This window comes from Halobacillus ihumii, assembly GCF_902726645.1.
Taxonomy (GTDB): domain Bacteria; phylum Bacillota; class Bacilli; order Bacillales; family Halobacillaceae; genus Halobacillus_A; species Halobacillus_A ihumii.
Window position 1 is genome coordinate 3,106,543 of record NZ_CACVAO010000001.1, and the last position, 230,686, is coordinate 3,337,228.

General features: G+C 41.4%; 223 protein-coding genes, 17 tRNA genes, 3 rRNA genes, 1 pseudogene, 2 riboswitches and 2 other annotated features (2 of these 248 running past the window's edge). Of the genes and pseudogenes, 178 read left to right on the top strand and 66 right to left on the bottom strand.

Annotation, left to right across the window (positions count from 1 at the left end):
* The 3 genes in view from G6R08_RS15390 to argS are tightly spaced (at most 60 nt apart) and all read right to left on the bottom strand, a layout consistent with a single transcriptional unit that may run on beyond the window.
* Positions 1–11: the 5' portion of a DHA2 family efflux MFS transporter permease subunit gene (locus tag G6R08_RS15390; RefSeq protein ID WP_420810423.1), read on the bottom strand. The gene continues 1,468 nt to the left of window position 1, outside the view; only the first 11 of its 1,479 coding nucleotides appear in the window; its start codon is at positions 9–11; its stop codon lies off the left edge, out of view.
* 60 nt (positions 12–71) lie between these two features.
* Positions 72–626 (bottom strand): uridine kinase family protein, encoded by a 555-nt coding sequence (locus G6R08_RS15395; protein WP_163529090.1) that lies wholly within the window; start codon positions 624–626, stop codon positions 72–74.
* Between the two features lie 14 nt (positions 627–640).
* Entirely contained in the window at positions 641–2,323 is a 1,683-nt protein-coding gene (argS, locus tag G6R08_RS15400) for an arginine--tRNA ligase (RefSeq protein ID WP_163529092.1), read from the bottom strand.
* 39 nt (positions 2,324–2,362) lie between these two features.
* Positions 2,363–2,573 (bottom strand) — a binding site (T-box leader).
* Positions 2,574–2,675: 102 nt separating this feature from the next.
* Here argS and G6R08_RS15405 point away from each other — a divergent pair.
* From G6R08_RS15405 to G6R08_RS15425, 5 genes are all read left to right on the top strand, one after another.
* Positions 2,676–3,293: a DUF421 domain-containing protein gene (locus tag G6R08_RS15405; protein ID WP_163529094.1), complete on the top strand. Its 618-nt coding sequence runs from the start codon at positions 2,676–2,678 to the stop codon at positions 3,291–3,293.
* 144 nt (positions 3,294–3,437) lie between these two features.
* A complete protein-coding gene (locus G6R08_RS15410; RefSeq protein ID WP_240339743.1) occupies positions 3,438–3,725 on the top strand; it encodes a thioredoxin family protein in 288 nt (95 codons plus the stop codon).
* A gap of 319 nt (positions 3,726–4,044) precedes the next feature.
* Positions 4,045–4,887 (top strand): pyrroline-5-carboxylate reductase, encoded by an 843-nt coding sequence (gene proC / locus G6R08_RS15415; RefSeq protein WP_079526409.1) that lies wholly within the window; start codon positions 4,045–4,047, stop codon positions 4,885–4,887.
* Positions 4,888–4,946: 59 nt separating this feature from the next.
* Positions 4,947–6,080, top strand: coding sequence for a glutamate 5-kinase (gene proB, locus G6R08_RS15420; protein WP_163529097.1), 1,134 nt, complete (start codon positions 4,947–4,949; stop codon positions 6,078–6,080).
* Positions 6,081–6,164: 84 nt separating this feature from the next.
* Complete coding sequence (locus G6R08_RS15425; RefSeq protein WP_163529099.1) at positions 6,165–7,427, top strand: glutamate-5-semialdehyde dehydrogenase; 1,263 nt, start codon at positions 6,165–6,167, stop codon at positions 7,425–7,427.
* A 400-nt stretch (positions 7,428–7,827) separates the two neighbouring features.
* Here the strand turns inward: G6R08_RS15425 and G6R08_RS15430 are convergent, their stop codons facing one another.
* Positions 7,828–8,571, bottom strand: coding sequence for a nuclease-related domain-containing protein (locus tag G6R08_RS15430; RefSeq protein ID WP_163529101.1), 744 nt, complete (start codon positions 8,569–8,571; stop codon positions 7,828–7,830).
* Positions 8,572–8,657: 86 nt separating this feature from the next.
* Here G6R08_RS15430 and G6R08_RS15435 point away from each other — a divergent pair, with 86 nt between their 5' ends.
* Together G6R08_RS15435 and G6R08_RS15440 are read left to right on the top strand one after the other, a co-directional pair.
* Positions 8,658–9,449 carry a nucleotidyltransferase domain-containing protein gene (locus G6R08_RS15435; protein WP_163529103.1) on the top strand — a complete coding sequence of 264 codons (792 nt, stop codon included), beginning with the start codon at positions 8,658–8,660 and terminating at the stop codon, positions 9,447–9,449.
* 152 nt (positions 9,450–9,601) lie between these two features.
* Positions 9,602–11,077 (top strand): catalase, encoded by a 1,476-nt coding sequence (locus G6R08_RS15440; protein ID WP_163529105.1) that lies wholly within the window; start codon positions 9,602–9,604, stop codon positions 11,075–11,077.
* Between the two features lie 162 nt (positions 11,078–11,239).
* On the opposite strand, the gene G6R08_RS15445 is transcribed toward G6R08_RS15440, so the two are convergent.
* From G6R08_RS15445 to G6R08_RS15455, 3 genes are all read right to left on the bottom strand, one after another.
* Complete coding sequence (locus G6R08_RS15445) at positions 11,240–11,395, bottom strand: DUF1540 domain-containing protein (RefSeq protein WP_163529107.1); 156 nt, start codon at positions 11,393–11,395, stop codon at positions 11,240–11,242.
* Positions 11,396–11,507: 112 nt separating this feature from the next.
* Positions 11,508–11,783: an OsmC family protein gene (locus tag G6R08_RS15450; RefSeq protein WP_163529109.1), complete on the bottom strand. Its 276-nt coding sequence runs from the start codon at positions 11,781–11,783 to the stop codon at positions 11,508–11,510.
* A complete protein-coding gene (locus G6R08_RS15455) occupies positions 11,784–11,978 on the bottom strand; it encodes a hypothetical protein (RefSeq protein ID WP_163529111.1) in 195 nt (64 codons plus the stop codon). It lies immediately after the preceding gene.
* Between the two features lie 145 nt (positions 11,979–12,123).
* Between G6R08_RS15455 and G6R08_RS15460 the strand changes: the two genes are divergently transcribed.
* The 9 genes from G6R08_RS15460 (at position 12,124) to G6R08_RS15500 (ending at position 20,580) form a co-directional block, all read left to right on the top strand.
* A complete protein-coding gene (locus tag G6R08_RS15460) occupies positions 12,124–12,657 on the top strand; it encodes a GNAT family N-acetyltransferase (protein WP_163529113.1) in 534 nt (177 codons plus the stop codon).
* Positions 12,658–12,888: 231 nt separating this feature from the next.
* Complete coding sequence (gene thpD, locus G6R08_RS15465; protein WP_163529114.1) at positions 12,889–13,791, top strand: ectoine hydroxylase; 903 nt, start codon at positions 12,889–12,891, stop codon at positions 13,789–13,791.
* A gap of 255 nt (positions 13,792–14,046) precedes the next feature.
* Positions 14,047–15,258 carry an MFS transporter gene (locus tag G6R08_RS15470; protein ID WP_163529116.1) on the top strand — a complete coding sequence of 404 codons (1,212 nt, stop codon included), beginning with the start codon at positions 14,047–14,049 and terminating at the stop codon, positions 15,256–15,258.
* A 360-nt stretch (positions 15,259–15,618) separates the two neighbouring features.
* Entirely contained in the window at positions 15,619–16,491 is an 873-nt protein-coding gene (locus G6R08_RS15475) for a 3-hydroxyacyl-CoA dehydrogenase family protein (RefSeq protein WP_163529118.1), read from the top strand.
* 16 nt (positions 16,492–16,507) lie between these two features.
* On the top strand, positions 16,508–16,906 hold the full coding sequence (locus G6R08_RS15480) for an acyl-CoA thioesterase (RefSeq protein ID WP_163529120.1): 399 nt from the start codon (positions 16,508–16,510) through the stop codon (positions 16,904–16,906).
* Positions 16,907–16,918: 12 nt separating this feature from the next.
* Positions 16,919–17,974 (top strand): phosphotransferase family protein, encoded by a 1,056-nt coding sequence (locus G6R08_RS15485; RefSeq protein ID WP_163529122.1) that lies wholly within the window; start codon positions 16,919–16,921, stop codon positions 17,972–17,974.
* A 1-nt stretch (position 17,975) separates the two neighbouring features.
* Positions 17,976–18,719 (top strand): 2-phosphosulfolactate phosphatase, encoded by a 744-nt coding sequence (locus G6R08_RS15490; RefSeq protein ID WP_163529124.1) that lies wholly within the window; start codon positions 17,976–17,978, stop codon positions 18,717–18,719.
* An 85-nt stretch (positions 18,720–18,804) separates the two neighbouring features.
* Entirely contained in the window at positions 18,805–19,593 is a 789-nt protein-coding gene (locus tag G6R08_RS15495) for an enoyl-CoA hydratase/isomerase family protein (RefSeq protein ID WP_163529126.1), read from the top strand.
* Positions 19,594–19,605: 12 nt separating this feature from the next.
* A complete protein-coding gene (locus G6R08_RS15500; RefSeq protein ID WP_163529128.1) occupies positions 19,606–20,580 on the top strand; it encodes a quinone oxidoreductase family protein in 975 nt (324 codons plus the stop codon).
* A 464-nt stretch (positions 20,581–21,044) separates the two neighbouring features.
* Here G6R08_RS15500 and glnA read toward each other — a convergent pair whose 3' ends face one another.
* The gene (gene glnA, locus G6R08_RS15505; RefSeq protein ID WP_163529129.1) at positions 21,045–22,355 is read right to left on the bottom strand and encodes a type I glutamate--ammonia ligase; all 1,311 of its coding nucleotides are present in this window, start codon (positions 22,353–22,355) and stop codon (positions 21,045–21,047) included.
* A gap of 185 nt (positions 22,356–22,540) precedes the next feature.
* Here glnA and G6R08_RS15510 point away from each other — a divergent pair, with 185 nt between their 5' ends.
* Positions 22,541–22,999 (top strand): DUF2188 domain-containing protein, encoded by a 459-nt coding sequence (locus tag G6R08_RS15510; protein ID WP_163529131.1) that lies wholly within the window; start codon positions 22,541–22,543, stop codon positions 22,997–22,999.
* 93 nt (positions 23,000–23,092) lie between these two features.
* Entirely contained in the window at positions 23,093–23,287 is a 195-nt protein-coding gene (locus tag G6R08_RS15515; protein WP_163529133.1) for a YwbE family protein, read from the top strand.
* A 60-nt stretch (positions 23,288–23,347) separates the two neighbouring features.
* Here the strand turns inward: G6R08_RS15515 and G6R08_RS15520 are convergent, their stop codons facing one another.
* From G6R08_RS15520 to G6R08_RS15540, 5 genes are all read right to left on the bottom strand, one after another.
* On the bottom strand, positions 23,348–23,737 hold the full coding sequence (locus tag G6R08_RS15520; protein WP_163529135.1) for a hypothetical protein: 390 nt from the start codon (positions 23,735–23,737) through the stop codon (positions 23,348–23,350).
* A 477-nt stretch (positions 23,738–24,214) separates the two neighbouring features.
* Positions 24,215–25,207, bottom strand: coding sequence for an acrylyl-CoA reductase family protein (locus G6R08_RS15525; protein ID WP_163529137.1), 993 nt, complete (start codon positions 25,205–25,207; stop codon positions 24,215–24,217).
* Positions 25,208–25,234: 27 nt separating this feature from the next.
* Entirely contained in the window at positions 25,235–25,423 is a 189-nt protein-coding gene (locus tag G6R08_RS15530; RefSeq protein ID WP_163529139.1) for a hypothetical protein, read from the bottom strand.
* Between the two features lie 100 nt (positions 25,424–25,523).
* Positions 25,524–26,189: a hypothetical protein gene (locus tag G6R08_RS15535; protein WP_240339744.1), complete on the bottom strand. Its 666-nt coding sequence runs from the start codon at positions 26,187–26,189 to the stop codon at positions 25,524–25,526.
* A 58-nt stretch (positions 26,190–26,247) separates the two neighbouring features.
* Positions 26,248–26,487, bottom strand: coding sequence for a Parvovirus coat protein VP1-like protein (locus G6R08_RS15540; RefSeq protein ID WP_163529141.1), 240 nt, complete (start codon positions 26,485–26,487; stop codon positions 26,248–26,250).
* Between the two features lie 217 nt (positions 26,488–26,704).
* Here G6R08_RS15540 and G6R08_RS15545 point away from each other — a divergent pair, with 217 nt between their 5' ends.
* On the top strand, positions 26,705–27,280 hold the full coding sequence (locus G6R08_RS15545; RefSeq protein ID WP_420810407.1) for a M15 family metallopeptidase: 576 nt from the start codon (positions 26,705–26,707) through the stop codon (positions 27,278–27,280).
* Positions 27,281–27,337: 57 nt separating this feature from the next.
* On the opposite strand, the gene G6R08_RS15550 is transcribed toward G6R08_RS15545, so the two are convergent.
* From G6R08_RS15550 to mreBH, 3 genes are all read right to left on the bottom strand, one after another.
* On the bottom strand, positions 27,338–28,258 hold the full coding sequence (locus tag G6R08_RS15550) for a ketopantoate reductase family protein (RefSeq protein ID WP_163529146.1): 921 nt from the start codon (positions 28,256–28,258) through the stop codon (positions 27,338–27,340).
* 14 nt (positions 28,259–28,272) lie between these two features.
* Positions 28,273–28,587: a hypothetical protein gene (locus tag G6R08_RS15555; RefSeq protein WP_163529147.1), complete on the bottom strand. Its 315-nt coding sequence runs from the start codon at positions 28,585–28,587 to the stop codon at positions 28,273–28,275.
* 233 nt (positions 28,588–28,820) lie between these two features.
* Positions 28,821–29,828, bottom strand: coding sequence for a rod-share determining protein MreBH (gene mreBH, locus G6R08_RS15560; protein WP_163529149.1), 1,008 nt, complete (start codon positions 29,826–29,828; stop codon positions 28,821–28,823).
* A 165-nt stretch (positions 29,829–29,993) separates the two neighbouring features.
* Here mreBH and G6R08_RS15565 point away from each other — a divergent pair, with 165 nt between their 5' ends.
* The 5 genes from G6R08_RS15565 to G6R08_RS15585 all read left to right on the top strand — a co-directional run bounded on the left by G6R08_RS15565 (position 29,994) and on the right by G6R08_RS15585 (position 34,818).
* Complete coding sequence (locus G6R08_RS15565) at positions 29,994–30,740, top strand: YkgJ family cysteine cluster protein (protein WP_163529151.1); 747 nt, start codon at positions 29,994–29,996, stop codon at positions 30,738–30,740.
* Positions 30,730–31,365 (top strand): MOSC domain-containing protein, encoded by a 636-nt coding sequence (locus G6R08_RS15570; protein ID WP_163529153.1) that lies wholly within the window; start codon positions 30,730–30,732, stop codon positions 31,363–31,365. The genes G6R08_RS15565 and G6R08_RS15570 overlap by 11 nt, the downstream gene beginning before the upstream one ends.
* Before the next feature lie 20 nt (positions 31,366–31,385).
* Positions 31,386–31,757 (top strand): DnaJ family domain-containing protein, encoded by a 372-nt coding sequence (locus G6R08_RS15575; RefSeq protein ID WP_163529154.1) that lies wholly within the window; start codon positions 31,386–31,388, stop codon positions 31,755–31,757.
* A 58-nt stretch (positions 31,758–31,815) separates the two neighbouring features.
* Positions 31,816–32,481, top strand: a complete 666-nt coding sequence (locus G6R08_RS15580; RefSeq protein WP_163529156.1) for an SOS response-associated peptidase — start codon at positions 31,816–31,818, stop codon at positions 32,479–32,481.
* A gap of 153 nt (positions 32,482–32,634) precedes the next feature.
* Positions 32,635–34,818 carry an EAL domain-containing protein gene (locus G6R08_RS15585; protein ID WP_163529158.1) on the top strand — a complete coding sequence of 728 codons (2,184 nt, stop codon included), beginning with the start codon at positions 32,635–32,637 and terminating at the stop codon, positions 34,816–34,818.
* 49 nt (positions 34,819–34,867) lie between these two features.
* Here G6R08_RS15585 and G6R08_RS15590 read toward each other — a convergent pair whose 3' ends face one another.
* Positions 34,868–36,247 (bottom strand): alanine/glycine:cation symporter family protein, encoded by a 1,380-nt coding sequence (locus G6R08_RS15590; RefSeq protein WP_163529160.1) that lies wholly within the window; start codon positions 36,245–36,247, stop codon positions 34,868–34,870.
* A gap of 212 nt (positions 36,248–36,459) precedes the next feature.
* Between G6R08_RS15590 and G6R08_RS15595 the strand changes: the two genes are divergently transcribed.
* From G6R08_RS15595 to G6R08_RS15605, 3 genes are read left to right on the top strand one after another with little or no spacing between them, the layout of a single operon-like run.
* Positions 36,460–36,942 (top strand): low molecular weight protein-tyrosine-phosphatase, encoded by a 483-nt coding sequence (locus tag G6R08_RS15595; RefSeq protein WP_163529162.1) that lies wholly within the window; start codon positions 36,460–36,462, stop codon positions 36,940–36,942.
* Positions 36,939–37,268, top strand: coding sequence for a YtxH domain-containing protein (locus G6R08_RS15600; protein WP_163529164.1), 330 nt, complete (start codon positions 36,939–36,941; stop codon positions 37,266–37,268). The genes G6R08_RS15595 and G6R08_RS15600 overlap by 4 nt, the downstream gene beginning before the upstream one ends.
* A 25-nt stretch (positions 37,269–37,293) precedes the next feature.
* Positions 37,294–38,118, top strand: coding sequence for a YihY/virulence factor BrkB family protein (locus G6R08_RS15605; protein WP_163529165.1), 825 nt, complete (start codon positions 37,294–37,296; stop codon positions 38,116–38,118).
* 487 nt (positions 38,119–38,605) lie between these two features.
* Here G6R08_RS15605 and G6R08_RS15610 read toward each other — a convergent pair whose 3' ends face one another.
* On the bottom strand, positions 38,606–40,528 hold the full coding sequence (locus G6R08_RS15610) for a heavy metal translocating P-type ATPase (RefSeq protein ID WP_163529167.1): 1,923 nt from the start codon (positions 40,526–40,528) through the stop codon (positions 38,606–38,608).
* A gap of 299 nt (positions 40,529–40,827) precedes the next feature.
* Here G6R08_RS15610 and G6R08_RS15615 point away from each other — a divergent pair, with 299 nt between their 5' ends.
* The 6 genes from G6R08_RS15615 (at position 40,828) to G6R08_RS15640 (ending at position 45,776) form a co-directional block, all read left to right on the top strand.
* Complete coding sequence (locus tag G6R08_RS15615; protein ID WP_163529169.1) at positions 40,828–41,712, top strand: transporter substrate-binding domain-containing protein; 885 nt, start codon at positions 40,828–40,830, stop codon at positions 41,710–41,712.
* Between the two features lie 10 nt (positions 41,713–41,722).
* Positions 41,723–42,415, top strand: a complete 693-nt coding sequence (locus G6R08_RS15620; RefSeq protein ID WP_163529171.1) for an amino acid ABC transporter permease — start codon at positions 41,723–41,725, stop codon at positions 42,413–42,415.
* Between the two features lie 189 nt (positions 42,416–42,604).
* Positions 42,605–43,384, top strand: coding sequence for a metal ABC transporter ATP-binding protein (locus G6R08_RS15625; protein WP_163529173.1), 780 nt, complete (start codon positions 42,605–42,607; stop codon positions 43,382–43,384).
* A complete protein-coding gene (locus tag G6R08_RS15630) occupies positions 43,381–44,238 on the top strand; it encodes a metal ABC transporter permease (protein ID WP_163529175.1) in 858 nt (285 codons plus the stop codon). Before G6R08_RS15625 ends, G6R08_RS15630 begins: the two co-directional genes overlap by 4 nt.
* Entirely contained in the window at positions 44,235–44,645 is a 411-nt protein-coding gene (locus G6R08_RS15635; protein WP_163529177.1) for a Fur family transcriptional regulator, read from the top strand. The genes G6R08_RS15630 and G6R08_RS15635 overlap by 4 nt, the downstream gene beginning before the upstream one ends.
* A gap of 117 nt (positions 44,646–44,762) precedes the next feature.
* Positions 44,763–45,776: a metal ABC transporter solute-binding protein, Zn/Mn family gene (locus G6R08_RS15640; protein WP_163529179.1), complete on the top strand. Its 1,014-nt coding sequence runs from the start codon at positions 44,763–44,765 to the stop codon at positions 45,774–45,776.
* Between the two features lie 497 nt (positions 45,777–46,273).
* Here the strand turns inward: G6R08_RS15640 and G6R08_RS15645 are convergent, their stop codons facing one another.
* Positions 46,274–47,701 (bottom strand): MFS transporter, encoded by a 1,428-nt coding sequence (locus tag G6R08_RS15645; protein WP_275897959.1) that lies wholly within the window; start codon positions 47,699–47,701, stop codon positions 46,274–46,276.
* Here G6R08_RS15645 and G6R08_RS15650 point away from each other — a divergent pair.
* From G6R08_RS15650 to G6R08_RS15660, 3 genes are all read left to right on the top strand, one after another.
* Positions 47,603–47,995 (top strand): OsmC family protein, encoded by a 393-nt coding sequence (locus tag G6R08_RS15650; RefSeq protein WP_079526503.1) that lies wholly within the window; start codon positions 47,603–47,605, stop codon positions 47,993–47,995. The two genes, G6R08_RS15645 and G6R08_RS15650, sit on opposite strands and share 99 nt — an antisense overlap.
* 101 nt (positions 47,996–48,096) lie before the next feature.
* Positions 48,097–48,708, top strand: coding sequence for a YczE/YyaS/YitT family protein (locus G6R08_RS15655; RefSeq protein ID WP_163529181.1), 612 nt, complete (start codon positions 48,097–48,099; stop codon positions 48,706–48,708).
* Between the two features lie 63 nt (positions 48,709–48,771).
* Complete coding sequence (locus G6R08_RS15660; protein WP_163529183.1) at positions 48,772–49,566, top strand: YfkD famly protein; 795 nt, start codon at positions 48,772–48,774, stop codon at positions 49,564–49,566.
* A 4-nt stretch (positions 49,567–49,570) separates the two neighbouring features.
* Here the strand turns inward: G6R08_RS15660 and G6R08_RS15665 are convergent, their stop codons facing one another.
* On the bottom strand, positions 49,571–50,428 hold the full coding sequence (locus tag G6R08_RS15665) for a mechanosensitive ion channel family protein (RefSeq protein ID WP_240339746.1): 858 nt from the start codon (positions 50,426–50,428) through the stop codon (positions 49,571–49,573).
* A gap of 193 nt (positions 50,429–50,621) precedes the next feature.
* Here G6R08_RS15665 and G6R08_RS21995 point away from each other — a divergent pair, with 193 nt between their 5' ends.
* The 9 genes from G6R08_RS21995 (at position 50,622) to G6R08_RS15705 (ending at position 60,033) form a co-directional block, all read left to right on the top strand.
* Entirely contained in the window at positions 50,622–50,768 is a 147-nt protein-coding gene (locus tag G6R08_RS21995) for an SE1561 family protein (RefSeq protein ID WP_205439431.1), read from the top strand.
* A 123-nt stretch (positions 50,769–50,891) separates the two neighbouring features.
* A complete protein-coding gene (locus G6R08_RS15670; protein ID WP_163531355.1) occupies positions 50,892–52,205 on the top strand; it encodes a Na+/H+ antiporter family protein in 1,314 nt (437 codons plus the stop codon).
* A gap of 86 nt (positions 52,206–52,291) precedes the next feature.
* Positions 52,292–53,071, top strand: a complete 780-nt coding sequence (gene pdaA, locus G6R08_RS15675; RefSeq protein ID WP_163529185.1) for a delta-lactam-biosynthetic de-N-acetylase — start codon at positions 52,292–52,294, stop codon at positions 53,069–53,071.
* 158 nt (positions 53,072–53,229) lie between these two features.
* Positions 53,230–54,099: a DNA-3-methyladenine glycosylase family protein gene (locus G6R08_RS15680; protein WP_163529186.1), complete on the top strand. Its 870-nt coding sequence runs from the start codon at positions 53,230–53,232 to the stop codon at positions 54,097–54,099.
* 176 nt (positions 54,100–54,275) lie between these two features.
* Positions 54,276–56,165, top strand: a complete 1,890-nt coding sequence (locus G6R08_RS15685; protein ID WP_163531356.1) for an ATP-binding protein — start codon at positions 54,276–54,278, stop codon at positions 56,163–56,165.
* A gap of 290 nt (positions 56,166–56,455) precedes the next feature.
* Positions 56,456–57,304 carry a YitT family protein gene (locus G6R08_RS15690; RefSeq protein ID WP_163529188.1) on the top strand — a complete coding sequence of 283 codons (849 nt, stop codon included), beginning with the start codon at positions 56,456–56,458 and terminating at the stop codon, positions 57,302–57,304.
* A 143-nt stretch (positions 57,305–57,447) separates the two neighbouring features.
* Positions 57,448–59,019: an acyl-CoA synthetase MbcS gene (gene mbcS / locus G6R08_RS15695; RefSeq protein ID WP_163529190.1), complete on the top strand. Its 1,572-nt coding sequence runs from the start codon at positions 57,448–57,450 to the stop codon at positions 59,017–59,019.
* 228 nt (positions 59,020–59,247) lie between these two features.
* Entirely contained in the window at positions 59,248–59,673 is a 426-nt protein-coding gene (locus tag G6R08_RS15700; RefSeq protein ID WP_163529191.1) for a hypothetical protein, read from the top strand.
* Positions 59,674–59,778: 105 nt separating this feature from the next.
* Complete coding sequence (locus tag G6R08_RS15705) at positions 59,779–60,033, top strand: hypothetical protein (RefSeq protein WP_163529193.1); 255 nt, start codon at positions 59,779–59,781, stop codon at positions 60,031–60,033.
* A gap of 5 nt (positions 60,034–60,038) precedes the next feature.
* Here the strand turns inward: G6R08_RS15705 and G6R08_RS15710 are convergent, their stop codons facing one another.
* On the bottom strand, positions 60,039–60,308 hold the full coding sequence (locus G6R08_RS15710; RefSeq protein WP_163529195.1) for a hypothetical protein: 270 nt from the start codon (positions 60,306–60,308) through the stop codon (positions 60,039–60,041).
* 353 nt (positions 60,309–60,661) lie between these two features.
* On the opposite strand from G6R08_RS15710, the gene G6R08_RS15715 reads away from it, so the two are divergent.
* The 6 genes from G6R08_RS15715 (at position 60,662) to G6R08_RS15740 (ending at position 68,386) form a co-directional block, all read left to right on the top strand.
* The gene (locus tag G6R08_RS15715) at positions 60,662–62,293 is read left to right on the top strand and encodes a BCCT family transporter (protein ID WP_163529197.1); all 1,632 of its coding nucleotides are present in this window, start codon (positions 60,662–60,664) and stop codon (positions 62,291–62,293) included.
* Positions 62,294–62,385: 92 nt separating this feature from the next.
* Positions 62,386–62,610 (top strand): DUF3951 domain-containing protein, encoded by a 225-nt coding sequence (locus G6R08_RS15720; protein WP_163529199.1) that lies wholly within the window; start codon positions 62,386–62,388, stop codon positions 62,608–62,610.
* Between the two features lie 516 nt (positions 62,611–63,126).
* Complete coding sequence (locus tag G6R08_RS15725) at positions 63,127–64,584, top strand: PTS mannitol transporter subunit IIBC (RefSeq protein ID WP_163529201.1); 1,458 nt, start codon at positions 63,127–63,129, stop codon at positions 64,582–64,584.
* A 123-nt stretch (positions 64,585–64,707) separates the two neighbouring features.
* Positions 64,708–66,801, top strand: a complete 2,094-nt coding sequence (locus G6R08_RS15730; RefSeq protein WP_163529203.1) for a BglG family transcription antiterminator — start codon at positions 64,708–64,710, stop codon at positions 66,799–66,801.
* 13 nt (positions 66,802–66,814) lie between these two features.
* Complete coding sequence (locus G6R08_RS15735; RefSeq protein ID WP_163529205.1) at positions 66,815–67,252, top strand: PTS mannitol transporter subunit IIA; 438 nt, start codon at positions 66,815–66,817, stop codon at positions 67,250–67,252.
* Positions 67,253–68,386, top strand: a complete 1,134-nt coding sequence (locus G6R08_RS15740) for a mannitol-1-phosphate 5-dehydrogenase (protein ID WP_163529207.1) — start codon at positions 67,253–67,255, stop codon at positions 68,384–68,386.
* Between the two features lie 29 nt (positions 68,387–68,415).
* Here the strand turns inward: G6R08_RS15740 and G6R08_RS15745 are convergent, their stop codons facing one another.
* A complete protein-coding gene (locus tag G6R08_RS15745) occupies positions 68,416–68,775 on the bottom strand; it encodes a PilZ domain-containing protein (RefSeq protein ID WP_163529209.1) in 360 nt (119 codons plus the stop codon).
* A gap of 444 nt (positions 68,776–69,219) precedes the next feature.
* Here G6R08_RS15745 and G6R08_RS15750 point away from each other — a divergent pair, with 444 nt between their 5' ends.
* Genes G6R08_RS15750 through G6R08_RS15760 form a run of 3 tightly spaced genes read left to right on the top strand, consistent with a single transcriptional unit; the run spans position 69,220 to position 71,721 of the window.
* A complete protein-coding gene (locus tag G6R08_RS15750) occupies positions 69,220–70,995 on the top strand; it encodes a M3 family oligoendopeptidase (protein WP_163529211.1) in 1,776 nt (591 codons plus the stop codon).
* A gap of 32 nt (positions 70,996–71,027) precedes the next feature.
* Entirely contained in the window at positions 71,028–71,324 is a 297-nt protein-coding gene (locus tag G6R08_RS15755) for a 4a-hydroxytetrahydrobiopterin dehydratase (RefSeq protein WP_163529213.1), read from the top strand.
* A gap of 10 nt (positions 71,325–71,334) precedes the next feature.
* Positions 71,335–71,721, top strand: a complete 387-nt coding sequence (locus tag G6R08_RS15760; protein ID WP_163529215.1) for a hypothetical protein — start codon at positions 71,335–71,337, stop codon at positions 71,719–71,721.
* Between the two features lie 177 nt (positions 71,722–71,898).
* Here G6R08_RS15760 and G6R08_RS15765 read toward each other — a convergent pair whose 3' ends face one another.
* Entirely contained in the window at positions 71,899–72,834 is a 936-nt protein-coding gene (locus tag G6R08_RS15765; RefSeq protein WP_163529217.1) for an RluA family pseudouridine synthase, read from the bottom strand.
* A gap of 195 nt (positions 72,835–73,029) precedes the next feature.
* On the opposite strand from G6R08_RS15765, the gene typA reads away from it, so the two are divergent.
* Positions 73,030–74,871: a translational GTPase TypA gene (gene typA, locus G6R08_RS15770; RefSeq protein ID WP_163529219.1), complete on the top strand. Its 1,842-nt coding sequence runs from the start codon at positions 73,030–73,032 to the stop codon at positions 74,869–74,871.
* A 45-nt stretch (positions 74,872–74,916) separates the two neighbouring features.
* On the opposite strand, the gene G6R08_RS15775 is transcribed toward typA, so the two are convergent.
* Positions 74,917–75,723 carry a FixH family protein gene (locus G6R08_RS15775; protein WP_163529221.1) on the bottom strand — a complete coding sequence of 269 codons (807 nt, stop codon included), beginning with the start codon at positions 75,721–75,723 and terminating at the stop codon, positions 74,917–74,919.
* A gap of 194 nt (positions 75,724–75,917) precedes the next feature.
* On the bottom strand, positions 75,918–76,592 hold the full coding sequence (gene bshB2 / locus G6R08_RS15780) for a bacillithiol biosynthesis deacetylase BshB2 (protein ID WP_163529223.1): 675 nt from the start codon (positions 76,590–76,592) through the stop codon (positions 75,918–75,920).
* A 153-nt stretch (positions 76,593–76,745) separates the two neighbouring features.
* On the opposite strand from bshB2, the gene nadE reads away from it, so the two are divergent.
* The 4 genes from nadE to msrA all read left to right on the top strand — a co-directional run bounded on the left by nadE (position 76,746) and on the right by msrA (position 81,140).
* On the top strand, positions 76,746–77,495 hold the full coding sequence (gene nadE, locus G6R08_RS15785; RefSeq protein WP_163529224.1) for an NAD(+) synthase: 750 nt from the start codon (positions 76,746–76,748) through the stop codon (positions 77,493–77,495).
* A gap of 2 nt (positions 77,496–77,497) precedes the next feature.
* On the top strand, positions 77,498–78,055 hold the full coding sequence (locus tag G6R08_RS15790; protein WP_163529226.1) for a cysteine hydrolase family protein: 558 nt from the start codon (positions 77,498–77,500) through the stop codon (positions 78,053–78,055).
* 401 nt (positions 78,056–78,456) lie between these two features.
* Positions 78,457–80,382 (top strand): endonuclease MutS2, encoded by a 1,926-nt coding sequence (locus tag G6R08_RS15795; RefSeq protein WP_163529228.1) that lies wholly within the window; start codon positions 78,457–78,459, stop codon positions 80,380–80,382.
* Positions 80,383–80,450: 68 nt separating this feature from the next.
* Positions 80,451–81,140 carry a peptide-methionine (S)-S-oxide reductase MsrA gene (gene msrA / locus G6R08_RS15800; RefSeq protein WP_163529230.1) on the top strand — a complete coding sequence of 230 codons (690 nt, stop codon included), beginning with the start codon at positions 80,451–80,453 and terminating at the stop codon, positions 81,138–81,140.
* A 397-nt stretch (positions 81,141–81,537) separates the two neighbouring features.
* On the opposite strand, the gene G6R08_RS15805 is transcribed toward msrA, so the two are convergent.
* The 3 genes from G6R08_RS15805 to G6R08_RS15815 are packed head-to-tail and all read right to left on the bottom strand — an operon-like array spanning position 81,538 to position 82,795.
* Positions 81,538–81,852: a DMT family transporter gene (locus G6R08_RS15805; protein WP_079526555.1), complete on the bottom strand. Its 315-nt coding sequence runs from the start codon at positions 81,850–81,852 to the stop codon at positions 81,538–81,540.
* Positions 81,852–82,202: a DMT family transporter gene (locus G6R08_RS15810; RefSeq protein WP_163529232.1), complete on the bottom strand. Its 351-nt coding sequence runs from the start codon at positions 82,200–82,202 to the stop codon at positions 81,852–81,854. The genes G6R08_RS15805 and G6R08_RS15810 overlap by 1 nt, the downstream gene beginning before the upstream one ends.
* Before the next feature lie 2 nt (positions 82,203–82,204).
* Complete coding sequence (locus tag G6R08_RS15815; RefSeq protein ID WP_163529234.1) at positions 82,205–82,795, bottom strand: TetR/AcrR family transcriptional regulator; 591 nt, start codon at positions 82,793–82,795, stop codon at positions 82,205–82,207.
* Between the two features lie 177 nt (positions 82,796–82,972).
* Here G6R08_RS15815 and G6R08_RS15820 point away from each other — a divergent pair, with 177 nt between their 5' ends.
* On the top strand, positions 82,973–83,194 hold the full coding sequence (locus G6R08_RS15820) for a hypothetical protein (RefSeq protein WP_163529236.1): 222 nt from the start codon (positions 82,973–82,975) through the stop codon (positions 83,192–83,194).
* Between the two features lie 133 nt (positions 83,195–83,327).
* Here G6R08_RS15820 and G6R08_RS15825 read toward each other — a convergent pair whose 3' ends face one another.
* Positions 83,328–84,443: an oxidoreductase gene (locus G6R08_RS15825; protein ID WP_205439432.1), complete on the bottom strand. Its 1,116-nt coding sequence runs from the start codon at positions 84,441–84,443 to the stop codon at positions 83,328–83,330.
* Positions 84,444–84,826: 383 nt separating this feature from the next.
* On the bottom strand, positions 84,827–85,309 hold the full coding sequence (locus G6R08_RS15830) for a hypothetical protein (RefSeq protein ID WP_163529240.1): 483 nt from the start codon (positions 85,307–85,309) through the stop codon (positions 84,827–84,829).
* Positions 85,310–85,553: 244 nt separating this feature from the next.
* On the opposite strand from G6R08_RS15830, the gene G6R08_RS15835 reads away from it, so the two are divergent.
* Positions 85,554–85,961 (top strand): GNAT family N-acetyltransferase, encoded by a 408-nt coding sequence (locus G6R08_RS15835; protein WP_163529243.1) that lies wholly within the window; start codon positions 85,554–85,556, stop codon positions 85,959–85,961.
* 88 nt (positions 85,962–86,049) lie between these two features.
* Here the strand turns inward: G6R08_RS15835 and G6R08_RS15840 are convergent, their stop codons facing one another.
* Genes G6R08_RS15840 through G6R08_RS15850 form a run of 3 tightly spaced genes read right to left on the bottom strand, consistent with a single transcriptional unit; the run spans position 86,050 to position 87,945 of the window.
* Positions 86,050–86,823, bottom strand: coding sequence for an ABC transporter permease (locus tag G6R08_RS15840; RefSeq protein WP_163529244.1), 774 nt, complete (start codon positions 86,821–86,823; stop codon positions 86,050–86,052).
* Positions 86,801–87,724 carry an ABC transporter ATP-binding protein gene (locus G6R08_RS15845; protein WP_240339747.1) on the bottom strand — a complete coding sequence of 308 codons (924 nt, stop codon included), beginning with the start codon at positions 87,722–87,724 and terminating at the stop codon, positions 86,801–86,803. The genes G6R08_RS15840 and G6R08_RS15845 overlap by 23 nt, the downstream gene beginning before the upstream one ends.
* Positions 87,721–87,945 carry a PLDc N-terminal domain-containing protein gene (locus G6R08_RS15850; protein WP_240339748.1) on the bottom strand — a complete coding sequence of 75 codons (225 nt, stop codon included), beginning with the start codon at positions 87,943–87,945 and terminating at the stop codon, positions 87,721–87,723. Before G6R08_RS15850 ends, G6R08_RS15845 begins: the two co-directional genes overlap by 4 nt.
* 302 nt (positions 87,946–88,247) lie before the next feature.
* Here G6R08_RS15850 and trpE point away from each other — a divergent pair, with 302 nt between their 5' ends.
* From trpE to G6R08_RS15895, 9 genes are all read left to right on the top strand, one after another.
* On the top strand, positions 88,248–89,765 hold the full coding sequence (gene trpE / locus G6R08_RS15855) for an anthranilate synthase component I (protein ID WP_163529246.1): 1,518 nt from the start codon (positions 88,248–88,250) through the stop codon (positions 89,763–89,765).
* Positions 89,762–90,784 (top strand): anthranilate phosphoribosyltransferase, encoded by a 1,023-nt coding sequence (gene trpD / locus G6R08_RS15860; protein ID WP_163529248.1) that lies wholly within the window; start codon positions 89,762–89,764, stop codon positions 90,782–90,784. Before trpE ends, trpD begins: the two co-directional genes overlap by 4 nt.
* On the top strand, positions 90,777–91,538 hold the full coding sequence (gene trpC, locus G6R08_RS15865; RefSeq protein WP_163529250.1) for an indole-3-glycerol phosphate synthase TrpC: 762 nt from the start codon (positions 90,777–90,779) through the stop codon (positions 91,536–91,538). The genes trpD and trpC overlap by 8 nt, the downstream gene beginning before the upstream one ends.
* On the top strand, positions 91,538–92,200 hold the full coding sequence (locus G6R08_RS15870) for a phosphoribosylanthranilate isomerase (RefSeq protein WP_163529252.1): 663 nt from the start codon (positions 91,538–91,540) through the stop codon (positions 92,198–92,200). The genes trpC and G6R08_RS15870 overlap by 1 nt, the downstream gene beginning before the upstream one ends.
* Complete coding sequence (gene trpB, locus G6R08_RS15875) at positions 92,175–93,368, top strand: tryptophan synthase subunit beta (RefSeq protein ID WP_420810408.1); 1,194 nt, start codon at positions 92,175–92,177, stop codon at positions 93,366–93,368. Before G6R08_RS15870 ends, trpB begins: the two co-directional genes overlap by 26 nt.
* Before the next feature lies 1 nt (position 93,369).
* Positions 93,370–94,170: a tryptophan synthase subunit alpha gene (gene trpA / locus G6R08_RS15880; RefSeq protein WP_163529254.1), complete on the top strand. Its 801-nt coding sequence runs from the start codon at positions 93,370–93,372 to the stop codon at positions 94,168–94,170.
* Between the two features lie 34 nt (positions 94,171–94,204).
* Positions 94,205–94,789 carry an anthranilate synthase component II gene (locus G6R08_RS15885; RefSeq protein WP_163529255.1) on the top strand — a complete coding sequence of 195 codons (585 nt, stop codon included), beginning with the start codon at positions 94,205–94,207 and terminating at the stop codon, positions 94,787–94,789.
* 360 nt (positions 94,790–95,149) lie between these two features.
* Positions 95,150–96,562, top strand: coding sequence for a sodium:solute symporter family protein (locus tag G6R08_RS15890; RefSeq protein ID WP_163529257.1), 1,413 nt, complete (start codon positions 95,150–95,152; stop codon positions 96,560–96,562).
* Between the two features lie 403 nt (positions 96,563–96,965).
* Positions 96,966–97,874: a tyrosine-type recombinase/integrase gene (locus tag G6R08_RS15895; RefSeq protein WP_163529259.1), complete on the top strand. Its 909-nt coding sequence runs from the start codon at positions 96,966–96,968 to the stop codon at positions 97,872–97,874.
* 32 nt (positions 97,875–97,906) lie between these two features.
* On the opposite strand, the gene G6R08_RS15900 is transcribed toward G6R08_RS15895, so the two are convergent.
* Positions 97,907–99,052 (bottom strand): DUF4062 domain-containing protein, encoded by a 1,146-nt coding sequence (locus tag G6R08_RS15900; RefSeq protein ID WP_163529261.1) that lies wholly within the window; start codon positions 99,050–99,052, stop codon positions 97,907–97,909.
* A 1,052-nt stretch (positions 99,053–100,104) separates the two neighbouring features.
* Between G6R08_RS15900 and G6R08_RS15905 the strand changes: the two genes are divergently transcribed.
* The 8 genes from G6R08_RS15905 to G6R08_RS15940 all read left to right on the top strand — a co-directional run bounded on the left by G6R08_RS15905 (position 100,105) and on the right by G6R08_RS15940 (position 107,672).
* Entirely contained in the window at positions 100,105–100,587 is a 483-nt protein-coding gene (locus G6R08_RS15905) for an HNH endonuclease (RefSeq protein WP_163529263.1), read from the top strand.
* Between the two features lie 305 nt (positions 100,588–100,892).
* On the top strand, positions 100,893–101,657 hold the full coding sequence (locus G6R08_RS15910; RefSeq protein ID WP_163529265.1) for a hypothetical protein: 765 nt from the start codon (positions 100,893–100,895) through the stop codon (positions 101,655–101,657).
* 108 nt (positions 101,658–101,765) lie between these two features.
* A complete protein-coding gene (locus tag G6R08_RS15915; RefSeq protein ID WP_163529267.1) occupies positions 101,766–102,191 on the top strand; it encodes a DUF6884 domain-containing protein in 426 nt (141 codons plus the stop codon).
* Positions 102,192–102,224: 33 nt separating this feature from the next.
* Positions 102,225–103,325 carry an HNH endonuclease gene (locus G6R08_RS15920; protein WP_240339749.1) on the top strand — a complete coding sequence of 367 codons (1,101 nt, stop codon included), beginning with the start codon at positions 102,225–102,227 and terminating at the stop codon, positions 103,323–103,325.
* A 199-nt stretch (positions 103,326–103,524) separates the two neighbouring features.
* Positions 103,525–104,088: a recombinase family protein gene (locus tag G6R08_RS15925; protein ID WP_163529268.1), complete on the top strand. Its 564-nt coding sequence runs from the start codon at positions 103,525–103,527 to the stop codon at positions 104,086–104,088.
* Positions 104,089–104,414: 326 nt separating this feature from the next.
* The gene (locus tag G6R08_RS15930; RefSeq protein WP_163529270.1) at positions 104,415–105,839 is read left to right on the top strand and encodes an ATP-dependent nuclease; all 1,425 of its coding nucleotides are present in this window, start codon (positions 104,415–104,417) and stop codon (positions 105,837–105,839) included.
* On the top strand, positions 105,836–106,681 hold the full coding sequence (locus G6R08_RS15935; protein WP_163529272.1) for an HNH endonuclease: 846 nt from the start codon (positions 105,836–105,838) through the stop codon (positions 106,679–106,681). Before G6R08_RS15930 ends, G6R08_RS15935 begins: the two co-directional genes overlap by 4 nt.
* 586 nt (positions 106,682–107,267) lie before the next feature.
* The gene (locus G6R08_RS15940; protein WP_163529273.1) at positions 107,268–107,672 is read left to right on the top strand and encodes a DUF4145 domain-containing protein; all 405 of its coding nucleotides are present in this window, start codon (positions 107,268–107,270) and stop codon (positions 107,670–107,672) included.
* Between the two features lie 118 nt (positions 107,673–107,790).
* Here G6R08_RS15940 and G6R08_RS15945 read toward each other — a convergent pair whose 3' ends face one another.
* Positions 107,791–108,024, bottom strand: coding sequence for a hypothetical protein (locus G6R08_RS15945; RefSeq protein WP_163529275.1), 234 nt, complete (start codon positions 108,022–108,024; stop codon positions 107,791–107,793).
* A 90-nt stretch (positions 108,025–108,114) separates the two neighbouring features.
* Between G6R08_RS15945 and G6R08_RS15950 the strand changes: the two genes are divergently transcribed.
* Both G6R08_RS15950 and G6R08_RS15955 read left to right on the top strand, forming a co-directional pair.
* A complete protein-coding gene (locus G6R08_RS15950) occupies positions 108,115–108,570 on the top strand; it encodes a hypothetical protein (protein ID WP_163529278.1) in 456 nt (151 codons plus the stop codon).
* Positions 108,571–109,001: 431 nt separating this feature from the next.
* On the top strand, positions 109,002–109,250 hold the full coding sequence (locus G6R08_RS15955; RefSeq protein ID WP_163529280.1) for a hypothetical protein: 249 nt from the start codon (positions 109,002–109,004) through the stop codon (positions 109,248–109,250).
* A gap of 31 nt (positions 109,251–109,281) precedes the next feature.
* On the opposite strand, the gene istB is transcribed toward G6R08_RS15955, so the two are convergent.
* Together istB and istA are read right to left on the bottom strand one after the other, a co-directional pair.
* On the bottom strand, positions 109,282–110,049 hold the full coding sequence (gene istB, locus G6R08_RS15960; protein WP_163527243.1) for an IS21-like element helper ATPase IstB: 768 nt from the start codon (positions 110,047–110,049) through the stop codon (positions 109,282–109,284).
* 1 nt (position 110,050) lies between these two features.
* A complete protein-coding gene (gene istA, locus G6R08_RS15965; RefSeq protein WP_163527242.1) occupies positions 110,051–111,604 on the bottom strand; it encodes an IS21 family transposase in 1,554 nt (517 codons plus the stop codon).
* A gap of 181 nt (positions 111,605–111,785) precedes the next feature.
* Between istA and G6R08_RS15970 the strand changes: the two genes are divergently transcribed.
* From G6R08_RS15970 to G6R08_RS15990, 5 genes and pseudogenes are all read left to right on the top strand, one after another.
* A complete protein-coding gene (locus G6R08_RS15970; protein ID WP_163529281.1) occupies positions 111,786–112,373 on the top strand; it encodes a hypothetical protein in 588 nt (195 codons plus the stop codon).
* Positions 112,374–112,673: 300 nt separating this feature from the next.
* Positions 112,674–112,746 (top strand) — tRNA-Ala (locus G6R08_RS15975).
* A gap of 236 nt (positions 112,747–112,982) precedes the next feature.
* Positions 112,983–113,174: pseudogene (locus G6R08_RS22150) on the top strand (cupin domain-containing protein); the annotation flags it as partial.
* A 284-nt stretch (positions 113,175–113,458) separates the two neighbouring features.
* Positions 113,459–113,842: a YetF domain-containing protein gene (locus G6R08_RS15985; protein WP_163529283.1), complete on the top strand. Its 384-nt coding sequence runs from the start codon at positions 113,459–113,461 to the stop codon at positions 113,840–113,842.
* Positions 113,843–114,131: 289 nt separating this feature from the next.
* On the top strand, positions 114,132–115,061 hold the full coding sequence (locus tag G6R08_RS15990) for a nucleoside hydrolase (RefSeq protein ID WP_163531361.1): 930 nt from the start codon (positions 114,132–114,134) through the stop codon (positions 115,059–115,061).
* An 18-nt stretch (positions 115,062–115,079) separates the two neighbouring features.
* Here G6R08_RS15990 and G6R08_RS15995 read toward each other — a convergent pair whose 3' ends face one another.
* Positions 115,080–115,961 carry a LysR family transcriptional regulator gene (locus tag G6R08_RS15995; protein WP_163529284.1) on the bottom strand — a complete coding sequence of 294 codons (882 nt, stop codon included), beginning with the start codon at positions 115,959–115,961 and terminating at the stop codon, positions 115,080–115,082.
* 235 nt (positions 115,962–116,196) lie between these two features.
* Here G6R08_RS15995 and G6R08_RS16000 point away from each other — a divergent pair, with 235 nt between their 5' ends.
* The 6 genes from G6R08_RS16000 (at position 116,197) to G6R08_RS16025 (ending at position 125,453) form a co-directional block, all read left to right on the top strand.
* Positions 116,197–118,377, top strand: a complete 2,181-nt coding sequence (locus tag G6R08_RS16000) for a malate synthase G (RefSeq protein ID WP_163529286.1) — start codon at positions 116,197–116,199, stop codon at positions 118,375–118,377.
* Positions 118,378–118,545: 168 nt separating this feature from the next.
* Positions 118,546–119,838: an FAD-binding oxidoreductase gene (locus G6R08_RS16005; protein ID WP_163529288.1), complete on the top strand. Its 1,293-nt coding sequence runs from the start codon at positions 118,546–118,548 to the stop codon at positions 119,836–119,838.
* Between the two features lies 1 nt (position 119,839).
* Positions 119,840–121,225, top strand: coding sequence for a (Fe-S)-binding protein (locus G6R08_RS16010; protein WP_163529289.1), 1,386 nt, complete (start codon positions 119,840–119,842; stop codon positions 121,223–121,225).
* 50 nt (positions 121,226–121,275) lie between these two features.
* Positions 121,276–122,694 (top strand): FAD-linked oxidase C-terminal domain-containing protein, encoded by a 1,419-nt coding sequence (locus G6R08_RS16015; protein ID WP_240339829.1) that lies wholly within the window; start codon positions 121,276–121,278, stop codon positions 122,692–122,694.
* Positions 122,695–122,715: 21 nt separating this feature from the next.
* Complete coding sequence (locus G6R08_RS16020; RefSeq protein ID WP_163529293.1) at positions 122,716–123,492, top strand: fumarylacetoacetate hydrolase family protein; 777 nt, start codon at positions 122,716–122,718, stop codon at positions 123,490–123,492.
* 176 nt (positions 123,493–123,668) lie between these two features.
* Positions 123,669–125,453, top strand: a complete 1,785-nt coding sequence (locus G6R08_RS16025) for an L-lactate permease (RefSeq protein ID WP_163529295.1) — start codon at positions 123,669–123,671, stop codon at positions 125,451–125,453.
* Between the two features lie 53 nt (positions 125,454–125,506).
* On the opposite strand, the gene G6R08_RS16030 is transcribed toward G6R08_RS16025, so the two are convergent.
* The 4 genes from G6R08_RS16030 to G6R08_RS16045 form a co-directional block, all read right to left on the bottom strand.
* Positions 125,507–126,040 (bottom strand): DUF420 domain-containing protein, encoded by a 534-nt coding sequence (locus tag G6R08_RS16030; protein ID WP_163529297.1) that lies wholly within the window; start codon positions 126,038–126,040, stop codon positions 125,507–125,509.
* A 474-nt stretch (positions 126,041–126,514) separates the two neighbouring features.
* Positions 126,515–127,105, bottom strand: a complete 591-nt coding sequence (locus tag G6R08_RS16035) for a phospholipase D-like domain-containing protein (RefSeq protein WP_163529299.1) — start codon at positions 127,103–127,105, stop codon at positions 126,515–126,517.
* A 119-nt stretch (positions 127,106–127,224) separates the two neighbouring features.
* A complete protein-coding gene (locus G6R08_RS16040; RefSeq protein ID WP_163529301.1) occupies positions 127,225–128,145 on the bottom strand; it encodes a S66 peptidase family protein in 921 nt (306 codons plus the stop codon).
* Positions 128,146–128,379: 234 nt separating this feature from the next.
* Entirely contained in the window at positions 128,380–129,204 is an 825-nt protein-coding gene (locus G6R08_RS16045; protein ID WP_163529303.1) for a M55 family metallopeptidase, read from the bottom strand.
* Positions 129,205–129,380: 176 nt separating this feature from the next.
* On the opposite strand from G6R08_RS16045, the gene G6R08_RS16050 reads away from it, so the two are divergent.
* On the top strand, positions 129,381–130,082 hold the full coding sequence (locus G6R08_RS16050; protein ID WP_163529305.1) for a phosphatase PAP2 family protein: 702 nt from the start codon (positions 129,381–129,383) through the stop codon (positions 130,080–130,082).
* Positions 130,083–130,133: 51 nt separating this feature from the next.
* Positions 130,134–130,295, top strand: a complete 162-nt coding sequence (locus tag G6R08_RS16055) for a YqaE/Pmp3 family membrane protein (RefSeq protein ID WP_163531362.1) — start codon at positions 130,134–130,136, stop codon at positions 130,293–130,295.
* Between the two features lie 42 nt (positions 130,296–130,337).
* Here the strand turns inward: G6R08_RS16055 and queE are convergent, their stop codons facing one another.
* From queE to queC, 3 genes are read right to left on the bottom strand one after another with little or no spacing between them, the layout of a single operon-like run.
* Positions 130,338–131,066, bottom strand: a complete 729-nt coding sequence (gene queE / locus G6R08_RS16060) for a 7-carboxy-7-deazaguanine synthase QueE (protein ID WP_205439433.1) — start codon at positions 131,064–131,066, stop codon at positions 130,338–130,340.
* A complete protein-coding gene (queD, locus tag G6R08_RS16065) occupies positions 131,059–131,532 on the bottom strand; it encodes a 6-carboxytetrahydropterin synthase QueD (protein WP_163529307.1) in 474 nt (157 codons plus the stop codon). Before queD ends, queE begins: the two co-directional genes overlap by 8 nt.
* The gene (gene queC, locus G6R08_RS16070) at positions 131,532–132,197 is read right to left on the bottom strand and encodes a 7-cyano-7-deazaguanine synthase QueC (RefSeq protein ID WP_163529309.1); all 666 of its coding nucleotides are present in this window, start codon (positions 132,195–132,197) and stop codon (positions 131,532–131,534) included. Before queC ends, queD begins: the two co-directional genes overlap by 1 nt.
* A 151-nt stretch (positions 132,198–132,348) precedes the next feature.
* A riboswitch (PreQ1 riboswitch) is annotated at positions 132,349–132,393 on the bottom strand.
* 157 nt (positions 132,394–132,550) lie between these two features.
* Here queC and G6R08_RS16075 point away from each other — a divergent pair.
* The gene (locus tag G6R08_RS16075; protein ID WP_163529311.1) at positions 132,551–133,057 is read left to right on the top strand and encodes a hypothetical protein; all 507 of its coding nucleotides are present in this window, start codon (positions 132,551–132,553) and stop codon (positions 133,055–133,057) included.
* Between the two features lie 25 nt (positions 133,058–133,082).
* Here G6R08_RS16075 and G6R08_RS16080 read toward each other — a convergent pair whose 3' ends face one another.
* Together G6R08_RS16080 and G6R08_RS16085 are read right to left on the bottom strand one after the other, a co-directional pair.
* Positions 133,083–133,592, bottom strand: coding sequence for a hypothetical protein (locus G6R08_RS16080; RefSeq protein WP_163529313.1), 510 nt, complete (start codon positions 133,590–133,592; stop codon positions 133,083–133,085).
* Complete coding sequence (locus G6R08_RS16085; RefSeq protein ID WP_163529315.1) at positions 133,589–134,062, bottom strand: hypothetical protein; 474 nt, start codon at positions 134,060–134,062, stop codon at positions 133,589–133,591. The genes G6R08_RS16080 and G6R08_RS16085 overlap by 4 nt, the downstream gene beginning before the upstream one ends.
* A gap of 197 nt (positions 134,063–134,259) precedes the next feature.
* Between G6R08_RS16085 and G6R08_RS16090 the strand changes: the two genes are divergently transcribed.
* The 5 genes from G6R08_RS16090 (at position 134,260) to G6R08_RS22160 (ending at position 137,154) form a co-directional block, all read left to right on the top strand.
* Positions 134,260–134,883, top strand: a complete 624-nt coding sequence (locus G6R08_RS16090; protein ID WP_240339750.1) for a glycoside hydrolase family 20 zincin-like fold domain-containing protein — start codon at positions 134,260–134,262, stop codon at positions 134,881–134,883.
* Between the two features lie 97 nt (positions 134,884–134,980).
* On the top strand, positions 134,981–135,262 hold the full coding sequence (locus G6R08_RS16095) for a hypothetical protein (protein ID WP_163529316.1): 282 nt from the start codon (positions 134,981–134,983) through the stop codon (positions 135,260–135,262).
* 40 nt (positions 135,263–135,302) lie between these two features.
* On the top strand, positions 135,303–136,094 hold the full coding sequence (locus tag G6R08_RS16100) for a transposase (protein WP_240339830.1): 792 nt from the start codon (positions 135,303–135,305) through the stop codon (positions 136,092–136,094).
* 241 nt (positions 136,095–136,335) lie between these two features.
* A complete protein-coding gene (locus G6R08_RS22155) occupies positions 136,336–136,788 on the top strand; it encodes a beta-N-acetylglucosaminidase domain-containing protein (RefSeq protein WP_240339751.1) in 453 nt (150 codons plus the stop codon).
* 42 nt (positions 136,789–136,830) lie between these two features.
* Positions 136,831–137,154, top strand: coding sequence for a hypothetical protein (locus G6R08_RS22160; RefSeq protein WP_240339752.1), 324 nt, complete (start codon positions 136,831–136,833; stop codon positions 137,152–137,154).
* A gap of 59 nt (positions 137,155–137,213) precedes the next feature.
* On the opposite strand, the gene G6R08_RS16110 is transcribed toward G6R08_RS22160, so the two are convergent.
* Positions 137,214–137,879 carry a peroxiredoxin gene (locus G6R08_RS16110; protein ID WP_163529319.1) on the bottom strand — a complete coding sequence of 222 codons (666 nt, stop codon included), beginning with the start codon at positions 137,877–137,879 and terminating at the stop codon, positions 137,214–137,216.
* A gap of 722 nt (positions 137,880–138,601) precedes the next feature.
* Here G6R08_RS16110 and G6R08_RS16115 point away from each other — a divergent pair.
* On the top strand, positions 138,602–139,078 hold the full coding sequence (locus G6R08_RS16115; RefSeq protein ID WP_163531365.1) for a GNAT family N-acetyltransferase: 477 nt from the start codon (positions 138,602–138,604) through the stop codon (positions 139,076–139,078).
* Between the two features lie 67 nt (positions 139,079–139,145).
* Here the strand turns inward: G6R08_RS16115 and G6R08_RS16120 are convergent, their stop codons facing one another.
* The gene (locus G6R08_RS16120; RefSeq protein WP_163529321.1) at positions 139,146–140,594 is read right to left on the bottom strand and encodes a DHA2 family efflux MFS transporter permease subunit; all 1,449 of its coding nucleotides are present in this window, start codon (positions 140,592–140,594) and stop codon (positions 139,146–139,148) included.
* An 889-nt stretch (positions 140,595–141,483) separates the two neighbouring features.
* Positions 141,484–141,714: a binding site (T-box leader), on the top strand.
* 51 nt (positions 141,715–141,765) lie between these two features.
* Here G6R08_RS16120 and G6R08_RS16125 point away from each other — a divergent pair.
* From G6R08_RS16125 to G6R08_RS16160, 8 genes are all read left to right on the top strand, one after another.
* On the top strand, positions 141,766–143,004 hold the full coding sequence (locus G6R08_RS16125) for an argininosuccinate synthase (RefSeq protein WP_163529323.1): 1,239 nt from the start codon (positions 141,766–141,768) through the stop codon (positions 143,002–143,004).
* Positions 142,997–144,367: an argininosuccinate lyase gene (gene argH / locus G6R08_RS16130; RefSeq protein ID WP_163529325.1), complete on the top strand. Its 1,371-nt coding sequence runs from the start codon at positions 142,997–142,999 to the stop codon at positions 144,365–144,367. Before G6R08_RS16125 ends, argH begins: the two co-directional genes overlap by 8 nt.
* Positions 144,368–144,459: 92 nt before the next feature.
* Positions 144,460–144,560, top strand: a riboswitch (SAM riboswitch).
* A 70-nt stretch (positions 144,561–144,630) separates the two neighbouring features.
* Positions 144,631–145,296: a sulfite oxidase-like oxidoreductase gene (locus tag G6R08_RS16135; protein ID WP_163529327.1), complete on the top strand. Its 666-nt coding sequence runs from the start codon at positions 144,631–144,633 to the stop codon at positions 145,294–145,296.
* A gap of 12 nt (positions 145,297–145,308) precedes the next feature.
* Positions 145,309–146,478: an acetyl-CoA C-acyltransferase gene (locus tag G6R08_RS16140; RefSeq protein WP_163529329.1), complete on the top strand. Its 1,170-nt coding sequence runs from the start codon at positions 145,309–145,311 to the stop codon at positions 146,476–146,478.
* A gap of 111 nt (positions 146,479–146,589) precedes the next feature.
* Positions 146,590–148,089, top strand: a complete 1,500-nt coding sequence (locus G6R08_RS16145) for a sodium:solute symporter family transporter (RefSeq protein WP_163529331.1) — start codon at positions 146,590–146,592, stop codon at positions 148,087–148,089.
* A gap of 16 nt (positions 148,090–148,105) precedes the next feature.
* Entirely contained in the window at positions 148,106–149,269 is a 1,164-nt protein-coding gene (locus G6R08_RS16150) for an acyl-CoA dehydrogenase family protein (protein WP_240339753.1), read from the top strand.
* A gap of 94 nt (positions 149,270–149,363) precedes the next feature.
* Positions 149,364–149,651, top strand: a complete 288-nt coding sequence (locus tag G6R08_RS16155; protein WP_163529332.1) for a hypothetical protein — start codon at positions 149,364–149,366, stop codon at positions 149,649–149,651.
* A gap of 15 nt (positions 149,652–149,666) precedes the next feature.
* Entirely contained in the window at positions 149,667–150,152 is a 486-nt protein-coding gene (locus G6R08_RS16160) for a DinB family protein (protein WP_163529334.1), read from the top strand.
* Positions 150,153–150,166: 14 nt separating this feature from the next.
* On the opposite strand, the gene G6R08_RS16165 is transcribed toward G6R08_RS16160, so the two are convergent.
* Positions 150,167–151,354, bottom strand: coding sequence for a M14 family metallopeptidase (locus G6R08_RS16165; RefSeq protein WP_163529336.1), 1,188 nt, complete (start codon positions 151,352–151,354; stop codon positions 150,167–150,169).
* A gap of 132 nt (positions 151,355–151,486) precedes the next feature.
* On the opposite strand from G6R08_RS16165, the gene G6R08_RS16170 reads away from it, so the two are divergent.
* From G6R08_RS16170 to G6R08_RS16195, 6 genes are all read left to right on the top strand, one after another.
* Positions 151,487–152,668 (top strand): DEAD/DEAH box helicase, encoded by a 1,182-nt coding sequence (locus G6R08_RS16170; protein ID WP_163529338.1) that lies wholly within the window; start codon positions 151,487–151,489, stop codon positions 152,666–152,668.
* A gap of 393 nt (positions 152,669–153,061) precedes the next feature.
* Positions 153,062–153,703 carry a class I SAM-dependent DNA methyltransferase gene (locus tag G6R08_RS16175; RefSeq protein ID WP_163529340.1) on the top strand — a complete coding sequence of 214 codons (642 nt, stop codon included), beginning with the start codon at positions 153,062–153,064 and terminating at the stop codon, positions 153,701–153,703.
* A 4-nt stretch (positions 153,704–153,707) separates the two neighbouring features.
* Positions 153,708–154,163, top strand: coding sequence for an S-ribosylhomocysteine lyase (locus tag G6R08_RS16180; protein ID WP_163529342.1), 456 nt, complete (start codon positions 153,708–153,710; stop codon positions 154,161–154,163).
* A 19-nt stretch (positions 154,164–154,182) separates the two neighbouring features.
* Positions 154,183–155,100 carry a PLP-dependent cysteine synthase family protein gene (locus G6R08_RS16185; protein WP_163529344.1) on the top strand — a complete coding sequence of 306 codons (918 nt, stop codon included), beginning with the start codon at positions 154,183–154,185 and terminating at the stop codon, positions 155,098–155,100.
* A gap of 5 nt (positions 155,101–155,105) precedes the next feature.
* Entirely contained in the window at positions 155,106–156,242 is a 1,137-nt protein-coding gene (locus G6R08_RS16190) for a bifunctional cystathionine gamma-lyase/homocysteine desulfhydrase (RefSeq protein WP_163529346.1), read from the top strand.
* A 103-nt stretch (positions 156,243–156,345) separates the two neighbouring features.
* Positions 156,346–156,984: a TraR/DksA C4-type zinc finger protein gene (locus G6R08_RS16195; RefSeq protein WP_163529349.1), complete on the top strand. Its 639-nt coding sequence runs from the start codon at positions 156,346–156,348 to the stop codon at positions 156,982–156,984.
* Between the two features lie 42 nt (positions 156,985–157,026).
* On the opposite strand, the gene G6R08_RS16200 is transcribed toward G6R08_RS16195, so the two are convergent.
* Together G6R08_RS16200 and G6R08_RS16205 are read right to left on the bottom strand one after the other, a co-directional pair.
* The gene (locus G6R08_RS16200) at positions 157,027–157,383 is read right to left on the bottom strand and encodes a Lin0512 family protein (protein ID WP_163529351.1); all 357 of its coding nucleotides are present in this window, start codon (positions 157,381–157,383) and stop codon (positions 157,027–157,029) included.
* 681 nt (positions 157,384–158,064) lie between these two features.
* A complete protein-coding gene (locus tag G6R08_RS16205) occupies positions 158,065–158,886 on the bottom strand; it encodes a GNAT family N-acetyltransferase (protein ID WP_163529353.1) in 822 nt (273 codons plus the stop codon).
* A gap of 154 nt (positions 158,887–159,040) precedes the next feature.
* On the opposite strand from G6R08_RS16205, the gene G6R08_RS16210 reads away from it, so the two are divergent.
* Both G6R08_RS16210 and G6R08_RS16215 read left to right on the top strand, forming a co-directional pair.
* Positions 159,041–159,313: a hypothetical protein gene (locus G6R08_RS16210; protein ID WP_163529355.1), complete on the top strand. Its 273-nt coding sequence runs from the start codon at positions 159,041–159,043 to the stop codon at positions 159,311–159,313.
* Positions 159,314–159,379: 66 nt separating this feature from the next.
* A complete protein-coding gene (locus G6R08_RS16215; protein ID WP_163529357.1) occupies positions 159,380–160,048 on the top strand; it encodes a DUF3298 and DUF4163 domain-containing protein in 669 nt (222 codons plus the stop codon).
* A gap of 20 nt (positions 160,049–160,068) precedes the next feature.
* Here the strand turns inward: G6R08_RS16215 and G6R08_RS16220 are convergent, their stop codons facing one another.
* Together G6R08_RS16220 and G6R08_RS16225 are read right to left on the bottom strand one after the other, a co-directional pair.
* The gene (locus tag G6R08_RS16220) at positions 160,069–160,626 is read right to left on the bottom strand and encodes a GNAT family N-acetyltransferase (RefSeq protein ID WP_163529359.1); all 558 of its coding nucleotides are present in this window, start codon (positions 160,624–160,626) and stop codon (positions 160,069–160,071) included.
* A gap of 400 nt (positions 160,627–161,026) precedes the next feature.
* Positions 161,027–161,932 carry a TIGR01777 family oxidoreductase gene (locus G6R08_RS16225; RefSeq protein ID WP_163529361.1) on the bottom strand — a complete coding sequence of 302 codons (906 nt, stop codon included), beginning with the start codon at positions 161,930–161,932 and terminating at the stop codon, positions 161,027–161,029.
* 93 nt (positions 161,933–162,025) lie between these two features.
* On the opposite strand from G6R08_RS16225, the gene recX reads away from it, so the two are divergent.
* Positions 162,026–162,859 (top strand): recombination regulator RecX, encoded by an 834-nt coding sequence (gene recX, locus G6R08_RS16230; RefSeq protein WP_338035441.1) that lies wholly within the window; start codon positions 162,026–162,028, stop codon positions 162,857–162,859.
* A gap of 98 nt (positions 162,860–162,957) precedes the next feature.
* Here the strand turns inward: recX and G6R08_RS16235 are convergent, their stop codons facing one another.
* Positions 162,958–163,749 carry an HAD family hydrolase gene (locus tag G6R08_RS16235; RefSeq protein ID WP_163529365.1) on the bottom strand — a complete coding sequence of 264 codons (792 nt, stop codon included), beginning with the start codon at positions 163,747–163,749 and terminating at the stop codon, positions 162,958–162,960.
* A gap of 247 nt (positions 163,750–163,996) precedes the next feature.
* Here G6R08_RS16235 and glcT point away from each other — a divergent pair, with 247 nt between their 5' ends.
* The 3 genes from glcT (at position 163,997) to G6R08_RS16250 (ending at position 167,397) form a co-directional block, all read left to right on the top strand.
* Positions 163,997–164,839 (top strand): glucose PTS transporter transcription antiterminator GlcT, encoded by an 843-nt coding sequence (gene glcT, locus G6R08_RS16240; RefSeq protein WP_163529367.1) that lies wholly within the window; start codon positions 163,997–163,999, stop codon positions 164,837–164,839.
* A 287-nt stretch (positions 164,840–165,126) separates the two neighbouring features.
* Complete coding sequence (gene ptsG / locus G6R08_RS16245; protein ID WP_420810424.1) at positions 165,127–167,115, top strand: glucose-specific PTS transporter subunit IIBC; 1,989 nt, start codon at positions 165,127–165,129, stop codon at positions 167,113–167,115.
* Between the two features lie 15 nt (positions 167,116–167,130).
* The gene (locus G6R08_RS16250) at positions 167,131–167,397 is read left to right on the top strand and encodes a phosphocarrier protein HPr (protein ID WP_079526677.1); all 267 of its coding nucleotides are present in this window, start codon (positions 167,131–167,133) and stop codon (positions 167,395–167,397) included.
* A gap of 47 nt (positions 167,398–167,444) precedes the next feature.
* Here G6R08_RS16250 and G6R08_RS16255 read toward each other — a convergent pair whose 3' ends face one another.
* Positions 167,445–168,104 (bottom strand): SDR family NAD(P)-dependent oxidoreductase, encoded by a 660-nt coding sequence (locus tag G6R08_RS16255; RefSeq protein WP_163529371.1) that lies wholly within the window; start codon positions 168,102–168,104, stop codon positions 167,445–167,447.
* A 143-nt stretch (positions 168,105–168,247) separates the two neighbouring features.
* On the opposite strand from G6R08_RS16255, the gene G6R08_RS16260 reads away from it, so the two are divergent.
* The gene (locus G6R08_RS16260) at positions 168,248–168,583 is read left to right on the top strand and encodes a YfhH family protein (protein ID WP_163529374.1); all 336 of its coding nucleotides are present in this window, start codon (positions 168,248–168,250) and stop codon (positions 168,581–168,583) included.
* A gap of 186 nt (positions 168,584–168,769) precedes the next feature.
* Here G6R08_RS16260 and sspK read toward each other — a convergent pair whose 3' ends face one another.
* Positions 168,770–168,934, bottom strand: coding sequence for a small acid-soluble spore protein K (gene sspK, locus G6R08_RS16265; RefSeq protein ID WP_079526682.1), 165 nt, complete (start codon positions 168,932–168,934; stop codon positions 168,770–168,772).
* Between the two features lie 112 nt (positions 168,935–169,046).
* On the opposite strand from sspK, the gene G6R08_RS16270 reads away from it, so the two are divergent.
* A complete protein-coding gene (locus G6R08_RS16270) occupies positions 169,047–169,313 on the top strand; it encodes a YfhJ family protein (RefSeq protein WP_163529375.1) in 267 nt (88 codons plus the stop codon).
* A 44-nt stretch (positions 169,314–169,357) separates the two neighbouring features.
* Here G6R08_RS16270 and G6R08_RS16275 read toward each other — a convergent pair whose 3' ends face one another.
* Complete coding sequence (locus G6R08_RS16275) at positions 169,358–170,365, bottom strand: metal-dependent hydrolase (RefSeq protein ID WP_163529377.1); 1,008 nt, start codon at positions 170,363–170,365, stop codon at positions 169,358–169,360.
* Between the two features lie 61 nt (positions 170,366–170,426).
* Between G6R08_RS16275 and mutY the strand changes: the two genes are divergently transcribed.
* The 5 genes from mutY to G6R08_RS16300 all read left to right on the top strand — a co-directional run bounded on the left by mutY (position 170,427) and on the right by G6R08_RS16300 (position 176,109).
* Positions 170,427–171,518: an A/G-specific adenine glycosylase gene (mutY, locus tag G6R08_RS16280; protein WP_163531367.1), complete on the top strand. Its 1,092-nt coding sequence runs from the start codon at positions 170,427–170,429 to the stop codon at positions 171,516–171,518.
* Between the two features lie 398 nt (positions 171,519–171,916).
* Entirely contained in the window at positions 171,917–172,930 is a 1,014-nt protein-coding gene (locus tag G6R08_RS16285; RefSeq protein ID WP_163529379.1) for a C40 family peptidase, read from the top strand.
* Positions 172,931–173,084: 154 nt separating this feature from the next.
* Entirely contained in the window at positions 173,085–173,267 is a 183-nt protein-coding gene (locus G6R08_RS16290) for a gamma-type small acid-soluble spore protein (RefSeq protein WP_205439475.1), read from the top strand.
* 477 nt (positions 173,268–173,744) lie between these two features.
* Positions 173,745–174,272, top strand: a complete 528-nt coding sequence (ntdP, locus tag G6R08_RS16295; protein WP_163531368.1) for a nucleoside tri-diphosphate phosphatase — start codon at positions 173,745–173,747, stop codon at positions 174,270–174,272.
* A 64-nt stretch (positions 174,273–174,336) separates the two neighbouring features.
* Positions 174,337–176,109, top strand: coding sequence for an ABC transporter ATP-binding protein (locus G6R08_RS16300; protein ID WP_163529383.1), 1,773 nt, complete (start codon positions 174,337–174,339; stop codon positions 176,107–176,109).
* 40 nt (positions 176,110–176,149) lie between these two features.
* Here the strand turns inward: G6R08_RS16300 and G6R08_RS16305 are convergent, their stop codons facing one another.
* Entirely contained in the window at positions 176,150–177,217 is a 1,068-nt protein-coding gene (locus tag G6R08_RS16305; protein WP_163529385.1) for an FUSC family protein, read from the bottom strand.
* Positions 177,218–177,433: 216 nt separating this feature from the next.
* Positions 177,434–178,729, bottom strand: a complete 1,296-nt coding sequence (locus tag G6R08_RS16310; RefSeq protein ID WP_163529387.1) for a glutamate-1-semialdehyde 2,1-aminomutase — start codon at positions 178,727–178,729, stop codon at positions 177,434–177,436.
* A 546-nt stretch (positions 178,730–179,275) separates the two neighbouring features.
* Between G6R08_RS16310 and G6R08_RS16315 the strand changes: the two genes are divergently transcribed.
* The 6 genes from G6R08_RS16315 to perR all read left to right on the top strand — a co-directional run bounded on the left by G6R08_RS16315 (position 179,276) and on the right by perR (position 183,547).
* Complete coding sequence (locus tag G6R08_RS16315) at positions 179,276–179,686, top strand: two pore domain potassium channel family protein (RefSeq protein ID WP_163529389.1); 411 nt, start codon at positions 179,276–179,278, stop codon at positions 179,684–179,686.
* 65 nt (positions 179,687–179,751) lie between these two features.
* A complete protein-coding gene (bcp, locus tag G6R08_RS16320; RefSeq protein WP_079526703.1) occupies positions 179,752–180,222 on the top strand; it encodes a thioredoxin-dependent thiol peroxidase in 471 nt (156 codons plus the stop codon).
* A gap of 103 nt (positions 180,223–180,325) precedes the next feature.
* The gene (locus tag G6R08_RS16325) at positions 180,326–181,435 is read left to right on the top strand and encodes an aminopeptidase (protein ID WP_163529391.1); all 1,110 of its coding nucleotides are present in this window, start codon (positions 180,326–180,328) and stop codon (positions 181,433–181,435) included.
* 31 nt (positions 181,436–181,466) lie between these two features.
* Positions 181,467–182,420, top strand: a complete 954-nt coding sequence (locus G6R08_RS16330; protein WP_163529393.1) for a D-2-hydroxyacid dehydrogenase — start codon at positions 181,467–181,469, stop codon at positions 182,418–182,420.
* 2 nt (positions 182,421–182,422) lie between these two features.
* A complete protein-coding gene (locus G6R08_RS16335; RefSeq protein WP_163529394.1) occupies positions 182,423–182,977 on the top strand; it encodes a cob(I)yrinic acid a,c-diamide adenosyltransferase in 555 nt (184 codons plus the stop codon).
* Between the two features lie 126 nt (positions 182,978–183,103).
* A complete protein-coding gene (gene perR / locus G6R08_RS16340; RefSeq protein ID WP_079526818.1) occupies positions 183,104–183,547 on the top strand; it encodes a peroxide-responsive transcriptional repressor PerR in 444 nt (147 codons plus the stop codon).
* A gap of 80 nt (positions 183,548–183,627) precedes the next feature.
* Here perR and G6R08_RS16345 read toward each other — a convergent pair whose 3' ends face one another.
* A complete protein-coding gene (locus tag G6R08_RS16345; protein ID WP_079526711.1) occupies positions 183,628–184,005 on the bottom strand; it encodes a YgzB family protein in 378 nt (125 codons plus the stop codon).
* 133 nt (positions 184,006–184,138) lie between these two features.
* Between G6R08_RS16345 and G6R08_RS16350 the strand changes: the two genes are divergently transcribed.
* The 21 genes from G6R08_RS16350 to G6R08_RS16450 all read left to right on the top strand — a co-directional run bounded on the left by G6R08_RS16350 (position 184,139) and on the right by G6R08_RS16450 (position 193,824).
* Positions 184,139–185,011, top strand: coding sequence for a nucleotidyltransferase-like protein (locus G6R08_RS16350; protein WP_163529396.1), 873 nt, complete (start codon positions 184,139–184,141; stop codon positions 185,009–185,011).
* A gap of 366 nt (positions 185,012–185,377) precedes the next feature.
* A 16S ribosomal RNA gene (locus G6R08_RS16355) occupies positions 185,378–186,944 on the top strand.
* A 217-nt stretch (positions 186,945–187,161) separates the two neighbouring features.
* Positions 187,162–190,084: ribosomal RNA gene (locus tag G6R08_RS16360) — 23S ribosomal RNA — on the top strand.
* 270 nt (positions 190,085–190,354) lie between these two features.
* Positions 190,355–190,468: ribosomal RNA gene (gene rrf, locus G6R08_RS16365) — 5S ribosomal RNA — on the top strand.
* The 16S, 23S and 5S rRNA genes sit together here with 15 tRNA genes alongside, the layout of an rRNA operon.
* Before the next feature lie 11 nt (positions 190,469–190,479).
* Positions 190,480–190,554: transfer RNA gene (locus G6R08_RS16370), tRNA-Asn, on the top strand.
* A 5-nt stretch (positions 190,555–190,559) separates the two neighbouring features.
* Positions 190,560–190,652: transfer RNA gene (locus tag G6R08_RS16375), tRNA-Ser, on the top strand.
* An 18-nt stretch (positions 190,653–190,670) separates the two neighbouring features.
* A tRNA-Glu gene (locus tag G6R08_RS16380) sits at positions 190,671–190,745 on the top strand.
* A 55-nt stretch (positions 190,746–190,800) separates the two neighbouring features.
* Positions 190,801–190,876 (top strand) — tRNA-Val (locus G6R08_RS16385).
* Between the two features lie 39 nt (positions 190,877–190,915).
* Positions 190,916–190,992 (top strand) — tRNA-Met (locus G6R08_RS16390).
* A 6-nt stretch (positions 190,993–190,998) separates the two neighbouring features.
* Positions 190,999–191,075: transfer RNA gene (locus G6R08_RS16395), tRNA-Asp, on the top strand.
* A gap of 36 nt (positions 191,076–191,111) precedes the next feature.
* Positions 191,112–191,187 (top strand) — tRNA-Phe (locus G6R08_RS16400).
* A gap of 12 nt (positions 191,188–191,199) precedes the next feature.
* A tRNA-Thr gene (locus G6R08_RS16405) sits at positions 191,200–191,275 on the top strand.
* A gap of 12 nt (positions 191,276–191,287) precedes the next feature.
* Positions 191,288–191,373: transfer RNA gene (locus G6R08_RS16410), tRNA-Tyr, on the top strand.
* Positions 191,374–191,382: 9 nt separating this feature from the next.
* A tRNA-Trp gene (locus tag G6R08_RS16415) sits at positions 191,383–191,453 on the top strand.
* Between the two features lie 16 nt (positions 191,454–191,469).
* A tRNA-His gene (locus tag G6R08_RS16420) sits at positions 191,470–191,545 on the top strand.
* Between the two features lie 22 nt (positions 191,546–191,567).
* A tRNA-Gln gene (locus tag G6R08_RS16425) sits at positions 191,568–191,642 on the top strand.
* A 6-nt stretch (positions 191,643–191,648) separates the two neighbouring features.
* A tRNA-Gly gene (locus tag G6R08_RS16430) sits at positions 191,649–191,723 on the top strand.
* 43 nt (positions 191,724–191,766) lie between these two features.
* Positions 191,767–191,840: transfer RNA gene (locus G6R08_RS16435), tRNA-Cys, on the top strand.
* A 1-nt stretch (position 191,841) separates the two neighbouring features.
* Positions 191,842–191,923, top strand: a tRNA-Leu gene (locus G6R08_RS16440).
* A gap of 996 nt (positions 191,924–192,919) precedes the next feature.
* Positions 192,920–193,474 (top strand): hypothetical protein, encoded by a 555-nt coding sequence (locus G6R08_RS16445; protein WP_163529398.1) that lies wholly within the window; start codon positions 192,920–192,922, stop codon positions 193,472–193,474.
* 167 nt (positions 193,475–193,641) lie between these two features.
* The gene (locus G6R08_RS16450; RefSeq protein WP_079529178.1) at positions 193,642–193,824 is read left to right on the top strand and encodes an aspartyl-phosphate phosphatase Spo0E family protein; all 183 of its coding nucleotides are present in this window, start codon (positions 193,642–193,644) and stop codon (positions 193,822–193,824) included.
* Positions 193,825–193,951: 127 nt separating this feature from the next.
* On the opposite strand, the gene G6R08_RS16455 is transcribed toward G6R08_RS16450, so the two are convergent.
* Complete coding sequence (locus G6R08_RS16455; RefSeq protein ID WP_163529400.1) at positions 193,952–194,158, bottom strand: hypothetical protein; 207 nt, start codon at positions 194,156–194,158, stop codon at positions 193,952–193,954.
* Between the two features lie 124 nt (positions 194,159–194,282).
* Positions 194,283–196,469 carry an FUSC family protein gene (locus G6R08_RS16460; RefSeq protein WP_240339754.1) on the bottom strand — a complete coding sequence of 729 codons (2,187 nt, stop codon included), beginning with the start codon at positions 196,467–196,469 and terminating at the stop codon, positions 194,283–194,285.
* Positions 196,470–197,054: 585 nt separating this feature from the next.
* On the opposite strand from G6R08_RS16460, the gene G6R08_RS16465 reads away from it, so the two are divergent.
* The 8 genes from G6R08_RS16465 (at position 197,055) to G6R08_RS16500 (ending at position 203,927) form a co-directional block, all read left to right on the top strand.
* A tRNA-Gly gene (locus G6R08_RS16465) sits at positions 197,055–197,128 on the top strand.
* A 135-nt stretch (positions 197,129–197,263) separates the two neighbouring features.
* Positions 197,264–198,970 (top strand): ABC-ATPase domain-containing protein, encoded by a 1,707-nt coding sequence (locus G6R08_RS16470; RefSeq protein ID WP_163529401.1) that lies wholly within the window; start codon positions 197,264–197,266, stop codon positions 198,968–198,970.
* Positions 198,971–198,995: 25 nt separating this feature from the next.
* Positions 198,996–200,129 carry a tRNA epoxyqueuosine(34) reductase QueG gene (queG, locus tag G6R08_RS16475; protein ID WP_163529403.1) on the top strand — a complete coding sequence of 378 codons (1,134 nt, stop codon included), beginning with the start codon at positions 198,996–198,998 and terminating at the stop codon, positions 200,127–200,129.
* Positions 200,130–200,199: 70 nt separating this feature from the next.
* Positions 200,200–200,745: a methylated-DNA--[protein]-cysteine S-methyltransferase gene (locus tag G6R08_RS16480; protein WP_163529406.1), complete on the top strand. Its 546-nt coding sequence runs from the start codon at positions 200,200–200,202 to the stop codon at positions 200,743–200,745.
* A gap of 239 nt (positions 200,746–200,984) precedes the next feature.
* Complete coding sequence (locus G6R08_RS16485; RefSeq protein ID WP_163529407.1) at positions 200,985–201,842, top strand: amidase domain-containing protein; 858 nt, start codon at positions 200,985–200,987, stop codon at positions 201,840–201,842.
* Between the two features lie 48 nt (positions 201,843–201,890).
* Positions 201,891–202,367, top strand: a complete 477-nt coding sequence (gene trmL, locus G6R08_RS16490; protein WP_163529409.1) for a tRNA (uridine(34)/cytosine(34)/5-carboxymethylaminomethyluridine(34)-2'-O)-methyltransferase TrmL — start codon at positions 201,891–201,893, stop codon at positions 202,365–202,367.
* 353 nt (positions 202,368–202,720) lie between these two features.
* Entirely contained in the window at positions 202,721–203,050 is a 330-nt protein-coding gene (locus G6R08_RS16495) for a hypothetical protein (RefSeq protein WP_163529411.1), read from the top strand.
* 121 nt (positions 203,051–203,171) lie between these two features.
* Positions 203,172–203,927, top strand: coding sequence for a prolipoprotein diacylglyceryl transferase (locus tag G6R08_RS16500; protein ID WP_163529413.1), 756 nt, complete (start codon positions 203,172–203,174; stop codon positions 203,925–203,927).
* Between the two features lie 32 nt (positions 203,928–203,959).
* Here G6R08_RS16500 and lipA read toward each other — a convergent pair whose 3' ends face one another.
* Positions 203,960–204,907 (bottom strand): lipoyl synthase, encoded by a 948-nt coding sequence (gene lipA / locus G6R08_RS16505; protein WP_079530573.1) that lies wholly within the window; start codon positions 204,905–204,907, stop codon positions 203,960–203,962.
* Positions 204,908–204,946: 39 nt separating this feature from the next.
* Complete coding sequence (locus tag G6R08_RS16510; RefSeq protein WP_163531370.1) at positions 204,947–205,762, bottom strand: lipoate--protein ligase family protein; 816 nt, start codon at positions 205,760–205,762, stop codon at positions 204,947–204,949.
* 272 nt (positions 205,763–206,034) lie between these two features.
* On the opposite strand from G6R08_RS16510, the gene G6R08_RS16515 reads away from it, so the two are divergent.
* The 13 genes from G6R08_RS16515 to G6R08_RS16575 all read left to right on the top strand — a co-directional run bounded on the left by G6R08_RS16515 (position 206,035) and on the right by G6R08_RS16575 (position 225,990).
* A complete protein-coding gene (locus G6R08_RS16515; protein ID WP_163529415.1) occupies positions 206,035–207,933 on the top strand; it encodes a PrkA family serine protein kinase in 1,899 nt (632 codons plus the stop codon).
* 443 nt (positions 207,934–208,376) lie between these two features.
* Positions 208,377–211,193, top strand: a complete 2,817-nt coding sequence (locus tag G6R08_RS16520; RefSeq protein WP_240339831.1) for a 2-oxoglutarate dehydrogenase E1 component — start codon at positions 208,377–208,379, stop codon at positions 211,191–211,193.
* Positions 211,180–212,481: a 2-oxoglutarate dehydrogenase complex dihydrolipoyllysine-residue succinyltransferase gene (gene odhB / locus G6R08_RS16525; RefSeq protein ID WP_163529419.1), complete on the top strand. Its 1,302-nt coding sequence runs from the start codon at positions 211,180–211,182 to the stop codon at positions 212,479–212,481. The genes G6R08_RS16520 and odhB overlap by 14 nt, the downstream gene beginning before the upstream one ends.
* 518 nt (positions 212,482–212,999) lie before the next feature.
* On the top strand, positions 213,000–214,163 hold the full coding sequence (yhbH, locus tag G6R08_RS16530; RefSeq protein ID WP_163529421.1) for a sporulation protein YhbH: 1,164 nt from the start codon (positions 213,000–213,002) through the stop codon (positions 214,161–214,163).
* 351 nt (positions 214,164–214,514) lie between these two features.
* Positions 214,515–215,327: a pyrroline-5-carboxylate reductase gene (gene proC, locus G6R08_RS16535; RefSeq protein WP_163529423.1), complete on the top strand. Its 813-nt coding sequence runs from the start codon at positions 214,515–214,517 to the stop codon at positions 215,325–215,327.
* A 103-nt stretch (positions 215,328–215,430) separates the two neighbouring features.
* Positions 215,431–215,907 carry a PH domain-containing protein gene (locus G6R08_RS16540; protein WP_163529425.1) on the top strand — a complete coding sequence of 159 codons (477 nt, stop codon included), beginning with the start codon at positions 215,431–215,433 and terminating at the stop codon, positions 215,905–215,907.
* Positions 215,897–217,342 (top strand): PH domain-containing protein, encoded by a 1,446-nt coding sequence (locus G6R08_RS16545; protein WP_163529427.1) that lies wholly within the window; start codon positions 215,897–215,899, stop codon positions 217,340–217,342. The genes G6R08_RS16540 and G6R08_RS16545 overlap by 11 nt, the downstream gene beginning before the upstream one ends.
* A gap of 147 nt (positions 217,343–217,489) precedes the next feature.
* Entirely contained in the window at positions 217,490–218,785 is a 1,296-nt protein-coding gene (locus G6R08_RS16550) for an NCS2 family permease (RefSeq protein WP_275897938.1), read from the top strand.
* A 129-nt stretch (positions 218,786–218,914) separates the two neighbouring features.
* Positions 218,915–220,471, top strand: a complete 1,557-nt coding sequence (locus tag G6R08_RS16555) for a spore germination protein (protein WP_163529429.1) — start codon at positions 218,915–218,917, stop codon at positions 220,469–220,471.
* Complete coding sequence (locus G6R08_RS16560) at positions 220,455–221,564, top strand: GerAB/ArcD/ProY family transporter (RefSeq protein WP_163529431.1); 1,110 nt, start codon at positions 220,455–220,457, stop codon at positions 221,562–221,564. The genes G6R08_RS16555 and G6R08_RS16560 overlap by 17 nt, the downstream gene beginning before the upstream one ends.
* Entirely contained in the window at positions 221,557–222,672 is a 1,116-nt protein-coding gene (locus G6R08_RS16565; RefSeq protein WP_163529433.1) for a Ger(x)C family spore germination protein, read from the top strand. The genes G6R08_RS16560 and G6R08_RS16565 overlap by 8 nt, the downstream gene beginning before the upstream one ends.
* A gap of 576 nt (positions 222,673–223,248) precedes the next feature.
* Positions 223,249–224,382 (top strand): NupC/NupG family nucleoside CNT transporter, encoded by a 1,134-nt coding sequence (locus tag G6R08_RS16570; RefSeq protein ID WP_240339832.1) that lies wholly within the window; start codon positions 223,249–223,251, stop codon positions 224,380–224,382.
* Between the two features lie 177 nt (positions 224,383–224,559).
* Entirely contained in the window at positions 224,560–225,990 is a 1,431-nt protein-coding gene (locus G6R08_RS16575) for an aldehyde dehydrogenase family protein (RefSeq protein ID WP_420810425.1), read from the top strand.
* 229 nt (positions 225,991–226,219) lie between these two features.
* Here G6R08_RS16575 and G6R08_RS16580 read toward each other — a convergent pair whose 3' ends face one another.
* Positions 226,220–227,581 (bottom strand): MATE family efflux transporter, encoded by a 1,362-nt coding sequence (locus G6R08_RS16580; protein ID WP_163529437.1) that lies wholly within the window; start codon positions 227,579–227,581, stop codon positions 226,220–226,222.
* Positions 227,582–227,679: 98 nt separating this feature from the next.
* Between G6R08_RS16580 and G6R08_RS16585 the strand changes: the two genes are divergently transcribed.
* From G6R08_RS16585 to helD, 3 genes are all read left to right on the top strand, one after another.
* Complete coding sequence (locus tag G6R08_RS16585) at positions 227,680–228,765, top strand: undecaprenyldiphospho-muramoylpentapeptide beta-N-acetylglucosaminyltransferase (protein WP_163529439.1); 1,086 nt, start codon at positions 227,680–227,682, stop codon at positions 228,763–228,765.
* Positions 228,766–228,831: 66 nt separating this feature from the next.
* Positions 228,832–229,185 carry a hypothetical protein gene (locus G6R08_RS16590; protein WP_163529441.1) on the top strand — a complete coding sequence of 118 codons (354 nt, stop codon included), beginning with the start codon at positions 228,832–228,834 and terminating at the stop codon, positions 229,183–229,185.
* Between the two features lie 349 nt (positions 229,186–229,534).
* Positions 229,535–230,686: the 5' portion of an RNA polymerase recycling motor HelD gene (helD, locus tag G6R08_RS16595; protein WP_240339755.1), read on the top strand. The gene runs 1,119 nt beyond the window's last position; 1,152 of the gene's 2,271 nt are visible here — the first part of the coding sequence; its start codon is at positions 229,535–229,537; the stop codon falls past the right edge of the window.

The following is a 230,686-nucleotide window of genomic DNA, read 5'->3' on the forward strand; positions in this document are numbered from 1 at the left end:
TCCATAAATATGCTCCTTTACTTAGCTTCCTAACAAACTACTATTATACGTAAAGTTACGAACGAAAGATATCATTTTGTTTCAATTTTTTCTGATCCGTCGATTACCCAATCAACTTTAGTTCTAGGACGCTGATTATCTTGATAACGATCTTCTTGTTCCATCCAGTCAAGCCAGAAGGATAAGGCTTCCTCCCCGTCACGCTCCAGCCCCCGCTTAAGACGGAGCTCTCGCGGACAGTCCACCCAGACCGTATAATCATAGAAATGCCTCAGCTCATCGCGTGTCGCGTAACAGCCCTCGATGACAATTACGCCAAATGGAGGAACGTCATGCCATTCAGCCAGCTTATCGTTATCCCAATCATATCGTTGATAACAGGCAGAGCGCTTTTGAAATAAGGGCTCAAGAACTTGATCACGCATCCGTTTCCAATCAAAGTGTCCGCCAATGTCCGGAGGGTGGACTCTTCGGCTGGAAGGAAGGTAGAAGTCATCCATGTGAATGACAGTCCCTTTTTCAGAAATTGTCATCATGTGTTCAGCCAACGTGCTTTTCCCAGCGCCTCCGCAGCCGTCAATTCCAATTAGTAAAAGCTTCTTATGATTATTTTTTAACCAGTCCATTTTCCACACTCCTGCTACATTTTTTTCGGTGCCTGAATGCCAAGCAGACGCAGTCCTTCCTTTAAAACAACCGAAAAGCTGTGAACAAGGGTCAGACGTGCATGCAGCTGTTCTTTCTGCAAAATTTTAGTCCCCGCATAATACTTATTAAACGCTTTAGCTAAATCAAGTAAATAGCGAGCAATCTTGGAAGGATCGTATTCTGAATAAGCTCGTTTAACTAGCTCAGGGAAAAGACGTAATTGCTTCACAACTGTCCATGCTTTCGGGTCATCAAGAGAAACCTCTGCATCTTCCAGTACAAATTCACCTTTTTCAAGAATCGACTGGGCGCGTACGTAAGCATATTGCAAATAGGGAGCCGTATCGCCTTCAAATGTCAACATATCTTGAAGCGAAAACTCCACATCATTACGACGATCATGCTTCAAATCGTGAAAAATCACCGCACCAACTCCAACCTGTTTCGCTACTTCATTCTTATGAGCCAGGCCTGGATTTTTCACCTCAATATTTGCTTTCGCCTGGTCAATTGCCTCTCCCAGGACTTCTGCCAGTAAAATCGTTTTGCCCTTTCTGGTCGACATTTTGGAACCATTCTGAAGCATCATCCCAAACGGAATATGTTTGACATCCTGAGCCCAGGGCAGGTTCAACTTCGTAAGCACATGTTTGATTTGTTGAAAATGCAGCGTTTGCTCATGACCGACTACATAGAGAGCTTCGTCAAATCGATAGCTGTTGTAGCGGTCCATGGCTGCTGTCAAGTCGCGTGTCGCATAAATGGTTGTGCCATTGCTTTTCTTAATCAAACAGGGAGGAAGACCTTCATCATCCAAGCGCACGACTTTTGCTCCGTCGGAATCTGTTAATAAGCCCTTTTCTTTCAATAGTTGCACCGTACTGTCCATTTTGTCATTGTAGTAGGCCTCTCCGCGTGTAAGATCAAAGGTTACACCAAGCAAGTCATAAATTTTATTAAACTCTTCAAGGGAAGCCTCTTTAAACCATTTCCAGAGTTTTACGGCTTCAGCATCGTTTTGCTCAAGTTTCTTAAACCAATGACGTCCTTCTTCAACAAGGGAAGCGTCATGCGCTGACTCCTCATGAAATTTCACATATATTTTCGTAAGTTCAGGGATCGGATTAGTGCGAATTTGCTCCTCATCTCCCCAGTGCTGATAAGCCGCAAGCAGTTTGCCAAACTGTGTACCATAGTCGCCAATATAATTAATCTTCATCGTGTCATACCCGCATTTTTCTGCGAGATTCGCTAATGCATTGCCAATCACGGTCGAACGAAGATGACCCATGGAAAATGGTTTGGCAATATTCGGCGCAGACATATCCAGTACAACATTCTGATTTGCTCCAACCTGATGGGAGCCATAGTCCGTGCTTTCAGTGAGGATTTGCTTTAGTGTCTGTTCAGTAAGGACACGCTGGTTTAAAAAGATGTTGATATATCCGCCGTTTGGTTGAACGCTCACAAATAGGTCATGCTGCAATCGCGGCGCAAGTTGGGCAACTATTTTTGCTGGCGATTGACGAAATGATTGGGCGAGTTGAAAACATGGGAAGGCCATGTCACCGAGTTTTTCCTGCTTAGGGATTTCAATTAGCGAGTAGACCCAATCACGGCTGAATTCTTCTCCGAGCAGATGGGATAATTGCAGGGCAAGGGTGTGTTTTTCCATTATAAATTCCTCCTTAATATAAAAAAAACCTCGTCTCCCTGAAGAGACGAGGTTGGCTCGCGGTACCACTCTTATAGCTGAAAACAGCCACTTGAAATTGATAACGGGGGTTATCCCCGGCAGCTCCTACTTGAGTTCAGAGCAGCTTCTTAAAAGTCCGGTTCACTCGTTGGCAGTCCGTCAAGCTTACACCATCCCTGACTCGCTTAAATGACGACACAAGAGTTACTCTCTTTATCCTGGAATTTGAGATATTGAGAAGATTATAACGGAGTCTAAATGGGATTGCAATGCCTTTTTCGAGAATAGTTCATGTTTAATAAGGGACAATAACAGGACGAGGAGGATGAATATGGAGTGGGATTGGATATGGAAAGCAATACTTATTATAGTAGTAGGAACGTTAATTCTACGAGTAGCCGGGAGAAAGTCAATTTCACAAATGACACTGGCTCAAACGGTCATTATGATTGGGATCGGTTCCTTATTAATTCAACCTGTTGCTGGTAAAAATATTTGGGTAACGTTCGGCGTTGGAGCCGTGCTCGTGTTAACACTTATTGTAATCGAATATAGTGAAGTGAAGATGAACTGGTTTGAAAAGTTTATCACCGGGCAATCTGTACTTATTATTAGTAATGGTCAGCTTCAGGAGAAAAATTTAAAGAAGCTTCGATTTACGGTTGATCAGCTTGAGATGAAGCTTCGGCAGCAGAATGTGTCATCCATAACCGATTTGAAATCGGCAACACTTGAACCGAATGGCCAAGTCGGATATGAACTGAAGGATGATAAAAAACCTGCCACGAAACAGGATATTGATGATTTGAAAAACGAGCTCATTACTCTGAAAGAATCATTAGGTTCAAACGCAGGACTGCAGGCGTCCTCTTCTGCGAGTGGAAACGATATTTTTAAAGAGGTTGAAGATAAAGGGCGCGGTCAGAATCCTCCACAACAACTGCAGTGACTAATTTATAGACTTTCTATTTATATAAGAATACTTGCCTCATAATTGCCGAACAGTCCGATATTTCATTATAATTGCCGTAACATTATAGTAAATGAGGTGATTGTTCTGAAGCGAGTCTATTCTAGAACAGAGATAGAAACCGTGATAGAGCAAGAACAGCTTTCTTTGATTTATGTTTCACATCAAGGATGCTCTGTCTGTCATAGCTTGCTCCCTCAAATTGAAAGAGTCCTGGAAGACTACCCGCTTATCACATCTATACATGTGGATTCGGATGAAGTAAAAGAGGTAGCAGGGTTACTTGCAGTATTTACGGTGCCGGCAGTCCTTGTTTTTTCAAAAGGGAGGGAGCTTTTTCGGAAAGCTCATTTTGTACCGATTGAAGAACTTCGCCAACAATTAGCTAAATATAGTCAGGCCTTGAATTAATCAATACCCTACTCTTAAAGCAGTGGGGTATTTTTTCGGGTTAGATTAATTGTTAGAATATTATGCGAATTACTGCCATTGAGGGATTACCCTTTTTTTGTAAAAAAATAAATCTCCATATATTCGCTTGTAACTTCATTAATTGCGATGAGAAAGGATGAATCGCAAATATCTCTCCATGAAACCGCTTACGCTCACTAATTGGAGTTTATAGGCATGACTTGTTTTATAACCCTTGATATACATTTCCCAAGTGTTATGATGAAAAACGTCATATTAAAGAGCGAACAAAAAATGCGAACGGGAGAGATTAACTCATATGATCAAACAAAAGATTGCTTTTCTAGGTGCAGGATCAATGGCAGAAGCTATGATTTCTGGAATGGTTGAATCCGGGAATATTCCTGCCGAACAAATTATTGTTACGAATAGAAGTAATCGAGATCGTCTAAATGAGATTGAAGATAAATACGGTGTACGGACAGTTTTAAAAGATGAATTAAATTTTTCAGAAGTAGATCAATTTATTTTAGCTATGAAGCCAAAAGATATTGATGCTGTTCTTGAAGATTTAAGACATAAGATCACACCAAATCAAGTGTTGGTATCTGTACTTGCAGGTATTTCCACTTCTTATATGGAAGAACGCCTGAATGAAGAACAGCAAGTGATTCGTGTGATGCCGAACACATCAAGCATGCTCAGAGAGTCAGCGACTGCTGTGTGTCCGGGGAATTTCGCTGGAATGGATAATGTGCTGGTAGCGAAAGAATTACTGCAGTCTATTGGAGAAGTGTTCGTCATAGAAGAAGATAAAATGGATGTATTTACAGGGATTGCAGGAAGCGGACCTGCTTACTTCTACTATTTGATGGAACACATTGAAGAAACAGGAAGTGCTGAAGGCTTAGATCGGGAAACGTTAAGAGAGATTGGGGCTCAGACTTTGCTTGGAGCAGCAAAAATGATGCTTGAGCAGGATATTACGCCATCCGAACTGCGAGAAAATGTTACGTCACCAAACGGAACAACTGCAGCAGGACTTGATGCATTAAATCGAGCAGGCGGAGGAAACGCAATTTCCGCAGCGATAAAAGGTGCAGCAAGCCGTTCAAAGGAAATGAGTAAAGAATTGGAAGGCATGCTTGTCGGTCAGAAATAACTGAAATTCAGAACGAATTTGATATAAATGAAACACAACGTAGAAATAGGAGTGATAAGTTGGTTAACGAGACAAATAAGAAACGTGTAGTAATTAAGATTGGAAGCAGTTCATTAACGAGTCTTCACGGGGAAATCAGCCGCCGCAAACTCGAAAAACTTGTCGATGAAGTTGTAGAGCTTAAGGACGATGGGCATGAAGTACTTCTTGTATCGTCAGGCGCAGTGGCAGCAGGGTACCGTAAGCTTGGCTGCTTATCACGTCCTAGTTCATTACCTGAAAAACAAGCTGCCGCTTCTATTGGTCAAGGACTGCTGATGGAATCCTATTCTGACCTATTTTTATCACATGGATATATGGGTTCTCAAATTCTGATTACTCGCAGCGACTTCTCAGATGAGAACCGTTATAATAACGCGCGCAATACGATTAATGTGTTGTTGGAACGGGGAATTATTCCGATTGTAAACGAAAATGACACTATTACGATCGACCGCTTGAAATTCGGCGACAACGATACACTTTCTGCTAAAGTAGCGGGTCTTGTGGATGCAGATGACCTGATCATCTTATCTGATATTGATGGGCTTTATGATGCAGATCCTAGAAAAGATGCGAATGCCAAATTGCTTGATCGCGTGTACGAAATCACACCAGAAATCGAAGAAGCAGCCGGCGATCCTGGCAGCGACGTGGGTACTGGCGGCATGAAATCTAAAATTGATGCCTTTAAAATTGCGATGGCTTCAGGCATCTCCTCCTATTTAGGAAAAGCCAGTACGAATAACATCGTATATGATGCTGTTTATCGAAACGCCGTCGGAACTTATTTTGAGCCAACTCCAGATCAAGAAAATTTAAATCAGAAGAAACAATGGATTGCGTTTAACTCTGGTCCTGAAGGGGAAGTAACGATCGATCATCGTGCGAGAGAAACGATTGTAGATATGAAGAAGAGCTTACTGCCAATGAATGTTCATCATGTAAATGGCCGCTTCAAAAAAGGGGCTGTTGTCCGTATTCATGACCTAGAAGGTGAAGAAATAGGTCTTGGCGTCGTGAACTATTCTTCAGAACAATTAGAGGAAATGATCGGATTAACAGATCCAGAACTTGAATCGTATGAGCTGGCAGCCATTGAAAGTAAAGATTTAGTTTGCCACTTGGAAGTTTCACTACCAGTAGGTGTGTAAGAAAGACTGATCATGTTCGTTGAACCATTCACCAGCACCATTTCCCTGCTTTGATGAGGGATCAATAACTCAAGGAGGTCTTGGATGACACTAATAAAAAGTAATGTGAACGTTGAGGAACAAGCAATGGAGGCCAAAAAAGCTTCTAAAAAGTTAATGGTACTTTCCGCGGAAGAGAAAAATGCAGCACTCCTCCACCTGGCAGATGTGTTGGAAAGAGAATACGAAACGATCTTGACAGCCAATGAAAAGGATCTTGCGAACGGCCGTGAGAAAGGATTTTCAGATGCTTTTATGGATCGCTTGTCTTTATCAAAAGAGCGGGTCAAGGATTTTGCTGAAGGATTGCGTGAAGTAGCTAAGCTTGATGATCCAACGGGTAACATTCTTTCGGATTGGAAACTCGAAAATGGTCTCCAAGTTGAAAAAGTGACTGTACCTCTTGGTGTTATCGGCATGATCTATGAAGCACGCCCGAATGTAACGGTTGATGCAACTGGGCTTGCACTTAAGTCCGGCAATGCTATTATTCTTAAAGGCGGATCTTCGGCCATCAATTCTAACCAGGCGATTGTAGACGTTATTCATAAGGGACTTTCTGAGACGAAGATTCCTAAAGAAACTGTGCAATTCATTGCCAGTACAGACCGTGCCGCAACTAATCAGCTCTTTACGATGAAGGAACACGTCGATGTATTAATCCCGCGTGGCGGCGGCAAGCTGATTCAAGCTGTGGTTGAAAATGCTACTGTTCCGGTTCTTGAAACCGGGGTCGGCAATTGCCATATTTATATCGATAAGGAAGCTAATGTTGAAAAAGCGATCAACATTTTAGTGAATGCCAAAACGGATCGCCCTGCAGTATGTAATGCAGCCGAAACGGTTATCGTTCATAAAGACTGGCTTGCACAAAATAGCGAAGCTCTTGTGGATGCCTTCCAACAGAACGGCATTTCCGTTCATGGGGATGAGCACGTGATGAGCGTTATTCCAGGAGCTGTACTTGCAGGCGAGGAAGACTGGGCTAACGAATATCTCAGCACAGATATCGCTGTGAAATCAGTTAATGATCTTACTGAGGCAATCGCCCATATCGAGACTTATGGAACGAAGCATTCAGAAGCAATTGTAACCGAAGATAACAAAGTGGCTCAAACCTTCTTAAGCCTTGTTGATGCAGCGGCCTTATATCACAATGCATCAACACGTTTCACAGATGGCGGTGCTTTAGGATTTGGAGCAGAAATCGGTATTTCAACTCAAAAATTGCATGCTCGTGGTCCAATGGGATTACCGGCACTGACAACCGTTAAATTCCTAATGAAAGGCGACGGCCAAATTCGATAAATGATTTTAATGGAGGGGAAACGAATGTTTCCCTTCCTTTTTTATGTTTTTTCGGGGAGTGAGGAGTGATTGTCCTCTAACGATGGTGGATTGTTCTCTAGCTGGAGTGATTGTTCTCTAACACTGCAGGATTGTTCCCGTTCTCAGCAAGATTGTTCCCTAACACTACAAGATTGTTTCCTAAAGAAAACCGAGCATATATTTTCGATCTTTTGTTTGGCCAGAATGTTGGAGACAGACTTCTGATAGCAATTTCCAGGCAACTTTCCTCGAGTTCATCCCTGTAAATTTCCGAAATTCGTGATTCGAAATCTCATTACTGATTAGAAGCTGATAATCTTTAAGCGCTGCCAGATGAGTATCTCTAGATTTAAAGCCACATCTCAAGCAACTCCAGTGATCACGTTTCCGGACCATTGGATATTGAAGACATTTCGCGCATTGTACACCCATGACCAGGTCCGACAGAAAGATCAAATCTTTCTAAAATGGCTCTGCCTCGATAGGGTGTATTTCCTTTTTGCAGACAATTTCCCAGATCCTTAACTTGTTCCATTTTCAAAATGCTCTTCTCAAAATTAGCGTGGAGCTTATTTACTGAATGGTAAATATTCTTGGCGCGAACGATTCTTTTGTTAAATTGTTGGCGGTCACGACCGTGAGTTTTGATAACAGTATTCGGACTTGCCACCACAATGAAAGAACGAATAGGGATTTCAGGGAAGTTAAACTGAGCCAGCCAGCGCTGAAGCTGCATCGCCTGATGTTCGACTTGTAAAAAAGGATCAGGGAAGGTATCTATTTGGTCGTTATACTTGCGAAAAAGCTGCTGATGTTCGAGGTCAAAGATAAGCTTTCCTTTGTAGTTTTTCACTTCCAGAATCAAGATGAATTCCGGGCAAAGGACCATTGCGTCGATTTGGAAATAATGGATCCCATCGAAGAGTCGGAGGTCTTGAATGGTGAGATAATGTTCTTGAGGCAAATATTGAAGGTAATGGTCGGCGGTGGACTCTCCATAGTGGCCGGCCTTCTGTCTGACATACTGTTCTTGGACATCGCTTCGTTTATAATGATTTAGGTGCAGGCGGTTGAGTAAGGTTTCCAATTGGGTGTGAGTCATAGTCTTGGTTCGATTTTTCAAAAGTAAATCACTCCATTATTAGATTGTAAGAAAAATCCTTTAGTGGTACGATGATGTAATCTGAATTTTTAAAAGGGGGTTATCTAATGAGACAAGATGAAGCGGTTAAGCTCGTGACAGAGAGTTTAGAGAAGGATGAACGAGTCAGAGCAGTTTTCTTAAAAGGATCGATGGGGCGGGGGGAGAGTGATGAGCATTCTGATGTAGATTTGTATTGTTTGGTAGACGAACGAGACGAAAAAGCTTTTTTGCAGGACCGAGTGCAGCACTTAGAGAAGTACCGGGAGATTCTCATTTGCGATGATATCTTCATTATAGCTCCGCAAATCATTACCGTATACGATAACCTGCTGCATATGGATTTATTTACTGTGACGGAGAAAACACTTTCACATAAAGATTATTTCAAAGTGTTGTATGATCCGGAGGGAGTAATGGAGAAATTCCGTCCAACTCAGCATTTGCGTTTGTCGGAACAGGAATTTGTAGATGCGGTGGATGATGCTGTGTTTTTCCTGCTTCAATATAAAAAATCAGCTGACCGGGGAAACGATCTTTGGTGTGTGAAGGTGCTCAATGATGTCATGGTAAATGTGGCGAGAATTCTGCTTCATCATTACTGTCCTGATCGTGCTCAACTCGGCTTAAAAACGGTTGAACGGTCGCTTCCAGAAGAATGGATAATGAAGCTTCAGGATGTGTACCAGCATATTACGGTAAGCGATCATATCTCGGCTGCCACTCAGGCTGCCAAGATGCTGGCTCATGAGTTTAAATGGATCTCTGGTGAGTTAACGGCAGTTAAATATGCAGACACCGTCGCTTTTTTAGAAAGGATGATAAAAGAAACTCTTAGAAGTACATCGAAGGTAATATGACTGAATTCTGCAATTTTTTTATAAATTTTTAGATAATAATCATTAAAAACAAGTTTGTACCTTTTATCTCAAGGGTAGATAGGTAAAGTGAAGGCAGGAGGTGAGAACTTTCTTGAATTCACCCCACTACTTATTTGGAAAGAGAGGGTATTATGTCTGAAAAAAATGATCGTAAACGCATGACGACGAATCAAGGTGTGCCGATTTCTGACAACCAAAATTCCAAAACAGCAGGTAGAAATGGTCCTATACTTATGGAAGATTATCAAATGATTGAGAAGATCGCTCATTTTGATCGTGAGCGTATACCAGAGCGTGTCGTTCACGCTCGAGGAGCAGGGGCACACGGTGTTTTTGTTACTAAGAACAGTATGAAAAAATATACAACAGCCGATTTCTTGCAGGAAGAAGGAAAAGAAACTCCTGTCTTCACTCGTTTTTCAACCGTTATACACGGAAAACACTCACCAGAAACAGCACGAGATCCGCGCGGTTTCTCAGTTAAATTTTATACGGATGAAGGAAATTATGACTTTGTAGGCAACACATTGCCAATCTTTTTTATTCGGGATGCTATTAAATTCCCTGATGTTATTCATTCTCTGAAGCCGAATCCTGTGACAAATGTTCAAGACCCGGCTCGTTACTGGGACTTTATGTCCCTGTCTCCAGAATCAACGAACATGATGATTCACTTGTTTACAGATGAAGGAATTCCAGCAACCTATCGCAATATGCGCGGTTCCAGTGTACATTCGTTTAAATGGTACAATGAACACGGTGAAACGTTCTATATTAAGCTTCGCTGGGTGACGAAGCAGGGAATTAAAAATTTAACCCCTGATGCGGCTCAGGAAGTTCAAGGGAAAGACTTCAACCATGCAACTGTAGATTTATATAATGCGATTGAGTCTGGGGATTACCCTGAGTGGGATCTGTATGTGCAGGTGCTTCGTCCAGATGAATTGGATGACTTTGACTTTAATCCTTTAGATGCCACCAAAGATTGGTTAGAAGAGGACGTGCCATGGGAGCTTGTCGGAACCATGACTTTAAACAAAAACGTGGATAACTTTTTTGAAGAAACAGAACAAGTCGGCTTTAATCCAGGCGTGCTCGTCCCCGGAATGATGCCATCTGAGGACCAGCTGCTTCAAGGTCGTTTATTCTCTTATTCAGATACACAGCGTCACCGCGTTGGACCAAATTATTTACAGCTGCCTATTAATCGACCGAAAAAGGGTGTAAGTAACAATCAGCAAGAAGGGTTCATGGCTCAAAACACAGGTATCAGCCATACCAATTATGAACCGAACAGCCACGAAGGTGAGCCAAAGCCAATTGATGGTTATGAAGAACCTGCTCAGCCGTTAAGTGGAGAAATTGAACGTTCCATCATTGATAAACCAAATTATTATGGTCAAGCTGGTCGAATTTACCGAAGTTATGATCAGGATAAGAAAGATGCGTTAATCCGGAACTTACTTGGCGACTTCGATCAAATTAAGGATCGTAATATTGTAGGACGGGCGATTGCTAACTTTTACCATGCTGATGAGTCTCTTGGCAAAACTTTAGCAGAAAAATCTAAGATCGATCTAGATGAGTATGTAGGTCGAACTGTATAAAATGCAGTGTGCGCCGCCTCCTTAATAGGGAGGCGGTTTTTTATTAAAACATTGGATAAGGTACTAGATCATTTAAGAATAGGATGGTACTCTTTTTTAATAAGTAATGCATAATGAACAGGCGAGATCAGTCTGAAACTGATCTCGCCTGTTGAAAAATAGTTAAGAGGTTGGCTTAAATGTTTTACAATCTGTTTCTTCACTATGATGGGCATGTTTACCCTTGTGACTGACTACATAAATAGAGTCTGCATTACATTTGTTGCCTGAACCCCAATACTTACAGTTATTTACTTCACAAAGAACATCTTGTGCCATGTATCACACCTCCTTGTTTTGTATGATGAGCAAAATGAGAGGTATTGATACGGCTGACAGGGATATGGCGTAATTAACCATATCCCTGTGTTAACAGGCTTATTATTTTAGCTTAAGCATCTTGTTCTTCGATCTCCCAATCATAATCAATTTGGACACTGCCCTTTAATGTTTGCGCTACTGGACAGTTACGTTCAAACACGTTTAGGGCGCGTTCGGCTTCAGTCCGTTTGCCTGTTGGGATCTCTACGTGAAAATGAATTTGAATGTGTGTAATTTTCATGACACCTTCAGGAGCCTCAATGGTGCCCTCAGCATCTGCTTTCAGTTTATCAGGATACGTTGGTATGCTGCGCGCCTCCAGCGCGCCAGAAAGTGTCCCGATCATTCAGCCAGCAGCTGCTGCAACAATATGGTCAAGCGTCGATGGATGTTCAGTTTCTGGTTCCTTTTGGTAAAAATCCTTCACACCACCATGAATCCCGTAATGAAAAGGCTCTTCAAAGTTGCCGATATAAGCGCGGCGATTCGGCGGTTGGTCCTGATAAATACGGATCTTCGAAATCTCAATGGGTTCTGTCATTTTTGATCTCCTTTCTCCCTTTTCTCACCTGTTCCCTTGTTATATACTTGTGAAACTTTGATTTCATTATCCTGTTTGTACTAATACAAATGGCGTGATTGCGATTACCTCGTGATCAAAATTTTAGAAAAGTGAGGTAATATATATGTTGAAAAGTGAACGGCTGATCTTCAGACCCTATACGAGGGATGACCTCGACTTTTATGCTTCTTTATGGGGGAACCCTGAGGTAGTCCGCTATATCGGAAAGGGAAAAGTAAAAACCTTTCAAGAAGCCAAAAGCAGTATGGAAAATTGGCTTTTCCCACAGTACAAGGAAGGGATAGGCTTGTACGCAATGGCTCTTAAGTCGAGCCATCAATTAATAGGCCATGCAGGATTAGTAAATCAAGAGATAGACGGGGAAAATCAACTGGAAATCGGCTATTGGCTGCACCCAAACTATTGGGGCAATGGCTTTGCCAAGGAGGCTTCGATCCTGTTTAAAAACTATGGGTTGTATGAGCTTCGCTCTGACAAGTTAATTTCTTTGATTAACCCTGATCACCCTGCTTCCATTTTTGTTGCACGAAAAACAGGTCTTTCTTATGAAAAAACTGTTAAATTTAATGAGAAGGACACACTGGTTTACTCCATTGTACAAGGTCAGGTAAGCATAAAGCAGCGTGAAATCGATTGAGCATTTCACAGTGTTTTTCTATTACATTTAGTACTTTTTTGCTGCCTTTTTTTGCGTCTTATTAAGTTATCCTACTTTTATCGCAGGATTCGTGGATAATGGTGTTTATCATTTTTTAGAGTGGGTATGAATTCCGTACGTGGGAAAGTTTCTCGAGGGGAAATCAGTGATAACAGCAACTAGGAATACGGCTTCGAAGAATAAATTTTTTTGATAAGGAAGTGTTTTTTGATGAAAGATTTATACCCTTCTAGACTGAATAATAAGCCGGAGATTTTGGAGCGGAAAGACCCTGTGATTCACACGGATCGCTCAAAAGACAATCAAGCACCTATTACCAGGGAACAGCTTGATTTTTATGAAGAAAATGGTTTTTTACAGATCGAAAATTTCTTCTCTGAGCAAGAAGTTTCTCAAATGCAAAAAGGCATTTTTGAACTGCAGGATTCCAGTGAAAACATTACTTCTGACAAAGTAGTTCGTGAGCCGCAAAGTGACGAAATCAGGTCCATTTTCCATGTGCATCAGGATGACGACTATTTTAAAAAAGTGGCCAATGATCAGCGTTTACTTGATATCGTCAACCATCTCCTTGGGAGTGACGTCTATATCCACCAGTCTCGTATTAATTACAAACCTGGTTTTACTGGAAAAGAATTTGACTGGCATTCTGATTTTGAAACATGGCATGTGGAAGATGGCATGCCGAGGATGAGAGCGGTTAGTCTGTCTATCGCCTTATCTGATAATTACACGTTTAACGGGCCATTGATGCTTATACCTGGGTCCCATAACTACTATGTCAGTTGTGTAGGGGAAACGCCTGATAATAACTATAAAGAGTCATTGCAGAAGCAGAAGCTTGGAGTCCCGGATCATGATAATTTAAGCATGCTGGCTGAGCAAGGCGGCGGCATTTCTGTGCCGACTGGAAAAGCTGGATCGATTACTTTATTCGAAAGTAATACCATGCATGGGTCAAACGGCAATATTACACCGTACAGCCGTAACAATCTGTTCATGGTTTATAATAGTGTGGAAAATCAGCTGGTGGAGCCTTATTCAGGAGGGAAAAAACGTCCTGAATTTATCGCTGTACGAGACGGTGCTCCAACATTAACGGAGAGTAAGTAAATTCACTAGAGAGGAACTTTCCCAAAAAGAGTTACTGACTATATAACAAGCTGTTTCAAATTGGGACTACGTTCCATTTGAAACAGCCTTTTTTATGTTTGAACAAAAATGAGTTATAATATATGACAAGAATTCGGTTTTTGGTCAACATTTCACCAGGATAAATTTTTTATCTGGAAACTAAACTCCTGTCTCTTAAATTCAGGGAGTTATGTTTTTATGTTTTTAACATCGAGGCGATAGGAAGTGATTCATATGGGCCAAACGGAAAATATGACAGGCCAATCAGGATATACATCAAAAGACAAACCTTTTTGGATGGCCATTGTGGCGTTGACAGTCGCCTCGTTTATGACCTTTTCAAATATTTATATGGTGCAGCCGATTCTGCCCCAGTTTGCACGCGAGTTCGGAGTGACCCCGACGGTATCTAGTTTAATGTTGTCCTTAACGATTTTCTCCCTAATTTTAGGGTTGTTATTTTTCGGACTGATGTCAGATAGATGGGGAAGAGTCGCCTTAATGAAAGGAACAATTCTGCTCTCTATCATTCCATTATTTATTATTCCCTTTCTAGAGTCCTTTACGAATATATTGGTGCTAAGGTTTATTCAGGGATTTTTTGCAGCTGGGCTGCCTGCTGCAGCCATTGCTTATATTGGAGAGGAATTTGAACAGCGCAGCGTACGGATTGGCATCTCTTTTTACATAGCCAGTAATGCTGTTGGTGGTATGTTTGGCAGGGTTTTCGTTGGTTACCTGACTGAGCAAATGTCCTGGCAGACCGCGATTTGGTTGCTATTTGGGATCGAAACAGTTTTCTTCCTATTATTTGTTTTCTTGCTTCCTAAATCTCAAAACTTTGTGGCAAGTAACCTTTCAGTAAAAAAAGACTTGGCTATGATGTTTGTCCATTTGAAAAATAAAAATCTCATTCCAGCTTTTTATATGGGGATTGTGATTCAACTGGCATTTACAGGAGTTTGGACTTATTTGCCCTTCTATTTAATGGAGGCTCCTTATTATTTATCGATTGGAACGATTACGTTAGCTTATTTTGCCTATGGCATGGGATTGGTCGGTTCACCACTTGCCAGTAAGCTGTCTCTTACATTTGATTTAAGCAAAATTATCATAATAAGTTCAACAGTGATGCTGACAGGGATTGCTGTCACGACATTACCAATGGCACCGCTTGTGTATACAGGCTTGATTCTTATGTGCTTAGGATTCTTTGTCATTCATTCGATGATGGCATGGCTGGTCAATCAACAAGCCACCCATCACAAGGGAGGGGCTTCAAGTCTCTATCTTGTCAGTTATTACGTAGGTGTATCCGGTGGTGGTACGATCACAGGTTTCTTATGGAGCAGGTGGGGCTGGGCAGGCGTTATTTCGCTTGCTGTTCTTGTTATCCCTGGTGTTTTGTGGGGCAAAAGAACTTACTTGCGTCCTGCGTCAACCTAACAAGAGGCTGGGACATATATAAAGCAATGATGCCAAAAATCGAACAATAAAATTGAATAGTAATGCAGCGATGGTAGAAAGTCCTTTCTTGACACACAAATAACCCGAACTAATTTTGATAAAATAGTTCGGGTTACTTTATGCTTAATTCAAATTCGTCCCAGCTCTTTTTGTTGGGTTTTTGGAATGAATTAAATGAATGAATATTCATTATCTGACTTGAATTTTCAGAATAGTCGATATAAAATGAGTTTACATACCAACTGGTAAGTATGTCTAAATGATCGTTAAACAAACGCTGTGATGAATATCCATTTTTACAAAGGTTAAAAAATCTATAAGCAACAGGGGAGGAGCCATATGACGATTGAACAGGTAGCAGTAATTGGAGCGGGTTCAATGGGTCACCAAATTGCAATGCTCAGTGCACTCGCAGGCTTACAAACGAATGTACAAGATATGAGTCTGGATTCACTTGACGAGGCGAAAACAAAATTAACGAAGATTATGGACAAGTGGGTGCGCAAACAGAAGATTACCGCAGAAGCGCGTGATGATGCGTTTGGGCGTCTTATGTTTACTACGGACTTACGAGAAGCGGCAAGTGATGCAGACTTTGTTATTGAGGCCGTTGTAGAGAAACTTGAGGTGAAGCGTAAAGTCTTTACAGAGTTAGATGAAGTTGCTCCAAAGCATGCGGTGTTTGCGACTAATTCGTCTACGATCGTAAGCTCATTAATTGCTGATGCGACATCGAGGCCGGGGAAAGTGTGCAATATGCATTTCTTCTTCCCGCCGCTCGTCATGGATTGTGTAGAAGTCGTCAAGGGCGACCATACATCAGACGAAACGATCCAACTTGCAATGAATGTCTGTGACCAGATGAATCGTACGGCCATCCTTTTGCAAAAAGAGATTTCCGGTTTTGTTGCGAATCGGATTCTGTTTGCCATCCAGAAGGAAGCAATGGCCTTGTACGAAGAAGGATATGCTGACTTCAAGGATATAGACAAAATTACTCGTAAGGCGTTAGGTCATCCCATCGGCCCGTTTGAACTGATGGATCTCTCAGGAATCGATGTTGGATATTACGTTATGCAGCAGCGGTATGCAGAATCCGGTGATCCAAATGATCAACCATCAAGGACTCTTATTGAAAAAGTAGAAGCTGGTGAATTTGGCCGGAAAACGGGTAAAGGTTTCTATACTTATAGTCATAAAGTGAACAACTAGAGGAGGAAAATGATTCATGCATAAAATAGAAGTAGGAGTACGGTTTTGCGAAACAGATCTACTAGGACACGTCAATAATAATAACTTTTTTGTTTATTTAGAGGATGCTAGAATACGTTTTTTTGAAGATTTAGAGTTAGTAAAAGAAGATTGGAATTTTATTCTTGCTTCTATTAAATGCGACTTTTTAAAGCAGGTCTATTTTAAACAAAAGCTGGTCATTAAAAGTGGAGTAGCTAAAATTGGTAATTCAAGTTTTCATTTGGATCAGGAAATATATGAGAAAGAATCAGGAGAGATTGTCGCGAAGGGGTCAAGTGTAATTGTACAATTTGACTTTGAATTGCAGCAAAGTGCTCCGTTATCGGAAGACATGAAGAAACAGTTGGAAGCATATCAAATGGCAGCAAAATAGGAGGGACATGTATTGGCCTATACAGTTGATACCCAGAAAGTTCGTAAAGGTGAAGAAATTGATGAACAGGGGATAGAGACCTTTTTGCGTGAAAAACTTCCTGGCCTTCCAGATGAAAAATTAGAAGTGCGACAATTTGGGGCAGGTCATTCGAATTTGACGTATGAACTTACAATAGGCGATTGGGAGGCCGTGTTACGCCGACCGCCTATGGGGCCAGTTGCCCCCAAGGCCCATGATATGGAGCGTGAGTACCTTGTGTTACAAGCTATTCATCCGGTTTTTCCTCTGGCACCAAAGCCGTTTGCTTTTGAGTCAGGGGAACTCTTAGGGCGGCCCTTTTTTGTGATGGAGCGTCGACATGGACTTGTTTTTGACACAGAATTTCCCAAAGGGATGCAGCCCACTCCCGAGTTCGGCCGTAAACTCTCTGAGACTATGGTGGATCGATTAGTGGAACTTCATTCAATCGATTACAAAGCTACTAAACTAAAGGATATGGTGAAGCCTGAGGGATTTATGGAACGTCAGATCCACGGTTGGATTAAGCGGTATGAGAAGGCGAGAACTGATGATGTTGTGTCAGGTGAACGGTTAATGAAATGGCTGGTGGCACATATTCCAGATTCACACGAGGCCTCCATTATTCATTACGATTATAAATTAAATAATGCATTGTTTGATGAGGATGCAAATATGGTAGGGTTATTCGATTGGGAAATGACCACTGTCGGCGACCCGCTTGCGGATCTTGGGGCAGCGATGAGTTACTGGATTGAAGCGGAGGACCCAGAACTTTTAAAAACGGGTCTTGGCAAGTCGCCGCTTACAGTGAACGAAGGCTTTTACACCCGCGATGAATTTATTGCCAGATATGCAGAGAAGAGCGGACGTAACTTACGAAATATCAATGTATATGTTACATTTGCCTACTTTAAACTGGCTGGAATCATTCAACAAATTTATTTTCGCTATAAGAAAGGTCAAACCGATGACCCAAGGTTTTCCCGTATGAACGTATTTGTGAATAACTTGATTAAACACGCAGAAGAAACGGCCGGGTTGTGAGATGAGTGACATTCAAGTCATTTTTAAAAAAGAGGATATTCAGCCCGACTTAATGAAGGATAAAGTCGCAGTTGTGTTTGATGTATTATTTGCCACATCAACTATTACAGCTGCACTTGCTGACGGAGCGTCTTCAGTTATTGCCGTATACGATCAGGCACAAGCCCGTGAAAAAGCAAAATCACTCCATGAACCTTATGTGTTAGCTGGGGAAGACAAAGGCAGCACAATTGAAGGCTTTGAGCACCCATTACGGAGCCACTTGCAGCCACTTGTGGCTGGGAAGCATGTAGTGTTGTCGACAACGAATGGGACTGTGGCATTAAATCGCTCCAGCCAGGCTGATGCTTTATATGCTTCTTCCTTATTAAATAACCCAGCAATGGCCTGCCATTTAGCTGCCAAGCATCCGAACGACACGATCGTCCTCGTTTGTTCAGGGACGAGCGGTCATTATACAATGGAGGACTTTTATGGCGCAGGCAGTCTAGTATCTTTCCTAATGAAAGAGGGAGATTTTAATCTTTCTGATGCAGCACGGACTGCTCTGCATTTTTATCAAGGAAGCGGGCACAGTGCCTTTAATCTCCTGCGCTCCTCTAGGATTGGTAAATTACTTGTGGGAATGGGCATGGACGAAAAAGAAATTGAATTTGCAGCACAGGAAGGACTTTTTGAAACGATCGCTAAATATGAGCCGGAGAGTGGTTTAATAAAATTGTATTCGAATAAACACGATCACTGACATGGCTCGACAATAATTTCCCGGGAAATACATCTCGTAAGTGATCAGATTTTATCACCTAACTTTTAATAGGGAGCTGGTAGTTATGATAAATCTTAGTAATGAACATTTGAGTGTGTCATTGAATGGTCCGGTGCTTTCTTGTGTATTAAATAGACCAGATAGTTTGAATGCCTTTTCGGACCAAATGGTTGCGGGGTTACAAGACGCATTGCTTGAAGCTAAGCGTAATGAGGATATCAAAGTTGTCGTCCTGTCCGGGGCTGGAAGGTCTTTTTCAGCTGGAGGCGATGTGAAAAATATGGGGCAGGCGACATCTAAAGAAATGTACGAGCATTTAGGGGGATTAAATAAGTTAATTCTAATGATCAAAGACCTGGCAAAACCAGTAGTAGCTGTCGTTCACGGCTACGCTGCAGGAGCCGGGTTCAATTTAGCTCTTGCTTGTGATCAAATTATTGCAGCAGAGGAAAGTAAGTTCGTGTTAAGCTTTGCCCAGGTTGGGCTTGTGTCTGATGGGGGCGGGCATTATTTCTTAGCGAGGATTCTAGGTCCATATCGAGCGAAGGAGCTTTTATTTAAAGCTGAACCTGTGCCGGCAGAGACGGCATTGGATTGGGGGCTGGTTAATCGAGTATTTCCGCTTTCAGATCTGGAGGAAGGGGCTATGGATTATGCTCTTGGTCTGGCGAAGGGACCTGTTCAGGCTCTCGGAATGATGAAAAAGCTTGTCGATCAATCAGACCAATCTGATTTAGCTACAATCCTTGAACAGGAGCGATTAGTACAAACAATGATGGCACAAACAAATGATCATAAAGAGGGGATTCAAGCCTTCAAAGATAAACGTAAGCCTGTCTTTGCAGGAAAGTGAGGAGATGTAAACGTGAAGGTTATTCAGTTTGAAGAATATGGAGGACCAGAAGTTTTACGACCTGCAGAAGTAGATAAGCCAAAACCAAAGGCAGGTGAAGTACTGATTGCAGTAACAGCAATTGGTGTGAACTATGCAGATACAGCAAGGAGGGAAGGGGCATATGTTGTTCCCACACCGCTTCCCTTTATACCAGGTGCAGAAGTTGCGGGAGTTATTGAAGAAGTCGGAGAAGGTGTTGATCACTATAAGGTCGGTGATCGGATTGTCACACTCATTGGGTCAGGTGGTTATTCGGAATATGTAGTAACGAAAGCAGCTGCGTTAATTCCTTTACCTGAAGACTTAACTGATGAAGTTGCCGTCTCCCTGCCGCTTCAAGGGCTAACTGCTTATCACCTGTTAACCACCATGGGGCGTTTAGAAAAAGGCGAAACAGTGCTCGTTCATGCGGGGGCTGGAGGAGTTGGATCATTAGCCATTCAGCTTGCCAAGCATTTTGGCGCTGGCAAAATTATTGCGACAGCTAGTACAGAAGAAAAACGAACTGCAGCCCGTGATCTAGGAGCTGATCATACAGTGGATTACACAAAGGATGATTGGCGCGAGGTAGTGATGAGAGTAACAGATGGAAAAGGAGTTGATATCGCCCTTGAAATGGTTGGAGGAGACATATTCCATGAAACCATTCGGTGCATGCGGTCGTTTGGACGAATGGTTGTTTATGGGGTTGCCAGTGGTCAACCAGCTGAGATGCATCCTTCAGGGCTGATGAATCGTAATTTATCCATTATCGGTTTCTTTTTGCCTGAAATCATGAAGAAGCCAATTTTATTTGAGCGGAGCCTGCAAGAGCTGCTGAAGCTGGTCCAAAGCGGAAAGCTGAAATTGACAATTGGAGGGGTCTATCAATTAGAAGATGCGGCACAAGTACATGAATCAATGCAAACGAGAAAGACGAAAGGAAAATTAATTTTAAAACCATAGTTCCTCGAATGAATAAAAATCATCTTAAATAAGAGCATTTTTATGAATAAGATTTCTTCGTTCGAAGCTCTTGAACATAAACATATTAAGATTAGTGGGTAAGGTCATCGGAGGATGATTTTACCCACTATTTTTCTTTTTAGAGTTATAGTGAGAAGTGAAAGAAAGCTAGACAAGCCTCTAGGATTTTGAATCCGAAACAAAAACTGAGCTTCTTCACTTTCATTTTTGAATCAGGTTTAAGTATGTTGGGGTCATTAAGCTCGTGGATAGGAAATTGGAATCGAAATGAATAAGCGAAGATCTTTCAAAGTGTTAAAAGAGAGGCTGGGACATAAGTAAATCTCTAAAGTGAAAATAAGAACGAAGCGCAGTATATTTTCGTAGCGGCACCATTTATAGTTTTACTTAGTTAGGATTTTCAATTAATAAATATACTTTTGTCCCAGCCTTTGTTCTAAAAGTTATTTATTCATATAATGTTCAATTTCCCACTGACTGACTTGCAGAGAGTACGTGTTCCACTCTTGCTCCTTCTCTTCAAGGTAGATTTTTGAAGTATGATCTCCTAAAGCATCCATTAACACTTCATCATTCCTCAATGCTTTCAGAGCTTCTTTTAAATTCGTTGGTAAAGTTGGGACACTATCATCACTGACTTCATAAAGGTTACGGGTTTCAGCTTCTCCCGCATCCAGTTCGTTGCGAATACCTTCAAGCCCTGCTTTAATTAGTACGGCTAGAGTAAGGTAGGGATTCGCTGTCGGGTCGGGGTTACGGACCTCAAATCTCGTGCCATTACCACGGGTCATCGGAACACGGATCATACAGCTCCGGTTAGAATGGGACCATGCCACACTAACTGGTGCTTCATAACCAGGAACGAGACGTTTATAGGAATTTACATTCGGATTGGTAATTGCAGCGATTCCATTAGCGTGGTGTAAGATTCCCGCCATAAAATGTTTCATTGTATCTGAAATTTCATCATCAGAATGCTGATCATAAAAAGCACTATCGCCATCGGTAAATAACGAAAGATGGCAGTGCATACCGGATCCGTTTCCGCCGGTAATCGGTTTAGGCATAAATGTCGCATGATAATCATGGTTTGATGCGATGTCCTTTACTACATTTTTAAAGGTTTGAATGTTATCCGCCGTTTTCAGCATATCGTCGAAACGGAAGTTAATTTCATGCTGACCCTGTGCAACTTCGTGGTGAGAGGCTTCCATCTCAAACCCGTATTTCTTCAATGTACGGGCAATATCGCGGCGTACTTTGTCCCCTTTATCTTTAGGCGAGGCATCAAAGTAACCTGCCCGGTCATTCATTTTACGAATCGGATATCCTTCTTCGTTTAACTTAAATAGAAAGAATTCTGGCTCAGGTCCTACATTTACTGTATATCCCAAATCCTTAGCTTCTTTCATGGCTCTTTTTAATATATATCTTGGGTCTCCTTCAAATGGGTTACCATCAGGTGTATAAATATCACAAATAAATCGAGCAATACAATCCTCATCTACATTCTCAGGTAACACCTTAAATGTATCCAAGTCTGGAACGAGGTACATATCACTTTCTTGAATTTCAGAAAAACCGGAAATAGAAGAGCTGTCAAACATCGCTTCATCATTTAATACGGCATCAATTTCTTCGACCGGAAGCTCCACATTCTTCGTTTCCCCTAACATATCGGTAAACTCCAAACGAAGAAATTCTACTTTTTCATCTTTTACTATCTGTTTAATACTATCTTTCGAATAATTCATGCATTTCCCCTCATCTTCAAAAATTGTTTACGTCATACCTAGGAAGATTCCCATGAATACTTACTATTAAACCTTGGAATAATATGGTGGAGTGAGTTTACTGAAAGATAATATATAATTACAAGGTTTAACCTTCAACTATATGCGGTAATGAACAAATAAATCTAATAAAAAGGAGTGGGGATATGCCTTGGGATACAAAAGATTATCCAAGTTCATTTAAAAGTTTAGATACTGTGGTAAGAAAAAAAGCGATTGATATTGCAAATGCCATGATTGATGAAGGCTATGACGAAGGACGAGCCATTCCAATTGCGACAGAACAAGCCAAAGAATGGTATGAGAACGCTTCACAAGATGAGAAGCAAGAGATGAGCAATAAAAGTGACAAAGAGTTACGAAACCGGGAAAAAGATGATCAATCTTCCAGTCGTCCTGAGTTATTAGATAAAGGCGAGCATGTCGTGTCGCATGAGGATGGCTGGGCTGTTCAGGCCGAAGATGCTAAACAGCCTTCTGATGTATTTGAAAATAAGCAGGATGCTGTAGAGCGAGCGAAGGAAGTAGCAAAAAATAAAGGAACGAGCGTGATCATTCATAAGCAGGATGGCAGTATCCAGGACCAGACAACCTACAGCAACTAAACGACCATTCAAACCAGGAAATATCGCAGCTTTGTTCTGTAACGTATAGAAAACATGGTATGATAAAGGAAAGAATAGCATGGAGGTTAAGAGATGAATGGTCAACAACGTAAGGATATTAAACCTGGTTTAGAAGTCGATATTGTCTTAAAAAAAGACCAGCGTAGTGGAAATTTAACACGAGGGATAGTCAAAGATTTACTGACTAAATCACACAGTCATCCTCATGGGATCAAAGTTCGTTTGGAGGATGGCCAAGTAGGAAGAGTAAAGCAAATACACGGGTAATTTTAAATGCCCCGTACTCTGTCGATAATCGTCAGGATACGGGGCTTATTTTTTACTTGTTTACTGTTTTGATTTTATAAAGTCTGCATATGGAACTTCAACAGTAAAAAAATCGCCATCTTGATCTTCTGTAGCAGCCATAATGGTATAGTTCTCACCGAAAATTCTTTCCATTGCATAGTCTCCGCTCTCAAATGGTTGACCGAGACTGAATCCACTATTTAAGATTGTATGACGTTTTTCCTCTGTAAGGTTAGCAATCTCTTTCATCATGACCATTGGCCGGAAAGTGGTGATATTATTGTCATTAATTTTATCCCAATCAATTTCAACAGTAACGAATTCAGAAGCTTCTCCTAACATTTCTTGAATTAACCCTTTAAATTCGCTTAGATCTAATAAATATACCACGTCTTCAGGTATGAGTTGATTTAGATAATGAGTAGGCATTTTCTTCTCTCCTTTGCTTACTGATAAAGTTATAGTACCACATAGTCCATAAAATAAACTTAATACATTGGAAAAAGCGGTCCAGACTGTAGTCTGAACCGCTTTATAAGTGAAAGAAAGCAACATGTTCAGCTTTCTCCCTTTGTATACATCGGACTAATGAATTTTAATTGTTTGTTGATCATCTTGCGTTTCCATTGCAAGTGGTTATGAACCTATATTGCCGCGGTTCTTCTACAAGGTAGTTTTTATCAACTTAAACGACGCAATCCCTACCTCTATTGCATCCTTACAGCTCCGAAGCTGATCCAGTGTGATTAAGTCGTGATAAAACATAGCAGAATGCCAGTCTCATACACATCACTCTTTCATTGTTCCGAGTTACCTTTAGCGAAGGCACTAATATAATAGTATAGTTTGGTTTCTGTGATTTGTCAATATCGGTCTTCTGCATGGAGAACAGCGGTCTTGATGATGCTATCCTAGTTTCACAATTGTGCGGCCGCGTGTCTTCCCCTCTAGAATCTTTGTTAAAGTTTCAGGAACTTGTTCTAAGGAAATTACTTCTTTTATTCTATCGAATGTATCACTTATTTTCAGATCACTTGCGAGCCGGTTCCATACTTCTTTCCTCGTTTCCATCGGGCAGTAAACTGAATCCACTCCAAGAAGATTAATCCCTCTTAATATAAAAGGATAAACCTGTGTTGGAACATCTGTCCCAGCTGTAAGTCCACTTACAGCAGCTGCTCCATTATAGTGAAGCTGCGAGAGAAGGGAGGCAAGCGGTTCACCACCCACAGGGTCAACGGCTGCGGCCCAGCGTTGTTTGCCAAGTGCTCTTAACTTCCCGTCATATACATCTTCCCGTGAAACGACAGAAACAGCTCCAAGATCAAATAAATAGTCTTTATGTTCTATACTGCCAGTGCTCGCTTCTACCTCATAGCCTCGTTTAGTGAGCATAGCAACTGCCATACTGCCTACGCCCCCAGTAGCCCCTGTAACGAGAACGGGTCCCTCGCTTGGTACGAGACCGTTTTTCTCTAATTTATGGATAGACAATGCAGCAGTAAAACCTGCAGTTCCATAAATCATCGCTTCTTCGAGGGTTAATTCATCTGGAAGCGGGATAACCCATCCACCTGGGATAGAGGCGTATTCGCTATATCCGCCGTGGTGGGAAACACCTATCTCATAACTTGTAGCAATGACAGCGTCCCCTTCTTTGAAACGGTCATCTTTTGATTGGACAACAATTCCGGCTAAATCAATGCCGGGAATAATAGGGTATTCCTTAACCATCGGGTTTCCTGGTGTTGAGACCATTCCATCTTTATAATTTACACTTGAATAATGAACTTTAATCAAAACATCACTTGATGGAAGAGCGTCAATGGAAATCGTCTTTATCCCAGCATTCGTCTTACCATCAGACTGGTCAATATAGAAAGCTTTAAATTCAGTCATACGGGCCACTCCTCTATTGAATTACCATTATCGTTTAAAATCTTCATCATATTTTTCCTCAGAGGAAGAATTATTCTTCGAACGGTCGCCGCGTTTTTCATCACGCTCATTCTGTTTAACTTCTTCTTCAGGAATGTCATCATCTATTAACTTATCTTTCTTGCGTTTCTCCTTGAAATCTTCTTTATCATAAGCTTTTTTATGATTTGCAGGCATTTGCTACACCTCCATATCAACTATGTACCCTAATATTGATTATGTTTAAACCACATATTATAAAAAAGATCGGCTGCTCTTATCACGAACAGTCGATCTGTTATGACCCTTTCCTTAATTCCTCTGGGTCTTTTTTGTTGCTAAAGCGATTTTTATATTTTTTTACAACAGGGAGACGTATCATATAGTCAATAACTGTACTAAGAATCAGTCCATGTATAATTACTCCGACTATCGTAACGATGACGATAATGACGTGTCCCATTATCGTCTCTGGTTCAAACCCTGCTCTGCCGAAAAAGATTAGCGCAGTGAGAGTGCTTATAAATGCATCGGTATAGCTGGTCAGTTTATCCTCCATGAGGGTCAATGGAATAATGAGTAATAAAATGAGGAGGGATGTGATGATTGCCACGGGAAAAAACCGCTGACTCTTTAGAAACCGTATAAATGGTTTTGTATAGTACTTTGTGATCGATTTAAGCCTGAATAAATGGAGGATTCGAGCTGCCCTGGCAAATTGAAAGACTGCATCGAAAGGGATGGCAGCTATCACAATAAATGGGTTTTTTTTAATGAATGACCATTTATGATCACTGGTAAAGAGTCTGTAGAGAAAATCGACGAAGAATATACTCCACGTAACCCATACAATTAAACTGTCATAAGGTGTTTGCTGCCAGATGGTTGAGACAGACAGTGTAGCAAGTAGTACCATGATAAGTTCATAGACGGCCTTGGTAAAATTATGTTTAAATTGCTTCACTGCTATGAATCTCCTTCCTATAAAGCATATCAAAAGCTATTATATCATGTTGAATTTGTTACCACATCGTTTTAAATCTCATGGCCATCTCCATTAATCGTGCATCCCTACCCATTCTTCCAGGGTGACGCGTCCATGGTCTGAGCCGCTCTAAAAACACTTTATCGCACATTCTTTTTGAACCGAATTTTCGGTAGCAAGCGTCATGTTCCATACATAAAGCATCTAACTGATTTACCGGAGCCCCTGGGCCGCTGCACCATGGACCGCAATATCGATAACCAGGAAAACAAGGCATTCTCCCTTCATCCTTTCATCATGTGATCTATTATTCTATGTGGAGCAGCGGTGGAGTGGTTAGTGAAGGTGTCTAGTGGTTTAATAAATTTCATGAATGTCACTCAAAGCTGCTATAAAGTGGGTGAATGTCAGAGTAAATTGTTTCTATGAGAATTGGCACTATGATATGATCATAGTAATCAGGAATCATGACGAAAAAAAGGAGTCGTTTATGTGTGAGGGGACTATTTAATCGTGTTGTTTGGACCTTATTCTTTGGCGGGGTCACAGTTTCCCTTATATTTACATTGATTGAATTACAGGAACGAAATTCACATATATATCAGGTGAAAGATGAGAAAACCCCTTCAGAATTAAATCCAGCTGTGGAAGAGGGGAAACAGCATTTAGTCAATCAGGCAGCTGAACAAGGTATTGATGTCGTTATTACGGATGGACTGAGGACGAAGCAGGAGCAAGATGCTTTATATGCTCAAGGTCGTTCGGCTGAAGGAAGGATAGTAACGTATGCTTCGGGTGGCGAATCCTACCATAACTATGGATTGGCTATTGACTTTGCACTGCGTCTGGATAACGGGGACGTTATTTGGGATCGAAACCATGACGGGAATGATAATGGCCAGTCCGATTGGATGGAAGTAGTGGAGATCGCTAAAGGATTAGGATTTGAATGGGGTGGAGATTGGAAGTCATTTAAGGACTACCCTCACCTGCAAATGGATTTTGGCCTGAGTATTCGTGAATTGCAAAAAGGCCTGCGCCCAAAACCAAAAGCATTGGCAGAAGAGTAATAAAACACCCCTCTAGTGGAATATTCCACTAGAGGGGTTGTTCGATTCTTAGGTGTCCTAATGTTGGTAGGCTTCAAAAGGTTTGATCATCGCTCGGATACTTTCAATATAAGGCATGTGAACGTTATGCTCTTTACCAAGTCGTAATGCACCCCCATGAAGATGTTCAGCCTCAAGCGGCAGCCCTTTTCTGCGGTCCTGGTGCATAGAGGAAGTGGCTTCATGCTCAAGGTTTTGTAATTGTTTAAAGGCTTTTTCTACATGCTCATCCGTTAAGTGAACCTGATGAGCCGCAGCCAATTCTTTCATTTCCTCGAGCATTCGTTTGGCAATCAGAAAGGTTTGCGGGTAGGTACGCACTTCTCCGATGGGCAGATTGGTGGCTGTAGTAATCCCTGAGAAGGCTGTAATAAACATATACTTTTTCCAAATATCTTCTAAGATATTTGGACTCAATGTCCCATTAAAGTTGGACTGATTACAAGCTAATGATAATTCTTCACAAATTTGCTGTTGGGAAGGATGTAACGGTCCAAATACAAGGTCGTGAAACGAGCTTGTATGCACAACATGCCCTTTGTCATCAAGGGTCGCCATAATATAAGAAAGCCCTCCGATTACGGCTTCTTCTCCGAGCTCCTTTTGTAAAATGGGGATGTGCTCTACTCCGTTCAAGACAGGATATACCTTTGCTCCTTTTTGGACAAGCTGCTTTAACCAGTGTAGTGTTCCTTCGAGGTGATACCCTTTTACAGCTAGAAAAACTAGGTCAGGGTCTTCAATTTCTTCTGGGTTTTCCGCAATGATCACGTCTTCAGCAGTATAATCTCCCTGTTCGCTATGTAAAATCAATCCGTTTTCTCTTAATTGTTCTGCCCGTCCAGACCGCACAAGGTTGATAACTTCATGACCAGCTTCTTGCCAGCGTGTGCCGAAATACGCCCCTAGTGCTCCTGCACCTAAAATAACGATTTTCATAAAAACACCCCTTTTTAATTATTGGCCTTTCGTTTTGCTTTTCCTGTTTCCTGACCAGCATCAAGTAAAAGTACGAGAGCTGCAGCCGTGTGAAGCATCCAGCCAAGAATCGGGATCGCCCCAAGAAAACTGGCTACCATTCCGACGATGCTGCCAGAGCTGAACTGTGAATCTTTAATGGAAATGACCAAAGTTATAGCATGGAGGATAAACATGACTAATAAAGCTGTCCAGCCGGTACTGAGTACAAAGGCTCCTCCGGCAAGTGGAATAGCCAGAAGACCTTCGGCAACCCCGGTCACCCATTTCATTAATGTCGTACGCTGCATAACGATTCTCCTTTAGCTTATTTGTGACGATATTTCATTCTATTATCTCATTCGCTCCATGATTTATAAAAAAATACGCCTCTGCTTCTGACCATTCCCTTTCTTAACATAAATCATTCACCATTTTTTAGTATATCCCTTTATTTTTCATAAAAAAAGCTGACCCAATGAGGACAGCTTTTCGGTGACATATAAAAGATTCATGAATTCTGGAACTATGGGTTGAAATGGTCTTACTTCGTTGCTTTCTGAAGCTTTTGGATCATTTTCAGGGAACGGCCAGTACCAATGGCTACTGATTCTAATGGCGATGGAGCCATATGGACAGGGACAACGATGACGTCTGACAGCCAATCCTGCATGCCTTTTAGTAAAGAACCGCCTCCTGTTAAAATAACTCCATGATCGACGATATCTCCGCTTAATTCTGGAGGGCATTCCTCTAAGGTAGCACGAATCGTTTCAAGGATTTGTTCCAGCGTTTCTTTTAATGCTCCCTGGATTTCGGTAGAGGAAAGCTCAATGGTCTTAGGTAAACCAGTTACCATATCGCGTCCTCGTACATCCATTTTTTCCTCAGGGTGATCGATAAGCGCATAACCGACTTCCATTTTAATTTGTTCTGCCGTTCGCTCACCAATCAAAATGTTGTAAGCTTTACGAACGTATTGAATGATCTCCTCGTCCATAACATCGCCGCCTGTACGAATAGAACGGGATGAAACGACGCCTCCGAAGGAAATAATTGCCACTTCAGTAGTTCCCCCGCCAATATCAACGATCACATTTGCAATCGGTTCATCGACAGGCAGGTCAGCCCCGATGGCTGCAGCAATCGGTTCTTCAATAAGGTGTACTGTTTTCGCGCCATAGCTTTTTACAGCATTATGAATGGCTCTTCGTTCTACAGAAGTAGAACCGGACGGGGTACAAATCACAACGGTTGGCTTACGCATTGAAATGCCTGATTTCTTGCTTACTTTCTTTAATAATTCTTTCAGCATTTGAGCCGTCATATCGTAATCAGCAATGACACCATCCCTTAAGGGGCGAACTGGGATGATATTTTTCGGTGTCTTCCCGACCATTTCTTTTGCTTCTTTCCCAACGGCCACGACATTTTTTGTTTCCGTATCATAGGCGACAACAGATGGTTCATTCAGTAAAATTCCCTTGGATTTCGAATAGATTAATATATTAGCTGTTCCTAAATCAATTCCGATTTCAGCATTTGATAACATGTAGACGTACCTCCATAAGATGACAGATTCTCTTATAATTCTTCTTTTATTTTAAAAGGTTTATGGGGGTCATACAACAGGAATTTAATGGGGAACAGCAGGTAGTCGAGAGTCGCCTAGGACGTGTATAATAGCAGTAATGTTAGATGAAGGAGTTTTTTCCTAATGGAAAGGTATTTAAAACATCAAGAAATCATAAATAAAACAAAACAAATAAGTGACTCATACGTGCTTGACCAAGGGGTTTTCGATGAGATTATCGATCAGCTTCTAAATAGTGAACTAGATTCAGAGGATGTGATTTTAGAAGGATTTCAACGATTGCTTCAAGAAGTAGATTATGAAATAGGGCGGATGGAGCATTTTGCGAACTTGACAGCAAGTTGTTTTAAAGGCTGTGCCTTCTGCTGCTATTTTCCTATTGTTTTAAGTAAAATGGAAGCCAAAATAATGTTTCGTTCGATTGAAAATTTTTCAGAAGATCGCAAGCAGGCTATCTATGATCATTGGGACCGTTATTATGAAAAATATGCAAAAACTCTGAAGGAAGCGGCAGGAATGGATCATAATGCAGATGAGACGAAGTTGGCCTATAAAAAATTAAATCTCCCTTGTCCGCTGCTTGATCCTGAAACACAAACGTGTATGGCCTATGAGGTGAGGCCCATTCCTTGTCGTACTTATTTAAACTACGCTGATCCAAAGGTATGTGCAGAACAACATCTGCCACAAGAACCATCCAGTTACGAGTTTTTATACAATCATTATTTTGAAGCTATTAATGAGTTAATCCAAGTGCTCTATGAAAATGGAGAGAATGTATTAGTCGATTATCCTGGTGACGTATGGAGTTATGACTACCTGCCTGTTTGGATTGAAAAATGGAGAGAGGGGACATGGCATGAGCTTTAAAGTGCTTTCGTTAAACGTGGGAAGGCCGGAAAATTACTCGACAGATAAAGGAGAATTAAGAAGTGCCTACCGAAAACAACCAGTAACTGAACCGGTGTATTTAAGCTCTTTAAATTTTTCTGGAGATGAACAGGCGGATAAAAAACATCATGGCGGAGTGGACCAGGCCGTCTGTCTATATCCTGCTAACCATTACCGACACTTTGAAAAGGAATATGGCATGACATTTCCTTATCCATCCTTTGGGGAAAATATTACGGTTGAAGGCATTCATGAGTGTGACACGCATATTGGGGATGTTTTTACGTTGGGGGAAGCTGAAGTGCAAGTAACGAAACCTCGGAAACCTTGTTATATCATAGCTCGTACCCACGGCATAGATGATTTTCCGGCACGTTTAACTAAAACAGGCTTCACGGGATTTTATTTGCGAGTACTGAAAGAGGGAAATGTATCTCAAGGTGATGTGATGCGTTTAAAGCATGCTGACCCGGCGGGCTTAACGGTGGCAGATGTGAACGATGTGAAGTTTAATGATCGGAATAATAAAGAAAAAATTAACCGGATCATTCGAGTAGAGGCCCTTGCAGAGGACTTACGTCAATCTTTATTAAGACGACTTTAACTTGGAGAGGGGTAGCTGCAATGGATTTTGGCCATATTATTGAAGAGAAAATTAAGCGGTCTATTGAGTCCGGAGATTTCGATCATCTGCCTGGAAAAGGAAAGCCATTGCCTAAAGATGAGCTCGCCTACGTTCCTGATGATCTGCGCAATAGCTATCGTGTTTTAAAAAATGCAAATATGCTTCCAGAAGAAATGCAGATCAAAAAAGATATCGTGAAGTTGGAGGAGTTGTTGGCAGATTGTGATGATCCCGAGCGGCAATCTCATTTTCAACATCAGCTCTCTGAAAAAAGAATTCGATTTAATTTGTTAATGGAAAAGCGAAAAATGCAGCAAACGGGTGCTTTTCGGCAATATCAGGGAAGGATCAATCGTAAGTTTGGTTTTTGACCTGGTCTGTTTGTGAAACATTGATAGCTAAATCTATTTTGCATGGGAGGACTTCTCGATGTGTGGGCGATTCACGCTGACGGTCAACGAGCTAGACATATTAAAGGAGTTTGAGCTGTCAAAACCGATCGAGCATTATGAGCCAAGATATAACATTGCTCCAGGACAAAAGGTTCTGGCCATAATCCATGATGGAACAAGGAAAAGGGCTGGCTACATGAAGTGGGGGCTTGTTCCCTCATGGGCAAAGGATCCGAAAATAGGCTACAAGATGATCAATGCAAGAAGTGAAACTGTGCATCAAAAGCCTAGTTTTTCCTCTCTTTTAAAAAGAAAACGCTGCTTAATCCTGGCAGATAGTTTTTTTGAGTGGAAAGTGGTGGATGGGAAAAAGCAGCCAATGAGGATCAAGCCTAGTAACCGAAAGATATTCGCCTTTGCGGGTTTGTGGGATAAATGGAAAGACAATGAGGAAGAGCTCTTTACTTGTACGATCCTTACTCAAGCAGCCAATGAGTTTATGGAAAACATTCATCACCGTATGCCGGTGATTCTCGGGTCTGAATACCAGGAACAATGGATTGCCCCGAACTCCTGGGAGGCTGCAGTTGCTCATCAGTTTCTCCAGCAGATAACGATGGAGGAGCTTGAAGCTCACAAAGTGAGTACGTATGTGAATTCTGCTAAAAATGAAGGGGAAGAATGTATTACTCCACTAACCTGAATTCAGCCTTCGCTGTTGCTTTCAGGTTTTTTTATATAGGCTGAGAAAATCATTAATGAGTCTCATTCATTCTTTACAAGTCATTATCGTGATGACAGGCTTTTTCGTAGTATAATGTAAGGAGCAAGTAGAAAAGTAACGGAGGCTAAGTTCATGCAAGATTCCAATTCTATTCATACCTATCAGCGAGCAATGCAGCATATTAAGGAACTTGAAAGCCAGCCATTAGATCCCCACATGCGCCATGCTCTGGAGGAAATCAGTTCTACTCTTAAGGAATATAAACAAGGGAGTCACAACTTACTTAAAATAATCAATTCTTTTGCTAGTACGCTTCTTGTTAATGACGAAGGGCTGATTCAAGAAGCTAATGATTCATTCTGTCAAATGGTGCAGTTGGATAGTTCTGAAGTAGCAGGGACCTCTCTGTTGTCCTTGTTAACAGAAGAAAGTCGTCTAGAATGGGTAGAATACTCCGCTTCAAAGGATAAAGAATTGTGGAAGAAAGAACTGGCTTTTAAAGATGAATTGGGAAAAACGCGCTGGCTGGCCGTCTCCTGTGTACCTTTATCTTATATTAGCAAGGGGACAGTGTTGATACTCGGGAAGGAGGCATCTTCTGTTGAGGGGTCCCGGCCCATAACGACTGTTCAGGAGGATTATAAGAGACTTGTTAACGCGTTAACCAATTTAGTGTTCAAAGTGAGGTATGACCCGAAGACAAAAGACTACTGTTATATGATGTTCGAAGGTAAGCTCGCTCATGAAATAAAATTGACAACAGATTTTGTTTATGGAAAGAGTCTTAACGAATTATTTGGTGAACATCAGGCTGCTTTTTACCGAAATCAGTACAGGCAGGCATTTCAGCGAAAATCAATTTCTTACAAACACTACTATAAAGACAGGATTTTTCTTACCACCTTATCCCCTGTTGAAGTTGAGGGGGAAGTGGTTGAAGTTATAGGGAGTGCGGTTGAAGTCACCATGTATGAACATGCTGAATCACGCATTCGTCATATGGCTTATCATGATCCATTAACAGATCTCCCTAATCGGAGAAAATTGCAGCTGGACCTTGAGCAGTATATTGATTTGTCAGAACAAGTGTCACCTATGACGATCATGTTTTGTGATTTGGATCGATTTAAGTATGTGAATGATGCTATGGGCCATGCAGCAGGGGATCAAGTCATTAAAAAGATGGTAAAGAGAATCACTGCCTGTTTAAGTGAAGAGGCTGCTTTGTATCGGCTCGGTGGTGATGAATTTGTGATATGTTTACAAGGTAACTCACCATCTGAGAGGACAAGTCAGATCGGTAAGAAGATATTAGAGCAAGTCAGCCGTCCCATTAAATTAATGGAGAAAGAAGTATTTATAACCGTGAGCATAGGGGTTTCTACATTCCCTGAGGATGGCAGTACTTCACAGGAATTGATCGGCAAAGCGGATATAGCCATGCATTATTGTAAAATAAGGGGAAGAGATAACCTTCTTTTTTATACGAAGGGAATGGATCGTTCTTATAATCAACTAATTTCGCTCGAAGGAGATTTGCGTGAAGCAATTAGTAAAGAACAGCTGAGTTTACATTATCAGCCTAAAGTTGATGTGGAGACTGGATACATAAACGGAATGGAAGCATTAGTCAGATGGAAACATCCGACGAAAGGATTTATTTCACCAGGGGAATTTATCCCTTTAGCAGAAGAAACGGGATTAATTTCTCAGATCGATGAATGGGTGCTCTACGAAGCATGCCGACAAAATCAATATTGGATTGAAACAGGCTATGCACCAGAGCGTGTAGCCGTGAACATATCAGCTAACGAGATTCAGAAAGATGATTTCGCGTTAAAGGTTCAAAGAATCCTTGAAAAAACTGGATTGAATCCACGTTATTTAGAAATAGAAGTTACTGAAAATAGTGTCATGCAGCATACAGCGGAATGTATTCGCACTATGCAATGTTTGAAGGGGATGGGTGTTTCTCTTGCGATAGATGACTTCGGGACTGGTTACTCATCATTGAGTTATTTGAGACAATTTCCGATTCACCAGTTGAAAATAGACCAGACCTTCACGAAAGACGTTCTTACAGATCCGAGTGATGCCGAGATTGTAAAAGCAATGATTCAGCTTGCCGATGCGTTCAAGTTAGGTGTAGTCGCTGAAGGGGTGGAAAGTGAAAAGGTTCTTGATTTCTTAAGGGAAAACCAATGTGACTCCTACCAAGGCTATCATTTTAGTAAACCGCTCCCGCCAGAAGGAATGATTCAACTGCTGACAAAAAGAACGACTTATACATCAACAGACTCTCGGCGTTCCCGCTGAAAAAATTACAACAAAGAGCCGCTCTTCGGAGCGGCTCTTTGTTCCCTAATTATGAGGCTGAATTGCGTGCTCGTTTTTCTTCGGCTTTTTCTTGTTTGGCCACTTTCAAGAACTTATTTGTTTCAGCTGCAACAACTCCTGACAGGAGCAATAGGCCGATCAAGTTCGGGAAGGCCATTAGGCCGTTCATAACGTCTGCGAATTTCCAGACAGTATCAAGCTGTGCGACCGATCCTACAAGAACAAACAGGACAAAGACAGCTTTATAGGCATTAATGCCGCGTCCACCTGTTAAGTATCCGAAACATTTCTCGCCATAATAAGACCAGCCAACGATGGTGGAGAAAGCAAAGAATATTAAACCAAGTGTAACGACGTAGGCACCTATATCTCCGAGGAACACCTCAAAGGATTCCGAAGTTAAATCAGCACCTTCTAATCCACCGCCATATTCTCCAGCCATTACAATGGTTAATCCCGTTATGCTGCAAACAATAATTGTGTCGATAAATACCTGAGTCATTGATACTAAAGCTTGACGTCCCGGGTAATCCGTTCTTGCTGCCGCGGCTGCAATAGGAGCCGATCCTAAACCTGCTTCGTTAGAGAACACTCCTCGGGCTACACCATAACGAATGACAGTACCGAGAATCCCTCCCCCGACAGCATTGGCTGAGAATGCATCAGAGAAAATCGTTCCAAGCGCTTCAGGAACTAAATCAAAATTTAATACAATTATGATTAATCCGCCGATAATATAAAAGACAGCCATGATCGGCACGAAAAACGCTGTAACTTTTCCGATACTCTTGATACCACCTAAAAGGACGAGACCAGCAAAGAAAGTAAGAATAATTCCAGTCACCCATGTTGGGACATTGAAGGTGGTTTCCATAACATCAGAGACGGAGTTTGATTGAACCATGTTTCCGATACCGAAGGCTGCCACAGCCCCAAATATGGCAAAACAAACACCCAGCCACTTGGCTTTTAGTCCACGTTCGAGATAGTACATGGGACCACCGGACATTTGCCCATCTTTACCAGTAACACGATACTTAACCGCAAGGATAGCTTCGGCATACTTTGTCGCCATACCGAATAAGGCTGAAATCCACATCCAAAAGACGGCCCCAGGACCGCCGAGAACAACGGCTGTCGCAACGCCGGCAATGTTCCCGGTTCCAATTGTAGCTGCTAAAGCTGTCGTTAAGGCTTGATAATGTGAGATATCACCTTTTTCGCCTTTTTGAGACTTGCTTGGTTTAAAAGCAAGCTTCAATGCATACGGCAGGGTTTTGAATTGCAGGAAACCCAGACGCAATGTTAAGTATATTCCTGTTCCTACTAGAAGAAACAAAAGGACAGGCCCCCAAACAATTCCGCTTGCCCAACTTAAAAATTCATAAATGACTCCTCGATCTTCCATGTGACTCCCCCTAACTTTTTTGAAAAACTTGTCTTTATATTAAATATTCCGAAAATTACCCCAAATTGTCAAGTCCATATCTTTTAAAATCATAAGGTATTTGGTTTTATTTTGAAGCACGGAGGGGAAATAACCAACATAATGATGAATGATTTAATTTTTTTCGATATAATCTGTAATAGATGAAATAATAAAGATGGGGGACAATGAAAATGATTCACGTATTATTTGTTTGTCTGGGGAACATTTGTCGTTCTCCGATGGCAGAGGCGATATTGCGAGATCTGATTAACAAAGAAGGATTAAGCGACCATGTTACAGTTGATTCAGCTGGGATTGGCCACTGGCATGTGGGGGCTTCCCCGCATGAAGGGACCCGAAATATATTAGATCATAATCGTATTTCTTATGAAGGGTTGGCTGCAAGGCAAGTAGACCCTTCAGACTGGGACAGATTTGATTATATTATTGCTATGGATCAAAAGAACATGAAGGACTTACAAGGCATCCGGGAAAAGAATGGAGTAGTTGTAAACATGTTTATGGATTACGTATCAACTCATGATAAAAAAGACGTTCCCGATCCCTACTTCACAGGAAACTTTGATGAAGTGTACGAATTAATAAGCCAAGGCTGTGTGGGACTTCTGGATGAAATTAAACAAAATGTTAGAAATAAGGAGGAATTATCATGACAAAGCATAAGCTATGTAAAGGTATGGTATTGGGTGCCCTAGTTGGCGGTGCTGTAATGCTATTTGATAAAGGGACACGCCGTTATGTAACAGGTAAGACTCGAAGTGCAGGGACATCATGTAAAAAATTTGTCGCTCACCCATCTACAGCAGTGCATTCAGTGCGTATGAATTATGAATCATTTGCGCAATGTATAAACAAAGGCATTGACGATGTATTAACGATATTAAATAAAGCTGAGGAAGCTCTCAAAAAGCTAAGTGAGATCGAAAAAGATGTAAGTCAACAGCTAGAAGCAGTAGATGATTCGAAGGAGGCTTCCTAAGCGGTCCAAAAGGGGAGAGTGCGTTTTGAGTAAGGTGATGCGTTTTGGCAAGGAGCTGTTTACCCGGTTTGGGGAAGATGAAATCCCTGGTATGGCAGCTCAGCTTGCCTATTTTTTTCTGCTTTCCTTGTTTCCGTTTATCATTTTTCTAATCACATTATTAAGCTACATGAATATTCAAGAGGACCGAGTATTGAACTTCATAAGTACATACGCTCCTCCTGAAACGTATGAGTTGATTTCTGAAAACATTACTGAATTGCTTAACGATCAAAACGGTGGGTTACTGTCTTTAGGGATTATTGGTACTTTATGGGCGGCTTCAAATGGAGTTAATGCTCTGATGCGTGCTTTCAATAGGGCTCATAATGTTGATGAAAACCGATCGTTTATCGTAGCAAGATTCACGGCAATTGTACTGACGATTGCCATGGTCTTTGTGATCGGGATTGCTTTTCTCCTCCCCGTGTTAGGAAATTCCATCAGTACGTTTATTTTTACTTTTTTAGGTGTATCGGGTGATTTTATTTTCTTTTGGGACGCCTTAAGGTGGGTCGTTTCATCAGTCATTTTCTTTATAGTTCTTTCTTTTCTTTACTTAATGGCCCCCAATAAATCTTTGAAGATCCGTGAAATAACGATTGGGGCTATTTTTGCAACAATAGGCTGGCAGTTGGTGTCTCTTTTGTTTTCCTACTATGTAAGCAGTATGGGAAATTATTCAGCCACTTATGGCAGCTTAGGCGGAGTTATTGTGTTAATGATATGGTTTTATATATCCGGGGTTGTGATTATTTTGGGAGGTGAAGTTAATGCCGTTATTTTAAAGTTTCGGCAGTCAAATAACTAAAAAACCAGGGAGGACTCCCCTTAGGCTGGCGAGAAAAGTTTTTAAGCCTTTTATATGATCAAGGAGCGAACAACAAAAGAACTAATAAAGCTAAGAGGTCGGGACAAAAGTTTTTAGTGAAAATCTGAATTAATTAAACTATAATTGGTGCATATAACCCGCTACGAAAATACACTTCGCTTTCCGCGGCCCTCGCGCGTAGTGGGGTCGTTCGGTGTTGGCACAGGACGTGCCGGTTTTAACCGAACTTCCTTGTTGTTGAGCCTCCTTGTGCTGGCGCACTGCGGTGTCTCACCTAGGCCCTTCCTCCCGCAGGAGTCTCCGCATATTTTCTCAGCTAAAACAGCACATCGTCCGTATTTTCACTTAAGAACTTTATATATGTCCCAGCCTCTTTTATTTTATGACTTTTTTTGTAAATCATGAAGAGTTATGGTTATCCGCGAATAGCTTATTCCAACGAAGTGCCTCACGAGGAGTCTGGTCATCATTCATACCCTTTTAGCAGACGCAGTCCATTGAGAATGACTAAGATCGTACTTCCTTCGTGCCCGATGACCCCGAGAGGAAGGTCTAATATTTGAAAGAAATTAGATATAATCAATAGCATAATTACTGATATGGAAAAAATAATATTTTGCTTAACAACCTGGTTCATCCTTTGTGAAAGCCTCATGGCCTTTGCAATTCTGGGCAGGTCATTTTTCATGAGTACCACGTCTGCTGTTTCCAGCGCAGCGTCTGAACCTTCACCCATAGCGATTCCTATGTTAGCTGTTGCCAGGGCAGGGGCATCATTAATGCCATCTCCCACCATTGCAATTTGATTAAATTTCTTTTTAAGCTTTTTGAGTTCGCCTACTTTTGTATCTGGCATACAATCAGCAACAAAGTGGTCAATTCCTGACTCTTCTGCAATAGCCTTGGCTGTTTTTAAATTGTCACCTGTTAACATTATCGTGTAGACGCCATGATCTTTAAGCACTTTAATCGCTTGTTTGGTTTCCTTTCGAACAGTATCTTTTAAAGCAATTGCCGCGACGATGCCTTCCTCATTCGCCGCAAAAACGACTGTTTTCCCTTCTGATGACAGCCGCACAGCTGCCCCTTCTTGAAACATTTCTGCCGCTTTTTCTCCAATAAAAGCTGGATTGCCAATCTTCCATATTTGATCACCTACCACGGCTGTGACTCCTTGCCCGTTGAAATTCTTCATGTTATCTATCGGCGGGAAAGTGATGTTAGACTGCTTAGCATAGCGAACAATCGCTTTGGCCAGTGGATGGTTTGATTCTTGTTCAATTGAGGCGATGGCTGCCAGTGCATCCTCCTTATTGTAAGACGGGTCAATATAAATGTCAGTTACCTCAGGAGAACCATATGTCAAAGTCCCTGTTTTATCAAAAGCGATGGCTTTAATATGGGACAAATTCTCAAGATGGCTCCCGCCTTTGAATAAAACTCCGTGCCGAGCACTGCTTGAAATGGCGGATAGTGTTGCTGGCATAATAGAAGCGACTAAAGCGCAGGGGGAAGCCACAACAAGTAAAATCATCGCTCGATATACCGTATCCATCCACGTCCAGCCAAACAGGAAATGGGGGAGAAAGAGCATTAAGGCCACAACGATCAGGATAACTTTTACATAAGTTCCTTCAAAACGCTCAATGAATAATTGGGAAGGGGATTTTTCCTTTTGGGCTGTTCGTACAAGCTCCATAACTTGCTGAAAAACGGTATCCTTCTGTGTCTTCGTAATTTCCACAGTAATACTGCCATCCATTGTTACAGTGCCAGCAAAAACTTCCTTCCCGTGGTCTTTCATTACAGGTATGGATTCTCCGGTGATGGCACTTTCGTCTAAAAATGTTGTTCCTTTTACAATTTTCCCATCCGAAGGTACGCGTTCCCCTGCCTTAATCAATATGTTGTCCCCGATCACAAGTGAATCTGTAGCGACTTCTATATACCCATCTCTAGTGACCTTCCATGCTTGGTTAGGCTGAAGATCCATGAGAGAGGAGATCTCTTTCTTACTTTTATTCATGGTATATGTTTCGAGAGCTCCGCTTAAAGCAAAGATGAAAATTAAAACTGCACCTTCCGTCCAGTACCCGATCGAAGCACTTCCGATGGCAGCGAGTATCATCAGCATCTCGACATTTAATTCCTTGTCACGAATTGTCGCCTCTATTCCCTCTTTGGCCTTGGCATACCCTCCAGTGATGAAGGCGATGATATGCAAAGTAATATAGGCACTTTGGGAAAGGTGTTCGATGTTCAGCCATGTAAGAAACAGGGTCAGGCCGCTAAACAGAGCAGCAATTAATTCCAAATGTTCTTTACTATTTTCAATGAGTGAAAAAGAAGAAAATGGACGTACACGAATGGAACGAACTTCTGCAGGCATGGCGTTCTCATCTCCCTTTTTATAATTGATAATAATTTTCTGCTATGTTGTTAGGAACTAATCCATAAGGTGTATGGGTAGGAGTTTCTATTTATAATTATTATAAATTTGTATTTGTTATTATATTATCATCATTTCAATATAAGTCAATGGAATAAGCGTCAAAAAGGAATTATAAATTCAGAAAATTTTTATATAGGTGCGGAGGGAAAATATCCGAGCTAGAAGGTTGATATTACATGTGTCAAGTTGCTATATTGAATAAGTGTCAAATTAACGTAGAGAGGTGGACATATTCCATGCGAAAAGGTCTTTTACTTATATTTATTCTCATGTTTTCTGTAGTTCTCGCTGCATGCGGAGCAGATAAGGGTGAAGAGGGTTCAACTGAAAACAGTGAGTCAGCAGAGCAGGCATCGGACTCAAAATGGAGTGAAATCCAAGAGGCAGGTGAGATTGTAGTTGGTACGTCAGGAACGCTTTATCCAGCTTCTTACTACCCTGAGAATTCTGACAAGCTTACAGGATATGACGTGGAAATTATCCGTGAAGTGGCTAAACGATTAGGTTTAAAGGTTTCTTTTGAAGAATACGGTGTAGATGGATTGTTATCTGCTATAAAAAGCGGCCGGATAGACGTTGTCATCAATGATATGGAGGTTACTGAAAATAGGAAGAAGGAATTTGCATTTAGTGATCCATATAAGTATTCGTATTCAACGATGATTGTGCGTGAATCAGACCTTTCAGGTATTGAAACTTTAGAGGATCTGGAAGGCAAGAAACATGGTGGAGGTGCAACCACAGTATTTTCAAAAATTGCTGCACACTTTGGAGCTGAAACGAAGACATACGGAAATGTAGCTAATGATGTGTACCTTCGTGATGTAGCTAATGGACGTACGGATTTTATCATCAATGACTACTATCTGCAGACGTTAGCGCTAAAAGCATTGCCAGATATACCGGTGAAGCTTCACCCAGATCTCAAATTTCATCCAACAGAGTCGGCTATTGTCATGCCAAAAGATGCTTCCACTCTTAAAAAGAAAATTGATGAAACATTAAATGAGATGAGAGAAGATGGAACACTAACAAAAATTTCTAAAGAATTCTTCGGTGGAAAAGATGCTTCTAAGAAACCCGAAGCCGATGTAAAAGAAATTAAAGGTTTAGACCTGTAGGGGTCTCGTTATGTTTGGTATTGAAATCAATGACATCAATTTAGAGAAGCTGTTTGTGCCAGAACGTGCTTGGGACAACTTACCGTTTGTATTAGAAGGGGTACCGTACACGTTATTAGTAGCTATTCTAGGTATGGTGCTCGGTCTGATTCTCGGATTCTTCTTAGCTTTGGCAAGAGGATCAGACAATCTTCTATTGAGGTGGCCTGCTCGTATTTATATCACCTTAATGCGAGGGACACCGATTCTTGTTTATTTATTCGTGCTTTATTTTGGTCTTCCGGTAGTCGGAATTACACTGACAGCACCAGTTGCCGCTATTATCGGTTTCGGGACGAATAGTGCTGCGTACATCGCAGAGATCAATCGCTCGTCACTGAATAGTGTCGATCATGGCCAATGGGAATCATCGAGGGCTCTTGGATTATCTTATTGGAAAACGATGCGAAGGATTATTATGCCACAAGCGACGAGAATTGCGATTCCGCCATTAGCTAACGTTTTTCTTGATATATTAAAAGCTACCTCTTTAGCTGCGATGATTTCGGTTCCGGAGATTTTGAACAAGGCCCAAATTGTTGCAGGACGCACAACGGATTCATTAACCATGTATATCCTGGCTGCGATGATCTATCTAGTATTAACCTTGTTTTTCTCGGTTCTTCAAGATTATTTAGAGCGTCGTTACAATAAATATTTATAAACATCAATCGTCGGTCCTGGAGGGCCGACGATTTTTAGCTGTGTGTGACTTGCATTACGGCTTCGTTCCTACTATGATATGGTGTGGCATTTGTAAATCGTAATGATTTTGAATTACTTGTTTACAACGAAAGCGTGAACTATTATAATTAAATCGTAATCATTCTTATTTGTGAAAGGGAATCTGTATATGGGCAATGATAAAATTATAGAAATAGACCATGTTTCTTTTAAATATGATGCAGAGTGGATTGTGCAGGACGTGGATCTATCTATTGAAAAAGGACAATTCTTAGGTCTTGTCGGCCCAAACGGCTCCGGGAAGTCTACGCTAATTAAATTAATGCTTGGACTGGTCAAACCAGATCAGGGGAAAATTCGCCTCTTTGGCCAGGAACTGCGACATTTTAATCAATGGCAGGAAGTCGGGTTTGTTTCGCAAAAAGCAAATAGCTTTAATTCAGGATTTCCGGCAACTGTACTTGAGGTTGTGAAAACTGGGCTCGTGTCTCGTATAGGAGCCTTTCGTTTTTTTAATCGGAAACATAAAGAGAAAGCAATGAATGCTCTAGAAATCGTAGGGATGGAAGATTACGCTGAGAGCAGTATAGGCGAGCTATCTGGCGGTCAGCAGCAGCGTGTATTTATTGCTCGGGCACTTGTCAGTGATCCTTCTTTATTAATCCTGGACGAGCCCACAGTTGGTGTGGATGCCAAGCACGTGGCCAATTTCTACGACTTACTGGCTAAGCTAAACCGAGAACAGGGCATATCCTTGTTAATGGTGACACACGATATCGGGACGATAACAGAGCATGCAACACATGTTGCGTGCATGAATAAATCTGTGCACTTTCATGGGGTGTCTGAAGAATATAAAGGTTTTGAAGAGGGGAATTTGAATCAACTGTATGGTCATTCTGTTCAGCCGCTTACTCATAACCATCATCATGAGGTGAAACACTCATGATCGAAAGCTTTTTTCAGTATCAGTTTTTACAAAATGCAGCCATAACAGGAATGCTAATCGGGATAGTGGCACCGTTGTTAGGCGTTTTTATCGTGGTTCGACGACTCTCTTTAATTGCCGACGCCCTATCCCACATAACACTGACAGGTATTGCGGCAAGTCTTCTTCTTGAAAAGAAAGTCTCAGCCGTCCAAGGTCTTAACCCTGTTTATATGGGGATGGTATTTTCGGTAGGCGGGGCTATTTTAATTGAGAAACTCCGGAAAGCCTATAAACATTATGAGGAACTGGCAATTCCGATCATATTATCTGGCGGTATTGGGTTAGGTGTGCTGCTGATCTCATTAGCAGACGGTTTCAATACAGATTTATTCAGTTACTTATTTGGCAGTGTCACGGCCGTTACCCGTTCTAATATGTGGACAGTTTTAATCATTACCATTGTTGTTATCACGATTGTTATCCTTTTTTATAAGGAATTGTTTGTGCTTTCATTTGATGAAGAACATGCTTCCATTTCCGGAGTGAATGGCAAATGGATTCATCTTTTGTTTATTGTAATGGTGGCTTTAGTGATTGCCTCAGCCATGCAGGTAGTCGGGATATTGCTCGTGTCAGCATTGATGACTCTTCCAGTTGCGGCAGCCTTACGAATTGCTTCCAGCTTCAAACAAACTATTGGGTTATCGATTGCATTTGGGGAACTATCCGTTATCCTTGGGTTGTATGCTTCTTATCATTTAAGCGTCCCTCCTGGGGGAACCATTGTGCTGACAGCTATTATTATTCTGATGATGTCAATGCTTTATAAAAAGGTGAGAAATCAACTCTATATAAAGGGTGAAGCAATATGAATGTGGAAACAGCCTTGCAACGACTTAAAGATAAAGGATACAAACGGACGAGACAAAGAGAGCGTATTGTTGAGATCTTCGTCAATCAAGACCAATACATTGCTGCAAAAGCTATTCTTAAACAAATTCAAGAAGACTTTCCAAGTGTGAGTTACGATACAGTGTATCGCAACCTTTACTTGTTAACGGAAGAAGAAATTCTTGAAGCTACGGAACTGGGTGGAGAGAAGCATTTCCGTTTAGGCTGTGAAACCCATGGTCATCATCACCATTTTATATGTACGGATTGCGGAAAAACCAAATCAATTGAGTTTTGCCCCATGGAAAGTATCAACGAACGTCTGAACGGTTATGATATTGAAAATCATAAATTTGAGATTTACGGAAAGTGTCCCCAGTGCAGTTAGTCAAAGTCTGCGACACAAGTCGTAGGCTTTTAATTTGCGTTGTTGCAAAAAGTAATGATTACAATTTAGAGGCAGTGCGATTCATGAACTGATTTTTCAAGAGAAGGAGGAGTTACAATGGGGAAATACGCTAGTCTTATTTTGATACTTACATTATTGTTGTCTGCATGTGGAAATGAAACATCCCCAGAAGATTCATCAGACAAACAGTTAGAAATTTATACGACTGTATATCCGTTAAAGTTTTTTACACAGCAAATTGCTGGTGATTTAGCAGAGGTATCGACCATCTTGCCACCAGGAACAGACCCTCATACTTATGAACCCACCACAAAAGAGATGATAAAAATAGCCGAAGCGGATGCTTTTATTTATAATGGAGCGGGTCTTGAGTCCTATGCGAAAACAATCGCGGATACAGTAAAGCCCGAAGGAGTGCAAATTCTAGAAGCGTCGAAAGGAATCAAACTTGAAGAGCATGTTCACGACCATGGGGAGAATTCCAATTCGAAAGAAAAAGATACACATGCTGAAGAAGAGCATTCTCATGAAGAAGAAAAGGAACGTTCACATGCAGGCGAAGGGCATGGAGGGCATACACATGGGAATCAAGACCCTCATATTTGGCTTGACCCCATTCGTTCGATTCAATTAGCTGAACATATTAAAAACACGCTCATTTCTATACAACCTGAATCTAAGGAGCAATTTACTGAAAATTTCAATCAACTGAAAAATAAATTGGTTGAATTGGATCAGCAATTTCACAAACAGTTAGAAAGCAAGCCTAAGGATAAAATTATCGTTTCCCATGCTGCTTATGGGTACTGGGAGCATGCGTACGGAATTGAACAAGTGGCTGTCTCAGGTTTAACCCCAACTAGTGAGCCATCGCAAAAAGAACTAGAAGAAATTATTGAAACAGCTGAGGAGTTTCAGTTGGATTATGTATTATTTGAACAAAATGTTACACCTAAAGTAGCCAAAGTTGTTCAAAATGAAATTGGGGCAGCACCATTGCGTATTCATAACCTCTCGGTGTTAACCGAAGAAGATATTCAAGCGAATGAAGACTACTTTAGTCTAATGAAACAAAACTTGGAAGTGCTCTCTAAAGCCTTGTCGAAATAACAAAAAAGCCTGGCACAAGTGTGTTTTTTATCAAATGGTAATCCGAACTAGGTAGAAACGATCGGTGCATTGTAAACCGCTACGAAGATATACTTCGCTTTCCGCGGGCGGCTGTTAAGCCTCCTTGTGCTGGCGCACTTCGGGGTCTCACCTAGGCCTTTCCTCCCACTGGAGTCTACGTATATCTTCTTCGCTAACAGCACATAATTCGTACTTTTGCTTAAGAAGTTTAATATGTCCCAATTTTTTAAGCTTGTAGAGAAATACCCTGATTTCTTCTCTACAAGTTTTATACACGTATAAGCGATGACCACCCGCTTTCCGCGGCCAGTAGCGTAGTGTGGTCGTTGAAAGCGAAGTGTGTATCAACGGGTGGAGATAGATGGCAACTGTCTATGTGAATACAGCTAAACCAAAAAATAGGCTCTTCAGACTGCCTCGACAACCTGAAGCTGCGTACCGTCAGTAGTATGCAGCTTTTTTCAATGGAAACTATGTCAGGTTCTAAGGGGCTGAACCTGTGGGTTTCGTTTTGAAGCAGTTGAAATAAATACGAGTATGAGTAATGCAACAATAATATAAAAGAATGATAATCCAGGAAAAAGATCGATAACAATCCCTGACAGAAATGGTCCTGCAATACTTCCAAGGCTAAAGGCCATGCCGCACATAATATTGCCTGCGGGAAGTAATTCCTTTGGAAGCAAATCTGTCATATAGGATATTCCCAGTGAGAATAAAGAGCCTACAAAGAGTCCGCCTAAAGCAAAGGTTACGAATAACCATAGCGTAGAATGTTCAAAGAAGGCGGCGAATAGGAAGGCCACGATTCCACCCGCTACTACTGAAAGGATGACTTTTTTTCTGCCGATTTTGTCACTTAAGGTTCCGAGTGGTATTTGCGATAATAAACTCGCCGCTGCAAATGATGGAATGATAAAAGACAAAGTGTTAACATCATGGCCGATTCGCATCCCATAGACAGGGAAAATACCATGTAGAGTGGCTTCAAGAAATCCGTATGTCATAGGAGGGAGGAAAGCTACCCACCCAAGCTTAAGCGCCCGGCTGAAACGTCTTATTGAACTTGTACTGTAGACAGTTGTTTCGTTATGGTCAGGCATCTCATTTCGTACAAACCACATGGTACTCCAAACGATCAAACTTAAAAGAGCCGATACTAGAAACGGTATGTAAAGGCTGATCGACAGTAAGTTAGTCATTAAGGGCCCGAGAGTAAACCCTACGCTGAAAAACAAACCGTAGTAGGCAATACTTCTGCCGCGGGATTCATGTGCAGCTGAGGCGGTAATCCATGTTTGTGTACCAAAATGAAGCACTTGGTCGCCGATTCCAACAAGCATACGTAGAGCAAACCAAAACCATAAAGCCTGCCAAAATGGAAACAAGGCGAGCGAAATAAAGACTAGGGCTCCCCCTATCATAATGACGGGTTTATATCCTAGTTTCTGAAGGGGCTTCTCCATAAAAGGGGAAGAGATTAAAATTCCGATATATAATCCGGTAGCGTGAAGTCCGTTAATCGACGAAGAGACACCGTTTTGCTCTAAAATCACCGCTAATAACGGTAACAGCATACCTTGAGAGAAACCGGAAATTGTCACAAGTCCAATGAGAATCCAAAATCTTGATCGTACTGAAACCATAACACCCTCCCCCTTCTGTATTAAATCATCCATATTATCGTAAACGAAATGAACTTCAGTCGGCAAGGATATTATTACGTAGATGAGGTTATTTACTTGCCTAAAACGGTTATTATATATATAAAGAGGAAGACACTTTGCAGAAAGGGGAAGAGTACAATGGAATTTTATATTAAAGATGAGGGTGTTCGAACATCTTTTGATTACGGTGAACTTGACATCTCCAGCGATGAAATGAGTGGTTTCCGTCCGTTTCAGTTGATGGTTGCCTCGATTGCCGGATGCAGTTTGAGTGTGTACCGTAAAATTTTGGACAAGCAAAGAATTAATTATGAAGACATTACGGTTCAGGCAAAGGTTGAACGGAATACGGAAGCAGCCAACCGGATAGAGAAAGTCAGCCTGCGTTTTGTTGTTAAAGGGTATCATTTAAATCAAGACAAACTGCTAAAGAATTTAGAAGTTTCCCGTAATAATTGTTCCATGGTTCAATCTGTAAAGGATAGTATCGAAATAGAGGAATCTCTTGAGTGTATTCAGCTCAGCAGGTAAAATAAAGGAGCCTATCCTGAAATAAGCAGGATGAGCTTCTTTTTTTTGGATTATGAACCTGATCAGAATACATGAAAAGGTTCTGAATATGGGGTGAGAAGATGAAAGCTTTTCTAGTGAAAACACTTTTTTACATATTGGGTTTAATTATTATTTCACTCGGCATTACCTTAACCATTAAAGCGGATCTCGGAGCGGGAGCATGGGATGCGATGAATGTGGGGCTCACCGAAATAATTGGCTTTACAGTAGGGAATTGGGTCATCATTATCGGCTCCATTTTGATTGGTACTAATGCTTTAATTGCAAGGGAACGTCCCGACATATTAGCGGTTATTACCATTTTAATCATCGGGAAGATGATTGATTTTTGGCTGGTCACAGGCTTGGTACATGTCTCTATAACCGGGTTTTTGACTCAGTTGGTCTTTCTGATTTTAGGGATAGTTATACTTGCGATCGGTGTTTCGCTGTATTTACAACCAAACTATTCGCTCAATCCAATTGATGGTTTTATGGTAGCCTTACAGAAACGGTTTAGTTTATCGCTTACTGTCGCAAAAACGTTAACAGAAGGTTTTGCTCTGATCCTTGCCCTGTTCTTCGGAGGACCTATCGGGCTTGGGACTGTAATCATTCTCGTACTAATTGGTCCAATGATCCAGTTCTTTGATCCAAAAGCAGAACGTGTGATGAACAAATTGATTGCTTAAAAGAGAATAGTTCAGGACCATTTTTCACAAGCTATAGAAAAATGAAAGGTGGTCAGAACCAGGATGAGATTCAAGTGGCTAGGACTTATTGTTCTTATTGGCTTCATCTCTTTAGTTTCATCACAGGGTACACTTGCCAAGGAAAAAGAACAGAACAAAAATTCAACCATCCCTAATCACGTCTTAAATATTTCAAAGGATAATACCTATCCTAACTCAACAGAAGATCAGGAAATATTAGAAGCTGAAGAATTAACAGATGAACTGATGGAAGAGTCGGATGTACGCATTACGAACCCACAGTTGATCGAAATGCTAAATGAAACAACCCTTAAACCTTCCCCGTTTGCCTTAGGTTACAGAGCGGAGATTTTTTTAGGACGATGGCCGTTAGCTTATAAATCAACAGAATCCAATATTAATTGGGAGTATCAGCAGATTAATGTTAATGAACTCGATAATCATGGAGGCAGTCAACCAGCCAAAATGAGCTACGAGCAAAAGGAAGAAAAGCATGTGAAAGGCGGACTAACATCCAAGATCAGCCATAGTGATCAAATTATGAAGTTGATTTTATTAGAGGCACAAAAGAACTCGAAGCTTCCTCTTTCGTTCCACACGGTTATAGGTGCGGGAACGAAGCAGCAGAACACATACTCTGTGCCCGTGAACAAAACAGGGGTGCTTCAAGCGTATGCCCCCGCTATCAATGAAAAAGGGGAAGTCACTTTTGGTGATGTTTACATCAAGTTAAAAGGCTCGAAGACAACCTTAGAAATTAAAAATGTTACCAGACAAGGGATAGGAGCCTGGATTCCAATTCAGGATCATGTCAGTTTCTCTTTTGAATTAAAATAAAGCCTTACTCCTCTTTAGAGGAATAAGACTGAACTTGAACGCGCTGCTCCGCCATGGCAATGTTATGATCAAACATTGTCTCGGCAATGATACGGCGCGTTTCTTTTGATGCGGTCCAATAGACCAGGTCTTCCACAACACCTGTTATCGTATATTGATAACCATGGTATTGGTCATTGAGTGAATACATTCCATAAACTTTAAAGGGTTCAATAGGCTTTTTCGCTAAATCCTTTTTCAGAAACATGCCTACTTCATCATTTAATCGTACACATGCTGCTTCTAAAGCCGTAAACACTTTTCTAGGGTCTTCAAGAAAGTTCGTGGTTACATGTTCGATGACACGCATGTATTCAATATTATAATTCTCAATGGTTTTAATCTGGCCATTGCTGATCGTAAGGAGTTTTCCGCTCCATTCTCTAATTTTCAGGAAACGAAGCCCGACATCTTCAACGATACCGTGGTGCGTGTTATTCAGTGTAATATAATCCCCTTTAAGCAACTGTTTTTCATACAAAAGGAATATCCCTGCAAAAAAGTCTTTAATAAGGCTCTGAGCGCCAAAGCCGATAATGATCCCGATGATTCCGGCACCGGCTAGAATTTTTCCGATATCAATCCAAGTAGATAACACGATAATAATAAAGGCGATCAGGGCTCCATAACTGACGATCGAGTTGACCATGGCTTCGAGAGTTTTCTCTTTTCTTTCTTCTATAAATGAAGTTCTCTTAAAAAATGATCTAATCACTTTACGAATAATCATGACAGCAACAAACAAAATGATCGCACTGGCAAGAATTTGAACCGTATTATTATATTCAAACAGGTCTATGATAAAGCTTCCGAATTGTTCCACGTGAAATGCCTCCTGATTAAGCTTATGCAAGGGATGATTCGCTGTATAGCTATAGGACCCATGAGACCAGAAAGTCATCATGGACTTACGTTATTATACCATGTATATCGTGTTGGTCGTATGGACACACTTCCTGCTTTGTACTATGATAGGCAAGGCGGCTTAAAAACAAACGTTGAAAGGGTATGAGCGAATGTCCCAGCAAGAAAAACTATCCGACCTTAAAACGCGGCTATCAGCTTTTATGAATCGTGTTGATCAAATGGATCCTAATGAAACCTCCGTTGAAGATATTGATGAACTGATCAAAATGCTTGAGGATCTTGAACGAAAAATGTAAATAATCGATCTGACTCTCACAAAATTGTGAGGGTTGATTTTTTGGCCATAATACTTTATCATGATAAATCGCTAATGCAAGAAAGTATAAAGAGATCATACATCTGAGAGAGGAGCGACCATGATGGCGTCAGCTGTTATTGTATCCGTACTTGTGCTGACTATTTTAAGTTTAGCTCGAGTGAATGTTATTATAGCGATTCTTGCAGCGAGTCTTACAGCAGGAATCATGAATGGAGAAACGTTAATAAGTTCTTTAGAACTGTTAGTTAGCGGAATGGGGGATCAGGCGAGGGTTGCATTAAGTTACATCCTGCTTGGTGCTTTTGCCGTAGCCATAAGCCATTCAGGAATCACCAGTATGTTTGTTGGCTATTTGCTAAAAATATTAAAAGACAAACGGACCATTACTGTTCTAATTATCGCGGGGGTAGCAAGCTTATCACAAAATGTGATACCTGTTCATATTGCTTTTATACCTATTCTAATCCCTCCGCTGCTTCACATGTTCGATCGCATGCAAATAGACAGGCGGGCAGTAGCTTCTGCGCTGACCTTTGGACTCAAAGCACCTTATATCATGATTCCAATCGGCTTTGGTTATATATTTCATGAAACGATTCAACAAGCCATGGCATCAAATGGTGTTTCTATTACCATAAATACGATTGCCAAGTCCCTGTTTATACCAGGTCTTGGGATGATTGCAGGGTTACTGTTTGCGGTGTTTGTTACGTATCGAAAGAGAAAAGAGCCTTCCCAAGCGGAGAATTTTGATGAGGAACCGAGTTCACTGCTGAGAAATTTCACACCAGAGCGTTTCAACAAAAAGCACGGGTTTACGATCATTGCCATCCTCGTAACTTTGGTTATACAAGCCTATTGGAAAGATCTTATTCTGGCTGCACTAGCCGGGTTGACACTCATGTTTATCTTTAAGGTTGTACCGTTTAAAAAAGGTGATCGAATTGTTAATGATGGAATTGCAATGATGGGGACGATCGCTTTCGTCATGCTAGTAGCGGCAGGCTATGCCAATGTTCTGACAAAAACCCAATCGGTTTCTGCATTGGTTGATGCAAGCTCTGGGTATTTAGGCGACAGCAAAGCATTGATTGCTTTTGTATTATTGCTTGTAGGATTAGTTGTGACCATTGGAATAGGATCATCTTTTGCCACGGTTCCCATTCTGGCTGCATTGTTTGTTCCTATTTGTGTTAGTGCAGGATTTTCAGCTATGGCTATTGCTGCGCTGATTGGCACAGCGGGAGCCCTTGGGGATGCCGGATCACCAGCTTCAGACAGTACGCTTGGTCCGACTTCAGGATTAAATGCCGATGGGAAACATAATCACATATGGGATACATGTGTGCCGACTTTCCTTCACTATAACATTCCGTTATTTATTTTCGGATTGGCGGCTGCATTAATACTTTAAGAAGAAATAAGTGGATAAACATTCGATATTTCCTTATATATTTTTCTCTATCCTATCACATACTAAGTAAAAAGTGAGTGGTAGTTATGTGGCGACAAATGTTTGCGTTGTGTATTGCTTTTACTTTACTTATTCTCCCAATAACAGCGTTCGCTGAGGGATGGGGTTATAAGAAAAGCAGTGAGGGGAAAGAACCCGAAGTAGGGAAATACGGCCCTTTGGTGGAGAAATACAATGGGTTTTATGTAGATCATTCTGGTGAAAAAGTGGTTTATTTAACCTTTGATAATGGTTATGAACAGGGTTATACAGGGAAAGTACTTGATATTTTGAAAAAACAACAGGTCCCTGCTGCTTTTTTTGTGACAGGTCATTATATTAAGAGTGCTCCCAAGCTCGTTAAAAGAATGGAAGAAGAAGGACACATTATCGGTAACCATTCATGGAGCCACCCTGACTTCACTAATTTATCGAAGCAGGAAATGAAAAAAGAACTTGAAAAAGTGGAAAAAGCCGTACAAGATCTGACAGATCAAGAATCCATGACATATGTACGTCCTCCACAAGGAAAGTTTAATGAACAAACTTTAAAATGGGCAAGGGAGCTAGGCTACGTTCACGCTTTTTGGTCGCTTGCTTTTGTTGATTGGCAGACGGACCATCAGAAGGGATGGGAATATGCCTATCAGAGTGTTATCAAGCAAATCCATCCGGGAGCCGTTATATTGTTGCATACCGTGTCAAAAGATAACGCAGATGCCTTGGATGAATTGATTATTCAGTTAAGAAAAAGAGGATATCATTTTGGGAGCTTAAATGAATTAATGATGAAAAAGCTTCTACCTTTTCCAATAGTTCATTTATAGGATGTGAAAAGACCTGGCATTATTACTAGCCAGGTCTTTTTTTATATATTGGATTGGTGTAAACTTACAAAAAAAAGGATAATACATAATGAAAGTCGAATGCAATAAAGAGGAGCAGGCTAGGTCCTCTTTTTTAGTTTTGTAGAGGAGGGCTTAGAATGTGGGAAGTAGAAATGGAAGCTGCAGGGATATATGATTTTGACTATGCTTTGCAAAGATGGTCTATGGACCCATTAACGCATTTAAATGTAAGTGAAAAGTGGGTCGATATTCCTGTCCGTATGAAGGATGATTCCACCGTTGTTCGAGTGACCAGCTTAGGAACAACTGAACGCCCTTTGTTTAAGATTCAAGGAAATAGTAAAAAGAATAAGGAGAGCCTTCTTGCTCATGTAGTTCATCTCTTTCAATGGAAGCGTAGTTTGGAAGAGGTTCAGGAGCACTTTGCTCATACAAATTTAGGTGACTTATTTGCGTGTTACCCCGGCACCCCGATTGTTAAGGATTTTAATTTATACGATTGTTTAATGAAAGTGATTATACATCAGCAGCTGAATATGAAATTTGCTTATACACTAAGCACAAGATTTGTCGAACAATTCGGGTATAAGAAGGATGACGTGTGGTTTTATCCTGATCCAGAAGTTGTGGCCTGTTTGGACTACGGGCAGCTTAGAGAACTGCAGTTTAGCCAGAGGAAAGCAGAATATATCATAGATACATCACGTTTAATTACGGAAGGCCGTTTAAATTTAGACGAACTTGCTGACAAACCAAACGAGGAGGTTATGGCTGAACTTGTAAAGATACGGGGGATCGGGCCATGGACGGCGGAAAATTGGCTGATGTTTGGAGTTGGCAGAAATAATTTGTTTCCTAAAGCTGACATTGGTATCCAAAAAGCTCTACAGCGTTATTTTAAGTTAGATAAACGCCCAGACTTTGAACAAATGAATGGACTAAGTGCTGACTGGGAGCCCTTTAAAAGTTACGCTTCCCTGACTCTTTGGAGAAGTATAGAAGGTTGAATAAGCATTTTTTAAGTCATATTTTATCAGTTCTGCTCGTATGATGGTAAAAAGCTACTCGTCCTTATTTTTTCCAAACGAAATGCTGGGATGATATTCAAAATTTAATATCAATGCGTTATAATAAAACCCATGTTGGAAAATATGGATGGTAAAGGAAAGAGGTCTTAATATTGGTGACTAGAGAGAGGTATTCTGACCATGTTCATAGCGGAGAAGTGTTGGACATTCTAGAAGCTAGCGGTACTCCGGCATGTCTCATCAATGTCCATTACCAGTCTGTTACATTCAATGATGAAATGCGTAAAATGCTGCAGCTTGACCAAGTTTATCTATCTTTTTGCGAATGGTTGTCTTTGATCCGCACTTCAAATCGTCCGGAAATCCATCAATTAATTCATCAGACTCCTAAAGAAAAGGAGCAGAGTCTTTCAATTCATCTAAAGATTTCAAACGACTATCATATGTTTATGTGCAAGATGGTCAATTTAAAAAATGACCAAAAAGTGCTTATTTTTTCAAATGCACAATCAACTGTAAACGGCTCACTGCCTTATAAAAGGGATGAAGACCCGTTACCCTCTAATTATTCTTATTTACACTCAAATACTTCTGCAAACCAATCAATGCCGGCTATTCATAATTTAGATTTGATTACGGATTCATTTACCGATCATAAAACATCATCCAAAGAAGAATTGTTTACACAAGTAGCCGACCACTTCCCGCACGGGTTAGCCATGATCAATAACTATTGGGAAGTCATTTATGCAAATGATAAAATGGAGCAGTTAACAGGTCTTTCTTACCATGAGAATTCTCAGAAGAAACTTTGGGATGTGATCTCTGTAGAGGAGTATGCCAGCTTCTTTCAGCGTTGTCTGAGGGCTATGGATACTCAGGAGATGATAGAACTCGAAGGAGATATGCGCGACCAGACTGTAAAAATGACGATTTTACCTACAGCTCAAGGTTTGACACTAATCGGACAAGATATTACTTTAAATAAACAGCAGCTTCAAGCATTACAAGCGTCTGAGAAAAGGTTTTCGATTTTAGCCAATAATATTAATGACGTTTTTTGGATCTGTGATTTTGATTTTCAAAAGGTTCATTATATCAGCCCTGCTTTTAATGAAATGTTTGGTATGAAAAGAAGAGAACTCTTATCAGGCTGGTCTTCCCTGAAGAATTTGATCCATATGAATGATTACAATAAAGTGTCCAGTGCTTTCTCTATAATGAAGCAGCAAAAACATCATGTGGAGTATCGAATAACGACCAGAAGCGGGGAAGAAAAGTGGATTCGAACACAAGGGTTTCCTGTCATCAATGAAGGCGCAGAATATGTCATTGGAACACATCAGGATATTACGAAGTTCAAAGAAATGGCCCAGCTTAAAGAGAAATCACAGCAACTATCAACGATTACTCAAATGGCCGCTGGGGTGGCACATGAAATCAAGAATCCATTGACAGCTATAAAAGGGTTTCTGCAAATTGGTGCAGCTAATCCGGATTTACGGGACAATTATTATGAAATTATCCTGGATGAAGTGAACCGTATTGAATCGATTGTCCAGGATTTTATGATGCTTTCTAAACCGAAGTCTTCCATTCAATTAGAAGAAATTGATATTGAAGATGTTGTCTCATATGTTCTGCGATTGTTAGATCCTGAAGCAACCAACAAAAATATTAATTTAACTTTTACTTGTAACATTGTAGAGAATTCTTTTCAATCAGAACCTAAAAGGCTGAAGCAGATATTGCTGAACATCATTAGTAATGCAATTGATGCGACTGACAAGGACGGTAATGTCGAAGTCTCTGCCTATACAAGAGAAGATGATTTGATTCTGTCTATTATTGACGACGGACAGGGATTAAGTGATCAAGATCTGGCTAAACTTGGAGAACCTTTCTTTACTACGAAAGAAAAGGGAACGGGATTAGGCGTCATGGTAACCAAAAAGATGGTTAATGATTTAAATGGTATGATTGCTTATAAAAGCGAACTGGATCAAGGGACTTCCGTCACCATCAGTTTGCCATATGATCTTTAATTTATAAGAATCCGCTGCGGTTTTGGCAGCGGGTTCTTTTTCATGCCCATTAGATAGTAAATTCAGAAAATATATATTACTTACTGGAGATACATCCTCATAATTAAGCCTTAAGAACTATGAACTCAATTGTAATGTTAAGAAAAATTAGGCAATAAACGCTTACATTAAAAAACTTTATTTTTTTAAAGCAAAGCTGTTTACAAACTTCCAAAAGCCTTCTATAATCCCGATTGTACTAAAAAATAATCGACAGAATCAGACGTTATTGTGTAAGGGAGGGCTTTTGCATGATGAAAAAATTACTTTCCTTCTTACTCATAAATATTGGGTCTTTAGGAGTAGCTGTAAATGTTCATTTCTTTCTTTCGCCAAACGATTTAGCCACCGGAGGAGTAAGTGGATTATCTATTGTTTTAAGCAATGTATTTCCTGATCTTTCCTTGGGATTGATTATGCTTATGCTGAACGTGGTCTTATTTATTATAGGTTTTATATTTCTGGGATTTCAGTTCGGGGCTAAGACTATCTATGCAAGCTTTGCTCTCTCCTTTATGGTATGGGGACTTGAAGCGCTATTTCCTATGAGCCAGCCATTAAGTGATGATTTACTAATCCAGCTTATTATAGGACAAATCATTGCCGCTTCTGGGATGGCCATTGTATTTCATCAAGGGGCTTCCACAGGAGGGACCGATATCTTTGCAATGATCTTAAATAAATATTTCTCAATCGAGGTTGGAAAAGGAGTCCTTTTCTCTGACCTTGCTATTGCTGTTTCTTCCATCTTTGTATTTGGGCCAGCGATTGGTATGTACGCCTTCTTTGGAGTGATCCTTAATGGGTTAGTAATTGATTACGCGCTGCAGCAGTTTAATCACAATAAAGAAATTGTCATCATCAGCCGGGAAAGTGAACAAGTTCGTCATTTTATTGTGCATAATCTGGGGCGTGGAGCGACGATCCATTATGCCAGAGGCGCATTCAATCAGGAAGATAAAGAAGTTATCACCACTATCATGAACAGAAAAGACTATACACGACTTAAAAAGTATATGACCGCTATCGATAATAAAGCTTTTATTACCGTCCATTCTATGAATGAAATTATGGGACAAAACTTTAAACGCTTAGCTTGAACCAGCGTATAGCAGGCCACTGGAAAAGTTTTTTTCTGGTGGCTTTTTTTATACGAAATCATCTCATTTTAAAATTTTGAAAATTTTGATATACTTAAATAGATCAAAATGAATAGGTACTCATAATCAAAGGAGGAGTCATAGTGGACCAAGCTCAGCTGATTGCACCAGAACAATATAACATCGTAATGGAAATGGAAAAGTATGCTAAGGATTCTGATCGAAAAGCTTTATTATGGCTGAATGAAACAGGTGACCGTGAAGAAATTACATATGACGGGTTAATAAAAAATGCAAACAAAATTGGAAACGCTTTCCTTGAAGCTGGTTTAAAAAAGGGAGATAAAGTGCTAGTCATGATCCCAAGGCTGATCTCTGCATATCAAGTATATGTGGCCGCCTTAAAAGTGGGGATCGTTGTCATTCCTAGTTCTGAAATGCTCCGCTCTAAGGATCTGACTTACCGAATCTCTCATGGGGAAGTCACAGCAGTTGTTAGTCACCATGCTTTTACTGATCAGTTTAATGAAGTGAAGGAAATGAAGCATGTGAAGGCATTTACTAGTGGTGGATCCAAAGAAGGCTGGTTAAGTCTTGATGACTTAATGGAGGAGCAATCTGATTCATTGGAAATGGCTGATACCCATCGAGATGACATGGCATTCCTCTCTTATACTTCTGGGACCACAGGAAATCCAAAAGGAGTCGTACATACCCATGGATGGGGATTCGCCCATTTAAAGACGGCCGCCTATAAATGGTTGGCGATCGAAGATGGAGATACAGTATGGGCTACGGCAGGACCAGGCTGGCAAAAGTGGATCTGGAGTCCTTTTCTTTCGGTCTTAGGAACAGGGGCAAAGGGGCTTGTTTATCAAGGTAAATTCGATCCGAAGACATATCTGGGTTTACTTGATCAACATCAAGTCAATGTCTTGTGCTGTACACCAACTGAATATCGATTAATGGCCAAGGTTGATAATTTACAGGAATACAGCCTCAAGCACTTACATAGTGCTGTTTCAGCCGGAGAACCGTTAAATCGAGAAGTAATCGATACATTCAATCGTTACTTTGACGTAACGGTTCGTGATGGCTATGGTCAGACTGAAAACACATTACTTGTTGGAATTATGAAGGATATGGAAGTGCGGCCTGGTTCCATGGGACGTCCTACACCTGGAAATCATGTTGATATCATCGATGAGGAAGGCGATCCGGTTGAGGCAGGTGAAGTTGGGGATATTGCTGTTCGTTTAGATACCCCTGCTTTATTTAAGGAGTATTATAAAGACAGTGAACGCACTAAGCTGGCCCAAAGGGGTAATTATTATGTAACCGGGGACCAAGCTAAAAAAGATGAAGATGGATACTTTTGGTTTGAAGGAAGAAGTGATGATATTATTATCAGTTCCGGTTATACGATAGGGCCATTTGAAGTAGAAGATGCATTAGTCAAACATGCCGCCGTGCAGGAATGCGCAGTGGTTTCCAGTCCGGATGAAGTTCGTGGAAGTGTGGTAAAAGCTTTTATTGTGCTGCAAGATGGATATGAAGGAACAGAAACGCTTATTAAAGAACTTCAGAATCACGTGAAAGAATTAACGGCTCCTTATAAGTATCCTAGAAAAGTCGAGTTCATTACTGAGCTGCCAAAGACAACATCAGGTAAAATCAGACGAATTGAATTAAGAAAACAAGAACAGCCCAATTGATCCGGTATGGTTTTTAAAAAATTCAGTAAGAGCAAAGACCTGAGATAAACTTCTCAGGTCTTTGCTTTTTTAGGGATGATTCGGATGGTGTTCTCATGAAAAAATGAAACGAAAGACACGGGTTATTCGTATACCTTACAGGGTGAACCAGTAATAGGAATGTAATGCACTTTTTGCCAATTCAATTACCTATTAATTGTGTGAGTGCGTAACGACAGGGGTGTAAGGATGCGAAAGAAAATAAATTATTCTATAATAGCGATAATTTTAGTCATAATTACGGTTATCTATATAAATCATACATATTTTTTTAACCCTTTGGCCTTCAATCAAGATAAAATTACGCCGCATGCGTGGAGCGACTATCAACGTCCTTTAATTCTTAAATTATATCGGTTTGATGAGAAGAGGGAAATTTTCACCATCAAAGAAGAGGGAGAAATCCGGGAATTTTTGAAGGCGTTAAAGAAAAGTAATGAAATGGATCAGAAAGTAAGCGGCAGCGGAACACCAATTGGAGGGCTTACACTATCAACGGGGGATGCTAAACTGCTTAATATTTTATTTTATAATGATTATTGGGTGATTCTGAAGCAGGACCGATCCGCTTTTGAGATGACAAATTCTTTGAAACAGCTCTTTCAAAGTTACTAGGCAGGCGCTTCTATCAAATGCTTCTGCCTGATTAATGTACATCTTTTCAGGGAATCTGCTATACTTGTCGATGTTAGAATTAGGTGTTTTGTGAGGTGAATTAAGGTGAGTAAGACGTTTACGCATATTTTTAATTCTATACTAGGTATCCTCATCCTTATTGAGGGCGGCGTCTATATTTTTTTAAATACTAAAGATGGAACCATTCATTTACAAAGTATTATTGTAACGGTGCTGTTATTATTGGCTTGGGCATTATCTTATCGGAAACAATTAACAAGTAAGGAGTACAACAGGTGGCTTATTGTCACCATCATTATTACGATCCCGATAATTTTTCCTTGGTTATTCTTTATTTAGAAAACTTAAACCAGCCAATAGCAAAGACCGGCTATTGAAATCAAGAGGCCTGCACTTAAGTACAAATAACCGAACAAACGATGTTTCTTTTCATCGCTATTTGTTTCGACTGTCCCTGCGAAAACGAGGAACAGGATAATTAAGATGAGCAGAACAATTTCGACATCCTTCCATTCAGATGGTTTGAACAACAACCAACAAGCGACAGGCCATGCCGTGTATGAGGGGATATACAAAGGTGAAAAGAACCTGTCCCAATTTTGAAATAAACTCATCGCATCCAGCCTCCTTTCTCATGGTCTAGGCAGCGAATAAAAAATGACTGTCGTGATAAACTAAGCGAGCACAAACGTAATCCTTGATGGGTTACGTTTTTTATTATCTCTTTATTTGTTGCGAACAGTATTTGAATAAAGAATATCAACGATGTGAGAATCTTGTCGATTATTGTGTTAATCTTTTGGGGAAGAGGGTATAACTATATCATACTGCTTCTAAAGTCATAGTCTTTGTTCTTTTTATTACAGGTGTGCTCCCATCCCCTTGACACATTTTCTTCAAAGTTTTTCCCTCTCTACAATATCACTATGGTGAAACGCAATTGTTTTACCGGGAAGGAAGATGCATAGTGAATATGAAACTGATTGATTGGCCTACTTTTATTGGGGCCCTTGTCTTACTCTTGGCAGTAACGGTACCGCTTGTATTATTTCCAGAGGCCGGAAAGGAATTTGTTAATCAAGCCAACTCGTTTATGACAGGTACATTTGGAGTTCTGTATATTATTATGGGACTAGTCGTTTTTGCCTTCTTAATTTTTGTAGCTTTTAGTAAAAATGGACTCATTAAATTAGGCGATGAAGGTGAAAAACCTGAATTCGGCACGTTCTCATGGGCAGCTATGCTGTTTGCTGCTGGTATTGGTTCAAGTATATTGTATTGGGGTGTCATCGAATGGGCTTATTATTATCAGGGCCCGCCATACGGTCTTGCACCTGAATCAATGGAGGCAATCCGGTGGTCCACAGCTTACGGCATATTTCACTGGGGGCCTATCGCCTGGGCGATCTATACATTACCTGCTTTACCGATTGCTTACTTTTATTATGTTAGAAAGAAACCTGTATTAAAGGTGAGTGAATCGGTCCGTCCGGTTTTAGGAAAATCAGTTGATGGACCTTTAGGCAACATTATTGATGTATTGTTTATGTTTGGGTTGTTAGGAGGGGCAGGAACAACACTAGCTCTAGGAGCCCCGATGATCGCTGAAGGCATTAGTGAGCTAACCGGTTTAGAAGTCACACTAGGACTTCAAGCAGGTATCATGCTCGTATGTACTGTGATTTTTGCCATTAGTTCATACTCTGGTCTGAAACGAGGAATCAAGGTATTAAGTGATATCAATATATGGCTCGCTTTGTTCTTGCTTGCTTTTATTTTCATTTTTGGACCTACCCGATTTTTAGCAGAAACAACTGTTAACTCAGTAGGAATAATCATGGATAATTTCTTTAGGATGGCAACTTGGATGGAGCCTTTTGGAAATCTAGATCAGTTTGAAGAGACACGTTTCCCAGAATCATGGACTATTTTCTACTGGGCTTGGTGGCTTGTGTATGCACCATTTGTCGGCTTATTTGTAGCTCGGATTTCAAGAGGCCGAACGATACGGCAAATGATTTTAGGAACTATGATTTATGGAACCATTGGATGTATTCTATTCTTCGGGATTATGGGGAATTTCGGTTTGTATCTGCAGCTGACAGGTCAATTCGATGTCGTCGTTTTTATGGATGCAAATGGTGCGCCGGCAACGATTATTGAGGTCATTAATCAGCTTCCCTTAGCGAAGTTTATGGTATTGGTCTTTACAGTTCTTGCGATTATCTTCTTAGCAACTACCTTTGATTCCTCTTCATATATTTTGGCTTCTGTTGTCCAAAAAGAAGTTGAGGGAGAGCCGCTTCGCTGGAATCGACTATTTTGGGCTTTCGCGTTAAGTATTATGCCGTTAGTGCTGATGTTTCTAGGAGGATTAGATACCTTGCAGACGGCTAGTATTGTCGGAGGGTTCCCGCTGATTTTTATCATGTTTCTGTTAGCTTGGTCATTTATAAAAGCATCGAATACAGATATCCGGGCCTCTGATGATTACGAACCTCCTACCATTCATATCAAAAGATGGAAAAAACGTAATAAGAAGAAAAGACGTTCAGCTCTTGAGGTGTTTGAAGAGAAAAATCGAGAAGATAATGAATAACGCTGCACAGACCTGCTTTTTAAACAAGCAGGTCTGTTTATTGTTTCGGAAAGAGCATAGAGGGAAAATGATTAACATAAGGGGGCGATTGGGTGCTGCTAAATAGCATAGGCCTATTGATCGTAGGGATTGCTGTGTTTATTTTGATCATCATCGTGGCATGGAAAATTTTCATAAAAAAGAAACCGGTAGATAGTTCTTATACTCCTTTCGATTATATAACAGGCCAAACCGACAAAGAATTCCATGAGAATGAGGAAATCATCGTTGAAGAAAAAGAGGATAACGATAGAAAAGAAAAGGATACTCTGAAGTAAGAAGCCGCTGAGGCGATCCAGCGGCTTCTTACTTCAGTTTGAGGCGCGTATAGTATTTATACAATTATACAATATAGATAAGGATATAAAGAATACTTGCTAAAATTGCGGAACCACTAATACCATAGATGAAATCTGTAGAATTATATTCGGCTTGCTTTCTCATAATAGGAGCCCCTTTCTATAAATACAAAATCTTGTCAGTCTCACTGTTTCTTCATAAATCTACTGAATAATTACTGCACGAAGCGCATCGGCTTTAAATTCTTATACTTATTAGACGGATATAAATGGCAAAAGGTTTCATTTTTATGACAAAATATTTCATTTTTGTTACAAAAACGATGATGACATGGAGTATATTTGTTAGTAATGCTTAATCTTTGCTTGTTCCCTCATTTAAAAAATGGCAACATTCCCTCTGCCAAACATGCATTTAGATTATATTGATAAGGACGCTGTAATCGCTTTAGTATTAAAGTATAGGAACGAAACAAAAGAGGGAGGAAACATACAATGTCTGAACAAAATAAACAGACAGGGATAAGGGCGTTAGTGCAAAAGTTTGGCAGCTTCCTTAGCGGAATGATCATGCCAAACATTGCTGCCTTTATCGCCTGGGGGATTATTACAGCATTATTTATAGAGACGGGCTGGGCGCCAAATGAGGATCTGGCCGCATTAGTTGACCCGATGATTAAATATTTACTGCCATTATTGATTGCTTTTACTGGCGGCCGTATTATTCACGGTTTACGCGGGGGTGTTGTTGGTGCCACTGCAGCTATGGGGGTCATCGTAGGAGCAGACATTCCTATGTTTATGGGCGCCATGCTTATGGGACCTATAGGTGGATATGCAATTAAATGGATCGACAAGCTTTTTGAAGGAAAAGTTAAGTCAGGATTCGAAATGCTCGTTAACAATTTTAGTGCCGGGATTGCCGGAGCTATCTTAGCCATTATCGGTTTACAAATCATTGGACCGATTGTTACTGGAATTACCTTAGCTTTAGGTGCAGGTGTCGAAGTCATGATCAATGCGGGACTTTTACCATTAGTCAATATATTTATTGAACCTGCAAAAGTTCTGTTTTTGAATAACGCTATTAATCATGGAATTCTGAGCCCGATTGCAGTAACGCAAACAGAAGAATTAGGAAAGTCCATTTTATTCTTGTTGGAAACAAACCCTGGACCAGGACTTGGTGTTTTACTTGCTTTTTCGATATTCGGAAAAGGGATTTCCAAACAGTCCGCCCCAGGGGCAGCTATTATCCACTTCTTCGGGGGAATTCATGAAATTTACTTTCCTTATATTCTGTCCAAGCCGTCCTTAATTCTTGCCCTTATTGCAGGTGGTGTATCAGGGACAGCTACATTTGCCGCATTTGGAGTCGGACTTACATCTACGGCATCGCCAGGCAGTATCATCGCAGTGCTTGCGCTTACGGCTAGAGGGGACTATATAGGAGTGATTGCTGGTGTACTTGTAGCTGCGGCTGTTACCTTTGTAGTCGCTGCCGTTATTCTGAAGTCTGGAAAACAAGAGGAACAGGACATTACAGCAGCTACTTCCAAAATGGAAGAAATGAAAGGGAAGAAAAGCCGTGTCTCTGATCAATTGACTGCAAATGAGCCACAGGAATCGGCTAATGACGAGACTCAAGAGGCTCCTCAGATCAACCAAGGAGCTATTGATAAGGTCATATTCGCCTGTGATGCGGGTATGGGATCAAGTGCTATGGGTGCTTCGTTATTAAAGAATAAATTTAAAAAAGCTTCGATTGATATCAACGTAACGAATATGGCGATTAACGATCTTCCTTCAGATGTGGATATTGTCATTACCCATAAAGATTTAACAGAAAGGGCCAAACAGAAAGTTCCGAATGCTCATCATATTTCTGTTGAAAACTTCTTAAATAGTCCGAAGTACGATGAATTGGTTAGTGAATTACAGGAAAGTGAATAAATGAATGAGGTTGGGACAAAGTATATTTTCTTCGCTGAAACAGCATATCGCTCGTCTTCTCACTTAAGAGATTTAGTTATGTCTCAGCCTCTTTCTACTTTTTAAGGAAAGGAGGGATAATCGATGTTTATATCTGCAAGGGAAAGAAAAATGCTTCAGCTTCTGGTTGATTCAAATGAAACGGTACCTATAAAAGAGTTGGCTGAATCCCTTGATGTAAGTGCAAGAACCATTCACAGGGACTTGCAGGGAATCGAGAAGGTTCTTCGGGAATATGGACTGCTTTTGCAAAGACAAGCAGGCAAAGGAATGGCGATCGAAGGAGATCAAGCGAGCAGGGAAAAGTTAAAAGAAGCGATCGTTTCACACGAGGCTATAGATTATACGCCTGAGGAGCGCCAGGTACTCATCTTATCTAAGCTGCTTGAAGCTAACGAACCGGTTAAACTTTTTTCCTTAGCTGCAGAATTAGGTGTGACGGTAGCTACGATTAGTCATGACTTGGATAGGATGGAAGAGAGGGTCAATGATTTTCAGCTTGAACTGATTCGCAAAAGAGGGTATGGAGTTGAGGTTAAAGGAAGTGAGTCTCATATTCGCGAAGCGATCAGCTTATTAATTATGAAGCATATGAATGAGTTAGACTTTATAACGCTGCTTCGTGAGAACGTGAATGATACTTCGCTCGATCAAGTCTCAGAACAATTGCTTGGTCTGGTAAGCAGGGAAAATATCTCACTTATTGAAACAACCGTCGAATCCATTCGCCCCTCTTTACACTATGATTTAACAGACCATGCTTATATCGGTTTAGTCATCCATATCGCTTTAGCTATTGAACGCTTACAACAAGGTGAAGTTATCGTTATGGATGAGGAATATTTACATTCTTTAAAGGATTCTAAGGAATTTGAAATGGCTGCAGAGCTGATTGAGAAACTTGAGAGTACCTTTGAGATCGATATACCAGAAGATGAGACAGGCTATATTACGATGCATCTTATGGGGGCAAAGATCCGCTATGATACAGATGCCATAATTGAGGACAGCAGTCTAAGTATTGCTTTTAAAGCTAAACAGCTTATTGAATTTGTCTCAAAGGCAACAGGGCAGGAACTTCATCATTCTACACAGCTGCTTAATGACTTGGTTGTCCATTTGAAGCCGAGTGTATATCGAATTCAGCAGCAAATGGATATTCAAAATCCATTGACCGAGCAGATTGAACAGGATTATCCTGACTTGTTCAAGACTGTACAGAGTGCAGTTATACAAGTGTTTCCCGGTCTTGTTTTTCCTAAAGAGGAAACAGCCTATATCGTGATGCATTTTGCCTCGGCGCTGCTAAATATGGAGGGAGCCCGTGGCCTTCGGGTATTAGTTGTTTGTTCCAGTGGAATGGGTACTGCCAAAATACTTGCTGCCAAACTTCAACAGCAGTTTTATCAAATTGAAGAGGTAGATCATCGTTCCCTGTTTGATTTAGAAAAATCGGATCATCAACAGTATGATCTTGTGATATCTACGGTTCCTATGAGAGATTACACTGATTATGTGTTAGTCAATCCGATGCTTCCAACGAAAGATATTCAAAAACTGCAACACGTTATTCGAAAATTAAGAATGGATGAGCGAATGAAACAAGCTAAGCCGGTTACCAGCCTTCCTCTCAAACATGAATCGAAGGAAGATATCCAGTATTCAATTGAGTCCATTCAGGCTTATGCGGAAACTGTTACGGAAGTTTTGAAGCATCTATCCATCATACGTACTGCTGAAGCAGATAAGGAGAAGGTGCTGCTTGATGCTTGTCAGTATTTAAAAGAGATTAACGTTGTACATGATGTCTCTAAGGTTGCAATGGCCTTACTGAAACGAGAGGAAGCTGGCGGTTTAGGCATTCCCGAAACCAAACTTGCGATTTATCATACGAAATTAAAGGAAATAGCAAAACCATGTTTCACCCTCGTTCATTTAGAAGAAGCAATCGAGGTGCAAGGAATGGACGGAGAGAACATGAATAGTGATTCCTTTATTGTGATGCTCGCTCCAGCTGATTTGTCTCTCCGCGGGAATGAAGTGTTAAGTTATTTAAGTTCCATAATTATAGAGGATGAAGAAAGTACGAAGGTACTGCACTCTCACGACGAGGAACGAATGAACATTTATTTTTCTAACAAACTATACCAATTTCTACAAGAAAAACTTTCAAATTAAAAGGAGAATGAACATGTCTGAAACTATTTTAACTACAAACAATATTGTCTTAAACGAAAAGTTTGATGGGAAGGAGGAAGCGGTTCGCTTTGTAGGAAACTTGCTTCATAAACAGGGGTATGTCGAGGAAGAATACATTGGCCAAATGCTTGAACGGGAAGAAGTAACTTCTACTTACATGGGAAATTATGTAGCCATACCACACGGGACAGAAGACGGAAAGAAAGCAGTGAAGGAAACAGGAATTACGATTGTAACGGATCCTGAGGGAGTTGACTTTGGTGAAGGGAATATCGTGAAATTACTGATTGGTATTGCGGGTAAAGGAGATGAGCACTTAGAGGTGTTGTCTCAAATTGCTCTTGTATGCTCTGAAGAAGAGAACATTGATAAAATACTGCAGGCTGATTCCAAGGAAGATATTCTTGCCATTTTTGAAGAGGTGAATTAAATGCTGGCGGTTCATTTTGGTGCAGGTAATATCGGAAGAGGCTTCATCGGTGCTTTATTATATAAGGCAGGTTACGAAATCGCATTTGTTGACGTTAATGGCGAGCTTATCGATCAAATAAATGATAGAAAAAGATATACGGTTGAGCTGGCCGGATCTGATGAAGCATTAGAAGTGACAAACATATCAGGCGTCAATAGTTTGACTCACCCAGAAGAGGTCGTAGAACAGATTAAACAAGCAGACCTCATTACAACGGCCGTAGGTCCTTCAATTCTACCAAAAGTGGCTCCTTTGATAGCTGAGGGATTAAAGAATAGAGCAACTGCTGTTAATGTGATTGCATGTGAAAACATGATCGGGGGCAGTGATTTGCTTAAGAAACACGTGCTTTCACACTTAACCCAAGAAGAAGCAGCACGTGTAGAGGAAAGAACAGGTTTTCCTAATGCCGCAGTCGATCGAATCGTTCCGGGGCAAGCCCATGACGATAAATTGAAAGTGACTGTCGAGCCTTATTTTGAATGGGTAGTGGATTCATCCTCATTTAAAGGTGAGACTCCAGAAATCGACGGGTTAAAACTTGTGGAAGATCTGACTCCCTATATAGAAAGAAAGTTATTTACAGTGAATACAGGACATGCTGTCGCCGCCTATTTAGGTAGTTATTATGGACTGCAAACGATCAATCAGGCCTTACATGACGATCGAATTCTTCCTAAAATAAAAGGGGCCTTAGATGAGTCAGGCGATGTCCTCATTAAAAAATATGGATTTACAAAAGGTGAGCATGAACAGTATATAGAAACAATATTATCAAGGTTTGCGAACCCGGAATTATCGGACGAAGTGTCTCGAGTCGGTCGCGCTCCGAAGCGTAAACTGGGAGCAAATGACCGCTTAATTCGTCCGGCTGTTGAATATGTCGAATGGAATAAGGAAACACCGGTTCATTTAGTTGAAGTCATTGCAGCGGCCTTACTCTACAAACAGGACCAAGATCAGGAAGCAGAAGAGATTCAAGTCTTAGTAAAAGAAAAAGGGGTTAAAGCTGCCCTGATGGAAGTATCTGAACTCAAAGAAGGGCATCCTTTACTTCAATCCGTAGAAAAACAATTTCAATCCATGCAATGACCATTTAAAAATCCTCTCTAGGAGTACTCCTAGAGAGGATTTTGCTGCTTCTGATATTCCTTTAGAACTTTTATTACCTCATCATGGTGATCGTCGAGGAAACGAAGTCCATAATGATAAGTCGTACCAACTTGTTTAGTCCAGACAATTTCCGAAATAAAGTGCAACGTATGGTGAAGAATCGTCGTTTCAAGAAAAAGCTGAATATTTCGCTTAGCTGGAAGTTTAAAACTGGTAGCAAGAAGCAGACCGCCGGCACTTATATTAACAATCTGTCCGCTGCCTTGTGAAGGATAAGCCGATTCCTCATTGTGATTGACCACTTTGAAATATGCTGGAATCATTTCTTTAAAATCATACCTCAGAATCTCTTGCCGTTTATAGCGCATAGGATCATCCTTTCTCGTTAGGTTTTATACATGAAGACTAGATTTGTTCACTTTCTATTCGCTCCTTCCCACAATAGCCCCGTTTGTTGAATCTGAGTAAAGTTCCGTGTTCTTAATATGTAAGGGGGTAGGAAACCACTCACTTTCCGCGAGGCTGGGACAAAAGTGTTTTATCAAATAGAAGTCCGAACTATAGAAACTATGATGGGTGCATATAAACCGCTACGAAAATATACTTCGCTTTCCGCGGCCCCACGTCCTGTGGGGCCATTGAAAGCGAGTTATTTCCTCAACCACCTTCTCCTCATCCAAAATTATAGGAAAATTATAACATGACCGATTAAGGAAACCTATACTTTATAACTGTCTATAATCTTTGCAAATTTCTGATACAATAGAAGTGATTTATAGAGACGTAAAAAACGATTGAAAAGGATGGTCGGGATGACAGTTTATAAACCAACTTGGGATTTAGATACTATCTTCAAAGGGGGAAGCCGCTCAGAAGAATTGAAAGGGTACATAGAAGAGACAGAAACTCTTTTAAGCGAATTAGAAAAGCTCGTTTATCAATTTTTGCCACCGAAAAACCCTGAGCAGACAGACCAGCTGACCTCAATTATTGATAAACTCCAGGTAACATCAAAGCATTTGGGAGAGTTTGGTGCCTTTGTAAGCTGTTTGACAGCTCAAAATGTCGATGATAAAGCGGCTGGATCTTTAGTCACGAAACGAAGTGAACTAGACGCATGGTTCAGGAATGTTATGACTGAGTTTGATCAGAAATTAGTTCAAATCGACGCACATGTTTGGGGGAGTATGCTGAAAATCCCATCTCTTGCCGAATTGGCGTTCGTGTTGGAAGAACGCAGACAACAAGTGAAGGATAAGCTGGATGCCACTCAAGAGTCATTAATGAATGACTTATCAGTAGATGGCTATCATGCGTGGGGACAAATGTACGATACGATCGTTGGGAAAATGAAGATAGAATTGGATGGGGAGACGTTATCAGTTGGTCAAGCTGCTAATAAGTTGGATTCTTCTGATCGAGATCAGCGAAAAAAAGTATTTGATGAACTCCAAGGTATCTGGACCGAACAATCGGATTTGTTCACAGAAACACTGAACCATCTCTCGGGTTTCAGGCTGCAAACTTACAAGCACCGGGGATGGGATGACGTTTTAAAAGAACCGCTTGAATATAATCGCATGAGTGAAAAGACATTAACCACTATGTGGGAAACAATCTCAAAGTATAAAGAGCATTATAAAGAGTTTTTACAGAGAAAAGCGCAATTACTCGGCCAAGAGAAACTGAGCATGTATGATGTGGGAGCCCCCCTCGGGGATAGTAATCAGAACATGAATTATAATGAAGGGGCACAGTTCATCATTGAACAATTTGAGAAATTCAGTCCCAAGCTTGCGGAATTCACTTCAATGGCTTTTGACAAGCAGTGGATTGAAGCGGAAGATCGGCCTGGGAAACGTCCAGGAGGATTTTGTACGAGTTTTCCGGACAGCGAACAAACCAGGATATTTATGACCTATTCGGGGTCCCTTTCTAATGTAGCCACACTGGCTCATGAACTTGGACATGCCTATCACCAGCATGTCATGAACGAGCTGCCGATCATGAATCAAGGATATGCGATGAATGTGGCAGAAACAGCTTCTACGTTTGCTGAAATGATTGTGGCTGATGCCGCGGTAAAAAATGCCGGCAATGAGGATGAAAAAATAGCGTTACTTGAAGATAAAATTCAACGCAGTGTTGCATTTTTCATGAACATTCATTCTCGCTTTCTTTTTGAAACAAGATTTTACGAAGAACGAAAACAGGGAACAGTTTCTACTGAACGGTTAAACGAATTAATGGTGGAGGCACAGAAAGAGGCCTATGCAGACAGCTTAGATGAATATGACCCAACATTTTGGGCCTCAAAACTTCATTTCCACATTACAGATGTTCCTTTTTATAACTTTCCTTATACATTTGGTTATTTATTCAGTCTTGGTGTGTATGCGAAAGCAATTGAGGGAGGCCGCGATTTTGAGGATCAATATATCGCTCTTCTGCAAGATACAGGGCGTATGACGGTGGAAGAGCTGGCTCACAAGCATTTGGATGTTAATCTTGAAAAGCCGGATTTTTGGGAACATGCGCTTGAGCTTTGCCGGGCAGATGTGGAAGAATTTCTAAAGCTCACGTCATAATCTTTAAACGTTGAATCAAGGAGGTAAAATTTATGGAAAAAAGGATACCTGACGAAGAGAAGCAGGAAAAAGTGAATGCATTAGATGGCTGGAAACTGGATGGCAAGTTCATTGTCAAGCGATTTCGGTTCGGGGATTTTCTAACAGGAATTCAGTTTGTGAATAATGTGGCAGAGTATGCTGAAGATATTCAGCATCATCCGTTTATCAGCATTGATTATAAAATGGTCACAGTTAAGTTGACTTCCTGGCAGGCGAAAGGATTGACAGATCTTGATCTCGAATGTGCAGTTAAATATGACAGCCTTTATAAGCAGATAACAGAATAGGAGAACAATTATGCGTGTATTTCTAATCACTTGGTCAGTTGCCTTAGCAGCAGGTGCACTGACCTTTTTCTATCAAACGAAAATTCTTATCAGTCCTCCTGTGTCATTGGTGGAGGCCGTGATTTTTTGTACGGGGACACTAGTTGCAGCTGCATTCTTTATTTGGGCTTTGAAGGAATCACCAAAGAAGTACATCCTAGTTATTTCCTGGGCTGCGATCGTCTTTTTCATGTGTGCGCTGCTGCTGGCCATTTTAAATCAAGTTGTGATGAGAAATAATGAAGGGGCGCTTTTCATTATGGACGCAGCCTCTGTGGTTGCTTCAGGAGCGGTTGCAGTTTACGGGGGAAATTGTATTAAGTACAAGCGAAAAGAAAGAAGTCGTTCATCGGAGTGATGAGCGGCTTCTCTTTTTTGCTTCGTAATTATGTTAGGTTAGAATCTTTCTGCGCTAAGTTAGAATTTTTCTTTGTTAGGGGAGAATAATTCGGTTTTAGGTCAGAACTCCAATAAGTTTGGGGCGAATCCGTTAGTTTTTGGGCCGAATCATCGGTCGTATGGGCAGAATAAAAATTTACTCGGAATCTAGTAATGCCTGTACATGATCAAAGGTAAACAAACTTTGTTTCTGTTCTGGTGGCGCGATACATTCTACAAACTCCTCTGTGAACGGATGAGTAAAACTTAATTTCGCGGCATGAAGAGCTTGTTTGCCAAGGGAGTGTGCTTCCCCGCCATAAAGTTCGTCGCCAAGCAAAGGGTGACCGGCATAACTTAAGTGGACGCGAATTTGATGAGTGCGCCCTGTGCCTAGTCTCAGCTTAACGAGAGAGGCTCTCCGATCATCACTATATTGAATCCGTTCGTAAAACGTTTCAGCATGCTGTCCGCCAGCAGACACTCTTCTTCGTGCGGGATGATGACGGTCTTTACCAATTGGCTGTACAATTGTACCTTGAGCTGGTTTGATTTTACCGTGCACCCACGCCAAATATGTTCTGCTAATTTCTCTTCTCTTCAACAAATTGCCCAGCAATGCAATCGCAAGTTCATGTTTCGCAAATAAAATGGCTCCCGAAGTATCACGGTCTAAACGGTGCACGTACTTTGGAGTGGATTCAATTCCATTAGCCTGGAAATAAAAGGCCACTGCATTAACGAGCGTATTCGTCTGTTCAGGTCTGTTTGGATGAGTATCGACTCCTGCTGGTTTATTGACGACGAGTAGGTGATCATCTTCATATAAAATGGTGATGTCAGCATAAGCAGGGGTCACTTCCAATGGACGAGGTTCAAACAATTTGATGCGGAGGGAGTCTCCTTCGCTCACATGCGTTTGTTTCCAATGCCTCGATTCATTGTTCAATGTTACACTCCGTTCCGTCCGATGTTTATGAAGGAGTTTTCTAGGGACTTTCCATTCACTCTTTAGGATCCGTTCAATTGTATAGCAATCCCATTTTTTGGGGATCGTAATTTCAAACCATTCACCCTGACGTCTCGTTTTCATTCATTTCACCTTTTTCTCTTAAATCTGTTTCCTATTGTACTGTGAATAGATAGGATTAGAAAGGGTTTGAGAAAAAACCTACCATCTTCATGTGTACCCGATTCGAATTAAGTGCATAATAGGTATCGACAAATCTCGTTATGTGTTATACTAGACAGGTTGAATAATTTGCGATTTGAAAGAGGTGTGTGCTTCATGCAACACAGAAACGATATTCGTAACATTGCGATCATCGCACACGTTGACCACGGAAAAACAACGCTTGTGGATCAGATGCTTCGCTATTCTGGTACATTCCGTGAGAATGAACACGTGGATGACCGTGCTATGGACTCTAATGATTTGGAAAAAGAACGCGGCATTACAATCTTAGCGAAAAATACCGCGATTAATTATAATGATGCACGAATTAACATTCTCGATACACCAGGTCACGCCGATTTTGGTGGAGAAGTAGAACGTATTTTAAAAATGGTAGACGGTGTATTATTAGTTGTTGACGCTTATGAAGGTTGTATGCCACAGACTCGTTTTGTTTTGAAAAAAGCATTGGAACAAAAGTTAACACCAGTTGTTGTTTTGAACAAAATTGACCGTCCTAATGCTCGACCTAATGAAGTGATCGACGAAGTTCTTGATTTATTTATCGAGCTTGGTGCAGACGATGAACAGCTGGAGTTTCCTGTTGTTTATGCGTCCGCATTGAATGGTACGTCCGGTGATGAGCCTGAAGATCAGAACGAAACAATGGATCCGATCTTTAAGCTGATTATGAATAATATTCCGGCTCCTGTTGATACACAGGATGATCCGCTTCAATTCCAGGTTACGCTCCTTGATTATAACGATTACCTTGGGCGTATTGGAGTTGGACGTGTGTTCCGCGGAAGTATTAAGGTAGGGCAGCAAGTGTCACTTATGAAGAAAGATGGTTCCGTCAAAAACTTCCGGGTGTCTAAGCTGTTTGGCTTCATTGGTCTGAAACGTATCGAGATTGAAGAAGCGAGAGCCGGTGACATTATTGCTCTGGCTGGTATGGAAGACATTAACGTTGGAGAAACGGTTTGTCCGCCAACTCACCAGGAAGCAATGGAAATTCCGCGTATCGATGAGCCGACCCTTCAAATGACATTCCTAGTGAACAACAGTCCATTTGCAGGCCGCGAAGGAAAGTATGTAACTTCCCGTCAAATAGAAGAACGTTTATTGACACAATTAGAAACAGACGTAAGTTTGCGTGTTGAACCTACAGATTCTCCTGATGCCTTTACCGTATCAGGACGTGGAGAGTTACACTTGTCTATTCTTGTGGAAAATATGCGTCGTGAAGGCTTCGAACTTCAGCTTTCCAAGCCGAAAGTTATCTTGAAAGAAGTCGATGGAGTAACGTGTGAACCTATGGAACGTGTTCAAATTGATACACCTGAAGAATATCAAGGCGCTGTTATGGAGTCGATTGGAATTCGTAAAGGTGAAATGCAGGACATGGTTAACGACGGAAACGGTCAAGTTCGTCTTGAATTCCTCGTACCATCACGTGGCTTAATCGGGTATTCTACTGAATTTATGACACAAACTCGTGGTTACGGAATTCTGAACCATACGTTCGATGGCTATGCGCCCCTGAATAAAGGGCAAGTAGGCGGACGTCGCCAAGGTGTGCTTGTTTCTCTTGATAAAGGGAAATCTTCTACCTATGGTATTATGAACCTTGAAGACCGCGGCACAATTTTCGTAGAGCCGGGTACAGAGGTTTATGAAGGAATGATCGTAGGCGAACACAGTCGTGAAAATGACCTAACCGTTAATATTACAAAAGAGAAGCACTTGACTAACGTGCGTTCAGCAACGAAAGATACGACGAGCACCATTAAAAAGACTCGTCAGCTAACGCTTGAGGAAGCAATCGAGTACTTGGACGATGATGAGTATTGCGAAGTTACACCTGAAGCAGTACGACTTCGTAAGAAATATTTGAATAAAAACGAACGTGAGAAAATGGCTAAGAAGAAAAAACTTCAGAATGCAGAGTTGTAATTCATAAAAACGTCTGATCCATTTTGGATCAGACGTTTTTTTGTGTTATTTAGTTACTTGAACGGTTTCTTCCTGATGACCATGAATCTCTTGTTCAGGTTTTTCGTAATGAATGGTTACTGTGTACTCTCCTTCAGAAGGGAACGTATAGGCAGCCGTGTACTCACCTGGGTTCATTTCTTCAGCGGGAACGTATTTATGCTTGTCCAGCTGGTCAGAGCTTATTTCAAATTTCACCATAGCGTTTTCAAATGGTTTCTCTTTGTGATTGATGTGCGTAGTCAGTGTCGATTCCTCAGCTGTTTTAAATTCGTGATCATTCATAAAGTGAACCATGAATGCGCTGTTTCCATGACCGTGGCTATGCCCCTGAGCTGATTCACTCTCTCCACCGTGACCATGGTCGTCTTCCTTCTTGGCAGCTTCCTTACCTGCTACTTCGACTTCAACTTGAGGCATTACATGCATAGTGCTTGTCTGAGTATGAGCAATCACTACATAGGTGCCTGGTTTTTCAAAAGTATAGGCAGCCTCATAGACCCCGCCGTCCGTATGCTCAGCTTTCACCATATCGGATTGCTCTTGTCCTGCCTCAGAATGCCAGATTTCGAATTCAACAGACTCAGCATCTGTCACCTTTTCTTCACCTTTGGTAACAACGGCTTGAATGACTGTTTCCTCTTTCAAGGGAAGAGGCTCTTCCTTGAATTGCACCTCAACTTCCGGCATTATGGGTTCTTTACTGCTATTTGTACTGGAATCTTCACTTGCCTCGTTTTCGGTAGAGGATCCACAAGCCGCAAGTACGAAAATTAATCCAAAAAAGACGATTATGTTTGCTAATTTCTTCATGTCAGAATCTCCTCTATTTTAAGTTAGTCAAATGGTCATACTCATCATAACATGTAGAATCCTGGGATGGCATGCCGTTAAAGCTGGTTGTTGTGGCAATGGTGTGACACTGTTTTTTCTACTAAGCAATCGATTCATTTTAACTAATGGATCATAAATTAAAAAAAAACTGACCTGAACGGTCAGCTTTTTCTCTAATCATCCCATTTATAGTTGTAAAAGGCTTCTCTAGTTACCCATTTTAATGCTTCTGGATCGTTGGCTCGAATTCCTTCATCAAGGGTTTCAAGCATCCTGGCTGTCTGAGAAATGTGGGCACGCATTGTGTTCAGCTTTTGTTCCTGAACATTTGTTATGTCATGGACGACATCTGGTTCACCAAGTTCCTCTTCCGTATTATTGGCAAAGGCGACCGCATGAAGTTTCGGACGTTTAGCTCGTTCGATTTGTGTTAAAGCACGGACAACAGCTCTTGCTGTCGCTTCATGGTCAGGGTGAACGGCATACCCCGGATAAAAGCTGATTACTAAAGAGGGCTGCAGTTCATCGATTAACGCACTGACAAGCTGAGTCATTTTGTGATCGTCTTCAAATTCCAATGTTTTGTCCCGCAGTCCAAGCATACGTAAGTCTTCAATTCCCATCGCTTTCGCAGCTTTTTGCAGTTCTGTACGACGGATATCAGGCAGTGTTTCTCGAGTAGCAAAGGCAGGCATGCCAAGATTTCGACCCATCTCACCAAGTGTTAAACACGCGTAAGTTAGCGGTGTGCCTTGATTAATGTAAGAGGCAATCGTCCCTGAAACACCGAATGCTTCATCGTCGGGATGTGGAAAAATGACTAGGACGTGGTTTTCTTTTTCGATCATATGTGTATCGCTCCTTAAGAGGGTATCTAATTCTACATTATTACGCAATTGAGTTAGTTTTTAAAGCTATTTGTTTGCATTTAAACAGGTTTAGCAGAGTATGGAAGAAGGAATAAGACCATTAAGAAGAGACGGAGAGGAGTTCTTTCTTTTATGGAACAAAGAATCAATCATCTTGTTGATTGGCTGCAAACGAAGGTAAAGGAAGCAGGGGCAAAAGGAGCATTGGTCGGTGTCAGCGGCGGCATTGATTCAGCTGTAGTGGCAAAGTTAATTAAACGAGCCTTCCCAGATAAATCGCTTGGAGTGATTCTTCCAATCAATCAACGGGTTGAAGACCAGACGGATGCCGTTGCAGTGGTGGAGGAAGCCAATCTCAATTATGTTGGAATAGAATTAACGGATGCTTATAATGAGACCTATTCAGCTATACAAAAAACGCTGGTAGAAAAGGGAGATTGGAATGAAGAAACCTCCCAGCTGGGCGGAGCAAATTTTCAAGCCCGATTACGGATGAGCACCCTGTACGCAGTGGCCAGTAATTATGGTTATTTAGTGGTTGGTACAGATAATGCGGCTGAGGATTATACAGGTTATTTTACAAAATACGGAGACGGCGGTGTGGACTTAGTTCCCTTGATCCATATGAGAAAAGAAGAGGTACGGGAAATGGCCGAGTACTTACATATCCCTGACTCAGTGATCAAGAAGAAGCCAAGTGCTGAACTGTGGGAAGGTCAGTCTGACGAAGAGGAAATGGGTATTTCCTATAAGGCGATCGATGCCTACTTGCGCGGAGAAAATATTGACCCTGAAGATGAGCGACGACTTCAAGCGCTTCATGATCGAACAGAGCATAAGAGGCAAGTTCCCGCCGGCCCTCCTAAATATGAGGACGAGTAAGGATGGCCCAAAAAACTGCTTTACTCATTATCGATATGATTAATAAAATGGATTTTGACGGCGGCGAGGCTCTGCTGGAAAATACGAAATCCATAATGGACAACTTAAATCGTTTAAAAAAAGAGGTCAAGCAACGAGGCATTCCTGTAATCTATGTAAATGATAATTTTGGGCTATGGCAAGATAATAAGACCGACCTTATTGAGGAATGCAGAAAGGGAATCGGCCGTCCTATCATTAACGGAATTCTCCCGGAAGATGATGACTATTTTATTATTAAACCTAAACACTCCGGTTTTTACGGGACCCAATTGAATATTTTGTTGGGGCAGCTGGGCATTTCCAACTTGATCTTAACCGGGGTCGCAGGGGATATTTGTGTTTTATTTACAGCCAATGACGCTTATATGCGTGAATTTAACTTATGGGTTCCACGAGATGGAATAGCCTCAGAGAAAGAAGAAGATAACGAAAATGCGATTAAAATTATCGAAAGGTCACTGTTTGCGCATACAGCCAAAATCTCTAAAACCGATATTGATAAGGTTTTTGATTATTGACATTTCTGAGGGAACTGTATATTCTAAAGGTAGAGAACGGTATGTTCTGCCATTTAATTCCATTCTTTAAAGGAGAATGTTTGTATGAGTGTTGTTCTTAACTAAATCCGTTAATTGGATACTGTTCTGAAATTTTGAGAAAGACATGCAATATGCAGGTCATATTTGTGTTTTCTAAATTTTTCAGAAATAGTTAAGAGCGAGCATTCTCATAGCAGAAGCATCTGATATACAAGCTATGGCTTACTTAGTCATAGCTTTTTTTATATCACTTAAATGGCGGAGCACCAAAAAGGCGCAGCAATGTGTCTTTAGGTTCTCCATAAATAACCATTTCAGCTGCGATGAGCCTTTGAGCTTATGGCGGCTTTTTTATGGTTGAAAATAGGAGGTAATCAAAGTTGAACAAGGTAACCTTTCAAACGTTAGAATTTCATGAGATTTTATTGGAAGTGAGCGGCTACGCATTAACCGATAAAGGAAAAGAAACGATCTTAGCATGCAAACCATCAAACGATAAACGGTTGATTACTCATTGGCATCAGGAAGTTGATGAAGCAAAAGCGATCCTCTCGAGCTCCGGTAATGTGCCTATTCATACCTTGAATGATGTCACTCAAATGCTGGAACAAGCCAAAAAAGGCATGTTAATTCGGGCTGATCAATTTTCCCGGCTGGCTTCATTTCTAGATCATTGCACAAAATTAAAACGGTTCATGAAAGGGAAAGAAATCATGGCTCCGACGATTAGTCTGTATGCGTGGTCAATTGCGGATTTAACTATACTGGAAGAAGAATTACATCGGGTCATCCGGCATGGTCAAGTGGACGACTACGCCTCTAAAGCCTTAGCGAAAATCCGCAAAAAAATAGCATCTAAAAGCATGAAGATTAAAGAGAAAATCGATCACATGACAAAGTCTGCTAAGTTTAAACCATATATGCAGGATAAACTCGTGGTCGAAAAGAATGGGAGATATACTCTTCCAATTAAGAAAGAAAATCGAAATAAAGTAAAGGGATCCATTGTGGATCAGTCTTCTTCAGGAGCTACTTTATTTATTGAGCCCGAGGAGGTGACAGTTCATCAAGAAGAGTTGCATATTCTTAAAATTAGTGAGGAGCAAGAGGTGGAGCAAATCCTCTACACGCTGACGAACACGGTTACATCCTACGAACAAGAGTTGTCTATTGCCATGGAAACGATGCATAAGTATGATGTTATTTTTGCAAAAGCGAAGTACAGTCAGCACATCAATGGAAAGTCAGTAACTATAAATGAGGAGGACATCATCAACTTACAAGAAGCCAGACATCCGCTGCTTAGGGAACAAGCTGTGCCTTTGACGATTACGATGGACTCGGATGATCGAAGTTTAGTAATTACAGGACCGAATACAGGTGGGAAAACGGTTACTCTTAAGACAGTTGGACTTCTGGTAATAATGGCGCAAGCAGGTATTCATATACCAGCGTCAAAAGGAAGTACGCTGCCTCTATACCAACACGTGCTTGTTGATATCGGGGACGGACAAAATATTAAGGAAAATCTAAGCACGTTCAGTTCAAGACTAGTGAACATCATTGAAGTGATGAGGCAAGCCAACGAGTACAGTCTTGTGCTGCTTGATGAATTAGGTTCTGGAACGGATCCGGGAGAGGGAATGGGTCTAGCTACAGCTATTTTAGATCAATTAGCTGATAAAGGGGCCAGAATATTAGCTACTACCCATTATAGTGAGATGAAGGATTATGCAGAAGGGAAACAAGGATTTATCAATGCTGCCATGGAGTTTGATGTTGACACACTGCAGCCAACGTATAAACTTATCCTGGGTGCAACAGGGAAAAGTCAGGCATTTGATATCGCCTTAAAGCTTGGTTTACACCCGAAGATTCTTGAAAAAGCTTACGCGATTACGTATAAACAGGAAAAAACTTTTCATGTCGATGATACATGTTTAAGGAAGCTTGATTATAGCCAACAAGTTGCCGTTAACCGTTACGGAAAGGTGTCTCGATCGAAAGGGAAGGTTGATCATACATCAGCCGAATTCCAGATGGGAGACAATGTTACCATTCAAGCAACAGGGGAGACGGCTATTGTCTATAAAGGGCCAGACCAACGGGGGAATTATATTGTGCAAATTAAAGGAGAAAAGCAGACCATTAATCATAAGCGGTTAAAGCTTCATATCCCAGCAAAAGAACTTTATCCTGAAGACTACGACTTTGATATTATTTTCAAATCAAAAGAGTACCGTAAAATCAAACATCAAATGGGGAAGAAGCATGTGGAAGGGCAGTATCTTGAGGAGGAAGAATAAACAATTCCTTCGGTTATTTATATAAGGTCGTGTTATGCTCAAAGAAATCATGAGGGAGAGGTGATCATATGACTGGTCGGATAAAATGGTTTATGGTCGTTGGTCTTCTAATTATTGTAGGTGTACTGGTTATTCCAGAAGCCTATGCTTACTTCACGAAAAGAAATTATGAGAGCCACGCGGTTACAGAAGCAGATATTCCCGATAATTATCATGTAGCCACTTTTGCAGGCGGATGTTTTTGGTGCATGGAACCGCCTTTTGAGAAGCTAAAAGGGGTGAAAGAAGCGGTTTCTGGATACACGGGAGGACATACTGAAAATCCTACGTATGAAGAGGTATCTGCCGGTGGAACAGGTCACCTTGAAGCTGTTCAAGTTTATTTTAATCCTGATGTAATTACCTATGAACAGCTGCTGGCCGTTTATTGGCGACAGATTAACCCAACGGATGATGAAGGACAATTTGTTGATCGTGGTTATCAATACACGACTGCTATTTTTTATCACTCTGAAAAACAAAAAAAGCTGGCTCAGCAGTCCAAACAGCACATAGCTGAGTCGGGCCGTTTTGAAGGAGAGATCGTAACACCGATTCGACCTGCAGAAGAATTCTATCGTGCTGAAGAATATCATCAGGATTATTATAAGAAAAATGAGTGGAGATACAAGTTTTATAGAGGAAATTCAAAAAGAGACGATTATTTAGAAAAGACCTGGGGGGAAGACCGAGAGCTAAACCTTCCGAAAAAGGAATAAACATCTAAAAACCCGCTGGCTAAGGCTAGCGGGTTTAGTATCATTAATACTGTTCTGTTTGTTTAGGTGTCATTTCCGTTGGTTTTGATTCAAGGTCTGTGTAACCTACAAAACCGAAGGAAATGACAATGAGTAACAAAATTGCGAATAATACTTTTCTCACTAAAATACCTCCAAGGAGTAATGTGTACATTGTGTTTAGACGAATGTTAGTTTAGAGATCCCTTGAAGTTATGATGAAAGAATTAAATGAATCGTCGCATTCCAAACTTTGTAAGAAGGGATCGAAGAAGTATCTATTAAATTGGTGACTTTCACTAGAATTTCCTTTTTTATTTTACTTGTTGCCTAGGACAATTGCAACATATTTTGTCGAATCTGCAAGAAAATTTCAATGTTAAGAAACTAGTTTTAAACCTACGACTCCAATCACAATACAACTAATGAAAAATAGTCGTTTCACACTAGCTTTTTCTTTAAACAATAGGATACCGAGCAGTACGGTTCCAACAGAGCCTATTCCTGTCCAGATCCCATATGCGGTACCGATGGGCAGGTCTTTAAGCGACAGGGAGAGAAAGTATAGGCTTAATCCCCCTGAAACAATGGCTAACAGGGTAGGAATTTTTCTGCGGAATCCTTCTGATAGTTTGAGGAACAGCATCCCTGACATTTCTCCAATACCAGCAAAAAGTAAAAAGATCCATGACATTATAACCCCTCCTCAGTAATAACTTCCACCTTTGACGACTCTGACATTTTTAAGCCAATGATGCCAAAAATTAAAACGGCAATAAAAAAGACCTTTCCGGCGCTTGCGATATCGCCAAGAAATGCCATTCCGATTACGGCTGTACCAGCTGCGCCGATTCCTGTGAAAATGGCGTATCCAGTGCCGATGTCGATCATTTTTATTGCTTTTGTAAATAAGAAAAAGCTAATGAAAATGGATATCAAAGTAAAAATGGTAATGAAGGGTTTTGTAAACCCTTCAGACATTTTAAGACCCACGGCCCAGCCAATTTCAAACAAAGCACCTATAAATAAATAGATCCAGGCCATATTTAATCCTCCTTGCTTGACTTTTGTACACCAAGCCAGAATATTTTAAAACTTGCTTGCTCTCGTTGAGCCAGCGTATCTTTATCGTAGAAATTTTCTTCAAGAAACAGACCATCAATTAACGTATAGAAGGCTGAGAGTACATCCTTAATAGGAAGCTGTCGTAAACTGCCTTCTTTCATTCCTTTTTCAATAATGGGCCGGATAATATCATTTGTCTGTTCCTCCACTTGCAGAAACACTTGCTTAATTTCTTCCGAGAAGTCTTCCGGCGGAAAAAAGGTAAACCGTTTAAAGAACGTACCTTCAGTTGAATTAGCCATGTGATCAACATAGAATTGATACACTCTTTCCAGACGTTGTTTAACGGGTTGATCGTAGGTTTTTTCCGTGAACGCTTGGAAATGTTCCGTCTCCTTCATAGCTACTTCTTTTAATACCTCCAGGAAAATTGCTTCCTTACTTCCAAAGTGATTATAAAGCGAAGGCTTTTTAATCCCTACTTTAGAGGCAATATCAGTAAGACTTGTATTTTCATAGCCGTTATGAGCAAAACGCTCCAGGCTGACATCAATGATTTTCTGTTTTGACATGTGCATCCCTCGCTAACTAACGGTCGGTAGTTTAATTGTATCACCGAATAATTTGTTTGTCTAGCCTTTTTAAATGTTGAAGAGTGATCAGATGGTTTACTGAAAACGGGATAGGGTATAGAGGAATAGGTCGAAATTTTTAGAAATTTCAGCTACTTTGTCTGGAGGGAACATGTTTTGAATAAATATAAGTTAGATCGTTATGAAGGTTCATATGCGATATTGATTCAGGAAGATACTAATAAAAGTGAACTATTAGTCTTGAAAGAACGACTAATTGCATTCGCTGAAGCGGGAGATCTTCTGTCTATTGACTTTGATGCAATGGGGAATTTAAAGGAAGTTCAGGTCGTGGAGAAAGAAAGTGGCAGAGGTGGGATTAAACCTTCTTGCCTGTAGAACGATTGATTATAGAAGTGGCGTTTCTAAAAGAAATTAAAGGCAAGCTCATAAAATTTCAATTAAAACTCCGCAAATGACGAGGGATGCGGAGTTTTAATTGAGGGTTTTTTTAGGGTCGATTTTGCTGCTGCTATTCTATAATTTCTTTTTCTAATTCATGTTCCTTTATATTGGCTTTTGGAAGCATAATGGAATCAAAGTCGAAAGGTTTAATTTCATTATTATATAGGACTCGGTGAGGAAGATCCGGATTTTGTAATGCGCTGGTCGCTAAACTGACTAAGTCTGCTTTGTCTTCTTTTATTAGTGAACTGGCTGTCTCAGGGTCCTGGAGCTGGCCATTAGCGATTGTAGGCAGACCGCTATAATGTTTAGCTGCTTCAGCGATAGATTTGCTTCCTTCTCCAAAGCTTGGTTGTGTGCCGAAAGCATCTGTAACGTGAATAAAATCCAGAGAAGCCTCCCCGAGTTCTGTGAAAATTGTTTCAGCATCACTTTCTCCCAAAGCCCAACGATGATTGGCATCTGTGACTTTTGCTTGTGAAATCCTAATACCGACCATGAACTCGTTTCCGACAGCTTTTCTAACATGAAAGATGACTTCAGTAAGAAAGCGAACGCGGTTTTTAGTTGCACCGCCATATTGGTCTTCTCTAAGATTCATATAGTCTGTTAGAAATTCATCAAGTAAATAACCATTGGCACCATGGATTTCAATACCATCGAAGCCAGCTTCTTTAGCATGTTTGGCAGCTTGTGCAAAGCCTTGTTTTACTTGTTCCATATTTTCGTGGCTCATCTCAGCGGGAACTGGGTATGGACCTTCACCTCCATATAGAGGAACCATATCTTTCTTGGGCTTCACAGCTGAAGGAGCAATCGAGTGATCGGCGTGGGGATTTCCCTGTGATTGTGAACCTGCATGCATGAGCTGGGCAATGATTAGGGAACCGTTAGCATGAACACTTTCCACAATAGGTTTCCAGGATCTCATCTGTTCTACATTCGCAAGGCCTGGCTGGTAATAGTACCCTTGCGAATATTCTTCGTCAGGATAAATTCCTTCTGTAATGATGGTTCCAAATCCGCCTTTCGCATAGCGATTATAATATTGCTCCATTGTTTTATTTGCCAGACCGTTATTCTCAGCACTAATTCGGGTCATCGGAGCCACTACATATCGGTTAGGAAGCTCCTTATTATTGATTTTCAACTTTTCAAATAAAGAATGATAAGTGTCATTCATTGTTTCCATCTCCTTTTTCGCACATTAGTCATATAAGTATCCTTAAATCAAGATAGTTAAACTCTTAAACAATACGAATCACAAAAAAGGCTGAGACATAAGTAAAGTAATGATGTCAAAAAAAGAACGATGAAAAATGAATAGTATATAAACGAGATCGTTAGCGTAGTCAAAATAAGGAGACTCCTGCGGGAGGAAAAGCCTAGTTGAGACCCCGAAGTGCGCCAGCACGAGGAGGCTCAACAGCCGCCCGTGGAAAGCGAAGTGTTTTGACGGAGCGATGGTAGAAATCCTTTCTAACAAATAATCCGAACAGATTTAAATAAAAAGTAAATCGTTCGGATTATTTTATGTTTAATTCAGTTTTGTCTCAGCCTCTTAGTTTACGATATAGAGTTGGTGATTTCCATGGCTTCTTTAAGACGTTTTTCTTTGTTCGTACTTGTATATTCTAGCTGGTAAATGACATCATAATCTCCGTTATACCACTCGACAAAAACGTGATCGTCTCGTTTTTGAATTCCCGCAACGCCCCCTGCGTCCAGAGGAATCTGTAAATCGGACTCTTCTAAATCATTGCCAGGATCAAAAATTGTACGAACTACAGCTTGTACAGCAGAATCCGATTGGTAAATAACTTCTGTTTCATTGCCGCTCACATTTGCTTTCAATGCTTTCAATTCAAATGGAAGCTCTTCAGGAAGTCCGAGCTTCTCTTGCTGTTCCTGAGACAAAGCTTCGATCGGGGCAGCGAAAGTCTCCGGGTAAAGTTCTTTTAAGTGACTTAGTGAAAGGTCTGGACCGGAAGAGCAGCCAGCTAATAAAACAAAGAAGATTACAAGCGATAATCTATGGATGAATTTCATACGTACACTCCCTATGTTAACTAACATCCTTATCATATACAGAACATATTTTAGCACAAATGGCTAGACATTAGAAAAGCCTCTACAGTTTTGTCTAAATCAGGTCAAAATATTTTGAAACCAGAACAGAGGATCGTTCGTTATATAAGTAAGTTAATAGAAAGTCCTTAGTCTGATTATTTTATGGGAAGTTTCAGAAACAGAGAAGCTAGATTAAAAAAATCTATTAAAAGGGGAGTCTCCAATGAGTAACTTTGCCATTCGTACGTTTCAGGAAAATGATTTCGATATGATTCAGTCGCTGCTGCAACAAGAACAATGGAGCAATCTTGTGGAGAATAGGGAGGAGACGATGCAGGCATTGCTGAATTCTGATCTTGCTTTAGTAGTGGTAGATGGGCATGAAGTAGTGGGATACTTAAGAGGGCTGACAGACGGAGCAGTTACATTATATATTTGTGAAATTCTTATTAAAGAGGATTATCGGAAGAAAGGGATCGCCCAACAGCTAATGAAGGAAGCGCATGGCTGTTATCCTAGTACGAGAATTGAAATGCTGGCTACCAGTTCTTCGAAGGAATACTATACGGACCGAGGCTATCGTCCTTTTTACGGATTTAGAAAATCCGCGGAAGAATTGCAAAAGAATTAACACATGGAAGAACAGCTATATATCCAAAAAATACCACCTCAGGTCATCCAATATTTGGATGACCTGAGGTGGTAAAATATGGGTTTGTTCAGGCGAGTTCTTTATGCTTTAGGATGTAGCTTGCTGAGATAAGCAGGCTGGCAATAAGCAGGGTGGTTACGACTGCTGTTCCCCATAGGTCGGCAGGGATTGAACCGGTTTGCAGCATGTCTCCTAGGTACGATGTAAGAAGTGAAGGATTCCATTCGATAATATGGGCAAATATCGTACTGAGAATAAACAAGGCGATCAGTGTAATGATTGATAAGCACGCTACTAATCCGGGAGTTTTTACCAGGGTGTTCATGAAGATGGTCACGCTAATCACAAATACTATCCAAAGCCCGTAAAAGCCAGCAGCAGCCCCTATTAGTTCAAAGCTTAAACTACCGAACAAGAGGTTGACATAATACCAGCTGCCAAGGATTCCAGCAAACAAACTGAGCAAGCTCAGGGAGACGATACTTGCCCACTTGGCTGTAACATATGTACCATAGCGGACCGGCTTGACGAGAATTAATTCTGCGATTCCACTTCTACGTTCGTTTGCGATCGTACCCATCGACATAAGGACGAGAACGACGACGCCAATCATATTAAATTGGCTGATGCTCATCATAAATACATCCGCTGGGGGAGGAGTCGGGATGTTAATCGTTGCTCCCTCGGGTAAACCTCCTACTGATTCGAGGATTTGCGGCAAGTAATAAGTGGTCAGCGGATCCATAATCCCGAGCAGTATAAAAACGAGAGGGACCCAGATCCATTTATAATTGCGCCACGCTCCGATCGATTCTGTCTTAAAGACGGTCATCCACTGCATGCTCATGCACCACCTTCATAAATAAGTCCTCGAGCGTAATCCGCCCAACCTCGAATTGCTCTAACTCCCACCCTTCTTCCAGAGATCGTTTCAAGAGCTGACTGCGCGCAGATTTTATGTCGTTTACATATATATCGAGGCGCTGTTTATCTTTTACCACACGATTTACAAACTGCAGTTGAGCTAGTTTATGTTGCAAATCGTCATGATTCAGCGATGTTTTGATAGAAATTTTGTCCACATGATGCCTTTCTCTCAGTTGATCTAACGTACCCGATTCGATAATCGATCCTTTATGCATTAATAAAATCTCATCACTTGCCTCTTCTGCATCATTGAGAATATGGGTAGAGAAAAGCAGTGTTGTTTCCTGCTTTAACTCCTCCATTAAATTGAGTACATCTCGTCTGCCAATCGGGTCAAGGGCAGAAACCGGCTCATCCAGCATCAGCAGTTTTGGCCGATGGATCATTGCCTGAGCAATCCCGAGGCGCTGTTTCATTCCGCCGGAGTAGGCAGCGATCTTACGTTTGGCAGCATCTTTTAACCCTACCCGTTCCATTAAAAGTTCTGCCTCTTTCCGAGCTTCTTTTTTATTTAAATAAGCAAGCTGGCCTACATGGATGAGGAACTCCATTCCGGTCATCCAAAGATAAAATTGCGGATGCTGGGGAAGGTAACCGATCTCTCTTCTATTATCTATATTGATGGAAGTGCCAAGGCTGACCGTGCCGCTTGTCGAGCGGATTAATCCGGCCATCATTCTTAATGTGGTTGTTTTGCCAGCGCCGTTTGGACCTAATAAAGCAATACAGTTTCCGGGAGAAAGCTGAAAACTAACCTCTTTCACAGCATAGTTCTTGCCATACATTTTCGTAAGCTGGTCAACAGCAATCATCATTGGTAATCTCGCTTTCCAAAAATAAAATAAATAATAGGACCGATAATATTAATAAAGATAATGATGAGTGCCCACATCCATTTGGGTCCATTTGCAGCTTCAGATTTTGCTAAGCTAATGAGTGCAGTGATCATAAGTATGAGCTGAATGATAAATAGAGGGGCCAAGATTGCAAAGTTTTCCTGAATCATTCGGGTGGCATCCTGCATGAGTAAAATCATATGTTGTACCTCCTTTTTGCTCTGTTGTTTTTGTACGTTTAACCTATCATGTTGGTTCCCTTTTTTAAACGAAAAATTTGACTTTATTATCAGAATTTTATACACTGTTACGAAAGTATTTAGAGTTGAGAATGAGATTAGATGAGTTGAGGAAATAGGATGAGTTGAGCTGAGAGAGCTAGGGATCCTTGGACATTTGGAGCCGTTTGGATTGCCTGTGCCAATATTTTTTTCATCCCCTATTTTACACCCCCTCAACGTCTCATTTTCCATAAAATTTTTATGGAGAGGTGAGTCCGCATATGAGTAATACCACTCTGGAATCGTTCCTTGCAAGCGTCAAGGAATATAAAACGATTCCCATCACTAAAACGTTTTACACCGATACGTTAACACCTATTCACATGTTTCATGCATTGAAAGAGGAAGCCGTATATATGCTTGAAAGTCAGGACCCGGAATCTCCATGGTCTAATTTCTCATTCATTGGTTTAGATCCAATGATTGAAATTAAACAGAACAATGGTTCCTTTGTTATCCGTGACGTTCTAATCGGCCGAGAGGAGCAAAGATCTTCACTTAAAGAGGCATATGAAAGTACTGTTGATCAACTTGACGTGCAGCCAGCAGATGTTTCGTTACCCTTTAAAGGCGGGGCAGTCGGCTATGTGGCCTATGATGGAATTTCTGATTTTGAACCTGTGCCGCAAGCTATCGAAGACGATATAAACTTATCCAATTACCATTTGTTATTCTGCCAGACGCTCATTGCCTACCATCATCGAACAAAAGAAGCGACGATTCTGACCTATGCCAGGATCGATGAGAGCACGGATGTTGAGCAAGCATTTTATTCGGCGAAAGAAAGATTACAAACGGTAGAGGGAGCCTTAAAGGGTCAGAATTTCCTGCCTGATTTAATGTTGGCTGATGAAAATGAAGATCTTACACCATCTATAAATTTCTCCAGTAATTATCAAAAACCTGTATTTAAGCAGGATGTGGAGACTATCAAAGAATACATTCGAGCAGGAGATATCTTTCAAGCTGTTTTGTCACAGCGTTTTGAGGCAATAACCAAAAGAAGCGGATTTGAGCTTTATCGGGTCTTAAGAAAAGTAAACCCTTCACCATATATGTTTTATTTGCATTTTGATGATGTAGAAGTAATCGGCAGTTCACCAGAGCGGCTGTTGCAAGTACAGGAACAGCGGCTTGAAATTCATCCGATCGCCGGCACAAGAAAACGAGGCGCCACCCAAGAGGAAGATGATGCTTTGGCTGAGGAATTGCTGGCCGATGAGAAGGAACAGGCTGAACACCGGATGCTAGTCGATTTAGCACGTAATGATATTGGAAGAGTTTCCGAATACGGGACAGTGAACGTTCATGATTATATGACGATCGGGCGTTTTTCGAAGGTTATGCACATCATTAGTAAAGTAACCGGGCAATTGAAAAAGGATATTTCTCCAATTGATGCCCTAATTTCAGCCTTCCCTGCCGGCACGTTATCTGGTGCGCCGAAGGTCCGGGCAATGCAGATTTTACGGGAACTTGAGCCAACTCCAAGACATCTTTATGGTGGCGGCATCGTATATTTAGGATTTGATGGGAACATCGACTCTTGTATTACGATCCGGACAATGACTAAGGTGAATGAAAAAGTGTATGTACAGGCAGGAGCCGGAATTGTGGCAGATTCTGACCCTGAGGCAGAGTATCAGGAAACATTAAACAAAGCGAGTGCCCTAAAGAGAACGATTGAATTAGCTGAGAAGTTATTTGAGCAGAGTAGAGAAGGAGCTGAGGCAAAATGAAACAACAATTAAGCAGCTTAGTGGAAGGCAATGTATTGACAGAGGAAGAAGCTTATCAGATCATGACTCAGATCATGGACGGCGAGGTGTCTACAGGACAGCTTATGAGTATGCTTTCTATTATGCGTCACAGAGGCGAGGCAGTGGAAGAAATGACCGGTTTTGTTCGGGCGATGCGTGCTAAGATGACAAAGCTCGATATGGCACCGGACGACCTCGTTGATACGTGCGGTACAGGCGGCGACAGCAGTTCCACGTTTAATATTTCTACAGCTGTTTCGATTATATTGGCAGCTCTTGATGTAAAAGTCGCCAAACACGGCAACCGTAAAGTATCTTCCAAAAGTGGAAGTGCTGATGTTTTAGAAACTTTGAGGGTCCCGATCGATTCAACACCAGAACAAGGTGTTAAGGCGATTATGGATAAAGGAATGACTTTTTTATATGCCCCCAATTATCACCAGGCTATGAAACATGCTGTGCCGGCTCGTCAGGAATTAGGTTTTCGAACAATCTTTAATTTACTTGGTCCGATGGCCAACCCAGCTACTGCCAAGCGCCAGCTGATCGGAATTTATGATACGTCTTATGCTGAAAAAATGGCAGAAACACTGAGGCAGCTAGGGTCAAAACACGTACTATTAGTCACTGGCCGGGATGGATTGGACGAAATTACGATGACTGGGGTAACCGATATTGTGGAGTTGAAAGACGGTGACATTCATAGATTTACCCTTACCCCTGAAGACCTCGGCCTCTCAAGAGGAAAACTTGCCGATATTCAAATCACGGATAGTCAGCAGAGTGCTGAGTTGATTCAACAAGTCCTCTCAGGAAAAGCCAATGAGAGTGCCATGACGATCGTGACCATGAATGCAGCAGCAGGGCTTTATGTGGCTGGAAAAGCCGCCAGCTTAACAGATGGCGTGAACCGTGTCCAGGACGCTATCAGCAGCGGAAGAGTACTAACCTATTTCACATCGATCCAGGAAGAAAAGGAGAATCGTCAGTATGCTTGAAACCATTTTAGCTATAAAAAAACAAGAGATTGAACGACTGTATTTGCCAGAGGAGGCAGATGTATCGAAATATTCTTTCTATCAATCTTTGAAACAATCACCTTATACGGCCGGTTTAATTGCTGAGGTGAAGAAGGCATCCCCGTCGAAAGGAATTATTCGGGAGGACTTTAATCACGTGATGGTAGGAAAACAGTACTCTGATGCTGGAGTGCAGGCAATTTCAGTGCTGACAGATCAACACTTTTTCCAGGGACATCGTGACTTCTTAACAGATATTAAGAAGTTTGTGGATGTGCCGGTAATGAGGAAGGATTTCATTATCGATCCCGTGCAGGTGGCAGAAAGTCAGCTGATTGGTGCGGATGCGATTTTGCTAATTGGAGAAGCCCTGGAAGCGAGGAAACTGCATGAGCTTTATTTGCAGGCGTATGAAGCGGGACTTGAAGTGCTCGTTGAGGTACACAGCGAGGAGACGCTTGAAGGGGTGTTAAAGGAATTCACCCCGGAGATTATTGGGATTAATAACCGTAATCTGCACACGTTTGAGACGACGCTTGAGCAGACAAAACAAATAGCAAAGTTGGTTCCGAATGACTGTTTACTCGTTTCGGAGAGCGGAATCTTTACTCATGATGATATTGAGCAGGTAGCAGGGTACGGCGCAGAAGCTGTGCTAGTAGGAGAATCATTAATGCGTCAGGCCAATATTAAACAGGCAGTTAGCCAATTAATGAAAGGGGTGAACGTGTGATGCTTGAACCGTTAGTGAAATTGTGCGGCAATCGATCCTTACGTGATGTACAGAAGACGGCTTCTTCATCAGCGACTCACCTCGGATTTATATTTGTAAATAGTACGAAGCGCTATGTGCGTCCTGAGCAGGTAGGCAAGTGGATAAGAAAAGTCCGTCCTCAGCAAAAACTTGTCGGTGTTTTTGTAGAGCCTTCCATGGAACAGTTGGACGAAGTGTTAGCTTTTACCCCATTGGATGTAATTCAACTTCATGGCAATGAAACGGTATCCGATATTTTGAAAATTAAAGAATCGTTCGACCTGCCTGTATGGAAGGTTATCCATCATCAGGAAAACGCCTTGGAACAAATGGAGCTCTTTAAAGGTGTAGTGGATGGATATGTGATCGATTCGAAGGTGGCCGGAGCTTATGGAGGCACAGGGGTTCGTTTTGACTGGGATGCCATTGAAAGCTATCTTGAGACAGCGAATGCCCAAAACGTATCCTGTCTTATAGCAGGCGGGATTAATCCAGATAATATTGGACAGTTAATGGAGAAGCAACTTGATGGAATCGATGTGTCAAGTGGAATAGAAACTGATGAACAGAAGGACATTAATAAAATTCAAGCCGTGATGAAAGAGGTGGAACGTCATGTTGCAAGTGTTTCCGGACGTTAAAGGTCGATTTGGAGATTTTGGAGGAAAATATGTCCCAGAAACATTAATGGGACCGCTGCAGGAACTGGAAGAAGAATTAAATAAAGCGATGGATGACCCAGCTTTTTTGCAGGAGTATCATGATGTGTTGAAGGAATATGCCGGTCGTCCGACCTCTTTAAGTTTTGCTGATCAAATGACAGAATATCTAGGCGGAGCGAAAATTTATCTAAAAAGAGAGGATTTGAACCATACCGGGGCCCATAAAATGAATAATGCAATTGGCCAGGCATTACTTGCTAAACGGATGGGAAAAAAGAGAATCCTTGCTGAAACAGGAGCTGGTCAGCATGGTGTAGCAGCTGCGACCGTAGCAGCTAAGTTCGGCCTTGAATGCCAGGTGTTTATGGGCGAAGAAGATATTCGCCGCCAGGAATTGAATGTGTTCCGTATGAAATTACTCGGTGCGAAGGTCACTCCGGTTTCCAGCGGAAATGGGACGTTGAAGGATGCAACAAACGAAGCAATTCGATACTGGGTGGCGAACTGTGAAGACCATTTCTATTTGATTGGATCTGTGGTGGGTCCGCACCCTTACCCAAGAATGGTCAGAGATTTTCAGCGAGTGATTGGGGATGAATCGAAACAGCAATTTCTAGAAGTTGAACCGGAGCTTCCTGACCGGATTTATGCATGTGTCGGCGGAGGAAGTAATGCGATGGGCATGTTTTATCCATTTCTAGAGGATGCTTCTGAACTGATCGGAGTGGAAGCAGCCGGTAAAGGAGTCGATACTCCTGAACACGCTGCAACGTTGACAAAAGGTAATCCAGGTGTCATACACGGTTCACTGACGTATTTAATGCAAGATGAAAATGGACAAATTACCGAACCTTATTCGATCTCGGCTGGATTAGATTATCCAGGCATTGGTCCAGAACACGCTCACCTCTTCCAAACGAAGCGTGTCAGATATGAGTCGATTACCGATCAAGAGGCACTGCATGCGTTGAAGCTTTTGACAGAACAAGAAGGGATTATCCCAGCGATTGAAAGCGCCCATGCGCTGGCCCAGGCCTTTAAAGAAGCGGGACATATGAGCTCCGATCAAACGATCCTGATTAATCTATCAGGACGTGGAGATAAAGATATGGCCACATTAATGCAGCATTTTCAGGAGGAGGAGTAACATGCTCACGAAAACATCTTTCCAGGGAAAACTAACGAAAACCGAAGATTTGTTTATTCCTTTTATTGTAGCGGGCGATCCAACACCGGAACTTACAATTGAGTTTGCCCTTCGATTACAGGAAGCGGGGGCAGATGTTCTTGAGCTTGGTATTCCTTATTCAGATCCACTGGCAGATGGACCGACGATCCAGCGTGCTGCTCAACGTGCCTTGAAAAATGAGATGTCGTTGACGAAAGCCATTGAACTTGTACCTGAAATGCGCCAGGCTGGTTTGCAAATCCCCGTCGTTATTTTCACCTATTATAACCCCGTGATGCAGCTGGGCTACGACCAATTCTTTGAATTGCTTGATGCGAACGGGGCTGAAGGGGTGCTGATCCCTGATTTACCATTTGAAGAAAGCGAAGACATTCGTAAGCTGGCTTCTGAACGAAATGTTGAATTTATCTCACTTGTCGCCCCAAATTCAGACAAACGAATCAAACAAATTGCCGAACACGCGAATGGGTTTCTCTATTGTGTTTCCACACTTGGTGTTACAGGGGAACGAAACGAAATGTCTTCAGACGTCATAACTTTTATCAAAAAAGTAAAAGAGCACAGCTCTGTACCTGTTGCGGTAGGATTCGGGATTTCGACAAATGAACACGTCAACCTCGTACGCGAACACGCAGACGGTGTCATTATCGGTAGTAAAATTATTCGCTTGATCGAAGAAGAGCTGGAGGCATTTGAGAATGGGAAATCGGCAGACGCTCTTTATCGTTTTTACCAGGGTGTTTATGAACTTGTAAAGTAGGATAGGGAGCTAGAGCATAGAGGAGTTGAGCAGAGTGATTTATATGATCGACCATTACGATTCATTTACCTACAACATCGTTCAATACTTAGGTGAGCTAGGTGAAGAGATTATTGTCCGACGTAATGATCAGGTGAGTATAGCGGAAATAGAGCAATTACAGCCAGACTTGTTATTGTTGTCACCAGGCCCATGCTCCCCAGATGAAACAGGGCTATCGATGGAAGTCATTAAGCACTTTAAAGAAGATATGCCGATTTTTGGAGTATGCCTCGGTCATCAAGCAATTGCCCAAAGCTTTGGAGGAAAGGTAGTTCGTGCGGATCAACTCATGCACGGGAAGTCTTCACAAATTCATCATGATGCCCAAGGTATTTATGAAGGGCTGAGCAATCCAATGGAAGCGATGCGCTATCATTCATTAATTGTGGATCTCGATGGATTGCCAGAGTGCTTTGAAGTGACAGCGGCAACGGTAGAAGGAGAAATCATGGGAATCCGCCATGTAAGCCTGCCGATAGAAGGAGTGCAATTTCACCCGGAATCAATTGGAACTGGGGATGGAAAGCGATTGTTGAATAATTTAATAAAACAACGAATAAAAGCTATTATTTCTTGACTAATAAGGCCAGCTGGCAGACAAATGCCAGCTGGCCTTTGTGGGTATTTAGACTTATTTTTTCTGTATCCTTTAGCTGTCTGGCGACCATTTATTTAAAGTTTCGCAATTATAATTCAATTTCTCTATGCTATGCCATAGAGGTAATAAAGTAGTTTGTGAAAAACTTACATACTTCATAATCGCGACAAATAGGCACTTTTTTAGAAAATAAAAGCTATTTTCACAATGTGTGAAATTGTGTTAGGTTAGATAACGTTGTGCCAGCGAGCTCGTATAACACATTGGAATTGGGAAAAAATAGTCTAGACGGTGAAAGTTGATTTTATAGTTTATTTTATGGGAGTTGAGTATGTAATTATGGAATTACAAAATGATCCGACATTACTTTGGTTTATCGGACTTTATGCCGTCGTTATGGTCGGTATTGGAATATTCACATCAAAAAAAGTGTCAGGAAGTGAAGACTTCGTTCTGGCCGGAAAGAGTTTAGGACCATTCGTATTAATGGGAACACTGCTCGCTACATGGACAGGCAGCGGAAGTATTTCCGGCGGGGAGACCTCAATGGCCTTTAGTTACGGAATTTGGCCTGCATTAATGCTGATGCTTCCAACGTTATTAGGTATTATTGTCCTCTATGTTATTGCACCAAAAATCCGCGAATTCGGTAAATTTACAGTATCAGGCATTCTGCAGGCGAAATATGGCCGTAAGTCCCGGAATATAGCCAGTGTAATTATTATCCTTGCCTATGTGGGAATTGTGTCTTATCAGATGAAAGGCTTTGGCTTTATCTTAAATCTGACCACAGGCATGTCAGTGGGATTAGGGACACTGCTTGGCGGTATCTTGATAATCTTTTTAGCCATGATCGGCGGATTGCGTTCTGTATCCCAAACTGATGCAATCAGCGGCTTTTTAATGGTCGGCGGACTCATCATTACGGTACCTACGATTATTGCAGTCGCAGGCGGCTGGGGAGACATCGTGGCCAACGTCCCAGAATCCCATATGACAGCGACTGGCGGTTTAACAACCATACAGCTTATGGGGTACCTGCTTCCGTCACTGTTTCTGCTATTAGGTGACCAAAATATGTACCAGCGTCTTGCCTCATCAAAAGGCGACAGCTCTGCTAAAAAGGGCCAAATCGGCTGGCTGATTGCAATGATTGTCATTTCACCATCGATTTCCATTATCGCCTTTGCTTCACGCTCCATTTTTCCAGATATTGATCCTGGAATGGCCTTGATGGCAACAACGCTCGCACTGCCAACAGTGATTGGCGGGATCTTACTTGCTTCAGCAGCATCCTTTATCATTACGACAGGTAACTCATACCTGCTATCTGCAGCGACCAACCTGACGTATGATATTTATAACAATTATGTAGATAAGGAAGCCTCAGACAAAAAGTTATTAGGGATGACACGTCTGTTCATCGTTATCCTGGGTGTGCTTTCTTACCTGCTAATCAGCTATTTCCCAACCGTACTCAGCGTACAGATGTACGCTTACACCGTTTACGGAGCTGGTTTAACACCAGCATTGCTCGCCGTTTTCTTCTGGAAACGTGTCAACGCGATCGGCGGTATTTCTTCCATGCTCTCAGGTGTTGTGGCCACACTAGTATGGGAACTGATCTTGCAAAAACCGTTCGATATCAATAGTGTCGTTATCGCTGTTCCGATTGCTGTTATTGTCTTGATTGTTGTCACACTGGTGACGACAAATGGCAATGGACAGAATCGTGAACCAGTGAATGCTTAATAAGGAATGTGTAAGCCTCTCTACAGTTAGTTGTAGGGAGGTTTATATTTTTATGAAATATGCAATTATGGTTTAGTTTCGCGCAATTAAGTTTGGATTTGTGCAATTAATAAAAATAAAATGCAATAAATGATAATTTTGGGCAATTAACAGCTTTTCCGTGTAATAATTTTTGTGAAAAGTATTGATTACAGAAAGTGAAAACGATATAATGATTAATGTCGATTCAGACGGGGCATTAGCTCAGCTGGGAGAGCGCTACACTGGCAGTGTAGAGAAACGTTAAAACCGCTCTACATACCTTATATAATAGGCAATTGCTCTGTTTTAGTATTATAGTCATTACAAGACCATATGAGAGATGAATTTGACCTGCTTACACATAATGTAAGGAGGATTTTTTATGTTGGTTGAGATGAGTTTTAAAGAGCTAATTGCTGAAAAAAGGTTTCAAGGGTTGACGGAAAACAGCATTACATCTTATGTGAATTTGTTTAGTGACTTTGGGAAATGGCTTCGCAAAGAAGGGGTTAAAGATACACAAGATTTAACTTCCTCTGTTATTAAAGGATACTTGATGTACTGCAAGGAAAAAGGGAATAAGCCAAAGTCTATTAATAGTAAATTAAAGTTGTTGCGAGCATGGGTTCGTTGGATGATTGATGAAGATATAATCGATAAGGACATCTGTAAAAACATTAAGTTAGTAAGGGAAGACGATTCACCTAAAATAGTTAGAGAAGAAGACATTCACTTGGCTTTAAGGCATCTTAGAAGGAAAAAGAGAAGAGAGGATAGTTTATACTCTATTAGAAATCATACGATTATGATTACTCTTATTGGAACTGGTCTAAGAGTAAGTGAACTAGTTAGTCTGAATTGGAATGATATTGACTTTAATGATTGGCTTATAACCATAAGGACTAGTAAGAGTAGAAAGAGGGGCTCAATACCTCTTTCAGAAGCTCTGGCAAAGGAATTAAAGTCTTGGAGAGATTATGTACAAGACAACTTTAAAGAAGCTCCAGAAGCGGTTTTTGTAACTCGTGAGGGTAAGAGAATAACGAGGAACGGAGTCCAACTATTTATAAAGCGGCTGAAGAAAGACTTAGGCATACAAGGTGACTTTTCCCCTCATGCTATGCGTAACGTATTTATTAAACGATTGTTGATGAATAAAGCTAACCTGAGAGAAATACAACTCTTAGCTAGGCATTCTAAGATTGAAGTAACAAGACAGTATATTGGTTACTTCCAGCATGAATTGAAAGAAGTTTTAGATGAGCATGACCCATTAAGGGGGTTAATATAGAGGGGGAGGAGTTACATCTCCCTCTATATCTTTTACAAAATTAAATTAAGTCTTTTTTCTACTTTCTGTAATTCATGTTCGTCCCAAAAACTAAAATTAAATTGTGTTTTTTGATTAACACAGTCTAACGCTGTTTTGAAAAACCTATCTGAATATATTTTCTTCTTAGGTTGATTTGCTGGGTGTGCTATAAGGAAATCGATATCCAAATTATTTTCTTTATCATATTGAGATAAAGTAACCCTTATGTCTCCTAAAGCACTTTTGTTGTCATATGAATTATCTATTCTTGCTAAGACAAGTATCTTTTTTATAGTTTCTTCATCGTTCATAACAAAATATGCTCTTAGATTGCCATGTGGTTGTGGGAGTGAGTAACTTTCATCTTCATCCTTCCATTTGAGGTTAAAAATATCATCTTGTTTTTCAGCATTTCGGAGCTTTAAAACTCTATCTAATCTTTTCTGGAATTTATTTTTCTCAATAGCATCAAAGTTTTCATCAATTATTTCTTGTGTATCACTACTTGGAGTTTGCTGAAATTTTTTCTCCATATTTTCAAGCTGTTTTATTAAATGTGAATTTTCAGCCTTTAGCTTATTGTTCTCGCTAGTAATTTGTGCAACATGAAGAGCAAGTTTTTCATTACTTTCTATGTCTTTTCTAGATATCCAACCAACTATGTTGCTATCTAGTTTTAGTTCAGACAATTTTCTAATTATAGCAAGTTTTATGTCCTTAGTATCCTCGCAAAATTCAGAAGTTTTACTAAGTACCTTTCTTTTAAACTCCTCAAATTGGTGTGGGTTTTGTCTTTCATAAACATCGTTAATAGATTTACCTTCTATTTTCACTTTATTTTCTAAGGCTTGCTCTTCCATTACTAAGGCGAATCTGGGTTTTTTTAATTCTCCAGCATAATCATATTCCCAATGAGTATAGCTTTTCTGACTTGTTGACTCGATTGAACCGTATCTACCTCCAAGGATAAGTAAATAAACATCTGATTCTTGTATCCATTTTTTTATGGTTTCCTTTTGGGTTTCATCCCCTGCCCGAAAGAGCTCCATACCAGCTGGAATATGCCCTGCGCTAATTACAGCTTCTACAGCTGCTTCTCGTTCACTTAATAGGTCTGTATATGTTGATGATATAAATACCTGTAATTTTTTATTCATTATTTTCCCCCTGAAATATTTCCCATTTAATTCTATAATTATACTAACATAAAACCACTTTACAGAATGTGAAGTGGTCTTTTCTGTAATTTTATTAAAGTAATTATCTTACTTAGCTCAGGTGGGTTTTTAATTATGTTATTAGTTGGTGTAACAGTAACTTACTGAGTTAATAATTAACTGAATATTCAAAAAAATTAATTGACAGGCGTAGTGGCAGTGTTTTAATCTAATATATGTGGTGGTTTTCAAAAATATTTTTTGCCATAAAGATGATTTGAGTATAGATGACTTTATTAATTACATGGAGCCTTCCCCTGATAATATCGAAAAGTCGACAAGGCGACTATTACAACAATTCCAATACTCTATGAATCTTTTGAATATGGAGGATGAAATGGGGGTAGAAAATTCAGAAGAGCAATATGATACTAAAGACTTAATCAATCTCATCGAAAAAACGGAAAAGATTTTAAAAGTGTATAAAGCAAAAAAAATAAGTCACCTTTAGCTGCTATTTAACTAAACAGAATTAGGATATTTAATAAGATAGAAGAGTAAGGGGGATAATTAACACATTTTAACCCTTGCTTATTTTGTGGAAGCCTATAAGTACACTCAGCCACACCAATGACGGTGTAAAATACCCGATACGAAGCGGATTTTTAGGGTAGGGAAGCCAATGATAATACTTATTAGATTAGTATTTATATTGGAGTTTTCGAAGCTAGTATAAATTTATATTACTGTTCCTTAAGTGAAGAAAATCTGCTGCCCCAATAGGTATGAAAAGAATTTCTGTGAATTTGAGTTTATGAACAGGAAAAAGTAAAAAAAAGATTTTGTTTCGAAAAAAACACTTGACACGATAATCATGAAAAAATGCTCTAATTCGTTAGCTTTTTCCTAGCATTTTTGGGGTTCAAATGGCTAAATCCTTATTTAGTATAATTAACCATAGAAAGTAACTTGTGAATCTGAATGAAGTACATGCTTACTAGTTCTATTTAGCAGTAGCTTTCAATTTCATATAGAAAGGGTTGCACCAGCAATTGGAAAAGAAATGCAGTAAATGTAAAAGAATTAAATTGATTTCGGAATTCTATAAAAATCGAGCTAGAAAAGGCGGACATGAAAATTATTGTAAAGAGTGTTCAAATAAACGAAAGAAGGAACGTAGCAACAATGGAGGCAACTTTTCGGAGAAAGTTAAAAAGGAAGCTTATGAGAAATATGGTCATAAGTGCCAAATTTGTGGTTATAGAAATAATTTGCAAGTAGACCATATATTGGCGCAAATAGTATCAAACACAAAGAAATCAAGCGTTATTGAAAACGCTTGGATATTATGTGGTCCATGTAACATGAAAAAAGGGAATCGAATAATAATGGAATTGATTAGGAAAGTGCCAAAGCATATATTGGGAGGTATGTTATCAAAAAAATACGCTGAAGCAATTGTTAAAGGTCGATACGAGAAAAAGCCTTTTTCTATTAGTGGAAAGCACTACATTGAGGTTATAGTCAAATTCTAACATAATATTTATTCTAATGAAAGTTAAAGTACACCAAAAAAATAGGTGGATATTAGAGTAATAGCTGAAAATACCACCCTGAAATTAGGTGACCCTCCACAAAACCCCACTTGAAAATCAGGTAACCCTCTAACTGTATTTACCATAGTATTTGCTTAAGGTATTTAGCGATTTCGTAAGGGGAATAGATAGAAGAATATTAGATAAAAGAATTATAGTAGATAGAAATGAAGGGGCAGTCGGCAAAGCCTCCTCCCCTTTCATATAAATTTTCGTGAGTTTAAAGAGAAGGAGAAAATAAATTAGTGAGCAATGAAAATATATTATCAGTAAAAGAGGAAAATAGTGAATCCTTTATTAAAGTGTCAAAATCACTAATACAAACAAAAAAATTAGGTAAAAATGGTGAATTAGATGTTTATCATTTAATAATCATCAAATCACTGGCTAACAACTTTAAAGGTGTTGCTTATACTGGAGTTAGTTCTTTATTGAAATTTATTGGCATGAGTACCGAACAAAGTTCAACAAAGGAAAGAACAAAGCAGTCGCTACTCAAATTACAGGAGATGGGTTATATTGAAATTTGCGAAAAAGGGGATGAAGAAAGTGTTATTACTGACTTAAAGCCTGCTAGTAACTATTTTATCAAACCGACTGGAAAAGAAGAAGAATTTGGTTTTGCTAAGGTTTTTTATAGAGATATCAAAAAAATAGTTTCTGTGAAGAGCGATTATAAGCCTAAGATATTTGCAACTTATCTGAATATGGTTGGTAATTTATTCTATGGTGTTAGTAACGTCCCAATGTCATACACCAAAATCGATACAATTGTAAAGAATACAGGAATTAACAGAAAGTCGGTGGTAACATATCTGGAAGCTTTGCATAAAGAAGAAATTCTGTACTTTGTACATTTTCATATCAATAATTCTGTAACAAAGAACTATTGTACAAGGTGGGTTCACAAAGAACATACTGCTGCATGGGGATTACAAGAAGCGGAATTTACCTACAAAACCGATAAAAGTAATTTTAAGGGTGGCAATGTTGGAGTATCAGAAGAGTGATAAGACGGATACCTTTATATGGGGCATCTTTTATGTTCCGTTAAGGTCGCTGCTCCGTTACTATAACATGGTATTGTTTTAATTTATAAATAAAAGGAGTACTTGGCTATGAAGTTAGCATTAGTAAGTTGCACTAAGCTAAAGGCTATATATCCATGCAGTGCTAGAGAGATGTACCATCCGTCAGCTCTGTTCAGGAAAGCTGTTAAGTTTATTGAGCAGAAGGATTATGATGAGTGTCTTGTATTATCAGCAAAATACGGATTATTAAGGCAAAAAGATGTAATTGAGCCATATGACATTACATTAAATAATATGAACGCATCAGAACGGAAAAGCTGGTCAAATTCAGTTATTAAACAGGTAGAAAGTTTACAATTTGATATAACTCAAATTGATTTTTATGCAGGAGGTAAGTATAGAGAGTATCTAATTCCCGCTCTAGAACAAAAAGGTATAAATTGTAATATACCGCTTCGAGGAAAAGGGATAGGTGAACAATTACAGTTTTATACAATAAATATAAAGCATTAGTAGTAAGTTTTCTAAACATAGAGGTGCTAATTTATGACAATACCGAAAAATATTAATAAGGAACATATCGTAAAAGCTATTCAAAAGATTGATAGAGATGGTGTTCCAGAAAGAAGAGAATCGACTAGGTTTACTCTTTATTATGGTAAAAGTTACCCACCTAAATATGTAATATCTATATCAAACATTTTTGCTAATGGTGAAGAATATTCCCCTTCAATGTTTAGTGGTGGAGAAGAAACTAATCAATTTCTAAGTAGACTTGGTTTTACAATTATTGAAAGTATTAAAAATGAAGATGGGATTCAAAAACAAAATGAGAGAATTAATGTACCAGATTTAGAATCTTCAAAGAGGGCAAGGGAGTATAACATTTACAGCGATAAGGAAAAGGATTTAATAGTTTATGAGTACCTTTTTAAAGCCAGGTCTCACCGTTGGTTAGACGAACATATACTAGAAATCGCTTTCGATAGAAGAACAGGGCATGAATCAATGAATATTCTCCATTTTATTGGTCTTAAGGACAGGCATAAAGGATTGTTTAGGGGTTATAGTATATGGGAAGCCATAAATGAATTGGAGCGGCAAGATTCTAATTTTAGTTCAGTTATTGAATCTCTACATCGGTACTCTAATCAAATTTATAGTGTTGGAGATTATGAAGAAAGCTATTCTGCAGACGAATATATTGAAGTAGATTCAATTGCTAAAACTGAACCAGAACAAGTTGAACTAACAGAGACTGAGAAGGCACAAGTTATAAAGTCTAGAATAGGTCAATCAAAGTTTAAAAAAGCTCTCATGAATATGAAAAAGAAATGTCAGTTGTGTGGTGTTTCAGATGAACGCTTCCTTATAGCTAGCCATATAAAGCCATGGAGACTATCCAATAATAATGAACGTTTAGATGTTAATAACGGACTTTTGTTATGTCCTAACCACGACTCATTATTTGATAAGGGCTATATTAGCTTTGATGAGAGTGGAGAAGTCATAATATTAGAAAGTTTGGATATAGCAACGAAGGTTTTTCTCAATATCAATGAAAGCATGAAAATTACAATGAGCGAGAGTCAACAAGAGTATATGAAATGGCATAGAGAAAACGCTCTTAAATACAACGATGCATAGCTAAGTCAGTGGTAAAAAACTTCTCTTTTATACTTAGTTGTTGATTCTATTACCCTTATGAAGGAGAAATAAATAGTGTTACCAAAAGAGTGCAAATACTTAAAAGTTATTGCACCCTTTTTATGTCCTTGCTATACTTAGCTTCAACTGGTGCAATAACTTAGTGCAATAAAAAACTGGTGAAGAGTGAGGACTAATAATGAGATATGGATATGCAAGGGTTTCAACAACAGCTCAAGATTTAAAGCTTCAAATTCAAGCGCTACAAGCGGAAGGATGCGAGATAATATATAAGGAGAAATTCACAGGTACTAAAACAGATAGAACTGAGTTTAATAAGGTACTGGAAGAATTACAAGAAGGAGACACATTAGTCGTTACAAAATTAGATAGATTTGCAAGGTCTGCAATCGAGGGTATTCAAACAGTTAGAGCTTTATTTGCAAGAGGAGTCAAAGTTCACATTCTTAATATGGGGCTAGTAGAAAACAGCCCAACAGGCAGACTGATTTTTAATATTCTCAGTTCATTCGCAGAGTTTGAACGTGATATGATAGTAGAACGTACTCAAGAAGGTAAGGCACTGGCTAAGCAACGTGATGATTTTAGAGAAGGTAGACCTAGAAAACATTCAAACAAACAAGTACTTCATGCATTAGAATTGCTTAAAACTCATACATACAAAGAAGTTGAAGCAATGACAGGAATTAAGAAGCGAACCTTAATTAACAGAAAGAATGAACTGAAATCTAAACAATTATAAGGTACTCCTCAAGGGTGCTCTTTATTTATCCTGATACTAATGGGGGTGTAATTCCACTTTTTCAAGGGGGAGTTTAGCAGAAATAGCCCCCATGTACCCTCATCCACACGCCACAATGTTTTAAGTTTTTAAGACTAGTGTTTGAAGGGATGCTGCTTCCTTTATATAGATATATATGATTTTCCTTGGTTAAGAGGGAAATTACTTATATAAATGCTTTAAGCTTTTCAAGGGGAATGAGATTTTTTTAATAAACGCTTATATTCCTAATAAAATACAGATATTTTAATGTTGAACAATTAAGCTATTCAAGAAAGGAGTTATCTATGGATTTCTTTGTAACTTCATATTTTTATAATTTGGTGAAAATCCCTAATACCTTTCCAAGTGTTGTACTCTCGAATGACAATTGGAATGATAATAATTATTATACGTTATTTAAATTATTTTATTTTGATGAAAATAAAAATGAGTTCAATATAGGTGAAGTTAAAATTTTACATGAGGAGAGTAAATCCACTAGGTTAGAGAAACACTTTAAAACCCTCACCTCTGCATATTGTTCATTAGGTCAGGATATAAGTTATTACGAGAAACTTAGGGCACTTGGGAAAGAAGTAGCATTGGATATATTAAAAAACTTAAATGATGCGGCAATTAATCCATCTATTTACGATGAATTTAAAGATAACGAAGGTTTTACTGACTCTTTAATTAGATTTAGTCAAGCCGAAAAAGCATTAAGAGAAGCTAATAACCTCTACTTTGATGTCAAAATAGAAAAAATACTGAATTTTGATTTTACATATAAATTACCCTCTGCTATTAAACCACATGAATTTAGGTTTGATTTTGAAGCGGATAAACACTTACCGTACAGAATAAATGCAATAATCGGGAAAAACGGAACGGGGAAGACCCAGATATTGTCTAAAATTGCAGCCTTAATAAGTGGTTATGAAAAAAACAAAGAACAAAATTTCCACCCTAAAAGACCATCCTTTAGTAAAGTAATTGCTATTTCATATAGTGCGTTTGATGAATTTGACCGCCCATCTAGTAACGATAGAACGTTTAGTTATGAGTATTGTGGAATTAGAGATGATACTAACACTTTAATGACCTCAGACGAGATTAAAAATAAAATAAAGAATACTATTAACGTGGTTCTTGATAAAGCCAGAGAAGATGTTTGGTACAAAGTACTTGAAGAGATAATTGAGCAGGAGCATCGCCATGTTCTGTATGAATTAATTGACGGTAAAGATGTGTCGTTAAGTTCTGGACAAAGTCTAATAATAATGACTATGACAGAAGTAATAGCGAATATTGAAGAAGAATCATTACTGTTGTTTGACGAACCTGAAACTCATTTACATCCAAATGCTTTAGCTAATCTAATTAGAATGTTTAATAGGTTATTACTTGAGTTTAATTCATTTGCTATCTTATCAACTCATTCACCTATAATTACTCAAGAGATACCTGCAAACTATATAAACGTAGTAGAACGAATTGAAAATACCCCTATTGTTAGAAAATTACCTATCGAAAGTTTTGGAGAAAATATTTCTACTATTACTAATGATATATTTGATGTTCGTTCCACTGAGAGTAACTACAAAAGCTGGTTTAAAAAAATGGCTGAAGTTATGAGTTATGAAGAGATACTTAATGTGTTTAATAACTCTCTTAGTTACAATGCTATGACATATTTGAATACTTTGTATAAAGAAGAGGATAAGTCATGAAGAACTTATCACCTATTGAAGAAGGGTTAATAGAAGTGTACCAAGCTATTTCAGAGAAATGCCAAGGTCTAAAGAAAGATAATTTACTAAGCGAAATAAGTACTATAAATGAAAGGTATCAAACCTATTTAGATAATAGAAATAGCTTATCGAGTATTGACCAAATAGATTATACTGGTCGAGTAATCCTAAAGAATCAACTAATCTCATGCTACAGTAATAATGTAACTCTAAATAATTTAAAAGCAGATATTTTGACAAAACAAGACCTTTATTATCAATCAAAATGTCCTTTCTGTGAGATAAATTCTCCTGGTACATTTGACCATTACCTGCCCAAGGAGGATTATCCTGATTATTCAGTTCTTGCCTTAAACTTAATCCCGTGCTGTGAAAAGTGTAATAGTAAGAAAGGAAAAAGATGGAAAAATTACGATGGTAAACGTTTTTTCTTAAATCATTACTATGATTTTATAACGCAGGAAAAGTATTTGTACGCTAATATAGTTTTTAATAATGGTATTCCTACAGTTAGTTATGAAGTAAAACCAAATAATAGAATAAATGATGATTTATTTGAGATAATACAATCTCATTATTCAAAATTAGATTTATGCAACAGGTTCGAAGCACAGGCAAATGACGAAATCTCAACATGGTTTCAAGAAACAGCTCTTGCTCTTCAAGAGGGAGTAAGCATAGAGGAACAAAAAAAGACTTTAAAAAGGAAAATAACATCAAATATTGAAAAATCGGGTAAAAACAACTGGATAGTTGCTTTATATGAGGCTATCTATCAATCTACAGAGTTTTTTAGTCATGTTGAACAAATTAGTCAATAAAATATCGATTTTATTACTTCTAACATCTATTCTTATGATTCCCAAAAGACCCACAGGGTCTTTTTTTGTTACAAGAAAAGATATGCTCAGGATGTAACAGACATATTGAGCCCAGAAATCCAAACATTTAAGGCTTCAATTTTGGCTTTTAAAAGAAAAAACGAGTAAATAAAAGCTTTGGAGCGCACTTCTGGGGTACACTTCAGGGGGTTTTTGCGGTGGAACAAAGGAAACGTAATAGGGTGAAATTAAGCTATTTCGAGGAATTGGTTGGTACTATTTGACAATAGGTATGATACAATTAAACTTCAAAAAGGTAATAAGCGAGGGTTTAATATGTCTAATAGAGTAATTTTAACTTGCTCGCATTGTGGTAATAAAACACCTATGAATTTACTGAACAGGTATGTAAAATCAACCTATGCTGAATTTGCTCCAGACTATGTAGCATATTTTTGAAGTGTTTGAGTGTCCTGTTTGTGCAGGTATCCAAGCATATTACACACACTGGAATACGGAAGAAGCCTACCATGATGGATTTGATATTTATGAAGAGGGAGAGGTCTTATTTCCACAAACTGAGAGGGTGAATTTGTTTGCATTACCTAAAAGCGTGAAAAGTGCTTATGAGTCAGCATTGAAGGTTAATAAAATTGATGAAGCTAGCTGTCTCTTTTCTCTGAGAAGGACACTTGAAATGGTGTGCAAAGATAAAGGAGCTACGAAGGGTATGTTACATCACAAATTAAATCATTTACAACAAGAAGGAATTTTACCTCCTTTAATGGGTGACATATCAACAGTGATTAAAGACCTCGGAAACATGGCTGCTCATGAAGAAGAATTAATTTTAGGGGGGTTCATGGTAGAAAAAGTGTTTAACTTCACCAATAAAGTTCTTGAATATGTTTATATACTTCCAAACGAAATGAAAAGAGTACAACAGGAGCTAGAAGCAGTTTCGCCTAAGGAGAAAGCGGAGAGTAAATAAAATCGCCAACTCAGGGGGCATTAATACACTTTTTAACTTCTGATTTCCTCTCCAGCGTTACGGACAATAATTAATTTGGACAAGTTTCCACCTCCTTTGGTGAAGCTAATATTTTGTATTATTCAAATAGTGAGTCTATCTCATCATGTGCTGAAGGAGCTTGTTTATCTATTTTGGTGAGTAAATCATTAAGTTTTTCTCTGAGCTTTTGCACCTTGTAAGGTAAAGAGCCATCCATTCGTGCTCCTGTTTTTTCGTAAATCCTTCCGTTTTCCATCTCAGTAAGAATGCTCTTAATTTCTAAGATTTCATAACTGTAATCGTCAAATATTCCAAGCCTTTTTTCTCCCATGTAACCACCTCCTTTTACTTGATTTTATGACAGGAAATTTATTCCTACAAGAAAAACTTTAAAAGAAATTAACGAAAGGAGTGAAAATGAGTGAAAAGCTCTATTAAAGCTAAGTCGAGTAAATTTAAATTCACCTTAATAATATTAAGTGGTGTCAGTGTAATCATGCTATTCCCCATACTAACTAATTTTATTATGACTCTAAGTTGGTTTGAGATTGCAGGTGATAAGAATACTTGGATTAGTTTTTATGGTAGTTATCTCGGAGGGATAACTGGAGGGTTATTAACACTTGGAGGAGTATTGCTAACCCTTAATCACCAAAAGGAATCTAAGGAACAAGATTCTAAAGTAGAGGAACATAAAACACTGCTTTTAATGTACCCTAAATTTCTCTTGATTTTATCTAATTTAAAAAATATTAAGTTTTCATTAGTACATAATGACCTATATGAAATGGAGGATATTGAACATGAAATGTTAAAGTGGAGAATAAAAAGCTTATCTGAGAAGGTTAATCTCTTAGAAGGCATAGACCTCAAGTAAATTATTTCCTGAAACAATAGTGAAAATCATGGAAATAAATGAAAAGTTTGAAATAACTTACGGAATTCTCTCGAATTTAGACAATGAGCTTCCAGAAGACCGAATACTTTTTTACAATTGGGATGACTACCTTTCAAGGGTTAAAAGTTCTATTGAAGCTGTGAATAAAGCAATCATAGAGTTAAAAATAAATAGAAAATAGAAAAGTTAAAAAATGAACTAGAGTGAGTGTTACTTTAATTGCGAGGCGTAACTCGATAAATAACCACCTCACCAGCAGGAAGGGTTTTATTTAGGTAGGTCTCCTCATAGAAAAGGTTATTTGTATTCATGCTTTTAGACTTCCATGTGCTTCCATCTAAGTTTGTTCTTTTGAAAATATACATAAAATATCTCCTCCTTTAACCATATAATCGTGTCGAGGAGGAGAAATGGTGTCATATGAAATTAAAGAGGGTGAGTTTTTGTTTAACTTTAAAGACAAAAGTTTTTGGGTTGTACTTGGTAGCATACTTGTTTTCCCCATTGTTTTTAATTACACATTCCTCCAGTTTTCAGCTTGGAGAGTAGCTGGTAATGAAAATAGTTGGATTAGCTTTTGGGGAAATTATTCAGGTGGGCTTATTAGTGCGTTTGTTGCTTACATTGTGGCAAACTCGCAAGTAGATAAACAAGTGTAACCGTCAAGTAGTTTTGAACACTTTTTGCTCATTAATTTTGAACACTTTTCGATTGGAATACAGACTTTCTGTACTTGATTCGATGACTAGACCCATTTAAATGAATGACTTCAGCCCGGTGAAGGAGCCTATCTAGGATCGCTGTGGTAATTCCCTGATCGCCCATTAATTCTCCCCACTCCTCTGGGCCTTTGTTGGACGTCAGTATTATAGAACTTCGTTCATACAAATGATTCACTAACTGGAAAAACAGGTTGGCCTCTTGTTGGTCCATTGCCATATACATGAGGTCATCGATGATGACCAGATCGGCGTCCCTAATACGTTTAAGGCGCAACTGTGCTTTTCGGATGTACTCCTCAGTCTTTAAAAGAGGCACCAGCTCTCCCATGGAGATGAAGACCACACGTTGGCCTTGTTGGATGGCCTCCAATCCAAGGCCTATCGCCAGATGCGTTTTCCCTACCCCTGGCGGACCAAGGAATATTAAATTAAATGCGTGATCTAGCCAAGAGAGTTCCCGCAGCTGTTTGAGCTGCCGTGTACTTAGAGATGGTTGCTCTCCCAAATCAAACTCATCAAGGTGCTTCTCATATGGGAACTTGGCCCATTTCAGGTGCTTTTCTATCATCTTCTCCTCGCGGCGCTTCTCTTCGTACGTGAGGAGTTCATGCAGAAATTCCTGGTATGTCCAAGAGCTAACCTCTGCCTTCCTTAAAAAAGAGGGCAGCTCCTTAGACGTCTCTGACATTCTAAACTGATGGAATTGAGCCTGTAAATTTTCTACTGTTCCAACCAACTTACACACCTCCCAAGATTTTGATATAGCCATCTATATCGCGTAATGCGGCCTTTTGTTTCAATAGTTCCGTAGGAACATCGACTCCTGAAAGTTCATCTTCAGGAACTTGCTCCTGAAGCCCCTGAATCTTGGAGAAGTGCTTTACCACATCGTAAAAGTCATTCGCACTCCACAATCCCTTCTGAAGACAAGTATCTAGGGCCTCCTGAATGAATGGCTTATAATGTTTAACGGCTTTCTGAAGAATCTGCAGCTGATCCCGTATGTACCGGGGATAACGCTGATGCAGCTCGTCGAGGAAGACCTGAATCTTTTCTTCTTCATGGAATGATGTTCTGATGGTATCCATGTAAGCAGCTATTCCTTTTGACCTGTCTCTGGAATGGTGGGTATTTTTAATAAGTTTCCCTTTGTTAGTAGAGAGTCTATGGGTAGCTAGAAGGATGCCGTCGGGCGAAGCCTTAATGAAAAGCTTTTCTCCCTCCACCTGTATGTAGACCGTGTTCTCGCCGTTTGGCTGATATGTACCCAACGGGACGGAATAACGATTCGATTTGTATTTGATGACATTGTCCTTATGAACCATCCTTGTTATACTGTAACTAAGATTGCTCTCGAAAGAGAGTGGTAAGGAGACTTTTCGTAAGTGTGGCTTTTCCAGGGCGAACACTTCGACAGGTCTCTTTTTTATGGTGTTGTGGACTTGATAATTTCCCTTCCTTTCCAGCCAGGCCAGACATTGTTCATTCCATGTTTCAATTTGATGGAACACACGATTCTTTCCAAAGTTGTATTTTACAAACTTTACAACGTTCTCTATCTTTCCTTTAGATTCAGGGTCTGCTTTCCTGCATAGGAATACACGAAAATTCCTATTTTGTTTATAGGCCTGAAATTCCTCTGTAAATATGAGATCCCCTCCATTCTCACTGACCGTCATCAATTTATCCTGGTCATAGACAATTTCTTCTGTGATCCCTCCGTAAAATTCAAAGGCATTTTCATGACACCGTAACACGTCCCTTGTCGTGAAAGGCTTCTCCTGCCACTCCACATACTTATATCGGGAGTGTGAAAGGACAAAGGCTATCACATAAATTTTAATGGTTTTCCCATCAGTGGTCTTTACTTTTAACTCTCCAAAATCCACCTGCATCTGTTTACCTCTCGGTAACTCCTGTAATGCCTCAAAGTGACGTTTATTCAAGACTTTGGGGATATGATATTTCTCCCGAAGTTCCTTTACGTAAGTTCTCACGGTACTCTCCCCAATCTCTCGGAAATTACATCGTTCTTCCAGCCAGTCTGATATCTGGGAGGCCGAAAGGTCTGGGTGTTCCCGAAGCCAATCTAATATGACCTCCTGATAAATATCCAGCTTTCTTTTTCTGGCTCTTAGCGTTTCCACCCATTCCACTGCAGCTTCGAAGTCTCTTCCCAGATAAGTATATACAGTGTTTCGGGACACCCCGCATTTTCGTGCTATTGCTGATACATTAAAACCATCCCTCTTCAATTGATGTGCTAAAACGATTTTCTCCAACTTCTTCATCTACTCCTTACTCCCTCCAAACCAGGTCGTTAACATACTTGTTAAGTTTACATGGTTGGAGGGGATTAGTGGTGAAAAAGTGTTCAATTCTATCAAGCAAAAACTGTTAAGTCTAATCTAGCAGTTACAACAAGCTAAAAAAGAATTAGAAAAGACTCAATATGAAAGAGAAATAAACCAGTTGCCTTCGATAGTAAAATTAGAACTTGAGATAGAAAAGTATTGTGAAGAAGTGGAAACAGTGAAACAACAGCGTGAAAAGTTCATTGAAGAAAAAGGGGGGATAAGGAATACCTCAGAGGATTTTGAAGACCCTGAGGAGTTTTTTGAAGCTAAACTTGAAGGAGTTCCCTTCTATGAAGTCAATGAAAAACACTACTACATGGAATCTCCAAAAGAAAATATTGAAAAGTACATAGATAACATTGAAGATATTGAATTGCATATTGATGTTACTGACTGTTTTAATTTTTATCAATACTTTTATGATGCAGTAACTTATGATATGAAATTTGCTGATGCTGTAAGGGAAGTTAAAAATAATGACATAACAAGAAGCCTTGAACAAGGGGATATGGAGGGGTTAAGCTTAATGTCCCATGAAATTGGAAAAATGTATCAAGAAACTGAAAGTTATTACGGGAAAAAGAAAAAAGCTTGGGAATCTCTGTATGAGAATAGTATGTTATTTAAACTAGAAGAAACATTAGAAAAGGTTCGAAAAGAAAAAGAAAAAACACGTGAGAGAAAAGAGAAAGTGAAGGTTTGAGCTGGTTATATCTAGTTTTTGCAGTAAAAAAATGAGACCCTCCTCAAGGGGTCTCTAATTAAAAATACTTTCTATCCAGTTAATGACTTTGTCCTAATCAGTATGAGGACGATTCTGATAAAGTAGAAAATGTTATTAGTTTGATTATTTAACCTGTTTAATGTCTTGACATTCTATAATGACCTCTTTACAATAAATTTTGTGACAACTTCCTGTAAGGTGGTCAAAATCACTTTTTGGTCTTGCAATTAACATTGCAAATGCTTATAATACTGATTGTCGAGTTAATAATTGAATTACGGGGCATTAGCTCAGCTGGGAGAGCGCTACACTGGCAGTGTAGAGGTCAGCGGTTCGAGCCCGCTATGCTCCATTACTTAAACCCTTGCTATAGCAAGGTTTTTTTGTGTCCACATATTTTATACTCAGTGTTTTCCTTGTTTTGATTTTGGGGCGAATAGCATTCTGTTTTCAGTCACAAGAACATATTATAGGATAAAAGGCAATCGGCGCACGATTGTTGAACAAAGTGTCTTTTTAAATCGGGTAACGAAAATTTAAGAAGAACAGAGAATCATTTACTTTGACGTAGCAGTAACCTTCCAAGTTTATTTGAACCTCATAAGACATGTCGGTGATGACTCTGCTATTATGGTGCCTGCTGGTACATGGCATAAGTACATGTCATAATCTAACCAATACAGGCAATACGCCGTTAAAGCTTTACACAATCTATGCATCGCCTGAACATCCATTCAAACAAAAGCAGATGCAATCGTTGCTGAAGATAGCTACGGTTAATCATCAAAAAAAAGATTTATACTAGTAAAGAGCACAATTCTTAAGTGAAATTTTGCTCTTTAGTATTCGCATCATCTGCATACTTCCTTCTGTAAATCAAGATCCAATAAGGCATTTAAGAGTTACATGGTATATATGTTTTGTAATAATGTCCTAATGGAAGCTAAAGAAACACGTGTTTGCGTTTTATCCTTTTCTTTGATAGCGGCAGCAAGTTGATTTATACTCTCGTGCAATCCTTCATACTCTTCCTCATCCCCCAGTAATTGTAGGATCCATAGTCTGTGACACCAAACACTTTAGGTATGAAAGTGGAGGAGGAACATAGTCCGACTGTTGTCATTATGGATGGGAAACTGTTGGAGAAGGGACTGCTGGCATTTGGCTATTCAAAAGAATGGCTTCTAGAAGAGATAAAGAAGCAAGGGGTTCAGGACATTGAAGACGTTTTCCTGGCACAGCTGGACTTAAAAGGAAATGTTTATGTAGACGTTTATGATGGGAAAGCGAAGTCGGCAGTGTTTCCAAAAAATTCGGCATTGGTCGATACGCTTGAAAAGGTACAGGCAGACCTTGAAAGTTATTCAAAACAGACAGACTCTGAAGCAAGGGTACAAGTTATAAATCTCCAGAATACAATTCGGAACGTGATACCTTATATAAAATGATAGCGTGATCTGCAGCAAATGTTAGAAGAAGGAGAGTTATTGACTGGATAATTAAAAAATAGTATCTACTCAAAGGAAAACGGGTAAAGCGAACAGGTTACTCGTTTCTCACTTGAATATTTAAGGGGATTCATCACAACCTCCAATCCAAGCCCGTAATATATATAATTAGGCTTAAAAACAGAAAAAGACAAGAGCCTCATTTCACTCAACTCGAAATGGGGCATTTTTGTATTAGGCATGAGGGATGGAATCTTGAAATATATATAGTAGAAAGGGGGCGGATCTTATTACGAAAAAAATCCTTTTATTTTGTGATCCTGGAATTGATGATTCCTTGGCAATTATGTACACCATGTTAGACCCTGAACTTGAACTGGTCGGAATCGTCACCAGTTATGGGAATGTGACACAAGACCAGGCAACTGCCAATGCTGCTTATTTGGTGCAATTAGCGGGTAAAAACAACATTCCTATCATTCCTGGTGCTTCCACTCCAGTACAAGAGGATGAAGTGACGTTTTACCCGGAAATTCACGGTGAGGAAGGAATTGGTCCGATACAGCCTCCTAGAAATATGCAATATCAGATTTATCCTTTTGACACCATTCGTCTGATAATAGAAAGATATAAAAATGAGCTTATCATTGTAGATACAGGACGTTCGACTACTCTGGCAACTGCATTTATTCTATTTCCGGACCAATTAAAAATGGTGCATTCCTTCTATGTAATGGGCGGGGCATTCTTTGTCCCAGGGAACGTAACGCCATTGGCGGAAGCTAACTTCTTTGGAGATCCTACATCATCTAACTATGTTGTTAAGAATGCCCATAACCTAACGATAACTCCATTAAATGTAACTCAATTTGCCATTATCACTCCAGATATCGTTGAAGATATTTCTAAAAACAAGAATAACGTCTATGCTTCTATCATGGCGCCTGTCTTTGAGTTTTACTACGATTTTTATAAAGAAACCGTACCAGGTATTTTAGGTGCGCCTATTCACGATCTTCTTACTATTATTATTATTAAAAATCCTGCTATTGTTGATTACATATACTATAATGCAAATGTGGTTGAAGGTATAGAAGCAAGAGGGATGTCCTATATTGACCTTCGTCCGACTAGTAAGACTGGGGAAACGAGTATTGCTATCCAGCTTCATTATGAAGCTTTTATAGGAGAATTCAGTAAGGTGATGCTGCCAGAATAACTAGGAATTTTACTCATTTCACGTAACAAACCCTTCCGCCATCGAGATAAATTCCCGGACACTGTACGGCAAATACTTGTTTCTTTTCCACACCATTCCTAACTCAAGGTTGATATTAGAATTTGTTAAGGTGATTGCCTTAATTTCGGGATTATTAATTTTCTCGCAAATTTTACTGGGCAATAAGGCAATCCCGAGCTTAGCTTCAACCATTTCGATCATAAAATCTTTTTGCGAACTATGGCAGACGACTTTCGGTTCAAATCCCTTCAGAGCACATTCCTCCATAATTCGGTCATGAAGGGTAAAGTCTTCACGGTACAAAATAAAGGGTTCTTTTTGCAATGCTGACAAATCGATGGATTGGTGCTCGGCTAATGGGTGAGCGCTATGTACGATCAGCATTAGCGGGTCCCTGATCACTCTGACGATTTCAAAGTTTTCCTTTTTAATAGGAGTGTTGCAAATCAAGCCAATATCGAGTGAGCCCTCATCAACCCCGCGCTTAATTTCCTTCGATCCTACTTCTGTTAAACTAATTTCGATTAAAGGATAGATTTCTTTATAATGAGTGATTAGTTTTGAGAAAAAAGCTGCTCCAATAATGGGAGGAATGCCGATTCGGATTTCTCCTTTTTTTAATTCCATGATATCTGTCAGTTCTGATGTTAAGTTGGAGAAGGCCTCCAGAACATCCTTAGCATTCGATAATACGGCTTTGCCGGCATCCGTTAATTCGAGGTTCTTGGATCGATAGAATAAGGGAACCTCTAATTCATCTTCTAAGTTTTTAACGACTTTACTGATGGAAGGTTGAGAGACATGCAAGGAAGCGGCGGCTTTTGTAAAACTTAAATGCTTGGCAACTTCTGAGAAATATTCCAAGTGTCGAATATCCATAGAATTCCTCCATTTTTCGCAAAAAATCTATTATAACTAAAGTGAATACTTGGCATTCTAAATATGTATTTTTGATGTCTGAATATTTATTATATTATAAAAGATGAGGCACGGGAAGGTGTAGATGAATGGAAAGCCGAATATAGTGGAAAGGCTTTCCGAGAAACATTTGTGTAAAACCCATCGAGAATGCATTCCGCCAGTCAATCTATTCATTTTAAGGAGGAAATGATTTATGAAAGAATACGTGCAGATCGATACTCTTCAAGTATCTCCTGTTTTATATGAATTTATTAATTCAGAGGCCATCCCTGGAAGCGGACTGACAGGGGAGGAGTTTTGGCATGGCCTAGCTTCTATCATCCATGACCTATCTCCCAAGAATAAGCGCTTATTAGCTAAAAGGGATGATATGCAACAACAAATAAATGAGTGGCATAAACAACATAAGCACAATTTTGATAAAGAGAGTTACAAATCTTTTTTGAAAGAGATTCAATATCTGGAACCTTCAGTGGAAGATGTACAGATCACTACCGAAAATGTTGACGATGAAATTGCTCATCAGGCAGGCCCTCAGCTTGTTGTACCCGTGAATAATGCTCGTTATGCGATCAATGCAGTAAATGCACGATGGGGAAGCTTGTATGATGCTCTTTATGGAACTGATGTGATCAGTGAAGAGGATGGGGCGGAAATCGGTAGATCATACAACCCGCTCCGCGGTGAGAAGGTCATTGCCTATGCTAAAGAGTTTTTGGATCGGGTTGTACCTTTAGAACAAGGGTCCCATAAAGAAGTAGAGGTTTACTTTGTCAATAACGGCGAATTGGCTGCTACATTAAGCAGTGGCAAAACAGTCGCTCTAAAAGAGCACGATCAGTTGACAGGGTATACGGGGCAGCCGCAGGAGCCTGATGTGCTCTTAATTAAAAACAATGGCATTCATTTTGAAATCCAAATTGACCGAGACGATTCAATTGGAAAAACGGATCAAGCTGGTGTAAAGGATGTGCTTGTAGAATCTGCTTTAACAAGCATTATCGACTGTGAAGATTCGGTAGCTGCGGTAGACGCTGAGGATAAGGTGCTCGTGTATAGTAATTTACTAGGTTTATACAAAGGGGACTTATCGGCAACGTTTACGAAAGGAGATCGAACGATTACGAGAACCTTGAACCCTGACCGTACGTATTCTTCACCAGTAGGGAAGGAATTCTCGTTACCGGGACGGTCGCTCATGTTTGTGCGTAACGTTGGTCACTTAATGACAAGTGATGCTGTACTTGATCAGGAGGGTAACGAAGTGCCTGAGGGGATATTGGACACTGTGATTACGGGTCTGTTAGGTAAACATGATGTGTTGAGAAATGGAAGGTATCAAAACTCTACTCAAGGTTCCATTTATATTGTGAAGCCAAAAATGCATGGTTCTGAAGAAGTCGCATTTTCGAATGAACTGTTTGATCGTACGGAAGACTTGGTTGGATTAGACCGTAATACGTTAAAAATCGGCGTAATGGATGAAGAGCGTCGTACTACGCTAAACTTAAAAGCCGCTATCCGTGAAGTGAAAGAGCGAATCGTCTTCATTAATACAGGATTCCTCGATCGAACAGGTGATGAGATTCATACTTCCATGGAGGCGCGTGGCCCGATGATCCGTAAAAATGACATGAAATCTTCGAAGTGGCTTCAAGGCTATGAGAAATCGAATGTTAAAGCAGGACTGGAAACTGGATTACAGGGCAGGGCGCAAATCGGTAAAGGGATGTGGGCCATGCCAAATATGATGAAGGCGATGATGGAACAAAAAGGCGGGCATCTTGAGGCTGGTGCTAATACGGCGTGGGTGCCATCGCCGACCGCGGCTACTTTGCACGCCTTGCATTATCATCAGGTAGATGTACGCGACGTACAAAATAATTTATCACAATCGCTTACGGACCAACAGGATGATATTTTAGAAATTCCACTAACGGCAGATCAGCAGTGGACACAAGAGGAAGTGCAAGAGGAACTGGATAATAATGCTCAAGGGATATTGGGCTACGTTGTGCGCTGGGTGGAACAGGGAGTCGGCTGTTCAACGGTACCTGATATTAATAATGTCGGGTTGATGGAAGACCGGGCGACATTAAGGATTTCCAGTCAGCATATTGCAAATTGGCTTCATCATGGAGTGTGTTCAGAAGAACAGGTGATGGAAACATTAAAACGCATGGCCAAAGTTGTGGATCAACAAAATGCTTCTGATCCAGAGTATCGAAATATGGCTCCTGACTACGACGATTCTGTAGCTTTTCAAGCTGCTTGTGACTTGGTATTTAAAGGTTTGGAGCAGCCAAGCGGGTACACCGAGCCAATTCTTCACCGTCGTCGGATTGAAGCGAAAAGTCGGGTTCACGCTAAATAATGTGAGGAAGGACCATTGAACTCAGGAAATGGGTTTATGGTCCTCCTACCTCCATCGAAAAAAGCCTTACATATTTTTTTTACTATATTTTTCTGAATATTTAAATAAATTGTCGAAATATGTAGGGGATATCACCACTCATCAAGCTTTCATAGGAGGCGGATGGTAATGGAACTAAAAGAGTCAATAAATGAAATGAGGGTTCCGAATAAAGCGTTTGGTCACAACGGATTGTCTGTCCTCACCCCAACATCTGAAAGTGAATTATCAACGGTACTTAGGTCTGCTCAGGAAGAAGGGAAGAAGATATCTGTTATGGGCAGGGGAACGAAACAAGGTTATGGAGGAGGAATGGTGGAGTACGATTATTTGCTATCTTTAGCTAAGAATAAAGGGATTGTTGAACATACGGTCGGAGATATGACGGTGACTGTAAAATCCGGCACGACGATAGCTGAATTGCAGAATTATTTAAAAGAGCACAAGCAGATGGCAGCCATAGATCCAGCTTGGCCAGATGATTCAACAATTGGTGGTGTTATTGCAGCAAACGAAAGCGGTCCTAAACGTTTAATGTACGGCTCGGCACGGGATCTTGTGATCGGATTACGGATTGTGTATCCAGACGGAAGTGTGATTCGTACAGGAGGTAAAGTTGTAAAAAATGTAGCCGGTTATGATATGAACAAGTTGTTTATCGGTTCGATGGGCACGCTGGGAGTGATTTCTGAAATCACATTAAAATTGCGTCCTCTCCCTAAATACGAGAGCTTAGTAATCCTCTCTGCGACTGAGAACCAGCTTGAGAATTTGCGGGCATTTGCGGTTCAGCTTCAGGATTCGATGTTAGAACCGGCTTCATTGGAATTACTGAATCCAACTCTATCCTATAAATTCCTTAATAAATACACGTATAGCTTATTGATCTCGTTTGAAGATGTCGAGAATTCGGTTAAATACCAGGAAAATTGGGTGGAGGAACACAAACCTGCCGGGGCTGAAACGACTCTATTATCCTTAGAAGAAGCAAAGGATTTTTGGGCTCAATTTGCTTCTAACGCTCCGAACAGCTTACAGGAAATGCGTGACGACGCTGAGGTAGAAGGTGTTTTGAAACTAGGAAGTAAGAACTTAGATGTGTTTGGGATCATTGAAGAGAGTCAGCGTATCCAAGCGAAATATGATATGAAGGTGGAAGCTCACGGAGGAGCAGGTCATGGGGTGAGTCATATCATTTTGAAGGGATCAGAAACTAGTATGAAGCAGGCGATTGCTCACATCAGAAATTTTGCGGAACAGAAAAATGGTCATGCTGTTATCAAACATTTGCCGTTTAACCTCCGATCAGAATTAAATGTCTGGGGGGATCCTCCTTCCTACTTTTTCTTATTCAAAGGCATTAAGGCAAAAGTAGACCCCCATAACACGTTAAATTATAAGCGGTTCGTAGGAGGGATATAGGATGCTTGTTGAGAAGATGAAAAATAATGAACCAGTATGTTCGACTGCTAGCTTAAGCAATTATTTCCCAGAGGATCATCCTGATGAGAACAAATGGGCTGACTGTGTTCATTGCGGCATGTGTTTGGAGTCGTGTCCAACTTATTTAGAAACCGGACAGGAACAGCATTCGCCAAGAGGCCGGGTCCACTTAATAAAATCGGTGGCAGAAGGCAAGATCGAACTAAACGAAGAGTTTATGGACCCGGTATTTCAATGCCTTGATTGCCGTGCATGTACGACGGCTTGCCCGGCAGATGTCGATGTTGGCGGACTTATTGAAGAAGCAAGAGGTCAAGTTCGCCAGGCGATGCCGTTAACAGGGATAAAGGGTGCAGTGAGCAAGTTTTTTCTACAAGGATTATTTCCTCATAAGAACCGCTTAAATACGGTAAGTGGTCTCCTAAGGTTTTATCAAAAGAGCGGGCTTCAAAACGCTGTCCGTAAAACTGGAGCCACTCGTGTCATGCCTAATCACCTTGCTGAGATGGAATCGATCATGCCAAAGGTTAATTCCTCCGTCCAAAGTAAATATAAGGATGTAGATGTGATTACAGCAAAAGGGGAAGTAAAAGCACGAGTAGCGATCTTAACGGGATGCATTATGGATGTCATGTTCAGTGATATTAACCAATCAACGATCAATGTGTTGACTCACAATGGAAATGAAGTGACGCTTCCTAAAAATCAGACTTGTTGTGGAGCTCTTCATGTTCATGCAGGGGATCGAGACACAGGAAAGAAACTGGCTAAACAAAATATCAAGGCCTTTGAAGATTCAAACAAAGTCGTCGTCAATGCAGCGGGATGCGGCTGTGCACTAAAGGAGTACCCTGAATTATTTAAAGATGATCCAGAGTGGAGGGAAAGAGCAGAGTCATTTTCAGCAAAAGTAGAGGATATTTCTAAATACCTATATGACAGCGGTTACGACAAGCCGAAAAGTGAGCTGAATAAAAAAATCACGTATCATGATGCGTGCCATTTAGCTCATGGGCAAGGGGTTCGTCACGAGCCACGACAGCTAATCAATGACATACCTGGAGTGGAGTATTTTGAACAATCAAATGCTGATACGTGCTGTGGAAGTGCAGGCATTTATAATATTACCAATCCGAAAATGGCCGGCTCTGTGCTGGAAAGAAAGATGGATAATGTTCCACAGGATGTAGAGATGATTTCGATGGGGAATCCAGGGTGTATGCTTCAGATGGCTTTAGGTGTTCAAAAGTATGGAAGAAAGGCAGAGATTGTTCATACAGTGCAGCTGCTAGATTGGGCTTATCAAAAAGATCAGGACGAAGGGAATCTAGGAAAAGAAAAAATTGTATCCGCCGGAGAGAGGTGAACCTGTTGTTCTCATTAAATAAAAGGAAAAAGTCAAGCGGTGATAGGCACATTGATCAATTGGCGAACATCGTTGGAACAGACGAAATTCTTTATAAGAAGGCAGACCTTCTATCCTATGATTGTGATGGATTCGCTATTGAAAAAGCTCTTCCAAAGGCAGTCGTTTTTCCGAAAAATACCGAAGAGGTTGCTGCTTTGGTGAAATACTGTTCTGATCATCAGATTCCTTTTCTGGCTAGGGGGGCCGGAACGGGACTGAGCGGAGGAGCCATCCCCCTGAATGAAGAGGTGATCATCAGCTTGGTGAAGATGAAGAAGCTGCTCAGCGTTGATTATGAAAATCGGCAGGCTGTAGTACAGCCAGGATTTGTTAATTTAAAATTAACGAACTCTATTTCTGACAAAGGATATTACTATGCACCAGATCCCTCAAGTCAATATGTATGTACGATTGGAGGGAATGTCGCGGAAAATGCCGGGGGAGCACATTGCTTAAAGTATGGAGTCACAACGAATCATATATTGGGTCTTGAAGTCGTGCTTCCTAATGGGGAAGTCATAGAGATCAGCGAAAATGGAATACCTGATACACCGGGTTATGACTTATTAGGCTTATTGACAGGTTCTGAGGGAACACTTGGGATTGTTACGAAGATCATCGTTCGCATTTTGAAAAATCCACAGGGGAAACAAACGGTACTTGCCTACTTTGATGATGTGGAAGATGGAAGCCATGCTGTATCTGATATTGTCTCAGCAGGTATTGTTCCTGCTGCACTAGAAATGATGGATAAAATTGCAATTGAAGGTGTAGAAGCGGGAGCTTTTCCAGTAGGTCATCCTAAAGATATCGAAGCATTATTGCTGATAGAAGTGGATGGCATTACGACGGGTATTGAGGAGCAGATTGAAGAGATTTTACAAGTTTGTCATGTAAGAAATGTAAGAGAAGTAAAAGTGGCCAAAAGTGAGGAGGAGAGAGGAGCCTGGTGGGCCAACCGAAAAACGGGCTTTGGAGCGATGGGGGCGATATCACCAGACTATCTTGTGCAAGATGGAGTCATCCCGAGAAGTACGCTGCCTGAGGTATTAAGCAATATAGCAAAGATTAGCCAAGAATACGGTTTAAGAATTGCGAACATTTTTCATGCGGGTGATGGGAACCTCCATCCATTAATTTTATTTGATGCCAGGGTCCCCGGTGAAACTGAGAAGGCTTTGAAAGCAGGCTCAGCTTGTTTGAAAGCTTGCGCGGATGTTGGCGGTTCGATCACAGGGGAACATGGTGTAGGGATTGAGAAAAAAGAAGAGATGCGATTTATTTTTTCAGATGAGGAGCTTGGGGCCCAAACGAGAATTCGTGAAGTGTTCAACCCGGAGAATTTACTAAATCAAGGGAAATTGTTTCCGACGCCAAGTCGCTGTATGGATGTGAAAAAGATCGTACAAGACACAGTAGCTCATTAACCGGTTGAGAGGAGTGGAAAGATGAAGTTTGCTAGATTTCGTTACAATCATTCAGAACATTATGGGGTGGTGACTGAGAAAGGAATTAAGGCCGTTAAAGGTGAAATTTTTAATGAGTGGGAATTCACTGAAGAAATCTATTCGGCTGAAGAGGTGGAATGGTTAGCGCCTGTGTCCCCAAGCAAAGTGATTGGGATAGGCGCGAATTATGTAGCCAGTAAGGAAGAGCTGCCTGATACAATTCCTGATCTTCCCGTATTCTTTTTTAAACCCGCTTCCTCCATCGCAGGACCAGAGCAGGATGTTGTGATTCCAAACGCTATCGAGGAAATAAAGTTTGAATCAGAACTAGCAGTTGTGATTGGCAAGGAGGCAAAGAATCTCTCAAAAGATCAAGTGCTTGAACATGTTTTTGGCTATACGATTGGTAATGATGTGACCGCACCGCAATTTTTCCATGAAGATGGTCATTGGACATTAGGAAAATCTTTTGACACCTTTACACCGCTTGGTCCGGTAGTTGAGACAGAACTGGATCCGTTAAAAGTAAGGGTGAAGGCTGAAGTTAATGGGGAGGAAAAGCAAAACAGCCTAACGGAACAGATGATTGTACCTTTGAAAGAGATGATTGTCTACTTATCCACTGTGATGACCTTACATCCCGGAGATGTGATTCTTACAGGAAGTCCACTTGGTGCACATTTTGTTAAGGAAGGAGATGTGATCGAATGTAAGGTAGATGAAATCGGCACGTTACGAAACAAGACGGTTAATTCACAAACATTAGTAAGTTCCTAATCTCTGAAAGGCACGAGTGAATTCTTAACTATCAGGAACCCGCCATAAATAAATACTGTTCATTTTAAAAATTATTGCATTATGCTGCTACCCATAGCCCACATCGCCCATCATACATGCTGGTTTAAAAGAGTCAGGCTAGTGTAATGCCAAAAAATAATGATGGAGGGAAAATAATGAACACAGGTGTCTTAGCATTATTATCGATCTTGCCGATAGTAGCTGTAGCGGTCTTTCTCGTGGGTCTTAAGTGGCCAGCCAGTAAGGCCATGCCGATTTCTTATCTTGTGGCTGTGGTTTTAGCACTGTTTGTGTGGCAGGTTCCTGGTGCTGTCGTAGCGGCAGCTTCCATTAATGGTTTAGTCGTGGCAGCAACGCTCCTTTATATTATCTTTGGTGCTATTTTATTATTAAATACTTTACAAGAGAGCGGCGGGATTAAAACCATTCGTCAAGGGTTTATCGGTATATCTCCTGACCGGCGAATTCAGGTGATCATCATAGCTTGGTTATTCGGATCGTTCATCGAAGGATCAGCGGGTTTTGGTACACCGGCAGCAGTGGCAGTTCCTTTGCTCGTCGGCCTCGGTTTTCCGGCAATGGCAGCTGTTGTGGCAGGAATGGTGATCCAAAGCACACCTGTCTCCTTTGGTGCCGTGGGAACGCCGATTCTAGTTGGAGTACAGTCCGGCCTGGCAGCAGACCCTGGAATTACGAGTAACTTTTTAGCGCTTGTTACGATGATTGGCGGCAGAGTAGCTATCGTTCATGCAATCGTCGGAACATTAATCCCGTTATTTGTAGTTGCACTCATGACAAGGTTCTTTGGGAAAAATAAATCGTTTAGTGAGGGTCTGAGAGTATGGAAATTTGCTTTATTTGCAGCTTTTTCTATGACGATTCCATACGTTATCGTGGCCAACCTTCTAGGACCTGAATTCCCATCCATGATTGGCGGGTTAGTTGGATTAGTTATCGTTGTTTCAGCTGCTAAAAAGGGATTCTTGATGCCTTCTAAAGAGGAGCAATGGGATTTTGAAGATAAATCTCAGTGGGATCCTGAATGGACGGGAAGTATTGAAATCAAGGATATCTCTCATAAAAGTGGGAGAATGTCGATGGCTCGAGCCTGGACTCCTTATGTTTTAATTGGATTGTTTTTAGTCATCACCAGATTGGAAGCGCTGCCATTTCTTGAATTAGTCAAAGCCTGGACCATTTCAGTGCCTAATATTTTTGGCACGGACATCACAGCAAGCTTCCAGCCTCTTTACTCACCAGGATCGGTATTTGTGCTCGTTTCACTGATTACATTTTTCATCCATCAAATGAATAAATCCAGTTATAAACGTGCATGGTCGCATTCCGCTAAAACCATGATTGCCGCTTCTACAGCGCTGGTTTTTACTGTTCCCATGGTGCAGGTTTTCCTAAATTCGGATGGAGGTGCTGCCGGGTATGAAGGCATGCCGATTGAGCTCGCTAATGGAGTCGCAGCTTTAGCGGGTGACTTCTGGCCATTGTTCGCTCCGCTTATCGGAGGAGTTGGAGCATTTATAGCGGGAAGTAATACCGTGAGTAACATGATGTTCTCACTTTTTCAATTTGATGTAGGAGCACAAATTGGTGTAGATGCTTCCTGGATTGTCGCTCTCCAGGCGGTAGGTGGTGCAGCGGGAAACATGATTTGTGTGCATAATGTTGTGGCAGCCTCTGCTGTTGTTGGTTTAGTAGGGAAAGAAGGAGAGATAATCAGGAAAACCATTATCCCATTTATCTACTATGTGACGATGACGGGAGCGCTCGGGTATACGATTGTATGGACAGCAGAAAAAGGCTGGTTTAATTTAGGAACTGTGATTGTTTCGATTATCGGCATTTTAGCTATCTATATTATCGCCACTAATCGAAAGCGAAGCGATCTGCTTCTTATGGAAAAACCATTTAAGTCAGTGAAGTAAAAGTAAAATCCGATTCAACATGAGCGTTCATGTTGAATCGGATTTTGTGCTGTTTAATAATAAGGGGAAATCATTAAATAGACAATAACACCGGTTAAGCTTACATATAACCACAGCGGCATCGTCCAGCGTGCAATTTTTCTATGGCGTTCATCCTGACGGTTGAGACCGCGGAATAATGTAATCAGAGCCATAGGAACAATCACGATAGACAGTAAAATGTGTGAAATTAAAATAAAGTAGTACACGTACATAATGAAACCGTCTGCTCCAAAATGTGTGGAGTCAGCGAGTGCATGGTAGGTGACGTACGATAGCAAAAAGAAGAAAGTTGTCGTAAAGGCCGCCAGAATAAATCGTTTATGTGCTTTAATATTGCGCTGTTTAATCATAAAGAGCGCTGCAAGCAGAAAGATGAATGTAAAGCTATTTAACACGGCATTTAACAAGGGCAGAAACGTAACATCCAGGTGGCTGAATTGCTCAATCTTTGGCATAAAGAAAAGCAATGCGATTAAACCATTAATAGCCAGGGTAAGAGTGACGACAATTCCTGTATAATTTTTCTGATTAGTTGTGGTTTTCATTTGTATCTCCTTCGATTGTATTCGCTATAAAAAGTAACTACTCCAATTTTAACAGAAATTGCAGCTGAGCAAATTGAAATGCTGATTTAGTCAAAAAGATGTCGAAATCTATGTCGCATTTGAAAGGAAGTTCGGTTAAGAACGGCACGTCCTGTGCCAACACCGAACGCCCCCGCGTCTTGCGGGACCGGTGCTAATGTCGAACGAGGCTGAAACATAAGTAAAGTAATGATGTCAAAAAACAAACGATAAAAATGAATAGTATAAACGCAGATCATTAGCGTAGTCAAAATACGTAGACTCCTACGCCCGTGGAAAGCGAAGTATTTTGACGGAGCGATCGTAGAAATCCTATTTAGACACACAAATAATCTGAACTCATTCAAATAAAAATCGTTCAGATTATTTTATGCTAAATTCAGTTTTGTCCCGGCTCCCATGGAAATTTCTAATTACCTAGCGTTCGCGCCAGGACTAAGCATATTTTTCATCGGCGTCATGTGAATAAGGACTGTACTGTGAGCTGTCATTCCACATTGAATCAAACTTGTTGGTCCATTCTTCGCCGATCTTTTTACCTCTAATGACGACAAGTACTTCATCATTTTTATTCTCAGCTGAATACGTGAAATTATAGGAACCTGTCGTAACGAGGTTTTGATCTGAGATCATGACTTTTAAATGCATATTCCCATCGTAAGTGTTGACCTTAACAGGCACACCAGCCTTGATTAGCTTCTGAATATTTGCGGTCTGTTTGGAGAGATCACTCGCTTGGGTTCTATCCGTAATTACTCGAACGTTTACGCCTCGTTTGGTGGCTTTAGTAATATGTGTAACAAAATCAGTTTCCGTTAATAAAAACATAGCAACATCTAATGTTTTTTTTGTGTGATCAATTACTTCTTTGACTTTTTGCTTAGGTGATTTATTTGATTTCGTGAACACATACTCCACAGGGGTGAGGGTTATGTGTTCTGTATGCTCTTTTTGTGAAAACTTATAGACCCCATAAGAAATCGAACCGATGAGTAAAGTTGTTCCCGCAGTAATGACGAGGTCCATCGATATCCCTTCTTTCTTGTAGATAACTAATTATATGCTTGTTACTTTTTGTCCTATTCACGCAATGAGTCATAAGAAGAACAAGATGATCGATTCATCTTGTTCAGAATCAATGAATTCTATTGTACACCTGGGTTTACCTCTAGTGATTTTGATGAGCTTGAAAGTGCAGCCTTACTGCCTAGGGGAACGGCGAAATGGGGCAGACAATGGCCAATTTTAAATCCGGATATGACAGGTTTTTTAAGTGAAGAAAAATAGTCGTTGAAAACTTGTTCGAGTGTTAAGGAATCTTCCGGGTGTTTCGGTGTGGCTTTGCTAAAATCTCCGACAATAATTCCTGCTGCCTGGTCTAACTTCCCGGCAAGCTTTAGCTGGCTTAAGAAGGAGTCGATACGATAAGGTTCTTCGCCAACGTCTTCTATGAGCAACAGTTTGTTTGTCGTATCAATTTCGTACGCCGACCCGATTGAATTTACAAGTAAGGATAAGTTCCCGCCAATGATTTCACCGCAAGCTTCTCCATGGCTGATAATTTGAAGAGGAGATACAGCGTCGGAATAGATTAATCTTGTTGGTTCAAACAGCTGCTGAAACATTGCTTTAGATAAGGGATCAAAGTTTTCTTTGCCTACATCGGAGCAAAGCATAGGGCCGTGAAAGGTGACAAGCCCTGTCTGTTGGCGAATGGAAGTATGTAAAAAGGTAATATCACTGTAGCCCCAGAAGATTTTTGGGTTTCGTTTAATAAGGTGGTAATCAATGAATGGTGCTATTCGACTCGTGCCATAACCACCTCCGGCACAAATGATGCCGTTGATGGAAGGATCGGCAAACATGGTGTGTAGGTCATCGAGTCTTTGAGAATCGGTACCTGCCAAGTAGCCATACTCACTTCTCACGTGAGGGGCGATTCTGACGTGCAAACCCAGTTGATGAAGAAAATGAATGGAACGCTGTAAATTCGACAAGTTTGGTGGACTAGCTGGGGCGATCACACCAATTGTGTCACCAGATTTCAGTTTTTTAGGAAGTAACAATTAGATTTCTCCTTCCCTCCATGTGTTTTTGGCACTTATCGCTCAGAAGTCCATGTTTAAAGCTCATGATTACATAAAAAAGCTCGCTTAGAATACAATTTCGCTCATAAATGCGGACGATCGCTCACTTTAAGCCTGATTGCGATCACCACACGCACACGTTCATTCATTTTCCTGGAGTTTAAACTTCTCCATTATTATATGCGAAGAGTTCCTTAGTAAAGCACTTTTTGATTAAGAGAATGTGGTCCGGTCAGCGAGTTCTGTCATCACTAACATAGCTTGATAAGCTTCACGGATATCTTTAGCTTTATAGGAAACAATCGTAGTCCCTGGCTCTAGTTCCGTACGGGGCATAAGATTCGCCCACTCGGCTTGGCCGTAATTGGTAAATTCAATCCGAAGTGTTGGGTGGGAAGGCGGCACAAGCGGCTGGATTTTGTCCCGGCTTTGAATGGCTTCGACCGTTTTACGCTGCAGCAGTTCCCCGGCTCTTTTTGGTGATAATGTTTTGACAGCGGAACGTGAAATGGTTTCTTTAACGGGAGCGGTAACCACGTTTGGAATAAGTTTCTCAGCTTCCTGGGCAGCCATGTCGTCTCCTGAAACCATGAGCACAGGCACACCATAATATCCTGCATAATAAGCGTTTAAGCCCAGTTCGCCAACCGCAACATCATCAATAAAGAAGTTGCGAACACGGTTCGTCATCGAGTGTGACATCACACCTCTGTGTCCCGCCCGCGCATGATATCCTAGGAAAATAGCTCCCTCATACGTGTGGTCCAGCCCCTGAACCATTGAATAAGGTTTAACGTCTCCAGTAATCAGTTGTACATCAGGATGTAGTCGTTCGACTAACAGATTATTCATCTTAGAATGGCTGTCATTTACAACTATTTCTGAAGTTTCGTGGTCAAAAGCCGCTCCAGCGACATAATTCGTCTCCTCTGTCATGATGATTCGTCCTCTTTCATAATTATGACGATTTGAGTCAACGAAAGTGGAATCCGGTAAACCTGTGATTCCTTCCATATCAACAGACATAAAAAGCTTCATATAAATGCTCCCTTCTTAATTTCAATAATTTTCAAACAATCGTATCAGTATTTTATCAATATGACAAACTATAAGGAGGGTTTATGAGCAGGGCTGTGACATCTTCGTTTCATCTGGTCAGGTTAGGGGAATACTGTGGATTATGAAATTGTTTATAGGGTGGGAGGAATTAGACTTTGCTGTTTTCTGGTACTAAACTTTCCGATCTTTCAAGGATGTCGGTTTTATTAATTATTGCAGGGTTTGCTGCAGTCGGAAGTGCTGCTTTCCTATTTCTTGAAATAGCTGAGGATGTTGTCGAAAAAGAGAAGTTTGCCATTGATCAGGCGGCTACGAACATTGTCAACACGATTAGTTCTGAACAGCTTTCCATGATTGTGGGCTGGATTACTGATATAGGGTCTGTTACATTGATTACTATTTTATCAATCCTTTTGGCGGTGTACCTATTGTTTTTCTCATCATTTAGTGCATGGGTCACGGTTTACTTTGGTGTGAATATGATTGGGATCAGTTTATTGACCAAAGGTTTGAAGCTGTTGTTTGAAAGGCAGCGTCCCGATATTCTTGCACAATATGATGGTACAGGTTTTAGCTTCCCAAGCGGGCACACAACGGGGGCCGTAACCTTTTATGGGTTTGTCATCTATCTTGTGGTAATCAGTTCATTAGATAAAAGATGGAAATGGCCGATTAACGTGGCGTTGACGATCGCAATTTTGCTGGTTGCTCTCAGTCGTGTGTACTTGGGGGTGCACTTCTTTACAGATATTATTGCAGGTCTTTTGCTGGGGCTTTCATGGTTAGCCATTTGCATTGGCGCATTGGAGCTGACAATTTGGAGGCAGCGAAGGCGGCAAAGGAAATCGGTAAGTTAAACAGAGCTGTTAATCGGGTATCACAGTAAGAAGAAGGAGTTGATCAGAAGCATGTTATATATTTTAGCAATTCTACTTCCACCTGTAGCGGTACTATTTACGGGGAAACCGTTAAAAGCGTTATTAAATTTACTCTTAACGATAATCTTTTATGTACCAGGTGCTGTACACGCAGCTGTGGTCGTTAAAGGACATTACGATAGTAAAAAATGATATTAAAATGGAGCTCACATCATCAGGTGCGAGCTCCATTTTTTATACGCCGCGTTTGTTACCCCAAAGCAAGGCATGTACTTGCGGCAGCACACGCACATGGTTAAGAGTCGTCGAGGCAACGACTTGATCGATCAGCCATTCATATTTTGTTAAAAGATCTGAGGCCAAACGAGCAGGTTCAGTTTCCTGCAAATCATCATTCCCAACTTGAAGGAAGAAGGGGATAGCAGGATACCGTTGATGGACTTGCTCGGCGTACTTAAGATCTTCCTCGTTAAAAATAACCACTTTAAGGCTTGTGTGCACCAGTCGATCGTTTGATTCCAACCGCTGTAAAATATCATCTAACACATTCCAGTTCGTTTCCATGTGCGAGCTTGGCGGTTTGGGCGAGATCGTCAAATCGTCAATGGTAAGGAACCAATCCTGCCAGCGGCTGCCCTGGGTTTCCAGTGCAACTTCTATATTCATCTCATGAAGCGGCTCAATCAATTCATGGAGATTTTTTAGGAGAGCAGGGTTACCCCCGGATATCGTTACATGGTCAAATTGGTCACCGCCTGTTGCTTTGAGCTGCTGTACAATCTCCTCAGCAGTAAGACGTTGTACTTCTTCTTTGGCACTGCCATCCCATGTGAATGCTGAGTCACACCAGGAACAGCTATAGTCACATCCAGCTGTTCGCACAAACATGGTTTTTCTTCCAACGACCATCCCTTCTCCTTGGATGGTAGGTCCGAAGATTTCTAAGACGGGGAATTTATTCATGATTCATCCACTCCCGTCTCACTTCGGCATAGCTTGTTGGCGTTTCATAAAGCTGCACAAATTCCACGCGTAGGTCATTCCGTTCATCTTGCAAGGCGCGGCCCATTTTCTCATAAATCCAAACGACCATATTTTCTGCTGTAGTATTCATCTGCGGCAGTGTATCATTTAAATAACGGTGGTCGAGGTGAACTTCAATTTGCTCTTTCCAGATCGTTCTAATGTCCCCAAAGTCCATGACAATCCCAATCTCATCCACGTATCCACTAATGCCAAAAATAACTTTATACGTATGACCGTGAAGGTTTTTACACTTTCCTTCATAACAATGCAAATGGTGAGCTGCATCGAAGGTAAACTCTTTGCTGACGAGGACACGTTTGCTATGATATTTCAGTTCGTGACGCTTAATATCTTCATCGATTTTCTGCAAGTTTTCCACGATGGTAAATCCGTACTGCTGCATTAGCTGCTCACCTCTTCGCGTTGCTTGCGGTAAGTGTCGAGACCGTTTTGTCTAAGTTTACATGCCGGGCATTCCCCGCAGCCGTCTCCGCGAACTCCGTTATAACAAGTTAACGTTTTTTCTCTTACATAAGAAAATGCTCCGAGCTGATCAGCAAGCTCCCACGTCTGTGCTTTGTCGAGCCACATTAGTGGTGTATGAACGACGAACTGATCATCCATAGATAAATTCAATGTAACGTTTAGTGATTTGATAAAAACATCCCGGCAATCAGGGTAGCCGCTAAAATCGGTTTCGCACACACCAGTAATGACATGCTTTGCTCCAATTTGTTTTGCCAAAATAGCCGCGAACGATAAGAACAATAAATTACGTCCTGGAACGAATGTCGATGGCAATTCGCCGTCTTCACCATCTTTTACTTCGATGTCATCCCTCGTTAAAGCGTTAGGTGCCAACTGACTTAACAAGGACATATCGAGCACATGATGTTTCACTTTCAAATCTGTGGCGATTTCCTTAGCTACTTCAATTTCCTGATTATGCCGCTGGTTATAATCAAAGGTCACCACTTCAACTTCATCATACTTTTCAAGAGCCCAGAAAAAACAGGTTGTACTGTCCTGGCCTCCGCTAAACACAACAACAGCTTTATTTTTATCCATAAAAAAATCCCCTTCCAAGAAAAGCATAAGCACCTCGCAGACGCGATCCAATATCGGAAGTGTCTGCAGCTTCAGCTAGACAATTTTTGAAAAGGAGAATTCTACTAAACCCAAAAAACATAAAAAAACCGTACCTAAGGGAGGTACAGTTCCATCCTTAGTTTTTTATAGAGGGTGTAGCTAGAACCTCTCCTGTCTATAACAGAATTATTATTAAAATGTGCGGAATTATTATAACATATATCGTTCTTATAGCATAGCATCTGTCTGGTTGAAGCGGTTCAGGGGGCATGTTCGATGGATAGATTACATATTCATGCTATAGTGCTTGTTTTATGAAGGTAGGTGTGTAGATGAAAAAGCTGCTTATTCTATGTGTGGTTCTATGTTTAGCTGGCTGTTCTTATGAGATCAGTCTTAAAGGGTTAAAAGAAACTTATCCAAAGGCTGTTAAGGAGACAATAGAGGAGCTTTCTATGAGTGTTCAGAAAAAATTGATGATACCTCAGGAGCTGCCGTTTAATCCTAATTATGTACGTTTCAGTTATGCAAAAGAGAATAGTTTAAATAAGATAGAAAAAGTAAGTAGAACAGAATTTCTGTTTTCAGCTGCTCAAGTTAATTTCCATATTGTTCATCGGCTCAATCCAGAGCAAGATCTAAATGAAACTGCAGGAAGAACAATTAAGATTAAAGGGAGAGAAACGGCTGTGAAACATGATAATAGCCAAATTAAACAGCTGGAATGGGAAGAGGAGGATGGATCGACCATAACTCTTAGTATGATCATTTCCAGGGAGGCAGAGGGAAAGTACACACTTTCTGACTTAGTAGATGCTGCAAAGTCGATGTATGAATAGTACGTATCCCTCTGCCCTGAAAAATTTATGGCTCTCGACTTGTTTCTAAAACATTTTGCCTCGACTTTATCCATTCATAAATAAAGACAGTCGCCGTCTGCGATACAATAAACACTGGGAAAGAATAAAGTAGTTCATAACCATTTTTAAAGTTAACAATATTCACAAGTGTAAGCACCCATTGTATTCCAACACCTAGAAGAGCCCAGGCAACCACATACCAAATGACCACTTTTTGATTTATGTGAAGAGATTCATAAAAGTAAACAAAAAAATAGCCGAAAGGAGCAAATGAGAGGTAGTACAGCATATCGTTCACTCCGTATTGGTGTGAATCATTCAATTTGTAGAAATCAATCAATCCACCGCCAATGGTAAAGTCAAAAAATATACCGATTGTCAGCCCCCATAATAGAAAGAATCCCGTAACATCGCGAGTGAACTTTTTTGGAAGTAAAAAAAAGACCGCGTAGAGAATTCCATTCATGATTAAAATAAATAGTTCGTTGTGATCAAAAGTTTCCCATATGATCATGAGTAATCCACCTCACCATAAGAAACTTTGCGATAGAAATAGTGGGCGTAGTAAGCAATAAAGTGGAGCACAGCAAAATACAGGATATCATAGCCGATGTTCCATTTAACATAACTTGTCATATCAAATAAGAGGGATAATCCAGTAAAGAGAGCCAATGTTATGATGGAGGCCATCATAACCAATATGGATTGTTTTTGTGATGCTGATTGGTGAACCCAGTTCAATTGCATAATGAGAAGTACTGGAGTAATGACACTTCTATAAAGTAAAAAGCTCGTATAAAGCATTGGGTCTTTAGTAATTTTGATAAACTTCAATCCTTCATAAATAATCCAGGTCCAATTAATATTAATCAGAAGAATGAGTAAGATGACAAATAAATTCTCGATGAGCGTTAATTTTTTTGGCATGACAAAAAATATAGCTGCCAGCAGCCAAGCTGCAAAGAAAAACACTGCAAAAGCCATAAATTCCCCTCCGTTTCCGTTTTCCTATTCTTTGTTCGCAGGTGAAAAATATACAAACATTGAATGACTGCGCTTATTTACAAATTTTAGAACCAAAGTGGTATAGACAAATATACATATAGTTGATAAGCTAATTGAAAGCGATTTCACACCTGAGAACCGGCATCTTTTAAAATCTAAAAAGGTGGGTGGTAGGTTTGTTAGCGAAAAGAAAGCGATTGTTTTTCAGTATGTTCGCTCTGCTCATCACGTCATTTGTGATGGTGAGCTACGTACATGCGGCAGAAAACAAAGAAGATGATGAAATTGGGATTAATCCCAAACCGCAGGAAGTGAAAAAGCTGGGTGATGGTTTCCCTCTGACCCCTGTTGTAGGATTGGTTGTCGGGGAGAATACTGATGAAGCAGCTGTCCGTGAAGTGAAACAAGCTTTAAAAGAAGCGGATGTAAAACGAATTGTTCAGAAGACAGCTAATGAATCAGCGCCAAATACTCCTGTTACGATATGGATCGGGGGACCTTCTGAAAACTCAGCGACAGTTGAAGTGCTTGAGAATTCAGAAGTGGATGGTCCTAGAGAAATGCAGGATGAAGGCTATGTCATAGTGTCTCAGAATAAGGATAAGAAGCAAATTGTTCTTGCTGGAAAGGACAAGGCCGGAACGTTTTACGCGGCCCAGACGTTTGAACAGATCATAAAAGAGAGACAAGGACGGGATTGGATTCCAGCAGTAGAAATTCGTGATTGGCCTGACATGGATATCCGTGGTTCGATTGAAGGATTTTACGGGATATCGGCAGAACGCCCTTTATTTCAATGAGGGGATGGATGCCGAGGGTCTGTCTTTTAAAAAAACAGAAAATTAAGCCTACTAATCAGAACGTATGTTTGGTATAATGAGTATGGGAGGTGAAAACATGGCCACCAAAACGATTCTCGTAAAGCTAAAGCATGTAACGAAGAAAAAACATAAACAGTTCATGGATGAACAGGCTGTCTATGCCTCATGCGTGAATCATTGTGTGGAACGCCTCCTAAACGGCGAAAAGCTTTCGTCTAAAGATATATCCTTTCCTTTAAAATCAGCCATTAAGAACGAAGGCATCCGTCGAGCGAGGAAAGCTGTTTCCGATTTTAAGAAAGGCTTAGCGAAAACAATTCCTGTATTCCAAAATTCCCTTACCATCAAGATTAATTAACCAAAATTGGAACACTGTCGATCAAAACGGAAGGTGGTATATCGCCTTCACAAGCAACCAAGGTAAAAAGGCTCTTCCTGTGGTCGAAACAAAAGATGTTCAAAGCTATTTTCCATTTCTAACAAGTCACACTCGAGAGTTCCGAGGAACCCTAGAATTATTTCGTAAAGGAAGACGATGGTATGTCGCCATTCCCATCCAAGTAAGTTCTGACTTGGGTCTAGGAAACACCTATCCATCCAAGAAACCATTAACGGATTACACATCTATCGGTGTTGATCTAGGGTTGAGACACCTTGTGGTTCTCTCTGAACCGACAAGTGGCAAACGGCAATTCTTTTCAGGCAAAGAAGTCGGTTATAAACGACGTCACTTTCGTTCCCTTCGTCGTTCGTTAGGAAAGAAAAAGGCACAGCGTGCTATAGAACACGTAGGTCAAAAAGAAAGCCGTTGGATGAAAGACTACAACCGAAAATTAGCCCAAGATATTGTGACGTTTGCTCAGCAATTCGAGAAACCCATGATTAAGCTCGAACAACTGGACAATATCCGAAAGACTTGTCGCAGCATGAAACGGGCAGATAAAACGATTCATTCATGGGCGTTTTATCAGTTGAAGCAATGCATCAAAGAACGAGCAGCTACATTCAACATTCCTGTGGTGGATATTGACCCGCATAAAACAAGCCAAACCTGCTTCGCATGTAAGCATGCGGAGCGATCCAATCGAAAGCGTGAGGTATTCCACTGTAAGAAATGCGGTCATAAAGCTCATGCCGATCTCAATGCCAGTCAAAACATCGCAACAAGCACGAACTTGGCGGCGTCCTAAAGAACAGTCGAGAGATGGTCTTGAGGGTAGTCCAAGTGCCCACTAGGTATAATCCTAGTTCCAACATGCAAGCCTGTTTTTCTTCGCATGGGGAGTCCCGAGTGGCACGGGATATAGCGGTCATGTTGGAAGGCGGGCCAGAAATGGAACAACACGGAGGCTGTCGCGAGATTCCCTCCCCGCCGTAGTGAGCCGTTACCGCCTCTCTAGGAGAGGTCTTCACAGGAAGCTCGGTCCTTCAGTGCCGAGAGGATGTCACACTATTGCTGATTATACTTGGAATTCCTATGCTTACAATCCAGAGGAGTCATGGGAACGCAGTATTCAGTCATTTGGCGGTGATGCGGCCAATGCACTGAGAACTTTTGCAGAAAACTCTTATTCCTCACGTATTAGTGATAAAGAATCGTTAACGCTAAGCCCGTTAATTGAAGAATTTTGGGCGGCTTACGAATCAGCAGATGCTGAACAAGCGGCAGAAAACTTGACTGCTGAATTTGAAAATATACAAACGGTACTGGAGAGATTGCGAGAGAATATGGATAATAAAAGATTTCTGGACGAGGTAGATCCATACCTTGTGAAACTAAAATTATCCGGGCAAGCTGGTGTCACCGCTGTACAGCTATTAATGGCAGAGAAAGCCGGAAATTCCAGTGATGCTGAGCAGTATAGAGAGATGCTTATGGCTTAAGTCAACGAGCTTGAAGAAATTCCGCAGCAGGTTGGTAAGTTTGTGATTAAACCATTCCTGTTTCAGGCGATTTATGGAGAATATGTACTGTCCAGACCCCTTGATGGTGTCAACAAATTTCGGGGGGCAGGGGAGCTCATTCAGTACACTCCTGAGCATGGTGACACGACAGGCACTAACATTTACGGGTATGAGGTGACAGTAGTAGAAGGCAAGGTCGTTAAAAGAGGCGGCAACAATTCGTCTATCCCTAACAATGGCTATGTGCTGAGTATTCATGGCAGTGATTGGTTAATGGAGAATGCTTTAATGGGGGCAGAGGTCGACATTAAAGACGGGCGTGTACTCATTACGATCCCTAAATGATCAAATACAGAAAAACCCTCATGACCTGAACGGTTATGAGGGTTTTTTTCGATGTCGATTTATTTGTTAAGGTCTTTCTTGCAAAAATACCAATCTACACAATCATAATTTGGATCATCCATCCGCTTATCGGCATCTTCTTGTGTTTTAGGAGGTGGTGCGATAACTTGTTCACCCTTCTGCCAATCAGCCGGTGTCGAGACACCGTGTTCTTCCGTCGTCTTCAGTGCTTCCACTAGACGAACAATTTCAGCCATGTTTCGGCCTGTAGTCAATGGATAGTATATAATGGAGCGGATCGTTCCTTTATCATCGATGACAAACACAGCGCGAGATGTCTCGGTACCACTGCTTTCAGGCATAATCATGCCAAATTTTGTCGCGACTTTTTTATCCAAGTCTGCGATAACTGGAAATTTAATTTTCGTTTGAAAGTTTTCTTCAATATTTCGAATCCAGGCAATGTGGGACGAAATACTATCAATACTTAAACCGACAAGCTCAGTATCGAGTTCTTGGAGCTGGTCATAAATTCCTTGAAAGCCAACAAATTCTGTTGTACAGACAGGGGTAAAGTCGGCAGGGTGTGAAAATAAAACAAACCACTTTCCTTTATAAGCATCCAGGGAGAGGTCTCCTTGGGTAGATGCGGCTTTAAAGTCAGGTGCTCTTTCACCAATGCGAGGCATGCTAATGGTTTGGGTTTGATTTTGATCGTTTTCCATTTTTGTACGACACTCCCTTTTTAAAAAATCGAATTAACGTCATCATGTATGTAACCGGTTTTATGATCTACTAAACTAAAACTTAAAGTCACTTCAAAAATTCCAAGATTTGTTCTCTTTGTTTATTATCTTAGAGAAGAACCTTCCAGATTCTGCTTACACTATCCTTTAAAAAACAAAAGAAAAATCTCCAAGTCTAGTCAAGCAGGAATTTTGATAAAATTTTATTAGGCTAAGCCAGTATTTTGAAAAACTCGATTCCGAATGTTTGAGGGGTGAAGTGGAGGTGGGGAAGGAGTCGCTTTCCGTGGGAGTACGGTGAGCTTCCTCAGGCTGCCGCCTTGCGGGATCTCACCTTGTACTTTAGTCCCACAGGAGTCTCCCCCTTCCCCATCTCCCTTTCCGTATGTTTTTTTCGGAATCATCTTGAAACCACTTTCCATTAGCTGTTTATTAGTACAATTAGTCCAAAGACTTTCACAAACCACCGTTCCGTATTTTATTAAAATGGTCCCTATGAGTTCATTATTGAAATAGCGAGGGGGATGACTGCGAGACACCTACAGTAAAGAAAAGGCTGTCGAGAACCCAGAGATGGGGGAGGATTGCCGTCTTCCTCGTGGAAGGAGAATAGTATTCGCCCGTACGTACAAAAATGCTAGTAGGGAAAACAAGGGATTTCTCTACAACCTGGTAAAATTACAAAAAGGGGGAGGACATTGATGAATGTTATTTCCAATCATAAACTAGATAAAAATCTAGTAACGGATTTTTTTAAGGCTCATTGGGGAAGTCCGAAAATGGTCATATCACGTGGGATATTTCAATGTGATCAGTTAGATGGGTTTGCGGTATTAGATGAAAATGAAGGCATCATTGGCTTAATCACATATATCATGGAAGAAGATGAGTGTGAAGTTATTTCGTTAGATAGTGTGGTCGAGAATAAAGGTGTAGGAACGTTGCTTTTGCAAAAGGTTGAACAGACAGCTCGTGAAAAAGGTCATCAACATATCCGTTTAGTGACGACAAATGATAATATACATGCGCTAGGATTCTATCAAAAGAAGGGGTATCGTCTTGAGGAAGTTTATTATGATGCGGTTGAAAAGGCGAGGATGATGAAACCCGAAATCCCTTATCTATCAGACAACAGTATACCAATCACTGACGAAATCCTATTAGTTAAACACTTGTGAAAATTCATACAGGCAGCAAAAAGGAGAGAGGTTCCGTTCAGTGGATTCTCTCTCCTTTATTACTACCTTACATATTTTCTGCTTTTTTCTTACCATGTTCAGTTTCCACAGCTTCAAACTCTTCTTCAGCTGGCGGATAGGTTCTTTTAACAAATATAGATAAGATAATCCCGATAAACGATAAAACGGCAATGACCATAAAGGCAACGTTGACTCCGTGGATGCCAGGGTTTGAGATAGATGGAGCTTGCTGGGCGCTTTGGGCCGTCATCGTCATGATCGTAACGAGGATGGCGGTCCCGACGGAAGCAGCGATTTGGCGCATCGTATTATTCATAGCTGCTCCGTGTGGGATCAATTTCTGTGGCAGTTGATTTAAACCTGCTGTTGTAACGGGCATCATCACCATCGAGAATCCAAACATACGAATAGCATACGTGACAATCAGGAACGTAAGTGTAGTTGTTGTACCCAAGAAGCCAAAGGCCAAGGTTGCGCCAGTCATAATCGTTAAACCAACTATTCCTAACAGACGAGCTCCAATCCGGTCAAAAATTCGTCCGGTAATCGGAGACATTAATCCGGAAATGAGAGCACCAGGAAGGAGAACGAGTCCGGACTCCATAGCTGTGAAATCTCTCATGTTCTGCATATATAGAGGGATCAAGGTTTCTGATCCGATCAATCCAAGGAACGAGATCATTCCGATTATGGTAGCGATCGTAAATGTGTTGTATTTGAATACCCTGAACTCAAGCATTGGGTGATTCATACGTAACTGCCGCATAATAAAGACCATAAGCGTAAGGGCCCCAACGGCAAGGATGGCAATAGTTCGTCCACTATCCCACCCGTAGTTTCCGGCACTCGAGAAACCAAACAGAAGTCCTCCAAAGCCGACGGAAGATAAGATAATCGATGGAATATCGAGTTTCGGATACGTGAGTTCTGTAACATTCTTTAATATGAAATAAGCAATAAAGATAATTAAAATGGCTAAAGGTAAAACGAGTAGAAAAAGAAATCTCCAAGAATAATGAGAAGTTACCCAGCCCGACAAGGTCGGTCCAATCGCTGGAGCAAAGGAGATCACGAGCCCGATATACCCCATCGCTGCGCCTCGTTTATTAACAGGGAAAATTAACAGAAATACCGTCTGCATGAGCGGCAGCATAATCCCGGCTCCGGCTGATTGAATGATTCTTCCTGTTAACAATACACCGAAGTTCGGGGCAAGCCCTCCTACAATTGTCCCCACAGTAAATACACTCATAGCCGTCATAAAGAGCTGACGGGTCGTAAATCGCTCAATTAAAAAGGCAGTAATGGGAATCATCACTCCATTAACAAGCATAAAAACCGTAGTCAGCCACTGGGCTGTATTAGCTGATATATTCATTTCATCCATAATTGGAGGAATAGCTGTAATCATAAGTGTCTGATTTAATATCGCGATAAAGGAACCCGCGAGCAATAGACCAGCCATTAACGTTTTGTTATAAGGTTGCGTCGTCATTATATTCCTCCTCTTTCTCAATGAAATAAATCATGTAACTATCAAATTATACTTGGTGTGGGGACAGCTTACAACTATTTAATTCAGCTTTTTCCCTCCTCTATAACTCATCCTTACGAAGGACCCCACGCATCGCAGAGTTATAACCTATAACTTTAGTAGTTGAACGAAAAAAAAAGAAGTACTAGTAGCAGTCTAGTCAAGTAGGATGAAATAATTTTTATTAAATTAATGTTTCTACTAATTAGGATTTTCATTTGATAAAAACACGTTTGCCCTTAACCTCGTGATTGTGGAGCAACTCTGATAGAAAGTAATCAAACATTTTTATAATCTGAAACTAAAACTTGCTCGTCAAAATCCATTTTGGATATTTTGATTATGTTTCAGGTACTGTGAACCTGGAGTGTTTCCGTTCTTCTCACTAACACAAGGAGGTCTGGGGAATTGCGAGACTCCTGTGGGATAAGCATGACAGGTGAGACCCCGGAGGACGTAGTCCGAGGAGTCTCAGCGCATGCCCACGGAAAGCGAGTGATTTCCCGGACCCTCCTTCTCCATCCAAGGCAACGGAAACAAACCCACAAGAAATTGAGTCCATGACCGGTGAATATAACCTGCTATGAAAATACTTCGCTTTCCGCGTAGTATCGCTGTTTTCCAGTTCTGTCATGAACGGCGCCATTTGTATTCCGAATGAGTCCCCAATCCATTCACATTGATGTGACATAATAACCGCGTCACAGAGAAATTTTTATCTTTCTCATATAAAGAGCAATTTATGAAATGAAATCAGCTAGATCTGTTATAAATTTTTGTAAAAGAAAAATAGATAACACGTTGACTTCTATAAATGAATATGTATAATTATAAATATTAAATAATAAATATACATTCAACGATGAAGAAAAGTAGATCGGTGAACGAACTACAGCGAGCTGGGGAGTGGTGGAAGCCTGGTAGTTTAACCCGTATCGAAACGCCCTTCAGAGAAGTTCGAGTGAACAAAAGTAGCTCGTATACCGGGAACCCCCGTTATCAGGATTCAAGCGGGTCTATGCTTCAATAGACAATCAGAGTGGTACCGCGGATTAACAAAGATATGAAATCCGTCTCTTACATTAGTTAGAGGCGGATTATTTTAATGGAATTTTATAAGGAGGCATTTACAATGACAAAACCTAAAGTAGTATTGGCCTATTCAGGAGGACTGGATACATCTATTTCGGTAAAGTGGATTCAGGAGAAATACGGGTATGATGTAATTGCGCTGGGCTTGGATGTTGGCGAAGGAAAGGATCTTGAAACGATTCGTCAAAAGGCATTGGATGTTGGGGCTGTCAAGGCGATCATGGTAGATGCAAAGGAACTCCTTGCTGAGGGATACTTGATGCCGGCCCTGAAAGCGAATGCGTTGTACGAAGGAAAATATCCTTTATCTTCAGCGTTATCTCGTCCATTGATTTCGAAGCTTTTAGTAGAAGTGGCAGAACAAGAGGGAGCTGTAGCGGTCGCTCATGGCTGTACAGGGAAAGGAAATGACCAGGTGAGATTTGAAGTGTCGGTTCAGGCGCTTAACCCGGACCTCGAAATTATCGCTCCTGTCAGAGAGTGGGGTATGACACGTGATGAACAAATTAAATATGCAGAGGAAAAAGGAATTCCGGTTCCTGTTAATTTAGATAATCCATTTTCGATCGATGCCAACATTTGGGGACGTGCCTGCGAAGCTGGAGTGTTGGAGGATCCGTGGGCCGAAGCTCCTGAGGCCGCGTATGCATGGACAAATCCTGTTGAGAAAACACCAGATTCACCAGATGTAATAGATATCGAGTTTAATAGCGGCATTCCTGTTGCCATAAATGGCCAGCCAATGGACATTGTTCCCCTTATCGAAAAATTAAATGATTTAGGCGGACTGCACGGCGTCGGACGTATTGATCATACCGAAAACCGTCTCGTCGGTATTAAATCGAGAGAAGTATATGAGAATCCAGGTGCGATGATCTTAATTAACGCACACAAAGAACTAGAATTCCTGACGTTAACGCGTGAAGTATCACAGTATAAAGCAACGGTTGATCAGCAAATGGCTAAAATGATTTACGATGGTCTATGGTATTCACCTTTACAGCCTGCTCTGCAAGCGTTTGTGGACGAAACTCAGAAAACAGTTACGGGTACGGTGAAAGTGAAGCTGTTTAAAGGTCACCATACTGTTATCGGCAAGAAATCACCGCTCAGTCTTTATAATGATGAACTATCCACGTATTCGAAGCATGATGCGTTTGATCACGATGCGGCAGTTGGTTTCATTAAATTGTGGGGACTGCCAACTAAAGTTCATGCAGATGTGCATAAAGGTGAGGAGAAAAATGCTTCACAACAGCCGGTGAGTGTGTATGAGTAAACTTTGGGGAGGACGTTTTACGAAGCCAACGAACAAACTGGTCGAAGAGTACACCTCTTCGATCGGCTTTGACGTTAAACTAGCTTTACACGATATTCAGGGAAGTTTAGCTCATGTGGAGATGCTAGGGGATTGCCAAATTATTTCACAAGAGGAAGTCTCCCAAATCAAAGAGGGCTTACAGGTCATTAAGAAAAAAATAGAAAACGAAGAAGTGGAGTTTTCGGTTGAACAAGAAGATATTCATATGAACATCGAAAAGCTGCTGATTGAAGAGATTGGCCCTGTGGGTGGTAAGCTCCATACCGGGAGAAGCCGAAATGATCAAGTGGCGACAGATATGCATTTATATTTGAAAGAAAAGACACATCATTTAATACAGTTGGTCGAAGCGGTCCAGGAAGCACTTGTTCATCAGGCGGACGCTCATGTAGAAACGATCCTCCCGGGATATACACACTTGCAAAGAGCCCAGCCCGTTTCGTTTGCTCATCATTTGCTGGCGTATTTTTGGATGTTTGAGAGGGATAAAGAGCGTCTTAAGGATAGTGTGAAGCGGATTAACTGGTCCCCGCTGGGTGCAGCAGCGCTTGCTGGAACGCCTTATCCAGTCGACCGTCAGATGACGGCTGAGAAACTCGGATTTGATCACGTTTATCCAAACTCATTGGACGCCGTCAGTGATCGGGATTTTATTCTGGAGTTTTTGTCAATATCATCCATTTTAATCACCCATATATCAAGACTTTCGGAAGAGCTGATTCTGTGGAGCAGTCAGGAGTTTAATTTCATTGAGCTTGATGATGCGTTTTGTACGGGGTCAAGTATTATGCCGCAGAAGAAGAACCCGGATGTGCCTGAATTGCTTCGTGGTAAAACGGGGCGGATTTATGGTAATTTGATGGGATTGCTGACCCTTCTGAAGGGGCTGCCGCTTGCGTACAATAAGGATATGCAGGAGGACAAGGAAGGCATGTTTGATACGGTGGAGACGTTGGATGGTGCGCTTTCTCTGCTTGCTCCGATGCTTGCTTCGATGGAAGTTAAGAATGCTAATATGCGTCAGGCGGTGAACGAGGATTATTCTAATGCGACGGATATCGCTGATTATTTAGCCGTGAAGGGAATGCCGTTTCGTCAGGCGCATGAGGTGATCGGCAAAATTGTGCTGTATGCGATTCAGGAGCAAAAGTTTTTGCTTGATTTGACACTTGATGAGTATAAAGGATTTTCTGAGCTGTTTGAAGAGGATATCTTTGAAAAATTAGCGCCTGAACAAGTTGTGGCTGCTCGAAATAGTGAAGGCGGCACTGGATTTGAACAAGTGGCACAGCAGCTTGAGTTAGCTAAGCAGCATGTGTAGGAAGGCAGCGCTTTTCATGTAATTTTCTAAATATTATTGACTTTCGTACAGTTTATTTGTAACATGGCAAGTAACTTAATTACGTTTACTTACTCTTATCTAGAGCAGGCTGAGGGATTTGGCCCTTTGACGCCCGGCAACCGGTCTATAGACACGGTGCTACTTCCAACGGACATAGTCCGGAAGATGAGAGGTCGAAGCAAATCTTCAGCCTCTTTCATTTTGAAAGAGGCTTTTTATTATTCATAAAGCGGGTGATTGAGATGAATAAGGCGGAACGATTGAAGCGGTCAAAGGACCCACAGGTTACCGAGCGGTTTGGCGGGCGGCTGCCGCCGGGTCAAGTGTTAACAGAGAAATTTCCGATCTTAACAGTTGGTGAAGTTCCGTCCTATGACCTAGAAGAGTGGGATTTTCAGATCGCCGGGGCTGGTGATGAAACGCTTCGTTTTTCATATCAGGATTTAATGGAGCTGCCACAGTCGAAAGTTGTTTGTGATATTCACTGTGTGACGAGATGGTCAAAGTTCGATAGTGAATTTGAAGGAGTCCTGCTAAAAGATTTACTGGATGGGTTAGAGATTCCTAAAGACAATCAGTACGTGATGGTGAGTGGGGATTATGATTATACAGCTAATATCGACCTTCAAGATTTGTTAGCGGACGATGTGATCCTGGCTCATTCTTATAATGGCAAGCCGCTGACTGAAAAGCATGGCTATCCATTCCGGCTCGTCATCCCGCATTTGTACTTTTGGAAAAGCGTCAAGTGGATCAGAGGTTTTGAGTTTAAGGGATCAGATACGCCGGGTTTTTGGGAACAAAATGGGTTTCATAACGAGGGGGATCCGTTTAAAGAACAGCGCTTTACTGATGAGAGTGAAGTTATGGAAAAGGGTAAATGGAAAGAAAAGGATTTTGATTACTAAGGAGGTTGGACAATGAGTGTTGTCATTTTAGATGGTGTCCGTACACCATTTGGCAAATGGAAAGGCGGATTATCCAAATTAGGAGCGAAGGATCTTGGGGTTCAAGCGACTAAGGCGCTGGCGGAGCGTGTGCCGGAGGCCTTGAATGCGGATGGAGTTATTTTGGCACAAGTTATCCAGGCGGGACAAGGACAGAATCCTGCCAGGTCAGTTGCAGCAGGAGCTGGTATTCCATGGTCGGTGCCGGCCATTACGATTAATAATGTATGTTTGGCAGGGGTTGCATCGGTGGCGGATGCGGCTAGACGTATTAAGCTTGAGGAAGGGGAGTTATACCTTATCGGCGGATTTGATTCCATGACCAATGCTCCTCATGTGGCGGCCATTCGTAACGGGCTGACTACAGGTCCTGTTGAGTTCACAGACACATTAATTAACGATGGTCTTTGGTGTTCTTTGACGGATTCTTCCATGGGCGAGCTGACAGATCTTCAAAACGAAGACCGCCAGATTACCAGGGCACAACAAGATCAATTTGCTTTGCAGTCGCAATTAAAGGCAGCCCGGGCGCAGGAAGAAGGCTGGTTAAATGATGAGATTGTACCTGTTCAGGCTGGCAGCAAACAGGTTGTAAGTGATGAAGGAATCAGGCCGCAGTCTACCTTTGAAAAATTAAGCAAGCTGCCTCCTGCCTTTAGAGAAGGCGGCACGATTACGGCAGGAAACGCTTCACAAATGACTGATGGCGCCAGTGTCGGCGTGGTTGCCTCCGAGAGCTATGCAGAAAAGATCGGGAGGACTCCTCTAGCCAGGGTGATTGGCTGGTCAGAAACAGCCGGACCTGATTCAAGTTTACATACGAAACCGGCAGACGCGATTGCACAACTTTTCAAACGGTATCAGGTAACAAAAGAAGATATTGATTTATTTGAGATTAATGAAGCTTTTGCCAGTGTGGCGCTCGCAAGCATTGATGAACTAGGATTAGACTCAGGAAAAGTAAATGTGAATGGCGGAGCGATTGCGATCGGTCATCCGCTGGGCGGCACAGGGTTTCGGTTAGTGCTTACACTGATTCATGAGTTAAAACGCCGTGGCGGCGGACGAGGAATTGCATCACTATGCGGAGGTGGAGGGCAAGGCTTCGCAATTCTCGTGGAAGTACCAAAAGATTGGTCATAAAGGGAGGAGAAATTTATGTTTGTTACTTATGGAATAGGAATCGTAGTATTCTGGGCGGCAGGATTAGCTTTATGGCAGGGGATGTATAAGCCATCCAAAGGAGGGAAGTAAATGGAATCCTTATCACAAGGAACGATTTGGTTTATCGGCGTTTTGTTGTTTGTTTACTTTTTATTTGTTACGTGGATTGGCCGAAAAGGCTCGAAATACAGTAAGACGATGAGCGGTTTTGCAACGGCTCGAGGAAAAGTGAATCCATGGATCGTTGGCGCCAGTTTCGCGACAACTTATGCAAGTGCAAACTTATTTATCGGAGTGCCGGGCCTTGCTTATGAATACGGTACGGCTGTGCTTTGGTACACGCTTGGGTGCTTTGGGGTTTCATGGTTAGGGTTATTGTTTTTTGCCAAAACCTTCTTTCGATATGGTAAAAAATTCGGAGGGGTTTCAACATTGCCTGAATGGTTAGGCCGAAAATACAACAGTAAGACGCTTCAGGTGATCGTTGGTTTGCTTATCTTATTTAATGTGTACTATATTGTAGGGCAAAATGTCGGGCTGGCGACGATCTTTGAAACTGTTCTTGGCATTCCCTATATGTGGGGAGTGATTATCGGGGTAGCGATTACCGTTGTGTATATTGGCTTAGGCGGTGCCTTTGCGCAAATTATTACTGATGGCATCCAGGGGATTTTTATGGCGTTTACATCTGTACTCATTTTATTTTCCCTCTTATGGACAATCGGGGGCGGATTCGGTGTCTTCGGAGAGCTCTCCAGCCGTTTGGCTGGAATCGATCCCAATCTTGTTGCACCTATTTCGTCTACAGGGCCTTACAATAGTGTTCTTGCTATTTTGGCTGTGCAGTTTCTATTATTCAGCTTCGTATTAATGCCGCATCTGTTAAATAAGGTGCTTTCCTTAGAAACAGAGGAAGAATTGCGTCCATTTACACTATCAGCTGGCATTACCTTGTTTTTAATTTCTACATTAATGGTGGTAGGCGGATTGGCGGCTCGTGTGCTGCTTCCATCCTTAGAAAGCGCTGATAAAGCGATCCCAGCTTATTTGATGGAAGCTTTTCCGCCAGTAGTGGTCGGCATTTTAATCGTCGGAATCATATCTGCGATCTTGTCTAGTACAGACAGTTTATATCTTGGTGTGACGACCAGTATCGGCAATGATATTTATAAAGTGCTTGCTTCCTTTTTCACGAAGGGTGGAGGTGATCCTCAATTGATTGATCGTCGAAGTGTAACCGTGGCGAAGGTTTCCCTAGTTATTATTGGGGCGATTACCTTATACATTTCGCTTGACCGGCCAGAGTCGTTATCGATTCTTATTCAGTTTAGTTTCTCCGCGATTATCAGCGGGATTATAGCACCGATTACCTTAGGTTACTTTTGGAAGCGAGCGAACCGATTTGGAGCCATTGCAGCAGTGATCGTAGGCGTAACGCTTTATGTGCTATTTACGAACCAGGCCATTATTGAAAATATTTATTTAGCGATGTTTGCAAGTTCTGTAGCTGGGTTTACGGTTATGTTTATAGCAGGAGTGCTGCCTGAGAGAAAAGTAGAAGAGTCCGTTCAACTTGAAAAAAATGCGTGAAAGAGAGGGAACATATATGGCAGATGATCATCAGCAAGGCCGCCTTGAGAAAGTCATTCAGCTTCGCAATCAATTTTATAAGCGGTCCAAAGAAGTGGATCAATCTGGGGGCTTCCCACATGAAAACTTTGCAGATTTGAAAAAAACGGGCTACCTGTCCTGGACTGTACCTAAACAGTACGGAGGACTTGGCTTGAACTTGTATGAGTTTTTACAGCTGCAGGAACAGTTAGCCAAAGGAGATGGAGCTACTGCCTTATCAGTTGGCTGGCATTTAGGGAGTATACTCGAGCTGGCTGAAAATCATAGCTGGGAGGAGGCAACATTCCGTGACCTTTGTCAAAGGGTTGTACAGGAACAAGCTTTAATGAATCGGACCGCCACAGAAAAAGGCACGGGCAGCCCGACGAGAGGAGGGATTCCCGAGACGCAAGCATGCTTACAAGGCGATCATTGGGTGATAAATGGCAGGAAATCGTTTGCATCTATGGCTGAAGCGTTGGATTATTCATTAGTGACGGCCCGTATTGAACAAACAGACCGTGTCGGCATCTTTCTGGTTGATCACAGCCAGGAAGGGGTAAAAGTAGAGCCGACATGGAATTCTGCTTCGATGAGAGGGACGAGAAGTGATGACCTTATTTTTCAAAATGTAACTGTTCCATCTGAACACTTTGTCGAAGAGGAAGGCGAGCGTGTGGGTCCTCCTGCACCGAAAGGATGGCTTCTGCATATCCCGGCCTGTTATTTAGGGATTGCTTCAGCTGCTTGTAGATATGCGGTTGATTTTGCCAGTACTTATCAGCCGAATAGTTTGCCTGGCCCTATTAAAGAAGTGCCAGAGGTGCAGCGGAAAATAGGCGAAATGGAGCTTGCCTTATTTCAATCTCGTGAAATTCTCTATTCTGTAGCGAACCGCTGGGTGCAGCAGCCTGATCAAAGAGCCGATATGGGAGCGGAGTTAGCGGCTGTAAAGCATATTGCAACAAACCAGGCTGTTCATGTCGTTGACTTAGCCATGAAAATTGTTGGGGCACGCAGCTTGTCAAGGGACTGTCCATTGGAACGCTATTATCGGGACGTACGTTCTGGACTGCATAACCCGCCTATGGATGACGCTGTAATAAAGATGTTCGCCGCCAAGTCATTGCAGGGTTCTCAGCCAACTGTCACTTCTTAAATCGCTCTTTCATACCATACCTCGTGTGTCGTAATGTTTGAGGGGAATGAAAAGGGGTATGATAACAGTAAAAACGATAAAGGAGTTTGACGATATGACTAAACATGTAGAGGCTTATTTTGAAACAGAAAATGATGCTGAAAGCGCTAAGGCATCCTTGCAAAAGCTGGCAATTGAGGAGGAATATATAGAGCCTGTTCCAGATAACACGCCATTGTTATCCCGGTTAATCCCGCTAAATAATTTAGATAAATCAGGCCCTGATAAACAGTTAACCCATTTGCTGCGCTTTGATGTAAAGGATGAGAATTATGAAACTGCGTTAAACGTGATTAAGGAGCATGAAGGACATATGGATCCATCTGAACTGGAAAGTAAGTAAAGTAGGAGTGGCGTGATGAAGGGGCAAGGTTTTTCTAAAAAACAGCAAGTTATCAGGCATCTGAAGGATTCGATCGATTGGGTACAATCCTTGAATCAATTGCCTGAGGAGTCGTGGCGGCTCCCTATAGAAGAAGGGAAATGGAGCGTCGCTGAAGTTATCCGCCATCTCGTTCTATGGGATGACTTTATTATCCATAAACGTTTGCCGTATCTGTTTACTTCTCAAGATTTTCCTGGGACGCCCGATGTGGAGGTTATGAACTCTAAGGCAGCCATCCAGGCTAGGGATGATAGTAAGGAAGAAACAGTAGAGTTATTTAAGCAAACAAGAAGCAAACTTTTGGAACAATTAGCCGACATTGAAGACATTCGATATGAAGAATCGCTTTCATTGAAATCGCGAAAAGAAAGTCTATATGATTATTTGAAAGGAATTATGGAGCACGATGAACACCATTTCAAGCAAATTAAACAGGTTATCAATGAAAAAGATGCCTAGGAACAGGCATCTTTTTACATATATATACTCGCTAGAAAGATTCCACGGGATTTATTATAAATTTCTTTAAATTGATTGAGGGGCAGTGGATTAACCCCATGTCCCAGTTCAACGGTATAGCCAGGACGACGCCATTCTTTTATAAACCAGTCTTTATAGCCTGTATAACTATCAACAAACCGGACGGGTTCATAGCTGCTTTCCCGAGCAAATTCATCGACAATCTCTTCTGCTCTTGAAGGTTCAAAGCCTTCATATCCCCAATAAATGACTTCTCCCTGAGTGTGAAAAGCCAGCACTTTTTCAAATGACCGTTTTTCAGCCAGATTAGCCATGGCTATACTTTCGGGTTCCGTCAGAGGTCTATTGCCTGGGAAATCACGAGGTGAAGGTTTCTTCGGTTTACGCGCAGCCTCAAGTTCCCACTTAGCAGGATATTGTTTATTCAAATCGACTCCGCGAATATTAGCTTTCCACCCGCTGAAATCTGAATTGCCGCTGTTAATTCGCAAAGCCTCTTCGCCGAAGTCTCCCTCTGGAGGTCCATTTAGAACAAGGTTTACTCCATCAGGATCGACCATTGGAACAATGGAGAGAGTAACCTGATCATAAAGTGGATTCGTTACACGTCCGCGAATGGGTTCGTTGTTCGTGAGAGACAATAGGTATTCATTGATAAATTCCATCATTATAGCTGTGGTAATCCATTCATTAGCATGAAAGGATGCATTCCAATGCACAAGTTTCGGACCTCGGCCAATTTGCAATTCGACTAAACTTTTCCCCATTACGCTATTTCCGATCGTATTTCTTTTTATAAAAGGGTATAATTCAGAAAGTTGGCTTAAGTGATCAGTCAGCACTTGAAAGTCATAGTTTTGATTACCGTTGACAATCGGATCCATTATGCGAGTTGGAATTTGAATGATTTGCCCAGTCTGCAGTTGATCAGGAGCAGTTGACGGGTTGGTCAAGAGCAGGTTGTCTAATGAAATTCTATTAGATGCAGCAATTTTATCGAAGGAATCTCCGGACTTTATTTGATAACTAGCTGAGCGATAACCAGGAATCTGTACCGTTTGCCCGACAGGCAGAGCAGTAGGAGAGAGGGTGGGATTGGAATCCATTATTAACGATAAAGGAACATTAAAAGTGGTGGCATAATACCAAAATGTATCTCCTTGTCTCACTTGAATTTGCATAGGTAACCTCCTCACATACATATTCGATATAGTATATGGATGACGAGAGCCGTACATGAAATTATTTTGCGTTATATGCGTACAGAACCTGGTTTGGAAATACAGATGAAGTGAAGAAAGAAGTGAATGCTGATGAAAACATTTGAAGAAGTTGGAATAGAAAAACACTTTGTTAAAAAACTTGGCGATCAAGGAATTGCAGCACCCACCCCCATTCAAGAAAAGACAATTCCTCAGCTGTTAGCAGGCAAGGATGTCCTTGCGAAGGCACAGACGGGAACAGGGAAGACGCTCGCTTTTCTATTACCTATTTTACAAAAAATCGATGTCGATAAAAATGAGGTTCAAGGATTAATCATTACACCAACGAGGGAGCTAGCTATACAAATAACGAACGAAGCAAAAAAACTGCTCCCGACAGGCTGCAACGTTCTCGCTGTATATGGAGGGCAGGATGTGGCGGCACAGGCTCGTAAATTAAACGGACGAGCCCATCTGGTTGTGGCCACGCCCGGGCGTCTGCTTGATCATGTGCGCAGGAAGACAATTACACTTGTTAATGTTAACCATGTCGTCCTCGATGAAGTAGATCAAATGCTTGAAGCCGGTTTCCTTACAGATGTAGCTGACATTTTGCTGCAAACACCTGAAAGTCGGCAGACGAGTGCTTATTCGGCAACGATTTCAAACCAGGTTATTTCCCTTTCAAAACAATATTTAAAGTCTCCCGAAAAGGTTACGGTCGAGGCGGAATCAGTTACATTATCAGAAATTAAGCAGCTTGTTTATGAAACGACTGATCGAGCCAAACAAGATACTTTATTAAAAATCATGCGTGAACATCGCCCTTATTTAGCTGTGATTTTTTGTAGGACCAAAAGAAGGGCTAAAAAGTTGAATGAAGCGCTGCTGAGACAAGGCTTTGAATCTGATGAACTTCATGGCGACTTGTCTCAAGCAAAACGAGAAAAGGTAATGAAGCGTTTCCGTGAAGCAAAAATCCAGTATTTAGTTGCAACAGATGTAGCCGCCAGAGGCCTTGATGTCGAGGGAATTACCCATGTGTTCAACTATGATATCCCTCAAGACTCTGAGAGTTATATTCATCGGATTGGCCGCACAGGACGTGCTGGCGGCAAAGGTCTGGCCATTACATTTATCGCCCCTAAGGATCGTCAGGCTCTTCGGGTTATCGAGAAGGGGATCGGGGAGAAGCTGAACAGACGCACACTGGATACGTTGTCCCCTAAGAAGGAAAGCGATCGAACGGGTTCGGCTAAGTCGAAGCGATCATCGAAACGAAGAAGAAGGTAACTCCATGCAGCCTTTTATTATTGAGGCTGTATTTTTTATGAGAAAATGAGGTAGGGAGGAAGCGTTACACAGGTTAGGGAACAATACTATGGAGTTAGGGAGGAATCATGGGACGTTAGGGAACAATTCCGAGGAGTTAATTTAGAATCATAAGGCGTTAGGGAGCAATCCCGACTTGTTAGGGAACAATCTCCCGAGGCAGGCATGAATCGCAAGGAGTTAGAGAACTACAATTCAGTTTAACCCCAGAATAGCAGCCTTGCACTCGAATAATTCATCAGTAAAATTTTTTCAAAAATCAATAACATTGAGTGTGCTGGTGAAATATGATAAGTTATAAATATAATTCCGAGTAAGTGTATGGGAATTGTTAATTATAAGGGGTGGAAGCAAATGGGAGTAGAATTTGTTGACTTGTTTAATCAATGGGCAAGTTCATATGATGATACAGTTTCTGGGAAAGATCCTGAATATAAAGAGGTTTTTGAAGACTATGATGTTATGCTCCAGGAGCTAGCAGATTTAACGACATCCCCTGTCCTTGAATTTGGGGTAGGAACAGCAAATTTGACGAGAAAAATAGTGGCCCAAAATAAAGTGATAGCAGGCTTTGAACCTTCAAAGGAAATGCGTCAGATTGCAAATGTTAAATGTCCTGAGGCTGCTGTTTATGAAGGAGACTTTATTAACTTTCCTGCTTTACAACTGCCTGTGCGTTCAATCGTCAGTTCCTTTGCCTTTCATCATTTAAAAGAAGATGAGAAACGATTAGCATTAGGCGTTTATTATGATAAACTTGAAGAAGGTGGAGAAGTGATCTTCATCGACACTATCTTTAAAGATGAGGCACACAAATTGTCCTTAATAAAAGATGCTGAGGAGAAGGGTCACCTTAACTTAGCACAGGATTTGCAGGAAGAATATTACCCCTACCTTGGAGACTTAGAGCAAATGTTTTTGCAGCAAGGTTTTGAGGTATCGTTTAAACAAAAGAACAAATTTGCTTGGTTAATACAAGCTAAAAAAGGAGACTAAAACTATGCCTATGAATGTGGAAAGTTTCAACCTTGATCATACAAAAGTGAAAGCACCATATGTACGACTTGTCGGTGTTACAGAGGGTGAACACGGCGATAAAATTTATAAGTATGATATCCGTCTGAAGCAGCCGAATAAAGAGCATATGGATATGCCAGCATTGCATTCTCTAGAACACCTTATGGCGGAGAAAAGCCGTAATCATCACAGCCGTATCATTGATATTGGCCCAATGGGATGTCAAACTGGATTTTATTTAGCAGTGCTGAACGATGATAACTATGAAAATGTGCTTCAATTGCTGGAAAACACTTTGAAAGATGTGCTTGAAGCAGATGAAGTTCCAGCCTGTAATGAAGTACAATGCGGGTTCGCAGCAAGTCATAGCTTAGAAGGTGCGAAAAAGCTTGCGCAAGAATTGTTGGATAAACGTGATGAATGGACAGAAGTCTTTTAATTTTGGAGGGTGAGCACGTATGGCTTACGTTAAAAACGTACAATCATTAATCGGCGACACTCCGATGATTGAATTAACTCACTCATCGATTCCAAATCAGGCACGTATTTTTGCTAAGCTTGAATTCATGAACCCAGGCGGCAGTGTAAAAGACCGTCTGGGTTTAAAGCTGATTGAGGATGCACTGGAACGAGGTTTATTAAAGTCTGGTGGAACGATTATTGAACCGACTGCAGGTAATACCGGGATCGGTGTAGCCCTTGCCGCGATAGGCAGAGGGTTTCGCGTTATGTTTGTAACTCCAGAGAAGTTTAGTCAGGAAAAACAAACCTTGATGAGAGCTCTTGGAGCGGAAGTAGTGAATACACCGACTGAAGATGGGATGCGGGGTGCGATCAAGCGAGCGGAAGAGCTTTGTGAGGAAACCCCTGATTCTTTTAGTCCGCAGCAGTTCAATAATGGTGCTAACCCAGATACGTACTATGAAACACTAGGGCCAGAAATCTATAATGACGTAAATGGCGAAATAGATGTGTTTATAGCTGGGGCCGGGACAGGTGGCACGTTTATGGGAACGGCTCGTTATCTTAAAAAGCAGAGCGATTCCATCAAAACGGTCATTGTTGAGCCAGAAGGTTCGATTTTAAATGGCGGGGAGCCTGGGTCCCATCGAACAGAAGGAATTGGAATGGAATTTTTGCCTTTTTATATGGAGAAGGAATATTTTAATGCGATTCACACGATCCCGGACCAAGTAGCTTTTGACCGGGTACGAGAACTTGCTCTTAATGAAGGGCTTCTTGTGGGTAGTTCTTCGGGTTCAGCTTTTGAAGCAGCACTAAAGGAAGCTGAACAAGCGAAACCAGGAACGAAGATTGTTACGATTTTCCCTGACAGCAGCGAGCGATATTTAAGTCAAGGGATTTATGAGGAGTGATGTCGATGAGAAAGAAAACACAGCTGATTCACGGCGGAATTACTGGAGACGAGAAAACAGGCGCGGTTTCTGTACCTATTTACCAAGTAAGCACCTATGCTCAAGATGGTGTGGGCCAGCATCGCGGCTATGAATATTCAAGAACGGGCAATCCGACAAGATTTGCCCTTGAAGAATTGATTAAGGAACTCGAAGGCGGACATGCTGGTTTCGCTTTTGGTTCTGGGATGGCTGCTATCACAGCCGTATTAATGACATTCAATCAAGGTGATCATGTCGTTTTTACTGATGATGTGTATGGCGGTACCTATCGCCTCGTTTCTAATGTAATCAATCGTTTCGGATTGGAAGCAAGCTTTGTAGATACAAGTGATGTAGAAAACATTAAAGCCGCTATTACAGATCGCACAAAAGCTATTTACGTTGAAACGCCAACCAACCCGCTTTTGAAGATCACCGACTTGAAAAAAGTGTCTGAGCTTTCCAAGGAAAAAGATCTGACGTTTATTGTCGATAATACGTTCAGCACACCTTATTGGCAAAATCCGATTGACTTTGGAGCGGATATCGTGCTTCATAGTGCCACGAAATATCTTGGAGGACACAGTGACGTTGTAGCTGGTTTAGTTGTTGTCAATTCACAAAAATTAGCTGAAGATGTACATTTTGTTTTAAATTCTTCAGGAGGTATTCTAGGACCTCAGGACTCCTGGTTACTGATGCGCGGCATCAAAACACTTGGTGTTCGCATGGAAGAGATTGAGGACAACACGCGTCAATTTATTGAATTTCTGCAAGGACTCCCGGAAGTAACCAACATTTATTACCCAGGTCTTGAGGATCATAAAGGATATGATGTTCACAGCCAACAAGCTCGTGGAAGCGGCGGTATGATTTCCTTTGATGTTGGAAGCGGCGAAAAAGCAGACCGAGTTCTCAAAAACACTAGCTTTTTCACATTAGCGGAAAGCCTTGGAGCTGTAGAAAGTTTAATATCAGTTCCCGCTAAAATGACTCATGCGTCGATTCCTGCAGAGCGCAGAGGCGAATTGGGAATTACCGATGGTTTAGTAAGAGTATCCATCGGGCTGGAAGATATCGAGGATTTAAAAGAGGACTTTTTACAAGCGTTACGTAAATAATCCACGGAGCGGCCTTTTTTAGGAAAGGGCCGTTCTTTTTTTTGTTGAATAGGGAATGTTGAGATAGCCACACTAACAGTAAGAAAGACTGGAGTGTGAAAAAATGGATTATACACATTATAAAAAGCAATTGGAAGAACGAAAAAGAGAAATTGAACAGCAATTAATCGATAATAACCATTTTGGACTGGAGCGCGGTATGGCAAGCGGACGGTCATCTGGTGAATTATCACAGTATGATAACCACCCGGCTGATTCGGGAACAGACCTATACGAGCGGGAAAAAGATATGGCACTGTTAACCCACTTAGAGGATGAGCTATCAGAAATATCCTATTCCTTAAAGCAAATCGAACAAGGCACGTATGGGATTTGTGAAGTAACTGGAAAAGCGATCCCTCCTGAGAGACTGGAAGCGATCCCGACTGCCCGTACCATACAGGCTGCGGGGGATCAGCATGTTGCTGGTGACCGCCCGGTGGAAGAGGATGTCCTTCATGAATTGGAGTGGGATGATGGAAATGACAGCTATGAGGAAGTCGCTTCTTTTAACGATAGTGGTATGACCTATGAAGGGTCTTCATTAATGGAGGCTGACGAAAATTCGGGGTATGTGGAGGAATTTGAGCCGTTTGTTTCAACAAATATCGAGGGATATACTGGCTCAGACCAAGTGAATTTCCAGAGAAATGAGTATTATGAAAAATATATGGACGAGCAAGACGAGGAGCAATCAGAATGAGACTAAGACCCCAGGATCCTTCCTGGGGCCTTTTTAGTTTAATCAGTATCCGACTTCAACGGCTGCGTTCACAATATACATCATATCATTTTTGTCTTCTTTATCTTCTAAGAAAATCCTGCTGGATGTCAGCATACCGCCTTGTGTTTTTTCCAATGTGACCTGGCCGTACGGTATAGCCTGTTTCACTTCTTCTTCGTCAAGCTTATCGTCTGTAGGCAAAGCAAGTTTGACATGAATTTTCATTTCATCGAGAGATTGGTTAGGCAATGAGAGTCTAATTCCAGGCATCGAATTAGAATGAATAGCATTTTTCACGGCCCGAATAGAAGCTTTTGTTATATTTTGACCATGAACATCAGTCCCTGTTCCGGTTTGAATAAACATAACTTGATCCATTGAATATCCTCCTTCATGTTGAAGTGCTACTATGTGTATTAACTTTTCGAGAAGATTTTAAACTTATTTATATAGGAGCAAATTCATAGTTTGTTGAATGTAAGTAAGGTTCCGTAATTTTAAAATCAGAATGGGGGTGGGAAACCACTCGCTTTCCACGGGGAAGACGGCAAGTCTCCTCGGTCTACGACCTCCGGGGCCTCGCCAGCCTTTCCTTTCCCGTAGGAGTCTCGCAGTTTCCCACCCCCATTTCGATAATGAGAGCAACTTTCTTAATAAAAATCGGAGTTGTAAAATAATAAGAAATAATTGCTTTAACGGATTTACTCTTCCCTAAGGGGGGGAGAGTTTCTGCAGTGATAGAGAGCCTTCACTTCCATCTTTTATAGAAAGGTGGGGAGGAAATGACGGGACTCCGTACGAGGAAGAGACATAGCTAAACCCTCATGAGTAAAGAGACGAACAATGTGCTGTTTTAGCGGAGAAAATATACGGAGACTCCTGCGGGAGGAAAGGCGTAGGTGAGACATCGCAGTGCGCTAGCACAAGAAGGCTCAACAGCCGCCCGCGGAAAGCGAAGTATATTTTCGTAGCGTTTTATATGCACCAATTAGAATTTTTAATTGCCTAGCTCGTGAGGTGTTTCCTTACCAAAACCCCTTGCCGTACAAAGGCTGAGAATTATGAAATAGCTGAAGGTTCTTTTACTTTTTCAAAAATATGCATCATCCACATGCCGATATCCTCAAAGCCAAGCCTTTTATAGATCGATCCTGCTTCGGGGTTATCATAAAAGAGACAGAGCATTCTCCCTTCTGCTAATAAATCCTGACATAATTTATGCATGCAGGAGCTCGCCAGCCCCTGACGTTTGTAATGAGGGTGAGTGCATACGCCAACAACCATTGCTGACTTCGAATTTTCGGCAGTTGTAGAGGCACTTGAAATCATTACGTCCTGCTCCTCAATGTAATAACTTCTTGCTGACTTTTGCTCCATACCTCTTCTGATGCTGTCTTCACGACTGCTATCCTGTTCAAATTCAGAGATCTGATTTTGTAATGCTACAAGTCGCGGAACATCTTCTACGCATGCTTGTTTAACCAGATTAATATCGAAATCTGGATTCAACTTATCGGCGTCATCACATTTGGCGTAGTATAATTCACGGGTTCTAACATTTCCGTTTTTAATATGGGGAAGGATTTTCTCAGTGATTTCCTGGAGTCCCGATAACTGCATGAATTCTGGATCACCGTTAATAATAGCTGCAAAGCCCTCGGCATTAAAAGAGTCGTCTGCATAGGCAATGTAATTATTGTGATACTTTAACAGAATAGCCTGTAATTGCCCCTCTTCTGCAAAATCTCCCCACAATTTGTGGAAATCCTGTTCGTAACCAAAATTTTCGATATCGCCAATAATAAATAAATTTTCGGCTGGTTTTGCGGATAAAAGCTGCTGACATTGCAGGTTATCTTGGGAAGTAAGCCTGCGAATCATGAAATCCCTCCCTTTTTAGTAAAGTGTTTAACAGTTTATCAAATATTCACAAAAAAGCAATTATTATTTTGCAAATAGTAAAAAAAGAGTTGAATTGTTGGTAAGGAATGGATATAATAGAACAAATGTTCTTGTTGGGAGGGTGAGGGACAAGATGAAAGGCTGTTTGATAGTAAAAGCGGCAAAACTAAAAGTAAATGAAATTGCAGAAGATTTGGGGGAAACTTTTGGTTCCAGCTTAGTTAGTCAAAGATCGCTTAATGGGAGTATTGTTACAGTAGCAGAGATTACGAATAAGCTGGATATTTGGCAGACTGCTTTTAAGTATGAGTGTCTAGGACTCCAGACAGCATATGGATTCGCGGATGTAGAAAACGAAGCGATTTATATTGCGAATGAAAAGATGCTTCAGCGACTGGAAAAATAAGTTAAGCGCTTTCTCCTTTAGATTTAACTAATTTGGTCACACTAATTCTAAAGGAGGAATGAGCTCTTGAAGAAAATAAGTATATGGTTTTTACTCTTGATCATATTCAGTACACATGTAAGTGCAGCTGAAAGTTTATATACGGTTGAAAACAGAGATAGAGTCATGCAGGATTATGAGATCCATATTGATTATCCAGTTTTTAATGCTCTTCATAATACAGACCTTCAAGAAAAAGTAAATAAGAAAATCAGCAATCATGTGGAAGATACAATGAGGGAAGTGAAGCAAGTCGCTAAAGAATCGACTGGATTTCCTATTCTCTATTATGGAGAAGAGTTTGTAGTGAAGGAAGGTCAGGTTTTTTCTGTTGTTCTGACCTCCAATATTTCGAGAGGGGACAAATATAATTCGAATGTGGCATCCATAAATTTCGAAAACGGGAAAGATGGCCAACTCTTTACCTTAACAGATATTGTGGATATGAATTTGCTAAATCAACAAGTAAAAAAAGAGTTGAAGAGTGAGCCGGATACTTATTTTCATCAATCATTCAACTCTGTGAGAGAAGATACAGCTTTTTATATTGAAGGTGAACAGCTTGTTCTTGTTTTCAATAAGTTTGAGGTGGCACCAGGCGTATACGGAACACCTGAAATTGGCATTCCTTTAGATAAGGTAAAAAAAGATCCTCCGGCACACGAAACGAACGTTCCTTTTCCTCAAATTATCTAAAAAAGAAGCATAAGAGCACCTTATGCTTCTAACATTTCTTCTGCATTTTGCTCCATACCACCATAGTAATGAAAAAGGTACTGTTCTTTCGTGATTACAAATACATCATAAGCTGCCTCTTGCCCACAGTTAATCCTCAATACGACATCAGGGAAAATTTCGTTAGCGGTCATTACATATGGGATTTTAAGAGCAGCTTTCAATGACCGCATATTCGTACGGCGAATTTTCATGAAAACCGCTTCAATACCAAGCTGGAAAAATAACTCCTCAAAAAATAACTCTTTTGCCAGTTGATTGTATCCTTTTCCGAAGTAGGGCTGACCAATCCATGTGGCCAGGAAGCCCTTGTTGTCCTCAATATCAAAAAGATTAATTGTTCCGATCGGCTGGGCCCATTCATCTAAGATGGTGCGTGAAATTAATTCACCGTTTTCCTCCGCTTCTAATGTTTGCTTCGTCAGAAAGTAGAATTCATCACTTGAAGCAGCTTTATGACGAACATATGGAAATACTTCTGGATGAATCATCAGGTCAAACAGTGGTTTAGAATCATGTAAATCACGCCTTTTTAACATTAATAATCCCTCCCTGAGAATAAAGGAGGGCAGTCTGAACGCAGGGAAATAACGTGCTTAGTTGGTCCGGACCACCCTCGAATTTTTATCAATTGCTCACAAAAATTCGGGGTGGGAATCGAACCCACTAGAACCAGCAACTTAACTGGTGGCGCACCATTTGCCTTCCCTACACCTACGGTCAATATGACTTACGTAAGGTAATCATAATCGATTTTATTTGAAAAAGGAATAGGCACTTTTACAAATTTTAAAAAACTATTTTTTGTTTGAATTTACTTATGAAAATACGTCATTTTAACATTATAATCATTGTCCAAATTTGAGAAGCCATGAAATGGGCGGTCAAATTCCATAAGACAAAAAGGTAGAACAAAGCGAAACTGGAAAGCCGTATCGCTCATCGTTTTAAGATGGATCGTAGTGCTGTTTTTAATTCAGGGTATAAAAATGTATATCCTTGTGCTGCAGTCTTTTTGGGCAGGACAGATTGACCGTCTAACAGAAGTGTACTCATATCACCTAGAATGGCTTTTAAGGCGAATGAGGGTGCTGGGATCCAGTGGGGACGTCCAAGTACGTTACCAAGGGTTTGACCAAAATCCGTGTTTCGCTTTGGATTGGGGGCAGTCCCATTGACAGGGCCTTCAAGAGAGCTTTTATTCACAGAGTAGGAAATGAGTTCTATGACATCGTCAATGTGAATCCACGACATCCATTGTTCACCCGATCCTAAATTTCCACCTATCATAAATTTGTAAGGCATAATCATTTTTGGTAAAGCGCCCTCCTTGCCGAGAATCAGACCAAATCGAACGAAGACAGTGCGCACTCCAAAGTGTTGAGCTTTTGCTGCCCGCTTTTCCCATTCAACGACGACATTCGCCAAGAAGTCATTTCCAGGTTCCTCTGTTTCCTCTGTAAACGTTTTAGAGTCTGATTTGCCATAAAACCCTACAGCAGAAGCATTAACAAGCACCTCTGGCTTACGATCCATTCGTTCAATAAGATCGATCACGCCTTCCGTTGCTTCAATACGACTGTTCATAATGTTTCGCTTTCGCTCTTCTGTCCAACGTCCGCTGCTTAAGGATTCTCCGGCCAAGTTGACGACGGCATCTACTGAAGGCAGGTGCTCCCAGGGGGCAAACTCATCCTTTAACCAGCCGATGTGGGTTACATTTTCAGTATCATTATGGTTTTGAGGATTTCTTGTCAGTATATAAACATAATGCCCTTCATGAGTGAGTTTATCTGTGAGTTTTGAGCCTACAAATCCTGTTCCGCCAGTAATAGCAAATTTCAATTGCATTTCCTCCTTTATTTTGATCATGTAAAAAAACAGTTCGTCACAAGATCAAGTTCAATTGTTCCCATGCTACAATAAATGAGAAAGGGTGTGTTTCTTTTGCCAAAAATTACGCGAATTACGACACAAAAAAAATCAAAAAGCCGTTATAATATCTTCTTGGATCATGAGCAGGGCGAGGCCTATGGCTTCAGTGTCGATGAAGATCTCCTCGTGAAATTTCACCTTCATAAATCAATGGAGATTGATGAATCTACAATTCAAGCGTTGATCCAGAAAGATACGATACATAAAACATATACCCTCGCTATTCATTATTTAAGCTACCGAATGCGTTCAGAAAAGGAAATACGTGATTATTTAGTGAAGAAGGAAGCAGATGATGAACAGATCGATGAAGTGATGAACCGTTTAAGAACAGAGAAGCTTGTGGATGATCAAGAGTTTGCTAATTCTTTAGTCAGGACGCGAGTGCAAACGTCGAGCAAGGGACCGATTTTAGTTAAAAAAGAATTAATTGAAAAAGGAGTGCAAGCTTCTATGGCGGAAGAAGCTCTTGAGTTTTTCCCTTTTGAAAAACAAGTGGAAAAGGCATTAAAATTCGCCAGGAAGAAGATAGCCAGTGAAAAGAAGAAATCACAGCGGCAGCTCATCCAAACCATCCAGCAGAATTTGATGCAAAAAGGGTTTCAAAGCGATGCGATAAAAGAAGTATTTGAACAATTACCTGAAGAGGAGGGGGAGGATACAGAATGGGAAGCCATTGTGTATCAAGGAGAGAAATTACTCCGGAAATTCGAACGGAAAGCAGAAGGATTCGAACTAAAACAAAAGGTTAAAACCGGGTTGTATCGTAAGGGGTTCAGCTTTGATTTAATTGAACAATTTATTGAGGAGAAGATCCAAGAAGAGGAGAGAACATAGGGTTTCCATCACTAACTGATAAGGGTGATGAACCTGTGATTCTCATGGACAAGATTGAAACCGCTCAGCTATTTAACATAACTGGGCGGTTCCGAATGCTACACGAGACCTTTGTCTGCTAAGTCTTCAATGGCTTCATGCACATGGTCAACCACAGTACGTGCATTGGCTTGCACGTCAGGATGAGCAGTTGACATGGCATAGCTGTTGGGAGTGACGGCAAACATGGAAAGATCGTTGAAAGAATCCCCTATACAGGCAATCTCGTCAGGTTTTACGTTAAGGTGGTCCAATAGAGCTAAAATGCTATTTCCTTTATTAATCGATGGCGGCATGATATCAATGACATTTTTATGAGAAATAAAAATGTCGACCGTTTTTCCGAATAGATGTACAAGCTGCTTATGAACATGTGTGATATCTTCTTCACTGCCATGCAGCGTGAATTTAGAAGGCTGGATAGATTGGCCGAGCTCGTTTGCCATATTAGGATTCACAATAATTTCGTGAAAAAGCTGTCCATTAATGATATCAATCCATTCATTGTGCTCAGATGTATAAGTGTCTGTGGCAGTGGAAATCGTAGTGATCATAGGATATTTTTGAATGTTGTGCATAACGTGGTCAGCACTAGATTTCGTAAAGGTTTCTGAATGGATCAACATGTCATTCTGGCCATAAATAAACGCACCATTTTGACTGATTCTATGCCCCTTCAGTTTCATCCTTCGAAGAATTTCTGTAATTTCATGTTCCATACGTCCTGTAGCAATACCTAGTTCAATATTGTGGTTAAGTAACCATTGAAAGGAATGAATATCTTCTTGTTTAATATAATGGTCGTTGCCAAGTAATGTTCCGTCAAGGTCTGAAATGAATAATTTGATCATGAGTGGAACTCCTTCCTATTCCCAATTAAGTCGTTAGATAAAGTGCTCAGCATGTCTCCTAGTCATGAGAGGAGTCTTGTAAACACGCCTTTGCAAATTGTACAACTTCAGCCTATGAGAAACAAAAGAAAAGCCTACTTTCCACTCCTAGCTGTTGTCAAATGGGAACAGGAACTATACGATAAGAACTATAGATAAATAGAAAGTTAGTAAAAAAAGACTGGTACGATGGTGTGGAGGAACAAAAATGGATGAAGGTTTAATGATTGATAAAATATTGAATAATAATGTGGTGATTGCGAAGCATCCCTCTTATGAGGAGGTTGTCCTCATTGGGAAAGGGATAGGTTTTGGCAAGAAAAAAGGAGAGGCTGCTTCCTTTAATAAAGCCGATAAAACGTTTTTACTGCGAAACGAGAAGGAAAAAGAGCAGTATGTGAATCTGCTTCCTCATATTGAGGAAGACTTTATCGATTTTATGAACGATATTCTCTATCATATTGAAAATAGAATGGGGCAGGAGTTAAACGAGCATATCCATGTGGCTTTAACGGACCACTTAGCTTTTGCGATTAATCGGTCACAAAAAAATATGCAGTTTAGAAATCCTTTTTTACCTGAAATTGAGTCGCTCTACCCGAAGGAGTACCAGGTAGCCATGGAAGTTGTCACGATGATTTATGATAAAACAACTATTAGATTCCCTGAAGGTGAAGTAGGATTTATTGCCTTACATATTCACAGTGCGGTAACAGATAAAACGCTTCGTGAGATCAATCGCCACAATCAATTGATTACAACACTAGTCCAGCTTGTTGAAGAAACAATGGAAGTGACCATTGATCGTCATAGTGTCGATTACCATCGTTTGGTCCAGCATTTACACAGGGCAATAGACAGAGTCTATCAAGAGGAAAATACAGGGGATGAAATTCGGCTCGCTAATATGTTGAAACAAGAGTATCCAATATGCTATAATCTAGCATGGAAGTTAATCAAAGTGATGCAAAAACAGTTGAATAAGCCAGTAGATGAAACAGAAGCCATTTATTTGACGATTCATCTCCAACGGTTAACCTATAAATCTTAACGTTACGTGTTACTGACACGATCAGGCATGAGTATCGGAGATCCTTGAGGTTACCATTAGGATAAGTATATCCAGATGGACCTTTCAGGAACTCTGTACTCATGCCTTTTTTAATGGTTAACGGCGGCTGTGAGAGATGTGGGCGTCAGCCCTTTTATTTTCAGCAATTATGAAACCGTTTTATTTTTCTGACGATTGCTGTTTTTCATCACTAATAAAACAAATAGGAGGAGATTCACTTGTTTAAAAATGCATTTGGAACATTGCAAAAAGTCGGTAAAGCATTGATGCTTCCTGTAGCATTGCTGCCTGCTGCTGGTATTCTGCTGGCATTTGGGACAAGCTTTGCCCAGGATGACTTTGTAGAAAAAGTTCCATTTTTCGGCACGCCATGGGTTCAAACGTTACTTAAAGTCATGGCAGAAGCCGGTGGAGTTGTCTTTGATAATTTGCCATTACTGTTTGCGGTAGGTGTGGCCATTGGTTTGGCGAAAGGAGACGGTGTTGCCGGCTTAGCTGCTATCATCGGTTACCTGATTATGAATGTTGTAATGGGTGTGCTGGGAGAAGTTACTCCTGAAATGACTTCAGATCCTGCTTATGCCGAAGTTCTAGGCATTCCTACGTTACAAACCGGTGTGTTTGGCGGGATTATTGTCGGTATATTAGCGGCCTCGATGTACAATCGGTACTACAATATTGAGTTGCCGCAGTTCCTTGGTTTTTTTGCTGGAAAACGTTTTGTTCCGATCATTACTGCTTTCACGTCTTTATTCTTAGGGATTATTATGCTTTTCGTATGGCCTTACGCACAATCTGGCCTAAACGCTTTGTCCTACTTAATGCTTGAAACCAATCAAACCATTTCTGTATTTTTCTTTGGTGTCATTGAACGTGCGCTTATCCCATTCGGATTACACCATATCTTCTATTCACCTTTCTGGTTTGAGTTTGGTACGTACACAACGGCTGCTGGAGAAGTTGTCCGTGGCGACCAGGCCATTTTCTTTGCACAGCTGCAAGATGGTGTTGAATTTACGGCAGGTACCTTTATGGTCGGTAAATTCCCATTCATGATGTTTGGGCTTCCTGCTGCGGCACTTGCGATTTACCATACGGCTAAGCCGGAACGTAAAAAAGTGGTCGGCGGTATTATGGCCTCGGCTGCCCTGACTTCATTCTTAACAGGGATTACTGAGCCAATCGAATTTTCATTCTTATTCGTAGCTCCGTTATTATTTGGTATTCACTGTATATTTGCTGGTTTTTCGTTTATGATTATGGAAATACTAGGTGTCAAAATTGGACAAACTTTCTCGGGCGGTTTGATTGATTTCATCCTCTTTGGCGTACTGCCTAACCGTACCGAGTGGTGGTGGGTCATCATTGTAGGGCTTTGCTTCTCCGTGATCTATTACTTTGGTTTCCGCTGGGCGATTCTTAAGTTCAACCTGGCTACACCTGGACGTGAAGATGAAGCAGAGGATGCCGATGATGATGGCGAAGTAGGTGATTTACCATTTGAAATCCTCGAGGCTATGGGTGGTCAGGAAAATATTGATCACTTAGATGCATGCATCACACGACTTCGTGTATCTGTAAATGATAAAGGTAATGTGAATAAAAACCGTTTGAAAAAACTTGGAGCTTCAGGCGTTATGGAAGTTGGAAATAATATTCAAGCGATTTTTGGCCCCGTATCTGATACACTTAGAGGGCAAATGCAGGACATTATTGATGGCAAAACGCCTCGGTCCAGGGAAGATGTAGCTGAGATTGTCAACGAAGCTAAAAGTGCAGAAGCTCCCGTTACAGCAGGTGACTTAGAATTTGTCAGCCCTATCCAAGGACGTGTGCTTCCTATTACAGAAGTACCCGATGGAGTGTTTTCTGGTAAAATGATGGGGGATGGTTTTGCAATTGAGCCGAAAGATGGTAAGATTGTTTCGCCTATCAATGGTAAGGTGCTTAATGTTTTCCCAACGAAACATGCGATCGGTCTTCAAGCTGACAATGGGATGGAAGTTCTGATTCACATTGGAATTGACACCGTCAAACTTAAAGGAGAAGGCTTCACGTCACTTATAGAAGAAGGCGACACTGTTAAGCAAGGACAGGCCTTAATGGAAGTGGATCTTGACTATGTGAAGGCACATGCTCCTTCCATTGTGACGCCAATCGTCTTCACAAATTTAAGTGAAGAACAGTCTGTGGAGCTGAAAGCAACGGGTGAAGTTAAGCGAAACGAGCCTGATATTATTCAATTAAACAAATAGAAGGAGCGAATTTTCATGGCAGAACAAACAGTAACAATTACTTCAGGGGACGGGCTGCATGCACGTCCAGCAACAGCTTTAGTTCAAATCGCCGGTCAATATCAATCTGATGTTAACCTTGAGTACAAAGGCAAGTCTGTAAATATGAAATCCATCATGGGCGTTATGTCTCTAGGGATTCCAAATGGAGCTGAAGTGAAGTTTACAGCTGAGGGTTCAGATGAAGCGGAAGCGATTGAAGCAATTGTCGCTAAAGTAAAAGAAGAAAAACTTGGAGAGTAATATAAAAAAGGCTGGTCATTGCGATCAGCCTTTTTTATACATCCAAATTATTTATCTATAAGTATTTCCTTGCGGCCATCATCTTCCTGGAAAATCTGCTGAGCTACTCCTTCAGGACCTTTTAGTACATCAGGATTTGGAACATGGGTACTTTCCTGCCAGAAAGGTGTGTTCATACCGCCCATGTATACCGCTGTAGCTGACATTTCCTCGCCTTCCCATTCTTGGTGAAGACTCTCGGTGAAACCGCGAACTGCAAATTTAGACGCACAATAGACGCTTTCGTTCGTCTTCCCTCTTAAACCCGCTGTAGAAATAATGTTAAGCACTCGTCCATTTGAATTCCTTAGCAGGGAAGTAGCTTCCTTAGTCATAAGAATGGTACCTTTCACGTTTGTATTAAACATTTTACTAATATCTTCTTCGTCATAGGATTCTACATTTTTAAATATTCCCAGACCAGCATTGTTAATCAGGACATCAAGGTGGCCAAGCTGCTTAATCGCTTCACTTACAGAAGCAGGCTCAGTGACATCGCAAATTAATACTTCTGCACTGCCCCCTGCCTTGGTGATCTCGTTTTTAACAATTAGCAGTTTGCTTTCTGTTCTGCCTGATAAATAGACATGATAGCCGTTATGAGCGTACTGATGGGCAAGAGCTCGTCCGAGACCTGTCCCGGCTCCAGTAATTAATACGTTTTCCATTTTCCAATCCTCCCATATAAATCTCCTCACCATTTCTATTGTGAACAAATCCTGCTAAAATGTAAATAGATGGACTGAGTTGTTCAAGACTCATTCATGGCCTTAAGGGATTACTAACACAAGCTGAATGGTTATAAAGGAGAATGGATGTGGAGAGAAGATATAGCGATCTTAGTTATGAGGAATTAAGGTCAGAAATTGCAGAACTAAAAGAGAAAGCACTCAAAGCCGAGCAACTTGGAATGGTGAATGAGTATGCCGTTCATGAACGAAAAATTATCATGGCAAAATCGTATATGATGGACCCGAATCAATTTAAAGCAAACGAGGTTTATCAAATCGACGGAGACCCGGCTCATACATTTTTCATTGAATATATGAATGGGGTATTTGCCTGGGGATACCGTATGAGCCAACAGGGAGAACGAGTGGCCAACAAGGAAGAAGCTCTTCCTATATCCATGCTTAAGGAAAAGTAAGTAATTAAGTGGGGAAACCTGTACACTAAAAGTAAGTGTACAGGTTTTGTATATTACATTCTTTTACGCATTTGAACTTCTGTGATTCGTTCAGATTGCGTTTGTACAGTTTCACCATTTACCCTGTCTCTCAAGTTTTTTGTCCCTCGGTGGGGGAAATGTTTTTTGCCTTTATTGTGAGACATATTAATATTTCCCTCCCTGGTTCACTTCACGTTCTCGTGATTTCAGCGCACGCTCTTGGGGGTTAGAGTTTATGCTGCCATCGGGGCGTAAAGCTAAAAATTCACTTTGATCCTCAGGAGCACTGGTCATTTTCTTATTTGGAAATCCTTTTGCTTTGTTACGCAATGTTCATTCCTCCTTGTCCACCAATCTGTGAACAAGCTTAGTATATGTCATATCCTCAGTGCTATGTGCTACAATAACAAATAAACATTGCCACTTTTTTGAGGTGAAAACGATGGAAGATACTTTTCAACGGCTGGCTGAACATTTGTACGAAAAAAATGGTCATTTAACAATTGATGAAGCACGAACATGGGTGGAATTACTTTGGGAAGATTTTGAAACGACCCAGGCTAAGGCAGGGCGACAATATAAGGGCAAGCAAATGACTGAACAGATCGTGGTAAGATGGATTGAGAATTATGGTCCAAAACTCCATGAGTTTATTGCGACAAATCCTAAATATAAAGAACTGTTAAGAAAAAAAAGGTATCTGCATTAGGAAATCCGTGCTGCGGTCAGCACGGATTTCTTACTTGGGGATGGCTATCCTTTCGATTCTGGCGCGATCGATAGCTTGTTTTGCAATTTTTCTTCTGTAAATACCCATCCAGTATACGAATTCAATATTTTAAGTTCATCGTCTCCATGCTCATCATCAATTTGCGCAAGCGCTACAAATGGATAACGGCCTTTTGACCGATACCGTAAGTCGGTGAAGCGTACTTCCGTGAATTCATCAAAGTAATTAATATCGTAACGATATACCGGTGAAAACGATAAAAAAGCTTTGATATTATGATCGGTTAATGCCTTTTGAACTACCGGATCTTGGTAATCAATGACCTTGTTTATAAATTCGTCTTGAATGGTAATGTGCCCATCAACAGCACGCCCGACGTAATAATGAGTTTTAGTTGTAATTGCGATACGCCAAACATTTTGCTTCATCGTCGGCGAAGTTGCTACCTGTTCCACATCGTCAAAATACTGATGGACCATTTTAACGAGTTCACGTTTTTCGAAATATCGTTTAACATAGTAAAGGGCGATCACAAAATAGACAATCAGCCACGTATATCCTGGATTAGCGCCTAAATTCCAGGCGACGATACCTGCTAAATGCATCGTAAAGATATATGGGTCAAAGGTGTTGATGAACCCATAGGCGACCCATCTTTTTGTAAAGGGACGATAAGCCTGGGTCCCATACGCGTTAAATACGTCTACAAATACATGAAGTATAACGGCTAGAAATGTCCATAGCCAAAGGTGGAAAAAGTTCACCTCAGGAGTGAATAAATGTATAAGAAATGGGATGCCAAGTCCCCATAAAATAACAGCTGGGATCGAGTGGGTAATTCCACGGTGATGACGAATATACACAGCGTTATTTTTAAGTTTAAGGATCGTATCGAAGTCGGGTGCTTGAGACCCTGCGAGTGTCCCAACTAATACAGCGTTAAATAACATAGGGTCTGTTTGGACCACAGGATCCAGTGTGGCTAATCCACCCAATGCGACCCCCATGACTACGTGTGTACCAGTGTCCATTAAAGCTACCTCCTTTGGCAAAAACGGCATAATCTATAGTGTACACGAAGGATGATGTATGATGAAAGTCGAAGAAAGAATTCCTCAGATAATGCAGCATTTTAACGAGCAGCATTTTAGGGACCAGTTAATTAACTGGTTTAATAAAGAGCAGCGGATTCTCCCTTGGAGAGAAAATCAAGACCCTTATCGTGTCTGGGTATCAGAAATTATGCTCCAGCAGACACGTGTTGATACAGTTATTCCATATTATAATCATTTTATGACTCTTTTCCCAACTCCTAAAGATCTTGCAGATGCGGACGAGCAGACCGTTTTAAAAGCATGGGAGGGTTTAGGGTACTATTCCCGAGCTCGTAATCTTCAAAACGCAGTGCGTGAGGTAGTCGAGGATTACGGAGGTATTGTTCCTGAGGAGAAATCCCAGCTAAAAAAATTAAAAGGTGTAGGCCCATATACGCAAGGGGCAATCCTCAGTATTGCCTATGATCAGCCAGAACCGGCAGTCGACGGGAACGTTATGCGTGTGCTGTCACGGATTTTATATATTGAAGATGATATTGCTGTCCCTAAAACACGGAAACTATTTGAAGGTCTTGTATATGAGCTGATTTCAGAGGCAAATCCATCTGCATTTAACCAGGGATTAATGGAGCTGGGTGCCCTCATTTGCACCCCTAAATCTCCTTCCTGTCTGCTCTGTCCTGTTCAGGACCAGTGTCGTGCATTTGCGGAAGGGATCGAGTCAGAATTGCCTATTAAGACTTCAAAGAAAAAACAAAAGAAAGTCCCTTATCTCGCTCTAATTATCGAAGATGAAAATGGTAATATACTCATCGAAAAGAGACCGGATGAAGGTCTTTTGGCTTCGATGTGGCAATATCCTATGGTACCAATGGACGACTTGGATAAAGAGAGCGGGATGCATTGGTTTTATGGTGAATATGGATTAAAAATAGAATTACAATCAACCGTAGACCATGTGAAGCATGTCTTTTCTCACTTGATTTGGGAAGTGGAAGTTGTTCGTGCAAACATAGTCGGTGGTGGTCTTGATCGACAAAATGCGCAATTTGTATCGAAGGATAATATCGAAAGTTTTCCATATCCTGTATCACACCAAAAAATTCATCAACACACTCTTACACAATAGCTATAACGTTCTGTATCTAAAGCTTTGCAGGTTTCTTATCACTCCTGCATAGCTTTATTTTTTTACAATTTTTAGTTCAGTTTATGAGCAGCAAAACACACCAATTTTTAAGGTTATGACAAATTTCGACTAAAGTCATACGCATCTTTTCATCTTCTTATTATTATGACTTTTTCAGGCTGTTTTATGCAGTAATATAAGGGTTTAAGGGTAAAAAATGACTATAATAGCTAAACATGTAACATAACTGTAACTTAAATGTAACGAAACGTGGTGAAGCTTGTCATATCAAGGAAAATGATAGATTACTAGTCTATTATTCATGTTTAGGACTATTTACAACTAAAACTAATTTATGAATAATAGAAAACAGAGTAAATAACAGAGAGGGTTTTACGATGAACAAAAAACAATTGGCTACTGCTGTTGGGGGAACTTTAGTAGGAGCGTCACTTTGGGGAACGACAGTTTTTGCGGATGAATTACATAAAGTAGAATCAGGCGATACTCTTTGGGAATTAAGTAATAGATACGGTTCTTCAGTCTCAGAACTTAAGTCATGGAACGATATAAATAGTCATCTTATTTTCGTAGGTCAGTCTCTTGTTGTAAGTAAAGATGGTTCTTCAGCAGATGAATCTGCTTCCAGCAATGAAGGCACAACGAGTACATATACAATCAAAAGCGGTGACACTTTATCAGGAATTGCAAGTCAATATAACGTTTCTGTAAGCAACTTGATGGCATGGAACAACTTGAGCTCTTCTTTAATCTTCGCGGGTGATAAGCTGTCCGTTAATGGCACAAGCGATGCTTCTGTTTCACGTCCTTCCAGAGAATCAACGGCCAGTGATAACGTTAAAAAATACACTGTGCAGCCTGGTGATACATTATCAGAGATTGGGTCACGTTTTGGCGTAGGCGTTTCTTCCCTGAAAAGTTGGAATAACATTTCTGGTCATATCATCTATGTGGGACAAACGCTAAGCTTAAAAGGATCAGCCCTTACGGATAAGGTTGATACATCATCTAATACCCCTGAACCAGAAGTTTCAAACTCTGGATTAATTCAGGAAGCTAAACAACATCTTGGCACGCCTTATCAGTGGGGCGGAGAGTCTCCGGCAGGATTTGACTGCAGCGGTTTCATCCAATATGTATTTGAGCAAGAAGGAATAAGTCTTCCACGTACAGTTGCTTCTATCTATGCTGACAGCCGCTTAGACAGTGTTTCTAATTTGCAAGTAGGAGACCTTGTCTTCTTTGAAACGTATAAGCCAGGTGCTTCTCATGCAGGGATTTATGTTGGCGGTAATCAGTTTATCCATTCAGGTTCTTCCGATGGTGTTGAAATTAGTTCACTTTCTAACCCATACTGGAGCCCGCGTTATATTGGAGCAAAACGCTTCTAAACATAATTGCTTTCTCATAAGAGCGCTTCTTCGGAAGTGCTCTTTTTTTATTGTGCTTTTTTACACTGGAATTATTAGTTATAAAAAAAGATGCGAAAAAATGAGAATGAAATTGGTGTATCTGCGCACAATAATTTTTGCGGAGGTGATTATGATGGCTAAACAACCCAAACAAGCGGGTAAACAAGCAGCTGGTACTGATGCACAGCAGGTTCGTAAGCAGAACCAACAAGCTGCCCAAGGTCAGGGCCAATTTGGTACTGAATTTGGTGCAGAACAAACAAATGCACAGCAAGTACAAAAGCAAAATCAAAAATCTCAGGCTAAGAAAAAATAACCTGAGTTCCGATTTAGCTTTTCAGGCTGCTAGTTAGCCTGGTATCAAACTCCCGGAAGCCGTCCAACTGTGGACGGCTTCTTCTTTTTTATCAAATGAAAATCCGAACTAAAAAATATAGTTGGGTGCATACAAATCGCTACGAAAATATACTTCGCTTTCCGCGGGCGGCTGTTGAGTCTCCTCGTGCTGACGCACTGCGGGGCCTCACCTAGGCCTTTCCTCCCGCAGGAGTCTCCGTATATTTTCTCCGCTAAGACAGCACCGTTCATATTTTCACTTAAGATTGTTTGTTAAGACTCGAGCAGGGGAAGTTTGGCTTTAAGGATGTTCGACTAAAACCGGCACGTCCTGTCCCGACGTCGAACGACCCTACGCTTTTGGCTTTTAAACCCAATTGTTTTCATTCAGTATCGATTGTCGTTATAATAGATAGAAGGTGTGACTCGGGAAAATAAAAGGGAAGGGGAGATGAGTATGCCCGGCCCCGCCGCTGGAAAGCGAATCGAAATTAAAAGTTATAAACATAATGGATATTTGCATCGTGTGTGGGAAAGCACAACGATTTTAAAAGGAACGAGAAACGTAATAATTGGAGCGAATGACCGTACAAAAGTAAAAGAGAGTGACGGGCGTACGTGGATTACACGTGAACCAGCTATTTGTTACTTTCATTCAAAGTATTGGTTTAATGTAATAGGCATGCTGAGAAATGATGGGGTGTACTATTATTGTAATATCAGTTCCCCTTTTATATATGAGGATGAAACGATTAAATACATTGACTATGACCTGGATGTGAAGATATTTCCAGATATGACGTTTAAACTGCTTGATGAGGACGAGTATGAAATACACAAACGTCAAATGAATTATCCTCATGTTTTGGATCGGATTCTATATAATAATGTAGACACTCTTGTTCGATGGGTCAGGCAGCGAAAAGGTCCGTTTTCGCCAGAATTCATTGACCAATGGTATGAACGTTACTTAACATACCGATAAGATTATTTTATTGCGCACTGTAATGGTGCGCATACTTATGGTGAAGGAAAATAGGTGATATAGTTTGGATAGTATTAAGCGCTACTTAGCTTTTGTTAAGCCATATAAGAAAAAGATTGCTCTGACTGTATCTGTCGGAGTTGTAAAATTTTCAATTCCATTATTGATGCCGTTGATTATAAAATATGTGATCGACAATATCATTAATTCGGAATCATTAGGACAATCTGAGAAAATTGATCAATTACTGCTGCTTATGGGCGGCGCCTTTTTTGTGTTTCTGATCTTACGTCCTCCTATCGAGTACATTCGTCAATATTTAGCTCAATGGATCGGAAATACGATATTGTATGATGTGCGGGATAAACTGTTTGATCACATCCAGAAACTTAGCTTGCGATTTTATTCACAAACTAAGACCGGTGAAATCATTTCTCGTGTTATTCATGATGTGGAGCAGACCAAGACCTTTGTCATAACGGGGTTAATGAATATTTGGTTAGATATGTTTACAATTGTTATTGCTATTATTATCATGCTTACTCTTGATCCTTGGTTAACACTGGTATCTGTCGCACTGTTTCCGTTATACGGGTTTGCTGTGAAGTTTTTCTATGCAAGGTTACGGAGACTCACCAGAGACCGTTCTCAGGCGCTTGCTGAAGTTCAAGGTCATCTTCATGAACGGGTTCAAGGCATGCCGGTTATACGGGGATTTGCGCTTGAAGATTATGAACATGAACAATTCGATACACGCAACTCAAACTTTTTAGATAAAGCGATTAAACATACGAACTGGAATGCTTACACGTATTCCGTTACGAATACCATTACTGACCTGGCACCTTTGCTCGTGATCACTTTTGCCGGCTACCAGGTAATTACGGGGGCTTTGACGGTAGGTACAATGGTAGCGTTTGTCGGATATATGGATCGTGTTTATAACCCGTTAAGACGTTTGGTTAACTCCGCTACTGTCTTAACACAATCCATTGCTTCCATGGACCGAGTATTTGAATTCTTTGATGAAAAATACGACATTGTAGATAAGAAGAACGCCAAACGGTTAGAACACGTTCACGGTGATGTAACGTTTAAAGATGTATCGTTTCGGTATGATGAAGATGAACCAGATGTGTTGAACGGAGTGAACCTACAGGTCGAAAAAGGGGAGACAATCGCCTTTGTCGGCATGAGCGGGGGCGGAAAGTCAACATTAATTAGTTTAATTCCTCGTTTTTATGATGTTACAAGTGGCCAAATCTTAATTGATGGTCAAGATATTCGGGATGTGCAAGCTCGTTCTCTACGTGACAAGGTGGGAATGGTGCTTCAGGATAACATTCTGTTTAGTGAATCGATTGCTATGAACATTAAGATGGGCAATCCCGACGCTACGGAGGAAGAAATGATTGAAGCGGCTAAGGCGGCTAATGCTCATGACTTTATTATGAATTTGCAGCATGGCTACGATACGTTAGTCGGCGAGCGCGGGGTGAAACTTTCTGGCGGTCAGAAACAGCGTGTTGCTATTGCCAGAGTGTTTTTGAAAAATCCTCCACTGTTAGTGCTTGATGAGGCCACGTCGGCATTAGACTTGGAAAGCGAAAGTCTCATTCAATCAGCGCTTGAACGTCTGGCTTCTGATCGAACGACATTTATCGTGGCACACCGGTTAGCGACGATCACCCATGCGGATCGTATCGTTCATATCGAAAACGGCGAGATCGTAGAAGTAGGCTCACATGAGCAATTAATGCAGCAAAAAGGTCATTATTATGACTTGTATCAGGTTCAGCAGCTTGATGATCAGAAAACAGAATATTTGGGTACGTAAAGTTGAAAAAAGCAGGAGACCAATTGAGGCCTCCTGCTTTTTATTTTTCAGTAGTTTGAATGGAGTTGCGGTGACGATGCTTCTCATAACTTTTTAATAAACGCTTAAATTTCTCCAGTTGATAGTGATACTCCATCAGTTGAGAAGCCAGCGGCAGAAAAATCAGTTTATCTGGATTGTGATTTTCTTCATATACTTTAATCAACTGTTCGACAACCACTGGAATGTTGGGTTCCTCAATTTGTCTCAATGATTGTTTATGTGTTTGTTTAATTCGCCCCTTTAAGCTAAGGACGATTTTTTCATGTGAATTGATTAATTTATCCAGCTCATTCACCAACGAATCTTGAAACTCACTCGGTATTTGTTCAATTCGGTGATCGAGCCGGTAAAACGCTTTTAACACATCAAATGATTTCTTCGTTGTCGTAATCAATTGTCTGAATAGGACAAGCTTTCTTCCTTTGGCAAATCGTTTTCCTTTAAAGTACGTTCGTTCCTCAGAGTATAACAAATACGTATGATCGATCCAGCGAAAGTTATCCTGAATACGCGTAATTTCGTATTTTAGGGCAGGTTCGTCTGAGAGCTGTCTTGTTGTAACTCGTAACCACTGAAGAATATCAGTTGTGGTGGTATCAATTCTTGCAAAAAGTCTTGTCTCATAATGGGGTGGTACGAACACAAGATTGACCACAAATGCCGCTAATATTCCTAATAAGAGTGAACTGAGACGTGAAGCCGCAAAGTATATAAACGTTAGATCAGTTGAATCCATAAGGGCAACAACAGCTACAGCGGCTAGTGAAATCGTGCTTTCATTCATCTTCAAGTTCATTGTGAGGCCAATCACAACGATGATGGCAAAAGCAACTACAAACGGGTCGTTTCCAAGGGTGAATACAGCGATAATAGCAATACCAGCCCCGATTAAATTCCCTTGGATTTGCTCCACGATCGATTGATAAGATCGGTAAATTGAAGGTTGAATCGAAAACAGGGCTGCAATTGCCGCTAGAAGTGGTGAGACAAATCCTAGCAATTCAGCTACATATAAGGCTACAGCTACGGCTAGGCCTGTTTTCATCATACGTGCACCTAATTTCATTGAACGACCATCCTTACCTTTTCATTCATTTAGAATAGTATAGCTTATCTCTTCATCTGCAGGGAAGAGATAGTGTGCAGCTTTTACAAAATATCGTACCCTTTCGTGAAATGAATTAATCGAATCCTCGGTAAGACTATGCATGAAAACGATAAATAATGAGACATGTGACCGCATAAAACCCTTGAGGAAGTTCTCAAGGGTTACAGAGCCGGTTTATTCTTTTGCCATCGTTTCAAAGGTATGCTTGACGGCCTCAAGCGTCGTTTGGATATCTTCTTCTGTATGAGCGGTTGTCAGGAACCAGGCTTCATATTTAGAAGGAGCCAGGTTAATTCCCTGATCAAGCATGAGCTTGAAAAATCTCGCAAATTGTTCACCATCTGTGTTTTCAGCCTGTTCATAATTCTCGACTTTTTCATCGGTGAAATAAACCGTTAAGGCTCCTTTTAGGCGATTGATGGAGATATGAATATCGTTTGCCTTGGCATGATTGTAAATGCCTTCTTCAAGAAGAGCACCAAGCCGATCCATCTCATCATAAACGCCCTCTTGCTGAAGGACTTCGAGACAAGCAATTCCCGCTGACATCGAAGCGGGGTTTCCAGCCATAGTGCCGGCTTGATAAGCGGGTCCCAGTGGCGCGACTTGTTCCATAATATCAGCACGTCCGCCATAAGCACCGATTGGCAAACCGCCGCCGATAATTTTGCCCATAGCCGTCATATCTGGTTCAATGTCAAGGAGCTGCTGGGCGCTTCCATATGTAAAACGGAAGGCTGTGATTACTTCGTCATAAATAACGAGCGAACCTGCTTCATGAGCCAGATCATTTATTTGTTGCAAAAAGCCTGGATTCGGTTCTACAATACCGAAATTTCCTACAATCGGTTCTACGAGCACTCCAGCAATTTCATCCCCGTATCGTTTGAGCGCTTCTTTATAAGGTTCAATATCATTAAATGGCACCGTAATAACGTCTTCAGCAATGGAGGCAGGGACGCCTGCTGAGTCCGGAGTGCCAAGGGTAGATGGTCCAGATCCGGCGGCAACTAAGACTAAGTCTGAATGACCGTGATAGCAGCCCGCGAACTTAATAATTTTATTGCGGCCTGTGTAAGCACGAGCTACACGAATCGTTGTCATCACCGCTTCTGTTCCGGAATTTACGAAACGGACTTTATCTAAAGATGGAATGGCATCTTTTAGTTTTTTGGCAAACGTATTCTCGAGTACGGTCGGTGTGCCGTATAACACTCCATTTTGTGCTGCCTTCGTAATCGCTTCGGTAATGTGCGGGTGAGCATGGCCTGTAATAATTGGGCCATATGCACCTAAGTAGTCAATATATTTCTGGCCATCAACATCGTAGAAATAGGCGCCTTCAGCCCGATCCATGTACACCGGTGTGCCGCCTCCAACTCCTTTATAGGCACGTGACGGGGAGTTGACTCCGCCTACAATGTGCTGTTTGGCCTCATCATATAACTGTTCAGATTTAGTGAAATTCATGAACTTCCCTCCAATAATCAAAATTCCATCACCTATTGTAGCATGCCAAAAACAAAACCATGAAAGGAAAAGAAAGCCACCGCAAGGCCCATCCAGAAAATGGATGACCTGAGGTGGGATTTATTTACATTGTTGCGTCAATGATTAGGGTTGTTGACTTCTGAATAATCATAAACAAGAAAGTCATTACATAATTAAAAAGTATAGACAGAAGCTTGTCTTTAAGAATTATTTCATCCAGACCCGCTACATTATGAGCTAAATTTATAGCCAGCTCCCCTAATCGCTTGCTTATTACCTAGTTCCACTTCCTCACACGAGTATCATTCCCATGTATTGTAGGTCAGCTACATAATTCAAGTCACCTAAGCGGTCCAAGCAGATGAACTTGTGTGAGTACGCGTCATGATTATTCCATAAATACTTTAAACGAAATAAACTCTCTATTTGTCGACAGCAGCTTATCTGATCGATAAGCTGCTTCCGTTGTAGAGAGGTTCAGGGAAATACTAACCTTTCCTACTTGCTAAAGGGAGTGTATCTACTGTGGTCAGCATAGTTGTAGCTTTCTTCATTCTATTATTAATTGCTGGGAGCCTGCGACAATTGTTCGCTTCTCTAGAAGTAGAGCATCGAACATTTTCAGTCGAGATCTTCTTTGCTTTGCTTCTATTGTACACGATCGTGATGGTTGGATTTGGGATTATTTACGCGACTCTTTCTTACCAGGGGATCATTATTTTCGCGCATACGTCCGGCGTATTCCCCACAGAGTGGATCACAGAGCTTGCCCGTGGTGTTTATTTTAGCGGAGTTACTTTATTCACGGTAGGATATGGAGATTTTATGCCGATTGGATGGGGGCGGTTTGTTGCTGTTATTGAGGCGTTAGTCGGCTACACCTTACCAGCGGCTATTGTCGCAAAGGTATGGCAATCTTCTGCACGCGACTCCTGATAGTGGATGTAGGTTACCAGAACATGATAATCTAAGATTAGACACTCATTAGGAGGGATTTAAGAATGACAGTAGAAGCTGGACAGAAAGCCCCTGAATTTGAATTAAAGGCAAATAACGGGGAAACCGTGAAACTTTCCGATTACCGTGGCAAGAATGTTGTGCTCTATTTTTATCCGAAAGACATGACACCAGGATGTACAACAGAAGCATGTGATTTCCGTGATCAACACGAAAACTTCGCAGAATTAGATGCCGTAATTCTTGGCGTAAGCCCAGATCCAGTCGACAGCCATAAGAAATTCATTGATAAGCATGATTTACCTTTCTTACTGCTTGCTGATGAGGACCATAAAGTAGCTGAAGACTATGGAGTATGGAAGCTGAAGAAAAACTTTGGCAAAGAATATTATGGAATTGAACGTTCGACTTTCATTATTGATAAAGAAGGCAACTTAGCTGAAGACTACCGAAAAGTAAAAGTGGACGGGCATGTGGAATCAGCGCTACAGTATATTCGTGAAAACCTATCGTAATTAATTAAGCCGTGATAGATTCGTCTATCGCGGTTTTTATTTGGTTTTTGAAGGAAAACAACAACTTTTACAGAATAATAGGAGAGGGGAGGTCGAGATACATATGAGAGATACGAGATTAAAGGAATTGGCTGACGTTCTACTATCCCATTCACTTGATGTGAAACCAGGAGAAAAGGTGATGGTGCAAGGTCAGACAAACACGAAGCCATTGATCAAAGAATTGATTTCAGGGATTCACGACAGAGGAGCACTTGCATTCTACGAGTTGGCAGATGACGAACTTATGAGAATGTGGATATCTCATGCACCCAAGGAAGTGTTTGCTCAAACGAATACATGGAAGCTTGAAGAAAACAAGGATATCGATGCTTTCGTACAAATTATTGGAGAAGAAAACGATGCCGAACTAAGCGGTGTTCCGGCCGAACAGTTTCAGATGGCTATGAAAGAAATGAAGCCAGCCAATGAATTTGTTGTACAGGAGAAAAAGTGGGTGCTGCTTAATTATCCTACGAAAGCAGCGGCGCAGAAGGCCGGTATGCCTTTTGATGACTATGTTGATTATTTATTAGAAGTCTGCACGATTGATTATAAAAAAATGAGTCAGGCCCAAACAGAATTATCAACGTTACTAGATAATACAAAAGAAGTAAAAATAACAGCGGAAGGAACGGATCTTACTTTTTCTATTGAAAACATTCCAAGCGTGATCTGTGCAGGCAAAAGAAATATTCCCGATGGTGAAGTGTACACAGCGCCTATTAAGGATAGCGTGAATGGCACGATTCGTTTTAACACACCGAGTCCTTATCAAGGTGTGGTGTTTCGCGATATCACGTTAACGTTTGAAAATGGAAAAGTCGTAAAAGCTGCCGCGGATAAAACAGAGGAACTTACTAAAATACTCGATTCCGATGACGGTGCCCGATACATTGGCGAGTTTGCCTTGGGACTTAATCCGGTCATTACCGAGCCGATGGGAGACATCCTTTTTGATGAAAAAATTGCCGGCAGCCTGCATTTAGCTTTAGGGCAATGCTATGATGAAGCCAAAAATGGCAATGATTCCACTGTTCATTGGGACATGGTGCTGATTCAGCGTCCTGAGTATGGCGGCGGTCAAGTGTACTTTGACGGAGAATTAATTAGAGATAATGGTTTATTCGTGAAAGAAGAACTGCTGGCTTTAAACCCAGATCAGCTCAACTAAATTTGTGATCGATAAAAGATGAGGTGTAAGCATGAAAGTTGTATCGGTTATTAAACGGGTTCCTGAAGAGATAAAAAATAGATTAAGGAATAACTTTGAACAAGTTGAGTTCCACTTTTGCCACGGAATGGAAGAGGGGAGACCGCTGTTAGCTGAAGCGGATGTCCTAATTACATATGGGGAGGACGTGACCCCTGAGGTGATAGGTGAAGCCGTAAAACTCAAGTGGATCATGGTACTTTCAGCCGGAATGGATAAACTGCCATTTGAAGAGATTGAGAAGCGGAACATTGTGGTAACGAATGTGCGGGGTATCCACGGAAAACCAATGGCTGAATATGCCCTGTCCATGATTCTGCAAGTGTATCGCCAAGCGAAAGATCTGATCGAATCAGAACATGATCGTGAATGGAACCGCAGCGTTACGATCCGAGAAATAAATGGGCAAACGATGGTGTTACTCGGAACGGGATCCATTGCCCAGGAAACAGCCCGGATCGCCCAGGCGTTTCAAATCAAGACAATTGGGGTATCTAAATCTGGAAAGACGAAGGACTATTTTGACGAAGCCCTTCCAGTAGACAGGCTGGAAGAAGCTTTGCCACAAGCTGATCTAGTGGTCGCGGTATTACCTAGCACACACGAAACCGAACATCTTTTAAAAGAAGACCATTTTGAGCTTATGCCTGATCATGCGGTTTTCTTAAACATGGGAAGAGGTGACCTAGTTGCTTCGGACGTGATTTTAGAGGCTGTAAGGAACGGCCAAATCAGTCATGCTGTGTTAGATGTATTTGAAGAAGAACCCCTCCCTGAAGATCATCCATTTTGGGAGGAAAAGAATATTACGATTACACCGCATTCATCAGGAAAGTCACCACAGTATATTCCGCGTGGATTTGACCTATTTGAACAAAACTTGCAATTATTTTTAAATCAAGATCGGGATATGAAGAATTTTATTGATCCTAAACGGGGGTATTAAGCATGCGTATTTATACAAGGTCAGGAGATAAGGGAAAGACTTCATTAATTTATGGAGATCGCGTGGCTAAGAGTGATCTAAGGGTAGAAGCGTATGGAACATGTGATGAAGCCAATTCAGCAATAGGTGTTGCCTTAAGCCACCTTATTCGTGAAAAATGGGAAGGAAAGACTGAGTTCCTTTCCTCTATGCAAAAAATACAAACGATCCTCTTCCATGTCGGGGCTGAGCTGGCTACACCTAAAGGGAAAAAAGTTACATGGGAATTAAAAAAGGAGCATATTGACGAGCTCGAACAATATATTGATGAATGGGACAAAGATTTGGCAGAGTTAAATAACTTTATTCTTCCTTCTGGGCATGAAGCGTCAGCCGGCCTGCATATGGCTCGTACGATCGTAAGAAGGGCAGAACGGACAGCTGTTGCGCTTGGAGATGAAGTCAACACACTTGTGGTCTCTTATTTAAACCGATTGTCCGACTTGCTTTTCGTAGCAGCGAGGTATGTAAATCAGCACTTAGGAGGAAAAGAATTGCCGCTGCACCCGGATGTTTAATCAAAAAGAAGCCTGGTCGCTCATGGGTATTTATTGACAATACTATTACCAACGGGTTAAACTAATTATAAAGATTCTAATTTAATAATTTTCTAATTCAGGAACTAATATATGAAAGCGAGGTGCATGACGGTGTCTGAACAACGACTGCAAGAAGCCATTGATACACTAAAAAGTTCTGGGGTCCGAATCACACCACAACGTCATGCGGTGCTTGAATACCTGCTGAATGCAATGACTCACCCGACAGCTGATGATATTTATAAAGCATTGGAGAGTAAGTTCCCAAATATGAGTGTCGCAACAGTGTATAACAACTTGCGCGTCTTCAGAGAAATTGGGCTTGTAAGAGAACTTACCTATGGCGATTCATCAAGCCGCTTCGATTGTAACACTTCTGATCACTATCATATTATTTGTGAAACATGTGGAAAGATCGTTGATTTCCACTATCCAAAGTTAAATGAAGTGGAAGCATTAGCTGAACAGGTGACTGGATTTACTGTAAGTCATCATCGCATGGAAGTTTACGGGACATGTTCACAATGTCAAGCTAAGTCTGCCCACTAGAGTGGTAAGCTATGTTTTTTAGTTTTCTCACATAATAAAAGGGGCCTGCTATTTCAGCAGGTCCCTTTTATTGTGAGCAATTATGATTGATGCTCTGCATTTTGTTTTTTATAACGCTTCGAATTATACTTTTCATCAAATTCTTTCCCCTCAAGTGACTTGTCCAATGTAAGGGGCTGTTTACAATGCATACAGGCATCTACACGTCCCAGCATTTTCGTTGGCTTCTCACAGGACGGACAGACAATTTGAATCGTTCTTGTCGAAAGCATTCCGATCCAAAAATATACCACTGTACTTAGTCCAATGAATAGCATTCCGAGGATCATAAAGAGCGCCATAGCCCAGGCCGTTTCCTTGAATAATAACCCAATATACATAACACCAAAACCAGCAAATATAAGCCAGAAAGCAAAAGAACGTATTTTATTAATTTTACTGGTGTACTTTAACTCCATCTAAGGTCCCTCCTAGATTCTCTACAAAGGTAGTATAGCATATTTTCTCTGGCAAAATATAATTCGAAAAAAGGATTTTAGCAAAAAGTATCGAATAAAAAAGTGAAGCGATTAATGATGTGGGGGATAAATCATGGAAGATATATTACGCCCAATTTATCAAGAGAGGGCGAGCCAAGCTAATACATTGGGAATTCTTCTGTTAGAAAAGAAGAAACCAAACAGTCCGGTTACCGATAATTTTGACGTTATCCTATTTATTATTGTTAAAGATGCTCAGGAACCCTGGTACGTGAAGCACTATGAGTTCGACGACCAGTCTGCTGCGATGCATATTGTAGATGAAACTCTCTTGCAGAAATGGATAGATACAAGTTCTTATCGAAGGGCTGTCGAATGGGTGATCAACGGATCGATTGTTTTTGAGCGAAACGATTATGTTACAGATCTCAAAGAACGGTTAAGAACTTTTCCCACTCATACGAGAGATTTAAAGAAAGCTATTGAGTTTGCGAAACTAATTAGAAGCTATAGTGAATCAAAGGATTTGTTCGAATCCGGACAGTTTCTTGACGCATTTAGCCGGATGGTTCACTCACTGCATTATTTAGCACGGTTAGCGGTGATTGAAAAAGGATTTCATCCGGAAGTTACTGTATGGAATCAAGTGAGGAGAATTGAGCCGGAAGTTTATAAGCTTTATCAAGAACTTATTGAGAGTAAAGAGGATATTGATAAGCGAGTCCAGCTTATGATTCTCGCTGTGGAACATGCCGTTAGTGTCAGATCGCGAACTAGTGCGAAGCATTTACTTATGCTTATGGGGAAAGAGGGACCGTGGTCTTTCGGTGAGCTTAAAATACATCCGGAAATACAAGAATATGCACTTGATTTGTCTTCAATGGTAGAATATTTGGTAGACAAGGGACTTATAGAAGTTGTTCCCCAAGAGACAAAAGGGGCAAATATATACCATCGAATGTATCAAGCAGCCCCAATTCGTTAAGGATGAATAATGATGCTTGACCCTTTCTTGTTTTAGGCAGAAAGGGTTTTTATTCTTTTTAAGGAAAAATTATAAAATGCTCATAAAAAGTATTGACTCTTTTTTAAAAAGCATGGTATAGTATTAAACGTCGCATTAAGCGAACAGAACACATCGCTTTTTGCAGCACAACATCATGAAAAAAGTTATTGACTTAACTTACTAACCATGATATATTAGTTAGGTCGCTGTTTTGAAGCGGCACTCAACATTTTGATCTTTGAAAACTGAACGAACCAACCAGTACGTCAAGATATTCTTTCTATTATATAGAAGGAATTCAAACAAGCACATTCGGTGTGCAAATGAGCAAGTCAAACTTTACTTTTTATGGAGAGTTTGATCCTGGCTCAGGACGAACGCTGGCGGCGTGCCTAATACATGCAAGTCGAGCGCAGGAAGCAGGCAGATCCCCTTCGGGGGTGATGCCTGTGGAATGAGCGGCGGACGGGTGAGTAACACGTGGGCAACCTGCCTGTAAGATCGGAATAACTCCGGGAAACCGGGGCTAATGCCGGGTAATCCTTTTTTTCGCATGAGAGAGAGGTAAAAGATGGCCTTTGGCTATCACTTACAGATGGGCCCGCGGCGCATTAGCTAGTTGGTGAGGTAATAGCTCACCAAGGCGACGATGCGTAGCCGACCTGAGAGGGTGATCGGCCACACTGGGACTGAGACACGGCCCAGACTCCTACGGGAGGCAGCAGTAGGGAATCTTCCGCAATGGACGAAAGTCTGACGGAGCAACGCCGCGTGAACGATGAAGGTCTTCGGATCGTAAAGTTCTGTTGTTAGGGAAGAACAAGTACCGTGCGAATAGAGCGGTACCTTGACGGTACCTAACGAGGAAGCCCCGGCTAACTACGTGCCAGCAGCCGCGGTAATACGTAGGGGGCAAGCGTTGTCCGGAATTATTGGGCGTAAAGCGCGCGCAGGCGGTTTCTTAAGTCTGATGTGAAAGCCCACGGCTCAACCGTGGAGGGTCATTGGAAACTGGGGAACTTGAGGACAGAAGAGGAGAGTGGAATTCCACGTGTAGCGGTGAAATGCGTAGATATGTGGAGGAACACCAGTGGCGAAGGCGACTCTCTGGTCTGTTTCTGACGCTGAGGTGCGAAAGCGTGGGTAGCAAACAGGATTAGATACCCTGGTAGTCCACGCCGTAAACGATGAGTGCTAGGTGTTAGGGGGCTTCCACCCCTTAGTGCTGAAGTTAACGCATTAAGCACTCCGCCTGGGGAGTACGGCCGCAAGGCTGAAACTCAAAGGAATTGACGGGGGCCCGCACAAGCGGTGGAGCATGTGGTTTAATTCGAAGCAACGCGAAGAACCTTACCAGGTCTTGACATCCTTGGACCACCCTAGAGATAGGGTCTTCCCTTCGGGGACCAAGTGACAGGTGGTGCATGGTTGTCGTCAGCTCGTGTCGTGAGATGTTGGGTTAAGTCCCGCAACGAGCGCAACCCCTAATCTTAGTTGCCAGCATTGAGTTGGGCACTCTAAGGTGACTGCCGGTGACAAACCGGAGGAAGGCGGGGATGACGTCAAATCATCATGCCCCTTATGACCTGGGCTACACACGTGCTACAATGGATGGTACAAAGGGCAGCGAAGCCGCAAGGTGTAGCAAATCCCATAAAACCATTCTCAGTTCGGATTGCAGGCTGCAACTCGCCTGCATGAAGCCGGAATCGCTAGTAATCGCGGATCAGCATGCCGCGGTGAATACGTTCCCGGGCCTTGTACACACCGCCCGTCACACCACGAGAGTTGGCAACACCCGAAGTCGGTGAGGTAACCTTTATGGAGCCAGCCGCCGAAGGTGGGGCCAATGATTGGGGTGAAGTCGTAACAAGGTAGCCGTATCGGAAGGTGCGGCTGGATCACCTCCTTTCTAAGGAATATGCAAGGCGGAAGCACCCTTACGGGTGACGGAAGCTGCCGCATACGGAGGACGTACCTGGTTGGTTGTTCAGTTTTGAGAGATCAAAAGATCTTCTCATTGTGAACCTTGAAAACTGGATAAGATATTTCAGAACGTGTTGGATCGTTAGATCCGCACGGGATGACAAGACATCAAACATCAATTTTTTAAACGTCTTTTCACAGATAGTTAAGTGAATAAGGGCGCACGGTGGATGCCTTGGTACTAGGAGCCGATGAAGGACGGGACTAACACCGATATGCTTTGGGAAGCCGTAAGTAGGCTGTGCACCGAAGATTTCCGAATGGGGAAACCCCCTGCTCGTAATGGAGCAGGATCGTTTACTGAATACATAGGTAGACGAAGGCAGACCCGGGGAACTGAAACATCTCAGTACCCGGAGGAAGAGAAAGCAAACGCGATTTCCCAAGTAGCGGCGAGCGAAACGGAATCAGCCCAAACCAGAAAGCTTGCTTTCTGGGGTTGTAGGACACTCCTTTGGAGTTACCAAAAAAGAAGATAGATGAATCGATCTGGAACGATCAGCCAGAGCAGGTAAGAGCCCTGTAATCGACATCTTCTTTTCTCCGGAGTGGATCCTGAGTACGGCGGAACACGAGGAATTCCGTCGGAATCCGGGAGGACCATCTCCCAAGGCTAAATACTCCCTAGTGACCGATAGTGAACCAGTACCGTGAGGGAAAGGTGAAAAGCACCCCGGAAGGGGAGTGAAAGAGAACCTGAAACCGTGTGCCTACAAGTAGTCGGAGCCCATTGATGGGTGACGGCGTGCCTTTTGTAGAATGAACCGGCGAGTTACGACTGTATGCAAGGTTAAGCGTCAGAAGCGGAGCCGCAGCGAAAGCGAGTCTGAATAGGGCGAATGAGTATGCGGTCGTAGACCCGAAACCGTGTGATCTACCCATGTCCAGGGTGAAGGTCAGGTAACACTGACTGGAGGCCCGAACCCACGCAAGTTGAAAATTGCGGGGATGAGGTGTGGGTAGGGGTGAAATGCCAATCGAACACGGAGATAGCTGGTTCTCTCCGAAATAGCTTTAGGGCTAGCCTCAGAATAGAAAGTCTTGGAGGTAGAGCACTGATTGGACGAGGGGCCCCTACCGGGTTACCGAATTCAGTCAAACTCCGAATGCCAACGACTTTGTTCTGGGAGTCAGACCATGGGTGATAAGGTTCATGGTCGAGAGGGAAACAGCCCAGACCGCCAGCTAAGGTCCCTAAGTGTGTGTTAAGTGGAAAAGGATGTGGAGTTGCTTAGACAACCAGGATGTTGGCTTAGAAGCAGCCATCATTGAAAGAGTGCGTAATAGCTCACTGGTCGAGTGACTCTGCGCCGAAAATATACCGGGGCTAAACACACCACCGAAGCTGCGGATTGATCCGAACGGATCAGTGGTAGGAGAGCGTTCTAAGGGCGGCGAAGTCAGACCGTAAGGACTGGTGGAGCGCTTAGAAGTGAGAATGCCGGTATGAGTAGCGAACAAAGAGTGAGAATCTCTTTCACCGAAAGCCCAAGGTTTCCTGAGGAAGGCTCGTCCTCTCAGGGTTAGTCGGGACCTAAGCCGAGGCCGAAAGGCGTAGGCGATGGACAACAGGTTGATATTCCTGTACCGCCTCCTTTCCGTTTGAACGACGGGGGGACGCAGGAGGATAAGGAGAGCGCACCATTGGATGTGTGCGTCCAAGCAGTGAGACGGTCGAGGCAGGCAAATCCACTCGGCAACGTCAAGCTGTGATGGGGAGGGAACTAAAGTACCGAAGCTCCTGAGTTCACACTGCCAAGAAAATCCTCTAGTGAGGAAAGAGGCGCCCGTACCGCAAACCAACACAGGTAGGCGAGGAGAGGATCCTAAGGTGAGCGGGAGAACTCTCGTTAAGGAACTCGGCAAAATGACCCCGTAACTTCGGGAGAAGGGGTGCTCCTCTGCCGAGGAGCCGCAGTGAAAAGGCCCAAGCGACTGTTTACCAAAAACACAGGTCTCTGCGAAGCCGTAAGGCGAAGTATAGGGGCTGACACCTGCCCGGTGCTGGAAGGTTAAGGGGATGCGTTAGCGCGTAAGCGCGAAGCGTTGAACCGAAGCCCCAGTAAACGGCGGCCGTAACTATAACGGTCCTAAGGTAGCGAAATTCCTTGTCGGGTAAGTTCCGACCCGCACGAAAGGTGCAACGACTTGGGCACTGTCTCAACGAGAGACCCGGTGAAATTATACTATGCGTGAAGATGCGCATTACCCGCGACAGGACGGAAAGACCCCGTGGAGCTTTACTGTAGCCTGATATTGAATGTTGGTACAGCTTGTACAGGATAGGTGGGAGCCTGAGAAACCGGAGCGCTAGCTACGGTGGAGGCGCTGGCGGGATACCACCCTGGCTGTACGGACATTCTAACCCAGGACCGTGATCCGGTTCGGAGACAGTGTCAGGTGGGCAGTTTGACTGGGGCGGTCGCCTCCTAAAGAGTAACGGAGGCGCCCAAAGGTTCCCTCAGAATGGTTGGAAATCATTCGCAGAGTGTAAAGGCACAAGGGAGCTTGACTGCGAGACTTACAAGGCGAGCAGGGACGAAAGTCGGGCTTAGTGATCCGGCGGTACCGTATGGAAGGGCCGTCGCTCAACGGATAAAAGCTACCCCGGGGATAACAGGCTTATCTCCCCCAAGAGTCCACATCGACGGGGAGGTTTGGCACCTCGATGTCGGCTCATCGCATCCTGGGGCTGTAGTCGGTCCCAAGGGTTGGGCTGTTCGCCCATTAAAGCGGTACGCGAGCTGGGTTCAGAACGTCGTGAGACAGTTCGGTCCCTATCCGTCGTGGGCGTTGGAAATCTGAAAGGAGCTGTCCTTAGTACGAGAGGACCGGGATGGACACACCGCTGGTGTACCAGTTGTTCCGCCAGGAGCATCGCTGGGTAGCTACGTGTGGACGGGATAAGTGCTGAAAGCATCTAAGCATGAAGCCCCCCTTGAGATGAGATTTCCCCTTACGCCAAGTAAGTAAGATTCCTCAGAGACGATGAGGTCGATAGGTCCGAGGTGGAAGCGTGGTGACACGTGGAGCTGACGGATACTAATCAATCGATGACTTAACTATATTGAAAANCTTGAGATGAGATTTCCCCTTACGCCAAGTAAGTAAGATTCCTCAGAGACGATGAGGTCGATAGGTCCGAGGTGGAAGCGTGGTGACACGTGGAGCTGACGGATACTAATCAATCGATGACTTAACTATATTCAAAAAGTACAACTGACCGTTTGATACCTTGAGCGTCTTATCCAGTTTTGAGGGTTTTCAAAAAAACTCTTGATATTTTCCTTCAAGGATCTTATAATATATTTTGTCCTTGAAAAAGAATAATAGAGATCTGGTAACGATAGCGAAGAGGTCACACCTGTTCCCATGCCGAACACAGCAGTTAAGCTCTTCAGCGCCGATGGTAGTCGGGTCGATCCCCGTGAGAGTAGGACGTTGCCAGGTTTCACACTTATTCCACCGTAGCTCAGTGGTAGAGCAATCGGCTGTTAACCGATCGGTCGTAGGTTCGAATCCTACCGGTGGAGCCATTTACGGAGAGCTGTCCGAGCTGGCCGAAGGAGCACGATTGGAATTCGTGTAAACCGTTTTCGCGGTTTCGAGGGTTCGAATCCCTCGCTCTCCGCCATATCGAAGATATTCGTTTGGCCCGTTGGTCAAGTGGTTAAGACACCGCCCTTTCACGGCGGTAACACGGGTTCGAATCCCGTACGGGTCACCAAAAAATGTATGATGTACATATTTACATTACTCATGCTTTGGCACATTCCTTTTGTGGAGGATTAGCTCAGCTGGGAGAGCACTTGCCTTACAAGCAAGGGGTCGCAGGTTCGAGCCCTGCATCCTCCACCATCTATTTTCATAATAGCTATAATCTAGTTGTTACATTGTCGCGGGGTAGAGCAGTTCGGTAGCTCGTCGGGCTCATAACCCGGAGGTCGCAGGTTCAAATCCTGCCCCCGCAACCAAAATACGGTCCGGTAGTTCAGTTGGTTAGAATGCCTGCCTGTCACGCAGGAGGTCGCGGGTTCGAGTCCCGTCCGGACCGCCACTGATTACATATTTACATACAATCGTAGATTGATCTGGCTCGGTAGCTCAGTCGGTAGAGCAACGGACTGAAAATCCGTGTGTCGGCGGTTCGATTCCGTCCCGAGCCACCATTTCATCAGCTTGCCGGCCTAGCTCAACTGGCAGAGCAACTGATTTGTAATCAGTAGGTTGGGGGTTCAAGTCCTCTGGCCGGCACCATTTATTTAATATGGAGGGATAGCGAAGTTGGCCAAACGCGGCGGACTGTAAATCCGCTCCCATCGGGTTCGTAGGTTCGAGTCCTACTCCCTCCACCATTTATTCATAGGGGTATAGTTTAATGGTAAAACTACGGTCTCCAAAACCGTCAATGTGGGTTCGATTCCTACTACCCCTGCTTTTCTATCATTATGGCGGCTATGGCGAAGGGGTTAACGCACCGGATTGTGGTTCCGGCATGCGTGGGTTCAAATCCCACTAGTCGCCCCATTTTTTTCAATGAAAATGTTGTTGGGCCATAGCCAAGCGGTAAGGCAACGGTTTTTGGTACCGTCATGCGCTGGTTCGAATCCAGCTGGCCCAGCCATTCAATGCGGGAGTAGTTCAGTGGTAGAACACCACCTTGCCAAGGTGGGGGTCGCGGGTTCGAATCCCGTCTCCCGCTCCATTTTCTATTCATAATATTGAAATGATTGTATAGAATGTAATATGGCGGCATAGCCAAGCGGTAAGGCAGAGGACTGCAACTCCTTTATCACCGGTTCGATTCCGGTTGCCGCCTCCATGCCGGTGTGGCGGAATTGGCAGACGCGCACGACTCAAAATCGTGTTCCTCACGGAGTGCCGGTTCGACCCCGGCCACCGGTATTAAAAAGTCGCATAAAGACGGTATCTAACGACGGTTAGGTACCGTCTTTTTTACGTTCAATTTACGTTAATTGGTCGTGTTACCTTACGATAAGTGACCGCTTTTCTATTTTCGATTAGGAGGGCATACTTTTTTTATGTCTAGGCGGAATAATCGGTTAAACGGTCGAGAGTTAGAAGAAGTAAGAAAAAGATACAAGGTATGAACTAACGATTTACGAAACATTATCGTTAATTCATAGCTGAGAGAATGGAAAGCCTTACGAGAGTGTAACGATTTTGGACGTTTTCTAGTTCATACATGAGGGACGTTAGATTTAAACGTGGTCGTACGTCATGATATCGACAATTATATCGAAGAATTGAAACATACTCGGTGATTGAAAACCGGTACGATCAACACGAAGTTACGACCGATTAGGACGCTATTTAACTTTCTATATGACGGTGCTTATACATCCTTAGCGTCAGGATGGCGAAGGTGCATTCGTAAGCACGGTCGGCTAGGACTTATAGTCGCAGGAATCAACGTTAAAGAAGAGAATCATAGTTTTAAAATAATTGTACTAATTTGGTATTTTAGTTGCAGGAAAATTTAGTAAGTGATAGAGTTATTTTGTAATTATCTTAAAATAATTAATATTTCTACAGAAAGTTGGCTAACTATGATCAAGGAGTGCCCAGAATGTAATGGCAAAGAATTTGCGCAGGGTAGTGACTATATGCATGTGAGGCCGTTAGGAAAAAAACTTTCAAGTGGTACGAATAAGATTATCACTTATTGTAAGAATTGTGGCGAGATTGTTTCAGCGAGACTTGAAAATCCGGAAAAGCTGTGATTATTAATCTAGGATGAATTTAGGAAAAAGTATATACTTAAAATTGAAAATCAACCGCCATACTTTGGCGGTTTTTTACTGGAATAATTTACACGTTTATGCGACTTTGTTACGATAATATTACAATAAAGATGAGAAAAAGGTGGGATACGAAAAAATGACATTTAAAAGGACGATTTGGACCCTCGGCATTATTGCCTTCCTGGTGTTAGGCGTGTTCGTTTACCTTGTTGTTGCGGACGTAATGACGAAGGAGGATGTGGCAAGCGAGTCTAGTCAAACGGAGGAAGATGCAAGCGATTCCGGTCAAACGAAGGAAGCGGAAGCCGGGGAGGTTTCAACAGAGAAAATTGAAGAAACGCAAGCAACCGTTGGAGAAGCAAATAAAGATGTTGGGGAGTTTGTTTCAAAGACACATGATTTTTACAATGATACAACAGGTTATGGGGCGATCGCCTCTTTAAATTGGAATGACCAAAGGAAAAAGGCCGAAACTATTCTTTCACAGATCGAGACGTTAAAACCGAATGTAACGTCAGATAGTCTTAAGTCTGATTTGGAGGAAATTGGGTCTTATGCATCGGCAGCTCTGGAGAATAAGGATAAAGAAACGGTTCGTAATCTTCACCGAATGTTTCATGATCTGGATATTGCGTTAAATTCTTATAGTGGGACTGACAAAGTTTGGGGAATTACCGAAACGCTAGATTAGAAAACGCCTGGTAAAGTTTTTTTTATAACGTATGTAGAATGAAAGCGAATTCATGGTGTCTTGATTTGTCTTGTTTTATCTTTCTTTGTCAAAAGCATTTACATACACTTTATAATCCTAGATAATAATGTCTGGTTGTGACAAAAATATATAGGAGATGTGGGGAATTGTTGAATGTAAGACAGTTGATAAAGTGGTGTATCGATAAAAAGAGAGTTGAAATGATTGAACTTGGCATGGAAAAGGGACTTACCAACAAAGAAGTCATTAAATGCAGTCAGCAGTTAGATGAGCTGCTCAACGTTTATAGCAAGGTGATGGGAGAGAGTCAGCTTACCTCTTCTGTATAATTCGCCTGAGGAGATAACGTGGCGGACAGCTGATGATGATTACACATATTCAAGTAAAAGAATGTACTTATAAATAATAGTTCGTATCAGAAGGTTCCCTGGCGGTGTGTAAGCCTTGGAACCTTGTTTACTTTTTCATGTAATTGAGTTCAGCTCCAATAGACTTTAAGATTTCTTTCTTAAGTTCTCGCTTTTGCTCCAAAACTTCTCTGCTGTAGCCGGGATTTAGTTGGTTGATATACTTGTTGAGATCTTCTAGGTCAGCTTGTGCTTCTGTTTCCAACTCTTGAAGGTTGGTGATCTTTTCGTGTAATGGTTCGTTCCAATTTAACATGTAGCTCAGCTCCTGAAAAAATAGATATTTTGATCTAGTATAGCCAGTTCTACTGCTAGAATATACATTTCGGGCTGTTCACTCCACGATAATTATAAAAAACGACCTGACACCTCATGTAGTGTCAGGTCGTTTTTCGGTCTTTTTCTTCCGCGCCCATTTCTTTTCCTAAGAGGACGATCGATTGATTAATCCTCCATACATAGTAAAGATGATGGATGAGATCACTTTGGCTCCCGTTATGGGCAGGCGCGTATTGTTCGATTTGTTTTCTCTCTTCATTCATATTAAATGTGACTCCGCTTCGATCTCCTGTCGTCATCATATGAGTTAGCGTCTCTATGTTGGAGTTGAATTTCTCCTCCATTGAGATGAAAACAGCCTCGAACTCTTCAGGATAAGTAAAATGCTTCTGATAGGAGGAAGCTACCAGGTGTTTGGCGTAATAGTTGATCGCTGTAAAAATCGTGATCCACCGCGGCAGTTCACGATGTCTTAGGGCTCCCGGCCGTTGAAGAAGCGATTTGGACTCATCCTTTATTGCTTGAACCTTTTCATCCATTTTAAAGGCATGGTCAGCCAGCTCTTTAATGTCCATAGGTTCACGAAAACTGTGGATATACTGGGTCACATATGAACTGAGTTCTTCAAGGTAGTCATTAAAGGCTTCTGATACTTTTTCCATCGTTTTCTTGGGGAAAATCAGTGCCGCAATGGTTAAGGCAATGGCTGCCCCTGCAATAGTGTCTATTACTCGTGCTTCTAATAGAGCGAAGCTGATTCCCCCTAGTAATAGGTCATACATAAAGGCGATGAGCAATGTGATGAGCATGCTCATTAGTGTGTAAGAGACCGCAACAATGTAAAAAGCTAAAAATACAACAGTAAAAAGAAGCACGATTTCTATAATGGAATGTCCTGAAACGGCTTTGGCTAATACGAAGCCAATTACGGCTCCAATGACTGTTCCTACTGAGCGCTGCAAGCCTTTCATATACGTGCGGCCTACGGACTCCGTCCCGAGCTGGACGATAAAGGTAGTTAACAATACCCAATAGGGCTGCACTGGTGAGATGAGATGCCCGACAATAATCGCGATGGTCCCAGCTATTAGCGATTGGTAGGCCTTTTTGGTAGAGGGCTTTAACTTCTGGTTTTCCTCTTGACCTTCCTTGTCTGCTTCACTTGTTTCCTCTTCCTTTTCTTTAGCAGGTTGTTGGCCTGAGTGCAGCGACTGTTGGATGGCTAACGCCCCATTCGTTACATGTGAAGCAATCGATTCGATTCTGCGTATTAAATAAAGCCATCCTTCAGGTCGTGAATTTTGTCTGGCAAACAAATGATTACTCATGTGGCGCAGCTCTTTGGTAGCTGCTTGAGCCTTTGCAAGATTTTGAACTTCATAATCTTGTGAAAGGACTTCTGCTTTGTGAAGAGAGGTAATGACTTTTGCTAAAAGGTCTTGTAATTCTTTTGCCTCTAGTGCATCTTCCTTCTTCAAACGTTGGAGGGAATCGGCCAGGGTTACAACGAGCATCGACGTATCAAAAACATACAGTCTTAATTGTGAGGTGGTAAGACCTGGCCAGACTTCTGTTACATCCTGAGTGTTAAGGTCTGTTGCGACATGACTGGCATATTCCCTAAGCTTACTGACATTATATTGAAGCTTTTTAATGCGGGTATGGTTGATCTCTGGATCCTGAATGATTTCGATTAGAAGATCGAACGCTAAGTTAGCTTGGATATGAAAAGAACGCATGCTTCTTTTTAACAGTTGGGCTGAATCTTTAAAGACGATAAAGTTATATAAAAATGCGAATGCTCCCCCGATCACGATCCCCAAATAAAACCAGGGGAATTGACTAGGAGACAGTCCTAAAAAAGAAGATAAATAAACCGTCATAAATCCAATCATGCCAAGAGAAAAATAACGACTTCCAAAACGTGAAAAGTAAAATCCGCAAAAAATGATCAAAATCATAAGCGCGGAAACTAGGTAAGCGTTCGAGGCTAACAAAGAACCTGCTGTCACTCCACATGCAGCGGAGACTCCGAGCAGCAAAGTAGTTACTTTCTTCTTCTCTTTCGTGTCATCCATTACGGTCATAATACCAAGCATACCTGTAATTCCTGCCACAATAGCTGGCATCAGGGGAGGTTGTCCTAATAAATTCAGAACAAGGATGACGGTGACGACAGCGGAAATCAAGCTAATCGTTGCTTTTCCAGCTTGGTTGAGCCTTTTTCTACCTGGGTCTGAGGCGAGAAAACGGCTTATCCAATAGTTTTTTCTTTGTAATAACCTCAATGTTTCATCAACCTTCTTTATTAAAATCGCTTTTTGTGCTCTCCTTATCGTAAGTCTCTTTGACCGTCAATTCAACTGTTTCAGTTTAAATAATATGGTAATTATCTGTACTTACCATGTAGAGGGTAATCACAGTGAATACGAGAAGCAAAGCCATGAATTGTCTTTTTTGACAAAGAAACGACTAGCGCACTATTCGGATTAAGGATTAAATAGATAACTCCACATATAAAGGCCGGTACCGATCATTAAATTGATCATGTGAAAGCTCCTCATTTGAATTATTATTGTGAAAGTATGGACTAATGTATAAATTGGCTGGGGAACTACTATACTAGTAATAGATGAGATAAACTTTCGACAAAAATCGATAGTTTCGTGTTGCATCCTTTAAATAGGATTGTTATAATTTGAATTACGGTTTCGAAATAAGAACGATTTGCGGGTGTAGTTTAGTGGTAAAACCTCAGCCACGAGCGAAACTTCACCGAGTAAGCTTCGAGTTGCCCGCCCCGATTAGCTTCTTCGAATAAGCTAGTAAGAGGTAAGGGCATGTAAAAATGTGGCTAATGAAACTGTTTAAATGCGGGTGTAGTTTAGTGGTAAAACCTCAGCCTTCCAAGCTGATGACGAGGGTTCGATTCCCTTCACCCGCTCCATGACTACCAATTGAGTAGGAAGCAATAATACCTAAATATGTGAGCCAACGCAGTGTTTCGTTTATTCAAGTAACGAAGCATTGCGTTTTTTAATGAAGCTGGTAGGATACATAGGTAGTAGAGGAGTGACGTGCTATGAAAAAATTAAGAAATATTCTGCAACAAATAGATGGCAAGAGTTATAAAGGTTATAAGCAAATTCAGGGGCGTTATTTTTTCCCAGCTTATGAGTTGATGATTGATTACGTTCAGGGAGATCCGTTTGCTGCTCCTTCGAAAATACGGCTTCGCATCCCTGATAAGACCCGGAAGATCGACGAAGAATGGATCTCAACAAGGAAGCGGAAAGTTTTTGCTGAAGATGTGATGACGAGAAAGGTAGCTCAGGCGATTTACCAAACTGGTTCTGATGTGCGTGGTTCTGGAAAAAGCGGTCTCGTAGCCATTGATCGGCCGGGGCAGGAAGTTTTAGAGCGGACAGCGGTCAATTTTGAGAATGGGTTTACAACCGTATGTTTAACAGTCGGTCTGCCCGCGAACGGTCGCAGGATTAATGGTAAGCAGGCTGAGAAGTTATTTTTCCAATTGCTCCCTGACATCATTGAGAAGTCTGTTCTTAGTATAAAAGATCAGGAAATTGCAGAGTCGGTAAAATTAGCAGATCAGCATGAAACGATTTTGAATAAAATGAAGGAAGAAGGCTACATTTCGTTTGTAGCGGATGGGGCTATTTTGCCTCGTGCAAGCGGGATAAGCGACAAACCGATGAAGGATGCGGTGACCTTTCAAAGTCCTGAAGCCAACCGGATTTCGATTGATTTGCCGCACCGCGAACAGCCGCTGACAGGCATGGCGATTCGCAAAGGAATTGTCCTGATTGTTGGTGGAGGTTATCATGGAAAAAGTACGTTACTAAAAGCAATCGAGCGCGGAGTTTATCCGCATATTAAAGGAGATGGCCGTGAATACGTTGTGACCGATCCTCAGGCCGTTAAAGTAAGAGCCGAAGATGGCCGTCAGGTGACCAATGTTGACATTTCACCTTTTATTAAAAATCTGCCTCATGGTGTGGATACGACACAATTCTCAACAGAAAATGCCAGTGGCAGTACATCACAGGCTGCCAACGTAATTGAGGCGATTGAGGCTGGTGCTGATACGCTCTTGATCGATGAAGATACAAGTGCCACGAACTTTATGATCCGTGATGAGCGCATGCAGGAGCTAGTTGTACGAGAGAAGGAACCGATCACCCCGTTTATTGATAAAATCCAGCAGATGCGCGATGAACTTGATGTGTCTACGATCTTAGTGATGGGCGGTTCCGGAGACTATTTTCACGCCGCAGATGAAGTCATTATGATGGATCAATATGTGCCTCATCAGGTGACAGAGCAGGCGAAACAAATTGCAGCCAAATATCCGAGTAAACGGGAATCCGTGGCTGAATCGTTCGGAACTTTGCCAGCGAGATCGTTTGCCCCTCAATCGATTCAAGCTAAAAAAGGGAAGAAAGAGAAAGTGCAGGCAAAAGGCAGAACGCTTATTTTAATGGGAAGAACAGAATTGACACTTGACGCTGTGGAACAGCTGGTCGATACGTCGCAAACACGATTAGTGGCTGACCTTTTGTTACATTTAGATAAAAAAGGGTTATTAAAACAAAACTTAACGTTACATGAACTGCTCGATAAACTTGACCAACAGCTTGATGAACAGGGACTCGCATCATTTGCTCCTTTTAAGGATCAGCATCCAGGGGAGTTAGCCCGCCCGCGCAGATTTGAAATCGCGGCTGCTCTTAATCGGCTGCGTACAGCTAAAGTGAACGATATGAGATAAAATTGCTAAAAAGGAGGTAGTCAAGGTGGGCATTCACACATTCAAGGAAGAAGTTATTGCATACAGTAAAGAAGTTGGCATAGACAAAATCGGTTTTGCGTCTGTCGATGTATTCGGAGAACTGAAAGCAAGACTGAAAAGACAACAGGACCTTGGCTATCAATCCGGATTTGAGAAAGGCAGTCTTGAGGAGCGGACTGAGCCTGATCGTTTGCTTTCAGGAGCTCAATCGATCATTTCAGTGGCGCTTGCCTATCCTTCAAAAATGCACGATGCCCCTCGCAGTGTGAAAGGCGAACGGCGCGGGATTTTTTGTCGTGCTTCATGGGGCAGAGATTATCATGACGTGCTGCGGGACCGTTTACAGAAATTAGCTGCGTTTATTAAGGAACGTTTTCCCGAAGCAGAACTGTCTTCTATGGTTGATACAGGTGAATTGTCTGATCGTGCTGTAGCCGAACGCGCTGGCATCGGTTTTAGCGGGAAAAATAGTGCGATTATTACCGAAGAGTTCGGGTCTTATGTGTATTTAGGCGAGATGGTAACGAACATTCCGTTTGAACCGGATGAACCGGTCGATGACAGTTGCGGAGATTGCAATATATGTGTGGATACTTGTCCAACGGGAGCACTCGTAGAGGGCGGCCAGCTTAATGCCCAGCGCTGCATCGCCTTTTTAACCCAGACGAAAGATTTTCTGCCTGAGGAGTTTAGAAGTAAACTTGGCAACAGATTGTATGGGTGCGATACTTGTCAGACAGTTTGCCCTAAAAACAAGAAAAAAGATTTTCACAATCATAAAGAATTTGAGCCGGATCCAGAAGTGGCTAAGCCGAAGCTGATTCCGCTGTTGTCCATTTCCAATCGTGATTTTAAAGAAAAATTTGGACCGATGTCGGGTTCATGGCGTGGGAAAAAGCCGATTCAGCGTAATGCAATTCTGGCTTTAGCTCATTATAAAGATGAAACGGCAGTGGATGAATTGGTTCGTTTAATGAAGGAAGATCCTAGACCAGTTATTAGAGGAACAGCGGCCTATGGACTTGGGAAAATTGGAACGGCCGCTTGCTACGCTGCCATTGAAGAAGCACAGGTGATAGAAGAAAATGAAGAAGTGCTTTTTGAAATGGAAAAGGGCCTGAAATTCCAAAAACAATAATATAGTATACCTTTTCATATGGAGATAGATTATTGTATAATAGAAAAAAATGTTAATAAGGGGACTATCTATGAATCATCCATCTTATTTGTATTATGACGTGTTTGACTCCCCTGTGGGTCCGATAACAGTGTTAGCTGATAACAAAGGGGTAAACCGGATTGATTATGGACAGTTTGAAGAACGAATAACATTTTACCAGGCATGGACGAAGAAGCACTTTCTAAAAGGTGAATTTAAACGAGACGCTGATCAGCAATTTGTGAAGCAAACTAAGATGGAAATTAATGAGTACTTTAGCGGGGACCGTAAACAGTTCACCATCCCGCTTAATTGTTATGGCACCTCTTTTCAAAGAAGTGTGTGGAGAGCACTGCTTCATTCGATTCCACATGGAGAGGTGAAGTCTTATAAGGAGGTTGCGGAAGTATTGCAAGCTCCTAAGTCAGTGCGGGCAGTCGGAGGGGCTGTTAACAAAAATCCTTTCTCCATCGTCGTTCCCTGTCATCGAGTGATCGGGAGTAACGGGAAGCTGGTAGGTTATGCTGGCGGATTGGATAAAAAGCAGCAACTGCTTGATTGGGAAGGAAATCCACAGCTTCAGCAAGCTAAATAGCGAAACAAAAAGGGATGCGCCTGGCGCATCCCTTTTTGTAAGCGCCGGAATAAAGAGAGTAAGCGCCGGAATAAAGAGAGTAAGCGCCGGAATAAAGAGAGTAAGCGCCGGAATAAAGAGAGTAAGCGCCGGAATAAAGAGAGTAAGCGCCGGAATAAAGAGAGTAAGCGCCGGAATAAAGAGAATTCCGCTCATGGTTTCAAATTTTCGCTCATAACTTGTAAAAAGGGGCGATGTGGATGGATGCTTTAAGGAAGTACTGGGAAGACATCATGAAGCGGTTATTGGACCAGAAAGAAGAACCATGGCTTGAGTGCAAAGTGAAAAACCTTCATGAAAGAGGCCAGCTGGTTAAACGAGCTACATTTAATGTGAAGCCTTATCATAGAGTTCGATATGAAAGAGTGAGCGATATTTCATATATGCTTTCGCTGTCTCTCCTTATAAAAGATCGACAGGATTATTACTTAGAAGAAGGAGTCTATCGCTGTAAGGCTTTTTTAAATGGCGGGAAGCTAATAGACCAGGTAACGGAAACGGAGACAAGTACAACAGGGGAAGAAAGGCTCGCTTCAGCGTTTACGGATAATCATCAAGAACAACGGCTGCCTTTCAAATACGATCGAAGGGCAGCTGTTCAATATGCTGAACGATGGTGGGATAGTTATAATCCGGCTTACAATCACTTTGATGTGGATTGCACCAATTATGTATCTCAATGCCTGCGAGCTGGAGGCGCGCCAATGTGGGGACAGCCGAACCGCGGCAAGGGCTGGTGGTACTCAGGTTCCAACTGGAGTTATAGCTGGGCTGTTGCCCACTCGCTTCGTTGGTATTTAAGCGGGGCAAGACAAGGATTAACAGCAAAAGAAGTAACAGATGCAGCTTTATTATCGCCAGGTGACGTCATTTGTTATGACTTTGAGGGAGATGGGCGGTTTGATCATAATACGATTGTAGTGAAAATGACCAGTAAAGGTCTTCCTTTAGTCAACGCCCACACAATGAACAGCCGCCATCGATTCTGGGATTATGAGGACTCTACAGCTTATACTCCGGCTATTCAATATAAATTTTTCAAGATAGGAGCGGAATAAATATGGTATAATAGTCAGGTTGATTCTGTAGACAACGAGGTGAACAAAATGGCTAACCATATCGTATTATTTCAACCAGAAATTCCTGCCAATACAGGTAATATTGCTCGCACATGTTTAGCTACGAATAGCCAGCTGCATTTGATTCGGCCGCTTGGATTCTCAACGGATGACAAGATGCTTAGAAGAGCTGGTTTGGATTATTGGCATGACGTGACGATAAACTATTACGATTCGATTGAAGAGCTCTATGCATCTTATCCGAATGGGGAGTTTTATTATATTGAGAATTTTGGCACCCGCTCTTTCGTAGACTTTGATTTTAGTGATGAGGCACAAGAGTGGTTTTTCGTATTTGGAAGGGAATCAGACGGGATTCCTAAGACTCTGCTAGAGGGTTTGGAAGATCGCTGCCTGCGTATTCCCATGACGGACAAAGTACGTTCATTAAATTTAGCCAATACTGCTTCTATCATCCTATTCAATGCTTTGAAGCAGCAGAATTTTCCTGGTTTAATTAAATAAAATCTTTCCATTAAAAAATCGCATCCCAGTTCGGGGTGCGATTTTGTTCATTCATTACTTTTTAGGGCTACCTGCTTTCGTATCATATCCTGATGAAAAGATAGATACTAAGTACGTCACACAAACTAAGATAATCAATGTTAATTTCATGTATGTCGGCCTCCTTTAAAGTCTTTAAAGACAAGCATGCTGTTGTTTATTATACCCTATATCCTGGTTAATGTGAATTGCTTGTCTATGGAATATCTTAAGAAATTTATCAATGGCTGGGGTAAATGCCTACACAATAGGTTTTTTCCCTACATAGATTGAAACGTAGGTGAATAACCAAGGCCTGAAATGGAGGAATAGTAATGGATCAGTACCAGCCCTATCCTTATCAGTATGGTTATTATGATGAGGAACATGCACGAATTGCTGATCAACAGATGTTTGGCTATGAGCATGGTTATGATGACGACCGGTTTTTTGGTGGACCATTTTTCGGGGGTCCATTTGTAGGAGGATTTCTTGGAGGGTTACTAGGCTCCGTGATCGTACCACCTGGTGGTTTCGGAGGAGGATATTATGGCCCAGGGCCGGGGCCTGGGCCAGGGCCAGGATACGGGCCGGGATATGGTTACGGCTATGAATATCCGCCGCCATATGGACGTCCGCCTTATTATTATGGATCTCCCTGGTAAAAATATTTGCAATAGCCGTCGAATAGGCGGCTATTTTCTTATATTATGGTACAATATGTATATATTATAAGACCAATCATCGAGTCGATAGCGAAATTTTTTTAAAAGGAGCGTAGGTATTGTGAAGGCTGTCATGATGTCGTTCTTGTTGGGGAGCTTTTGTTTATCTCTAGCTGCATGTGATCAAGCGCAAGGAGAGGAGGGACAGGCGAAAGATCCGATAACTGTTACTCTTGAGAAAAAAGTGGACAAGGATAAGCAATCTGACAAAAAAACAGACAAGAAAGAGAAAGAAACAGAGGAAGAGGATTCTACTCGCAAAACAGAGGAAGTTAATGATCAAGTATCACAGGAAAAAAACGAGGAAGACTTTATGGAAAATGAGAGAGAGAACCAGAGTTTAAACGGTTCTGAACCAGGCTACACAACTGACTCGAACGAAAGCAATTATACATATCAATATAATGACACGTCTGATTATCGTTCACCGTCCTACAGTTATTCTGGAAATAGTTCACCGAGTGGCACTACAACTCCTGCTCCTTCCTACAACAACAGTGATGAGGAAGTTAAGGATGAACCTGATAAGGAGACACCGGTTGAGGAAGACCCGGTTAGTAAAGAACCTGAGGAAGTTGAGAAACCGCAAAAACCTGATAAACCTGAAGAGCCAGCCGAAGAGGATGAAGATTCTAGTGCTACCCCCGACCAAGATCCAACCGAAGATCACGATGAAGAAACCACGGATCCTGATGAACAGACCGAAAATCCTGACGCACAAGAACCAGATGGTGGTTCACAAGGAACCGATGAATCAGGTTCATCAACAGAAGAGCAATCTTCAAATGAAGAGGAAGACAATAAAGATCAGCCATAAAAAAAGTCGCCCAGCGAGGCGACTTTTTGCTATTAAATGTTCGTTGTATCTAACTTTTCTCCCTGAGATTCGTACCCTTTCATATATTTGATGCGGCGCTGAGCAGACGTTTCATTAACTTGCTCATCAGCATGGTAGGAAGAACGAACCATTGGGCCTGCTTCACAATGTTTGAAGCCTTTTTCCATGGCAATATTTTTTAACTCTTCAAATTCATCCGGGTGATAATAACGTTCTACGTTTAAGTGCTTTTTCGTTGGTTGTAAATATTGGCCAATTGTCATGATATCAACGTTATGGGCGAGAAGATCATCCATAGCTTGGACAATTTCTTCCTTTGTTTCCCCAAGTCCGACCATGATGCTTGATTTTGTTGGTGTATCTGGACGAATTTCTTTCACACGTTTCAGTAATTCGAGGGAACGGTCATACATCGCTCGGGCACGAACTTTTTTAGTTAAACGACGGACTGTTTCAATGTTGTGATTAAAGATGTCCGGTTCCCCGCCCATTAACGTGTGCAGGCTTTCGTAGTCGCCTTTCATATCAGAAGGCAGGATTTCAACTGTACAGCCTGGAACTTTACGACGAATCGCCTTTACGGTTTCACCAAAAACAGCAGCTCCGCCATCTTTTAAGTCATCACGGGCTACCGCTGTAACGACAACATGTTTAAGACCCATAATTTCCACGGATTCGGCGACTCGTTCTGGCTCGCCCCAGTCCAGCTCGTTTGGCAAGCCTGTCTTAACGGCACAGAAGCGGCATCCGCGCGTACATGTGTCGCCTAAAATCATAAAAGTAGCTGTTTTTCTTTCGCTCCAACACTCATGAATGTTCGGGCAGCGTGCTTCTTCGCATACTGTATTGAGTTTCTTTTCCCGCATGAGTTTCTTTAACCCCGTGTAAGATTTGTTGGTGTTAATTTTAATTTTAAGCCAATCTGGTTTTCTTATGTAATCCTGATTCTTTTTCGCCACGATTGATCCACTCCTCAGATGGTGATTTTTTATCTTAAATTATCGGGAATAATTCCACTTGTCATTGCTGTATTTCTCTTCAGCAATTTGATTCACTTCAGCCCATTGTTCTTCAGTTAAATGAAACGGCTCCAAATTCAAGTTTAATCCTTTTTCAAATCCCTGTTGGAAAGCTTTTTTTACTTCAGTATAAGACTTTTTAGCCGGGCTCAGGTTGTTAATGGAAATGGCTTTGTCGCTAAAGGCTTTTCGAGCTCTCTCTTTTATTCGCTCATTCTTATAAATAAACATATCGAAAAGCTTGGTTTCATCGACTTCTATAGGGATCGACCCGTGCTGGAGGATGATTCCTTTCTTCCTCGTTTGGGCACTGCCGGCAGCTTTCTTACCATCTACGATCAGTTCATACCACGAGGGCTCTTCAAAGCAAACAGCCGACCCGTTTGTATCGAGCTTTCCTTCAGGGATGGCAAATTCAGCAGCGATGTCGAGTTCCTTAAAACCTTCCAATAATCCTTGTGAAATGACTAAGTAAGCCTCTTTTACAGAAGCTGGCATATCGGGGTGTTGTTCTGAAACAATGACGCTGTATGTAAGTTCATTGTCATGAAGGACAGCACGGCCGCCTGTTTGTCGGCGAACAAGTTCATAACCATGGCTCTTTACGCTATCCACGTCAATTTTTCCGTGAACTTTTTGAAAATAACCAACGGACAAACCAGCTGGGTCCCAACCATAAAAGCGTAAAACAGGGGGGATCTTTCCTTCACGATGCCAATTCATCAACGCTTCATCCATAGCCATATTTAAGGATGGAGTGAGGTGAGCAGAATCGACAAAGTACCATGTTTCCATCATGTTAGCCTTCTTTCCATTATAAATTTCCTTGCTAGCTTATAATATCAAGATAATTCTAACAAGGTAAAAATTCCAAGTCAAAAGCTATGTTTTACATGAGATGCTCATTTATCTGATAGTATACACCCTTGTCCACATAACAGGCTAGGGGTTGACATATTCTTTCCTATAACAAGTTGTAAAGACATGTTCTGTGAGATTCATTTTTTTATAAGGTTGGGCATAGAATGAAATTAACTTCTGGTTGTTACGACGAGGGAGGTCGTTAAGTGGATATTTTAAAAAGAATCCAGGAACGAAGAGAGCAAGAAGAAGAATTGAAGTGGGAAGGTACCTTTCGAGAATACTTGGATCTATTAAAAGAGAAGCCGCATTTAGCACAGTCCGCTCACTCGCGTGTATATAATATGGTTACACAAGCTGGTGTGGAAGAGGAAGAAAACGGCCATAAGAAGTATGCTTTTTTTGATGAAGATATTTATGGGTTGGATGAAGCAATGGAACGGCTCGTGGAAGAGTACTTCCATCCGGCTGCCAGAAGGTTAGATGTAAGAAAGAGAATCTTGTTATTAATGGGACCTGTAAGCGGTGGTAAATCAACTCTTGTAAATTTATTAAAACGAGGGCTTGAAAAGTATTCCTATACTGATGAGGGAGCTGTATTTGCAATTAAGGGATGTCCGATGCATGAGGACCCTCTTCATATGATTCCGCACCATTTAAGGGATGAATTTAGGGAGGAGTATGGCATTAGGGTTGAGGGAAGTCTCTCTCCATTAAACACGATGCGGCTTGAGCAGGATTACGAGGGACGAATGGAAGATGTACTCGTTGAAAGAATCTTTTTCTCAGAAGACAAACGAACAGGGATTGGAACCTTCAGTCCGTCTGATCCGAAGTCCCAGGATATTGCTGATTTGACTGGCTCCATTGACTTTTCGACCATAGCTGAATATGGTTCGGAATCTGATCCAAGGGCGTACCGCTTCGACGGGGAGTTAAATAAAGCTAACCGAGGCATGATGGAGTTTCAAGAGATGTTAAAATGTGATGAGAAATTTTTATGGCATTTGTTAAGCCTGACACAGGAAGGTAATTTTAAAGCTGGGCGATTTGCTTTAATTTCAGCCGATGAACTGATCGTTGCCCATACAAACGAAGCGGAGTATCGTTCGTTTATAGCCAATAAGAAAAATGAGGCACTCCATTCTCGGATGATTGTCATGCCTGTTCCATATAACCTGAAGGTCACACAAGAAGAGAGAATATATGAGAAAATGATTCGTGAAAGTGATATTCGTGATGTGCATATTGCCCCACATACATTAAAAGTGGCCGCGATGTTTACGATTTTAACTCGTTTGAAAGAATCGAAGAAAGCGTCTGTCGATGTGTTGAAGAAGATGTACCTGTATGATGGAGAAGATGTCGAAGGCTTTAGCGATGTTGATGTTGAAGAGCTGAAGAAAGAATTTTCTGATGAGGGAATGAGCGGGATCGACCCGCGTTACGTCATAAACCGAATTTCCTCGACCATTATTAAAAAGGAAATGACTTCGATCAATGCGCTCGACGTACTCCGTTCGCTTAAGGATGGGCTGGACAGTCATCCGTCGATTTCTAAGGAAGACAAAGAACGGTATTTAGAATTTATTTCACTTGCTAGAAAACAATACGACGACCTGGCTAAGAAAGAAGTTCAAAAAGCATTCGTTTATTCTTATGAAGAGTCAGCTCGCACACTGATGGATAATTACTTGGATAATGTTGAGGCATATTGCAATAAGGCCAAACTCAGGGATCCACTGACAGGGGAAGAATTAAATCCAGACGAGCGATTGATGCGCTCCATTGAGGAACAAATTGGAGTCTCTGAAAATGCGAAAAAAGCTTTCCGAGAAGAAATTCTTATTCGAATCTCAGCCTATGCACGCAAAGGCAAGAAGTTCGATTATCAGTCTCACGAGCGGCTTCGTGAGGCGATTCAGAAGAAACTGTTTGCTGATCTTAAGGATATTGTTAAGATTACGACCTCTACGAAGACACCAGATGAACAGCAGCTGAAGAAAATCAATGAAGTCGTTGCGACTTTAATTGATGAGCATGGATACAATTCAACTTCAGCTAATGAACTATTAAAGTATGTAGGAAGTTTATTAAATCGTTAATGCTGCACTATAAAAAAGCAAGGCCATCCGAGTTTCGGGTGGTCTTGCTTTTATTTTCAGGGAAACATGTTTTACATAATATGAAGATGGGAATAATGTAGAGCGGTAATCGTAATCGATTAGACAAAATACGACAACATCCGATTTGCATTGGGTCTGAGTAATCACTGAATATAATGAATATTCTTATTATGTCGCTTTAGTAATAAAAAGTGAAAAAGGCGTCCCATTGCTACATCTTTATTGTTATAATAGAACTGTTGTTTAAGCTTCAAAAAATAAGTGCTATATGTTGAATTTCGGGACGTTTCGACTCTATAATAGAATGTGTATTTGCAAACGTTTACGTTCTAGCATTGGACAACAACTACTTGTGGGGGTATTTAGACGTGTCAAATCAAGGCTCCAGTGAAAGCTTTTGGGAAAAATTTCACGGCCCCAATATGGGGTATATTGAGGAACAATACGAGTTATATTTAACAGATGCTAATTCTGTTGACGCTTCATTAAAAGAATTATTTGATGCTCATGGTGCACCAGCATGGATGAGTACATCAGCAACTCCAGTAACGAATGGGGAAGCACAAGCTTCATCAGAAGATATTGTTAAAGTAACCTCAGCATTGAAACTTGTTGAGGCTATTCGTCGTCATGGACATCTAGAGGCAGACATCTATGCTGTGGGCGGTAAAGATCGTCAAGCAACACAGCTGACAGACATTAAGAATTATGGATTGACTGAGGAAGACTTGAAGAGAATTCCGGCTGAATGGATATGGCCAGAATCCCCTGTCAAATTAGATAACGCCTTAAGTGTTGTCCGCACACTCAAAGAAAGGTACTCCGGTACAATTTCCTTTGAGTACGACCATGTAAACAACGATGATGAACGAATGTGGCTGCAAAATAAAGTAGAGTCAGCGGCTTTTCAAGTGAAATTAGGTAATGAAGAGAAGAAGCAGCTGCTTAAAAGACTGGCCGATGTGGAAGGGTTCGAGAACTTCCTGGCTAAAACTTTTGTAGCGCAAAAGCGCTTCTCTATAGAAGGTTTGGATGTCATGGTCCCGATGCTGGATCATTTAGTCCAATCAGCTTCAGCTGATAAAATTAATCATATTATGATGGGCATGGCCCACCGCGGAAGATTAAATGTGCTTGCTCACGTATTAGGCAAGCCTTACGATCGGATTTTTTCTGAGTTTCATCATTCTCCTAATAAAGAACTGGTACCTTCAGAAGGATCTACAGGCATTAACTACGGATGGACAGGCGATGTGAAATATCACTTCGGTGCCCGGCGTGAAGTTGGGGATGGAGAGCAAACGAGCACTCGTGTTACCCTAAGTCACAATCCGTCTCACTTAGAGTACGTAAATCCTGTCGTTCAAGGTTTCACCAGAGCGGCTCAAGATGACCGTTCGAAGCCTGGTTATGCTCAAATGGATGAGGAAGAAGCCTTTGGTGTACTCATTCATGGTGACGCTGCCTTCATCGGTGAGGGAGTTGTAGCGGAAGGGCTAAATATGAGTGATCTGCCTGGGTATCGTACAGGTGGAACTCTTCATATTATTGCTAATAACTTAGTAGGTTTTACAACGAACAGACGGGATGGCCGTTCAACAAGATACGCAAGTGATCTGGCAAAAGGTTTTGAAATTCCTGTCATTCATGTGAATGCTGATGACCCTATTGCTTGTTTATCTGCTATATCGCTATCTTATGAATACCGTCAAAAGTTCCATAAGGATATTTTGATTGATTTGGTTGGGTATCGCCGTTATGGCCACAATGAAATAGACGAGCCACGCTCTACGCAGCCGAAGCTTTATAAGGAAATCGATGAGCACCTGACAGTGGCCAATCTATTTGAGAAAACTCTTGTAGATGAAGGGTTAGTTGAGGAAGGATCTCTTTCACAAATCAATGAGGAAATTGAGAAAAACCTTCGTGAAACATTCAATAATATGAAAGAAAATGAGACTGAGGAAGCTGATGTAAAAGATCGTCCGGGCGGAGTAGAACGTCCGCTTGATGAAATCGAAACGAACGTAGAGCTGGACCGTCTGAAGCAGTTGAATCAGGATCTTCTCAAACGTCCTGAAGGATTCAACGGGTTTAAGAAACTTGAAAAAATTCTTAAGCGCCGGAGCAATATGCTGGATGAGGGCAACAAAGTCGATTGGGGTGCAGCTGAAGCTCTTGCTTTTGCATCGATCTTAGAAGATGGAACTCCAATTAGAATTACTGGACAAGATACGGAGCGGGGAACATTCGCGCATCGTCATATGGTTCTCCATGATATTGAAACGGATGAAACATACAGTCCGCTTCACGGGTTGGACCAGGCGAAGGCCTCCTTTGATATTTATAATAGTCCATTGTCTGAAGCTGGTGTAATTGGCTTTGAATATGGATACAGTGTTCAAGCAGCTGAATCCCTTGTTATTTGGGAAGCGCAATTCGGCGATTTCGCTAATGCGGGTCAAGTTATTTTTGACCAATTTGTTGCAGCTGGCCGTGCTAAATGGGGAGAGAAATCAAGTATGGTATTCTTGCTTCCTCATGGCTATGAAGGCCAAGGTCCTGAACACTCCAGTGCTCGACTGGAACGTTTCTTACAATTAGCCGCTGAAAACAATTGGACAGTGGCAAATGTGACGTCTTCAGCTCAATACTTCCATTTACTAAGACGCCAGGCTGCGATTAGTAATAAAGAAGAAGCGAGACCATTAGTTGTTATGTCACCAAAGAGTCTGCTTCGTAACCAGAGAGTGGCAGTTGAAGCTGAACGTTTTAGTGAAGGAAACTTCCAATCGATCCTAAGACAACCTGGTTTAACTAAAGAAGGAAAAGCTAAAGAGAAAGTGAAATCATTGCTCATCGGCAGCGGAAAACTTATGGTTGAAATTGAAGATGCAGTAGAGAAGGCAGACCAAAAATTCGAAGCAGTTGATGCCGTTCGCATCGAACAAATTTACCCATTCCCTGACAAGAAACTTGCTGAAATTCTGGAGACATATCCAAATCTGGAAGAGCTCGTATGGGTTCAAGAAGAACCGCAGAACATGGGAAGCTGGTATTTTGTAGAAGGTATCCTTCACAAGCTGCTTAAAGAAGGACAAATTCACCGCTACGTAGGCAGACCGCATCGTGCATCTCCTTCCGTAGGTGAACCGAACATTCATAAAACAGAACAAAACCGAATCATCCAGGAAGCGTTACAGATGTCTAAAGGAGGAAAATCAAATGAAGGAAATTAAAGTTCCTGAATTAGCTGAATCCATCACAGAAGGCACGATTGCCGAGTGGCTCGTGAAAGAAGGGGATCAAGTAGAAAAAGGTGATCCTGTACTTGAGCTAGAGACAGATAAAGTAAATGTGGAAGTGAACGCCGACGCTGGCGGCGTAATCGCGGAGCTTTTAAAAGAAGAAGGTGATGACGTAGAAGTTGGGGACGTTATCGCTAAAGTGGATGAGAACGGTGAAGCAGGCGGTTCTTCTGATGACAGTTCCGATGATAAGCAGGAAGAAAAACAGGAAGAGCCTAAAGAAGAAAAACAAGAGCAGCAACAAAGCACTGCTTCAGAGCAAAAAGAAGAAAAGAAACAAGAAAGCTCAAATGAACAAGAAGGCACTAAAGGCGATGTGATCGCTACACCAGCGGCGCGTAAACGTGCGCGTGAGCTAGGGATCGACCTGAGTGAGATTTCTGCACGAGACCCATTAGGCCGAATTCGCCCAGAAGATGTGGACTCTGCGGCGAGCAGCAAGAATGAGAAAAAAGCAGCTCCTAAGCAGGAGAAGAAAGAAAGCAAGAAAGAATCAAGTGAAAAGACAGAGTTTGATAAGCCGGTAGTGCGCGAGAAAATGTCTCGTCGCCGCCAAACGATCGCTAAGCGTCTTGTAGAAGCACAGCAAGAATCTGCTATGCTTACAACGTTTAACGAAGTAGACATGACGAATGTCATGAATCTGCGTAAAGAACGTAAAGATTCATTCTTGAAAAAGCATGATATTAAGCTAGGATTTATGTCCTTCTTTACGAAGGCAGCTGTCGGCGCATTGAAAGAATTCCCGCTGATCAATGCTGAAATTCAGGGCAATGAAATTGTGAAGAAGCAATTCTATGATATTGGCATGGCTGTTTCTACAGAAGAAGGTCTGGTCGTTCCAGTTGTCCGCGATGCTGACCGTCTTGATTTTGCCGGCATTGAAAAAGGAATTGCTGATGTAGCTACGAAAGCTCGTAATAAAGAGCTTCAGCTCGAAGATTTACAAGGTGGTTCCTTTACGATCACGAATGGTGGGATTTTCGGTTCAATGTTGTCCACACCGATCATAAATGCCCCACAAGTAGGTATTCTTGGCTTGCACAATATCGAGAAGCGCGCTAAAGTTATGCCTGATGATACGATTCAGGCACGTCCAATGATGTACATTGCTCTTTCCTATGATCACCGAATCGTTGACGGTAAAGATGCGGTACAATTCTTACGCAGAATTAAAGAAATGATTGAAGATCCTTACGATCTACTATTAGAAGGATAAAGTTTGAGAGGAGCCCCCTGCTACTTATGTAGCGGGGTGCTTTCTTATGTGCTTTTATACAGGAGTGGGAGATGTTGAGCCTGTTTTTGTACAGGTGAGGGTTTCCTTGCGCGAATTGGTGTGGATTTTTCCTTGATGCTTGCGGGTTCGGCCCTGAGGTTCGTGAGTTCGACCCTAGCACGTGCTTATTCTCCCCGAAGCTGCGTGGATTCGGCCCTGGCAGGCGCTTATTCGGCCCTAGCACACACAAATTCTACCCAAAGCTCCGGCAGTTCTGCCCCAGTAGGTGCGTTTTCTCCATTCTCTGATTATCCATTACTCATTCAATAGTTTTATCGCTATGTATGCAACCTTGCAGTCTGTTAATTTTTCTGCGCGCTTAATGAGTTTCTTTTTAAAAAAATAGGCATACATTTCTTTTTTCAGAAATAATCAAACCTTCGTTGATTTCGCTTCATCCATTGACATGGACCTGCATACGATAGAGTAATACTCAAAGCTAGGAGGGGAATTTGTAAATGGATGATAAGAAAAGTTTCGTAATTGCTGAAGACGACTGGTCCCTCCACCGGAAAGGCTATGATGATCAGCGCCGGCATCAGGAAAAAGTAAAAGATGCAATGAATAAACAACTTCCTGATCTAATTACGGAAGAAAACATTGTGATGTCTAATGGGAAGAAAGTTGTAAAGATACCGATTCGGTCACTTGATGAATATAAGATTCGCTACAACCATGATAAGAATAAGCATGCTGGTCAAGGAGACGGTGACAGTGAAGTTGGCGATGTATTAGGCAGGTCACAGGAAAAACAAGGCAAGCCCGGTCAAGGAGAGGGTGCTGGAGACCAGGCAGGAGAAGATTATTATGAGGCAGAAGTCAGCCTTGCTGAGCTGGAAGAAGCTTTCTTTAAAGAGTTGACCCTCCCGAACTTAGCTGAGAAAGAAAAAGATACGATTGTTCATGAGGACATTGAATTTCGTGACATCCGGAAAACAGGTTTGACAGGAAATATTGACAAGAAGCGGACGATGCTTGAGGCGTATAAACGTAATGCGCTTGGCGGCAAAGCAACTTTTGCTCCAATTTATCCTGAAGATATTCGCTACAAAACGTGGACAGATCAGGAGAAACCGGAGTCAAAAGCTGTTGTTATTGCAATGATGGATACAAGTGGCTCTATGGGGCAATGGGAAAAGTATATGGCTCGAAGTTTTTTCTTCTGGATGAATCGATTCTTAAATAAAAATTATGAGACAGTAGATGTAGAGTTTATTGCTCACCATACGCAGGCAAAGGTAGTCAGTGAAGAAGACTTTTTCTCTAAAGGAGAAAGTGGCGGGACGATTTGCTCTTCGGCCTACCGTCGAGCACTACAGCTTATCGATGAAAAGTATTCCCCGGAGCGTTATAACATTTATCCTTTCCACTTTTCTGATGGCGATAACCTTACTTCTGATAACAAGCGGTGTATTTCCTTAATTAAAGATTTAATTGAAGTATCCCAAATGTTTGGATATGGGGAAGTAAACCAGTATAATCGTTCCTCCAGTTTAATGCAGGCCTATAAATCTATTGATCATCCTAAATTTAGACACCATATTTTAAGAAAAAAACCAGATGTGTTTCATGCTATGAAAGCGTTTTTTAATGATGAAGAAAATGTTGAAGCTATGAGTTAAAGGGGGAAGCCAGGTTCAAAAGGAACCTGGCTTCTTTGTATTAGAAAGTGGTTTTATTTTTTTCAAAATGGGAAAAGGGTAGGTACGCTGGCTCAGGGGAGATATTATATAAAATAATAACCCACGAAAAAAGCTGAGCTTGAAGGCAGCTCAGCTTTTTTCGTAGCAGCTATGATATTTGGTGTGATTCGTTATGATATGAAGAATACACTGTTAATTATAGTAAAGCAGGTTGAATTTGTAAAGGCTTTATCAAGAAAAAATAATCCACTCCCTTTCTAAATGGATAAGAGATTGTAGTAGAAGTCATATTCGGATACAATGAGAATCACAAGAAAGGGGTGTTGTGCGGTGGATAAACAAATAGGGTTCCTGGGTTGCGGTTCCATGGGTCAGGCGATGATTCAAGGGATGATCCAGTCGAATTTGGTAAAGCCGGAGCAAATTGCGGCCACTGCTTTAAGCGATGAAACCATCGATTTCGTCGATGAAGAGTATGGGATTCATATCTCTACTGATAATAAAAAATTGGCGCAAGAATGTGACATTTTGTTTCTGGCTGTGAAACCTTATATCTATCAAGGGGTTATCCAGGAGATTAAATCATCAATCCATGAACATACTGTCATCGTAACAGTGGCAGCTGGAATAACGCTTGATCAAGTAAAAGAATCATTTGGATCGCAAGTTAAAGTGATTCGGTCCATGCCAAATACACCATCACTCGTGGGTGCCGGAATGAGTGTCCTTTGCCCGAATGACTTCATTACGGAAGAGGATCTTCATGATGTGAAGGAACTCTTTGAAAGCTTTGGCGAGGCTGAAGTGATAGAGGAGCACTTAATGGATGCTGTGCCGGCACTGAGCGGATCATCGCCAGCATTCGTCTATATGTTTATTGAGGCAATGGCTGATACAGCGGTGCAGCAGGGATTTCCAAGGGACAAGGCTTATAAGCTTGCTTCACAGGCCGTGCAGGGGGCAGCGAAAATGGTGCTGGAAACAGGTAAGCATCCTGGTGAACTAAAAGATGCGGTCTGTACGCCAGGCGGCACGACCATTGAAGGGGTGACCGCGCTTGAACAAACAGGTTTGAGAAGTTCGGTCATTCAAGCTATGACGGCTTGCACCAATAAATCAAAAGAATTATCCAGTGGTTCATAAAGGGCGTAAAATCCAGGCTTTTTTAGTCTGGATTTTATTATGGTGAAACCTAGCGGTGAGATCGCTCGTAGAAGATATAGCAGATAGAAAAGGGGGGCTGTTCATGAATGCACCTACAAAACAAATTTCAAAACGTGCCCTTTCATTGTGGAGGGTTCATGGATGTATCAGCACAGGGATCAGTGTCATCGTAGCTGTCGCGGTCCTGGTTCTAACGAATCTGTTCTCGTGGCCGGTCTGGCCAAGTCTTGTGATTGGGGCTGTGATTCTGTTAGAAATTATTTTTTCCATTTGGCTGATTCCTTCAATCAGGTGGGAGCGGCTCAGGTACGAGGTTAGAGAGCAGGAAATCGACTATCAATATGGTCTGTTTGTTGTGAAGCGAACATTGATACCAATGGTTCGTGTCCAGCATGTGGATACAGAGCAGGGACCATTGCTGCGCAAATATCGTTTGGCAACGATCAGCATTTCTACTGCAGCTACTGTACATAAAATACCAGCGCTGGATGAAACAGAAGCAGAAGAACTGCGGCGTTCGATTTCATCATTAGCACGGGTGGCTGAAGATGATGTTTGAACCGAAACGTCTTCATCCTATTTCAGCTGTACTTAACTTCGCAAAAGGGCTAAAAGATGCAATTCTGCCAATCGTTGCGATTTTCTTTTTTAATGGAAACAGCGAGGGAGGGTTTCTTGGCTTGCTGCCGCTTATTTTAACAGGAGCATTTTTATTAATTATTTTAATTGGCGGTGTGGTCAAGTGGCTTCGTTTTGTTTATTGGATTGACGAAGGAGAACTTCGAATCGAACACGGTTTACTGTTCCGGAAAAAACGTTATATTCCACTGGAACGTATTCAAAGCCTGGATTTCTCAGAGGGTATTTTGCACAGGCCGTTTCAGCTTGTCAAAGTGTCGATCGAAACGGCTGCTACTTCAGGGTTAGAAGCTGAAGCAGTACTGACTGCAATCAAACGCATCGATGCGAAAGAGCTTGAGAAAACGATCTATCAGCAGAAATCTGATCCTTCTTCTGCCGAAAGTGACGCAGAAATCATAGAAGAAACAAGTCGTTCGCTCGTTTATCAAATGACGACAAAAGACCTGATCCTTATGGCTGTAACTTCAGGCGGGGCAGGAGTTGTGATTTCAGGGGTAGCTGTCTTTCTTTCGCAAATTACTGAATTTTTACCGGTTGACGCGATTTATAATGAGGTCGTAAACTGGCTGCAATTTGGTGTCGTCATTGTGGGAGTCATAGCTGCCTTTGTTTTGATCATTGCTTATGGACTAGCTGTTATTTTAACGATTCTGCGTTTTGGAAACTTTTCTGTTTTTCATGAGGGAGACGATTTGGTAATTACTCGCGGGCTGCTGGAAAAGAAACAAGTTACGATCCCGCTCAATCGAATTCAAGGAATCAGGATTGATGAGAACATAGTCAGGCAGCCTTTAGGTTTCGCTACAGTCTCGATCATTAGTGCCGGAGGATCAGTTAAGGAAGGGGCAGATCAGCAATTTAAAATTCTTCCTTTTATCAAGCGGGACCAAATTGAACCTGTGCTGACAAGCATTCTTCCTCAGTATGAGCTAGAAGTTTCTCCTGAAAGTCCTCCAAAACGTGCAAAACGTCGTTATGTCTTCAGATGTATATGGCTTCCTGTACTGATTTCGATCGGAGTTAGTGTGTTTTTCTGGCCGCTGGGCTTACTATCGTTCATAATGATTCCTGCTTTTATCGGTCTGGGAATGTTAAATTACCGTGATGCTGGCTGGAATATTCGAGAAAAACAATTGATGCTCAGCAATCGTCTCATTACGAAACAAACTTATTTTATTAAGAAGCATCGTATCCAATCCTGTCAGTTCTCGAGGTCGATCCCTGAGCAGCGTGGCCGGCTTTCCTCCATTGAAGTCATGGTCAAGACCGGGGCCGGAAAGACAAGGGCCCGGTGCCTTTACTTAGACCAGGATGATTCCGAAACCATAATGAGTTGGTTCCAAACTAAATGATCGTTTTTCTATCGATTTCTGCTCTTAAGCAGGAATCGATTTTTTGTTAAAAGACGAACATTTTATGGACATCCCTTGAAATTTGTTCGTAAAACGAATATTATTAAGGATGTTGTGATTTTTCATTCGGAAAGTAAGGTGTTGGTGATGTTGAAGATGTTTCGTTTACAAGAAAACAATACAACCGTCCGAACAGAGCTATTGGCAGGCCTGACTACATTTCTAACTATGGTTTATATCGTTGTCGTGAACCCGGCGATTTTATCGGCTGCTGGTTTACCGTTTGAGCAAGTCTTTATGGCGACTGTTATTGCAGCGATTATTGGTACGTTAGTTATGGCGCTTGCTGCCAATTACCCGATTGCAATTGCACCGGGGATGGGAATGAATGCTTACTTCGTAACGGAAGTTGTTCAGCAGGATGTCAGCTATTCCGTTATTTTAGGTACTGTTTTCCTTGCTGGGATCTTATTTGTTATTTTAAGTTTAACGAGATTAAGGGAAACGCTGATTATAGCGATTCCTCCTTCGCTTAAATACGGAATTACCTCCGGGATCGGCCTCTTTATTGCTTTTTTAGGGCTGCGCATGTCAGGGATTATTGTCGCTAGTGAGTCAACGCTGGTTACAATGGGCGACTTGACGGCACCTGGGACGGTGTTAACGATTGTCGGTCTATTTGTCACACTTGGGCTTATTGCCCGTCGAGTAACTGGGGCGTTATTTATTGGCATGGCCATAACAGCATTGTTAGGCGTATTTACCGGCCAGCTTGAGTTTGAGAATGGTATCACTTCTGTACCGCCAGCACCAGTTTTTTGGGATATTGACATAGCAGGTGTGTTTAGCAACGGGCTTTATACAGTTATTTTCGCCTTTTTGCTTGTGACGATTTTTGATACAACAGGAACGATGATTGGGGTAGCGGAGCAAGCTGGCTTTATCCGCAAAGATGGAAGCCTGCCGAGAGCACGTGCCGCTTTGATGGCTGACGCAACTGCCACCACAGCGGGAGCGATGTTTGGAACCAGTCCTTCTTCTGCGTATATTGAATCGTCTTCCGGAGTCGCGGCAGGAGGGAGAACTGGGCTGACGACAGTTGTCGTGGCAGGTTTGTTCTTCATTTCTATCTTTTTCTCTCCGCTGGTAGGAGCGGTTTCCAGCTTGTCTGCAATCACAGCGCCGGTATTGATTATTGTTGGCTGCTTTATGATGGAAGGGTTAGCAAAGATTAATTGGCAGGCGTTCGATGAAGCATTTCCGGCTTTTATTATTATTTTATCGATGCCGCTTACTTCAAGCATTGCAACTGGCATCGCTTTTGGATTTATTTCTTACCCACTCTTGAAAATCATGTCTGGAAGAGCGAAAGATGTTCACTGGATTCTGTATTTATTCGGATTTATCTTCATCTTGCAAATGATCTTCTTCCCCGGACATTAACACACATCACCACCACTGCATTCTCGCAGTGGTGGTTTTTTACATAAACTTCCACCTCAGGTCATCCAGTTTCTGGGTGGGGATGCATATTTGGTCTTTTTTGGTGCATTCTATTTTTAGGTGATGATTATGGGATTCTTTAAAAAATTTCTAGTTGGAAAAAGTGAGCAAGGCAACAAGCAAGAGAAAGCATTCGAACATGAACTACCGCAGAAGCCACATTATGCTCAACCTCAACAGATGAATTCATCTGCTCAATTATCCGAAAATATCGACTACCTTTTTTCGCAGTGTAAACAAACAGGTGATTTAAAGGTTAGAGCCTTAGATGACGGTCGTGCGGCTTTGGTATTTTACGAAACACTCGTTGATCATGAAAAAATGCAAGAGAAAATATTTGCTCCTATTGAAATGGGACATGTTGAACGGATACCGGACCTTCCCAATGCCAGAGAAATAACAAATTTAGATGAAGCATTAAAAAAATTGTTAAGCGGTCATGTGCTGTATTGTGAAGAAGACAGCCCACGAATTACTTATTTTGACGTGACTGCGTCTTTTAATCGTAGTGTAGAAGAACCAGTTAATGAGAAAGTAGTAAGAGGATCACACGAAGGTTTTGTCGAGAATATTAAAACCAATATTAATTTAATTCGTAAGCGTATCGAGGATAAGAGTTTAGTCGTCAAATACTTCAAGGTTGGCAAGAAGACGAATACGAATATTGCTATTGTTTACATGGAGGGTCTTGCTGATCAGGAAATCGTTCGTAAAATTGAACAAAGGATTACTGATATTTCTGTGGATATGGTGCAGAGCCCGGGTTTCATTGAAGAGTTTATCGAGGATTCTACTTCATCACCATTTCCACAAATGCTTAATACGGAACGACCAGACAGGGTGTCTGCAAACATCATGGAGGGACGCATTGCGGTGATGGCAGAGGGAAGTCCGACAAGTTTAATCGCACCTTCCACCTTTTTTATGTTTTATCAATCTCCTGATGACTATAATATGCGGTGGTATACGGGGACATTTATTCGTTTAATTCGGTTGACTAGTTTCTTAATTGCTATTGGGCTGCCGGCGTTTTACATAGCGGTCGTCAGCTTCCATTTCGAAGTGATTCCTGATGATTTGATTATTCCCGTCAAAAATTCGATCAATCAAATTGCCTACCCGCCGCTTGTAGAGGCATTGGTCATGGTTATTATTATTGAATTGATACGGGAAGCCGGGATCAGGCTGCCTTCTCCTGTTGGTCAAACGATCGGGATCGTAGGAGGTTTGGTGATCGGTGATGCCGTTGTACGAGCAGGCCTCATTTCAAATCTCATGATTATTGTCGTCGCCTTAACTGCTATTGCGTCGTTCGTCGTTCCTTCGAATGAACTGAGTACAACGCTCAGGCTGTTAACCTTTCCGCTCATATTCCTCGCTGGAACTTTAGGGTTTGTGGGGATCATGTTCGGATTATTGTTTATCGCGATTCATTTAACAAAACTCGAATCGTTTGGGGTGCCTTACTTTGCTCCAATCGCTCCGTTGAACATTAATGATTTAAAAGATACGTTTGTAAGAATCCCGCTTTATAAAATGAATAAACGTCCTAAAGACGCTCGGCCAGTCAAGATGAAAGCAATGGAGGATTCGAGGGAGTGGAAGAGAAATGAGCAGTCAAAGTAAACCAGTTATTTCCCGACGGCAATTCTTTTTCATTATCGTTCAAACCCAAATAGGTGTAGGAATCTTATCGATGCCGCATGATCTTCATCAAATCGCTAAACAAGACGGCTGGATATCCCTGCTTATTACGGCTCTATCCTTAATGATTGTGCTCTTTTTGTTGTGGATGCTGGCTAAACGTCATCCAAACTCTAATTATTTTCAGATCTTAGAGCGGGTGTTTAGCAAGTGGCCGGGCAAAGTTATTACAGCAGCGTATATCATCTATTTTACCTGTGTCTCCATGTTAATTTTACTGTTATTTGGCCGAATGCTCAGTCTCTGGGTCTTGCCCAGCACTCCATTCTGGGTGTTATCGATTTTGATGGTAGCTGTGTGCTTGTATTTAACGGCAAGTGGCCTGAAAATTATGGCGCGCTTATATACGAGTCTTTCGCTATTTTTATTTATCCTGATTGTTCTAATGTTCTTTTGTTTTACCGAATTGGAGATCCTCTACATCCTGCCTGTAGGACAGTCGGGCTGGGGGAATATCCTAAAAGGAGCGAATGAAGGACTTCTGTCTTATTTCGGTTTCATTGTCTCACTCGTTATTTATACGTATGTAGAAGGAAAACCGAAAGATAAACTAAAAACCGTCTTTTGGGCTCACTTCTTTGTCACTTGCTTCTACTTATTTGTAGTTCTTGTGAGTTTTACATTCTTTAGTACTAAGGAAATTGCTCTCGTTCAAGAGCCGGTTCTTTATATGTTAAAATCCTTTCAATTTCCAATTATAGCAAGAATCGATTTATTCTTTCTGTCGATTTGGGTGGTTTCGGTGGCAACTTCATTTGCAACCTACCTCTTTTTAACAGGAATGGGGATACAAATAGTTTTTCAAAAACAATCCAGTATTCCAATTACAGTGGCAGCCATCAGCATCTTTATTATTTCTTTATGTTTTGGTTTTGAAAGTGAACGGGTCGAGTTGTTAGGAAACGTGGTTGTTATTCTTGGATATATCTTTGGTGTGTTCGTTCCAATCTTCACGTTGTGTATAAGTGCGATCAGGTTTAAAGCTGGGAAAGAAAGGGGGAAGCAATATGAATAAGGTATTGTGTGCAATGCTTTCCCTTTTACTTCTGACTGGATGCTGGGATCTAAGACAGTTTAAAAACTATAATCTTGCTCTATCAGTTGGCTTCGATCAATTAGAGAGTGGCATCATTCGAGAAACCGTTTCAATTCCAACGGTTATCGGAGGCCCACAGGGACCTCGGGAACAAAAGGTCCAGATTGTCTCCACGAAATCTCATACAACTTTAGATGCCCGGGAAAAGATTGACCAAAGAATTTCAGCTTCCTTTGACCCTTCTAAACTTCAGGTCGTCCTTGTTGGAGAAGATTTGGCCAAACGAGACATTTATCCAGTTTTAGATGGGTTTTACCGCAATCCGAATAGTAATCTAAACGCACAATTAGCCCTTGTCGAAGGATCAGCTAAAGAGGCCATTTCAATACAAACACCAAATGAAACAAGAGTCAGCCAGTATTTAACTGGTTTGCTTGAAAGTGTCGTGTCAGGAACTTATTCAACAGGCGAAAATCTTCAGCTCATTAGTGCAGAGTTAATGGAGCCGGGAGAGGACTTTTCTCTTCCAATCTTGAAAGTACAAGAGGATCAGGAACTGATTAAGTATAATGGCCTAGGTCTTTTCCATAACCGTTCCTATACAGGCGAGAAAATTAAACAGCAAGACGCTGTACTGTTCGTATTGATGCAAGGACAAAAAGGGAAGAGGGCTCGGATTACAAGGAAAGTCAATAATGATAAAGCGAACGAACCATTAAACTATGTGACCATTAAAGTGATGAAGATAAAAAGAGATTTAAATGTTAAAGTTCAAGGTGGTGAGGTGAAAGCTGATTTATCTTTAAAAATTTCTGCTCGGATTCTGGAGTATCCGCATAATCAACTTGTATCATTACAGATTATTAATAAACTTTCCGATCGACTAACACGTGTTTTAACAAAAGATGCGAAAGAAATCGCAGCCAAAACTCAATCGGCAAACAGTGACGTGTTTTCGATTGGAAGGCGGGTGAAAGCCTATTATCCTGAGGTTTGGAATCAGATGGACTGGAATAACGAATATCCACAAATAACGATTACTCCTAAGGTAGAAGTTGATGTGAAACAGCATGGTATTATTAATTAATCAAGGGAATTGCAGATTTTTGAAACCTGAAACTCTGTTTTGTCGTCTAATAGTTAAGAATCACTTTAAAGCGTTAAGTGAATCCTATAAGTCAAAGATCCATTTAGCAAAATTGGGTGAACAGGACGTAGTAGTAAAAGCAGTCCTTTCATTATATAAAAGATATACCTCCCCTTAGGTATAGCACCTTTCGGTTGACCGCCGGAAGGTGCATTTTAGTGTGTTTTCATGTTTGTTCAGATCAAAATAGAAAATAGGAAAAAAGTCTTTCGAGAATTATTTGTGAAAAACCCCTCGAATTCTAGATGCTTTTAATGTAGTGTAAATGCTGTAGTTTAGGGAATAATGTCCATATATGAGGATAAAGATCTATTTTATGAAAATTCTTTTTATTTGATAACTATTGCAAGACGTCTGACAACCTGTTAAAATCCTTAATAGAAACAGATCATGAAAGCATTTTCATTTTTTGTGATTCTGACGACTTAAAACTTTTGAGGGGGAACCTAAGTGGGTATTGTAGGTATCTTATTGGGCATATTGGGTATAATCGTGATTCTTGGAATAGCCTTCCTAATGTCTAATGATCGTAAAAATATAAATTATTTTGGTATCGGTGTCATGCTTGTGGCGCAACTATTAACAACCTTTGTGATGTTTGAGACAGAAGTCGGTGCCTGGATCATTAATAAAATTTCATGGGTTTTTAACAAACTCATTGAATATGGAACAGTCGGGGTGAACTTTGTTCTAGGTGGAGTAGCGACAGAAGATGGCGCATCTGTTTTCTTCTTTAATGTATTGCTGCTTATTATTTTCTTCGCAACTATTCTTTCTGTGCTTACGTATTTGAAGATTCTTCCGTTTATTATCAAGTATTTTGGTCAGTTTTTATCGTATATTACTCGTCTTCCTAAGATCGAATCATTCAATGCCGTAAACAGTATCTTTTTTGGACAATCTGAGGCAATTATTGCGATTAAATCACAGTTCAAGCACTTAAGTGATAATCGTCTATTTATTGTAAGTGCATCAGCAATGGGGTCCGTATCCGCTTCAATCGTTGGGGCCTATATCGGAATTCTGCCTGCTGAATATGTACTTGTCGCCCTTCCATTAAACATGTTCAGTGCACTAATCGTTGCTTCCTTGATTGCGCCGGTTAAAGTGGCTAAGGAAGATGATTACGTAGATATTCACGATGTATCTGGTTCGAAGAGTATCTTCGAAGCGATGGGAAATGGTGCTTTAGATGGTGGTAAAATTGCCTTGATCGTAGCAGCCATGCTGATTGCGTTTATTGCTTCCCTGGAATTGGTCAATGCTTTGTTCTCCTTCTTATTTGCGGGCTTTACCTTGCAGGAAGGGCTTGGGTATATCATTGCTCCACTCGGTCTTTTAATGGGGATCCCTGCATCAGAAGTACTTGATGCAGGTGCCATTATGGGGACGAAAATTGTGACGAACGAATTTGTTGCCATGCTTGAATTTCAGGGAATGGTTGACCAAGTATCAGAAAAAACAGTCGGTATTGTTACAGTATTCTTAACCAGTTTCGCTAACTTCTCTTCTATTGGGATCATTGCGGGAACTGTACAAGGAATTGATGCTGAAAAAGGTGCCCGCGTATCAGGTTTCGGTATGAAACTTCTGATTGGTGCAACACTTGGTTCTATGCTTTCCGCTACAATGGCTGGTTTATTTTTATAAAAAACTGATGGACAAACCTGGCTGGAGAAAATATTCTCTCGCCAGGTTTTTTGTATGAGTAATTTTTCTTTTCCCTATGATTAGACTATCTAAACATGTTGTTTGTCCTGTCTGAGTGTTTACACGGTGACGAAAAAGGCTATATTCCCTATAGATTCCATTTGAAAGGGAGTATGTATCGTGTTAAAGCAATATAAATTATATATCGACGGTCAATGGACAGGAACGAATGAATCAATAGATGTAGCAAATAAATATACGCAAGATACATTTGCTCAAGTGGCCAAAGCGTCTGAAAAAGAGGTGAATGAGGCAATCAGTGCGGCAGAACGTGCCTATAAAGGCGAGCCGTTAGCTCCTTATAAGCGTTATCAGATACTTAAGCGTGTCAGTGAGCTGTTACAGGAAAATAAAGAAGAGTTCGCTCAGACGATTGTAATGGAAGCCGGAAAGCCACTTAAACAGGCTCGTACTGAAGTAGACCGCGCGACGCAAACGATAGAGATTTCGGCAGAAGAAGCGAAGCGGATTCATGGGGAAGGAGTACCAGTTGAATCCGCTCCTGGTTCTGAGAATCGTATGGCCTTTACAATTAAGGTCCCAGTAGGTGTGGTAGGGGCTATCAGTCCGTTTAACTTCCCACTGAACCTTGTTTCTCATAAAATTGCGCCTGCTATTGCCGCGGGGAACGCGGTTGTGCTGAAGCCAGCAAGTAAAACACCCGTTGCATCCTTAATGTTAGCTGAAATGTTTCAGGAAGCCGGTTTGCCGAAAGGATTCTTTAATGTCGTGGCGGGCTCTGGATCAACAGTTGGTAATCAAATGATGCAAGATGAACGCATCCAGCTTTATACGTTTACAGGAAGTGCTGAAGTCGGATTGAAATTGAAACAAAATACTGGGCTCAATAAGCTGATCCTTGAGCTCGGAAATAATTCTCCGGTTATTGTTGATAAAGACGCAGATATTGATGCGGCTGCTCAAAACACGGCAGCAAAGAGCTTTGCTTTTGCCGGACAAGTCTGTTTATCGGTGCAGCGTCTTTATGTGCACGAAGAAGTTCGCGACGAGTTTCAAGAGAAATTTATTAAAGCGGTGAAGGAACTGAACGTCGGGGATCCGAGTGATGATGAAACAGATGTTGGTCCGATGATCAGTGAAGATGAGGCCAAACGTGCTGAGCAATGGATAAAGGAAGCGAAGCAGGCAGGGGCAACGGTCGTGCATGGCGGCGAACGGGAAGGCGCCCTACTTCAGCCAACCGTTCTTCAGGATATCACCTCTGATATGAAAGTGGTATGCGAAGAAATCTTCGCGCCTGTTGTCAGCCTTATTCCGTTTACAGATATAAGAGAATGCATTGATGAAGTGAACCAATCTCCTTATGGATTACAAGGTGGAATCTTCACGCAAAATCTTGACACTGCATTTTATGCAGCTAAACATGTCGAGGTAGGTGGAATGATGGTTAACGATTCTTCCCAATACCGCGTGGATCTTATGCCATATGGTGGTGTGAAGGATAGCGGTTCCGGTAAAGAAGGTCCGAAGTATTCCATTGAGGAAATGACGGAGGAGCGCCTGGTTGTACTGAATTTAAATCAATAATAACAGTTCTTTTCCGAAAAAAGGTCGTATGTTCCGCGACCTTTTTTCAGGTTGTAGTGAAACCATTAGCTTGTGCACACTACAGGAAAATACTGCTATCTCTTCACTGAAAATGTTGGAATAAGGCGATTCGCGGATATATCTTGATTTTAGCGGTTATATTCTAATAGTCGCGGATATATTTTAAAAATTGCGGTAATACCGAAGTTATCGCGGATAAACACCAAAATTATTCCATTTGATAAAGCCGAATATTCTTCCGCTGCAGGTAGAGCATGCGCAGCATCAATGTGATGGCTCCGGCAGTTAATCCGATGATTAAGCTCATCCAGTAGCCGTAGGGACCAAGATCCGTATAATTGGCAAGCAAATAACCACTAGGTAAACCAATCACCCAATAAGAAATAAACGACATGAGGAGCGTAATCGTGACGTCTTTGTAGCCTCGTAAAATTCCTTGAATTGGGGCTCCGAAACCGTCGGATAGTTGAAAAAAGATAGCGAAAAGGATAAAGTTCTTCGTCAATTCGATCACACGTTGGTTGGAACTGTAAAGGCGCGCAACTGAGTCGTCGAAGATATACAGGATAGCTCCCGCTACAACGGACATACAGACGGCAATTGAAATCCCAAGATACGAGTAGGTTCGAGCATCTGTGAATCGTTTCGCCCCTACTTCATAACCAACGGCAATCGTTAAGGCAAAAGCAATGCTTAACGGCATCATATAGACGAAAGAGGCAAAATTAATGGCTGCCTGGTGTGCGGCGACAGTGTACGTATCATAAGCGGTCATGAAAAAAGTAACCGCTGAAAAGATACTCGTTTCAAAAAAGATCGCAAATCCAATCGGGATACCAATTTTCAGCTGTTCCCACCAGCTTTTAAAGGAAGGTGTGACCCAGCTTCTAAAAATTCCGTACGTTCGCAGTGGATAAAGTTTATGAATGACCACGGCGATAATGGTAAAAGCCACCCAATAAGTTAAAGAGGTAGCTAATCCTGCACCGATTCCACCTAGTTCAGAGAAGCCCCATTTTCCAAAGATCAATACATAATTAAAGAAAACGTTTGTCGGTAATGTAAGTAAAATGATCATCATCGATATTCTTGTGTGACCAAGTGCATCGATAAATGAACGGAGTATATTAAACATAAACAAAGGAATGATCCCGGTACCAAGAGTGATCAAGTAATATTTGGCAATATGCTGCACGGACTCCTCTAGCTCCATTAAGGACAGTATAGGATCAATTAAAAAGAATCCGATTCCGGCGATCACAATTGCAATGGCAATCGATAAATATACGCCTTGCTTGACTGAGTGGGGAATATCTTTATCTTGTCTCGCCCCTTTAAGCTGAGCTACGATGGGGGAAATCGCCATCAAAATCCCATTTAATCCGGTGAAAATCGGCAGCCATATACTTGATCCGATCGCTACACCAGCCAAGTCTTCCGGCCCTGCCTGACCGGACATGATCGTATCAAAAAAGTTCATCGCATACATGCCGACTTGCGTAATAAAAATAGGTATGAGAATCATGGTGAATAATTTTATTTTTTCTTTTAATGTCGTTGTTTCATACATAGGACTTCTCCTTTTTGGTACAATTCCTATAGGACACGAGGATTATAGCACATTTTGTATCGTGGCAGCTATCAGAGCCACCGATGAAAGGACGATGAATGTTGAATCAGAAACGGATTTTATTTACAGGGGGAGGAACAGCAGGGCATGTCATTGTGAACCTGGCTCTCATCCCTGAATTTCAGAAACAAGGTTACCAAGTTGATTATATAGGTTCCTATGATGGAATAGAAAAACAGTTAATCGGTTCCTTAGACGGCGTCACGTATCATGGCATTTCAACAGGGAAGCTGCGCCGTTATATGTCAAAAGAAAATATAAAGGATCCCTTTAAGGTTATGAAAGGGCTTATGCAGTCAATTGGGATCATTCGTAAACGAAAGCCGCAAGTTATTTTTTCTAAAGGCGGATTTGTGTCGGTGCCTGTTGTGGCGGCCGCAAAATTAAATCGCGTTCCAGCAATTATTCATGAATCTGATTATACCCCGGGTCTTGCTAATAAGCTGTCGTTTCCTTTTGCCAAAAAAGTGCTGGCTACATTTCCAGAGACGATGAAGCATTTGCCTGAAGGGAAGGGGCAATATATTGGCGCTGTTGTTCGAGAGGAGCTATTTACCGGTGATAAAAGAAAAGGGCTGTCCTTTAGTGGATTGACTTCTCAGAAACCTGTTGTGCTGGTGATGGGCGGCAGTACAGGATCCAAGAAAATTAATGATGCGATTCGCTCTAATTTAGATGAATTGCTAAAAGACCTTCAAATCATTCATATTTGCGGCCAAGGACATAAGGACGAATCAATCCATCGGCCTGGATACGCCCAATTTGAATATGTGAATGATGAATTAAAGGATTTGTTTGCGGCATGTGATTTTATTATTTCACGTGCTGGTTCCAATGCGATCTTTGAATTCTTAGCACTGAAAAAGCCGATGCTGCTTATCCCGTTATCAAGAAAAGCAAGTCGCGGCGACCAAATCTTAAATGCGGATTCTTTCGTGAAACAGGGGTATGCTCATAAGCTTGAGGAGGAAGAACTGACTTCTGAAAGCTTGCTGACAGAGGTAAAACGGTTAATGGATTCCAAAGAGAAACTGCTTCGTCATATGAATAACTATGAGAGTAGACGAACGAAAAATGAAGTCATATCCATTATTCAAAATGCTCAAAAAGCAGGGAACAGGTAAGTATGCAAGCAAGACCCCATGAGTTATAATAAAATTAGAAATAAATTTATATCAGGGGTAGATGACGTGAAACCAAAAATGTGTCGTTATTGCTACAAGCCGATTCGGGATCGTGATGAACTGGTTACGGCCTCAAATTGGTTTAGGATTCGACCTTACCATTACAGATGTTTTCAAGAAGTAGAGCAAGATACAAAGACGATTGTTGGAACGTGGACACCTATTAATGGTCCGGCAGGCTTAGTGACAATGATCTTGATGCTCGCTTTAGCGCTTTGGATGTACTCTACAAATACGCTCGGGGTAATAGGTGATATTATTGGATTGTTGGCGTTTTATCCTGTTTTGCTGCGAGTCGCATCCTTTGTATTCATAGAGAGTAAGTTACCTAAATATGTGGAGAACAAAAAATATCAATGAGTCTGCTATTTTTATGAATAGCAGATTTTTTTGGTAAAAAATGAGGTTAGGGCGTTATCATGCTGAGTTAGGGTGCTATCGCTCCAGGTTAGGGCGCTATCCTCATGCGTTAGGCAGCTATCGTGTCTGGTTAAGTCTTTATACGCCAATGTTAGGGCGGTATTGAAATTTAACGAGCCGAAAATAGCCGTCTTAAAAGGCAATTTAGCTTATACTTTTACAGCTATTAAAATTTATGATTGCGCTTACAGATTATTTGTGGTATGTTTATTTCTCGTTGCTTCGAATAGGCTCCACTTAGGCCTGTTACATAGTCATTCCTATCAAATAACGAAAGGGAGAATGGCGTATGTCTATGTATGATGAGCACTTGCAGAGTGAGAAAGAACGACTGATGTTCACGAAAGAGTACATGAATCACTTAATTACCCTTCAAGAATCAGGCCAACAAGCACTAAAGGAACAGCAGGAAGATACCTTACAAAAGCTCGACTTTAAAGACAGCAGTCTTCGCTATCAGGAGATGTTAACCCACTCTAGTTTCATGAAATTGTCTAAAGATCAATTGGAAAACCTCAAGAATCTACGTAAGAAACCGTATTTTGCCCGCATTGATTTTCACCGTAAAGAAAAACCAGACAAAGAAATCTTTTATATTGGAAAAGTCTCTCTGTTCGATCGCGAAACGCAGCTACCGATTATTCTGGATTGGCGCTCTCCTCTGGCCAATGTGTATTATGAGGGCCGTTTGGGAGAGGTGAGCTATGAAGCTCATGGAGAAGAATACGAAGGCAATGTCTCGCTGAAGCGTCAGTATCAAATTGAGGATGGCGAACTGTTAGAATTCCGTGATATTGACTTAACGACAAAAGATGAATTGCTGCAGGATTCTCTTGCCCAAAATGCTGAGCATCGTTTAACTGAAATTGTGTCAACGATTCAGGAGGAGCAGAACAGGGTTATTCGTGCAGACTTACGGAAGCCAATTATCGTTCAGGGGGCAGCGGGGAGCGGCAAGACTACCATTGCTTTACATCGCATCTCCTACTTTCTGTACACGATGCGAGATGTTTTTAAGCCTGATGAAATGCTGATCCTTGCTCCGAACCGTCTGTTCATTCAGTACATATCCGAGGTACTCCCAGAGCTCGGTGTTAATAGAGCTAAACAAACGACGTTCTCGGATTTTGTACAAGAGGTGGTGGATTTAGATTGGCCGGTCGTCAGCCAGCATGAAGTACTTATGGATACCATTGAAAAAATAGCACATAAAGATGCTCCTCATTTACAGGCAGCTGGGTTAAAAGGATCAAAAGCTTTCAAGCAGCTGTTGGACAGGTATATTCAAAAAGTAAAACAATCCTACGTCGTTGAAGAAGATTTTATGCTGGGAGAATTTAAAATTAGAAGCGGTTCCAGTATTAAACGGCTTTTTCTCAAAGACTTTCAACTTTTTCCCTATGAAGTGCGGGTAGAAAAAATAAAACGAGTGCTGCAAAGT

Coding starts and splice junctions, on each gene's coding strand:
- G6R08_RS16190 (WP_163529346.1), top strand. CDS start 155,106: ATGAGAAAGAAAACACAGCTGATTCACGGCGGAATTACTGGAGACGAG.
- G6R08_RS16160 (WP_163529334.1), top strand. CDS start 149,667: ATGAAGGGGCAAGGTTTTTCTAAAAAACAGCAAGTTATCAGGCATCTG.
- mreBH (WP_163529149.1), bottom strand. CDS start 29,828: ATGTTATCAAATGCTGAAATCGGAATTGATTTAGGAACAGCTAATATA.
- G6R08_RS16560 (WP_163529431.1), top strand. CDS start 220,455: ATGAGCAGTCAAAGTAAACCAGTTATTTCCCGACGGCAATTCTTTTTC.
- G6R08_RS15700 (WP_163529191.1), top strand. CDS start 59,248: ATGCGAAAGAAAATAAATTATTCTATAATAGCGATAATTTTAGTCATA.
- G6R08_RS15450 (WP_163529109.1), bottom strand. CDS start 11,783: ATGATCGGGACACTTTCTGGCGCGCTGGAGGCGCGCAGCATACCAACG.
- G6R08_RS15810 (WP_163529232.1), bottom strand. CDS start 82,202: ATGGCCTGGATCTATTTATTTATAGGTGCTTTGTTTGAAATTGGCTGG.
- G6R08_RS16580 (WP_163529437.1), bottom strand. CDS start 227,581: ATGTATGAAACAACGACATTAAAAGAAAAAATAAAATTATTCACCATG.
- perR (WP_079526818.1), top strand. CDS start 183,104: ATGACGGTGTCTGAACAACGACTGCAAGAAGCCATTGATACACTAAAA.
- queC (WP_163529309.1), bottom strand. CDS start 132,197: ATGGATAAAAATAAAGCTGTTGTTGTGTTTAGCGGAGGCCAGGACAGT.
- G6R08_RS16220 (WP_163529359.1), bottom strand. CDS start 160,626: ATGTTAAAAAGGCGTGATTTACATGATTCTAAACCACTGTTTGACCTG.
- G6R08_RS15460 (WP_163529113.1), top strand. CDS start 12,124: ATGTTGAAAAGTGAACGGCTGATCTTCAGACCCTATACGAGGGATGAC.
- G6R08_RS15895 (WP_163529259.1), top strand. CDS start 96,966: ATGTTGGTTGAGATGAGTTTTAAAGAGCTAATTGCTGAAAAAAGGTTT.
- G6R08_RS16455 (WP_163529400.1), bottom strand. CDS start 194,158: ATGTTAAATTGGAACGAACCATTACACGAAAAGATCACCAACCTTCAA.
- G6R08_RS15710 (WP_163529195.1), bottom strand. CDS start 60,308: ATGAGTTTATTTCAAAATTGGGACAGGTTCTTTTCACCTTTGTATATC.
- G6R08_RS16270 (WP_163529375.1), top strand. CDS start 169,047: ATGGAAGATACTTTTCAACGGCTGGCTGAACATTTGTACGAAAAAAAT.
- G6R08_RS16485 (WP_163529407.1), top strand. CDS start 200,985: ATGGATGCTTTAAGGAAGTACTGGGAAGACATCATGAAGCGGTTATTG.
- G6R08_RS15550 (WP_163529146.1), bottom strand. CDS start 28,258: ATGAAAATCGTTATTTTAGGTGCAGGAGCACTAGGGGCGTATTTCGGC.
- queD (WP_163529307.1), bottom strand. CDS start 131,532: ATGCAGCAGTACGGATTTACCATCGTGGAAAACTTGCAGAAAATCGAT.
- G6R08_RS16120 (WP_163529321.1), bottom strand. CDS start 140,594: ATGACGACGCAACCTTATAACAAAACGTTAATGGCTGGTCTATTGCTC.
- G6R08_RS16205 (WP_163529353.1), bottom strand. CDS start 158,886: ATGATTCGCAGGCTTACTTCCCAAGATAACCTGCAATGTCAGCAGCTT.
- bcp (WP_079526703.1), top strand. CDS start 179,752: ATGACAGTAGAAGCTGGACAGAAAGCCCCTGAATTTGAATTAAAGGCA.
- G6R08_RS15405 (WP_163529094.1), top strand. CDS start 2,676: ATGGAGTGGGATTGGATATGGAAAGCAATACTTATTATAGTAGTAGGA.
- G6R08_RS16155 (WP_163529332.1), top strand. CDS start 149,364: ATGACTAAACATGTAGAGGCTTATTTTGAAACAGAAAATGATGCTGAA.
- G6R08_RS15565 (WP_163529151.1), top strand. CDS start 29,994: ATGGAAAGGTATTTAAAACATCAAGAAATCATAAATAAAACAAAACAA.
- G6R08_RS15575 (WP_163529154.1), top strand. CDS start 31,386: ATGGATTTTGGCCATATTATTGAAGAGAAAATTAAGCGGTCTATTGAG.
- G6R08_RS15600 (WP_163529164.1), top strand. CDS start 36,939: ATGACAAAGCATAAGCTATGTAAAGGTATGGTATTGGGTGCCCTAGTT.
- G6R08_RS15475 (WP_163529118.1), top strand. CDS start 15,619: ATGACGATTGAACAGGTAGCAGTAATTGGAGCGGGTTCAATGGGTCAC.
- G6R08_RS16180 (WP_163529342.1), top strand. CDS start 153,708: ATGCCTATGAATGTGGAAAGTTTCAACCTTGATCATACAAAAGTGAAA.
- G6R08_RS15640 (WP_163529179.1), top strand. CDS start 44,763: ATGGGGAAATACGCTAGTCTTATTTTGATACTTACATTATTGTTGTCT.
- G6R08_RS16055 (WP_163531362.1), top strand. CDS start 130,134: ATGTTATATATTTTAGCAATTCTACTTCCACCTGTAGCGGTACTATTT.
- G6R08_RS16285 (WP_163529379.1), top strand. CDS start 171,917: ATGAACAAAAAACAATTGGCTACTGCTGTTGGGGGAACTTTAGTAGGA.
- ntdP (WP_163531368.1), top strand. CDS start 173,745: ATGCCCGGCCCCGCCGCTGGAAAGCGAATCGAAATTAAAAGTTATAAA.
- G6R08_RS15525 (WP_163529137.1), bottom strand. CDS start 25,207: ATGACTGAATTTAAAGCTTTCTATATTGACCAGTCTGATGGTAAGACG.
- G6R08_RS15835 (WP_163529243.1), top strand. CDS start 85,554: ATGAGTAACTTTGCCATTCGTACGTTTCAGGAAAATGATTTCGATATG.
- G6R08_RS15790 (WP_163529226.1), top strand. CDS start 77,498: ATGGCCCAAAAAACTGCTTTACTCATTATCGATATGATTAATAAAATG.
- G6R08_RS15625 (WP_163529173.1), top strand. CDS start 42,605: ATGGGCAATGATAAAATTATAGAAATAGACCATGTTTCTTTTAAATAT.
- G6R08_RS16330 (WP_163529393.1), top strand. CDS start 181,467: ATGAAAGTTGTATCGGTTATTAAACGGGTTCCTGAAGAGATAAAAAAT.
- G6R08_RS15555 (WP_163529147.1), bottom strand. CDS start 28,587: ATGCAGCGTACGACATTAATGAAATGGGTGACCGGGGTTGCCGAAGGT.
- G6R08_RS16585 (WP_163529439.1), top strand. CDS start 227,680: ATGTTGAATCAGAAACGGATTTTATTTACAGGGGGAGGAACAGCAGGG.
- G6R08_RS16210 (WP_163529355.1), top strand. CDS start 159,041: ATGAAAGGCTGTTTGATAGTAAAAGCGGCAAAACTAAAAGTAAATGAA.
- nadE (WP_163529224.1), top strand. CDS start 76,746: ATGGAACAAAGAATCAATCATCTTGTTGATTGGCTGCAAACGAAGGTA.
- argS (WP_163529092.1), bottom strand. CDS start 2,323: ATGGAAAAACACACCCTTGCCCTGCAATTATCCCATCTGCTCGGAGAA.
- G6R08_RS16520 (WP_240339831.1), top strand. CDS start 208,377: ATGGGGTATATTGAGGAACAATACGAGTTATATTTAACAGATGCTAAT.
- G6R08_RS16075 (WP_163529311.1), top strand. CDS start 132,551: ATGAAAAAGCTGCTTATTCTATGTGTGGTTCTATGTTTAGCTGGCTGT.
- G6R08_RS15570 (WP_163529153.1), top strand. CDS start 30,730: ATGAGCTTTAAAGTGCTTTCGTTAAACGTGGGAAGGCCGGAAAATTAC.
- G6R08_RS16250 (WP_079526677.1), top strand. CDS start 167,131: ATGGCAGAACAAACAGTAACAATTACTTCAGGGGACGGGCTGCATGCA.
- G6R08_RS15750 (WP_163529211.1), top strand. CDS start 69,220: ATGACAGTTTATAAACCAACTTGGGATTTAGATACTATCTTCAAAGGG.
- G6R08_RS15805 (WP_079526555.1), bottom strand. CDS start 81,852: ATGTCATGGATCTTTTTACTTTTTGCTGGTATTGGAGAAATGTCAGGG.
- trpA (WP_163529254.1), top strand. CDS start 93,370: ATGCTCACGAAAACATCTTTCCAGGGAAAACTAACGAAAACCGAAGAT.
- G6R08_RS16150 (WP_240339753.1), top strand. CDS start 148,106: ATGGCAGATGATCATCAGCAAGGCCGCCTTGAGAAAGTCATTCAGCTT.
- G6R08_RS15740 (WP_163529207.1), top strand. CDS start 67,253: ATGCTGGCGGTTCATTTTGGTGCAGGTAATATCGGAAGAGGCTTCATC.
- G6R08_RS15655 (WP_163529181.1), top strand. CDS start 48,097: ATGAAAGCTTTTCTAGTGAAAACACTTTTTTACATATTGGGTTTAATT.
- G6R08_RS16510 (WP_163531370.1), bottom strand. CDS start 205,762: ATGGAAACATGGTACTTTGTCGATTCTGCTCACCTCACTCCATCCTTA.
- G6R08_RS15815 (WP_163529234.1), bottom strand. CDS start 82,795: ATGTCAAAACAGAAAATCATTGATGTCAGCCTGGAGCGTTTTGCTCAT.
- mutY (WP_163531367.1), top strand. CDS start 170,427: ATGAAAGTCGAAGAAAGAATTCCTCAGATAATGCAGCATTTTAACGAG.
- G6R08_RS15595 (WP_163529162.1), top strand. CDS start 36,460: ATGATTCACGTATTATTTGTTTGTCTGGGGAACATTTGTCGTTCTCCG.
- G6R08_RS16540 (WP_163529425.1), top strand. CDS start 215,431: ATGAATGCACCTACAAAACAAATTTCAAAACGTGCCCTTTCATTGTGG.
- G6R08_RS15585 (WP_163529158.1), top strand. CDS start 32,635: ATGCAAGATTCCAATTCTATTCATACCTATCAGCGAGCAATGCAGCAT.
- yhbH (WP_163529421.1), top strand. CDS start 213,000: ATGGATGATAAGAAAAGTTTCGTAATTGCTGAAGACGACTGGTCCCTC.
- G6R08_RS15745 (WP_163529209.1), bottom strand. CDS start 68,775: ATGCGCTATAAACGGCAAGAGATTCTGAGGTATGATTTTAAAGAAATG.
- G6R08_RS15510 (WP_163529131.1), top strand. CDS start 22,541: ATGCCTTGGGATACAAAAGATTATCCAAGTTCATTTAAAAGTTTAGAT.
- trpC (WP_163529250.1), top strand. CDS start 90,777: ATGCTTGAAACCATTTTAGCTATAAAAAAACAAGAGATTGAACGACTG.
- G6R08_RS15955 (WP_163529280.1), top strand. CDS start 109,002: ATGGTGTCATATGAAATTAAAGAGGGTGAGTTTTTGTTTAACTTTAAA.
- G6R08_RS15520 (WP_163529135.1), bottom strand. CDS start 23,737: ATGCCTACTCATTATCTAAATCAACTCATACCTGAAGACGTGGTATAT.
- G6R08_RS15945 (WP_163529275.1), bottom strand. CDS start 108,024: ATGGGAGAAAAAAGGCTTGGAATATTTGACGATTACAGTTATGAAATC.
- ptsG (WP_420810424.1), top strand. CDS start 165,127: ATGCTTCCTGTAGCATTGCTGCCTGCTGCTGGTATTCTGCTGGCATTT.
- G6R08_RS15755 (WP_163529213.1), top strand. CDS start 71,028: ATGGAAAAAAGGATACCTGACGAAGAGAAGCAGGAAAAAGTGAATGCA.
- trpD (WP_163529248.1), top strand. CDS start 89,762: ATGAAACAACAATTAAGCAGCTTAGTGGAAGGCAATGTATTGACAGAG.
- G6R08_RS15730 (WP_163529203.1), top strand. CDS start 64,708: ATGTTTATATCTGCAAGGGAAAGAAAAATGCTTCAGCTTCTGGTTGAT.
- G6R08_RS15635 (WP_163529177.1), top strand. CDS start 44,235: ATGAATGTGGAAACAGCCTTGCAACGACTTAAAGATAAAGGATACAAA.
- G6R08_RS16470 (WP_163529401.1), top strand. CDS start 197,264: ATGAAAAAATTAAGAAATATTCTGCAACAAATAGATGGCAAGAGTTAT.
- G6R08_RS16025 (WP_163529295.1), top strand. CDS start 123,669: ATGAACACAGGTGTCTTAGCATTATTATCGATCTTGCCGATAGTAGCT.
- G6R08_RS16110 (WP_163529319.1), bottom strand. CDS start 137,879: ATGGAAAACGATCAAAATCAAACCCAAACCATTAGCATGCCTCGCATT.
- G6R08_RS15495 (WP_163529126.1), top strand. CDS start 18,805: ATGATAAATCTTAGTAATGAACATTTGAGTGTGTCATTGAATGGTCCG.
- G6R08_RS16555 (WP_163529429.1), top strand. CDS start 218,915: ATGGGATTCTTTAAAAAATTTCTAGTTGGAAAAAGTGAGCAAGGCAAC.
- G6R08_RS16480 (WP_163529406.1), top strand. CDS start 200,200: ATGAATCATCCATCTTATTTGTATTATGACGTGTTTGACTCCCCTGTG.
- trpE (WP_163529246.1), top strand. CDS start 88,248: ATGAGTAATACCACTCTGGAATCGTTCCTTGCAAGCGTCAAGGAATAT.
- G6R08_RS15440 (WP_163529105.1), top strand. CDS start 9,602: ATGTCTGAAAAAAATGATCGTAAACGCATGACGACGAATCAAGGTGTG.
- G6R08_RS16140 (WP_163529329.1), top strand. CDS start 145,309: ATGAGTGTTGTCATTTTAGATGGTGTCCGTACACCATTTGGCAAATGG.
- G6R08_RS16195 (WP_163529349.1), top strand. CDS start 156,346: ATGGATTATACACATTATAAAAAGCAATTGGAAGAACGAAAAAGAGAA.
- G6R08_RS16545 (WP_163529427.1), top strand. CDS start 215,897: ATGATGTTTGAACCGAAACGTCTTCATCCTATTTCAGCTGTACTTAAC.
- G6R08_RS16175 (WP_163529340.1), top strand. CDS start 153,062: ATGGGAGTAGAATTTGTTGACTTGTTTAATCAATGGGCAAGTTCATAT.
- G6R08_RS15540 (WP_163529141.1), bottom strand. CDS start 26,487: ATGCCTTGTTTTCCTGGTTATCGATATTGCGGTCCATGGTGCAGCGGC.
- G6R08_RS16570 (WP_240339832.1), top strand. CDS start 223,249: ATGTCTAATGATCGTAAAAATATAAATTATTTTGGTATCGGTGTCATG.
- G6R08_RS16255 (WP_163529371.1), bottom strand. CDS start 168,104: ATGGAAAACGTATTAATTACTGGAGCCGGGACAGGTCTCGGACGAGCT.
- G6R08_RS16335 (WP_163529394.1), top strand. CDS start 182,423: ATGCGTATTTATACAAGGTCAGGAGATAAGGGAAAGACTTCATTAATT.
- G6R08_RS15935 (WP_163529272.1), top strand. CDS start 105,836: ATGAAGAACTTATCACCTATTGAAGAAGGGTTAATAGAAGTGTACCAA.
- G6R08_RS15660 (WP_163529183.1), top strand. CDS start 48,772: ATGAGATTCAAGTGGCTAGGACTTATTGTTCTTATTGGCTTCATCTCT.
- G6R08_RS15480 (WP_163529120.1), top strand. CDS start 16,508: ATGCATAAAATAGAAGTAGGAGTACGGTTTTGCGAAACAGATCTACTA.
- thpD (WP_163529114.1), top strand. CDS start 12,889: ATGAAAGATTTATACCCTTCTAGACTGAATAATAAGCCGGAGATTTTG.
- G6R08_RS15845 (WP_240339747.1), bottom strand. CDS start 87,724: ATGATGATTGCTGTTGACCAGCTTACGAAAATGTATGGCAAGAACTAT.
- G6R08_RS15760 (WP_163529215.1), top strand. CDS start 71,335: ATGCGTGTATTTCTAATCACTTGGTCAGTTGCCTTAGCAGCAGGTGCA.
- G6R08_RS15995 (WP_163529284.1), bottom strand. CDS start 115,961: ATGGATATTCGACACTTGGAATATTTCTCAGAAGTTGCCAAGCATTTA.
- G6R08_RS16165 (WP_163529336.1), bottom strand. CDS start 151,354: ATGCAAATTCAAGTGAGACAAGGAGATACATTTTGGTATTATGCCACC.
- istA (WP_163527242.1), bottom strand. CDS start 111,604: ATGAAGAAGTTGGAGAAAATCGTTTTAGCACATCAATTGAAGAGGGAT.
- G6R08_RS15530 (WP_163529139.1), bottom strand. CDS start 25,423: ATGCCTGCAAATCATAAAAAAGCTTATGATAAAGAAGATTTCAAGGAG.
- bshB2 (WP_163529223.1), bottom strand. CDS start 76,592: ATGATCGAAAAAGAAAACCACGTCCTAGTCATTTTTCCACATCCCGAC.
- G6R08_RS16305 (WP_163529385.1), bottom strand. CDS start 177,217: ATGAAATTAGGTGCACGTATGATGAAAACAGGCCTAGCCGTAGCTGTA.
- G6R08_RS16445 (WP_163529398.1), top strand. CDS start 192,920: ATGACATTTAAAAGGACGATTTGGACCCTCGGCATTATTGCCTTCCTG.
- msrA (WP_163529230.1), top strand. CDS start 80,451: ATGACTGGTCGGATAAAATGGTTTATGGTCGTTGGTCTTCTAATTATT.
- G6R08_RS15870 (WP_163529252.1), top strand. CDS start 91,538: ATGCTTGAACCGTTAGTGAAATTGTGCGGCAATCGATCCTTACGTGAT.
- G6R08_RS16345 (WP_079526711.1), bottom strand. CDS start 184,005: ATGGAGTTAAAGTACACCAGTAAAATTAATAAAATACGTTCTTTTGCT.
- G6R08_RS15615 (WP_163529169.1), top strand. CDS start 40,828: ATGCGAAAAGGTCTTTTACTTATATTTATTCTCATGTTTTCTGTAGTT.
- G6R08_RS15775 (WP_163529221.1), bottom strand. CDS start 75,723: ATGAAGAAATTAGCAAACATAATCGTCTTTTTTGGATTAATTTTCGTA.
- G6R08_RS16185 (WP_163529344.1), top strand. CDS start 154,183: ATGGCTTACGTTAAAAACGTACAATCATTAATCGGCGACACTCCGATG.
- G6R08_RS15690 (WP_163529188.1), top strand. CDS start 56,456: ATGATGAAAAAATTACTTTCCTTCTTACTCATAAATATTGGGTCTTTA.
- G6R08_RS15515 (WP_163529133.1), top strand. CDS start 23,093: ATGAATGGTCAACAACGTAAGGATATTAAACCTGGTTTAGAAGTCGAT.
- G6R08_RS16115 (WP_163531365.1), top strand. CDS start 138,602: ATGAATGTTATTTCCAATCATAAACTAGATAAAAATCTAGTAACGGAT.
- G6R08_RS15445 (WP_163529107.1), bottom strand. CDS start 11,395: ATGGCACAAGATGTTCTTTGTGAAGTAAATAACTGTAAGTATTGGGGT.
- proC (WP_079526409.1), top strand. CDS start 4,045: ATGATCAAACAAAAGATTGCTTTTCTAGGTGCAGGATCAATGGCAGAA.
- G6R08_RS15725 (WP_163529201.1), top strand. CDS start 63,127: ATGTCTGAACAAAATAAACAGACAGGGATAAGGGCGTTAGTGCAAAAG.
- G6R08_RS16135 (WP_163529327.1), top strand. CDS start 144,631: ATGAATAAGGCGGAACGATTGAAGCGGTCAAAGGACCCACAGGTTACC.
- G6R08_RS16200 (WP_163529351.1), bottom strand. CDS start 157,383: ATGGATCAAGTTATGTTTATTCAAACCGGAACAGGGACTGATGTTCAT.
- G6R08_RS16030 (WP_163529297.1), bottom strand. CDS start 126,040: ATGAAAACCACAACTAATCAGAAAAATTATACAGGAATTGTCGTCACT.
- G6R08_RS15765 (WP_163529217.1), bottom strand. CDS start 72,834: ATGAAAACGAGACGTCAGGGTGAATGGTTTGAAATTACGATCCCCAAA.
- G6R08_RS16000 (WP_163529286.1), top strand. CDS start 116,197: ATGAAAGAATACGTGCAGATCGATACTCTTCAAGTATCTCCTGTTTTA.
- G6R08_RS16045 (WP_163529303.1), bottom strand. CDS start 129,204: ATGAAGCTTTTTATGTCTGTTGATATGGAAGGAATCACAGGTTTACCG.
- G6R08_RS16350 (WP_163529396.1), top strand. CDS start 184,139: ATGGAAGATATATTACGCCCAATTTATCAAGAGAGGGCGAGCCAAGCT.
- G6R08_RS15395 (WP_163529090.1), bottom strand. CDS start 626: ATGGACTGGTTAAAAAATAATCATAAGAAGCTTTTACTAATTGGAATT.
- G6R08_RS16080 (WP_163529313.1), bottom strand. CDS start 133,592: ATGATCATATGGGAAACTTTTGATCACAACGAACTATTTATTTTAATC.
- G6R08_RS15680 (WP_163529186.1), top strand. CDS start 53,230: ATGTGGGAAGTAGAAATGGAAGCTGCAGGGATATATGATTTTGACTAT.
- G6R08_RS15925 (WP_163529268.1), top strand. CDS start 103,525: ATGAGATATGGATATGCAAGGGTTTCAACAACAGCTCAAGATTTAAAG.
- G6R08_RS16085 (WP_163529315.1), bottom strand. CDS start 134,062: ATGGCTTTTGCAGTGTTTTTCTTTGCAGCTTGGCTGCTGGCAGCTATA.
- typA (WP_163529219.1), top strand. CDS start 73,030: ATGCAACACAGAAACGATATTCGTAACATTGCGATCATCGCACACGTT.
- G6R08_RS16125 (WP_163529323.1), top strand. CDS start 141,766: ATGACAAAACCTAAAGTAGTATTGGCCTATTCAGGAGGACTGGATACA.
- trpB (WP_420810408.1), top strand. CDS start 92,175: ATGTTGCAAGTGTTTCCGGACGTTAAAGGTCGATTTGGAGATTTTGGA.
- G6R08_RS15735 (WP_163529205.1), top strand. CDS start 66,815: ATGTCTGAAACTATTTTAACTACAAACAATATTGTCTTAAACGAAAAG.
- trmL (WP_163529409.1), top strand. CDS start 201,891: ATGGCTAACCATATCGTATTATTTCAACCAGAAATTCCTGCCAATACA.
- G6R08_RS16170 (WP_163529338.1), top strand. CDS start 151,487: ATGAAAACATTTGAAGAAGTTGGAATAGAAAAACACTTTGTTAAAAAA.
- G6R08_RS16260 (WP_163529374.1), top strand. CDS start 168,248: ATGGATGTGGAGAGAAGATATAGCGATCTTAGTTATGAGGAATTAAGG.
- G6R08_RS15920 (WP_240339749.1), top strand. CDS start 102,225: ATGACAATACCGAAAAATATTAATAAGGAACATATCGTAAAAGCTATT.
- G6R08_RS15650 (WP_079526503.1), top strand. CDS start 47,603: ATGGAATTTTATATTAAAGATGAGGGTGTTCGAACATCTTTTGATTAC.
- G6R08_RS15620 (WP_163529171.1), top strand. CDS start 41,723: ATGTTTGGTATTGAAATCAATGACATCAATTTAGAGAAGCTGTTTGTG.
- G6R08_RS15490 (WP_163529124.1), top strand. CDS start 17,976: ATGAGTGACATTCAAGTCATTTTTAAAAAAGAGGATATTCAGCCCGAC.
- odhB (WP_163529419.1), top strand. CDS start 211,180: ATGAAGGAAATTAAAGTTCCTGAATTAGCTGAATCCATCACAGAAGGC.
- G6R08_RS16290 (WP_205439475.1), top strand. CDS start 173,085: ATGGCTAAACAACCCAAACAAGCGGGTAAACAAGCAGCTGGTACTGAT.
- queE (WP_205439433.1), bottom strand. CDS start 131,066: ATGAATAAATTCCCCGTCTTAGAAATCTTCGGACCTACCATCCAAGGA.
- G6R08_RS16325 (WP_163529391.1), top strand. CDS start 180,326: ATGAGAGATACGAGATTAAAGGAATTGGCTGACGTTCTACTATCCCAT.
- G6R08_RS15590 (WP_163529160.1), bottom strand. CDS start 36,247: ATGGAAGATCGAGGAGTCATTTATGAATTTTTAAGTTGGGCAAGCGGA.
- G6R08_RS16565 (WP_163529433.1), top strand. CDS start 221,557: ATGAATAAGGTATTGTGTGCAATGCTTTCCCTTTTACTTCTGACTGGA.
- G6R08_RS15890 (WP_163529257.1), top strand. CDS start 95,150: ATGGAATTACAAAATGATCCGACATTACTTTGGTTTATCGGACTTTAT.
- G6R08_RS16035 (WP_163529299.1), bottom strand. CDS start 127,105: ATGGACCTCGTCATTACTGCGGGAACAACTTTACTCATCGGTTCGATT.
- G6R08_RS15425 (WP_163529099.1), top strand. CDS start 6,165: ATGACACTAATAAAAAGTAATGTGAACGTTGAGGAACAAGCAATGGAG.
- G6R08_RS16145 (WP_163529331.1), top strand. CDS start 146,590: ATGGAATCCTTATCACAAGGAACGATTTGGTTTATCGGCGTTTTGTTG.
- G6R08_RS15840 (WP_163529244.1), bottom strand. CDS start 86,823: ATGCAGTGGATGACCGTCTTTAAGACAGAATCGATCGGAGCGTGGCGC.
- G6R08_RS15825 (WP_205439432.1), bottom strand. CDS start 84,443: ATGAATGACACTTATCATTCTTTATTTGAAAAGTTGAAAATCAATAAT.
- G6R08_RS15670 (WP_163531355.1), top strand. CDS start 50,892: ATGGCGTCAGCTGTTATTGTATCCGTACTTGTGCTGACTATTTTAAGT.
- G6R08_RS16020 (WP_163529293.1), top strand. CDS start 122,716: ATGAAGTTTGCTAGATTTCGTTACAATCATTCAGAACATTATGGGGTG.
- G6R08_RS15580 (WP_163529156.1), top strand. CDS start 31,816: ATGTGTGGGCGATTCACGCTGACGGTCAACGAGCTAGACATATTAAAG.
- G6R08_RS16275 (WP_163529377.1), bottom strand. CDS start 170,365: ATGGACACTGGTACACACGTAGTCATGGGGGTCGCATTGGGTGGATTA.
- glcT (WP_163529367.1), top strand. CDS start 163,997: ATGGATGAAGGTTTAATGATTGATAAAATATTGAATAATAATGTGGTG.
- G6R08_RS15850 (WP_240339748.1), bottom strand. CDS start 87,945: ATGATTTTACTCATGCAGGATGCCACCCGAATGATTCAGGAAAACTTT.
- G6R08_RS15610 (WP_163529167.1), bottom strand. CDS start 40,528: ATGCCTGCAGAAGTTCGTTCCATTCGTGTACGTCCATTTTCTTCTTTT.
- G6R08_RS15630 (WP_163529175.1), top strand. CDS start 43,381: ATGATCGAAAGCTTTTTTCAGTATCAGTTTTTACAAAATGCAGCCATA.
- G6R08_RS16310 (WP_163529387.1), bottom strand. CDS start 178,729: ATGAATTTCACTAAATCTGAACAGTTATATGATGAGGCCAAACAGCAC.
- G6R08_RS16005 (WP_163529288.1), top strand. CDS start 118,546: ATGGAACTAAAAGAGTCAATAAATGAAATGAGGGTTCCGAATAAAGCG.
- G6R08_RS15900 (WP_163529261.1), bottom strand. CDS start 99,052: ATGAATAAAAAATTACAGGTATTTATATCATCAACATATACAGACCTA.
- G6R08_RS15435 (WP_163529103.1), top strand. CDS start 8,658: ATGAGACAAGATGAAGCGGTTAAGCTCGTGACAGAGAGTTTAGAGAAG.
- glnA (WP_163529129.1), bottom strand. CDS start 22,355: ATGAATTATTCGAAAGATAGTATTAAACAGATAGTAAAAGATGAAAAA.
- G6R08_RS16550 (WP_275897938.1), top strand. CDS start 217,490: ATGTTGAAGATGTTTCGTTTACAAGAAAACAATACAACCGTCCGAACA.
- argH (WP_163529325.1), top strand. CDS start 142,997: ATGAGTAAACTTTGGGGAGGACGTTTTACGAAGCCAACGAACAAACTG.
- G6R08_RS15455 (WP_163529111.1), bottom strand. CDS start 11,978: ATGACAGAACCCATTGAGATTTCGAAGATCCGTATTTATCAGGACCAA.
- G6R08_RS16495 (WP_163529411.1), top strand. CDS start 202,721: ATGGATCAGTACCAGCCCTATCCTTATCAGTATGGTTATTATGATGAG.
- G6R08_RS16010 (WP_163529289.1), top strand. CDS start 119,840: ATGCTTGTTGAGAAGATGAAAAATAATGAACCAGTATGTTCGACTGCT.
- G6R08_RS15830 (WP_163529240.1), bottom strand. CDS start 85,309: ATGAAATTCATCCATAGATTATCGCTTGTAATCTTCTTTGTTTTATTA.
- pdaA (WP_163529185.1), top strand. CDS start 52,292: ATGTGGCGACAAATGTTTGCGTTGTGTATTGCTTTTACTTTACTTATT.
- G6R08_RS21995 (WP_205439431.1), top strand. CDS start 50,622: ATGTCCCAGCAAGAAAAACTATCCGACCTTAAAACGCGGCTATCAGCT.
- G6R08_RS16235 (WP_163529365.1), bottom strand. CDS start 163,749: ATGATCAAATTATTCATTTCAGACCTTGACGGAACATTACTTGGCAAC.
- G6R08_RS16095 (WP_163529316.1), top strand. CDS start 134,981: ATGGCCACCAAAACGATTCTCGTAAAGCTAAAGCATGTAACGAAGAAA.
- G6R08_RS15930 (WP_163529270.1), top strand. CDS start 104,415: ATGGATTTCTTTGTAACTTCATATTTTTATAATTTGGTGAAAATCCCT.
- G6R08_RS15915 (WP_163529267.1), top strand. CDS start 101,766: ATGAAGTTAGCATTAGTAAGTTGCACTAAGCTAAAGGCTATATATCCA.
- G6R08_RS15470 (WP_163529116.1), top strand. CDS start 14,047: ATGGGCCAAACGGAAAATATGACAGGCCAATCAGGATATACATCAAAA.